Source organism: Bradyrhizobium sp. USDA 3256, from assembly GCF_054058275.1.
Window position 1 is genome coordinate 3,338,432 of the sequence record NZ_JBSSAE010000002.1, and the last position, 221,002, is coordinate 3,559,433.

The 221,002-nt window shown below is 64.2% G+C and carries 217 protein-coding genes, 4 tRNA genes, 7 pseudogenes and 1 riboswitch (2 of these 229 cut by a window edge); of the genes and pseudogenes, 93 read left to right on the forward strand and 135 right to left on the reverse strand.

Annotation, left to right across the window (positions count from 1 at the left end; translation table 11 throughout):
• Both ACVWY5_RS17315 and ACVWY5_RS17320 read right to left on the reverse strand, forming a co-directional pair.
• On the reverse strand, window positions 1-207 hold the beginning of the coding sequence (locus ACVWY5_RS17315; protein ID WP_028331943.1) for a protein-L-isoaspartate O-methyltransferase family protein. Its footprint begins 459 nt before the window's first position; 207 of the gene's 666 nt are visible here — the first part of the coding sequence; its start codon is at window positions 205-207; its stop codon lies off the left edge, out of view.
• 134 nt (window positions 208-341) lie between these two features.
• Window positions 342-521: a hypothetical protein gene (locus ACVWY5_RS17320; protein WP_028331942.1), complete on the reverse strand. Its 180-nt coding sequence runs from the start codon at window positions 519-521 to the stop codon at window positions 342-344.
• A 343-nt stretch (window positions 522-864) separates the two neighbouring features.
• On the opposite strand from ACVWY5_RS17320, the gene ACVWY5_RS17325 reads away from it, so the two are divergent.
• From ACVWY5_RS17325 to ACVWY5_RS17380, 12 genes are all read left to right on the forward strand, one after another.
• Window positions 865-2,211, forward strand: a complete 1,347-nt coding sequence (locus ACVWY5_RS17325) for a site-specific integrase (protein ID WP_080666929.1) — start codon at window positions 865-867, stop codon at window positions 2,209-2,211.
• Window positions 2,212-2,496: 285 nt separating this feature from the next.
• The gene (locus ACVWY5_RS17330; RefSeq protein WP_028331940.1) at window positions 2,497-2,706 is read left to right on the forward strand and encodes an AlpA family phage regulatory protein; all 210 of its coding nucleotides are present in this window, start codon (window positions 2,497-2,499) and stop codon (window positions 2,704-2,706) included.
• A complete protein-coding gene (locus ACVWY5_RS17335) occupies window positions 2,703-2,954 on the forward strand; it encodes a hypothetical protein (RefSeq protein ID WP_028331939.1) in 252 nt (83 codons plus the stop codon). The genes ACVWY5_RS17330 and ACVWY5_RS17335 overlap by 4 nt, the downstream gene beginning before the upstream one ends.
• A gap of 199 nt (window positions 2,955-3,153) precedes the next feature.
• Entirely contained in the window at window positions 3,154-3,489 is a 336-nt protein-coding gene (locus tag ACVWY5_RS17340) for a hypothetical protein (protein ID WP_028331938.1), read from the forward strand.
• Window positions 3,476-3,736, forward strand: a complete 261-nt coding sequence (locus ACVWY5_RS17345; RefSeq protein WP_028331937.1) for a hypothetical protein — start codon at window positions 3,476-3,478, stop codon at window positions 3,734-3,736. The genes ACVWY5_RS17340 and ACVWY5_RS17345 overlap by 14 nt, the downstream gene beginning before the upstream one ends.
• Window positions 3,733-4,851, forward strand: a complete 1,119-nt coding sequence (locus ACVWY5_RS17350) for an AAA family ATPase (protein ID WP_051375993.1) — start codon at window positions 3,733-3,735, stop codon at window positions 4,849-4,851. Before ACVWY5_RS17345 ends, ACVWY5_RS17350 begins: the two co-directional genes overlap by 4 nt.
• A complete protein-coding gene (locus tag ACVWY5_RS17355) occupies window positions 4,848-5,057 on the forward strand; it encodes a hypothetical protein (RefSeq protein WP_321177273.1) in 210 nt (69 codons plus the stop codon). Before ACVWY5_RS17350 ends, ACVWY5_RS17355 begins: the two co-directional genes overlap by 4 nt.
• A 462-nt stretch (window positions 5,058-5,519) precedes the next feature.
• Window positions 5,520-5,810: a hypothetical protein gene (locus ACVWY5_RS17360; RefSeq protein ID WP_456671680.1), complete on the forward strand. Its 291-nt coding sequence runs from the start codon at window positions 5,520-5,522 to the stop codon at window positions 5,808-5,810.
• Window positions 5,807-7,324: a terminase large subunit domain-containing protein gene (locus tag ACVWY5_RS17365; protein ID WP_063616699.1), complete on the forward strand. Its 1,518-nt coding sequence runs from the start codon at window positions 5,807-5,809 to the stop codon at window positions 7,322-7,324. The genes ACVWY5_RS17360 and ACVWY5_RS17365 overlap by 4 nt, the downstream gene beginning before the upstream one ends.
• A gap of 4 nt (window positions 7,325-7,328) precedes the next feature.
• On the forward strand, window positions 7,329-8,066 hold the full coding sequence (locus ACVWY5_RS17370; protein ID WP_321177274.1) for a hypothetical protein: 738 nt from the start codon (window positions 7,329-7,331) through the stop codon (window positions 8,064-8,066).
• A gap of 518 nt (window positions 8,067-8,584) precedes the next feature.
• A complete protein-coding gene (locus ACVWY5_RS17375) occupies window positions 8,585-9,376 on the forward strand; it encodes a hypothetical protein (protein ID WP_028331934.1) in 792 nt (263 codons plus the stop codon).
• Window positions 9,377-9,378: 2 nt separating this feature from the next.
• Complete coding sequence (locus ACVWY5_RS17380) at window positions 9,379-10,524, forward strand: hypothetical protein (RefSeq protein WP_321177275.1); 1,146 nt, start codon at window positions 9,379-9,381, stop codon at window positions 10,522-10,524.
• A gap of 90 nt (window positions 10,525-10,614) precedes the next feature.
• Here the strand turns inward: ACVWY5_RS17380 and ACVWY5_RS17385 are convergent, their stop codons facing one another.
• Window positions 10,615-10,842, reverse strand: coding sequence for a hypothetical protein (locus ACVWY5_RS17385; protein ID WP_321177276.1), 228 nt, complete (start codon window positions 10,840-10,842; stop codon window positions 10,615-10,617).
• Window positions 10,843-10,971: 129 nt separating this feature from the next.
• Between ACVWY5_RS17385 and ACVWY5_RS17390 the strand changes: the two genes are divergently transcribed.
• Window positions 10,972-11,484, forward strand: coding sequence for a hypothetical protein (locus ACVWY5_RS17390; RefSeq protein ID WP_028331931.1), 513 nt, complete (start codon window positions 10,972-10,974; stop codon window positions 11,482-11,484).
• Entirely contained in the window at window positions 11,485-12,351 is an 867-nt protein-coding gene (locus tag ACVWY5_RS17395) for a Kiwa anti-phage protein KwaB-like domain-containing protein (RefSeq protein ID WP_028331930.1), read from the forward strand.
• 154 nt (window positions 12,352-12,505) lie between these two features.
• Here ACVWY5_RS17395 and ligD read toward each other — a convergent pair whose 3' ends face one another.
• The gene (gene ligD, locus ACVWY5_RS17400) at window positions 12,506-13,429 is read right to left on the reverse strand and encodes a non-homologous end-joining DNA ligase (RefSeq protein WP_028331929.1); all 924 of its coding nucleotides are present in this window, start codon (window positions 13,427-13,429) and stop codon (window positions 12,506-12,508) included.
• 93 nt (window positions 13,430-13,522) lie between these two features.
• Window positions 13,523-13,708, reverse strand: coding sequence for a hypothetical protein (locus tag ACVWY5_RS17405; RefSeq protein WP_321177277.1), 186 nt, complete (start codon window positions 13,706-13,708; stop codon window positions 13,523-13,525).
• 169 nt (window positions 13,709-13,877) lie between these two features.
• On the opposite strand from ACVWY5_RS17405, the gene ACVWY5_RS17410 reads away from it, so the two are divergent.
• Entirely contained in the window at window positions 13,878-14,114 is a 237-nt protein-coding gene (locus tag ACVWY5_RS17410; protein WP_051376011.1) for a hypothetical protein, read from the forward strand.
• A gap of 134 nt (window positions 14,115-14,248) precedes the next feature.
• On the opposite strand, the gene ACVWY5_RS17415 is transcribed toward ACVWY5_RS17410, so the two are convergent.
• Complete coding sequence (locus tag ACVWY5_RS17415) at window positions 14,249-14,800, reverse strand: hypothetical protein (RefSeq protein ID WP_321177278.1); 552 nt, start codon at window positions 14,798-14,800, stop codon at window positions 14,249-14,251.
• 118 nt (window positions 14,801-14,918) lie between these two features.
• Entirely contained in the window at window positions 14,919-15,116 is a 198-nt protein-coding gene (locus ACVWY5_RS17420; RefSeq protein WP_321177279.1) for a hypothetical protein, read from the reverse strand.
• An 81-nt stretch (window positions 15,117-15,197) separates the two neighbouring features.
• Between ACVWY5_RS17420 and ACVWY5_RS17425 the strand changes: the two genes are divergently transcribed.
• The 5 genes from ACVWY5_RS17425 to ACVWY5_RS17445 all read left to right on the forward strand — a co-directional run bounded on the left by ACVWY5_RS17425 (window position 15,198) and on the right by ACVWY5_RS17445 (window position 16,743).
• A complete protein-coding gene (locus ACVWY5_RS17425) occupies window positions 15,198-15,380 on the forward strand; it encodes a hypothetical protein (protein WP_028331927.1) in 183 nt (60 codons plus the stop codon).
• A gap of 11 nt (window positions 15,381-15,391) precedes the next feature.
• On the forward strand, window positions 15,392-15,826 hold the full coding sequence (locus ACVWY5_RS17430) for a hypothetical protein (protein ID WP_028331926.1): 435 nt from the start codon (window positions 15,392-15,394) through the stop codon (window positions 15,824-15,826).
• Window positions 15,823-16,080 (forward strand): hypothetical protein, encoded by a 258-nt coding sequence (locus ACVWY5_RS17435; protein ID WP_028331925.1) that lies wholly within the window; start codon window positions 15,823-15,825, stop codon window positions 16,078-16,080. Before ACVWY5_RS17430 ends, ACVWY5_RS17435 begins: the two co-directional genes overlap by 4 nt.
• 14 nt (window positions 16,081-16,094) lie before the next feature.
• The gene (locus ACVWY5_RS17440; RefSeq protein WP_028331924.1) at window positions 16,095-16,322 is read left to right on the forward strand and encodes a hypothetical protein; all 228 of its coding nucleotides are present in this window, start codon (window positions 16,095-16,097) and stop codon (window positions 16,320-16,322) included.
• A 232-nt stretch (window positions 16,323-16,554) separates the two neighbouring features.
• Window positions 16,555-16,743, forward strand: coding sequence for an SANT/Myb-like DNA-binding domain-containing protein (locus ACVWY5_RS17445; RefSeq protein WP_321177280.1), 189 nt, complete (start codon window positions 16,555-16,557; stop codon window positions 16,741-16,743).
• Window positions 16,744-17,126: 383 nt separating this feature from the next.
• Here ACVWY5_RS17445 and ACVWY5_RS17450 read toward each other — a convergent pair.
• Window positions 17,127-17,201 (reverse strand) — tRNA-Asn (locus tag ACVWY5_RS17450).
• A 259-nt stretch (window positions 17,202-17,460) separates the two neighbouring features.
• Window positions 17,461-17,946, reverse strand: a complete 486-nt coding sequence (locus tag ACVWY5_RS17455) for an anthrone oxygenase family protein (RefSeq protein ID WP_028331923.1) — start codon at window positions 17,944-17,946, stop codon at window positions 17,461-17,463.
• Window positions 17,947-18,040: 94 nt separating this feature from the next.
• Between ACVWY5_RS17455 and ACVWY5_RS17460 the strand changes: the two genes are divergently transcribed.
• The gene (locus ACVWY5_RS17460; protein ID WP_028331922.1) at window positions 18,041-18,685 is read left to right on the forward strand and encodes a TetR family transcriptional regulator; all 645 of its coding nucleotides are present in this window, start codon (window positions 18,041-18,043) and stop codon (window positions 18,683-18,685) included.
• Window positions 18,686-19,120: 435 nt separating this feature from the next.
• On the forward strand, window positions 19,121-19,303 hold the full coding sequence (locus ACVWY5_RS17465) for a hypothetical protein (protein ID WP_024584196.1): 183 nt from the start codon (window positions 19,121-19,123) through the stop codon (window positions 19,301-19,303).
• A gap of 43 nt (window positions 19,304-19,346) precedes the next feature.
• On the opposite strand, the gene ACVWY5_RS17470 is transcribed toward ACVWY5_RS17465, so the two are convergent.
• The 6 genes from ACVWY5_RS17470 to ACVWY5_RS17495 all read right to left on the reverse strand — a co-directional run bounded on the left by ACVWY5_RS17470 (window position 19,347) and on the right by ACVWY5_RS17495 (window position 29,484).
• Window positions 19,347-19,420 (reverse strand) — tRNA-Cys (locus ACVWY5_RS17470).
• Between the two features lie 120 nt (window positions 19,421-19,540).
• Window positions 19,541-20,266, reverse strand: coding sequence for a tRNA-uridine aminocarboxypropyltransferase (locus tag ACVWY5_RS17475; RefSeq protein ID WP_028331921.1), 726 nt, complete (start codon window positions 20,264-20,266; stop codon window positions 19,541-19,543).
• A 35-nt stretch (window positions 20,267-20,301) separates the two neighbouring features.
• Window positions 20,302-23,406: an efflux RND transporter permease subunit gene (locus ACVWY5_RS17480; protein WP_028331920.1), complete on the reverse strand. Its 3,105-nt coding sequence runs from the start codon at window positions 23,404-23,406 to the stop codon at window positions 20,302-20,304.
• Window positions 23,403-26,531: an efflux RND transporter permease subunit gene (locus ACVWY5_RS17485; protein ID WP_028331919.1), complete on the reverse strand. Its 3,129-nt coding sequence runs from the start codon at window positions 26,529-26,531 to the stop codon at window positions 23,403-23,405. Before ACVWY5_RS17485 ends, ACVWY5_RS17480 begins: the two co-directional genes overlap by 4 nt.
• Before the next feature lie 48 nt (window positions 26,532-26,579).
• Entirely contained in the window at window positions 26,580-28,025 is a 1,446-nt protein-coding gene (locus tag ACVWY5_RS17490; protein WP_028331918.1) for an efflux RND transporter periplasmic adaptor subunit, read from the reverse strand.
• Window positions 28,015-29,484 (reverse strand): efflux transporter outer membrane subunit, encoded by a 1,470-nt coding sequence (locus tag ACVWY5_RS17495; RefSeq protein ID WP_028331917.1) that lies wholly within the window; start codon window positions 29,482-29,484, stop codon window positions 28,015-28,017. The genes ACVWY5_RS17490 and ACVWY5_RS17495 overlap by 11 nt, the downstream gene beginning before the upstream one ends.
• Window positions 29,485-30,098: 614 nt before the next feature.
• On the opposite strand from ACVWY5_RS17495, the gene ACVWY5_RS17500 reads away from it, so the two are divergent.
• Window positions 30,099-31,133, forward strand: a complete 1,035-nt coding sequence (locus tag ACVWY5_RS17500; RefSeq protein WP_028331916.1) for a cysteine synthase A — start codon at window positions 30,099-30,101, stop codon at window positions 31,131-31,133.
• A 70-nt stretch (window positions 31,134-31,203) separates the two neighbouring features.
• Here ACVWY5_RS17500 and ACVWY5_RS17505 read toward each other — a convergent pair whose 3' ends face one another.
• The 4 genes from ACVWY5_RS17505 to ACVWY5_RS17520 are packed head-to-tail and all read right to left on the reverse strand — an operon-like array spanning window position 31,204 to window position 35,718.
• On the reverse strand, window positions 31,204-31,944 hold the full coding sequence (locus ACVWY5_RS17505) for an amino acid ABC transporter ATP-binding protein (protein ID WP_028331915.1): 741 nt from the start codon (window positions 31,942-31,944) through the stop codon (window positions 31,204-31,206).
• Window positions 31,945-31,955: 11 nt separating this feature from the next.
• Window positions 31,956-33,476, reverse strand: a complete 1,521-nt coding sequence (locus ACVWY5_RS17510) for an amino acid ABC transporter permease (RefSeq protein WP_028331914.1) — start codon at window positions 33,474-33,476, stop codon at window positions 31,956-31,958.
• Entirely contained in the window at window positions 33,473-34,678 is a 1,206-nt protein-coding gene (locus ACVWY5_RS17515) for an ABC transporter permease subunit (RefSeq protein ID WP_028331913.1), read from the reverse strand. Before ACVWY5_RS17515 ends, ACVWY5_RS17510 begins: the two co-directional genes overlap by 4 nt.
• Before the next feature lie 23 nt (window positions 34,679-34,701).
• Window positions 34,702-35,718, reverse strand: coding sequence for an amino acid ABC transporter substrate-binding protein (locus ACVWY5_RS17520; RefSeq protein WP_028331912.1), 1,017 nt, complete (start codon window positions 35,716-35,718; stop codon window positions 34,702-34,704).
• Between the two features lie 323 nt (window positions 35,719-36,041).
• Between ACVWY5_RS17520 and metC the strand changes: the two genes are divergently transcribed.
• From metC to ACVWY5_RS17545, 5 genes are all read left to right on the forward strand, one after another.
• Window positions 36,042-37,238, forward strand: a complete 1,197-nt coding sequence (gene metC / locus ACVWY5_RS17525; RefSeq protein WP_028331911.1) for a cystathionine beta-lyase — start codon at window positions 36,042-36,044, stop codon at window positions 37,236-37,238.
• Between the two features lie 281 nt (window positions 37,239-37,519).
• The gene (gene cpaB / locus ACVWY5_RS17530; RefSeq protein ID WP_028331910.1) at window positions 37,520-38,320 is read left to right on the forward strand and encodes a Flp pilus assembly protein CpaB; all 801 of its coding nucleotides are present in this window, start codon (window positions 37,520-37,522) and stop codon (window positions 38,318-38,320) included.
• Window positions 38,321-38,333: 13 nt separating this feature from the next.
• A complete protein-coding gene (locus tag ACVWY5_RS17535) occupies window positions 38,334-39,803 on the forward strand; it encodes a type II and III secretion system protein family protein (protein ID WP_028331909.1) in 1,470 nt (489 codons plus the stop codon).
• 32 nt (window positions 39,804-39,835) lie between these two features.
• Window positions 39,836-40,576 (forward strand): CpaD family pilus assembly protein, encoded by a 741-nt coding sequence (locus ACVWY5_RS17540; protein ID WP_028331908.1) that lies wholly within the window; start codon window positions 39,836-39,838, stop codon window positions 40,574-40,576.
• A complete protein-coding gene (locus ACVWY5_RS17545) occupies window positions 40,573-41,841 on the forward strand; it encodes an AAA family ATPase (protein WP_028331907.1) in 1,269 nt (422 codons plus the stop codon). The genes ACVWY5_RS17540 and ACVWY5_RS17545 overlap by 4 nt, the downstream gene beginning before the upstream one ends.
• 19 nt (window positions 41,842-41,860) lie before the next feature.
• Here ACVWY5_RS17545 and ACVWY5_RS17550 read toward each other — a convergent pair whose 3' ends face one another.
• Window positions 41,861-42,685, reverse strand: coding sequence for a tetratricopeptide repeat protein (locus ACVWY5_RS17550; RefSeq protein ID WP_028331906.1), 825 nt, complete (start codon window positions 42,683-42,685; stop codon window positions 41,861-41,863).
• Between the two features lie 140 nt (window positions 42,686-42,825).
• Window positions 42,826-43,071 (reverse strand): PilZ domain-containing protein, encoded by a 246-nt coding sequence (locus ACVWY5_RS17555; protein ID WP_026192789.1) that lies wholly within the window; start codon window positions 43,069-43,071, stop codon window positions 42,826-42,828.
• Window positions 43,072-43,409: 338 nt separating this feature from the next.
• On the opposite strand from ACVWY5_RS17555, the gene ACVWY5_RS17560 reads away from it, so the two are divergent.
• Complete coding sequence (locus ACVWY5_RS17560; RefSeq protein WP_028331905.1) at window positions 43,410-45,107, forward strand: Na/Pi cotransporter family protein; 1,698 nt, start codon at window positions 43,410-43,412, stop codon at window positions 45,105-45,107.
• Between the two features lie 49 nt (window positions 45,108-45,156).
• On the opposite strand, the gene ACVWY5_RS17565 is transcribed toward ACVWY5_RS17560, so the two are convergent.
• The 7 genes and pseudogenes from ACVWY5_RS17565 to ACVWY5_RS17595 form a co-directional block, all read right to left on the reverse strand.
• Complete coding sequence (locus tag ACVWY5_RS17565; protein WP_051375991.1) at window positions 45,157-46,956, reverse strand: M23 family metallopeptidase; 1,800 nt, start codon at window positions 46,954-46,956, stop codon at window positions 45,157-45,159.
• A gap of 203 nt (window positions 46,957-47,159) precedes the next feature.
• Window positions 47,160-47,498: a lipid-A-disaccharide synthase N-terminal domain-containing protein gene (locus tag ACVWY5_RS17570; RefSeq protein WP_016845896.1), complete on the reverse strand. Its 339-nt coding sequence runs from the start codon at window positions 47,496-47,498 to the stop codon at window positions 47,160-47,162.
• Window positions 47,498-48,289: a glycosyltransferase family 2 protein gene (locus ACVWY5_RS17575; protein ID WP_028352429.1), complete on the reverse strand. Its 792-nt coding sequence runs from the start codon at window positions 48,287-48,289 to the stop codon at window positions 47,498-47,500. The genes ACVWY5_RS17570 and ACVWY5_RS17575 overlap by 1 nt, the downstream gene beginning before the upstream one ends.
• 66 nt (window positions 48,290-48,355) lie before the next feature.
• Window positions 48,356-49,201: a phosphatase PAP2 family protein gene (locus ACVWY5_RS17580; RefSeq protein WP_028331904.1), complete on the reverse strand. Its 846-nt coding sequence runs from the start codon at window positions 49,199-49,201 to the stop codon at window positions 48,356-48,358.
• Window position 49,202: 1 nt separating this feature from the next.
• On the reverse strand, window positions 49,203-50,948 hold the full coding sequence (locus ACVWY5_RS17585; RefSeq protein WP_028331903.1) for an ArnT family glycosyltransferase: 1,746 nt from the start codon (window positions 50,946-50,948) through the stop codon (window positions 49,203-49,205).
• Between the two features lie 82 nt (window positions 50,949-51,030).
• Window positions 51,031-53,241 (reverse strand): penicillin-binding protein 1C, encoded by a 2,211-nt coding sequence (gene pbpC / locus ACVWY5_RS17590; RefSeq protein ID WP_456671681.1) that lies wholly within the window; start codon window positions 53,239-53,241, stop codon window positions 51,031-51,033.
• A pseudogene (locus tag ACVWY5_RS17595) lies at window positions 53,238-58,446 on the reverse strand (alpha-2-macroglobulin family protein). Before ACVWY5_RS17595 ends, pbpC begins: the two are co-directional and overlap by 4 nt.
• A gap of 287 nt (window positions 58,447-58,733) precedes the next feature.
• Here ACVWY5_RS17595 and ACVWY5_RS17600 point away from each other — a divergent pair.
• Window positions 58,734-58,810 (forward strand) — tRNA-Arg (locus ACVWY5_RS17600).
• Between the two features lie 358 nt (window positions 58,811-59,168).
• On the opposite strand, the gene ACVWY5_RS17605 is transcribed toward ACVWY5_RS17600, so the two are convergent.
• Window positions 59,169-59,372: a cold-shock protein gene (locus ACVWY5_RS17605; RefSeq protein WP_028336518.1), complete on the reverse strand. Its 204-nt coding sequence runs from the start codon at window positions 59,370-59,372 to the stop codon at window positions 59,169-59,171.
• Between the two features lie 244 nt (window positions 59,373-59,616).
• A complete protein-coding gene (locus ACVWY5_RS17610; RefSeq protein ID WP_321177281.1) occupies window positions 59,617-60,690 on the reverse strand; it encodes a hypothetical protein in 1,074 nt (357 codons plus the stop codon).
• Window positions 60,691-60,802: 112 nt separating this feature from the next.
• On the opposite strand from ACVWY5_RS17610, the gene ACVWY5_RS17615 reads away from it, so the two are divergent.
• From ACVWY5_RS17615 to ACVWY5_RS17630, 4 genes are all read left to right on the forward strand, one after another.
• Window positions 60,803-61,333, forward strand: coding sequence for a hypothetical protein (locus ACVWY5_RS17615; RefSeq protein WP_051375990.1), 531 nt, complete (start codon window positions 60,803-60,805; stop codon window positions 61,331-61,333).
• Window positions 61,334-61,673: 340 nt separating this feature from the next.
• Entirely contained in the window at window positions 61,674-62,153 is a 480-nt protein-coding gene (locus ACVWY5_RS17620) for a hypothetical protein (protein ID WP_321177282.1), read from the forward strand.
• A 49-nt stretch (window positions 62,154-62,202) separates the two neighbouring features.
• The gene (locus tag ACVWY5_RS17625; protein ID WP_028331898.1) at window positions 62,203-62,685 is read left to right on the forward strand and encodes a hypothetical protein; all 483 of its coding nucleotides are present in this window, start codon (window positions 62,203-62,205) and stop codon (window positions 62,683-62,685) included.
• A 408-nt stretch (window positions 62,686-63,093) separates the two neighbouring features.
• Window positions 63,094-63,291 carry a hypothetical protein gene (locus ACVWY5_RS17630; RefSeq protein WP_321177283.1) on the forward strand — a complete coding sequence of 66 codons (198 nt, stop codon included), beginning with the start codon at window positions 63,094-63,096 and terminating at the stop codon, window positions 63,289-63,291.
• Between the two features lie 873 nt (window positions 63,292-64,164).
• On the opposite strand, the gene ACVWY5_RS17635 is transcribed toward ACVWY5_RS17630, so the two are convergent.
• From ACVWY5_RS17635 to ACVWY5_RS17680, 10 genes are all read right to left on the reverse strand, one after another.
• Window positions 64,165-64,536 carry a hypothetical protein gene (locus tag ACVWY5_RS17635; protein WP_321177284.1) on the reverse strand — a complete coding sequence of 124 codons (372 nt, stop codon included), beginning with the start codon at window positions 64,534-64,536 and terminating at the stop codon, window positions 64,165-64,167.
• Between the two features lie 108 nt (window positions 64,537-64,644).
• Window positions 64,645-65,706: a hypothetical protein gene (locus tag ACVWY5_RS17640; protein ID WP_321177285.1), complete on the reverse strand. Its 1,062-nt coding sequence runs from the start codon at window positions 65,704-65,706 to the stop codon at window positions 64,645-64,647.
• An 89-nt stretch (window positions 65,707-65,795) separates the two neighbouring features.
• The gene (locus ACVWY5_RS17645; RefSeq protein ID WP_321177510.1) at window positions 65,796-66,587 is read right to left on the reverse strand and encodes a hypothetical protein; all 792 of its coding nucleotides are present in this window, start codon (window positions 66,585-66,587) and stop codon (window positions 65,796-65,798) included.
• 200 nt (window positions 66,588-66,787) lie between these two features.
• Entirely contained in the window at window positions 66,788-66,961 is a 174-nt protein-coding gene (locus ACVWY5_RS17650; protein WP_321177286.1) for a hypothetical protein, read from the reverse strand.
• An 18-nt stretch (window positions 66,962-66,979) separates the two neighbouring features.
• Window positions 66,980-67,831 carry a hypothetical protein gene (locus ACVWY5_RS17655; protein ID WP_028331894.1) on the reverse strand — a complete coding sequence of 284 codons (852 nt, stop codon included), beginning with the start codon at window positions 67,829-67,831 and terminating at the stop codon, window positions 66,980-66,982.
• Between the two features lie 13 nt (window positions 67,832-67,844).
• Window positions 67,845-69,098, reverse strand: coding sequence for a DNA-packaging protein (locus ACVWY5_RS17660; protein ID WP_456671682.1), 1,254 nt, complete (start codon window positions 69,096-69,098; stop codon window positions 67,845-67,847).
• Window positions 69,099-69,186: 88 nt separating this feature from the next.
• On the reverse strand, window positions 69,187-69,816 hold the full coding sequence (locus tag ACVWY5_RS17665; RefSeq protein WP_321177287.1) for a hypothetical protein: 630 nt from the start codon (window positions 69,814-69,816) through the stop codon (window positions 69,187-69,189).
• Between the two features lie 325 nt (window positions 69,817-70,141).
• A complete protein-coding gene (locus ACVWY5_RS17670; RefSeq protein ID WP_051375989.1) occupies window positions 70,142-71,143 on the reverse strand; it encodes an AAA family ATPase in 1,002 nt (333 codons plus the stop codon).
• 217 nt (window positions 71,144-71,360) lie between these two features.
• A complete protein-coding gene (locus ACVWY5_RS17675; RefSeq protein WP_321177288.1) occupies window positions 71,361-71,732 on the reverse strand; it encodes a putative PDDEXK endonuclease in 372 nt (123 codons plus the stop codon).
• Between the two features lie 187 nt (window positions 71,733-71,919).
• On the reverse strand, window positions 71,920-72,201 hold the full coding sequence (locus ACVWY5_RS17680) for a hypothetical protein (RefSeq protein ID WP_028331891.1): 282 nt from the start codon (window positions 72,199-72,201) through the stop codon (window positions 71,920-71,922).
• A gap of 327 nt (window positions 72,202-72,528) precedes the next feature.
• Between ACVWY5_RS17680 and ACVWY5_RS17685 the strand changes: the two genes are divergently transcribed.
• The 3 genes from ACVWY5_RS17685 to ACVWY5_RS17695 all read left to right on the forward strand — a co-directional run bounded on the left by ACVWY5_RS17685 (window position 72,529) and on the right by ACVWY5_RS17695 (window position 75,655).
• Complete coding sequence (locus ACVWY5_RS17685; protein WP_028331890.1) at window positions 72,529-72,993, forward strand: hypothetical protein; 465 nt, start codon at window positions 72,529-72,531, stop codon at window positions 72,991-72,993.
• A 1-nt stretch (window position 72,994) separates the two neighbouring features.
• A complete protein-coding gene (locus ACVWY5_RS17690) occupies window positions 72,995-74,206 on the forward strand; it encodes a site-specific integrase (protein ID WP_028331889.1) in 1,212 nt (403 codons plus the stop codon).
• Window positions 74,207-75,184: 978 nt separating this feature from the next.
• Window positions 75,185-75,655, forward strand: coding sequence for a DUF992 domain-containing protein (locus ACVWY5_RS17695; protein WP_321177289.1), 471 nt, complete (start codon window positions 75,185-75,187; stop codon window positions 75,653-75,655).
• 642 nt (window positions 75,656-76,297) lie between these two features.
• Here the strand turns inward: ACVWY5_RS17695 and ACVWY5_RS17700 are convergent.
• Both ACVWY5_RS17700 and ACVWY5_RS17705 read right to left on the reverse strand, forming a co-directional pair.
• Window positions 76,298-76,552, reverse strand: a complete 255-nt coding sequence (locus ACVWY5_RS17700; protein WP_080666928.1) for a YdeI/OmpD-associated family protein — start codon at window positions 76,550-76,552, stop codon at window positions 76,298-76,300.
• 20 nt (window positions 76,553-76,572) lie between these two features.
• Entirely contained in the window at window positions 76,573-76,986 is a 414-nt protein-coding gene (locus ACVWY5_RS17705; RefSeq protein ID WP_028331887.1) for an SRPBCC family protein, read from the reverse strand.
• A 233-nt stretch (window positions 76,987-77,219) separates the two neighbouring features.
• Here ACVWY5_RS17705 and ACVWY5_RS17710 point away from each other — a divergent pair, with 233 nt between their 5' ends.
• On the forward strand, window positions 77,220-77,525 hold the full coding sequence (locus ACVWY5_RS17710) for a hypothetical protein (protein ID WP_026192799.1): 306 nt from the start codon (window positions 77,220-77,222) through the stop codon (window positions 77,523-77,525).
• A 15-nt stretch (window positions 77,526-77,540) separates the two neighbouring features.
• Here the strand turns inward: ACVWY5_RS17710 and ACVWY5_RS17715 are convergent, their stop codons facing one another.
• The 3 genes from ACVWY5_RS17715 to ACVWY5_RS17725 all read right to left on the reverse strand — a co-directional run bounded on the left by ACVWY5_RS17715 (window position 77,541) and on the right by ACVWY5_RS17725 (window position 79,459).
• Window positions 77,541-78,176, reverse strand: coding sequence for a 2-dehydro-3-deoxy-6-phosphogalactonate aldolase (locus ACVWY5_RS17715; RefSeq protein WP_028331886.1), 636 nt, complete (start codon window positions 78,174-78,176; stop codon window positions 77,541-77,543).
• A gap of 11 nt (window positions 78,177-78,187) precedes the next feature.
• Window positions 78,188-79,102 (reverse strand): 2-dehydro-3-deoxygalactonokinase, encoded by a 915-nt coding sequence (locus ACVWY5_RS17720; protein WP_028331885.1) that lies wholly within the window; start codon window positions 79,100-79,102, stop codon window positions 78,188-78,190.
• Window positions 79,103-79,243: 141 nt separating this feature from the next.
• Window positions 79,244-79,459 (reverse strand): hypothetical protein, encoded by a 216-nt coding sequence (locus ACVWY5_RS17725; RefSeq protein WP_026192800.1) that lies wholly within the window; start codon window positions 79,457-79,459, stop codon window positions 79,244-79,246.
• A 208-nt stretch (window positions 79,460-79,667) separates the two neighbouring features.
• Here ACVWY5_RS17725 and ACVWY5_RS17730 point away from each other — a divergent pair, with 208 nt between their 5' ends.
• On the forward strand, window positions 79,668-79,844 hold the full coding sequence (locus ACVWY5_RS17730) for a hypothetical protein (protein WP_167350394.1): 177 nt from the start codon (window positions 79,668-79,670) through the stop codon (window positions 79,842-79,844).
• 14 nt (window positions 79,845-79,858) lie between these two features.
• On the opposite strand, the gene ACVWY5_RS17735 is transcribed toward ACVWY5_RS17730, so the two are convergent.
• On the reverse strand, window positions 79,859-80,134 hold the full coding sequence (locus ACVWY5_RS17735) for a hypothetical protein (RefSeq protein ID WP_038377143.1): 276 nt from the start codon (window positions 80,132-80,134) through the stop codon (window positions 79,859-79,861).
• A gap of 140 nt (window positions 80,135-80,274) precedes the next feature.
• Window positions 80,275-80,451, reverse strand: coding sequence for a hypothetical protein (locus tag ACVWY5_RS17740; RefSeq protein WP_162832424.1), 177 nt, complete (start codon window positions 80,449-80,451; stop codon window positions 80,275-80,277).
• Window positions 80,452-80,639: 188 nt separating this feature from the next.
• On the opposite strand from ACVWY5_RS17740, the gene ACVWY5_RS17745 reads away from it, so the two are divergent.
• From ACVWY5_RS17745 to ACVWY5_RS17755, 3 genes and pseudogenes are all read left to right on the forward strand, one after another.
• Window positions 80,640-80,864 (forward strand): hypothetical protein, encoded by a 225-nt coding sequence (locus ACVWY5_RS17745; protein WP_028331884.1) that lies wholly within the window; start codon window positions 80,640-80,642, stop codon window positions 80,862-80,864.
• A 212-nt stretch (window positions 80,865-81,076) separates the two neighbouring features.
• Window positions 81,077-81,433: a DUF6481 family protein gene (locus ACVWY5_RS17750; RefSeq protein ID WP_028331883.1), complete on the forward strand. Its 357-nt coding sequence runs from the start codon at window positions 81,077-81,079 to the stop codon at window positions 81,431-81,433.
• 116 nt (window positions 81,434-81,549) lie between these two features.
• Window positions 81,550-82,265 (forward strand): annotated as a pseudogene (locus tag ACVWY5_RS17755) (IS5 family transposase).
• 73 nt (window positions 82,266-82,338) lie between these two features.
• Here ACVWY5_RS17755 and ACVWY5_RS17760 read toward each other — a convergent pair.
• On the reverse strand, window positions 82,339-82,572 hold the full coding sequence (locus tag ACVWY5_RS17760; protein WP_092083897.1) for a pentapeptide MXKDX repeat protein: 234 nt from the start codon (window positions 82,570-82,572) through the stop codon (window positions 82,339-82,341).
• Window positions 82,573-82,928: 356 nt separating this feature from the next.
• Between ACVWY5_RS17760 and dctP the strand changes: the two genes are divergently transcribed.
• From dctP to ACVWY5_RS17775, 3 genes and pseudogenes are all read left to right on the forward strand, one after another.
• Window positions 82,929-83,951 (forward strand): TRAP transporter substrate-binding protein DctP, encoded by a 1,023-nt coding sequence (gene dctP / locus ACVWY5_RS17765; protein ID WP_028334073.1) that lies wholly within the window; start codon window positions 82,929-82,931, stop codon window positions 83,949-83,951.
• A pseudogene (locus ACVWY5_RS17770) lies at window positions 83,948-84,503 on the forward strand (TRAP transporter small permease). Before dctP ends, ACVWY5_RS17770 begins: the two are co-directional and overlap by 4 nt.
• On the forward strand, window positions 84,500-85,858 hold the full coding sequence (locus ACVWY5_RS17775) for a TRAP transporter large permease (RefSeq protein ID WP_028334071.1): 1,359 nt from the start codon (window positions 84,500-84,502) through the stop codon (window positions 85,856-85,858). Before ACVWY5_RS17770 ends, ACVWY5_RS17775 begins: the two are co-directional and overlap by 4 nt.
• Before the next feature lie 39 nt (window positions 85,859-85,897).
• On the opposite strand, the gene ACVWY5_RS17780 is transcribed toward ACVWY5_RS17775, so the two are convergent.
• On the reverse strand, window positions 85,898-86,035 hold the full coding sequence (locus ACVWY5_RS17780; RefSeq protein ID WP_283087496.1) for a hypothetical protein: 138 nt from the start codon (window positions 86,033-86,035) through the stop codon (window positions 85,898-85,900).
• A gap of 124 nt (window positions 86,036-86,159) precedes the next feature.
• Here ACVWY5_RS17780 and ACVWY5_RS17785 point away from each other — a divergent pair, with 124 nt between their 5' ends.
• Window positions 86,160-86,321, forward strand: a complete 162-nt coding sequence (locus ACVWY5_RS17785) for a hypothetical protein (protein WP_321176767.1) — start codon at window positions 86,160-86,162, stop codon at window positions 86,319-86,321.
• Window positions 86,322-86,339: 18 nt separating this feature from the next.
• On the opposite strand, the gene ACVWY5_RS17790 is transcribed toward ACVWY5_RS17785, so the two are convergent.
• Both ACVWY5_RS17790 and ACVWY5_RS17795 read right to left on the reverse strand, forming a co-directional pair.
• Entirely contained in the window at window positions 86,340-86,663 is a 324-nt protein-coding gene (locus ACVWY5_RS17790; RefSeq protein ID WP_456671775.1) for an SMP-30/gluconolactonase/LRE family protein, read from the reverse strand.
• Window positions 86,642-87,187: an SMP-30/gluconolactonase/LRE family protein gene (locus ACVWY5_RS17795; protein WP_321176766.1), complete on the reverse strand. Its 546-nt coding sequence runs from the start codon at window positions 87,185-87,187 to the stop codon at window positions 86,642-86,644. Before ACVWY5_RS17795 ends, ACVWY5_RS17790 begins: the two co-directional genes overlap by 22 nt.
• 299 nt (window positions 87,188-87,486) lie before the next feature.
• On the opposite strand from ACVWY5_RS17795, the gene ACVWY5_RS17800 reads away from it, so the two are divergent.
• Window positions 87,487-89,706, forward strand: coding sequence for a lytic transglycosylase domain-containing protein (locus ACVWY5_RS17800; protein ID WP_028334070.1), 2,220 nt, complete (start codon window positions 87,487-87,489; stop codon window positions 89,704-89,706).
• A 136-nt stretch (window positions 89,707-89,842) separates the two neighbouring features.
• Here the strand turns inward: ACVWY5_RS17800 and ACVWY5_RS17805 are convergent, their stop codons facing one another.
• The 13 genes from ACVWY5_RS17805 to eno all read right to left on the reverse strand — a co-directional run bounded on the left by ACVWY5_RS17805 (window position 89,843) and on the right by eno (window position 102,079).
• The gene (locus tag ACVWY5_RS17805) at window positions 89,843-90,811 is read right to left on the reverse strand and encodes a tripartite tricarboxylate transporter substrate binding protein BugD (RefSeq protein WP_028334069.1); all 969 of its coding nucleotides are present in this window, start codon (window positions 90,809-90,811) and stop codon (window positions 89,843-89,845) included.
• 79 nt (window positions 90,812-90,890) lie between these two features.
• Window positions 90,891-92,132: a threonine synthase gene (locus tag ACVWY5_RS17810; RefSeq protein ID WP_028334068.1), complete on the reverse strand. Its 1,242-nt coding sequence runs from the start codon at window positions 92,130-92,132 to the stop codon at window positions 90,891-90,893.
• A gap of 146 nt (window positions 92,133-92,278) precedes the next feature.
• Window positions 92,279-93,700, reverse strand: a complete 1,422-nt coding sequence (gene lpdA, locus ACVWY5_RS17815; protein WP_028334067.1) for a dihydrolipoyl dehydrogenase — start codon at window positions 93,698-93,700, stop codon at window positions 92,279-92,281.
• A gap of 17 nt (window positions 93,701-93,717) precedes the next feature.
• Window positions 93,718-93,960 carry a hypothetical protein gene (locus ACVWY5_RS17820; protein ID WP_028334066.1) on the reverse strand — a complete coding sequence of 81 codons (243 nt, stop codon included), beginning with the start codon at window positions 93,958-93,960 and terminating at the stop codon, window positions 93,718-93,720.
• Window positions 93,961-94,137 carry a hypothetical protein gene (locus tag ACVWY5_RS17825; RefSeq protein ID WP_198400081.1) on the reverse strand — a complete coding sequence of 59 codons (177 nt, stop codon included), beginning with the start codon at window positions 94,135-94,137 and terminating at the stop codon, window positions 93,961-93,963.
• Window positions 94,138-94,149: 12 nt separating this feature from the next.
• The gene (locus tag ACVWY5_RS17830) at window positions 94,150-95,502 is read right to left on the reverse strand and encodes a pyruvate dehydrogenase complex dihydrolipoamide acetyltransferase (protein WP_028334065.1); all 1,353 of its coding nucleotides are present in this window, start codon (window positions 95,500-95,502) and stop codon (window positions 94,150-94,152) included.
• A gap of 2 nt (window positions 95,503-95,504) precedes the next feature.
• Window positions 95,505-95,810, reverse strand: coding sequence for a DUF5076 domain-containing protein (locus ACVWY5_RS17835; protein ID WP_018271806.1), 306 nt, complete (start codon window positions 95,808-95,810; stop codon window positions 95,505-95,507).
• Between the two features lie 5 nt (window positions 95,811-95,815).
• On the reverse strand, window positions 95,816-97,210 hold the full coding sequence (locus ACVWY5_RS17840) for a pyruvate dehydrogenase complex E1 component subunit beta (RefSeq protein WP_028334064.1): 1,395 nt from the start codon (window positions 97,208-97,210) through the stop codon (window positions 95,816-95,818).
• Between the two features lie 45 nt (window positions 97,211-97,255).
• Entirely contained in the window at window positions 97,256-98,275 is a 1,020-nt protein-coding gene (gene pdhA / locus ACVWY5_RS17845) for a pyruvate dehydrogenase (acetyl-transferring) E1 component subunit alpha (RefSeq protein WP_028334063.1), read from the reverse strand.
• Between the two features lie 166 nt (window positions 98,276-98,441).
• Complete coding sequence (locus ACVWY5_RS17850) at window positions 98,442-98,753, reverse strand: FtsB family cell division protein (RefSeq protein ID WP_028334062.1); 312 nt, start codon at window positions 98,751-98,753, stop codon at window positions 98,442-98,444.
• Between the two features lie 139 nt (window positions 98,754-98,892).
• Window positions 98,893-99,444, reverse strand: coding sequence for an NADPH-dependent FMN reductase (locus ACVWY5_RS17855; protein ID WP_028334061.1), 552 nt, complete (start codon window positions 99,442-99,444; stop codon window positions 98,893-98,895).
• Between the two features lie 169 nt (window positions 99,445-99,613).
• Window positions 99,614-100,750 (reverse strand): zinc-binding dehydrogenase, encoded by a 1,137-nt coding sequence (locus ACVWY5_RS17860; protein WP_028334060.1) that lies wholly within the window; start codon window positions 100,748-100,750, stop codon window positions 99,614-99,616.
• Window positions 100,751-100,795: 45 nt separating this feature from the next.
• A complete protein-coding gene (eno, locus tag ACVWY5_RS17865) occupies window positions 100,796-102,079 on the reverse strand; it encodes a phosphopyruvate hydratase (protein ID WP_028334059.1) in 1,284 nt (427 codons plus the stop codon).
• Window positions 102,080-102,255: 176 nt separating this feature from the next.
• On the opposite strand from eno, the gene ACVWY5_RS17870 reads away from it, so the two are divergent.
• Together ACVWY5_RS17870 and queF are read left to right on the forward strand one after the other, a co-directional pair.
• A complete protein-coding gene (locus tag ACVWY5_RS17870; protein ID WP_028334058.1) occupies window positions 102,256-103,248 on the forward strand; it encodes a Vgb family protein in 993 nt (330 codons plus the stop codon).
• A gap of 69 nt (window positions 103,249-103,317) precedes the next feature.
• The gene (gene queF / locus ACVWY5_RS17875) at window positions 103,318-103,779 is read left to right on the forward strand and encodes a preQ(1) synthase (RefSeq protein WP_157341203.1); all 462 of its coding nucleotides are present in this window, start codon (window positions 103,318-103,320) and stop codon (window positions 103,777-103,779) included.
• A gap of 29 nt (window positions 103,780-103,808) precedes the next feature.
• Here the strand turns inward: queF and ACVWY5_RS17880 are convergent, their stop codons facing one another.
• From ACVWY5_RS17880 to kdsA, 3 genes are all read right to left on the reverse strand, one after another.
• Window positions 103,809-105,113, reverse strand: coding sequence for an adenylate/guanylate cyclase domain-containing protein (locus ACVWY5_RS17880; RefSeq protein WP_051376125.1), 1,305 nt, complete (start codon window positions 105,111-105,113; stop codon window positions 103,809-103,811).
• 222 nt (window positions 105,114-105,335) lie between these two features.
• Window positions 105,336-106,544, reverse strand: coding sequence for an MFS transporter (locus tag ACVWY5_RS17885; protein WP_028334056.1), 1,209 nt, complete (start codon window positions 106,542-106,544; stop codon window positions 105,336-105,338).
• Window positions 106,545-106,559: 15 nt separating this feature from the next.
• Window positions 106,560-107,417, reverse strand: coding sequence for a 3-deoxy-8-phosphooctulonate synthase (kdsA, locus tag ACVWY5_RS17890; RefSeq protein ID WP_028334055.1), 858 nt, complete (start codon window positions 107,415-107,417; stop codon window positions 106,560-106,562).
• Between the two features lie 165 nt (window positions 107,418-107,582).
• Between kdsA and ACVWY5_RS17895 the strand changes: the two genes are divergently transcribed.
• Window positions 107,583-107,909 (forward strand): PAAR domain-containing protein, encoded by a 327-nt coding sequence (locus ACVWY5_RS17895; protein WP_028334054.1) that lies wholly within the window; start codon window positions 107,583-107,585, stop codon window positions 107,907-107,909.
• 58 nt (window positions 107,910-107,967) lie between these two features.
• Here the strand turns inward: ACVWY5_RS17895 and ACVWY5_RS17900 are convergent, their stop codons facing one another.
• Entirely contained in the window at window positions 107,968-108,294 is a 327-nt protein-coding gene (locus ACVWY5_RS17900; RefSeq protein WP_028334053.1) for an NIPSNAP family protein, read from the reverse strand.
• A gap of 168 nt (window positions 108,295-108,462) precedes the next feature.
• On the opposite strand from ACVWY5_RS17900, the gene ACVWY5_RS17905 reads away from it, so the two are divergent.
• The 3 genes from ACVWY5_RS17905 (at window position 108,463) to ACVWY5_RS17915 (ending at window position 111,363) form a co-directional block, all read left to right on the forward strand.
• Window positions 108,463-109,137 (forward strand): response regulator transcription factor, encoded by a 675-nt coding sequence (locus ACVWY5_RS17905; RefSeq protein WP_028334052.1) that lies wholly within the window; start codon window positions 108,463-108,465, stop codon window positions 109,135-109,137.
• On the forward strand, window positions 109,134-110,513 hold the full coding sequence (locus ACVWY5_RS17910; RefSeq protein ID WP_028334051.1) for a sensor histidine kinase: 1,380 nt from the start codon (window positions 109,134-109,136) through the stop codon (window positions 110,511-110,513). The genes ACVWY5_RS17905 and ACVWY5_RS17910 overlap by 4 nt, the downstream gene beginning before the upstream one ends.
• 193 nt (window positions 110,514-110,706) lie before the next feature.
• Window positions 110,707-111,363, forward strand: coding sequence for an rRNA adenine N-6-methyltransferase family protein (locus ACVWY5_RS17915; protein WP_028334050.1), 657 nt, complete (start codon window positions 110,707-110,709; stop codon window positions 111,361-111,363).
• Window positions 111,364-111,386: 23 nt separating this feature from the next.
• Here the strand turns inward: ACVWY5_RS17915 and ACVWY5_RS17920 are convergent, their stop codons facing one another.
• Window positions 111,387-113,018, reverse strand: a complete 1,632-nt coding sequence (locus ACVWY5_RS17920) for a CTP synthase (RefSeq protein ID WP_028334049.1) — start codon at window positions 113,016-113,018, stop codon at window positions 111,387-111,389.
• A 167-nt stretch (window positions 113,019-113,185) separates the two neighbouring features.
• Window positions 113,186-113,575, reverse strand: coding sequence for a preprotein translocase subunit SecG (gene secG, locus ACVWY5_RS17925; RefSeq protein ID WP_028334048.1), 390 nt, complete (start codon window positions 113,573-113,575; stop codon window positions 113,186-113,188).
• Window positions 113,576-113,779: 204 nt separating this feature from the next.
• On the opposite strand from secG, the gene ACVWY5_RS17930 reads away from it, so the two are divergent.
• Both ACVWY5_RS17930 and ACVWY5_RS17935 read left to right on the forward strand, forming a co-directional pair.
• The gene (locus ACVWY5_RS17930; protein WP_028334047.1) at window positions 113,780-114,346 is read left to right on the forward strand and encodes a helix-turn-helix domain-containing protein; all 567 of its coding nucleotides are present in this window, start codon (window positions 113,780-113,782) and stop codon (window positions 114,344-114,346) included.
• A 3-nt stretch (window positions 114,347-114,349) separates the two neighbouring features.
• Window positions 114,350-114,880: a GNAT family N-acetyltransferase gene (locus ACVWY5_RS17935; protein WP_028334046.1), complete on the forward strand. Its 531-nt coding sequence runs from the start codon at window positions 114,350-114,352 to the stop codon at window positions 114,878-114,880.
• A 112-nt stretch (window positions 114,881-114,992) separates the two neighbouring features.
• Here the strand turns inward: ACVWY5_RS17935 and tpiA are convergent, their stop codons facing one another.
• Window positions 114,993-115,745 (reverse strand): triose-phosphate isomerase, encoded by a 753-nt coding sequence (tpiA, locus tag ACVWY5_RS17940; RefSeq protein ID WP_028334045.1) that lies wholly within the window; start codon window positions 115,743-115,745, stop codon window positions 114,993-114,995.
• A gap of 241 nt (window positions 115,746-115,986) precedes the next feature.
• On the opposite strand from tpiA, the gene ACVWY5_RS17945 reads away from it, so the two are divergent.
• The 5 genes from ACVWY5_RS17945 (at window position 115,987) to ACVWY5_RS17965 (ending at window position 123,227) form a co-directional block, all read left to right on the forward strand.
• Window positions 115,987-117,888 carry a peptidylprolyl isomerase gene (locus tag ACVWY5_RS17945; RefSeq protein ID WP_028334044.1) on the forward strand — a complete coding sequence of 634 codons (1,902 nt, stop codon included), beginning with the start codon at window positions 115,987-115,989 and terminating at the stop codon, window positions 117,886-117,888.
• Between the two features lie 70 nt (window positions 117,889-117,958).
• Window positions 117,959-118,972 carry an anthranilate phosphoribosyltransferase gene (gene trpD, locus ACVWY5_RS17950; protein WP_028334043.1) on the forward strand — a complete coding sequence of 338 codons (1,014 nt, stop codon included), beginning with the start codon at window positions 117,959-117,961 and terminating at the stop codon, window positions 118,970-118,972.
• Between the two features lie 11 nt (window positions 118,973-118,983).
• On the forward strand, window positions 118,984-119,805 hold the full coding sequence (trpC, locus tag ACVWY5_RS17955) for an indole-3-glycerol phosphate synthase TrpC (protein WP_028334042.1): 822 nt from the start codon (window positions 118,984-118,986) through the stop codon (window positions 119,803-119,805).
• Window positions 119,806-119,809: 4 nt separating this feature from the next.
• Window positions 119,810-120,337, forward strand: a complete 528-nt coding sequence (gene moaC, locus ACVWY5_RS17960; protein ID WP_028334041.1) for a cyclic pyranopterin monophosphate synthase MoaC — start codon at window positions 119,810-119,812, stop codon at window positions 120,335-120,337.
• 157 nt (window positions 120,338-120,494) lie between these two features.
• Window positions 120,495-123,227 carry an EAL domain-containing protein gene (locus ACVWY5_RS17965; RefSeq protein ID WP_028334040.1) on the forward strand — a complete coding sequence of 911 codons (2,733 nt, stop codon included), beginning with the start codon at window positions 120,495-120,497 and terminating at the stop codon, window positions 123,225-123,227.
• A 295-nt stretch (window positions 123,228-123,522) separates the two neighbouring features.
• On the opposite strand, the pseudogene ACVWY5_RS17970 reads toward ACVWY5_RS17965, so the two are convergent.
• Both ACVWY5_RS17970 and ACVWY5_RS17975 read right to left on the reverse strand, forming a co-directional pair.
• Window positions 123,523-124,882, reverse strand: a pseudogene (locus tag ACVWY5_RS17970) (S41 family peptidase).
• 153 nt (window positions 124,883-125,035) lie between these two features.
• Window positions 125,036-126,229, reverse strand: coding sequence for an NADH:flavin oxidoreductase/NADH oxidase (locus ACVWY5_RS17975; protein WP_051376129.1), 1,194 nt, complete (start codon window positions 126,227-126,229; stop codon window positions 125,036-125,038).
• A 455-nt stretch (window positions 126,230-126,684) separates the two neighbouring features.
• Here ACVWY5_RS17975 and ACVWY5_RS17980 point away from each other — a divergent pair.
• Window positions 126,685-126,870, forward strand: a pseudogene (locus ACVWY5_RS17980) (hypothetical protein); the annotation flags it as partial.
• Between the two features lie 114 nt (window positions 126,871-126,984).
• Here ACVWY5_RS17980 and ACVWY5_RS17985 read toward each other — a convergent pair.
• From ACVWY5_RS17985 to ACVWY5_RS17995, 3 genes are all read right to left on the reverse strand, one after another.
• Window positions 126,985-127,134, reverse strand: coding sequence for a hypothetical protein (locus tag ACVWY5_RS17985; protein WP_018271828.1), 150 nt, complete (start codon window positions 127,132-127,134; stop codon window positions 126,985-126,987).
• A 402-nt stretch (window positions 127,135-127,536) separates the two neighbouring features.
• On the reverse strand, window positions 127,537-128,448 hold the full coding sequence (locus ACVWY5_RS17990) for an amino acid ABC transporter substrate-binding protein (RefSeq protein WP_028334037.1): 912 nt from the start codon (window positions 128,446-128,448) through the stop codon (window positions 127,537-127,539).
• A gap of 137 nt (window positions 128,449-128,585) precedes the next feature.
• Window positions 128,586-129,521: a DUF3280 domain-containing protein gene (locus ACVWY5_RS17995; protein WP_028334036.1), complete on the reverse strand. Its 936-nt coding sequence runs from the start codon at window positions 129,519-129,521 to the stop codon at window positions 128,586-128,588.
• Between the two features lie 237 nt (window positions 129,522-129,758).
• On the opposite strand from ACVWY5_RS17995, the gene ACVWY5_RS18000 reads away from it, so the two are divergent.
• From ACVWY5_RS18000 to ACVWY5_RS18050, 11 genes are all read left to right on the forward strand, one after another.
• Entirely contained in the window at window positions 129,759-131,186 is a 1,428-nt protein-coding gene (locus tag ACVWY5_RS18000) for a histidine kinase (protein ID WP_028334035.1), read from the forward strand.
• Window positions 131,183-131,845, forward strand: coding sequence for a response regulator transcription factor (locus ACVWY5_RS18005; protein WP_028334034.1), 663 nt, complete (start codon window positions 131,183-131,185; stop codon window positions 131,843-131,845). The genes ACVWY5_RS18000 and ACVWY5_RS18005 overlap by 4 nt, the downstream gene beginning before the upstream one ends.
• A 210-nt stretch (window positions 131,846-132,055) precedes the next feature.
• Window positions 132,056-132,748: a winged helix-turn-helix transcriptional regulator gene (locus tag ACVWY5_RS18010; protein WP_028334033.1), complete on the forward strand. Its 693-nt coding sequence runs from the start codon at window positions 132,056-132,058 to the stop codon at window positions 132,746-132,748.
• A gap of 100 nt (window positions 132,749-132,848) precedes the next feature.
• Entirely contained in the window at window positions 132,849-133,295 is a 447-nt protein-coding gene (locus ACVWY5_RS18015) for a YybH family protein (protein WP_028334032.1), read from the forward strand.
• Window positions 133,296-133,583: 288 nt separating this feature from the next.
• Window positions 133,584-133,669, forward strand: a riboswitch (ZMP/ZTP riboswitch).
• 36 nt (window positions 133,670-133,705) lie between these two features.
• Window positions 133,706-134,977, forward strand: coding sequence for a serine hydroxymethyltransferase (locus tag ACVWY5_RS18020; RefSeq protein WP_028334031.1), 1,272 nt, complete (start codon window positions 133,706-133,708; stop codon window positions 134,975-134,977).
• Between the two features lie 75 nt (window positions 134,978-135,052).
• Window positions 135,053-135,211 carry a hypothetical protein gene (locus ACVWY5_RS18025; RefSeq protein ID WP_229162854.1) on the forward strand — a complete coding sequence of 53 codons (159 nt, stop codon included), beginning with the start codon at window positions 135,053-135,055 and terminating at the stop codon, window positions 135,209-135,211.
• 576 nt (window positions 135,212-135,787) lie between these two features.
• The gene (locus tag ACVWY5_RS18030) at window positions 135,788-136,420 is read left to right on the forward strand and encodes an HAD family hydrolase (RefSeq protein ID WP_028334030.1); all 633 of its coding nucleotides are present in this window, start codon (window positions 135,788-135,790) and stop codon (window positions 136,418-136,420) included.
• A 19-nt stretch (window positions 136,421-136,439) separates the two neighbouring features.
• A complete protein-coding gene (locus ACVWY5_RS18035; protein ID WP_028334029.1) occupies window positions 136,440-137,651 on the forward strand; it encodes a molybdopterin molybdotransferase MoeA in 1,212 nt (403 codons plus the stop codon).
• A gap of 243 nt (window positions 137,652-137,894) precedes the next feature.
• Complete coding sequence (gene lexA / locus ACVWY5_RS18040; RefSeq protein WP_028334028.1) at window positions 137,895-138,599, forward strand: transcriptional repressor LexA; 705 nt, start codon at window positions 137,895-137,897, stop codon at window positions 138,597-138,599.
• A gap of 256 nt (window positions 138,600-138,855) precedes the next feature.
• Window positions 138,856-139,284, forward strand: a complete 429-nt coding sequence (locus ACVWY5_RS18045; RefSeq protein ID WP_026192810.1) for a hypothetical protein — start codon at window positions 138,856-138,858, stop codon at window positions 139,282-139,284.
• A gap of 145 nt (window positions 139,285-139,429) precedes the next feature.
• Window positions 139,430-139,654 (forward strand): hypothetical protein, encoded by a 225-nt coding sequence (locus ACVWY5_RS18050; RefSeq protein ID WP_028334027.1) that lies wholly within the window; start codon window positions 139,430-139,432, stop codon window positions 139,652-139,654.
• On the opposite strand, the gene ACVWY5_RS18055 is transcribed toward ACVWY5_RS18050, so the two are convergent.
• Window positions 139,651-141,936 (reverse strand): ComEC/Rec2 family competence protein, encoded by a 2,286-nt coding sequence (locus ACVWY5_RS18055; RefSeq protein WP_028334026.1) that lies wholly within the window; start codon window positions 141,934-141,936, stop codon window positions 139,651-139,653. The genes ACVWY5_RS18050 and ACVWY5_RS18055 overlap by 4 nt on opposite strands.
• A 433-nt stretch (window positions 141,937-142,369) precedes the next feature.
• Between ACVWY5_RS18055 and ACVWY5_RS18060 the strand changes: the two genes are divergently transcribed.
• A complete protein-coding gene (locus ACVWY5_RS18060) occupies window positions 142,370-143,698 on the forward strand; it encodes an MFS transporter (protein ID WP_028334025.1) in 1,329 nt (442 codons plus the stop codon).
• Between the two features lie 304 nt (window positions 143,699-144,002).
• On the opposite strand, the gene ACVWY5_RS18065 is transcribed toward ACVWY5_RS18060, so the two are convergent.
• The 3 genes from ACVWY5_RS18065 to ACVWY5_RS18075 form a co-directional block, all read right to left on the reverse strand.
• Window positions 144,003-144,365, reverse strand: coding sequence for an SPW repeat protein (locus tag ACVWY5_RS18065; RefSeq protein WP_028334024.1), 363 nt, complete (start codon window positions 144,363-144,365; stop codon window positions 144,003-144,005).
• A gap of 287 nt (window positions 144,366-144,652) precedes the next feature.
• Window positions 144,653-145,039 (reverse strand): YybH family protein, encoded by a 387-nt coding sequence (locus ACVWY5_RS18070; protein WP_028334023.1) that lies wholly within the window; start codon window positions 145,037-145,039, stop codon window positions 144,653-144,655.
• 45 nt (window positions 145,040-145,084) lie between these two features.
• Complete coding sequence (locus ACVWY5_RS18075) at window positions 145,085-146,764, reverse strand: glutamine--tRNA ligase/YqeY domain fusion protein (protein WP_038377430.1); 1,680 nt, start codon at window positions 146,762-146,764, stop codon at window positions 145,085-145,087.
• 177 nt (window positions 146,765-146,941) lie between these two features.
• Here ACVWY5_RS18075 and gltX point away from each other — a divergent pair, with 177 nt between their 5' ends.
• Both gltX and gltA read left to right on the forward strand, forming a co-directional pair.
• The gene (gene gltX / locus ACVWY5_RS18080) at window positions 146,942-148,363 is read left to right on the forward strand and encodes a glutamate--tRNA ligase (protein ID WP_028334021.1); all 1,422 of its coding nucleotides are present in this window, start codon (window positions 146,942-146,944) and stop codon (window positions 148,361-148,363) included.
• A gap of 160 nt (window positions 148,364-148,523) precedes the next feature.
• Window positions 148,524-149,825: a citrate synthase gene (gltA, locus tag ACVWY5_RS18085; protein ID WP_028334020.1), complete on the forward strand. Its 1,302-nt coding sequence runs from the start codon at window positions 148,524-148,526 to the stop codon at window positions 149,823-149,825.
• Between the two features lie 34 nt (window positions 149,826-149,859).
• Here gltA and ACVWY5_RS18090 read toward each other — a convergent pair whose 3' ends face one another.
• From ACVWY5_RS18090 to lpxA, 5 genes are all read right to left on the reverse strand, one after another.
• Window positions 149,860-150,195 carry an ArsR/SmtB family transcription factor gene (locus ACVWY5_RS18090; protein ID WP_028334019.1) on the reverse strand — a complete coding sequence of 112 codons (336 nt, stop codon included), beginning with the start codon at window positions 150,193-150,195 and terminating at the stop codon, window positions 149,860-149,862.
• A 6-nt stretch (window positions 150,196-150,201) separates the two neighbouring features.
• Complete coding sequence (locus ACVWY5_RS18095) at window positions 150,202-150,861, reverse strand: SRPBCC family protein (RefSeq protein ID WP_028334018.1); 660 nt, start codon at window positions 150,859-150,861, stop codon at window positions 150,202-150,204.
• 115 nt (window positions 150,862-150,976) lie between these two features.
• Entirely contained in the window at window positions 150,977-152,155 is a 1,179-nt protein-coding gene (gene lpxB / locus ACVWY5_RS18100) for a lipid-A-disaccharide synthase (protein WP_028334017.1), read from the reverse strand.
• Window positions 152,155-153,012, reverse strand: a complete 858-nt coding sequence (locus tag ACVWY5_RS18105) for an LpxI family protein (protein ID WP_038377445.1) — start codon at window positions 153,010-153,012, stop codon at window positions 152,155-152,157. Before ACVWY5_RS18105 ends, lpxB begins: the two co-directional genes overlap by 1 nt.
• 19 nt (window positions 153,013-153,031) lie before the next feature.
• Window positions 153,032-153,826, reverse strand: a complete 795-nt coding sequence (lpxA, locus tag ACVWY5_RS18110; protein ID WP_028334015.1) for an acyl-ACP--UDP-N-acetylglucosamine O-acyltransferase — start codon at window positions 153,824-153,826, stop codon at window positions 153,032-153,034.
• Window positions 153,827-153,973: 147 nt separating this feature from the next.
• Between lpxA and ACVWY5_RS18115 the strand changes: the two genes are divergently transcribed.
• Window positions 153,974-154,297, forward strand: coding sequence for a KTSC domain-containing protein (locus ACVWY5_RS18115; protein ID WP_028334014.1), 324 nt, complete (start codon window positions 153,974-153,976; stop codon window positions 154,295-154,297).
• Window positions 154,298-154,369: 72 nt separating this feature from the next.
• On the opposite strand, the gene fabZ is transcribed toward ACVWY5_RS18115, so the two are convergent.
• From fabZ to ACVWY5_RS18175, 12 genes are all read right to left on the reverse strand, one after another.
• Window positions 154,370-154,828 (reverse strand): 3-hydroxyacyl-ACP dehydratase FabZ, encoded by a 459-nt coding sequence (fabZ, locus tag ACVWY5_RS18120; protein WP_016841580.1) that lies wholly within the window; start codon window positions 154,826-154,828, stop codon window positions 154,370-154,372.
• Window positions 154,828-155,889, reverse strand: coding sequence for a UDP-3-O-(3-hydroxymyristoyl)glucosamine N-acyltransferase (gene lpxD, locus ACVWY5_RS18125; RefSeq protein ID WP_028334013.1), 1,062 nt, complete (start codon window positions 155,887-155,889; stop codon window positions 154,828-154,830). The genes fabZ and lpxD overlap by 1 nt, the downstream gene beginning before the upstream one ends.
• Window positions 155,890-155,921: 32 nt before the next feature.
• Window positions 155,922-158,462 carry an outer membrane protein assembly factor BamA gene (gene bamA / locus ACVWY5_RS18130; protein WP_028334012.1) on the reverse strand — a complete coding sequence of 847 codons (2,541 nt, stop codon included), beginning with the start codon at window positions 158,460-158,462 and terminating at the stop codon, window positions 155,922-155,924.
• 175 nt (window positions 158,463-158,637) lie between these two features.
• Entirely contained in the window at window positions 158,638-159,789 is a 1,152-nt protein-coding gene (rseP, locus tag ACVWY5_RS18135) for an RIP metalloprotease RseP (protein ID WP_028334011.1), read from the reverse strand.
• A gap of 43 nt (window positions 159,790-159,832) precedes the next feature.
• Entirely contained in the window at window positions 159,833-161,059 is a 1,227-nt protein-coding gene (dxr, locus tag ACVWY5_RS18140) for a 1-deoxy-D-xylulose-5-phosphate reductoisomerase (RefSeq protein WP_028334010.1), read from the reverse strand.
• 4 nt (window positions 161,060-161,063) lie between these two features.
• A complete protein-coding gene (locus tag ACVWY5_RS18145; protein ID WP_028334009.1) occupies window positions 161,064-161,912 on the reverse strand; it encodes a phosphatidate cytidylyltransferase in 849 nt (282 codons plus the stop codon).
• Window positions 161,909-162,667 (reverse strand): isoprenyl transferase, encoded by a 759-nt coding sequence (locus tag ACVWY5_RS18150; RefSeq protein ID WP_028334008.1) that lies wholly within the window; start codon window positions 162,665-162,667, stop codon window positions 161,909-161,911. The genes ACVWY5_RS18145 and ACVWY5_RS18150 overlap by 4 nt, the downstream gene beginning before the upstream one ends.
• 21 nt (window positions 162,668-162,688) lie before the next feature.
• Window positions 162,689-163,252 (reverse strand): ribosome recycling factor, encoded by a 564-nt coding sequence (frr, locus tag ACVWY5_RS18155; RefSeq protein ID WP_028334007.1) that lies wholly within the window; start codon window positions 163,250-163,252, stop codon window positions 162,689-162,691.
• Between the two features lie 53 nt (window positions 163,253-163,305).
• The gene (pyrH, locus tag ACVWY5_RS18160) at window positions 163,306-164,022 is read right to left on the reverse strand and encodes a UMP kinase (protein WP_028334006.1); all 717 of its coding nucleotides are present in this window, start codon (window positions 164,020-164,022) and stop codon (window positions 163,306-163,308) included.
• Window positions 164,023-164,093: 71 nt separating this feature from the next.
• Complete coding sequence (tsf, locus tag ACVWY5_RS18165; protein WP_028334005.1) at window positions 164,094-165,017, reverse strand: translation elongation factor Ts; 924 nt, start codon at window positions 165,015-165,017, stop codon at window positions 164,094-164,096.
• 127 nt (window positions 165,018-165,144) lie between these two features.
• The gene (locus tag ACVWY5_RS18170) at window positions 165,145-166,137 is read right to left on the reverse strand and encodes a 30S ribosomal protein S2 (RefSeq protein ID WP_028334004.1); all 993 of its coding nucleotides are present in this window, start codon (window positions 166,135-166,137) and stop codon (window positions 165,145-165,147) included.
• 469 nt (window positions 166,138-166,606) lie between these two features.
• Window positions 166,607-167,290 carry a TetR/AcrR family transcriptional regulator gene (locus ACVWY5_RS18175; RefSeq protein ID WP_028334003.1) on the reverse strand — a complete coding sequence of 228 codons (684 nt, stop codon included), beginning with the start codon at window positions 167,288-167,290 and terminating at the stop codon, window positions 166,607-166,609.
• Between the two features lie 113 nt (window positions 167,291-167,403).
• Here ACVWY5_RS18175 and ACVWY5_RS18180 point away from each other — a divergent pair, with 113 nt between their 5' ends.
• The 3 genes from ACVWY5_RS18180 (at window position 167,404) to ACVWY5_RS18190 (ending at window position 170,115) form a co-directional block, all read left to right on the forward strand.
• A complete protein-coding gene (locus tag ACVWY5_RS18180; protein WP_028334002.1) occupies window positions 167,404-168,297 on the forward strand; it encodes an NAD(P)/FAD-dependent oxidoreductase in 894 nt (297 codons plus the stop codon).
• Between the two features lie 61 nt (window positions 168,298-168,358).
• Window positions 168,359-169,159, forward strand: a complete 801-nt coding sequence (locus tag ACVWY5_RS18185; protein ID WP_028334001.1) for an SDR family NAD(P)-dependent oxidoreductase — start codon at window positions 168,359-168,361, stop codon at window positions 169,157-169,159.
• A 92-nt stretch (window positions 169,160-169,251) separates the two neighbouring features.
• The gene (locus tag ACVWY5_RS18190) at window positions 169,252-170,115 is read left to right on the forward strand and encodes a class I SAM-dependent methyltransferase (RefSeq protein ID WP_028334000.1); all 864 of its coding nucleotides are present in this window, start codon (window positions 169,252-169,254) and stop codon (window positions 170,113-170,115) included.
• Window positions 170,116-170,157: 42 nt separating this feature from the next.
• Here ACVWY5_RS18190 and dnaE read toward each other — a convergent pair whose 3' ends face one another.
• The 3 genes from dnaE to ACVWY5_RS18205 all read right to left on the reverse strand — a co-directional run bounded on the left by dnaE (window position 170,158) and on the right by ACVWY5_RS18205 (window position 175,292).
• On the reverse strand, window positions 170,158-173,685 hold the full coding sequence (dnaE, locus tag ACVWY5_RS18195) for a DNA polymerase III subunit alpha (RefSeq protein ID WP_028333999.1): 3,528 nt from the start codon (window positions 173,683-173,685) through the stop codon (window positions 170,158-170,160).
• Window positions 173,686-174,160: 475 nt separating this feature from the next.
• The gene (locus tag ACVWY5_RS18200; RefSeq protein WP_080667071.1) at window positions 174,161-174,364 is read right to left on the reverse strand and encodes a GDCCVxC domain-containing (seleno)protein; all 204 of its coding nucleotides are present in this window, start codon (window positions 174,362-174,364) and stop codon (window positions 174,161-174,163) included.
• 193 nt (window positions 174,365-174,557) lie between these two features.
• On the reverse strand, window positions 174,558-175,292 hold the full coding sequence (locus tag ACVWY5_RS18205) for an outer membrane protein (protein WP_028333998.1): 735 nt from the start codon (window positions 175,290-175,292) through the stop codon (window positions 174,558-174,560).
• Between the two features lie 239 nt (window positions 175,293-175,531).
• Between ACVWY5_RS18205 and ACVWY5_RS18210 the strand changes: the two genes are divergently transcribed.
• Both ACVWY5_RS18210 and ACVWY5_RS18215 read left to right on the forward strand, forming a co-directional pair.
• Window positions 175,532-175,882 (forward strand): DUF3551 domain-containing protein, encoded by a 351-nt coding sequence (locus tag ACVWY5_RS18210; protein WP_283087519.1) that lies wholly within the window; start codon window positions 175,532-175,534, stop codon window positions 175,880-175,882.
• Between the two features lie 114 nt (window positions 175,883-175,996).
• On the forward strand, window positions 175,997-176,269 hold the full coding sequence (locus ACVWY5_RS18215; protein WP_028333996.1) for a DUF3551 domain-containing protein: 273 nt from the start codon (window positions 175,997-175,999) through the stop codon (window positions 176,267-176,269).
• A 111-nt stretch (window positions 176,270-176,380) separates the two neighbouring features.
• Here ACVWY5_RS18215 and ACVWY5_RS18220 read toward each other — a convergent pair whose 3' ends face one another.
• The 10 genes from ACVWY5_RS18220 to ACVWY5_RS18265 all read right to left on the reverse strand — a co-directional run bounded on the left by ACVWY5_RS18220 (window position 176,381) and on the right by ACVWY5_RS18265 (window position 187,182).
• The gene (locus tag ACVWY5_RS18220) at window positions 176,381-177,079 is read right to left on the reverse strand and encodes an ABC transporter ATP-binding protein (RefSeq protein WP_028333995.1); all 699 of its coding nucleotides are present in this window, start codon (window positions 177,077-177,079) and stop codon (window positions 176,381-176,383) included.
• A 9-nt stretch (window positions 177,080-177,088) separates the two neighbouring features.
• Complete coding sequence (locus ACVWY5_RS18225; RefSeq protein WP_028333994.1) at window positions 177,089-178,369, reverse strand: lipoprotein-releasing ABC transporter permease subunit; 1,281 nt, start codon at window positions 178,367-178,369, stop codon at window positions 177,089-177,091.
• Window positions 178,370-178,441: 72 nt separating this feature from the next.
• Window positions 178,442-179,761, reverse strand: coding sequence for a proline--tRNA ligase (gene proS / locus ACVWY5_RS18230; protein ID WP_028333993.1), 1,320 nt, complete (start codon window positions 179,759-179,761; stop codon window positions 178,442-178,444).
• A gap of 164 nt (window positions 179,762-179,925) precedes the next feature.
• On the reverse strand, window positions 179,926-181,488 hold the full coding sequence (locus tag ACVWY5_RS18235; protein ID WP_028333992.1) for a copper resistance CopC/CopD family protein: 1,563 nt from the start codon (window positions 181,486-181,488) through the stop codon (window positions 179,926-179,928).
• Window positions 181,489-181,491: 3 nt separating this feature from the next.
• Complete coding sequence (locus tag ACVWY5_RS18240) at window positions 181,492-182,019, reverse strand: YcnI family protein (protein WP_028333991.1); 528 nt, start codon at window positions 182,017-182,019, stop codon at window positions 181,492-181,494.
• Between the two features lie 8 nt (window positions 182,020-182,027).
• Entirely contained in the window at window positions 182,028-182,552 is a 525-nt protein-coding gene (locus tag ACVWY5_RS18245; protein WP_028333990.1) for a copper chaperone PCu(A)C, read from the reverse strand.
• Between the two features lie 35 nt (window positions 182,553-182,587).
• The gene (locus ACVWY5_RS18250) at window positions 182,588-183,085 is read right to left on the reverse strand and encodes a TlpA disulfide reductase family protein (RefSeq protein ID WP_028333989.1); all 498 of its coding nucleotides are present in this window, start codon (window positions 183,083-183,085) and stop codon (window positions 182,588-182,590) included.
• Complete coding sequence (locus ACVWY5_RS18255) at window positions 183,082-184,308, reverse strand: sialidase family protein (RefSeq protein ID WP_028333988.1); 1,227 nt, start codon at window positions 184,306-184,308, stop codon at window positions 183,082-183,084. Before ACVWY5_RS18255 ends, ACVWY5_RS18250 begins: the two co-directional genes overlap by 4 nt.
• Before the next feature lie 11 nt (window positions 184,309-184,319).
• A complete protein-coding gene (locus ACVWY5_RS18260) occupies window positions 184,320-186,728 on the reverse strand; it encodes a TonB-dependent receptor (RefSeq protein WP_028333987.1) in 2,409 nt (802 codons plus the stop codon).
• An 82-nt stretch (window positions 186,729-186,810) separates the two neighbouring features.
• On the reverse strand, window positions 186,811-187,182 hold the full coding sequence (locus ACVWY5_RS18265) for a DUF2946 domain-containing protein (protein ID WP_028333986.1): 372 nt from the start codon (window positions 187,180-187,182) through the stop codon (window positions 186,811-186,813).
• A gap of 457 nt (window positions 187,183-187,639) precedes the next feature.
• Here ACVWY5_RS18265 and ACVWY5_RS18270 point away from each other — a divergent pair, with 457 nt between their 5' ends.
• From ACVWY5_RS18270 to ACVWY5_RS18285, 4 genes and pseudogenes are all read left to right on the forward strand, one after another.
• Window positions 187,640-188,065 (forward strand): globin, encoded by a 426-nt coding sequence (locus ACVWY5_RS18270; RefSeq protein WP_028333985.1) that lies wholly within the window; start codon window positions 187,640-187,642, stop codon window positions 188,063-188,065.
• An 88-nt stretch (window positions 188,066-188,153) separates the two neighbouring features.
• Complete coding sequence (locus ACVWY5_RS18275) at window positions 188,154-189,191, forward strand: sugar ABC transporter substrate-binding protein (protein ID WP_028333984.1); 1,038 nt, start codon at window positions 188,154-188,156, stop codon at window positions 189,189-189,191.
• A 9-nt stretch (window positions 189,192-189,200) separates the two neighbouring features.
• Window positions 189,201-190,704, forward strand: a pseudogene (locus tag ACVWY5_RS18280) (sugar ABC transporter ATP-binding protein).
• Between the two features lie 129 nt (window positions 190,705-190,833).
• The gene (locus ACVWY5_RS18285) at window positions 190,834-191,868 is read left to right on the forward strand and encodes an ABC transporter permease (protein ID WP_028333982.1); all 1,035 of its coding nucleotides are present in this window, start codon (window positions 190,834-190,836) and stop codon (window positions 191,866-191,868) included.
• Between the two features lie 401 nt (window positions 191,869-192,269).
• On the opposite strand, the gene mtnK is transcribed toward ACVWY5_RS18285, so the two are convergent.
• From mtnK to ACVWY5_RS18395, 22 genes are all read right to left on the reverse strand, one after another.
• Window positions 192,270-193,574: an S-methyl-5-thioribose kinase gene (gene mtnK, locus ACVWY5_RS18290; RefSeq protein ID WP_038377429.1), complete on the reverse strand. Its 1,305-nt coding sequence runs from the start codon at window positions 193,572-193,574 to the stop codon at window positions 192,270-192,272.
• A gap of 177 nt (window positions 193,575-193,751) precedes the next feature.
• On the reverse strand, window positions 193,752-194,027 hold the full coding sequence (locus ACVWY5_RS18295) for a DUF1467 family protein (RefSeq protein ID WP_028333980.1): 276 nt from the start codon (window positions 194,025-194,027) through the stop codon (window positions 193,752-193,754).
• Window positions 194,028-194,033: 6 nt separating this feature from the next.
• Window positions 194,034-194,438, reverse strand: coding sequence for a methylmalonyl-CoA epimerase (gene mce, locus ACVWY5_RS18300; RefSeq protein WP_016841811.1), 405 nt, complete (start codon window positions 194,436-194,438; stop codon window positions 194,034-194,036).
• Window positions 194,439-194,508: 70 nt separating this feature from the next.
• Window positions 194,509-196,179 carry a ribonuclease J gene (locus ACVWY5_RS18305; protein WP_028333979.1) on the reverse strand — a complete coding sequence of 557 codons (1,671 nt, stop codon included), beginning with the start codon at window positions 196,177-196,179 and terminating at the stop codon, window positions 194,509-194,511.
• Window positions 196,179-196,985 carry a biotin--[acetyl-CoA-carboxylase] ligase gene (locus ACVWY5_RS18310; RefSeq protein WP_028333978.1) on the reverse strand — a complete coding sequence of 269 codons (807 nt, stop codon included), beginning with the start codon at window positions 196,983-196,985 and terminating at the stop codon, window positions 196,179-196,181. Before ACVWY5_RS18310 ends, ACVWY5_RS18305 begins: the two co-directional genes overlap by 1 nt.
• Window positions 196,986-197,046: 61 nt before the next feature.
• Window positions 197,047-198,483, reverse strand: coding sequence for an NADH-quinone oxidoreductase subunit NuoN (gene nuoN, locus ACVWY5_RS18315; protein WP_026192819.1), 1,437 nt, complete (start codon window positions 198,481-198,483; stop codon window positions 197,047-197,049).
• Window positions 198,484-198,493: 10 nt separating this feature from the next.
• Complete coding sequence (locus ACVWY5_RS18320) at window positions 198,494-200,008, reverse strand: NADH-quinone oxidoreductase subunit M (protein ID WP_028333977.1); 1,515 nt, start codon at window positions 200,006-200,008, stop codon at window positions 198,494-198,496.
• A complete protein-coding gene (nuoL, locus tag ACVWY5_RS18325) occupies window positions 200,009-202,081 on the reverse strand; it encodes an NADH-quinone oxidoreductase subunit L (protein ID WP_028333976.1) in 2,073 nt (690 codons plus the stop codon).
• Between the two features lie 8 nt (window positions 202,082-202,089).
• Window positions 202,090-202,398 carry an NADH-quinone oxidoreductase subunit NuoK gene (gene nuoK / locus ACVWY5_RS18330; protein ID WP_016841823.1) on the reverse strand — a complete coding sequence of 103 codons (309 nt, stop codon included), beginning with the start codon at window positions 202,396-202,398 and terminating at the stop codon, window positions 202,090-202,092.
• Window positions 202,395-203,033, reverse strand: a complete 639-nt coding sequence (locus ACVWY5_RS18335; protein WP_028333975.1) for an NADH-quinone oxidoreductase subunit J — start codon at window positions 203,031-203,033, stop codon at window positions 202,395-202,397. Before ACVWY5_RS18335 ends, nuoK begins: the two co-directional genes overlap by 4 nt.
• Window positions 203,034-203,042: 9 nt before the next feature.
• Window positions 203,043-203,537: an NADH-quinone oxidoreductase subunit NuoI gene (nuoI, locus tag ACVWY5_RS18340; protein ID WP_018271854.1), complete on the reverse strand. Its 495-nt coding sequence runs from the start codon at window positions 203,535-203,537 to the stop codon at window positions 203,043-203,045.
• 7 nt (window positions 203,538-203,544) lie between these two features.
• Window positions 203,545-204,615 carry an NADH-quinone oxidoreductase subunit NuoH gene (gene nuoH, locus ACVWY5_RS18345; protein WP_028333974.1) on the reverse strand — a complete coding sequence of 357 codons (1,071 nt, stop codon included), beginning with the start codon at window positions 204,613-204,615 and terminating at the stop codon, window positions 203,545-203,547.
• Between the two features lie 10 nt (window positions 204,616-204,625).
• A complete protein-coding gene (gene nuoG / locus ACVWY5_RS18350) occupies window positions 204,626-206,701 on the reverse strand; it encodes an NADH-quinone oxidoreductase subunit NuoG (protein ID WP_028333973.1) in 2,076 nt (691 codons plus the stop codon).
• A gap of 7 nt (window positions 206,702-206,708) precedes the next feature.
• Entirely contained in the window at window positions 206,709-207,197 is a 489-nt protein-coding gene (locus ACVWY5_RS18355) for a hypothetical protein (protein ID WP_137477838.1), read from the reverse strand.
• Window positions 207,198-207,205: 8 nt separating this feature from the next.
• The gene (nuoF, locus tag ACVWY5_RS18360) at window positions 207,206-208,531 is read right to left on the reverse strand and encodes an NADH-quinone oxidoreductase subunit NuoF (protein WP_028333971.1); all 1,326 of its coding nucleotides are present in this window, start codon (window positions 208,529-208,531) and stop codon (window positions 207,206-207,208) included.
• 19 nt (window positions 208,532-208,550) lie between these two features.
• On the reverse strand, window positions 208,551-208,775 hold the full coding sequence (locus ACVWY5_RS18365) for a hypothetical protein (RefSeq protein WP_050384881.1): 225 nt from the start codon (window positions 208,773-208,775) through the stop codon (window positions 208,551-208,553).
• On the reverse strand, window positions 208,775-209,386 hold the full coding sequence (gene nuoE / locus ACVWY5_RS18370) for an NADH-quinone oxidoreductase subunit NuoE (RefSeq protein ID WP_016847752.1): 612 nt from the start codon (window positions 209,384-209,386) through the stop codon (window positions 208,775-208,777). The genes ACVWY5_RS18365 and nuoE overlap by 1 nt, the downstream gene beginning before the upstream one ends.
• 41 nt (window positions 209,387-209,427) lie before the next feature.
• A complete protein-coding gene (locus ACVWY5_RS18375) occupies window positions 209,428-210,624 on the reverse strand; it encodes an NADH-quinone oxidoreductase subunit D (RefSeq protein WP_016847751.1) in 1,197 nt (398 codons plus the stop codon).
• The gene (locus ACVWY5_RS18380) at window positions 210,621-211,238 is read right to left on the reverse strand and encodes an NADH-quinone oxidoreductase subunit C (protein ID WP_028333970.1); all 618 of its coding nucleotides are present in this window, start codon (window positions 211,236-211,238) and stop codon (window positions 210,621-210,623) included. Before ACVWY5_RS18380 ends, ACVWY5_RS18375 begins: the two co-directional genes overlap by 4 nt.
• 10 nt (window positions 211,239-211,248) lie before the next feature.
• Window positions 211,249-211,794 (reverse strand): NuoB/complex I 20 kDa subunit family protein, encoded by a 546-nt coding sequence (locus ACVWY5_RS18385; protein ID WP_018271859.1) that lies wholly within the window; start codon window positions 211,792-211,794, stop codon window positions 211,249-211,251.
• Window positions 211,795-211,844: 50 nt separating this feature from the next.
• The gene (locus ACVWY5_RS18390) at window positions 211,845-212,210 is read right to left on the reverse strand and encodes an NADH-quinone oxidoreductase subunit A (protein ID WP_018271860.1); all 366 of its coding nucleotides are present in this window, start codon (window positions 212,208-212,210) and stop codon (window positions 211,845-211,847) included.
• Window positions 212,211-212,424: 214 nt separating this feature from the next.
• Window positions 212,425-212,940: a MarR family winged helix-turn-helix transcriptional regulator gene (locus tag ACVWY5_RS18395; RefSeq protein ID WP_050384956.1), complete on the reverse strand. Its 516-nt coding sequence runs from the start codon at window positions 212,938-212,940 to the stop codon at window positions 212,425-212,427.
• 140 nt (window positions 212,941-213,080) lie between these two features.
• Between ACVWY5_RS18395 and ACVWY5_RS18400 the strand changes: the two genes are divergently transcribed.
• Complete coding sequence (locus ACVWY5_RS18400) at window positions 213,081-214,271, forward strand: aromatic ring-hydroxylating dioxygenase subunit alpha (RefSeq protein WP_028333967.1); 1,191 nt, start codon at window positions 213,081-213,083, stop codon at window positions 214,269-214,271.
• A gap of 223 nt (window positions 214,272-214,494) precedes the next feature.
• A pseudogene (locus ACVWY5_RS18405) lies at window positions 214,495-215,061 on the forward strand (spinster family MFS transporter); the annotation flags it as partial.
• Here the strand turns inward: ACVWY5_RS18405 and ACVWY5_RS18410 are convergent.
• A complete protein-coding gene (locus ACVWY5_RS18410) occupies window positions 215,058-215,876 on the reverse strand; it encodes an alpha/beta fold hydrolase (RefSeq protein WP_028333966.1) in 819 nt (272 codons plus the stop codon). The pseudogene ACVWY5_RS18405 and the gene ACVWY5_RS18410 sit on opposite strands and share 4 nt — an antisense overlap.
• 120 nt (window positions 215,877-215,996) lie before the next feature.
• The gene (locus ACVWY5_RS18415) at window positions 215,997-217,010 is read right to left on the reverse strand and encodes a TRAP transporter substrate-binding protein (RefSeq protein ID WP_028333965.1); all 1,014 of its coding nucleotides are present in this window, start codon (window positions 217,008-217,010) and stop codon (window positions 215,997-215,999) included.
• 199 nt (window positions 217,011-217,209) lie between these two features.
• Between ACVWY5_RS18415 and ACVWY5_RS18420 the strand changes: the two genes are divergently transcribed.
• From ACVWY5_RS18420 to ACVWY5_RS18440, 5 genes are all read left to right on the forward strand, one after another.
• Window positions 217,210-217,413, forward strand: a complete 204-nt coding sequence (locus ACVWY5_RS18420; RefSeq protein WP_028333964.1) for a hypothetical protein — start codon at window positions 217,210-217,212, stop codon at window positions 217,411-217,413.
• Between the two features lie 193 nt (window positions 217,414-217,606).
• Window positions 217,607-218,251: a haloacid dehalogenase-like hydrolase gene (locus ACVWY5_RS18425; RefSeq protein ID WP_028333963.1), complete on the forward strand. Its 645-nt coding sequence runs from the start codon at window positions 217,607-217,609 to the stop codon at window positions 218,249-218,251.
• A gap of 98 nt (window positions 218,252-218,349) precedes the next feature.
• Window positions 218,350-218,550, forward strand: coding sequence for a hypothetical protein (locus ACVWY5_RS18430; RefSeq protein WP_028333962.1), 201 nt, complete (start codon window positions 218,350-218,352; stop codon window positions 218,548-218,550).
• A gap of 14 nt (window positions 218,551-218,564) precedes the next feature.
• Window positions 218,565-218,756, forward strand: a complete 192-nt coding sequence (locus ACVWY5_RS18435; protein WP_028333961.1) for a hypothetical protein — start codon at window positions 218,565-218,567, stop codon at window positions 218,754-218,756.
• A 157-nt stretch (window positions 218,757-218,913) separates the two neighbouring features.
• A complete protein-coding gene (locus tag ACVWY5_RS18440) occupies window positions 218,914-220,218 on the forward strand; it encodes a hypothetical protein (RefSeq protein ID WP_028333960.1) in 1,305 nt (434 codons plus the stop codon).
• A 97-nt stretch (window positions 220,219-220,315) separates the two neighbouring features.
• Here the strand turns inward: ACVWY5_RS18440 and ACVWY5_RS18445 are convergent.
• Window positions 220,316-220,392 (reverse strand) — tRNA-Asp (locus ACVWY5_RS18445).
• A gap of 308 nt (window positions 220,393-220,700) precedes the next feature.
• Between ACVWY5_RS18445 and ACVWY5_RS18450 the strand changes: the two genes are divergently transcribed.
• Window positions 220,701-221,002, forward strand: partial view of an HU family DNA-binding protein gene (locus tag ACVWY5_RS18450; protein ID WP_259171327.1) — the 5' portion only. The gene runs 22 nt beyond the window's last position; 302 of the gene's 324 nt are visible here — the first part of the coding sequence; the start codon lies at window positions 220,701-220,703; the stop codon falls past the right edge of the window.

The following is a 221,002-nucleotide window of genomic DNA, read 5'->3' on the forward strand; positions in this document are numbered from 1 at the left end:
CGCCGGCGTGATCAGGCAGCGCCTCGTCGCACCGCCCTCGGCGACATCGAGGTCGAGGTCGAGATACGCCAGCGCCTGCTTGCTGGCCGGCACGAATATCTCGCGCGGCACGGTCAGCATGGCATCGAGAATACGATCATCGGTCACGTCGCTCGGACGCACCTGACCATCGACCATATACTGGCGCGCGGTCGAAAAACCGGTCATTGGCGGAGACCCTGCAAGTCGCGGCATTGCCGCTGGAGAAGCTAGAACAGGGCCATCTTTTGGAACAAGCTCCGCCAAAACGCAACACGCCGTTGGCGGGCGATCGCGCTCCCAGAACAGGCTCGTGGCGCCGTCTATTCGATCGTGACGGCAAGCCGGCCGATCAGGCGGGCCACTTCGTCGAGATGCTCGGAATCATGCTCCTCGACGGCCTTCGCGAGTCGGCGGACGCATTCATCATCACTGATGTCAGGCGCGTCATTCGGAACGAGCGTCGGCTGCGGCATCGACAGGTCGATCAAGTTAATGGTCATCAAAATCACCTCTCAAGACCCGACGGAAGCGAGTGTTGAACGTTATTGAGTCGATTTGACGACGTTTTCGGCCTGTCCGCTGCGGACCACGGGCTTGTGATTGGCGATTTGGGGGATCGATGGGGCCAGACCAAACTGGCTCCCCGGGCTGGATTCGAACCAGCGACCATTCGATTAACAGTCACCCGGAAAACCATTTCGCGGCATTTCTTCCCATTCTCGTCATTTGGCTCATGTGCAAGAAATCGCCGCGAATCTTGCGATTTTTCGAAGCTAGATTTATCCTTTCGCTTCGTCGGGCCACATACCATTTCCCATTCAAGTGGCCCCGGAGTGGCCCCAGATGCCCAAAACTGACCATCGCGTGACGTTGACCCCGACCAAAGTGACGGGCCTAAAGCTGGCCGCGAAGGGCCAACGGTACCAAGTCATGGATGCTGTGGTCGCCGGCTTCGGCGTCCGGGTCACTGAGAATTCCCGGACCTTCATATTACGAGTGCGATACCCCGGCGGTGACAGCGCGAGCCGGCGCGAGATCGGTAAGGTGGGCAGCATCGACCTAGCCGACGCCCGCGAGAAGGCCCGGCGCTGGCGAGCATTGGTCGAGAAGGGTATCGACCCCGCCGACCAAGAGCGCCGCGATCGGGAGGCCGAGATCCTCCAGCGCAAGACCACCTTCGGCGCCGTGGTCCAGGACTTCATCGACGACAAGCTCTCGACCGAGCGCAAGGGGGCCGAATCGGAGCGCGAGATCCGTCGGGACCTTCTGCCGGCCTGGGAGGCGCTCCCGATTACCGAGATCAGCGACCTGCAAATCTCCGCCCTGATCAAAGCGAAGGGCCGGAAGAAGAACGTTGCCAAGTCCAAAGGTTCGGGTGGCAAGGTTGGCGCCCGCAACCTCCTCGCCCTTATCAAGCGGTTCTTCCGCTGGGTGGTGGCGCAGCCGGAATACGGGCTGAAAGTGTCGCCGGCCGCCAACCTCACCGCCAGCTCTATTCTTGGCGACATGCCGCGGTCGGCCACGAGGACGCTGACTGACGACGAATTCTTTGCCTTGTGGCGCGCGGCGTCCCGCATGCCCTACCCCGCCGGCCCGGTCTATCGCATGCTCTGCCTGACCGCTCTGCGGCTCAACGAGGTAGCCGACGCATCCCGGGACGAACTCAAGACCCGCGACGGCATCTGGGTCATTCCGGCTGCCCGCATGAAGGGCAAGGATAACGGCCGGAAGCAGGCGCGGCCCCATGCCGTGCCGCTGACGAAAGACATTCTCGCCGTCATCGACGACTTGCCGAAGTTCAAGGGCGGCAAGTTTTTGTTCTCAACCACGGCGGGCAAGACGGCCGTTTGGATCGGATCGAAGCACAAGCAGCGATTGGACGAGCGGATGCTTCGCACCCTGAAGGCGCTAGCGAAGGTGCGCGGCGAAGATCCCAAGCACGTCACCCTGCCCTCGTTCGTCAACCACGACATCCGGCGCACGGTGCGGAGCCACCTATCTCGGCTCAAAGTCACGGAGGAAGCCCGCGAGGCTGTGCTCGCTCATGTCCGGCCGGGCATCAAGGGCGTCTACGACCTGCATGACTATTTGGAAGAAAAGCGCGAGGCGCTCGAGCTGTGGGCGGCCCGGCTGATGTCGATCGTAGAGCCGAAGCCCCACAATGTGGTTTCGCTTCACGCTAGGTCTTGACGCTTCATTCGGCATAGGTCATATATCTAGTGTTGTTGATTCGCGGGATGCGAATCGGCGGCTGCCCTGATCACAAACGGAGGATTGGGGCCGCCTAGGCGGGATGCCGAAACATCATCGTAGGCAGAGCACTGCCCCGATGGTCGTTCAGTCTTCGGCATCCAAACCAAGCACCATTCGGCAGCGGTTTCGATCGCCGGAGAGCTTCAGGAAAATCCTGGGCCTCGCCGGCTTTTGTCGTTTGAAGAACGAGAAGGCGAGCCCGCAACCCCGGAGACTCGCAAAATGGCTGCCCGCCTTATTTCGTACGAGCAATTGAAGGCCACCAAGGGGATCGGTCTTTCAAAACTCCAATTGTGGCGACTCGAGAAGCGCAACCAATTTCCCCGGCGCGTCCGCACAAGTCCGGGCCGCTTCGCGTGGATCGAGTCCGAGATCGACGCATACATCACGCAAAAGATCGCTGAGCGCGACGCGGCCATGGTGGCAGCATGATGGGATCTCACAATCAACCCCAGATCGTCGCTTCGGTCAGAAAGTCTTCCGGTCGCGGAGAGTATCGCGTCCTGCTCCGGGATTTCAGCGATCAGACGGTCAAGTGCGAAATCAGGATCTATGAGCGCGGCCGCGACCATGATTGGGAAGCGAGCGCGCGGCACCTCGTCATCGGCCGCGAATATCTAGTTGCGATAGCCGAAGGACTACTCCGGGCCGACGCGCTTCTGAATGAGGCTGCGGCATAATGCGGCCTCATATGGAGAACCCCGCAACGCGGCCGGCGTGCGGGGCTCCGAATTCGGATCTAGCGAGCGCTTCGATCAGTTCGGAATATAAGTCACCAACGCTTCATAGTCTACAGGCGCGTCGATTGACTCGGCGCTGCGCGATCAGTCTCGCGATGGCGTCGATCGTTGCACCCCTCGTGTTCGGGGAGGCTCAACGATGAGGGGCGGCAGAAAATCCCGAGACAAGGGCAATCGCGCCGAGCGTGCGATCGTCAGATTCCTCCAAGAGCGCGGCTTTGCTGCTGAGCGCGTCCCGCTCAGCGGTGCTGCCGGCGGCTCATACCTCGGCGATTTGACTGTGCCGGTTCTCGGCGTCGATCGCGTTGCAGAGGTGAAGGTTCGCGCAACCGGTTTCAGCCAGTTGTATGCATGGCTGGAGGCTAGAGACTTATTGATTGTTCGGGCCGATCGCCGCGATCCTCTCGTGGTGTTGCCCCTCAAACTCGCTGCCGAGATCGCAGCGGAGGCGGAGGCCAGCCGTGAACGCATCTAAAGTAGACACATCGACTGCGCGCCCAATCGAAATCAAAACCCAACTCGTCCTTGGAACGATCAAGGGCGCCATCCTGCGCATTGATGAAATCAGGCAGGAGCTGATCAACGCCGGCGTTGCACTAAAAGCGGGCTACATTACGCCACAGGCAGCTCTCGACTGGGCGGAAGAGCATGCGCCGGGTTGCGTCGGGTACATACCGCCGCTCACTGGCTTGGGCATCAACCGGGACGGAGGCGTGAAATGACATTCATGCCAAAGCCGGGCGCTATTGAAGCGAGGTCTCTGCCTTGGCTCGATCTGTCGGCGCTCGATCGTCGACCCATCCCCGAACGGAAATGGGCGATCAAAGATCGGGTGCCGCTGAATCAAGCCGGGCTGTTCTCCGGAGAAGGCGGGACCGGCAAGAGCATCATCGAACTGATGAAGAACGTCGCACATGTCTCCGGGCGAGACTGGCTCGGCGCCCTGCCCGAGCCGGGAGCGGCGTTCTACATCGGCGCAGAGGATGACACGGACGAGATCCACATCCGCCTCGCCGCGATTTCAGCGCACTACGGGCTGACGTTCACGGACCTTTACGAGGGCGGGTTACATGTCCTGCCATTACTTGGCCAGGACGCCACCCTTTGCGCGCTGTCGAAGAGCGGAAAGGTCGAGGTTACAGGGCTGTATAACCAACTGTACCAAGCCGCGGGCGACCTCAAACCGAGGAACATCTCGATTGACACCCTTAGCCGCGCCTTCGCCGGGAACGAGATCGACCGCGTACAGGTCTATGCCTTTGCGATGCACATGCAGGCTCTCGCAAAGGTCGCTGGCGGTTCGGTGACAGTGCTGAGTCACCCGAGCTTGAGCGGCATCAATTCCGGTTCTGGGCTTTCCGGCTCGACCGCATGGCACGGTGCGTTCCGCTTTCGGCAATACCTTAGGGCCGCAAGCCCCGAGGATGGCGAACGGCCAGACAGCAATCTGCGCCAGCTCGAATTCAAAAAGAACCAGTATGGGCCGCTCGGTGAAACCATCGTGCTGCGATACCAGAACGGGCTTTTCCTGCCAGAGGCCGGCGTTTCCAGTCTGGACAAACTCGCGCGCGAAGCAGCCGCCGAGGACCTGTTCATGGAACTTCTGCGACGCTTCGGCGACCAGGGGCGCAACGTCAGCGATAAAGCAACGGCTAATAACTACGCACCCACCGCGTTTGCACACGAAGACCGCGCCCAAAAACTCAACCTCCGGAAGACCGACTTCAAAGCCGCCATGTCGCGCCTGTTCAGCGCGAACAGGATCTGCGTCGAGGATTACGGCAGGCCATCGCGCCCGACTTACAGGCTCACAGCCAGGACTGAGGAGCGCCGATGATCAGCACTCACCTTTTCTGGCGCAAGATAAGCGAAGCAGTCGGCAATGCACCTTGGATGCGTCCCGAAGACGCGGCGTCGATGATGGCAAGGCGGCTCGATGAGTATCAAGGACTCTGGACCTATATTGAAGCCGAGACCCGCGAGAACCCGGCAAAGCTGCGGCTGCTTAAACAGGCCGCGGCCATTCGCGATAGTGTTGCATAGCGTGTTGCATGTGTGCTGCCCCGTGTTGCATCAGCGTGTCGCCCGCCCCCCGCCTACCCATAGGCATGCGGCACGCCTGCACGCGTGCTGTACGCCTGCTCTACGGGATAGGCGTCACAGCCAGGCGGCCCAATACTTTTCCATCAGGCTCCGATTTTTCCTGCGCTCATTCCGGCCGAATACATCGCGCCGCTGATTTGCCGAGTGCGCAAACATCCGCTCTTTAGTCGGTTGTTCTAAGAAGCGCATTGAAGCGTTTTGCAGGGCTTTAACACCGCCGATTTGACAGCCGAATCTTGCGGGGCCACTACTGGGCCACATGAATTTGTCTTCAATGGCGAAAGTCGGATGTCGGCAGCTACCTCGGCAGTAACAACGATCAAGCAAACGCATCGCTCCCGTGTCACCAACGGGACTGCGCTGCTGTCTGGCGTCGATGGCCGAAGTGTGTGGGCGCGTCGGTTGCGCGACCTGATCGAGTCCCACGTCGAAGACCTTGGCGGCAATGACGCTGTAACGGCCGCCGAGCGCTCAATCGTGCGTCGGGCAGCTACATTGACGGTTGAGCTTGAGCGCATGGAGACCGTGTTTGCGGGCGCTGGCGAGGCCAGCCCAGAAGCGCTGGATCTGTACGGCCGAACCGCCGGCAATCTGCGTCGCCTGCTCGAGAGTGTCGGCCTGCAGCGCCGCGCTCGGGACATCACCCCGGATCTCCGTGACTATGTATCGGCACACTCGGCGGAGACTGCATGAACATCCTGCAGGCCTGCGCCGACGAGAAGCTCTTTGCGCCCTGGTTCAAGACGAAGTCCGACTGGGCTGCGTGGATGTCGTTCCTGGCCGCACTGTTCGCGTTGCCGATGTCGCCCGAAATGCTGGCCATCTATCAGCAGTGCACCGGCAGAACCGAGCCACCGACGTCCCCTGCCCTCGAGGCCTGGTTGATCTGCGGCCGTCGCGCCGGCAAGTCGTTCGTTCTTGCGCTGACGGCGGTGTTCCTGGCGTGCTTCGCTGAGTACCGACGCCATCTGGCTCCGGGTGAGCGCGGTGCTGTGCTCGTTATCGCCACCGATCGCAGGCAGGCCCGCACCATCATCCGATACATCCGCGCCCTGCTCCACCAGATTCCGATGCTCAAGCGCATGGTCGAGCGCGAAACGAGCGAGAGTTTCGATCTGTCGAACTCCGTGACGATCGAGGTTGCGACGGCTTCATTCAAATCGGTCCGCGGACACACGATTGTTGCCGGCCTCTGCGACGAGATTGCATTCTGGCCGACTGAGGACGCTGCGGAGCCGGACTACGAGATCCTGGACGCGCTCAGGCCCGGCATGGCGACCATTCCGGGTGCCAAGCTGCTTTGCGCTTCTTCCCCTTATGCGCGCCGCGGTGCGCTCCACGATGCGTTCAAGCGCTATCACGGCAAGGATAGCCCGGTGCTGGTGTGGAAGGCCGACACCAAGACCATGAACCCGACCGTGCCGCAGGCTGTGATTGATCAGGCCTACGAGCGCGACCCGGCTAGCGCCTCAGCCGAATACGGTGCGGAGTTTCGGAACGACATTTCCGCATTCATTTCCCGCGAAGCCGTTGAAGCATGCGTTACTCCGCAGACGCTGGAGCGCTCTCGCGTGGCTGGCGTGAGTTACAGCGCCTTCGTCGATCCGTCAGGCGGATCGTCGGACTCAATGACCTTGGCAATCGGCCATCGTCAGACGACATCAGATGGCAAGAAGTCGGTTGCTGTGCTGGATGCGCTGCGCGAGGTCAAAGCTCCGTTTAATCCGGATCAGGCCGTCACCGAGTTTGCAAGGTTGCTGCAGGACTACGGCATCCGAACGGTTCGCGGTGATCGTTACGCCGCCGAATGGGTGGTTAGCGCCTTCAAGAAGGTGGGCGTTGCATATCGGCCGGCCGATTTGTCGAAGGTTGAGATTTATCGCGATCTTTTGCCGCGGCTGAATTCGGGCGAAGTCGATTTGCTCGACAATCAGCGCCTGATCTCGCAGCTGTTGGGCCTAGAGCGGCGTACCGCGCGCGGTGGTCGCGACAGCATCGACCATCCGCCGGGCGGCAAAGACGACCTGGCGAACGCCGCAGCGGGCGTGCTGGTCTACCTGTCCAGCGCGCGGCATCAGCCGGTCTATGCCGTGCAGATGACCTACAGCTGGGGCAGCGGCGAGCCTCAGCGACGCAGGAGCAACATCCCTGATGGATTAATTACCGAAGGCGAACTCGCCGGTGGCTATGCAACGACGATGAGGTGAGGAAATGGCTTTTACAGTGGAAGACCCCAAGAGCTGGCGTGGTCGCGCTCAGCTTCACGGGACTAAACGCGGCGACCGCGTCGAATACGTCAATGGCCCGCGCGTCGGTATGTGGGTCTGGGACGGATCGAAGAACGCCCTCCTCCAAAATCTGGAGGCCAACGTCTACACCGCCAGCCTCGATGCGTTCGATCGGCTTCGCGCGAAGAAGGAAGAGCTGACTGCATCCGGTCGATTCACGCCTGTCGGCATTCGTGACGAACTCCGGAAATTTGCCGATAGCTCGGTAAAGCCGGTGCTCGAGCGCGCCCGCGGCGAGTTGGACGCTGCGCAGCGCGAGGTGCGGACGCGTCGGGCCGGCATGAAGCCGGTAGCTGCGACTACGCCTGACGATGCAGTCACCACCCTGAAGAAAATGGAAGCCCGCACGGTGCTGCGGAGTATGTCTCGGCGTGAGCTTGTCAATGTGCTGGCCGGGCCCAATCCAGATCCGGTGTTCGTCCAGGCCGCGCTTGAAAGCGCGCCGCACATGGTTGCGAACATCAACCCGGAACTTCGCAAGCATCTCGAGCAGACGGCCATCAAGACCCAGTTCGGTCCTCAGATCGAGGAATTAGACGACATTGAGCGCGCGATGAACGACGCGTCGCGCGCTGCCACCGTGGTTGCGGCGGAAGTGTCGAAAGAACTTCAGATCAGCCACGTCGCGTCCGTTGAGAAGACCGAGTCAAAGATCGCGTGATGAGCGCGTCAAATTTGCTGACCGCGGATGTACCGGCAGCGAACATCAAAACAGAAAGGAACTAAACCGATGACTGCCCTTCCCCCAGGAACCGATCACCGAACTGCTGGCGAAGCCCTCGCCGCCGCTACCGAAGCCAGCGTCAAAGCCGGCATTGTGAGACAAGCCGCGCCATTGCCGCCGGGCACAAAGGTTGGCGTCACCGTCGAACTGCCGGCAAAGAATCTTCGATCGTCTGGCGCGGCCTAATCCCACCGCACCAACGAAAACCGGGCTCTGGTGGGATGCCAGAGTCCGGTGCCGGCACTAGGAGAGATCTAGCAAATGCCAACCCTCGATAATTGCATCAACTCGATCTTTGAGCCGGGAAACATCGGCTCGAGCAGCGGCCAGCCGCCGACAACCATTCGGGTTGGAACGATCTATACGCCCGGTAACTATGATCCGGATGCGGTGACGTACTCCCACGATTTCTCAAAATTCTACAACAGCTTTGTTCATCACCACAGGGTTCGATAATGAGCGGCGCAGCAACGACGAAGCCATATAAAGACGGAAACGCTGGCTCTTTCAGCGGCCGTGAATGGGACGAGAGCGGGACGGGGACCGGGCCGTTCTCTGCTATGCCAGTGCTTAGCGACGGAGCTGGCGGGACGCTTGCAAAGGCGGAGGATGCTCCAGCTATTTCAGGCGACCAAGGCCTAGTTATTCTTGGCGTCAGGCGCGACACCGCAGCGTCAAGCTCAGGAACGGACGGAGATTACTCAACTTTCAATTTCGACTCCGCCGGCAAGCTTTGGGTTCATGCTGATGCAACTGTCACAGGCGGTATTGGCGGCGACATCGCCAATGACGCGGTCGATAGCGGCAACCCCGTCAAGATGGGATCGAAGGCAATTGCCGGCCAGTCGACCGCAACGCTAGTTTCTGCTGGGGACCGGGTCGAGAACTATGCAGGGCTCGACGGCGTCAAGCTGATGCGTCCGCATTGCGGGCTCGAAGATATCGTCACGGGCAATGCGACGGACACCTCTGGTGGTTCGATTTCCTGCATCTCGGCGCAAGGCTCCGGCGTCCGCACTTACCTGACGTCGGTCGTCCTTTGCAATACATCAGCCACAGCCATTACGGTCGATATCAAGGACGGTTCGACGGTGAAGGTCTCATTGCCTCTGCCGGCTGGCAGCGGGTGCATCTTTAACCCGCCAGTACCCATTCCAGGGACTGCCAATACTGCTTGGAATTTTGACGGCTCGGCAGCGGCAACGACCGTGACGTGCTCCATGATTGGCTTCAAGTCCAAGGTCTGAAAATGTCGCTGCAAACAATGCCTGGCGCTAGGAATTTGCTCGGACCGCTTCCGTATGTCGTGCCGTCGTCTGGCTTCCAAGCCAACTTTATGACGGGCAATGGGAACGAAACTTACATCATTGGACGGATGCGGACGTCGGATGGCAGTTCGCATACGATCGACACCACGGGTTCGTCGGCAATCGGTTGGCGTAATAACGGGGTGGTATTCTCCAGTGGTACAACTGTGCTCAACGTTGGTCTTGCCGCTGTTGACACCACGAACGGCCCTCCCGGTCGCCCGGTCAACAGTTCTGGATCGACGACGTTCGACGTTAAATGCGCCCACACGACAGCGACCACCACCCCGCCGAATAATGCCTGGACCACGAGTGTTCCGACGACGGGGTCAAAGACCATTGCAGACGGCGATCTCGTCGCCTTCGCGGTGCAGTATTCTGCGCTCGGCGGATCGGATTTTTGCCAGGTTTCATTTGGTCGAGCCGCGAGCAACAACTGTGCCCTTTTCCCCTTTGTGGGTACGTTCACCGGCTCGTTCTCAGGCGTTCAGGGCAGCGTCCCCGGGATTATCGTCGTGTTCAATGACGGTGCGATCGGCTATTTCGACGCCAGCGATGTTGTTTCGGTCTACAACAACCAGAACTGGAATAACACGTCCGGCACCAAAGAGTTCGGCCAGCTCTATCAGATGCCGTTCCCGATGAAGGTGTGCGGCATGTACGCATACATGTCGGGCAGCGGCGATCTCAATTTCAATTTATACAGCGACCCGCTCGGAACGCCTGTCGCCCAGGTCGCATTTGGATACACGAACAAGATTTCAGTGACGACAGGCAATCCCGCGTGGGCATTTGTTTATTTTCCAACGCCGTACCAGGCGGCTGCGAACCAGGTACTCGGCGCAGCTCTCCAGCCGAGCACGTCTACGAACGTTCAGCTCTATTACAAGACGATCGCCAATGCCGCGCATCGCGCGTCTGATCCATGGGGGACCAGCGGCTATGGGATCAGCAGATCATCTGGCGCATTCGCGAACACGAATTCGAGTCTCGACCACTACTATGTCGGGTTGCTCCTCAGTGCATTTGACGACGCGACCGGCGGAGGTGGTGGCGGTGGTTCAGGCGGCGTTGTAATCGGCTCATAAAGGTGCAACAGCCTATGAGCACGACAGCAAGCCAATCGGCTATGTTGGCCAAGGTGCTACTTGGCCTCGCCAAAGCGTGTTGCAGAACCGCTAACTGGCTGTCCCCTTCAGGGCATCCGACAGTGCTTTCTGTAATTGCATCGCGTCGCTTCGATCCAGGAAAAATAGGAAAGTATGTCGACTGGTCGGATCATCAGGTGCGGGAGCCTGGATCTTGACTACGAACTTACCTAGCGCCTCGGCGTCGGTCAGCGCTGTCGCGGAGCCGGGGGTAGCTTCGACGAAAATCGGGTTAACTATTTCCTTCAGACTGGCCACAATACCCTCCACAAAAAGTGGATATCTTTCGGCAACCTGGGCGAGTATGCAAGTGCCGCTCGCTCTTGCGCACTGGGGCGGCTGGCAGTATATTCACGTTATGTTCTTTAACTGCATCGAGAGCGCTTGATGAGAAACAGTCTCAAAGCAGCTCTTTTCATTGCGGCATTTTCACCTGCACTCATCAGCGTCGGCCTGGCTCGTTTGCTCTCTGGCAGCCCGTTTTGGGACGCGATTTACTACGTGTTTGCGGGCTTCTTGGGTGCGCTAGCGATAGTCTACATTTTATCCGCTCTTAAGTGGCAAGGTGAGACCTTCCCGTTCGCGGCAAAAAAGATCGAATCAAATGACGTGCTTCTGATGGGGGTTGTAGTCACTTACATTTTCCCCTTCTTTATTCGTGCGGCAGACATAACCCTTGCTACTATCGCATTACTTGCCCTGGTCGTTGGAATCATCTTCTGGTTTACGGACGCAACAGCTCCTAGTCCTTTGATGAGGATTTTTGGATATCGCTTCTACAAAGCCGAGGCGGCCAACGGCATGGTCTACACGTTGATAACGAGGAGAGAAATTCTCGATCCGCGAGATATCAAAGCGGTTAAACGCATCTCCGGCTCGATGCTCCTCGAGGAATACTGAATGGTCAATTTGTTTGCGCTGACGAGCGAGCCTGCACGTCGCATCGTGAGGATTCCAGTTTCTGCAGAAGTACAGCAGGAGGTAGCTAGCACCTTTGATGATCAAGAAACGAAATTTTGGGAGACTGGGGGAGAGCAGATTGCTTTCGATGGCAAGTACAAGCCGGACGAAGGAGAATGTCTCTTCATCGAAGACTACGACGATATCGACGGATTGCATTCGGCGGTGGCAAATCCTCTAAGTATCCCGGAAATAGAAGCCCAAGGGACTGAGTTCGAAGCTGTAAAGGCGCTCTTTGTGGGAAGGTCTGATCCGAAGCTCGTCCTGATCCAGAGCTTTGACAAACGCAAAATCATTTCGAACAGGGGGCTCTCACTATTCCTCTCTTCCAACGTCTTCAAGAAGGTCGAGGGTGTGGGCCTCACGCTGGGAACCAGTCTAGCTGCGGTTCTGAAAGAAAAGCGTCTCTCATTCTTCAGCTTCCATTCTGCGCGGCAGATGTTTGATCTGACGCAGTACTTCAAGGAAGCGACCGATGAAGATCTGCGGGTGTTCGCGGAAAGCGAGCTTTTGAAGATCGAAGATTCTTCAACATTCATCGCCTCCTCTGACAACTGGATAAGACGGAAAGTCGCCCTCGTTATGCAGAGTGGTATCCTAGACCGCTTAGAGCCTGATGCGACAAAAGAGGCCGCCAAGCACTTCGGCATCGATGTTCAAACCGAGGTGAATGGCGAGAAAATTAAGCTGATTTTGCCCTCGAATAAGGCTGAGCTGAAAAAGATTCTCCGTTTTTTAGATGAAGATTATTTCCGATCGATCCTGTCGAGCACCCCACACCTGTCAAACTCGAAGCGGCGAGTGTGAACGGCTTATTACAGGTGCGCGCCATATCGACTGACGACATAGCCGACGTCTAGCAAAGAGCCGTACGCCGCACCTGCAGGCGTTGATTGCCGGCTGACGGTCGGTCCGGGTGGTCTCACAGACCCGCCACGGCAAAGGATGCGGCGCAGATCGCTCATAGATCGTCCCGGACACCACGAAAAAACGGATGCCTCACTTTGCCCTCGGAAGATTTGGCTCGGTACTCGATCTCGGCCAGTACCTTTGGCTCGACCCAGATTCCCTTGTGCTTGATCCGCGTGGTGTAGGGCTGCGTTTTGCGGATCAGCGGCGTTAGGCGTTTGCGGAGATCGGCGGCCGAGGCCTTGTCAAAACCATGGTCGACCTTGCCGGCATAGATAAGCTCGTCGCCCTTACGGCGGCCGACGTAAATGCCGTCCCAATCGTTACCATCGAGCGCAAAGCCGGCAATGGTTAGCGTCTCGCGCTGGACGCAGGTTTTCTTCACCCAGTCGCGGCTACGGGTGCCGGTCGGATAGGCGCTGTCCGCCACCTTTGAAACGACGCCCTCATAGCCTAGTTTGCAGGCGTGCTTGAACATCTCCTGCCCGTCGACTTCGAAGCTCTCGCTGAACTGAATGGCCGTGCCAGCGATCAGCTTTTTCAGCACTGCCTTGCGTTCACGAAGCGGCAACTTTCTCAAGTCCCGACCGTTCAAATAGAGCAGATCGAACGCGACCAGAACGATCTTGGTCGACTTGCCCCGCAGCTCGTTCTGCAGCACCGAAAAATCGGTGGTGCCGTTGGCCGATGGTACGACGACTTCGCCGTCGATGATCGCCGAGCCGGCGGAGATGTGCCAGGCGTCGTCGGCAACCTTCTTGAAACGCTTGGTCCAGTCGTTACCGCGGCGTGTGTAGACCTTCACCTCCTCATGGGCGAGATGGACTTGTACGCGATAGCCGTCGAACTTTATTTCATGGTGCCAACGTGAGCCAGTCGGGACCTTGTCGATCGGCGATGCTAATGCAGGCGCTATAAAGCCGGGAAATAGCGCTTTCGTCCCGATCGCATCGGGCTTCCTCCGCTGAAACGCCACAACGCAACTCCACAAAACAATGGGTTGATTCAAACTGGCGCAGTGGCAATCGTTCCGGATGGGTCTAGCGCGAAGAGAGCGTTCTCAGGGATTTCACGTTTTGTACGTGGTGTCGTCGGGAATCTGTGCTTCGTAGTGCTTAGCTTTTTCAAGTAGTGCGTCGCGAACCGGACCTTCCGGTAAAAGCGCAGCTTGATGGCGTGCCTCTCTCGCGCATTCTGCGAGCTTGCTTGCCAAATCGTCAGCTTCGCTGCTCCTCTGCTCTGGACCGTTGACCATTGCTGAACCTCCTGTTCAGTCTCTACGGGACAACGCATGGCGCTAGCTTTCGATCCTATTGGCTGGGACAGGGAAGCGTCGTCTTGACCGACGTATTGCGTCGGAACAGTAGCGAGGTGCTAGCCCTCGTGGATTGCTGGCCGCCCTAGGGGGCGCTGTAATCGCGCCCATGAAGAACTACCCAACCAAGATCACGTTCGGCGAGATGCGCGAAACGGGGGCCACGCGCATCATCGTTTTCTGTAAAGACTACCGCTGTTCCCACAACGTCACGATGGATGCTTCCCGGTGGCCGGACGAGATGCGCCTGTCCGATCTCGAGCCGCGGTTCGTCTGCACGGTTTGCGGTAAGCGCGGATCGAACATTCGGTCGGTGGACGTGCCGCCCAAGATGGGCACTGGCTAGGTCCATCGGCGTCCCGGGCGCGCCTCCGCAGCCCGTTCAGCCAATTGCCGGACGGTGGCGCCGAACATGTACTCACGCGATTTCGAGCCCATGCATGTACGTGCTGCGATCAGCCGCTGTGCTCGTCCAAGAACTCACCTGCTGAGCTGGAACCCGTCCGCTAAACTCCGTACATAGCGCCCGGCCGCTATATTCCGACAGGCTTCCAGAATCTGGCCATCATACCTGTTCATGTGGGACGATCGTATTCCGTCGCTGTAAATGAACCCCTGTCTTCCGCTGTATCCACCGTACCCGTTCTTTGCGTTTACAAAACCGCAGACAACGGTGTCCATGCCATTCTGAAGAGCGACGAGGCCAGAGAACTGAGCCGAGTCCGGATCTTTAAGAATATCGCGCGTCGCGGATTGCGCGCGTGTGAGCACGTCATTGTCTGGCTTCGATTGCACGATAACGGGCGGTTCAGTTGTTGGTTGTGCCTGTACGACGGCAGGCGGCCGTCGAGGTTCTGGTTGTGATTGTGCTGCGGCAGACCTTGGCGCAGCGGCCTGCGCCGCCATGACTTCTGGTCTCGGCGCATCGGCCACAAGGGTGCGCTGCGAAGTCCACGTGCGGATAATGAAACCAAGTAACGACACACAAATGAGGCCCAGCACCACAACAATGATCCGCTCGAACCGGCTCATTTTAGTTAGGCCCCCGCCCTTGGCCACTCTGATCGTATCCTGAGCGCACGGCAATGAAAAGACCGGGCAGCACAGATCGATCCCGGCCAATGCGCGGTGCGATGCGATGCAAAATTGGCTATTTGCCCTTCGCCTTCAGGCCGATCTCGACTAACCGGCGGATGGCCTCTGGCCGGCCTGGAAGGTCAGCTTGGTTGCGGCGCCAGTCGTCCAGATTTTGCAGCGCATCAAGCGTCATGCGCACGTTTACGGCTTCGCTCTCGACGGCGGGCCTGCCACGCTTTGATTTTTTAGCGCTATTTATTGTTGACTTCATGATTTGATGGTGCCATAAATTAGCGAGCCGAGCAAGTGGTGGAACACTAGCCCGGCTCTAACCCAAGCCAAGGAGTGACCCATGGCCCAAGCTGTCAAACAGTCTACCACACAGCGACTCTCCACGCTCTTTTCTGATCCCTTCCTTCGCGAAGCCTTCCGCCGTGCTGAGGACGACGGCCTGACCGGCGAGATGGTCGAGGCTGAGCGCCGCCCTGCCCTCGACGGCGGCGCTGCTGTCCGCCCCGAGCTGGAATTGGCTTGAGGTTGGCAGCCATGCGCAAGCAACCTCCCGACTTCCAAGATAGGCTCGAGCGGATCAAAGCTCAGCAGTCGCACGAGAACGCCTTTCGGCGACTAGAGAAGGATGGCAGCACGTCGACTGCTAATGTCAAACGCCGTCTGGCGTTGATTGCCGATGAGCGCCTGATCCGCGGCTCCGAGGTGTTGAAGGCCTGCCGATCAGATCGGGCCATGCTCGATTTCTGCGTGACCCACGCCATCAGCACGGACTGGGTGTTCTACGGCGACCTTAAGGGCCTTCTGCGTACCGTGCGGGACGCCAGATCTGTAACGCCCGACGCCGAGCAGGCGCAGTCGCAGGAGGTGGCGGCTCTCTTCCGGCAACTGACACCCCATGACCGCGGCCGCCTTCTCAACGGTCTCCGCAACATGACCGGGGCACCATCCAAGCGGGGGCCGGCAGCATGAGCGAGATCGACACTTATGGCGTCCAAGAAGTCTTCGTTGAGGCCTTGGCGCGTGTGGAGCGGATTGGTCCAAACCGCCGGCTCGTCTTCGTGATCACTGCGCCCAACAGCAACGGCGCCCGCGATCAGGTTGCCGTCGTGAAGGTTGCGATGTCAGCCGAGGCCTCCTTTCAGGCGGCTCAGGCGATGCTTAGCGACGGCGGAGAGGCTGTCTTAGGCCTCATCGTGCCGGCCTCCACAGCCTGGGCGAATTAGGGAGGGATGACAGAATGATCGCCAACAACACGATCGACGACTGTGAAGCCATCGTCAGCCACGCCACGCTGCTCTGCGTGCTAACGACCGCCCCTGACGCGGAGACCTGTTTAGACCAAATGAACCGCGTGTTGTGGCTCATCGTTGAGCACGCTCAGGCCATCCAGTCGCGAGAGGCAACAGCGCTGCCGCGGCCGGTCCTGTCGGTGGTACGCCGTCCCGACCCGCGCGATCGGGCCTAACGAAAAAACGCCGCCGGTCTCAGAAATACATGCCCGGCGGCGTTCATTCCAAAACCTGGGCCCTGAAAATTCCCAAGCGCGAGCAAACGTCAATGCCTGAGCCCGCGTTGCTATTTTTTAGCGGGCCTCCCGGTTCAAGGCCCGCGGGTTTGGACGCGAGGCGGTAGGAACCTTTTGTGTTTTTCTGCCTAAAGCGATTTGGGGGCGGCTTTTCGTTTGTGGAGATGGAAAAATGATAAAGCCTGTCCGTCGCTGGACCGCTGAAGAAATCGAAAAGCTAAAAGCTATGGCGGGCAAACTACCCGCCGGCAAAATTGCCGAGCAATTGGGCCGCGGGCCTATGTCCGTTGCAGTGAAGGCGCACCAGCTCAAGGTCTCTTTGCGAACGCGCGGCGACAGTTCTTCGACCAAACCCCCATAGCAGCGGGCGCCGCGGGAACAAGTGGCAATGTCGGGAGTCATCATGCGCTCCCGCGATCTGGTTGCCCCCCGACCGGGAGTTTAGAGCGGCCTTGGCGTTCCCCGCGCCAGGGCCGCCATCTTATTGTGCTGCATTGCCATGGCTCAGGAACAAGTGACAGGGGGCCGATGAGTGCCTTCATTGCTCCCGGAGACCAGACCGAGCTTAGTGGTAGTGGCTTTTCGTTGTTCACGCTGCCGGGCCTCCCAGACCGGCGAGGTTCCCCTTCCCCACCCCTGGCGATTCTGGTCGATCAAATTTTCTTGTGGCCCCCAATGTGGCCCCAACCCGAAATCGTCGTTTTCGTCTGATTTAGATTTGAGGGCCAAGTGCTTGATTGTGCTTGGCTCCCCGGGCTGGATTCGAACCAGCGACCATTCGATTAACAGTCGAATGCTCTACCGCTGAGCTACCGAGGAATAGGCGAACATCTGTTCGCGAGCGGGCAGCGTATAACAAAGCCTTTCGGCCTTGCAAAGAACCAAATCGCCCCTCCAGCGAAACTTTACCGGGGACCGTAAATCTCTGCGTTACAAGGGTTTAACCATTCCTCCGCGCGGTGCGTGCCCGGCCGCCGCCCTTGCGGGCACCTGAAACACCGCCAGCGCGGCGATCGCGCCGCGGCTGCGATTCTGGTCTCGGGCACCACCGCCCGGCTTCGCCGCGCAAGCCGGCAGGCTATCGCCCGCCGATGGCAACGATGAACAGCGCGGTCGCGGCCAGCGAGGCGATGGTCCGCACGTGGTTCCAGAAGGTCCAGTCGGTCAGATAGCGCGCCCAGACAGATGCCGCCGACGTGCCCGCAGGGTCAGAGGCCGCAAGCTGATCGTTCAGCGGCACATTGAAGGCGACCGTGACGACGAACATGCCGACCACGTAGAGGGCGCCGCCGCAAATCATCGCAATCGCGCCCGGCTCCTGCCATCTGAGCCCGCCGAGCACGACCAGCACGGCGCAGGACAGCGTGGTGCCGAGGAACACCGGCATGAACGGCGAGCGGACGATATCGGCATTGATCGCGTTCATTGCCGAGATGCCGGCGGCCTGATCGATGCGGTCGAGCGCGGTCATGACGAAAGCCGAGAACGCGAAATAGAGCCCGGCGAGCAGGCCGCAGCCGAGCGCGGAAAACCACAGCAGGGCCGAGGTCAGGATCTGGCGCATCGTTCCGCCTCCAAATGCGAGATATACTCGTATTTGTGAAATGCGATAAACTCTCGTATTATGGCCGTCAACCCCGATCGCAGGGAAGCGAGAGATGTCGAGACGAAAGGCCGCGGCCGTGGAAGTCCCCCTCCCCGGGCTGGCGCGGCTTGCCCCGACCCAGCAGCGCAGCCGCGAGCGCTTCGAGCGCATCCTTGCCTGCGCGACCGAGATCATGGCGGAAAAGGGCAGCGAGGCCTTCCGCATGAGCGACGTCGTCGCGCGCAGCGGCGTCGCATTCGGCTCGCTCTATCAATATTTCCCGGACAAGGCCGCGATCATCGGCACCCTGGCCGAACGCCATAACGCGGTCGGGCGCGATTGCGTCAGGCGCGATCTGGCCACGGTGACGACCGCGCGCGACCTGCACCCGGCGCTTTGCCGGATCGTCGACAGCTACTACGAGATGTTCATGCGCGAGCCTGTCATGCGCGACATCTGGCAGGCGACGCAAGCCGACCGCGCCCTGCAGAAGGTCGATGCGGACGACATGGCCGTGCTCTCCGGCCTGCTGTCCGACGCGGTCAGGCGGATTGCGCCCGGCATGCCGACTGCCGCCTTCGCCACCTTTTCAGCACTGATCATGACGCTGATCGCAGCCGCCGTGCGTCACGCGATCATGCTGCCACCGAGGAAGGCGCGGCAGGCGCTGACGCAGTTCAAGACCATGCTGCCGCACGACCTCACCGGACTGACGTAACGGCGCGCAGACGTCGGGAATTTCCTCCGGCTCGAGGCGATAGACAGCGGGCGTAGGCGATTTGCGCTGTCCGGGAGCTGCCCGCAGCGCCCAACAGTGCCCACTGGTGAGACCATGTCAGCAAGAGCCGAGGATCGAGGTGGCATGCGATCAACAAGTATCCCGCGATGCACGGCCTCATTGTCACGGCTCCCTAAAACTTCTGCGATATTTGACGGCTATGAGGATTGCCGGGAATTCCGGGCGGAGTTTTTCGCAAGATGTGATCTGTCTCACATGAGGTGCGGCCACGCCGACCTAGGTTCCCGAAGGGTCACCAACGATTTGTTAACCAACACGGGCGCCATCGTTCTTTTCATAAAATTCGAACGAATCGCTCAATCCGGACCGAAGACAGTTTTGCGACCATGGCGCTCTCGAACCTCGGAGAGCGCGATGAGCGAAGTCGAATTTGATCTGCTGCTGGACGCCGTGCGAACGGCGATCGCGCCCATTGCTCAGGAGGATTTCGTGGCTCAGCCCTCGCCCCGCATTCAGCCGCCACCGCGCGCGGCCAATGACAACCAGGCGCCGTGGCCGCTGATTCCGTTTCCTGAAGGTTGGTACGCCGCGAGCTAATGCGGCTTCTCATTGATTGGCTGCAAGCCATTGATGAGATGAGTGGAGGCCACGACCAGAATTGAACTGGTGTACACGGTTTTGCAGACCGTTGCGTAACCACTCCGCCACGTGGCCCCTTGCGGCGGACTTCATATACGGCCTCTCTCCGATAGGCAACCGAGCCGGAAGGTAAGGTGCCCCTTGTTTGAGCAAGATCCTTCCGGAAGACCGCTTCGCGCTTTTCCGGATCAGGCTCTAGCGCCGGCGCCTCCGGAAATCCCGCTTCTTCGGTTTGGGCGCCAATTCCGGCAGTTTGGCCTGCACTTCCCGGAACCTCGCCAGCATCCGCTCGAAACTGCCTGACAACGTTGCGGCAATATCCGGCCGCTTCTCCAGCCCCGCCAGCAGGATCGCGGCCGCCTCGATGGTGGACAGGCCGTCGCGGCGCGGTTCCCGCCGCAGTCTGCCGTAGAGCGAGGGCCGTTTCGGCCCGAGAATCACCCGTTGGCACTTCAGCATCCAGGCATTGCGCCACCACAGCGCCTTGGCCTGGCTCCAGGTGCCGTCGAGCAGCACGATGCCCTCGATGTCGGCCAGGATGGCGCGCTGATGCGGCTCCAGCTCGCCCTTGCGGTTGATCGCGACGATCTCGGCATCGGTCTCGAGGTCCTCGACCTTGGCGGAGCCGAGATAGAGCACCGCCCAGCGCGACGGATCGGGCACCGGCCGGCCCAGTGCCTTGGCAAGGCTCGGCCAGGACAGCCCGATCCGGACCACGGCGTTCTCGAAATGCCGCGCCAGCAGTCGCGCGGTGCCCAGCGCCCTGTCCTGCTCCTGCGGATGGATCAGGATCAGGAGCTGGACGCGGCTCTCGATCGGCGTGACGCTGTCGCAGATGCACAGCGGCAACGGCTTGCCGCAATGCGCGCACTCCTCGATCTCGGCGACGATATCGGTTTTTGCTTCGGTCGGTTCGGACATCGCTCCGCTATACGCTTGCAATCGTGCAATTCAAACTATTCCGCGGGTGCGTGCACGCCTGACGGCTCGCGGCGCTGGCGCAGCCGGTCGATCAAGAGATAGATCACCGGTGTCGTGTAGAGCGTCAGGATCTGCGACACGAACAGGCCGCCGATGATGGTGATGCCGAGCGGCCGGCGCAGCTCGGTGCCCGGGCCGGTCGCAATCACCAGCGGAATGCCGGCGAACAGCGCAGCCATGGTCGTCATCAGGATGGGGCGGAAGCGCGCCCGGCAGGCCTCGAAGATCGCGTCCCGCGACGACAGGCCCTGATGCCGCTCGGCCTCGAGCGCGAAGTCGACCATCATGATGCCGTTCTTCTTGACGATGCCGATCAACAGGATGATGCCGACGAAGGCGATCACCGTCAGCGGCGTGTTGGTCACCTGCAAGGCGAGCAAGGCGCCGAGGCCGGCCGACGGCAGTGTCGAGATGATCGTGATCGGATGCGCCAGGCTCTCATAGAGCACGCCGAGCACGATATACATCGCGACCAGCGCGCCGAGGATCAGCAGCGGCTGCCGCCCGCTGGTCTTGTTGAAATCGCCGGCATTGCCGTCGAAGCTGCCGCGAATGCCCTCGGGCATGTGCAACTCGTTGACCGCCTGCTGGATGTTCGTCGTCGCGACCTCCAGCGGCACGTCCGGCAGCAGGTTGAACGACACCGTGGTCGAGGGGAAGCCGCCGGAGTGATAGACCGCGAGCGCCGACAATCCACGCTGGTAGTGCACCAGCGCCGACAGCGGCACCTGCACGTCGTTGGCGCCGGCAACGTAGATGCGCTCGAGGTTCGACGGATCGCTCTGGAATTTGGGATCGATCTCGAGCACCACCACGTACTGGTTGCGCTGGGTGTAGATGTAAGAGATCTGCCGCTGCGAGAAGGCGTTGTTGAGCGCGTTGTCGATGTCCTGCACGCGGACGCCGAGGCTGGAGGCGGTCTTGCGGTCGATCACGAGGTTGAGCTGCAGGCCGCCGGGATCGCGGTCGGAGGATACGTCCGTGATGCCCTCCACCGTCTCCATGCGCTTGGCCACGATCGGCGCCCATTTCTGCAACAGCTCGAGGTCGGTCGAGGCGAGCGTGTACTGGTAGTCGGAATCGCTCTGCCGGCCGCCGGTGCGGATGTCCTGGGCGGCGAACATGAACAGGCGGATGCCCGGCACCATGAACAGGTTGCGGCGCAGCCGGTCGATCACCTGTGCGGTCGACATCCCGCCCCGCTCCTCCGGCGGCTTCAGGCTGATGAACATGGTGCCGCGGTTGGAGGTGGCGCCGCCCGGGCCGCCGCCGGAGCCCACCGACGAGCCGATGCCGGCGACCGCGGGGTCGGCCATCACGATGTCGGCGAGCCGCTGCTGCAGCTGAAGCATCGCCTGGAACGAGATATCCGCCGACGCCCGGGTCGAGCCGATCACGAAGCCGCTGTCGTCGGTCGGGAAATAACCCTTCGGCGTCTTGATGTAGAGCGTCACCGTCAGCGCGACGGTGGCGAAGAACACCACCAGGGTCAGGAAGGGATAGCCGAGCACGATCCGCAGCGTCGCTGCATAGAACGCCACGACACGTGACAGCGTGCCCTCGATGACGCGATCGTACCAGGTGGCATGATCCGAGGTCGCCTCCCTGATGTAATGCGCGCAGATCATCGGCGTGATGGTCAGCGACACCACGGTCGAGACCGCGATCGCGAACACCAGCGTCAGCGAGAATTCGCGCAGCAGCCGCCCGACGATGCCATCCATGAAGATCAGCGGCGTGAAGGCCGCGATCAGCGACAGCGAGATCGACAGCACCGTGAAGCCGATCTGCTTGGCGCCTTCGACCGCGGCCGGATATGGCGCCATGCCCTGCTCGAGATTGCGGTACATGTTCTCGATCATCACGATGGCGTCGTCGACCACGAAGCCGACGGAGATCGCCAGCGCCATCAGCGACAGATTGTCGATCGAGAAGCCGGCGAGCCACATTCCGGCGCAGGTGCCGGCCAGCGCCAGCGGCACCGAGACGCCGGCGGCGATCGTCGGCACCACCCGGCGCAGAAACACGAACACCACGATCATCACAAGCACGGCGGTCGCCAGCAGCGTGAACTGCATGTCCTCGACGCTGGCGCGGATCGTTCCGGTGCGATCGACCAGGGTGGAGATCTCGACGCCCGCCGGAATCCATTTCTTCAGTTCCGGCAGCATCTTGCGAACGCCGTCGACGGTGTCGATGACGTTGGCGTCGCCCTGCTTGGTGATCTGGATCAGTACCGCCGGCTGCTTGTTGAACCAGGCGATCGAGCGCGAGTTGCGCACGGAATCCTCGACCTCGGCGACGTCGGCGAGGCGGACGTAATTGCCGTTCGAGCTCTTGATGACGATGTCGCGGAATTCGGCGGCGGTGCGCATCTGCTTGTTGATCGAGAGCGTCTCGCTCAGCCGGCCGCCATTGAAGATGCCGACCGGCCCCAGCGGGTTGGCATTGATGATCGCGAGCCGGACGTCGTCGGTCGCGATCCCGGCGTTCGCCAGCGACACCGGGTTGAGCGCGATGCGCACCGCCGGCTGGTCGGCGCCGCTGACGGTCACCTCGCCCACTCCCGGCACCTGCGAGATGCGCTGCGCCAGCACCGTGTCGGCGACGTCGTACATCGCGCTGGTCGAGATCGTCTTCGAGGTCAGCGCCAGCACGAATACCGGCGACGCGGCCGGATTGGCCTTGCGGAACTTGGGCAGCGACGGCAGGTCGCTCGGCAAATCGGCGAGCGAGGCGTTGATCGCGGCCTGCACGTCGCGCGCGGCGCGGTCGATATTGCGGCCGATCGAGAACTGCACCTGGATGCTGGTGGTGCCGAGCGAGCTCGTCGAGGTGATCTGGTCGACGCCCGAAATGGTGCCGAGCTTGCGCTCCAGCGGTGCGGCGACGGTCGCGGCCATCACCGAGGGATCGGCTCCCGGCCTGGACGCCGACACCCGAATGGTCGGGAAATCGACATTCGGAACCGACGACACCGGCAGGAACTGGTAGGCGACGATCCCGACCAGGAACAGCCCGATCGCAAGCAGTGTGGTGCCCACCGGCCTGCGGATGAAGGGCTCCGAGATCGAGATCACTGCATGCCCTCGGTGGCGCCCGCGATCGGCGGGCCGCTGGGACCTGGCTCCGGCACGGCCCGCTCGATCCGGCGGTTGAGGCGGTCGAGCGCCAGATAGATCACCGGCGTGGTGTAGAGCGTCAGCAGCTGGCTCAGCAGCAGGCCGCCGATGATCGAGATACCGAGCGGGAAGCGCAGTTCGGCGCCGGTACCGCTTTCGATCGCGAGCGGCAGCGCGCCGAACAGCGCCGCCAGCGTCGTCATCATGATCGGGCGGAAACGCAACAGGCAGGCCTGCACGATCGCGTCATAGGACGACATGCCCTGGTGACGCTCGGCCTCCAGCGCGAAGTCGATCATCATGATCGCGTTCTTCTTGACGATACCCATCAAGAGGATGATGCCGATCAGGCCGATCACCGAGAGATCCTGCCCGCACAGCATCAAGGCGAGGATGGCGCCAACGCCGGCCGAGGGCAGCGTCGAAAGGATGGTGATCGGATGGATATAGCTTTCATAGAGCACGCCGAGCACGATGTAGATCGTGATGATCGCCGCCAGGATCAGCCAGGGCTGGCCGGCGAGCGAGCGCGAGAATTCGGCGGCGTCGCCGGAATAGATCCCGACGATGCTGCCGGGCATTCCGATCCTGCTCTCGATCGCTTTCACGGCCGCGACCGCGTCGCCCAGCGCCTCGCCCGGCGCCAGGTTGAAGCTGAGCGAGACCGACGGGAATTGCGCCTGGTGCGAGATCGCGAGCGGCGCCGTGGTCCGGACCAGCGTCGCCACCGCCGACAGCGGCACCTGCGCGCCGTTGGCGCCGGGCAGATAGAGCTTGTCGAGAATCGACGGGTCGCGCTGATACATCGGCAGCGCTTCGAGCACGACGCGGTACTGGTTGGCCTGGCCGTAGATCGTCGAAATCTGCCGCTGCGCGAAGGCATCGTTCAGCGTGTCGGTGACGCCCTGCAGACTGACGCCGAGCTGGCCGGCGCGCTGGCGGTTGACGTCGAGCGCCGCGCGCAGGCCGCCCTCCTGCGCCTCCGAGGAGACATCGCGGAAGATCGGGTCGCGCCGCATCTCGGCGACGAGCCTTTGCGCCCATTGCGAGACCTCGGCGGCGTCGGTCGCGGTCAGCGTGTACTGGTATTGCGAGCGGCTGGACTGGGTCGAGATCTGCACGTCCTGCACCGGCTGAAAGTACACCGTCATGCCGGGCACCGTCGCGATCTTCTCCTTCAGCCGCTCGATCACCTTGACGACGCCCTCGCGCCGCTGGTCGAGCGGCTTCAGCGTCATTACCAGACGGCCGACATTGGTGGTCGGATTGACCGAGCCCGAGCCGATCACCGAGACAACGCCAACCACATCAGGATCGGCCTTGATGATGTTTGAGACCGCGCTCTGCCGCCGCTGCATCTCGGCGAACGAGACGTCGGGCCCGGCCTCGGTCACCGCCGTGATCGACGAGGTGTCCTGCAGCGGCAGAAAACCCTTCGGTGCCAGCACATACATGATCAGCGTCAGCGCGATGGTCGCGAACGTCACCAGCAGCGTCGCGCGCTGGCGCCGCAGCACCCAGAGCAGCGTCCGATGGTAGAACTCCACCATGCGGTCGATGAAGCGGCTGACCGCGGCGAGGCCCGGGACCGCCATCTCCTCATGGATGTTCTTGAGCAGCCGCGAGCACATCATCGGCGTCAGCGTCAGCGAGACGATCGCCGAGGTCACGACCGCGATCGTCAGGGTGAGCGCGAATTCGCGGAACATGCGGCCAACCAGGCCGGACATGAACAGCAGCGGGATGAACACCGCGATGAGCGACACCGTCAGCGAGATCACGGTGAAGCCGATCTCGCTGGCCCCCTTCAGCGAGGCCTCCATCACCGTCTCGCCGTCTTCCATGTGGCGGACGATGTTCTCGATCATGACGATGGCGTCGTCGACCACAAACCCGGTTCCGATGGTCAGCGCCATCAGCGACAGATTGTCGAGGCTGAAGCCGGCGAAATACATGACACCGAAGCTCGTGATCAGCGACAGCGGCAGCGCGACGCCGGCAATCAGGGTCGCGCGCAGCGACCGCAGGAACAAGAGCACCACCAGGGTCACCAGCACCACGCTCAGGATCAGCGTGAACTGCACGTCGCGGACCGAGGCGCGGATCGTCACGGTGCGGTCGGAGACGATGGTCAACTTGACGCCGGCCGGGACCGACCGCTGCAGCCGCGGGATTTCGCCGCGGATCTGCTTGACGACGTCGATGACGTTGGCGCCAGGCTGACGCTGGATATCGATGATGACTGCCGGCGTGCCCTGATACCAGCCGCCGGTGCGGTCGTTCTCCAGCCCGTCGACGATCTGGGCGACGTCGCCGATCGTGACCGGCGAGCCGTTGCGATAGGCGATGATGATCGGCCGGTAGGCGTCGGCGGCGGCGATCTGGTCGTTGGCGGCGATGGTGTAGGATTGCTGGGCGCCGTCGAGCGAACCCTTCGGCCCCGACACGTTGGCGCCGGCGATCGCGTTGCGCAGATCCTCCATCGCGATGCCATAGGCCGCGAGCCGGGCCAGATCGGCCTGGACGCGCACCGCCGGCTTCAATCCGCCGAGGATCGAGACCCGGCCGACGCCGGAAATCTGGCTCAGCCGTTGGCCCAGGATGGTGTCGGCGAGATCGCTCATCGCCCGCAGCGAGATCGTGTCCGAGGTCAGCGCCAGCGTCATCACCGGCGCGTCCGCCGGGTTCACCTTGGCGTAGACAGGCGGATACGGCAGCGCCTTCGGCAAAATGCCGGCAGCAGCGTTGATCGCGGCCTGCACATCCTGCGTGGCGCCATCAATGTCGCGGTTGAGGTCGAACTGCAGCGATATCTGGCTGACGCCGAACGAGCTCGTCGAGTTCATTGACGACAGTGACGGGATCTGCCCGAGCTGCCGCTCCAGCGGCGCCGTGATCAGCGAGGCCACCACGTCGGGGCTCGCGCCGGGCAATTGCGTCGTCACCTGCACGGTCGGGAAGTCGACCTGCGGCAGCGCCGAGACCGGCAGCGCCCAGTAGCCGAGCGCGCCGCCGATCATCAGCGCGATGCCGAGCAGCGAGGTGGCGATCGGCCGGCGGATGAACGGTTCGGAGACGCTCATGGCTGCGTGCTCGCTGTTAGATCGGACATTACGAAGTCAGGATGCCGGTCATGGCTGCGCCTTCGGCGCGCCGCCCGACTGTTCGCCCCCTGCTGCCGGCGCGGGCGCCGGTCCGGACTGCCCCTTCTGATCGCCTTCGCTGTGCTCGTGCCGGCCGCGATGCTCGCCGTCCTTGCCCTGCCAGTCTTTCTTACCGTCCTTGCCTTGACCTTCGCCTTGCGCCCCGCGCTTGCCGTCAGGATTGCGGCTGCGCTTGCGCGGCGCGAGATCGGCGGCCGGCGGCCCGTCGTCCTTGCCGACCACGACCTTCGCGCCATCGGCGAGATTGGCAAAGCCGGTTGTCACGACGCGGTCCGACGTGGTCAGGCCGCTGGCGATGACGGCTTCATGCTCGTTCTGCTGGGTGACCGTGACCGGCTTGGCGGTGACGATGTCGCCCTCGCCGATCACGTAGCTGAAGGTGCCGGCCGGACCGCGCTGCACCGCCGAGGTCGGCACCACGATCGCCTGCGGCAGGGTCTCGACCTTGAGCCGCACATTGACGAACTGGCCCGGCCAGAGCTGGTAGCTGGCGTTGGGCAATTCGGCCTTCAGCTTCAGCGTGCCGGTGGTCGGATCGACCTGGTTGTCGATGCCGGTCAGCTTGCCGGTATCGATCACGGTGACGCCGTCATTGCCGAACACGTCCACCGCAAGCTGGCCCTTCGCGGCTGCGGCGTTGACCCGCATGATCTGCTGCTGCGGCAGGCTGAACCACACCGCGATCGGCTGCAGCTGGGTCAGGATCACGAGCCCGGTGGTGTCGGAGGCGTGGATGATGTTGCCCTGGTCGACCTGACGCAGGCCGGCGCGACCTGTGATCGGCGCGACGATCTTGGTGTAGCCGAGCGTGGCGCGTGCATTGTCGATCTGGGCCTGATCAGCCTTGATGATGGCCTCCTGCTGCGCGACCAGCGCACGCTGCGTGTCGGCCTGCTGCTTGGAGCCCGCATTGGTGGCGGCGAGTTGCTCATAGCGGGCGAGATCGATTTTTTGGTTGGCGAGCAGCGCTTCGTCCTTGGCCTTCGTGGCCACCGCCTGGTCGTACTGCGCCTGATAGATCGCAGGATCAATCTCGCCCAGCACGTCGCCCTTCTTGACGTCCTGGCCTTCGACGAAATTCACCTTGAGCAGCTTGCCATCGACCTGCGAGCGCACGATGACCGTGTTGAGCGCCCTCACCGAGCCTACGCCGTCGAGGTAAACCGGCACGTCCTGCACATGCGGCGTCGCCGCGAGCACCGGCACCGGCAGATCGGGCCGCGCGCCTGCACCACGCCCGCCGCCGCCATTTTGCTTGGGCTGGAAGGCGAGCCAGCCGAGATAGCCGAGGCCGCCCAGGATCACGAGCGTGACGAGCAAGGACACCATGCGCCCAAGCAGGCGCGAGAGGAGGCTCCGCTTGCGCGGCGCCTTGCTTTTCTCCTCGTCCGTCGAGTCGGGCTTAAAGAGCATCGACCGGTCTTTCCATCTTCGGTTCCCAGCCGCCCCCTAATGCCTGATATAGGCTCACGATCGCCGATAGCCGGGCCAGTTGGGCCTGCGAATAGGCATCTTCCGCCTGGAACAGGGTCAGCTGCGTGTTTAGCACAGTTACGATATCGGCGGTGCCGGCCTTGAGCTGCTGCTCGGCGAGGTCGAAGGCGCGCCGCGACGACGACAGCACGTCGCGCTGCAGCTGCAGCCGGCGCGTGGTCTCGCGGATCGCGACCAGCGCATTGTCGACGTCGGTGAACGACTGCACCACCGTCTTGCGGTAGGTCTGCAGCAACTCGTCCTGCCTGGCCTTGGTGTATTCGAAATTGCCGAGGATCCGGCCGCCGTCGAAGATCGGCTGGGTCATGCTGCCGACCAGGTTGAAGAAGGCGGCATGCGGCTGGAACAGCGAGACCAGCGCCTGGCTCTGGTAGCCGCCCGTTCCGGTCAGCTGGATGCTCGGGAAGAACTGCGCCCGCGCGCTGCCGACATTGGCGGTGGCGGATGCAAGCTGTGCCTCCTGCCGGCGGATATCGGGACGCTGGGTCAGCAATTCAGACGGCAGGCCCGGCGTGACGCGCGGGATCGCAACGGCGTTGAGCGAGCCGCCGGAGACGCGCACGCTTTCCGGCGGCCGCGACACCAGCACCGCCAGCGCGTTGATACTCTGGTCGAGCGTCTGCCGCAGCGGCGGCACCAGCGCGCGCTGGTTGGCGAGCACGCTCTCCTGCTGCGCGACGTCGAGATCGGAGCCGGTGCCGGCCTTGAAGCGCTCCTTGATCGCATTGAGGATGCGCTCGGCGCTGGCGATGTTGCGCTGCGCGGTGCGCAGGCGGTCCTGCGTCGCCAGCACGGTGAAATAAGCATTGGCGACGCTCGCCAGCGTGGTCAGCGCCACCACCTCACGGTCGAACCGGTTGGCAACGGCGGTCTCCTCCGCCGCCTGCGCGGCGTCGCGGTTCTGGCCCCAGAAGTCGAGCTGATAGCTGGCGCTCAGCGAGGCGTTGTAGTTCACCACCTCGCGCCCGCCGTTGGTGAGGCCGCTGGCGCTGGAGCCGGAGGTGCGCGAGTAGGTTTCCGATCCGTTGAGGTTGAGGGTCGGCAGCAGCGCCGCGCCGGCCTGCCGCGCCAGCGCGTCGGCCTGGCGGAAGCGTGCAACCGCAGCTGCGATGTCGAGGTTGACGGTCTGCGCCTCCTCCATCAGCTGCGTCAGCTCCTTGGAGCGGAAGCCCTGCCACCAATCGAGCGTCGGAAGCGCGTCGCCCGGCCGGCCGAGACGCGCGGCCTTGTAGCCCTGAGGCACGTCGAGCGCGGAATCCGGGATGTCCTGGGTCAGAATGCAGCCGGCAGAGCCGGCGACCAGGCCGAGCGCAACAAGCGAGCGTGCCGCGAGCCGGCGCGCGCGGACGGCGAGGCCGAACCGGCCTCCAGGCACCATCACGGACACGGGCTGGGTCACACCCGTTCTCCGCCGAAGCCAGACTTCGCCCGTGGCGCACGAATGCCGCGTTCAGCGATGGTCTGGGTGACGTTCACGGGGGTATGCTTCAAATGGAACCTGCCTGTCCCATTCTACCCTTGGGACAATGGGGCGGACAGCCCCGTCACGATTGCGCGGCGTCGCATCGCAAGCGATTCGTGGCTACCTTGAATGCCGACTTTTCCCTATTTTTTACGGCATTTCCGCGCATTTCGGCCCCGTGCCGGAAGTCACGATTCTTACAAAGATTTCATGGGGATTTCTCGGCTCCTGTTGCATTGAATCCGCAAGATGTGCCGGCGCGACGCCAGACTCGCGCCACCGCCCACTGCGCCGTCAGGTCTTGATTGGCCGAGAGCGCGCAACTCGTGCGAAACCGCCGACCACAGGATGATTCTACTGGCCGACCCGACCGCCGCAAAACTGCGTTCTCCCCACGCCCGTGACATCCGCGCGTGCGAGGTCAAGCGTGTTGAACCGGTCTTTTGCCGCAGTGCAAAAGCCCTTCCCTTTTTCGATCAGCACACTAGGTTCGCCAAGCAAGACACAGCCCGGCAAAGAAATTCCCCGACATGATATTCAACAAAGACGTCATCGAAGCGATCGGCAACACCCCGCTCATCAAGCTGAAACGCGCGTCCGAACTGACCGGCTGCACCATTCTCGGCAAGGCCGAATTCATGAATCCGGGCCAGTCGGTGAAGGATCGCGCCGGCAAATGGATGATCCTGGAGGCCGAGAGGCGCGGCACGCTGAAGCCCGGCGGGCTCGTGGTCGAGTCGACCGCGGGCAATACCGGGATCGGGCTTGCTGTCGTGGCGAGTGCGCGCGGCTACCGCACCCTGATCGTCATTCCGGAGACGCAGAGCCAGGAAAAGAAGGACATGCTGCGGCTGTGCGGCGCCGAGCTGGTCGAGGCGCCGGCGCTGCCCTTCGCCAATCCGAACAACTACCAGCATCTCGGCAGGCGGCTCGCCGAGCAACTGCGCAAGACCGAACCGAACGGCGTGCTGTTCGCCGACCAGTGGAACAATCTCGACAATCCCAAGGCGCATTACGACTCGACCGGACCGGAAATCTGGCAGCAGACCGACGGCAAGGTCGACGGCTTCATCTGCTCGGTCGGCACCGGCGGCACGCTTGCCGGCGTCAGCCGCTACCTGAAGGAAAAGAACCCGGCCATCGTCACCGCCTGCGCCGATCCGCACGGCTTCGGGATGTATGAACTGTTCAAGAATGGGCAGGTCAAATCAACGCCGGGCGATTCGATCACGGAAGGCATCGGGCTCGGACGCGTCACGCCGGTGGTCGAGACTGCGAAGGTCGACACCGCGTTCCTGATCTCCGATGAGGAAGCCGTGACCATCATCTATGAGCTTTTGGAGCACGAAGGCCTGTGCCTCGGCGGCTCGACCGGCGTTAACATCGCAGGCGCGATCCAGCTCGCCAAGCAGCTCGGCCGCGGCAAGACCATCGTCACCATCCTCTGCGACTCCGGCAACCGCTATCAGTCCAAGCTGTTCAACCCGGCCTTCATGCGCTCGAAGAACCTGCCGGTCCCGGAATGGCTGGAAAAGCGCAGCAAGATCGAGCTGCCGCTGGTCTAGGAAGCCGATAGCCAATGGTGAGTAGCGAATAGCGAGAAGCTCGATTCGCCATTCGCTACTCCCTACTCGCTCATCTCAGGATTTGACTTAGGAACAGCTTCGACCGCGCGTGCTGCGGGTTGGCGAAGAATTCCTGCGGCGTGTTCGATTCGATGATCTGGCCCGCGTCCATGAAGACGACGCGGTTGGCGACCTCGCGGGCAAAGCCCATTTCGTGGGTCACGACCAGCATAGTCATGCCCTCCTTGGCAAGATCGACCATGGTGTCGAGCACCTCCTTGACCATCTCCGGGTCGAGCGCCGAGGTCGGCTCGTCGAACAGCATCACTTTCGGGTTCATGGTCAGCGCGCGGGCGATCGCAACGCGCTGCTGCTGACCGCCCGACATCTGGCCGGGAAACTTGTTGGCCTGATGCGGGATCTTGACCCGCTCGAGGAACTTCATCGCGGTGGCCTCGGCATCCTTCTTCGGGATGTTGCGCACCCAGATCGGCGCCAGCGTGCAATTGTCGAGCACGGTGAGATGCGGGAACAGGTTGAAGCTCTGGAACACCATGCCGACCTCGCGGCGGACTTCGTCGACACGGCGAAGGTTCGGGCCGAGGTCGATGCCGTCGACCACGATCTCGCCCTCCTGGAATTCCTCCAGCGCGTTGATGCAGCGGATCAGGGTCGACTTGCCCGAACCGGACGGGCCGCAGATCACGATACGCTCGCCCTTGCCGACCTCCAGGTTGATGTCGCGCAGCACGTGGAAGTCGCCGTACCATTTGTTGAGAGCGGAAATGTTGACGATCGGGGTTGTGGACATGGTGACCTTGTTCAGTGGCGGCGGTGAGCGTTGAGCCGGTTTTCGACGAACAGCGAATAGCGCGACATTCCAAAGCAGAACACGAAGTAGATCATTCCAGCGAAGGCGAAGCCGGTAAAGGCCGTGGTCGGCGTCGACCAGGTCGGATCGGAGAACGTCGCATGCAACGACCCCAAGAGGTCGAACAGCGCAACGATCGAGACCAGCGAGGTGTCCTTGAACAGCGCGATGAAGCTGTTGACGAGCCCCGGAATGACGTGGCGCAGCGCCTGCGGCATCACGATCAGCGACGTGGTCTTCCACCAGGACAGGCCGAGCGCGCTCGCCGCCTCGCCCTGCCCGCGCGGGATTGCGGCAAGGCCGCCGCGCACCACCTCGGCCTGGTAGGCGCCGGCAAACAGCGCAATGCCGATCAGCGCACGGACCAGCCCGTCGACGTTGAAGTTGCCCGGCAGGAACAGCGGCAGCATGTAGGTAGCGAAGAACAGCACCGTGATCAGCGGCACGCCACGCCAGAACTCGATGAAGGCGATCGAGAATATCCGGATCAGCGGAATGGTCGAGCGGCGGCCCAGCGCCAGCGCGATCCCGATCGGCATCGAGGTGACGATGCCGGTGACAGACACCACCAGCGTCACCAGGAGGCCGCCCCACAGCCTGGTGTCGACGATGGGCAGTCCGCCGCGGTCGAGCCCCATCAGCTTGATCACGATCGCGATGCCGGCAAAGCTCGCCAGGCTCCCGAGCAGCGCGCGTTGTCCGGTTCGCATGCCGCCGCCGAGGAAAAACAGGATCGGCGAGACGGTCGCCGTGGTCAGCAGGAAGTCGAACCACAGCGGCTGGCTCGACATCTGAAGCTGCTCGCGCAGCCAGGTCAGGGGAAAGATCAGCCAGCCGATCAGGCTGCCGACGAGCACGATGATGTTGCCGACCGCCCACAGCAGCGGCCCGATCGCCGAACTCCGGCTGAGATTGACCAGGGCCTGACCGGCATTGACGACGCTGTCGTCGAACAGCTGCAACAGGCTCGCGACCCAGCTGACGCCGAAACCGGCTAGTCCGCCGCCGCGCAGCAGGAAGAAGGCGACCGCCGGGAACGCGAAGAAGAACAGGCTCGCATTCAGGCCCTTCGCCGGCAGGCGCGGAATAAGGAGTGGCAGCAACAGGACGGCCGCGAGGACGAAGGTCAGGTTGACGCGCCAGCGCTCGGCTTCCGGATAGAAGCCATAGATCAGCTGGGTGAGCTTGGCCTGGATATAGGGCCAGCAGGCGCCGACCTGACGGCCGGCAGTCTCGGCGAGGCATGCATTGCGGTCCTTGCCGCTCCAGACCGCATCGACCAGCAGGAACTTGAACGCGGGAACGATCGTGTACCAGAGCAGCCCCAGCGCCACGACCGTCAGCAGGATATTGGTCGGCGAATTCAACAGCCGCGTGCGGATGAAACCGACGAGGCCGGTGGTCTTCACCGGCGCCCGGCGCTCGGGCACCAGGTCCTGCCGGACAAAGGATGACGCGGTGGCGTCGGTCATGCCCCAAGGCTCCGGTTGATGCGCCAGCCATAGACACTCATGATCGCGCTGGTGACCAGCGAGATCAGGAGGTACACGCCCATGGTGATGGCGATGATCTCGATCGCCTGGCCGGTCTGGCTCAGCGTCGTTCCGGCAAATACCGAGACCAGGTCGGGATAGCCGATCGCGACCGCCAGCGACGAATTCTTGGTCAGGTTGAGGTACTGGTTGGTCAGCGGCGGAACGATGACGCGCATCGCCTGCGGCACGACGATCAGCCGCAAGGTGGTGCCGCGCGACAGGCCGAGCGACGAGCCGGCTTCCATCTGTCCCTTGTGGACCGACAGAATACCGGCGCGGACGATCTCGGCGATGAAGGCCGCCGTATAGGTCGACAGCGCAACCACCAGCGCAACCAGCTCCGGAATCACCCGCGCGCCGCCGGCGAAGTTGAAGCCCTTGAGTTGCGGCAGCTCGAAGGTCACCGGCAGCCCGAACACCAGCATCGTCACCAGCGGTAAACCAGTCAGCAGGCCGAGCAAATAGGGCCAGATCCGGATCGCCTGCCCGCGTTGAAACAGCGCCCGCCTTGCGTAGCCGCGCAGCGCCAGCGCGCCTGCGATGGCGATCGCGAGCGCGATCAGAAACGGATCAAGCCCGGCCTCGCCGATCGGCCGCGGGATCACCAGCCCGCGATTGGAGAGGAAGAAGGCGTTGAACAGCGAGATGCTCTGGCGCGGCCCCGGCAGCGCCGCCAGCACCGCGAGGTACCAGAATAACAGCTGGAACAGCAGCGGCAGATTGCGGACGATCTCGACATAGATCTCGCCGAACCGCGCCAGCAGCCAGTTCGGCGATAGCCGGCACAGCGCAATGATGAAGCCAATGATGGTGGCGAAGACGATGCCAATGCCCGCAACCAGCAGCGTGTTGAGCAGGCCGACGAAGAACACCCGCGTGTAGGTGTCCGACCCCGAATACGGGATCAGGTTCAGGCTGACATCAAAGCCCGCATTGTTTTTGAGAAACCCGAACCCGGAGGCAATGCGCTGCGTCTCCAGGTTGGCGCGGGCATTGGCCACGATCTCATAGGCGACCCAGGCCAACACCGCCGCGAACACGATCTGCACGGCAAGGCCAGTCCAGCCGGACTGGCCGCCGAGCGCGCGCTTCAGGCGGAAGATGAACTGCGGCGGTGGTTTTCGGGGCTCGGTCGTCATCGCCGCAGCCGCCTCGTCACCGATCAGCGGATCGGAGGCGCGTACTGGATGCCGCCCTTGTTCCAGAGATTGTTGAGCCCGCGTGCGATCTGCAGCTTCGATCCCGCGCCGACGTTGCGGTCGTACATCTCGCCGTAGTTGCCGACGGCCTTGATGATGCGGGAGAACCAGTCCTTGGTCAGGCCGAGCTGCTCACCGAGATTGCCGTCGGTGCCGAACGCGCGCTTGAGGTCGGGCTTGTCCGACTTGGCCATCTCGTCGACGTTCTTCTGGGTGACGCCGAGTTCCTCGGCATTGATCTGGGCGAACAGCGCCCACTTCACGATGTCGAACCACTGGTCGTCGCCATGGCGAACCATCGGGCCGAGCGGCTCCTTGGAGATGATCTCGGGCAGCACGACGTGGTCGGCCGGGTTGGCGAGCTTCAGCCGCTGCGCATAGAGCTGGGACACGTCGGAGGTGAACACGTCGCAGCGGCCGGTCTCGTAGGCCTTCACGGTCTCGTCGGCGCCGGCGAACGCGATCACCTCGTACTTCATGTTGTTGCCCTTGAAGTAGTCGGCGAGGTTCTGCTCGGTCGTGGTGCCGGTCTGCACGCAGACCGACGCGCTGTTCAGCTCCAGCGCCGAGTTCACCTTGAGCGACTTCTTCACCAGGAAGCCCTGCCCGTCATAATAGGTCACGCCGGTGAAGTTGGCGCCGAGCGAGGTATCGCGCGACAGCGTCCAGGTGGTATTGCGCGACAGCACATCGATCTCGCCCGACTGCAGCGCGGTGAAGCGGTCCTTGGCCGACAGCGGCACGAACTTGACCTTGGACGGATCGTCGAAGATCGCCGCCGCGATGCCACGACAGATGTCGACGTCGATGCCGGTCCAGTTCCCCTTGTCGTCCGGCGACGAGAAGCCCGGCAGGCCGCCGCTGACGCCGCAGGACAGCTGGCCTCGGTCCTTGACCGTCTTGAGGGTTTGCGCCGAGGCGGCCTGGACCGACAGGGCGGCGGCAGCGGCAAGGGTGACAGCCAGGGATACGCGTTTCATGGGCGGGGCCTTTCAGGGTCGTCCGGTGGACGTTTGCATTGTGATCGCCTCGCGTTCACGGGCCATCCCAATGATCCCTTGCAGCAAAAATGCCGATTTGACCGGCAGTTTGACCTGCAGACCGGTCAGGCAACGGATCGTAGGTCGCGGCAGGCCCCTCAACGTGCGGCGACTGGTAGTTGCGCCGCATCACATAGCGACTGACGAGCCGGGTCAAGGGGTTGACGCATGTCTTCTACCTCTTGTTAGTAACACCTCCCGGCCCGGCCCCGTCTTCGCGGTACGGCTGCGGCAAAAAGTCTAAAGTTCAACGGCAGCGCTCCATGACCTCCTCCGACGGCTCCACGCCCTCCCACCCGCAACAGGCCGCCACCCGCCTGGTCACGGCCGGCCGCGACACCAAGGCCCAGAAGGGCTTTGTCAATCCGCCGGTGTTTCACGGCTCGACCGTGCTCTATCCGACCGCGGAGGACCTGCACGCCCATCGCGCCGAATTTACCTATGGCCGCCACGGCAGCCCGACCACACGGGCGCTGCAGGACGTGCTGATGGCGCTGGAAGGCCCGCAATGCGCTGGCGTCGGCCTTGCCCCGTCGGGACTGGCGTCGATCAGCACCACGCTGCTCGCCGTGCTCAAAACCGGCGATCACCTTCTGGTGTGCGACAATGCCTATCGGCCGACCCGCAATTTCTGCGACAACATGCTCAAGCGCTACGGCATCGAGACCAGCTATTTCGACCCGCTGATCGGCGCCGGCATCGAGACGCTATTCAAGCCGAACACCCGCGCCGTGCTGATCGAAGCGCCCGGCTCGCAGACGTTCGAGATGCCGGACGTGCGGGCGATATCGGCCGTGGCGCACGCCCGCGGCGCGCTCATGATCGACGACAACACCTGGGCGACGCCGCTCTATCACCGCTCGCTCGAACAGGGCGTCGACATCAGCATGCAGGCCGGCACCAAATATATCGGCGGCCACTCCGACATCATGTTCGGCACCATCGCAGCCAATGCGAAAGCCTGGCCGTTGATTCAGGAGGCGATCCGCCTGCTCGGCGTCTGCGCCGGCCCCGACGACGTCTATCTCGCGCTGCGCGGGGTTCGCACGCTATCGGTGCGGCTTGCGCAGCACCACCGCTCCGGGCTCGAGATCGCGCGCTGGCTCGGCGCGCGGCCCGAGGTCGATCGCGTGCTGCACCCTGCCCTCGACACCGATCCCGGGCACGCGATCTGGAAACGCGACTTCACCGGCGCCTCCGGGCTGTTCAGCATCGTGCTGAAGCCGGTGCCGCAGACCGCGGTCGATGCAATGCTGAACGCGCTCACCCTGTTCGGCATGGGCTTTTCCTGGGGCGGCTTCGAAAGCCTCGCCATCCCGTTCGACTGCAGCGACTATCGCACCGCGACCAAATGGTCGCCGGGCGGGCCGACGCTGCGGCTGCATATCGGGCTCGAGAATCTCGACGACCTCAAGGCCGATCTCGACCGTGGATTTGCGGCGCTGAGGGCCGCGCTCTGATCCTCGCGCCCTGCCACGTTAGGCGACATCAACCACGCTCCACCGGCGCTGACGCCGCATTGCGACCAACGTCGTACGCCTTAAGCACGCACGATCTCCGGGATTCTGCGGAGATGCAACCGCGCCGATAACCCGCCGTTCACCATCCCCACCAATCCCTTAATTGTCCGGACCTTCCATCAAGTTCCCTTATACTTTTGCGGCCGTAGTGATGCCTCGGGAAGGGCTGTCAGTGCCGCAAGGACGCGATTGCCCTATGTGAAGGGCATTCAGACAATCGCATGAAAACGGCACGCATCGTGGTCCTCGGCATCGCCGGCGTCGCAGGCCTCGCGGCCATGTATCTCGCGAGCGTCGGCGATCGCAAACCGGCGCCGATCGCGCCGCCCGTCGCGCAACTGCCGACCGTCGAAGTGCTGGTCGCAAAGTCCGACATCGGGCTCGGTCAATCGGTCAAGGCCGAAGACATCCAGTGGCAGCGCTGGCCGGCTGAAACTGCAAGCAGCGCGTTCATCCGTCACGACGCCAACGCCAACGCCATAAACGACGTTATCGGTTCGATCGCACGCGCACCCTTCATCGTCGGCGAACCGATCCGCGAGCAAAAGCTGGTCAAGGCCAATGGAAGCGGCTTCATGGCCGCGATCCTGCCCTCCGGCATGCGCGCGATCTCCACCGAAATCTCGCCGGAGACCGGCGCCGGCGGCTTCATTCTGCCGAACGATCGCGTCGACGTGATCCTGTCGCGTCGCGACAAGAATCCCGATCAGCAAGGCGGCCGCGATATCGTCACCACTGAAATCCTGCTGTCCAACGTCCGCGTGCTGGCGATCGACCAGGCGCCGAAGGAGAAGGACGGCAACAACTCCCTCGTCGGCAAGACCGTGACCCTCGAGCTCAAGCCCGAGCAGGCCGAGACGCTGGCGCGCGCCCGGCAGAGCGGCACGCTGGCGCTGGCGCTGCGCAGCATCGCCGACGTCAACGAGCAGACCGACGAGACCAGAGACCATGCCCCGAAGCGGGGCGAGAGCATCAAGGTGGTGCGCTTCGGCATCCCGAGCTCTCTGACGACACAGAAGTGATGGGGGCTTCGATATGACGACGGGTGCGAAACAATTGGCGACGTCGACCACGCTGGTCCGCGCGCTGTCATTGTCGGCGATCACCGCGCTGATGCTGATCCCTGCCCTTGCCAGCGCGACCGATCCCGACAAGAACGCGGATGTGGCGGTGACCAGCAGCATCGCCGCCAAGACGCGCTCCGTCTCGCTCGGCGTTGGCAAGTCGGTCGTGGTCGATCTGCCGCGCGAGGCCAAGGACGTTCTGGTCGCCGATCCCAAGATCGCCAACGCCGTGATCCGTTCGGCGCAGCGCGCCTATATCATCGGCGCGGCGGTCGGTCAGACCAACGTGGTGTTCTTCGACGCCGACGGCAACCAAGTCGCCTCTTACGACATCGCGATCAAGCGCGACCTCAACGGCATGCGCGCCGCGCTGAAGCAGATGCTGCCCGGCGTGCAGATCGAGGGCGTCGGCGACAGCGTCGTCCTGACCGGCACGGTGGCAAGCCCGGTCGAGGCCCAGCAGGCCGGCGACATCGCCGCCAAACTGGTCGGCAGCGCCGACAAGGTCGTCAATTCCATCGTGGTCCGCGGCCGCGACCAGGTGATGCTGAAAGTCACCGTCGCCGAAGTCCGCCGGGACGTCGTCAAGCAGCTCGGCGTCGACCTCAGCGCCAATATGAACTACGGCACCGCCGCGGTGGTCTTCAACAACGCCAACGCCTTCACCGCCAATAACGGTGCGCTCGCCCCCAACAACGGGCTGACGGGCGCAGCCCTGAACAAGCTCGGCGTGCCGACCGTCACCGCGACGCTGCGCGCGATGGAGAGCGCGGGCGTGGTGAAGACGCTGGCCGAGCCCAACCTCACCGCGATCTCCGGCGAGTCGGCGACCTTCATTTCGGGCGGCGAGTTTCCGATTCCGACCGGCGTCACCTGCCAGACGACGACGTCGGGCACGATCGGCAATTGCGTTCAGACCGTCAGCTTCAAGAAATTCGGCATCTCGCTCAACTTCACGCCGGTGGTGCTGACCGAGGGACGGATCAGCCTGAAGGTGATGACCGAGGTCTCCGAAGTCTCGATGGAAAACGCCCTGACCGGCGGCCAGAACGGCACGACCATTCCCTCGATCAAGACCCGCCGCGCCGATACCACGCTGGAGGTGCCCTCCGGCGGTTCGATCGCGATGGCCGGCTTGATCCAGGAGCAGACCAAGCAGGCCATCAACGGCATGCCCGGCGTCGATCAGATCCCGATCCTCGGCCAGCTCTTCAGGAGCCAGGACTTCGTCAACAACGAGACCGAGCTCATGGTCATCGTGACGCCCTACGTGGTGCGCGCCGTGGCGCAGAAGGAGCTGTCCCGTCCCGACGACGGATTTGCCCCGGCGTCCGACGCGCAGTCGGCCCTGCTGGCGCGCGTCAATCGCATCTACGGCGTCGCCGCCCGCAGCGAGCCGATCGGCGCCACGCCAGTCAATTTCGGCTTCATCATCGACTGAGGCGCGGACCTGAAGGGTTGGGGGATCCTATGATGACACGCAACACACAAGCTGGTCGTGCCAGGAGGCTGTCGCTGTTCGGCGCCCTTGTCACGTCAGCGATCGCGCTCGGCGGCTGCAATCTGACAGGCGACAATCTTGCCACCGGCACCGTGGGCGACGACTACCGGCAGCGGCATCCGATCGCAATCACCGAAGGCGAGCAATCGATCGTCGTCTTCGTCGGCCGCGCCCGCGGCAATCTCACCGAAACGCAGCGCGACGACGTCATGGGGCTGGCGCGCACCTGGCGCCGCGAAGGCACCGGCGCGATTGCGATCGACGTGCCGGCCGACAGCTCGAACGCGCGCTCGGTACAGGCGGTATATCAGGAGATCCGAGGCCTGCTGGCGTCGATGGGCGTGCCCGCCCATGCCATCACCAAGCGCCCCTATCATCTCGACGATCCGCGCGCGCTTCCGACCATTCGGCTGAGCTATCCGAAGATGGCCGCGGTCGCCGGTCCCTGCGGAGTGTGGCCGAGCGACCTTGGTCCCTCGATCTACAATCCGAGCTACAACGAGAACAAGCAGTACGACAATTTCGGCTGCGCCACGCAGCGTAACCTTGCCGCGATGGTCGCCAATCCGTCCGACCTCGAACAGCCGCGCACCGAGACCGCAGCCTACACGCCGCGCCGTACGATCGCGTTCGATAAATACCGCAAGGGTGAGTCGACCGCGACCGCCTACCCCGAAGCCGAGAAAGCCAAGCTGAGCGACGCCGCGAAATGACCGAACAACAAGACGAGCCGCAGCACGCGAACGATTACATCGCGCCGGCGCCGCGGATTTCCGTGCAGGCCTTCTGCGCCAGCGTCGCGACCGCCGCGAACGCACGCGCGGCTGCCGACGACCGCCGGCTCGCCAAGGCTCATCTCTCGGTCCATATGGGCGGCATCGCCGCGGCGATCGACGCCTACCACAAGGCGCCGACGCCCAACGTCATCATGCTCGAGACCGAGCCGGATCATGATTTCCTGGCCGGTCTCGACGAACTCGCCACGGTCTGCGACCCCGGCACCCGCGTCGTGGTGCTCGGCACGGCCGGCGAGATAGCGCCGTATCGCGAACTGGTCCGGCGCGGCGTCAACGACTACGTCATCGGGCCGGTCAAGGTGCTCGACATCGTGCGCTCGATCTGCAGCCTGTTCTCGGCCTCCGAAGCGGTCTCGGTCGGCCGCCTGATCGCGGTCGCGGGCGCCAAGGGCGGCGTCGGCGCCTCGACCATTGCCCACAATGTCGCCTGGACCATCGCGCGCGACCTCGGGCTGGATTCGGTCGTCGTCGATCTCGACCTCGCCTTCGGTACCGCCGGGCTGGACTACAATCAGGATCCGGTGCAGGGCATCGCCAACGCCGTGTTCTCGCCCGAGCGTCCGGACTCTGCCTTCATGGAACGCCTGCTCGCAAAGTGCGGCGATCATCTTAGCCTGCTGGCAGCGCCGGCCACCCTCGACCAGGTCTACGATTTCGGCGCCGAGGCGTTCGATGCCATCTTCGATACGATGCGCATGACGACGTCCTGCATCGTGCTCGACGTGCCGCATCAATGGACCGCCTGGACCAAACGCGTGCTGGTCGGTGCCGACGATATCCTGATCGTGGCCGAGCCCGACCTCGCCAACATGCGCAACACCAAGAACATGATGAACCTGTTGAGGACCGCGCGTCCGAACGACCGTCCGCCGCTCTACTGCCTGAACCAGGTCGGCATGTCGAAGCGACCCGAGATCGAGGTCAAGGATTTCGCCAAGACGATCGAGAGCCAGCCGATCGCGGCGATCCCGTTCGACTGCAGGCTGTTCGGTGAAGCCGCCAACAACGGTCAGATGATCGCGGAAGTCTCCGCGCGTCACCGCATCACAAGGACTTTCCTGCAGATCGCGCAGCGCCTCACCGGCCGCCCCGACCTCGCGGAAGCCCGCGAGTCGTTCCTGTCGCCGATCCTCAAGAAGCTGCAGTCGCGCCGAAACGACGGGCGCCGGGCCGCCGGCTAGCGTCCCGCCTGAAAGCGCCCTAGTCGCGTCGACTGGCTGCGACCGGGATCTTCTCGGCGTCGGTGCGGCTCGCATCCCGGCGCGCCAACAGCCGCTTCAGCGCGGCGACGTTGGCTGAGCCCTGCTCCGGCGGCAAATCGGCCTTCATGATGGTTTCCGCTTCGGACTGGCGGCCCTGCAAGCCAACCACGACGGCGAGATTGGTTCGCACCCGCATGTCGCCGGGGGCGCGCTCCCGGGCACGGCGCAGCGTCTCTTCGGCCTTCGGCAGGTCCTTCGACAGCAGATAGGACAGCCCGATATTGGAGAGCACTGACGGATCGTCAGGCACGATCTTCAGCGCACTCGCATAATACTGCCGCGCCTCGTCGTGGCGATCGAGCTGGTCGAGCACGGCGCCCTGCGCCGACAGGATACGCCAGTCCGGATCTTCCGGGGTATGCGCGCGCCCGAGCACGTCGAATGCCTGCTGGAAATTGCCGTTGTCGGCGAGCGCCCGTCCGTAGCCCGCGAGCAGCGCCTTGTTGCTGGGCTGCGCCAGCACCGCCTGCTCCATCACGGCGACCGCCTGGGCCCGCTGGCCAGTGGCGCGCAGCGCACGGGCATATTTCAGCGCGGCATCGGTGTCTTTCGGGTTGGCGCGGACACGCTCGTGGTAGGTCGCGATGTCGCGCCGCGGATCGGCCGGGGCCGGCGTGGCTTCCGCCGTCTCGCCCAATGAGCCGGTGATGTCCGACGGGCCGGAGGTTTGACAGGCGGACAACCCGATCAGCAGGATCACGGCAGATACCGTGCCCGCGAGACGGCGCGCGCGGCCTGAGGGTCGGGGTAAATTCTCAAACATTAAGCGAGACTCGGAACGGCGAAGGTTCCGGGATGCTCACAGCTTAACCCTAAGGTCCGGTTAAGGATGCCATCATGTCGCCGTCATCCGGCCCAGATGCGCTGCCGGACGCCTGGCGAGAAAGCAGCCAAATGGCTGGTTCAGTCGACGAACTGGGCGCCGAACTCGTGCCCGATTTGCCAGGCCAGCCGGCACTGACGCGGACTGCCGGTCGACAGGATGATGGTGAATTCCGGCGGGATCTCCAGATATTCGGCGATCACCTTGACGCCGCCGGCCGAAATATCGGTGATCATGCAGTCGCGTGGCAGCGACCCTGTGCCCAGCTGAATTTTGGCGACGCTCCGGCACGGGCGGCGTTCGCTCTTGCGGCGATTCATAAACATTCTGATCCCCAAGCCTTTCTGGGCAACTTCCTAGCCTACCGTCATAGCCGGGAAAGATTGGAAACTGCCTAGCGGAACCCATCGTAATTGAGCGGTCGCATTCGAGATTCGTTTACCGGGGGCGCCCTCGCCCAGCCCCGCGAGCTTGGATCAATCAAAAATAGAATAGTTGAGCTATTTGTCCTGCAGGGCGCATCACGCACCTTCGATCAGGCCGCCCCACTCGATAGCGTGCGTTGCTACCGTCCTGTTCGCATGAGAACAAAAAGGGGTTGATCGCCAGTCGATAGACGATACCTATATCGTTTCGACTCGAATTCGCCGGGATGCCAGGAAGCATGGGAAGCATTGTTCTGCTCGATCTGATGGGGGGCGTGGCGCTCCTGCTGTGGGGCCTGCACATGGTCCATAGCGGGATTCTGCGCGCCTTCGGGCCGGACTTGCGGCTGCTGCTCGCCCGGGCGCTGCGCAATCGCTTTACCGCCCTTGGCGCCGGTCTCGGCCTGACCGCCCTGCTCCAAAGCTCGACCGCGACTGCCCTGATCACCAGTTCCTTCGCCGCCGAAGAGATCGTCAGCCTGGTGCCGGCGCTCGCGATCATGCTCGGCGCCAATATCGGCACCACGCTGATCGTGCAGGTGCTGTCGTTCAACGTCGCCGCCATCGCGCCGGTACTGTTCATTGTCGGCCTCGTCGCGTTCCGCAGCGGGCCGCGCTCCCGGATCAAGGATCTCGGCCGCGTCTCGATCGGCCTCGGCCTGATGCTGCTGGCGCTGCACATCCTGCTCGATACGATGGCGCCCGCCGAGAATGCTCCGGGCGTGCGCGTGTTCCTGGGCGCGATCACCGGCGATCCCGTGCTCTGCATCCTGATCGGCGCCGTCGTCACCTGGCTGGTCCATTCCAGTGTCGCCAGCGTGCTGCTGGTGATGTCGCTGGCCTTTTCCCAGTTCATCTCGCCCTATGCTGCATTTGCGCTGGTGCTCGGCGCCAACCTCGGCAGTGCCATCAATCCGTTGCTGGAGGGCGCGCGGCGCGACAATCCGGCGAGCTACCGGCTGCCGGTCGGCAACCTCGTCAACCGCGTCGTCGGCATCCTGCTGGTGGCGCCGTTCCTGCGCCCGATCACCGAGATCATCTACGCCTGGCAGCCCGATCTCGCCAAGGCGACTGCGCTGTTCCACATCGCCTTCAACGTTGCAACCGCGCTGCTGTTCATCGGCGTGCTCGACCACATGGCGCGGCTGCTCGAGCGTCTGCTGCCGAAGCGAGCGCAGGAGACCGATCCATCACGGCCGCGCTACCTCGACGAGAGCGCGCTGGAGACGCCTTCACTGGCGCTGGCCGATGCGGCGCGCGAGGTGCTGCATATGGGCGATCACACCGAGGCCATGCTGCGCAAGGTGATGGCGGCGATGCTGACCAACGATCGCGCCCTGGTCGACCAGGTGTCGAAGATGGACAACACCGTCGACCGGCTGAACGAGGCGATCAAGCTTTACGTCACGAAACTCACCCGCGGCAGCCTGGACGAGCGCGAGGGCCAGCGCGCGATGGAGATCGTCGCGTTCGCGATCAATCTCGAACATATCGGCGACATCATCGACAAGAACCTGAGCGAGCTCGCGACCAAGAAGATCAAGCATCGCCTGCAATTCTCCAGCGAAGGCGCGGAGGAATTGTCGGCGTTCCACAAGCGCACGATCGACTCGCTGCGGATCGCGTTCGGCGTGTTCATGTCGGGCGATGCCAACGAGGCGCGCAAGCTGCTCACCGAGAAGGCGGCGCTGCGCGCGGCCGAATTGGCCGCCGTCGAGCGTCATCTGGAGCGCCTCCGCGAAGGCCGGCCCGAAACCATCGAGACCACTTCGCTGCATCTCGACGTGCTGCGCGACCTTCGCCGCATCCATTCGCACATCTGCTCGGTCGCCTATCCCGTGCTCGATGCCGCCGGCGAAACAGCCGCCGACCGCGAGAGCACCATGGAAGCGACCGAGGTTGCGGCGCCCGTGCCTTCGAGCTCTCCGGGTTCCTGATTCCGGCAAGGCCCGCCGCGGCGGCATGGCGTGATGCGATCTGTGCTCGCTACGTCGGCGGCCGATGTTCGGAGCCGGAACGCCGCTGCGGAAGCGCAGAGACCGCAGCGAGTTGGTTGATGCTGTCACGCTGGCGATCGAACGCCCCGAGCAGATCCCCTTGCAGCAGCCGGCCGCCTGACAGCTTCATCCGAAGCGGATCGACGTTGCGGCCGTTGATCCGCACCTCGTAATAGAGGTGCGGTCCGGTCGAGAGCCCGGTCGATCCGACGAAGGCGATCGTCTCACCCTGACGGACGCGGTCTCCGATCTTCAGCCCGGGCGGGAAGCTCGCGACGTGGGCATAGGTCGTCTCATAGCCGCGGTCGTGCCGCACGCGGATATATTTCCCGTACCCCCGTTCGAACCCTTCGGTCTCGACGACGCCGGCGCCCGCGGCCGCGATGGGCGAACCATAGGGCGCCGCATAATCGACGCCCGCATGGAAGCGGCGGTCGCCAAGGATCGGATGAATCCGCCAACCGAAGCCGTCGCCGAGGCGCCCGGTCACGACCGGCTTGCGCAACAGGAATTTGGTGATGGACTGGCCGGTCTCATCATAGAAATCGGAGCTGCCATCGTCCGGCGCCGTGAAGCGATAGTACCGGCGGGTCTGTCCGCCCGCCGTCAAATCGATGAAGACCAACTCCGGCTGACCGATGTCGTTCGATGCATAGATGATCTCGGCCACATCGGCGTCGCCGAGCGGCTCGTCGAGATCGAAATCGCGACCACAGAGCCGCATCAGTTCAGCAACGATCCCCTGATCGACGTGGTTGGAGCGCGCAAGCGCGTTGAGGCCGTCACGGAGCGTTTCGCCCGGAACGGAATGCGTATCGATCGACTCACGCAGCGGGCTGTCGCTCCGCGAGGCGACGTCGGGCTGTTCCGGTACGATCGGCTGGTATTGGCCGCGATCGGTGCGACCGACGGCAGACACATTGGAGCCGGCCCGTTCGATCGACACCGTCGCGACATGGCCGCGCGGCGAACCGGCATCTCCGCCTTGTTCGATGACCGTGATTTTCTCGCCACCGGACAGCGTCTCTTGAGCGCCGGGCGACGGGAAAGCGGCAAGGATCGCCGGCGCATCCTCCGCTGCCGCCGCCAGCGCCCGCAGAATGGCGGACAGCGTGTCGCCGCTTCTCGCGATAATGACATGTCGCCGGTGACGCGATGACGAAGGCGACTTCGGAAGGTTGGTGACGTTGACAGCCTCACCTATCGGAGCCGGCGGATGCGGCACGTCCTCACCATCAGCATAGGCGCTGGTGCCGCCCGGCAGTGGGCGCCGCGATGGACCTGTCCGTATGATGGCTGGCAGTTCCGACAGCAGGTCGCGTTGCGAGCCCGCTCGCGCGTCGTCCTTTTCGTCTCCCCGCGCTTCCTGGTGTGGTTCGAGATCGATCTCCGCGAGCCGCGCCGACACGCGGGTAAATCGACGGACCGCGCCGGCATCGCTCAGCTGCTCAATCTTGAGCGCAGCGGAATTGCCCTGCGAGCCGAGCCTCCGGTCGAGACGATCGCCGCGCCGCACCTCGTCAACCACCTGCCCTGCGAAGCGCGGAAGTGACACGACCGGCGCGCTTGCGAATCGCGCGTGATCGCCAAACGTCCCGCGAAGCGCGCCGGCAAGAAGAGCGACGGCGGCGGATCCGATCAGAATCGTCCCCGCCATCCAGCGGAGGCTGACGGCGCGCCGGTCAGGCAATTTGCGCTCGCCTGTCAGCGGCGGCTCGTCAAGCGACGGAATATCAGGGATGCTCGATAGATAACCACCCGCCTTCGTCGCTTCGTCACGGCTGGTCATCAACGCCCCTCATCCCCTGGGGCACGGTCTCGAGATGCCGCCACGCCCACGGCAAGCCGTAGATGCCATGCGGCTTGGGGCGAATGTTTGACCTTGGTTCAGATTCGGTCGCAATTGATGCCGGGCTGAGCCCTATGCTGGAATCTATCGAGATTGCCGAACAAGGCCCGGCATACCGCTCGCCGCTCCGACGATGACGGCAGTCAGCTATCGAGCGTTTTCGACCCGCGGCCGCGGTTCTTCACGATCAGCATGATGTTGCGGATGTAGATCAGCGTGGCGAGACCCTGCCCGATGATGATGACGGGCTCGCGCTTGGCAAGCCCGTAGATCAGCGTCATCAGGCCGCCGCCCATCGAAAAGAACCAGAACGCCATCGGCACCACGCTCTGGCCGGCGCGTTCGCTGGAGATCCACTGCACGAGGAAGCGCGCGGTGAAGAACAATTGCGCGATCAGGCCGAACGCCAGCCAGAAGTCGAACTTGGCGATGAACACGTCGTAGAGATAGGCGCTCAACGCCTGACCGTACTGAATCAGCATCACTTCACCTCGGTCACGCCCGGCACGCCAGTGACACCGGGCACTTCAGCGACCACTTCAGTGACGACCGGCGTCGGCTTCTTGCGGCGGATCAGCCACCACACGCCGGCGAGATCCATGATCCCGATCCAGAGCCGGTCGAAAAATCCATAATTCGACACGCCGGAATGGCGCGGCCGATCGACGACATCGACATAGGCAATCGCCAGCCCCTCGCGGCGGACCAGTGCCGGAAGAAAACGATGCAGCCCGTCGAAATAAGGCATCGCCAGAAACACCTCGCGCGGAAACGCCTTCAGGCCGCATCCGGTATCGCGGGTGCCGTCGCGCAGGATGATGCCGCGCACCGCGTTGGCGATGCGCGATTGCAGCTTCTTGAAGCCGGTATCCTTGCGCCCGACGCGCTGGCCCGCGGCGAGGCCGACGCGGCCGTTGCCGCTCTCGACAGCCGCGATCAGGTCCGGCAGGAAGGCGGGATTGTTCTGCCCGTCGCCGTCGAGCGTCGCCACGATCGCGCCGCGCGCGGCGCGCACGCCGCTGCGCACGGCCGCCGACTGGCCCGACGAGACCGCGTGGCGGAGCTGCCGGAGATTGGGCCGCCGGGCCATGACCGCGCTCAGCCGCTCGCCGGTGGCATCGGTCGAGCCGTCATTGACGTAGACGATCTCGTAGGCCCAACGTCCGTCGAGCGCGGCCGCGATCTCGGCGATCAACGGCGCTATATTGTCCGCCTCGTTGCGCACAGGCACGACGATGGAAACGGCGACCGGAATCTGGTCGGGAGCAGGCAAATCGGCACTCGTGGTTGGTGTTGTCGGCGATGGAACCAGCCCGATCCGGCCATCGGGCGACCGCTTTTATGGGGCGAAGGCGCTCCTCGCAACCCTTTTGAGACGCCCGTCCGACGGTCCTGACAGCGCCACCACAGTGCCGTCGCGATGAATGGCAAAACCAAGGCGGCGGGCGGCGAACCAGTAGCGCACGACCATTGCGCCGATCACCCCGACCAGCGCGCCGGCCACCACGTCGCTCGGATGATGCGCCAGCAGCACGAGCCGGGTTGCGGCGATGACCAGCGCATAGATCAGCATCGCGAACCGCGCGCCCGGCCACACCGCGGACACGGCAAAGGCCAACGCGAACGCGGTGATCGAATGTCCCGACGGAAAGCTCGAATAGGCCTCGGTGCCGGCGAAATGCTGGAAGTTGAAGGCATTGGCCTTGCCGCCGACAAAGGGCCGCCCGCGGCCGACGATCCACTTGATCAATTCACCGACAGCGACCGAGAGCACAACCGACAGAAACAGGTATTGCAGCCTCGTCCCGAAGCCAAGCAAGGTGGCGCGCGGCACGCCGCGCAGCGCAGGCGCCGCCAGCGCGACCGCGATCAGCAGCAGGCCAAGCGCGCACAGCACATACTCGTCCTTGCCGAAATCGGTGAGCGTCTTCACCCACCACAGACCAGGCGTGCCGCGTGGCGGCATCAGACTTATCTCGGTGACATCGAACGCATACATCAGCGTGATGATCACGGCGCCGACGATGACGACGAGCAAAAGTCCGTGGCGCGCGGAACGGCGCGCCGCCTCGGCGCGGCGCGAATGCGACGGCGCCCGCACGAGTTGGGCAAAGGACAGCCAAACCAGCGTCAGCAATCGTCCGAAATAGTTGGCGGATTCCGGGGTGGCTGGCAGCGCCGGCATGTCATTCCGTCCCTTCGGAACGGAAGATCGCGATCGAGACCGCCTTGCCCTGCGAGATGTTGTAGCCCTCGACGCGCACCGGTGCGTTGTAGCGCAGGCCGATCGCCTCGGCGCGCTGCACGAAGGCACGCTCCGAGCGCTGTTCGACCAGCGCGAAGCGGCAGGAGCCCTGCCCGAGGAAATCCGCGGCGCCCGATCCGTCGGTGAGCAGCGTCGAGGTATCGGTCATGAACACGAGGCTCGGCTCGTGGAAGCCGGCGGCTGCCGCCTTCGGGCCGACGCAGGTCACGTTGCGCAAGGCGCGTGCGACCTCCTGGCTCGGAAATACGGTGGTGAGCCGCGGCAGCACCACGCCATAGGTACCGGCTGCCATCAGCGCCGCGGCAATCACCGCATTGAGCAGCGAGCGCTCGGCGCGGCTGTCCTCGAACAACCACCACGCGATCAGGCCGAACACCATCGCGACGGCGAACAACGGCCAGGCCGGAAACACCGGCTGATGGATCGCCTTGATCGCGCCGACGATCACCAGCACCGCGCCGAATGCGGGAATCGCGAACCACCAGGCGGCGCCCCGCAACAGCCAGGGCGAGCGCGACAGCACGCGCCGCTCCAGCGCGCCGACGGTCAGGATCGCGATCGCCGGGTAGAGCGGCAGCACGTAATGCGGCAGCTTGGTCAGCACCGCCTCGAACACGATCCAGGACGGGATTAGCCAGGCCAGCAGGAACTGCGCACCGGGCTCGCGCCGCGCCCGCCAAACCGCAGGCGCCGCCATGCCGGCCAGCGGCGCACCGGGCCAGAACGTGATCCAGAACAGCAGCAGATAGATTCCAGGCGGCGCGCCATGGGATTCCTGTGCACCGAGCTTGCTCAGCATGTCGCCGCCGACCGAGTCGGCAAAGAAGGTCTCGCCGGCGCGCAGGAAGATCAGCACGAACCACGGCAGCACCAGCACGAGGGTCCACGTCAGGCCCCAGACTGGGCGCATGCGCCAGAACCAGGCCGCCGACCGATCGAGAATCGCAAGCCCGGCCATGGCAAGGCCGACGAACATCAGGATCAGCGGCCCCTTGAGCAGGATGCCGACCGCCAGCGCCGTCCAGAAGACCGCGGGCGGGCCCCATGACGGATGCGCAGGATCCTCGCCGCGCTGCCACGACAGATAGACTCGCGCCATCGCGCCCATCGCCGCGGTGACTGTCAGCAGCAGCATCGCGTCGGTCTTGGCGAGCCGCGCTTCGACCCCGAGCAGCACGCAGCTTGCCATCATCAAGGCGGCCAGCACCGCCCCCTGCCGCGTCACGAAGGCAAGCGCCGTCCAATAGGTCAGCAAAACAGCGCCGATGGCGCCGATCAGGGACGGCAGGCGGTACACCCAGATGCGGACCTGGGCGCGCGGCACCCCGAGCGCGGAGACGGTCTTCAGCGCCGCCGCCTGCAGCCAGTAGATGCCGACCGGTTTCTTGTAACGGACGTCGTCCTGGAAGCGGATGTCGACGAAATCACCGCTCTCGACCATCTGCTTGGTCGCCTGGGCAAAGCGGACCTCGTCACGGTCGATCGGCGGGATGGTGAAAAAGCCCGGCAGGAACAGCACCAGGCAGGTCAGCGTCAGGAACAGGATCGAACGCCATTGGCTGGCCGTTGCGAACTCGAACGCCATGAACAGCCTGCGGCTCGAATGCGCAGGTTTTACAGACTGTTGCCCTGCTCCGAAGCGCCGGGGTTGGAGGCCATCCACCATGGGTTTCGCATACGATGAAACCGCACCGCAAACAACCGTGCTGTTCCGCTTTCCGACCGTGCCGCTCCGCTTTCCCGTGCGATCATTGCACGCGGATCACAACGGTATCCGCGGCCCCCGTGGCGTCGATCACGGTGAGCCGCGCAAAGCCCGGCCCGGGCGGCTCGATCAGGCGCTGCCGCCGGCTGTCGATGTCCCCGGCTGAGACACCATTCACGAGCACCGTCAGCGGCAGCACCCCGCCGGCGACCTTGACCGGCAGCGCGGCGTTGCGGCCGTCCTCGGATTGATCGACGTCGATGCGCGAGCCGTTCAGCGGAAACTGGATGTGCGGGGCCTGGTCGTTGCCGCTACGGACCAGTTCGCCGAGCGGCCGGAACCGGCGCAGCGGCGGCGGCAGCTTCGTGTTGCTGGCGACCAGCACGCCGCGTGGCGGCTTCGGCAATGCCGCCGGGATCTTGCCGGTGCGCGCAAAGGCGTCGAACAGGATCGGCGCCGCGGCGGTGCGGCCGACCAGACCCGGCACCGGCGCGCCGTCGGGACGGCCGACCCAGACGCCGATCGTGATGCGGCCGTCGAACCCGACCGACCAGGCATCGCGATAGCCGTAGCTGGTGCCGGTCTTGAACGCGATCCGGTTGTGCACGCCGTTCTCCGGCGGCGGCGTGCCGAGCAGGACGTTGCCGACCTGCCAGGCCGCGGCCTGATCCATCAGCCGCATCGTGTCGCGGCCGTCATTCTCCTGCATGATCTCGCGCAACGGCTTGGTGGCGCCAAGCCGCGCCAGGCCGGAATAGAGCTGAGCGAGATCCTGCAGCGTGATGCCGACACCGCCGAGACCCATCGCAAGGCCCGGCGCCTCGTCCTTCGGCAGCACGAGACTGGTGCCGGCCTGCTTCAGCCGTGACGACAACCGGCTGGCACCGACCCGGTCGAGCAGCACAATCGCCGGCACGTTCAACGACAATTGCAGCGCCTTGCGGATCGGCACCGTGCCCTGGAATGTCATGTCGAAATTTTCCGGCGCGTAGGTGCCGAAGCGGATCGGCCGGTCCTCGATCAGGCTGTCGGGATGAACAAAGCCATCCTCGAAGGCAAGCCCATAGATGAACGGCTTCAAGGTCGAGCCCGGCGAGCGCACCGCGCGCGTCATGTCGACCTGCCCGGCCCGCCGCTCGTCGAAATAATCCGCCGAGCCGACGCGCGCGAGCACGTCGCCCGTCTCATTGTCGACCACGACGATCGCAACCGAGACATCAGGCCCCTGCGCAATGGCGCGGTCGCGCGCCAGCGCCTCCAGGTTTCGTTGCAGCGTGGCGTCGAGCGTCAGCTTGATGATGGGCGCATCCTTCATCGTCGCAATCGCCTGATCGGACGAATGCGGCGCCAGGATCGGAATCTGCTTGCGCATCTTCGGCACCGCCGTCGCCGTGGCCTGCGCGGCATCGTCCTTCGACACCACGCCATCCTCCACCATGCGTTCGAGCACGCGGTCGCGCGCGGCGTGGGCGGCGTCCGGGTAACGATCGAGCCGCCGCCGCTCCGGCGATTGCGGCAGCGCCACCAGCAGCGCGGCTTCGGCGAGCGACAGCCGCTTCGGCTCCTTGCCGAAATAGGCGATCGAGGCGGCGCGGATGCCTTCGAGATTGCCGCCGAACGGCGCCAGCGCAAGATAGAGATCGAGGATCTGGTCTTTCGAGAGCTGCCGCTCCAGTTCGACCGCGCGCACCATCTGCCGCAGCTTTGCGTAGACCGAGCGCTGGTGGCGCGGCTCGATCAGCCGCGCCAGCTGCATCGTGATCGTCGAACCGCCCGAGACGATATGGCCGCTGGTGAGAAGCTGGAATGCGGCGCGCGACAGCGCCAGCGGATCGATGCCGTGATGCTCATAGAAGCGCTTGTCCTCGTAGGCGAACAGGAGCTTCAGATAGGTGGGATCGACTGACGTCTTCGCGTCAACCGGCAGCCGCCAGCGCCCGTCCGCCATCGCATAGGCGCGGAGCAGCTTGCCGTTGCGATCGATCACCGTGGTCGAGACCTGCTGCGCCTTGTCGAGCGGCAGCGGCCCGAGCGACACGACCCAGGCGGCGAAGGCGCCGGTTGCGACCATTACAATGGCGACGAAGCAGGCTACGACGCGTAGAACGAGCCCTTTGGTGCGCCCGTCATGGCCGGGCTCGACCCGGCCATCCACGTCTTCCTCGCGCGCGGCAAACGTGGATCCCCGGGTCAAACTCGGGGATGACGAGGAGAGATGTGAGCGCCGGTCCTTGCCCATTCCACGATCACTCATTTCGCCGGCTTCACCTCAACCGCGCCGGTTCCGCTGCGGCCGTAGCGCGAGGGATTGTACATGTCCTCGACATAGGCCTGCGGCAGCACATATTTGCCCGGCGACACCGCGCGCACGACATAGGCGACCGTGAACACCGACTTGTCGTTGGCACCCCGGTCGATCGCCGCAGTGAAGCGGTCATCGCGGAACTCGGTGTTCTTCGGCTCGACGCCGTCCTCGATCCACTCGAGCGTGCCGGAATCCCCCGATGACACCAGGTTCGGGTTGTCGATCTCGAGTCCGGCCGGCAGATAGTCGGCCACCATGATGTGACCGAACTCCGGTTTGGCTTCCGTCACCTTCAGGACAACCGCGAAGCGGTCATTCTGTTTCGCCTTGGTGACATCGGCCGGCTTGCCGTCGAGCGTGAAATAGCCGCGCTCGATCTTGAAGCCGTTGGAGGCCGCCGGCTCCGGCGTGACCGGCGAGCCCGACACCGAGATCACCGCCTGCACCGGCGCGTCGCCGGTGTTGGTGATCCTGAGTGGCTGGCCGGTCATCTCCTCGGCCTTGTAGCTGCGATAGACCGCGGTCTTGACCGGCTGGCCGTTGATATCGAGCGCCAGCGTCTCCTTGGCGAGCGCGCGCGCCGCCAGCACCATCCACGCATTTTCCTGCGTCGAGGTGTAGGGCGACAGTCCCCGCGCCGCCTCGACCCGCAGCACGGCCTGCGTCAGCGTGGTGCGTGGCGCATTGCCTTCGCCCGCGAGCGAGACCAGCGCAGCAGCGTCGCGCAATGCCGAGCCGTAGTCGACCCGGCCGAACTCGATCACGGGGTTTCGGGTTCAGCGCATCGAGCGCGGCACCATAGACCCGCTCGGCCCTCGCCTTGTCGCCGACCAGCGCCAGCGCCGCCGCAAGCTGGGCCTTGGAGATCGGGGTCGCCAGGTTGCTCAGCTTGGTGTCGGCGAGATAGCGCAGATCGCCGATCGGTGCCGCGCCGTTGCGCGCGAGCACGTAGAGACCGTAGGCCAGATCGCGGCCGCCGTCCTTCTCCGGCTCGTTGGCATTGACCACCGAGTTCCTGACGCGGTCGAGCGCGTTCTTGAACAGCACGTCCGGCACCGCAAAGCCCTTTTCGCGGGCCCGGGTCAGGAAGTCAGTCACGTAGGCATCCAGCCAGGCGTCGTCGCCGCCCGCGGACCAGAGGCCGAACGAGCCGTTGGACCCCTGTCGAGCGAGGAGCCGCTCGATCGCGTCGCGGATGCGCTGGTCGACCGCGGTGTCCATCGCAAGATGGGCACCGGCGGCGAGGTCGTTGACATAGAGCAGCGGCAGCGCCCGGCTGGTGATCTGCTCGGAGCAGCCATAGGGGTAGCGGTCGAGCGCCTTCAGAATGCTCGCGGCATCGAGCGCGGTCGACAGGCTCGCCGAGACCGAAACGCTGCCGGTGCCCGGCACGAGATCGGAGAACATGTCCGAGGTCAGCGTCAGGCTTTCACCCTTTGCCAGCGTGCGGATCGAGCGGCGCGCCAGCACTTGCGTCGCCGGTTTGACGTCGAGCGCATAATGCCGCGCCAGCGTCAGCCCGTTCGGCCCGGAGATGTCGACGTCGAACTCGGCACGTCCGGCGCCGCCGGCCTCGAGACCCAGCGACAGCGAGGAGCGCTGCTTGGCGGCGAGCTTCACCGTCGTAGTCGAATTGCCGGAGGCCTTGATCGGGCCGCTCGCCTTGACGCTGATTGCATAGTTGCCGGCTGCACCTTCGACGTTGTCGATATCCATGCTGATGGTGCCCTTGTCACCGGTCAGCAGGAAGCGCGGCAAGGTCGCGGTCACCACCACGGGATCGCGCACGATCACGTCGACATTGGCGCGGCCGACCTTGGTTGCGCTCCACGCCACCGCCATCACCCGCGCGGTGCCGGCGAATTCCGGGATGTCGAAGCTCACCTCGGCAGTCCCGTCAGGCCCGACCGTGACGATGCCGGAATAGAGTGCGAGCGGCTTCTGCGTTGGCGGCGAGCCCTGCAGCTCGGCGCCGGCGGAGTCGCCGCCGCTGCGGATCTGGCCGCGGGTGCCCTGCATGCCGTCGATCAGCTGGCCGTAGAGGTCGCGGATCTCGGCGGTCAGGCGGCGCTGGCCGAGATAGTAGTCGTCCGGCGCCGGCGGCTTGTAATTGGTCAAATTGAGAATGCCGACATCGACCGCGGCCAGCACCACCTTGGCATCCTCGCCGGGATTGAGCCCGCCGAGCTTGACCGGGATCTTCAGCGTCGAGCCCGGCCGCACCAACGCGGGCGGCGACAGTTCGACGGCAAGCGTGCGCGCCTTCTTGTCGATGCCGAACCATTTCAGCCCGATCGCGCGGCCAGGCATGCGCCCGGCGGCGACATCGAGCGGACGACGTAGCGTCGTCATGACATAGGCGCCGGTGCCCCAATCCTTGCCGACGGGGAGCTTGACCTGCCGGGTGCCCTCCGTGACGTCGACGCTTTGGGTGGTCAGCAGGCGGTCGCCAAGCACATAGACCGTCAGCTTGCCTGACGTGCGCGCATTGACCGACACGGTCATGGTGTCGCCCGAGGCATATTCGGGCTTGTCGATCGAGGTTTCCAATAGATCGGGCGTGTCGGCGCTGCCGTCGGAGTACCAGCCGACGTCGAACTGCACCGAGGTGACGGGACCGTCGGCATCGGTCGATTTCACGTCGAGCCGGTAGCGACCGGGCTGCGGCTGGAAGGTCAGGCGCATCGGCTTGTCGGCGGCGAGGTTGACGTCGCCATCGGCGACGCGTCGGGTCGACTTGACCGGCTCATACTGCCAGGACGAGTTCTGCCGGTACCATTGGTAACGCGACTCCAGCTTCAACAGCTCGTAGCGCAGCCCGTTGCGCGGCAGCTGCTTGCCGTCCGGTGCGACGAACACGACGTCGAACTCGGCCTTGTCGCCCTCGGCCACACTCTTGTCGCCGAACAGCGGCTTGACGCCGATCAGCGAGGCGCTAGGCGCCACCGGCAGCACGATCTTGCGCTCCACCGAGCGGCCGCCGGTCTCGGCCATGCGGATGTAGATCTGGGCCTCCTGCGGCCGGGTCGACGTCGGCACCTTCTCGAGCTTCACCGCGAAGGTCGCCGCGCCATTGGCATCGGCCTCCGGCAGGTCCTCGATCGGGGTCCGTTCGTTGCTCGCGGTCTGCTCGTCGTCGACGCCGAACTGATAGCCGGCATAACCGGGCCGGCCGTTCGCCGCGGGCGCCACCAGCATGTCGCCCTCGAGCTGCAGGCCCGAGGCAGGCGCGCCGTAGAGGAAGTGGCCGGAGACCTGAAGTTCCACTGGAACTTCAGCCTTGATCACCTTCTCCTTGCTGGTCAGATCGAATTCGACCCGTTCGGGGATGTAATCCTCGACCATGAAGGTGGTCTCGCCGACCGACGAGCCCTTCGGGTCGGTAAAGACGCGGGCGCGCCAGGTGCCGGTCGGCACCGCGGAATTGAGCGCCACGGCCAGCATCCGGCCGCCGGCGCCCTGGTCGGGCAGCACGGCGCGGCGGAATTCGACGCCGTCGGGGCGCTCGATCACCATGGTCAGCGGCGTCCCGGTCAGGGCGTTGCCCTGCCCGTCGCGCAACAGCGCAGTCAGATAGACGGTCTCGTTGGAGCGGTAGACGCCACGCTCGGCGTAGACGAATGCGTCCGCGCCGGCCGGGATCGCCCGGCCTGCGACGCCGCGGTCGGTGAGGTCGAACGCGTTGGTCTTCAGGCTCAGGAAGGCGTAGTCGGCCTTCTCACCCATGACAGTCAGCAGCGCCGGCGACAACCCGCCCTCGCCGCGGGCCAGGCCTTGCTCGAACAGCACGTGGCCGGCCGCATCGGTCTTGCGGGTCGCCAGGATCTCGTTGTTGCGGGCGACCAGCTTCACGTCGGCGTTGGCGACCGGTTGGGTCGAAGCCAGCGAGTTGACGAAGACGTGGATACCGTCATTGCCGGAGAAGGCCGACAAGCCCATGTCCGAGACGATGAACCATTGCGTCGCCAGCGTGCCGTCGTCGTCGGTGCCCGGCCCCTTGGCCGCGGCGGTCATGACATAGACACCGGGTTGCAGGTCGCCGAGCGCCTGGTCGACCGGAAACGCCGTGACGACGTCCTGATTCAGCGTGGTCGCTGTCGCAAGCTCGCCGGACCACACCTTGACGCCGCGCTGGTCGCCGAGATCGGAGAGCTGGTAGCGGCTCAGCGTGCTCTGGAAGTCGCTGTCGATCACCGTGTTGATCAGGTTGCGGTCGCCGATACGGAAGACGTCGACCTTGACCGCCGGCGTGTTGACGCTGACCACCGGGATACCGCGCTGTCCGGTCCGCGGCAGCACATAGGCCCGCCCGGTGAACCGCACGAACGGCTTGCGGTCGCGGACATAGATGTTGAACTCGGCCGATTTCGGCAGGGTCTCCTTGACGGTCGACGGCAGGCCGGCGCGCAGATTGATGTTGTAGCGCTCGCCGTGCCTCAGCCCGTCGACGCAGAGTTGCTGGCCTTCCGCCGACAAGGCCGGCTTGTCGGTGCCGGCGAGCGCCAGATACGGCGCGAAGTCGACGCGCTTGGCGAGCTCCTCCGAGAACTGGAAGCAGGCCCGCGGCGAGGCGGCGTCGGAATCGACGGTATAATCGAGCAACCGGAAACCGTGCTCGTCGCGCATCTTCTCGTACTGGCCGCGGACATCGGCGACCTCGCGCATGTCGAGCGACAGCCGCAAGCTGTCCAGCGCCGGGCGCCACAGCTTGCGCTCGGCAAGCGCTTTGCCGAGCACGGCCAGCGCGTCAGCCTCCTCGCCCGCATTGCCGGCGCGCTGATAGGCGATGTAGGCGGCAGTGGAGGCGCGCTCCATCAGGAACGTCTGTTCGCTGGAGCTCGCCGAGCGGATCTGGAAGATCGTCCTGGCGAGGCGCAGCCAGTTGGCGCCGTCCTCTGGCGTGGTCGCCGCGATCTGGCCGAGGATCTGCAGCCCGCCACGGAAATCATTGCGCTTGAACGCGGCGTCAGCGTCGGTGCGCAGGGTCGCGGCTGATTTGTTGACCGCGCCGGCCTCGCTCTTGATCTGGGCTTCCAGCTTGATCGCGGAATCGGCGAGATCGTCGCGCTTGAAGGCCTTGTCCGCGGCCTGGGCGCCCACCAGGGCGAGCAGCAGCGTGGCGCATATCGTGGCGGCACGAACCAATCCGATCATGATGGAGCTCCTGAACGCCCCGCGGTCGCACGCCGCGTTGGGGCCAAAAGTGCGCGAAAAGGTGACGGAGTGAAGGCGCGGACATGAACGGACAAAAACGTCGCAGATCGCATTGCCGACATTCCTTTGACCAGCCCCGGCGGCAGCATCGTGCGGCTCGGCAGGCTGGACAGGCCAACGCAGGACGGGCGCCCTGCTCGCCTTTGTCGTTCGACCACAAAAATCGGTTCGGACGGACTTGGCGGAAAGGCGGATTTTTCATAATGGCGGTGCTACAAGGCCGCCACGGTCCCGTAGCTCAACTGGATAGAGTAGCGGATTTCTACTCCGCGGGTTGCAGGTTCGAATCCTGCCGGGATCGCCAGCATTTGTGCCGATAAAATAAGGGTTTCTTGCAGTTTCGGCTTCGTTCCAGCGCCCTTTTTCGTGTTGCAAGGCGCTGCGACTCCACACCAGCAGAATCAACGCGTTACCAGCCGCCACAAATCACTCCGCGCAACATGGGCGCAACACGGCGGTTTAGCCTTTGTTCTGAAATGGTGGGCGCTCAAAAGCGACCCCAGCGCGGCCTGCCACTTGTTCCTGAGCCATGGCAATGCAGCACAACAAGGATAGCGGCCCTGGCGCGGGGAACGCCAAGGCCGCTTTAAACTCCCGGTCGGGGGCCAACCTATCGCGGGAGCTTATGATGACTCCCGGCATTGCCCCTTGTTCCTGGCGCGTCAGCCCACCCGCAGATTTTCGGCGGATGTTTTTCCGCGATTGTCCTTCGCTTCGTAGCTGACTTTCGCGCCCTCATTTAAGCTGCTCAGCCCCGCCCTTTCGACCGCAGAAATATGCACAAAAACATCCTTCCCTCCATCATCGGGCTGGATGAATCCGTAACCTTTCGTCGGGTTGAACCACTTCACAGTACCTGTCGCCAAGACAAAACTCCTTTGGTCCTAATGCGGGAAACCTAAGCGCTGAGCGTCAGGTCCCGCAAGGATAAAGACGCGTGGAGAAACAGCCGTCAGCAAATCAGCAACCAAACTGGCCCCTCAAAAATAGCAACTCGGGCGGGGGCACTGACGTTTGCTCGCGCTTGGGAATTTTTCAGGGCCCAGGTTTTGGAATGAACGCCGCCGGGCATTATTTCTGAGACCGGCGGCGCTTTTTCCTTGGGACTTGCTAGGCCCAGGCTGCCGCCCAGTCGGGCAGCTTCTCCGGGAGCGGCTTGTCGAGCAGGCCGGCGACCAGCGCAGCAAGCGCCGTACTTTCGATGGTGCCGTCGAAGTTCTCCACCTTGCCATCCCATTCGAAGTGGAAGACCGCTGAGGCGATGGCTCGCATTCCTTCGACCGTCGTCGGGCGTATCCCGATCATCCGAGCGTAAATCGAACGCAATTGATCCATCGCATCATCGAACGCGGCCTCTGCCGTCTTGTCCCGACCGTCCGCGGCCTCGAGGGTGGCAAGGGCTGTATCCCTACCCCGCGATATTTCGATGAACTGCCCCCCCAATTCGATCAGTTCGCGGTCTGGATGCCCTGATGGCACCATCGTCTTTGCTGGAGCCACCTCGCGGCAGGCCTGGGACGGGCGAACCAAATCCTCGGCGAGGGATATTGCGATCGATTGATGTCCCTCATAGTCCTCAATGAGCGCCTGCTGTTGCAGGGCCGTAGCCTTGGCGAGTACGCCCACCATCGAGGAGGCTTCGGTATTGATCAGGGTCGATAGACAGTCGTCGCGCGCTTCCTCTAACTCCCGATAATCCTCCCGGCTGTCTGCTTCATCGCCATGCGCCTTGTGAAGGCCGGCAAGGGCCAGATCATGCGCCTTGAGGCTCTCGAGCGCCTCGCGTAGCTCGCCATCGCGCTCAGGCCAACTGGCGGGCAGCATCGGCCTGGCGCCGTTGTCGACCTCACCAAGTCCGAGATCATCCTCTTTCGGGCGGCCCCTCCAATTCACTCCAACGTGGTCCAGGACCGCCGCCGCACGGGTGGAGGGTTGCGGGTGGTCGCGCCAATCGATCTCGCCACGGAAGTGCCAGCCCCAGCCCGCGTTATCCGCGAAGTCGAACTTCTCGGCGACGGTGCCCATATGCGGCCAAAGCTCGCCGCACAGAATACGCCGCTCCATGAACAACCATGATGCGTAGGCCTCCAGGGCCCTGCGATCGGGCCGCCCCGTTGCAGCCAAGAAAGCGGGTGCGGCAACAGGTGTTGCGGCGGCGATAGGAAGCGCAACTAGCGAGTTCATCAGTGTCCTCCGGTTCATCCCAGTCCCGCCGGAGGGAATCTGCGAAGCGCCGGAAGGTTCGCCCTCGTTTTTGACTCCCAGCCCTGCGGTCGCGCGGCTATCGGGAATCAATTTGGACGACGACAATTGTTCAGCGCCCGCGGCGCTGTGCCGATGTGCTGTCATTGTTGTGGACCCTCCGTTACGCCGTCTCGAGGATGCGCTCGGCGGCCCCACCGTCACGCTGGCGGGGCTCACCGGCCTCGACCAGTTCGCCGGTCAGGCCGTCGTCTTCGGCGCGACGGAATGCGGCTGCGACATAGGGGTCGCGGAAGAGTCGGGAAAGCGGTTTTGTGCTAGAATTGTTGGTAGCCATGGCGAAGAAGATCCTTTCTCGCGTTGGTTAGAGCCGGAGAGGAAGTTGGCGCTTCCCTCCGGCTTGCTTTTTTGGTACCATGTTTTCATGAAGTCAGCAAGCAAAAAAGTTACCAAAAAATCGAGGGGCCGCCCCGCCACCGGCGTTGGTATCCAGGTGGGCGAGCGCTGGTCTCCCGAAGCCATTGCCGAAATTGACGATTGGCGCCGCAACCAAGCCGACATGCCCGGCCGCCCCGAGGCTATCCGCCGGCTAGTAGAAATTGGGCTGAAGGTGCGAGGCAAATGACCCCGTAGAAAGCCCCGCTTGCACTCGCCCGAGGGTTGCGAGACACTGTCGCCCTTTCAAAGACAGTTATTTTAGGGCGATCGATATGAAAAGGTTTTTGCTGGTCGCCGCGGCGCTGTCCGTGGCGATGGTGGCCTCATCACCATGTTTTGCGAGAGCTGGCGGTGGCGGTCATTCCTATGGTGGTGGCGGCGTAAGGTCCGCCGGAACATTCAGAGCCGCTCCCGTCATGCGTTCGGCTCCCGTTTATCGGGCGGCGCCGGTAACTCGAGTCTATGCACCCAGGGTGCAGTTCGCCCACCCCAGGTATGTCGCCCCCGGAATCTACCGGAAGCCGAGCGTGTATCGGCCAATCTATGTCCCGCGCAATCCGATCTACGCCAATCCCATGCGACGTGCTCCCGACCGGTTCGTGAGATTTCACGGGCGCACGATCGGTGTCCCGCCATTGGCCGGACTAACGGCCCCCGCAGTCGTGGACGTGCCGGATCTCGGCGAGGTGATTGTTCCGGTGGATGTGTATACGACGATCTATCCTCTGCTGATCTCGGATGATGAGAGTGACCGCGAGCGCGCTTTCACCCAACTGAGAGAGCGTGCTGAGCACGATCCGGACAGCCTCGTTCAACAATCGGCGGCAGTTTCCACGCCTCCAATGAAAGACCCCTGCCCCGACTGCCAACAAGACACTGTCGAGGTGCTTCACACCTGCAAGCCGATTGGTGAATGCGATATGTCGGAGCGGCTGGTGAACAGTCCCAAGAATCCGACGTATCTCGTGCCCGAGCGCAGCGCAAATCAACGCGGCTCAGTCCACTGAGATCGGACGGAGATCTGTCCCCCCGCCGTTTTCGTATCAGGGTATTTCAATGAACCGCATAGTCTGGGCAATTGCTGCCCTGTTCTACATTGCCGGCGTGCTCACCGTCGTCGTGGCGGAACAGTCGATCAACCTTGTGAGGATGAAGCCCGCATCTGCTGAAACATCCCGGCAGGCATCGGCGAACGACGAACGTTCGATTATAGCGGAAGCACGAGCAGCACTGAGCGCAAACCTTCGCGATCCCGGCTCTGCGCACTTCTCTGATGAAGTTGTCTTGGGTCCTCCGACAAAGAGAGTTGTCTGCGGCGATGTAAACGCGAAAAACGGATTCGGCGGCTATGTTGGAAGATCCGCCTTCATTTACGATCAACGGACGCGGCAGATGAAAATGGCGAGTGACGTTGCAGACACCATCCCAATCGGTCAGGCCTGCATGCAGGCAAAGGTCGATCAGCTCAAAGCGGAGATCGTTCGCCAATGCAACCTCCCGGCCGAGCGCAGCAATCCGGCATGCGAGAGGTATCGCTAGCTAGCGCCTCGTTCCCATCCTGGGCGGCGCGTCCACCGACCGAATGTTTGAGCCGCGCTTGCCGCAAACTGTGCAGATGAACCGCGGTTCGACGTCAGAAATGCGCATCTCATCAGGCCATCGTGCAGCGTCCATCTGGACGTTGTGGGAGCATCGATAGTCCTTGCAGAAAACAATGATACGCGTCGCGCCAGTTTCGCGCATTTCGCCGAACGTGATCTTGGTGGGATAGTCTCGCATGTGGTCCATTACAGCGCTGCCTAGGACAATCCGCAATCCACGAGGACTAGCGCTTCGGTGCTGTTCCGACGCAATACGTCGGTCAAGATGACGCTTCCTGTCCCGGCCAATAGGATCGAAAGCTAGCGCGACGCGTTGCCCCGCGGAGCCTGAACAGGAGGTTCAGCAATGGCCAACGGTCCAGAGCAGAGGAGCAGCGAAGCTGACGATTTGGCAAGCAAGCTCGCAGAATGCGCGAGAGAGGCGCGCCATCAAGCTGCGCTTTTACCGGAAGGTCCGGTTCGCGACGCGTTGCTTGAAAAAGCTAAGCAGTACGAAGCACAGATTCCCGACGATTTCACGTCCACGACCGTTGCGCCGCGCTGACGAAGTACGCCAAGGATCAGGGCTGGCTCGAGTACCACGAGAGCGGGACCTACGTGCGGATGATGCTGTCCGGAAAGGACTTGTTTGCTTGAGCTGGAGCTAAGAGGCCGCCGCCGATTGAGGGCGGCCTCTTAGCTCCAGATGCGTTCGCCGCACTTGCACTCCATAAGTCGAACTGTCTTGCCGGCGACGGGATCAAGGAAGCTACGAACCAACTGGGGAACATCCGAGCAGGATGGGCAACGACGCAGCCAATCGGCCATCTTGGGTCGCGCATCCTGCTGATCTTGATTGGTCTGCTGGTCCACTTCGTTCCCCGGTCGCTAATGCGACTCATAAGTTCGAAAGTGAACAATCGTTCCAAGCAAAATCTATAACCCCGGCCATTCCAGTCACCTGAAGCGGTCGCTGTCCTAGTTAGGACACTCGCAGAGGGAATTAGGACACTCAGGCCTATGGCGCGGGTGGTGGGTTTGGGTTTATCTGGCGCGGGGGCGTCCAGAATCTTTCCCTTTACCCCACGGGCACCCCTCGGCCTCAGCTTTCCCGCCGGGAAATGCTGGGGCCGTTTTCTAGCAGGCATCCACTCGCGCCGGTCGCCCCTTGCGGAGACGACCGGCGGCGAGCTTCGAGCCGGGGCGTCCCGTGCTGAGTGAGATAGCCCGACCTAGGTTCTGACGTAACACGATGCAAATGCGGCAAGCATCTCCGCGCAAATACGGGATGATCGGGAACAAGTGGCAGTCAGTGACGTTGAAGCACCACTTTGAAGGAGCGGGAGACTACCGGCCTCAGCGCTCTCCCCGGGGCGCCGGGGCCGGTTTGCCCGGAGGTGGGAACTATGCTCAAGCCGGATCATTTGGACGCGTTGGACTACAGCTTCCTCGGCTTAGTTGGAGTGTCATTCATCGCCTTTGCTCTCGCCATTGGATGGCTGCTGATCGGCTGAGCTGTCAGCTTGCACCCCCTCGCTGGGGCCTTTTCTTCGGATTCGCCAAACCGGCCCCAGATACCTATCTTCCGGGTATGCCGATCACCCGCAAGCCGCTCGAAATCCCGCCGGATGTCGCCCGGCAATTTGCCGCGAAGATGCAGGCGTTCCACGGCGGTCGGAACATCCTGAATTGGTATGCCGAACGGCTCGGTTACCTTGCTGCCCACTTGCAATTGAAGAATGATGGCAAGGCCATCAGTTGATGGAGCTCCGGACAAGCTGGTCAGGAATTCAACCTTTTGTTCGGCCATGGTGTTGCCCTCGCATGGATTATACGCTGCGCACTCAACCCTGACGCGTGGGAACGCGCAATCCCCCAAAAGGGGATGGATTTTTAAGGAAATCAGTGGTGGGGTGCATCAGGAGCCGATCACATAGCCGCCGCCTGAACCACCGCCGCCACCTCCGCCGGCCGCGTCGTCAAAGGCGCTAACGAGCAACCCGACATAGTAGTGGTCGAGGCTCGAATTCGTGTTCGCGAATGCGCCAGATGATCTGCTGATGCCGTATCCGCTTGTCCCCCAGACGTCGGCGACTCGGTGAGCAGCACTGGCCAGCGTCTTGTAATAGAGCTGCGTATTGGTGGACGTGCTCGGCGTCACTACGGCGCCGATCGGCTGGTTCGCCGCGACTTGATAGGAAGTCCCGAACTCCGCGTAGACCCACGCCGGGTTTCCTGTGGTCAAGACAGTCTTCTGTGACACCGCCTGGTTCGCCTGCACAGTCGGTGTCCCGAGCGGATCACTGTAAAGATTGAGCGTGAAATCGCCCGAGTTGGAAATGTAGGCGTACATGCCGCACACCTTCATCGGGAACGGCATCTGATAAAGTTGACCGTACTCCTTTGGCGAAGACGTATTGTTGTAATTCTGGTTGTTGAACACCGAGGCGACATCGCCACCGGCAAAATAGCCGATCGCTCCGTCGTTGAACGTAATCACGATGTTGGAGAGGAAAGCGGACTGCGCGTTGAACGAACCCGTGTATTGCGACACGGCCGGGAGCAATATGCTGTTGCCGCTGCCGGTGCGCGGACAGGTAGCGAAGATGAAATCAGAACCGCCCAGCGCGGTGAACTGCACCGCGAAAGCAACCAGATCGCCGTCAGCAATCGTCTTCGTGCCGGTCGTAGGCGCGTTGTTCTGCCAGCCGCCGTTGGTGATGCCGCCACCTCCGCCGGTCAAAACCGCCTTCACATCGAACGTAATTGTACCGGCGGAGTTCACGGGCCGGCCAGGGGGGCCATTCGAGGTGTCTACCGCAGCAAGACCGACCGATACCGAGGTGCCCGCATTGGAGAACGTCGCGTTGCTATTGCGCCAACCAAGCGCAGATGATCCGCTAGTGTCGATCGTATGCGACCCACCATCCGACGTCTTCACGCGGCCAACGACAATGTATGCATTGCCGTTGCCCGTCATGGTAACACTGCTCATCCCGAGCGACGGGTTGAGCATAGGGTTCGGCCCTAGGAATGCATGTGCTCCGGGAAGCGATTGAAGGGCCATCTTTAGACCTTTGACTTAAAGCCAATCATTGAGCACGTCACGGTCGTTGCGGCGGCCGAGCCGTCGAAATTCCAGGCTGTATTGGCAGTTCCTGGAATTGGTACTGGCGGGTTGAAGATGCACCCGCTGCCAGCCGGCAGCGGCAATGAGACTTTGACCGTCGAGCCATCCTTGATATCGACCGTGATGGCCGTGGCTGACGTGTTGCAAAGCACGACCGACGTTAGGTAAGTCCGGATGCCGGAGCCCTGCGCCGAGATACACGACACCGAGCCGCCAGAGGTGTCCGTCGCGTTGCCAGAGACGATGTCCTCGAGCCCGCAGTGCGGACGCATCAGCTTGACGCCGTCAAGACCTGCGTAGTTCTCGACCCGGTCACCGGCAGAAACAAGCGTAGCGGTCGACTGGCCGGCAATGGCCTTCGATCCCATCTTAACGGGGTTGCCGCTATCGACCGCATCATTGGCGATGTCACCGCCAATACCACCTGTGACAGTTGCATCAGCATGAACCCAAAGCTTACCGGCGGAGTCGAAATTGAAAGTTGAGTAATCTCCGTCCGTTCCTGAGCTTGACGCTGCGGTGTCGCGCCTGACGCCAAGAATAACTAGGCCTGGGTCGCCTGAAATAGCTGGAGCATCCTCCGCCTTTGCAAGCGTCCCGCCAGCTCCGTCGCTAAGCACTGGCATAGCAGAGAACGGCCCGGTCCCCGTCCCGCTCTCGTCCCATTCACGGCCGCTGAAAGAGCCAGCGTTTCCGTCTTTATATGGCTTCGTGGTTGCTGCGCCGCTCATTATCGAACCCTGTGGTGATGAACCAGGCTGTTGTAGAATTTTGAGAAGTCGTGGGAGTACGTCACAGCATCCGGATCATAGTTACCGGGCGTGTAGATCGTTCCGACCCGAATGGTTGTCGGCGGCTGGCCGCTGCTCGAGCCGATGTTTCCCGGCTCAAAGATCGAGTTGATGCAATTATCCAGAGTCGGCATCTTCGTTTACCGCTTGGCCTTCACCGGGATTTCAACCGTGGCCTTCATCTTTGTGCCGGCCGGCAATGGCGCGGTCTGACGCGCGATGCCGGCTTTGACGCCGGCTTCGGTGGCGTTGGCGAGCGCTTCAGTGGCGGCACGGTGGTCCACGCCGGGCGGGAGTGCTTTCGGTACAGTCATCTCTTATCCTTTCGGTGATTAGGCGGCTTTGCGCCGGTTGAATTCATCAAGCGTTTCCGCTTCGATGCCGTTGGCGAGTTCGTCAGCGGTCGGCTCTCGAGCCACGCCACGCTCGATATCAATGACACGTCCCTTGCGGAGCCAAGGGACTTGCTCCCTCGCTTCGATTGGCTTGGCGGCGTCCTCGAACTGCTCGATCGTCATACCCGTGTCGATGCGGGCACTGTCGCGCCCAGCTTCCACTGCCGACGTTGCCACGCCGATTGCGTCCTCCAGTTCCTGGATTTCATCAATCAGGGAGCCGTGCGCATCGCGCAGCGCTCGCTCTTTCAGCAAGCTCAGATGACTATCCGCAACGCCGGTCATGACTGCCGGAGCCTCGAGGATCGCGGCATGGATTTGCGGATCGAGCTTTTCAGCCCTCGTGATCTTGTCGCGCTCGTTCTGCGGCAGACTACGGAGCCAAGTTCTAATCTCCATTCGTGCAATCGCGCCCGCAGCGTCGGCCTGATCAGGCTTCGGAAGCTGAAGACGGCCGCGCATCTCATCGAGTTCCTGCTTGGCCTTCAAGATCGCGCGACGGCCCTGGTGAAAAACCGGAACGGCTTGCTGTAGGATGTGGTTGCGGTGCTGTTCCTGTCGCCCCTGCTCGGTGTACCGGGTATCCGCAGCGAGCTGGCGGCCGATGCTCTCGGCAAGATCGACGGACTTGAGGGCGTCGAGATAGACTTTCTCCAGACGCTCCACCGTCGAGTCCGGCTTCGTGTCCAGCGTCCACATTCGGATCGCGTGGTTGGGCCGTCCAGGAACGTCCGTCTGCAAAATCTTGCGCCGACCCTTGACGCCGAACTTCTCGCCAATCGTACTCATGTCGCCTGTTCTCCTATAAAATCGTGCACGGGACCGACCACGTTGCAGCTTCCCGCTGCAGGCGCGTGAGCGGCCGATCGTCACCCCTGTCTCCGTTTCTGTGGTAAGTCATCTGCACCGCGCCAATCGACTGCGGCTTCGTCATCAGCTCGGTCAGAGCCCAGACCAGAGCATCGGCCCGGTCGGGCGAACCCTCGCCGAGATATCCCTCGCCCGTCATGGCAGCGAGTTGATCTTCAAGCTCGGTGAAGCTGCCGGCGTGACGGACCCTGTTCTGCTCGTAGAGACTGGCGATAGGTTCTGCGCGCTGGATCTTGCCGCGCGATGCCGTGACCTCGCGATAAGGGACGCCAGGATCAACCGTGCGGATAACGTGTTGAACCATTGCGCCGCCAAAGTTGCGTTCGGCCACGATGCGATCGGCCTTGAATTCATGATAGGCGGTGACAGCACGTGCGCCCCACACACCGGGCGAGGCCTTGATGGTGCGATCGGCCAAAACATAGCCAAATCCGTCCACACCAAGACCAGCAACCACGATGCCGACCGCGTCGCCACCGTCCTCCTGTCCAGAGGTGCCGGATGGATCGATCGCGACGACAATCCGTTTAAGTGCGGGAACGGTGCCAGCGAAACGCGCCCGCTCGAGCATGTCGCGGGTCCACAATGCGCCCTGCACGTCCTCCAGCAGCTCCGCATTCAGCTCCTGGCGACCCAGCCGCGAGCCTTCGTACCGACCTCGGATTGCCTCGAGAAATGGCTGAGCGAGATTTGCTGCGTTCTCAAATGTCGAGCCACGCGTAACGACAACGTCCCTGCCCTCGCGCGACAGCAATTCCTTGATCAGCTTGATTGGCCGCGGCGTGGTGGTCACTAGCCAGCGCGGGTGCTTGCCGAGCCGAAGCCCGAACATGAGCATGTCCCATGTTGCCTGCGGATCGGTCCAAGCCGCCAACTCATCGGCCCATGCAGCGTCATGCTCCGGACCGCGCAGACGGTCGGCCTCTTCGCTCGAGAAAGTCGTCGCTGTGGCCCCATTCGGCCACGTCAGACGACGCTTGGAGGGCTCGTATTGGGGCCTATTCCATGACGGCGCCATCCGCAAAAGGCCGCTCTGGCCCTCCACCATTGTGTCCCGGGCGTCAGCCGCCGTGGGCGCAACCAGCGCAATCCTGCCGGCGGTGGCAGTCTCGACCAACTCGTTTACCCAGCCGGCGCCAGTGAAGGTCTTGCCCCATCCGCGTCCGGCCATGGCCAGCCAGCCCATCCAGTCGCCCTCTGGCGGAAGCTGAGACGGACGCGCCTTCGCACGCCAACCGCCATCGGCCAGCGTGTCCGCCAGTCGTGCCGCGAGGCTATGCTGCATGTTCAATCACCGACCCCGCGTGAGGGCTGGGCAAGGCCGCTGGTGAGTCGGCACGGTCCAGGTCGCGAAGTGCTGCCACCACCGACGCACGCGCATCAGGGAACGGCGCAAGGGCTTTGAGCATGGTCGCCTGCATCCGCAGGAACGCCGGGCTTTCGGCCAGCACAGCGATGTTGTTCGTGACGTTGATGGACTGGGCCAGGCTGCCCAACTCGCCGGTGATGCGCGCGATCGTCTCGAGGGTGGAGACCAGCCGGCCCGCGACCAGGGCTGCACCGCGGCCGTCGCCTGCCTCGTTCATAGTCGCGAGCTGGCCGGACAGCACCGTGCGGACCATGCGCAGATAGTCGAGGACGCTGTCGCCCTCGCTTGCCGCCTTCTCTGCCAACTCGGCTAGCTGTGCCGGCCCGACGAGGTAGGTTGCCTTGGTCTCTTCGGAGACGTGCTTGTTCCAGTGGCGCCAGATCGCGTCACGCTCGACGCTGAACTTTTCGGCCAGGCTATCGAGAGAGGCTCCGCCAGCGCGCAATAGCTCAATGCGCCATCGCTCTTGATGGCGGCAGACCTGACAGCGTGTGGAGCGTGTGACGCCCATGGGCAGCGTGACTTTCCAGTACATCCGTGGAAAGCCCGCTCCGCTTGCGCGGCCATGGGCACATCGGGCGAAGCCGATGCACACAATGTAGCGCGATAATCCGTAGCGCTTCAACAGCCGCGATTACAAACGTCTACAATCGACGCAACACGGCAGCAACACGCCTTGCAAGACACTGAGATGACTCACCGATTTCGCGACCCACGGATGCAATATCCGATACTCACCGCCAATTTGCGAATAGTTGCCAGAGCAACAACTGCAGACGTGCGTCGCGGGCAGCCGTTGGTTTTGGCCTGATCGCCTCCTAAGAGACAATCCCCGATAACAGTGATAACGGCTGTGATCTTCAGCGGCTCCCGTTATCGGCGTTATCGCTGTTACTGGGTTCTATAGCAGAGAGCCAATAACGGCCCCCTCCGACCTTGTAGACCTCGCCGGATTTGGCCATTTTGAACAGCAATTGGCGGATATTTGCGCTGGGTTTGCCCGTTGCGGCACTGAGTTCGGCGGGCGTCATAGGCCCAGCGTTATCGGTCAGAGCGGTCAAGATAACGGCCCGTTCGCCCGATCGACGGACGTCGGAGGCGTTACCGACGATGGACCACCTACCGATAACGAAGGTAACGGCCGTCTCGCATTCCTCGATGTCGCGGCCTCGCACGTAGAGTGTTTTGCCGTTCTGATCTTGATTGAGCACGATCGTGGTGTCAGCGCATGCCGACAATCCATTCGAGCCTGACAGCGCCTCGAGAGGATCGTCGGCTCCGCCCTTTTTCAGATGGTGCAGCCCCAGCACAGCAATGCCGTGTTTGGTTGCCCACTTCTGCAGCGGCGCCCACGTCGAATAATCACTCTCGTAGGCGTTCTGGTTCTTGTTGCCCGGCGGTTTGATCCGTTGGAGCACGTCGATGACGACCATGCGAGGTTTTCGCACTGAGGCTCGCCACAGCTCCAAGCGATCGATGAAACCCCGATCGAGTTGAGGCGCCTCGGTCACCCACTCGAGCCGTGACATATCGGGGAGCGACTGCCCTTCCGGAAATAGGGCCCTGATGCGACCCTGGATTCTCCGCGGCCCGTTCTCCAAATCAACGTACAGGACGTCGCCCTGGGCGCAATCGATGGCCCCCATAGCTACACCGCCTGTGGAAACGGCAACGGCCCAATCGATCGCAAGCCAGGTTTTGCCAAGCTTTTGCCTGCCGGCAAGAATGGTGAAGCCGCCGTACACGTAACCCGGCACGATGGCCTTCAGCGGCGCGAAGGCCTGCGCCATGAGATCGTTGGTGTTGGTCCGCCGGAATTGGGGATGGCCTTCACGCTCGACGTCAAAAGCATGAAGGGTCATTCTCGGCACCCCATGAGTTCGGGGTACACGAGATCAAGCGCTCCCATCTCCTCGAGTCTCGCATCAACCTGCCTTGAGGTGAGCGCGCCACTCTTCAGGCCGAGGCCTAGATGCCTCGCTTCGCTTTCCAGCCATCGTGCGCGGCTCCACATGAACCTGAGGCCGGCGAGCTGTAGCTGGGTGCGGATGATTGGATCAGAGACCATTAGGCGATGATTCATAGTGCATCATCTCCGGGCTGGATGATGATGCGCTCGATCCGCAGCTTGTTCTTGTCGGCCGCAGAGGCGATCTCAGCGGCCAGCTTGAGCGGCAGCACAACCAACGGCTCGCTGCGATCAGCTCGGACAATCAGCATGTCCCGGTCAATCAGCCAGCGATAAAGCTCCTTAAAGCCATCAGCTCGGGCTTTGACCTCAATGACGCGGTCAACGCCGACAATGGGGACCGTCAAATCACCCAAATAGGAGCCGCCCGCAGATCCTGAGAGCGGTACGCGTTCAGCTGCAAAACCGCGATCTTGAAAAAATTTGACGATCGCACGCTCGGCGCGATTGCCCTTGTCACGAGATTTTCTCCCGCCCTTCATCGCGTCACCTCGCCATGCAGGTGATGCACAAGGATCGACGCCATAGCCGCCGACACCGCGGCTCGCCGCGTGAGGCATGCGACTTGAAGTTTGAGAAGAGGTACCTTAGAATCCGAAGTGTCTCGCCAGACATCATTCGGAATCGGGTCGCCCTCTCGGCGGCCCTTTTCTTTTTCGGCCATCTGGATTACGCGGCCTCCGCTTTCAGCGCCGCGTACGCTTCCAACGCGCCCTCAACTATTCCCAAGAGATAGTCGACCCCGATCACAAGATGGCGCGGCGTCGCTTCCCAGTCGCGGTCGCGACGTCGTTCGAAAATGCGAATCTCGGCCCTAGCCACGCCGTCACTGTAGCTCTTCAGGGTGATCCGAAATTCCTCGCGGCCAGATTTGGCAATGGAGGCGATCAGCCGTGGCGGTTTGTGGGCCGGGCACTCCTCGGTGGCCCGGTTTTGATTGTTTGCGATCATCGATTAAGCCGCCCTACCCCGAGTGATGCTGGCGTAGTGGTCACGCAGCACAGACTTGGAGGCAATCCACTGATTTCCCTCTTTCCCCCCAGGCAGCTTGCCCGTTGAAAGCTTGTGGTAAGTGGCCCGCTCGTCCTCATTGATGAAGGCCGAAATGCGCTTAACCCCGCGCAGAAGGTCGTCCGCAATCTCCATAATCATCCTCTTCGTTGAATAAGGATCATTTTCATCCTTATCGCTGATATAAAGATTATTTTGATCCTTTACAAGGGTGAAAATAATCTTTATAGGGTACCTTTGACTGCGACCCTCAACGAATGGCTATAAATGTTTACAGTCTCAGACATCGCCGAAATCGTGAAAAAGCCCGAGGAGGACCTGCGCGAGGCAATTACGCGCATCCGCAACTGGACGAAGGAGCGCCTTCTCACTCCTGAGGGCGAACTCAATCCCGGAACCGGCCGTGCCCGCCTGTACTCGGCAGCCTCAATGGAAAGCGCAGTGTTGCTGCAGTTCTTGACTGATGCTGCAGGGATGAAGGCGGTCGCGGTGGCTCCTCAGTTGGAAGACGCCCGCGCGGAGCTTGAGGACGCCCGCAAACATCTCAAGAAGAGCGGAGCTGAACCCTTTTTCTTGGTGATGATCAGGTCTCTGGGAGATCGCGAATGGCAGATGACCAGCGCCCCCCTGTCCAAGCTCCCGCTGGTTCTGGGTCGAAGGTCGGCAGATGCATACAGCCTTATTGATCTTGGTCGCTTAATTGAACGGGTAAATTCTAAGGGGAGCAAGTGATATGGCCACGGTCCGCAAACGCAAGCTTCCGTCCGGTCTGATCCGCTGGCAGGCGTCCTACGTAGACGGCGGCGGCAAGCGCCGGGCCAAGCTTTTCGAACGCAAATCCGATGCTGAAGCTTGGTTGGACGAGACCCGCTATGACGTGTCACGCGGCACGCATACGCCCGGAAGCGTCTCCCCCACCGTCAAGGCTGCCGCGACCCTCTGGATCAAGCGCTGCAACGACAAGGGCCTCGAGCCCATGACGGTTAAGCAGTACGAGGAGCACGTTAACCTGCACATTGTGCCGCTTATCGGCGCCAAGAAGCTCTCCGAAATCACCGTCCCGGCCGTGAACGCTTTCGCCGATCAGCTCCGCGACAACGGGCGATCGGGCGAGATGATCAAGCGCGTTGTCCGGTCATTGGGGGGCATATTCAAGGAAGCCAGGCGCCGCGGTCTCGCCAACACGGCGCCCACGGCCGGAATAGATCTGGACCTGCCAGATCGCGACGACCCCCGCCCGGTCATTCCCACTAAAGCAGAGCTGCAGGCGATCATTGCCGGAGCACATGGCCGCTGGCGCCCTTTGATCCTAGTGGCGATCTTTAACGGTCTACGCGCCAGTGAGCTGCGCGGCCTCCGCTGGTTGGACATTGATTTTGATGCCAAGCAGATCAACGTCGCGCAGCGGGCGGACGCCTCGCACAGGATCGGAAAGCTCAAGTCCAAGTCCGGCTATCGGTCGATCCCCTGCCCGCCTCTCGTCCTGAACGCGCTCCGTGAATGGAAGCTGGTGTGCCCGAAGCGCGATACCGGCAAAAAGGACGCAAGCGGCGAGCCCGTAAAGGTGCTCGACCTGGCCTTTCCCAACGGTTTGGGCAAGGTGGAGTCTCATTCAAACCTGATCGAGCGCGGCCTAGATCCGATACTTATCGCGGCCGGCCTCTCGGAGACCCGATCTGTGCTGGATGCGGCCGGCAAGCCGCTTCTGGACGAAGCTGGGGAGCCTCAGACGGTCGTGTCAGGAAAGTACGGGATGCACTCGCTGCGGCATGCCTGCGCCTCCCTGTGGATCGAAAACGGCTACAATCCGAAGCAGATCCAGCGGCTCATGGGGCACAGTTCGATCAAGGTGACCTTCGACGTGTACGGCCATCTGTTCGCGGACGCAGACGCCGATCAGAAGGCCGCCGAGAGCGTCCAGACACGGCTTCTCGGAAACACGTAGGCCGCCTCTAGGGCGGCCTTGGGTGAAGCGGGTTTTGCGGTTTTAGCGGGGGTCGGGGCGTTTCCTCGGACGCTTGGTAGGGTAATGACCCCCAAGCCGAGGATTTGCCCGTCAACTGCTCCGATGTTCACCTGATTCGCCGACCGCAACACCAGCGCAACACGCCGCGACTAAGCCATTGATAAGACTCAGCCTCCAGCGGATTTCTACTCCGCGGGTTGCAGGTTCGAATCCTGCCGGGATCGCCACCCTCCCTCCTCGATGAAACCATTTTCCGCAAGCCGCGAAGCCGGCCGGAAACAAACCCGGCGTAGTGTCCCGGCATTGGACCAAGGGGATTAGGTCATGTGGGATTTCATCAACGAATTGTATCGGGATTTCTGCCTGGCTCGCCTGCAGGAGATGCGGAAGCTCGAGCATCATATCTGAGCGGGCGGAGCATCGGTGGCGATCAGCCGTTCTCGCGCCGCGGCTTGGATCACCCGGACAATCGGACCTTCGCCAGCACACACGCAGCCAACACCAATCCATCGCGGGCCCCCAAGTCCCCGTATGATTACGGGGGCGCTCGAACCTTGGCGCCGGTTTTGCAGACACAAACATGACTGGGATTGCGGGCCCAGATTCGAACAGGCGCCGCCGGGACAATGCATTTCGAGCCCGGCGGCGTAATTTTTCGGGACAGGCTCACCGCCGTGATCCGAACGGCTTGGCGTCAGCGCCAGGACTGGTCCTTTGCCTCGCCCCGTTACTCTCCTGCCTGGAAATCAAGCACGCTCGTTCGACGGCGATAGATACACAATCGAGGTGTCAGCCGGCACGGCGATGAAAAAGGATCGCCGTTGCTTGATCGTCGTCTTCTTGGCCGATCGCTCGCGAACGTCGACCGTCGGCAGCAATCAAACCCATCTCTAAGGCTCTCTTAACCACAAACGAAGGCCGCTCGCGGGGAATGGGCCGATTGCGCGCCGATCCGCGTTGTCCGGCACCATGCGTATGACAAGCCGTTCGATCGCCTCTGCTGTGTGTGGTGCGGCGGTTCTCGCTGCGCCGCTCGCAGCCGCCAATGCGCAGCAGGTGCAGGCCGGAACGCTTGAGTGTCGCGGCGGACCCGATACCGGGTTCGTTGTGGGTCCGGTGACCAACCTCAATTGCGTGCTGCACGTCGATAGCACGCCGGACGGTCGTTATGTCGCGGCCATCCGCAACCTCGGTGTTTTGATCGGAGATCAAGAAGTCGCCATGACCTGGAAGGTGATGGCGCCGGTGCCGTGGCTTGGCAGCGACGATCTCGCCGGCGGCTACGCCCATGCCGACGGCGCCGGCGTCAACGTTCTCGCCGGCGGCACGAATACGCCGATCACGCTGCATCCGTTGAACGAGCAGAACGTCCCCTCAACGCCGCCCCTGAAAATCGAGAGCCTCGAGATTCGGCCGGTGGACCGCTGACCCTGAGCGCAGCCGGGCCATGGCCCGCGCGGTCGCCCAAATGCACAACGCCGTCCGCTTGAAATACATGCGGACGGCGCTGGCCCTAGCCCCAGGAAGGTGATGCAAAATCCTGACAGCTCCATGTGTGCACACTTTGTGCCAGCGGCGCATGTCCCAAATTGGCTATCACGCGGCATGGCCCAAATGGGCCATTTGGAAACACAGAAACAAAGATAGGTTAGGCACCGAGGCGCCGGCGACGGTGCCTCACGACCAAAGTGTCTACTTGGCCTCAGCGTGGCCCACGCGCTGAGGCCTTTCTTTTTCGATGTTCGCCGTGTGCCGTGAAATCACTCGCCGTTTTTATCATTCAGCGCACGAAACGATTCCGTAGTTCTCCGTGCGTGAACAAAGTTCCGGCGGCGATTGAGGGACTGATCGCTTTCCGTTCGTGCGATTGCAGGTTCCACTTGCCCGTGAGCGCCGGCGGCGCGCTTCGCAATTTCTTAATCCAAGAATGCTTCGCTAGAAGATCGTGAGTGCGCGCGTCGGTCGTTTTTCAGGACCGCGATGGACGATTCCGAGATCGACTTTTTCTTCGACGAGGATTCGCACGACCAAAACATCAAGCGAGCGATGAGGACGCACAGCGCGCAGCGATCACGCCGCGAGAGTCTCACTTTGGTTTGCTCGACCGATGCCCATTCCCATATACACTCCACCGGCCTTCAATTCCGCCAGCATCTGGTCGATCCGCTTGCGCCGTGTTGCAGTTCGCACGCTGCGGCCGATCCAGTGCAGGTAGTCGGTGCGCTGATACGGCGGGCGCGCCTTGAACGCCCGCATCAGTCCGGTTGCATCGAGCTCGCGGCGGATGCTCGCCGGCATCGCCGCGCGCGGTCGCTTCAGCGTCACGCAGCCCTCCAGTCGCCGGATCAGGACCGCCGCTTTGCTTCGACGTAACGCTTGAAGTTATCCAGGATCGCCTGCCAGCCGCCGCGCTGCTGCTCGACCGAATGGGTATCCTCGCTATCGAAGCTGACCTGCACCTTGACGCCGCCGGTCTCCGGCGTGAATGTGACCTGCGCGCTGCGATCGCCGAACGAATATTCGAGCAGACGGAGCTCCTCGACCCTGGTGTAGGTGCCGGCGAAATCGAACCCCACGCTGCCGTCCTTGGCTTCCATCCGCGACGAGAAGGCGCCGCCGGCGCGCAGGTCGACGGTCGCGGCGGTCGTGTGCCAATCGTCGGAAGCCGCGTTCCACTGCTTGATGTCGTCGGGCGTCGTATAGGCGCGCCAGACATCCGCGATCGGCGCGGCAACGGTCGTTTCGACGGCAATCCTCATATCTATTCCCTCGTCGTGATGGGGTGAAGCTGACGCGCCTCCCGGGCGGCGTCGGACCGCGGCCATTCTATTAGGGCCATCGACGCCTTCGTCAAATGGCAACGCCCGGGCCGCCGGGAACATGAGGAGATCCGGGATGCCATTCAACCAACCAAATGGTGCGTGGTCGTCACAAGAATTTCGTCAGGAATGACCGTGTATGGAAGACGGGTCCAATGCCCGGAGAGCGCGTCATGCGGAACCTGAACACCGTCCTGAGCAAGCTGAACGACCGCCTGCTGCGGCTGGAGGGCGAATTGTTCGTGCTGCGATCGATCGCGCGCGCCGCCCTCACCGCCGGCGACGAGTCCGCCGTCCGCACCCGCAAGCTGCTCGAAGGCGCAAAGCTCGCGCTCTCGGACGAAGCCGAACGTCCGCTGGACGCCGCGACCGGGAAATACGTCGCGGCCGCGATCGCCATGGTCGAAGAGCTGCTCGAGAATCCGCGCGAGGCGGCCCCGCTGTTCAGGGTGATCGACGGCGGCAGGCGGGACGATTAGCGCGCTTGCTTTGGTCTAGCCGGCGCCCGCCACGGCCCTGTCATACGCCTCGATCGTCACCCTTGCCCTGATCGCAATATCCGCGGCCGTCATGCCCGGCTTGTAGAGGCTGCTGCCGAGACCGAAGGCGCGAATGCCCGCCTTCACATACTCGGCGAAATTCTGGTCCGAGACGCCGCCGACCGCGGCGATCATCACATCCGGCGGCAGCACGGCGCGGATCGCGGTGATGCCGGCGGCACCGAGCACGCTGGCCGGAAAGAATTTCAGGCTCGACGCCCCCGCGCGCACGGCGAGCAGCGCTTCCGTCGGCGAGAACACGCCGGGCATCGTGATCATCGCGTGGTCCCGCGCACGCGCCAGCACCTCGACATCGACATTCGGCGACACCATGAGGCGGCCGCCTACGTCGTGCAGGCGATCGACGTCTGCTGCGGTCAGCACCGTGCCGGCGCCGATCAGGACATCGGCCGGCGCGCGCTTCGCCGCGATCTCGATCGAGCGGAACGGCTCGGGCGAGTTCAGCGGAATCTCGATCGCAGTCATGCCGGCGTCGAGCAGCGCGCTGACAATGCCCGGGACCTCGTCCGGCTTGACGCCGCGCAGGATCGCGACCAGCGGCCGCTTCATCGGCGGAAACGGAATACTCATGCGTTGATCCCTCACTTCTTCCAGATCGTCGCCGCCGCGCCGGCGAGGCCTCGGCGAACCGCCTCCTCCGCGTCCACGGCATCGAGCGGAATCGAAAGGGCTTCGAGCGCCATCTGATAGAGCCGCTGCAACCGGCCCGAGGCAATCAGCGTAACCGGCGCTCCCTGCTCCCGCTCCGCAAGGCCGGCCGCGAGCTCAACGCCGATCAGCGTGCCCGAGATCGTCTCGCGCGCGGCCTGTGCGCTGCCGCCGAACAGCAGCTGCCGCGATCGCACGCGAAACAGCAGATTGGCCGATAGCGCCGGTGCCGCGAATGCCGCTGCGACAGCCGCGCGGAACGCATCGCCATCAACCGCTTCCTCGGCGCCGGCGACGGCATGCGAAAGGATGGTGTCGCGCGCCACCACGCTGAACAACTCTCCGGTCATGAAGGTCGCAAAGCCCTCGACCGTTCCGCCGCGGACCCTCACCCATTTGGAATGCGTTCCCGGCATGCAGACGAGAGCCTCGCCTGGCGCGTTCAAGCCGAGCGCCCCCAGCAGCTGGGTCTCCTCGCCACGCATGACGTCGGGCGCGGCGGTATCGCGCTGCGCGATCCCGGGCAGGATACGGATCTCGCGCGCCTGCCCGCTGACCACGACGGCGCCGTTGAGGATGTCCGTCAGATGCGCCGGCGTATCGATATAGCCGGCCTCGACCCAGCCCTGCCGCGCGCCGGCCATGCCGCAGATCACGACCGGCAAATCGGCCGCCGCGCCCAGCGCATCGAGATGCGATTGTAGCACCGGCGCAAAGCCGGTCGTGGCGGCCGTGGTCATGCCTTCATCGCTGCGGCGCTCACCGAGCACCTTGCCACTGGCGCTCATCAGCCAGAGCCGGAAGCTGCTGGTGCCCCAGTCGACCGCGACATAGGAAAGCCCGCTCATCGCGCCCCGTTCCACGCTCTCAGTGTCCGGCGCGCCGACGGCGCCGCTGCCCAGACGCGATAAAGGCGATCATCGCGCCACGCAAGGCGGCCCGCTGACGTGACGCCACGAGGCCTCGCCGGCATCAGGTGCGCGGATCAATCACCGCGCGCCCTTCAGCGTGCAGGAGGTCGTGCAGGTGGTCACGTTGCCGCGGTCACATTTGATACAGGCGTTGACGCACTGATCCATGACCTTGGGATTGTACTGACTGTAAAGATTGGCCGCACAGCTGTTGGTCGATCCCGTAACCTCCGGGTCGGACCAGCAACCGGACAGTAAAAATGCTGCGGCACTCAAAATGGCGACCTTGCGCATAAGGCCTCCTGCCACGCTGTATCCAAGTAACGTTGCAAGTAACCTTGATGGGTTAGGTTAAATTCCGGTTTCAATTGCGGCCTTATTCGGAAGCAGTATTGCTTATCCACCGGACATTTCCCCAAGGTCCGGGCCCACACCGGCAAGGCCGTCAGGCGACCCCGCCTGGCGGCTTTGTTGCCCAGCAATGCACAAGGAAACCAACAAGATGGCCCGAAAGCCGCGGTGGTCGTTCAAGGAGGACCGACGACTGATGGAACTGGCACGCTCCTCGAAGTCGCTGGAGGAGGTCGTGAAGGCGACCGGCCGCTCGCCGGAGCGGATCAAGAAGATGGCCATGCGCCTCGGCCTGTCGATCAAGCCGCGCGGTACCACCAAGAAATGACTTGAAATACGGCGCTAGAGTTCTGGCGGACAGTCGTCCTTCGCCCCCACCGGGATCGCCTTGACCTCGCCCTCCGGCTTGGCCTCAGCCTCGCGTTCCGCCTCGGTCCCCCGGGTACAGGTGGTCAGCACGAAGGCAACCCGGCTGCATTGCCATTCCGGCCCCAGCGCCGCATTGGACACCGGCTCGGGCGACGCCAGCGTCAGGGATAGATACGCCACCAAAACGGCACCCGCCGCGCCTGCGGCAGCCAGCGCCGCGCCCTTTCCGGACCACAGCTTGGACATCATGGCCTTGGTTCCCGCCGATCTCCAGGAGTCGAGGCAGCCCGCCCGTCCGCGTGTGATCGGAATCACAACCGGGATCAAACAGTTCAGCCCGAGTCTTTGGGCTTGATGTGGGATCGATATTGCACTGCCGCAAGACGGCGTCAGCGCGCCGGCTCGATCACATTACAGTTGGTCCGGCCCGACATCAGGCAGTCCTGCATCTTGCTCGCCGCCGTCAGGTCATGCGCGAGCCAGAGGCCGACCGCGAGCATGACCGCTGCGACCAGCAGTCCGATCAGCGCGCCCCTTCTGCTGCCTCCGTCGTCGGATTCGCTCATGCGAGCTTCAGTTCCCGATTGCCACGGTCCGCATCATGACCCTTTGCACGGTTGCGTGCGATCAATTCTGCAACAGTCGCACAACGAAATGCACGGCCGCGGCGGTCGGCACCGCAATTCCGTTGCGAGCCAGGGGCGACTCGCGAAAAACTACTCGCTGAAGTGGAGCGCGTGTGCGGGGCGTGCCGATGAGCGAACAAGAAGCAACGACGTACGACTATCAGCGTTACAGGCAGTTGCTCTCGGAGGCTGTCGATGAGAGCAGCAGGCAGCGGCTGATCAGCCTACTGATCGCCGAAAAGGCGCGCGACAGGCTGGAAGCCCAGCGCGCCTCGGACCGGAGCGCGATGACCGCCGAGACGGTCGCCAAAGTCCTGGGTAACGGACGACGCGAGCACCTCCAGCGCGGCTGAACTTTTCAACAGCCCTTGGTTCAACAGCCCTTGGTGACCAGCCACTCACCACGCGCCCGCGGAGCGCGAACGATGGCCGCTTGACGCTGGCTCATATCTCCCTTGCTCCACAGCCCTCCGTTCGCCACTGGCAATTTCGCCGCCATTCACTTATTGAAAACGCCGAACCAACCCCATCCATCACCCGAACAGAAAGCAGCAAGGCTTCCTCTATGAGTGGCTTCAAGGAACCGGGTTTTGCCGACCGCCAGAAAGCGGCCCTGCAGGCGCGGCAAAACCTCCTCAACAAGTTTCGCGCCCAGCCGGGAGCTGACGATCCCGCTGTGAAGGCACGTGCCGAGGAGCGCGCGGCGATCGCCGACCGCCGCGCCAAGGCCAAGGAATCCCGTGAGGCCGAAAGGGCCGAGCAGAAGCGCCGCGAGGAAGAGGCCGCCGCCGCCGAGGCCGCGCGCATTGCGCGCGAGAAGGAAGAGGAAGCCGCCCGCGGGGAGGCGCTGCTCGCCGAGCAGAAGGCCAAGCGCGATGCCCGCTACGCGGCACGCAAGGAGCGCGGCAAGAAGAAGCGCTAGGCGGTGTGGACTCTAGGGATTCCCTTTTGAGGCCAAATCAGATTCAAGGCTTCTTTTGGGAGGCGGCCTTGGGTGTGATGGATCGTTTGGTGTTGAGCGACGCGGCTTGGGAGCGCATGGCGCCGCTCATCATTGGCCGGCCCGACCAGAAAGGTTCGACCGGACGCGACAACCGGATGTTCGTGGAAGGGGTGCTCTGGATCGTTCGCACGGGCTCTCCCTGGCGTGATCTTCCGGAGGCGTTTGGGGATTGGAACAGCGTGTTCCGGCGCTTCAGTCGATGGAGCACCAAGGGTGTCTGGTTGCGGATCTTCGAGGCGATGTCCGATGATCCGGACTTCGAATATTTGATCGTCGATTCCACCATCGTCCGGGCGCATCAGCACGCCGCCGGGGCAAAAAAAGGGGGTCTGAAGATCAAGCGATCGGGCGCTCGCGCGGCGGCTTGAGCACCAAGATACATATGGCCGTTCGAGGTTTGGGATGTCCCGTGCGGTTCACCCTCACCGCAGGCCAGAAGGGCGATGCCCCGCAAGCCGCCACGTTGATCGAGGGATTGCCCGCCGAGGTCGTCATGGCCGATGCAGCCTATGACGCCGATCATTTGCGCCAGGCCATCGCAGCCAAAGGCGCGATCGCCGTCATCCCCAACAACCCCTCGCGAGCCCTCAAACATCCGCTCGACAAGCATCTCTATGCCCAGCGCCACCTCGTGGAATGCTGCTTCAGCAAGCTCAAGCAGTTCCGTCGCGTCGCAACCCGCTTCGAAAAGACCGCCCGAAATTACCGAGCCATCGTCACGCTCGCTGCAATCGTCCTATGGATGCGATAAGTGTCAACACCACTTAAGGCGCAACCAGGCCCGCCAGAGCAGCGGGCCTGCGGACAGCGGGCGATGACGGCAGTCAGTTCTTCTTCATGCCGTCGTCTTTCTTCATCATCGCGCCGCCGTCCTTCTTCATGGCATCGTCCTTCTTCATCATGCCACCGTCCTTCTTCATGGCATCCTTGGACATCGAGTCTTCCTTCTTCATCGCGTCATCCTTGCCCATCTTGTCCTGAGCGAAGGCGGCGGGCGCCAGCGCCAGGCTGAACGAGAGCAGCGCGGCGGAAAGGCCGAGGCGGGTCTTGGTGGTCATGGTGATGATCCCTTGTGTGGTCGAATGTGAGCGCGACGACTTGCCGCTCTCTACTCGACGCACTTGCGCCGGCCGTCGTTACCTCCAATAACAAATTCTTGAAGCGGCGCGGCGCGGTCCCCGACGGATGGTCGCGCGACGGTTGAATAGCCACGGGCCGGCGCGCGGCTGTGTGCGCCGCAGCAACGGCAAGGCTTGAACGTCAGGACTTTAACGTCAGGACTTGCAGCGGCGTATCGGCTCGCACTATCAGGGCGCCTCGAACTATCAGACTAGAGAATATTCACGCGAAGACCGGCTAAGCTAAAGCTCCGCGCCGGCCTAACAGCCACTCAAGAAGCTCTCAGGGGAGAACAATGCTCACACGCCGCCACGTCCTCGCTTCCGCCCTCGCCGCACCCGCCGTCCTGCGGATGGGCATCGGGACCGCGCATGCCGCGACCACGCTGAAGATCTCGCACCAGTTCCCCGGCGGCACCATCGACAAGGGCGACTTCCGCGACCGGCTGTGCAGGATGTTCGCGGCCGAGGTCGCCAAGCGCTCGGGCGGCGAGCTGACCGCCGAGGTCTACCCGAACTCGTCGCTGATCAAGACCAACGCGCAGTTCTCGGCGATGCGCAAGGGGGCGCTCGACCTCAGCCTGTATCCGATGCCCTATGCCGGCGGCGAATTGCCGGAGACCAATATCGGCCTGATGCCTGGCCTCGTCACCACCTACGATCAGGGCCTGCGCTGGAAAAAGGAGCCGGTCGGCAAGGCGCTGACCGACTTCCTCGCCGACAAGGGCATTCTGCTGATCTCCTGGGTCTGGCAGGCCGGCGGCGTCGCCAGCCGCTCCAAGGCGATCGTGGCGCCTGAAGATGCCAAGGGCCTCAAGGTGCGCGGCGGCTCGCGCGAGATGGACATGGTGCTGCAGACCGCCGGCGCCGCCGTGCTGTCGGTGCCGTCCAACGAACTTTACGCCGCGATGCAGACCGGCGCCTGCGACGCCGGCATCACCTCCTCCACCAGCCTGATCTCGTTCCGCCTCGAGGAGGTCGCGAAGTCGCTGACCTCGGGCGCCGGCGCCTCCTACTGGTTCATGCTGGAGCCGCTGATGATGTCGAAGGCGATCTTCGACAAGCTGCCGAAGAACCAGCAGGACATCATCCTCGCCGTCGGCACCGAGCTCGAGGCGTTCGGCCGCAAGGGGGCGCAGGACGACGATACCGAAGTCGCCAAGGTCTACGAGAAGGCCGGCGCCAAGGTCAGCGCGCTCGATGCAACCATCGTCGGCAAATGGCGCGACATCGCGCGCGACACCGCGTGGAAGGACTATGGCGCCAAGACCGCCACCGCCGCCAACCTGCTGAAGCTCGCAAGCGACGTCGCCGCATGATGCATGGTCCGGTCACGGATCAGGCCGAAACCGCAAGCAGCGCCGCGGGCAACACGCCCGTGGCCTTGCTTGGGCGCGCGCTGTCGATCTGCAATAACATCATCGTGGGTGTTCGCTTCGCTCGCCCTGGTCGCGGCCTGCGTGATCCTGAGCTACAGCGTGCTCGGCCGCGCCCTGTTCCACAGCCCGAACTACTGGCAGGACGAGGCGGCCGTCTTCCTCCTGGTCGGCGCCACCTTCATGACCTCGGCCTATGTGCAGAGCCAGCGCGGCCATGTCAGCATCGAGGCGTTCGTCGGGCTGCTCTCGGCGCGCGCCAACGCCATCAGGCTGTGGCTGGTCGATGTCGCGAGCTTCGCGTTCTGCGCCTTCTTCGCCTGGAAGTCCTGGACCCTGGCGCATGAAGCCTATGTCGACGGCCAGGTGTCCAACTCGATGTGGTCGCCGCCGCTCGCCATCCCCTACGTGCTGATGGCGTTGGGCATGACGCTGCTCTGCGTGCAGATCCTCCTGCAAATCATCATTCCGCTGACGGGTGGCGCGCGCCGATGACCGTGTTTGGTATTGGTATCTCCTACGGACTTGCCACCCTGTTTGCGATGTTCTCCGGCATGCCGATCGCGTTCGCGCTCGGTGCCGTCGCGGTCGTGTTCATGGCGATCTACATGCCGGCCGCCTCGCTCGATACGGTGACGCAGAACGTCTACGAGGAGATGGCCTCGATCACGCTGCTGTCGATCCCGCTGTTCATCCTGAAGGGCGCCGCGATCGGCAAATCGCGCGCCGGCCAGGATCTCTATTCGGCGCTGCACGCCTGGCTGCACCGCGTGCCCGGCGGCCTCGGCGTCGCCAATGTGTTCGCCTGCGCCCTGTTCGCGGCGATGGCCGGCTCCTCGCCGGCGACCTGCTCGGCGATCGGTTCGGCCGGCATCCCGGAGATGCGCAAGCGCGGCTATTCCGGCGGCTTTGCCGCGGGGATCATCGCCGCCGGCGGCACGCTCGGCATCCTGCTGCCGCCCTCGATCACGATGATCCTGTTCGCCGTCGCAGCCGAGAAATCGCTGGGACGGCTGTTTCTCGCCGGCATCGGCCCCGGCCTGCTGCTGGTGACGTTGTTCGGCCTCTACGCCGTGTTCCGCTTCCGCAAGGAATACGCCATGGCCCGCGCCGTCTATGACGCGACCGGCAAGGATGCGGCGATCCTGCAGCATGACGAATTCACCATGGCCGAGCGCTTCAGCGCGCTGCCGCGCGTGATCCCGTTCGTGCTGCTGCTGACCGGCGTGATGATCGCGCTGTACGGCGGCTACGCCACGCCATCGGAAACCGCCGGCCTCGGCGGCCTCCTGGCGCTCGGCTTGATCGCCGTGATCTACAGCGTGTGGACGCCCAGCGACTTGTCGCCGATCCTGAAATCGACCATCCGCGAGTCCACCATGCTGATGCTGATCATCGGCATGTCACTGCTCTATTCCTATGTGATGAGCTATCTGCACATCTCGCAGTCGGCGGCGGAAGCGATCGTCGCCATGCACCTGCCGCGCTGGGAGCTATTATTTTCGATCCTCGTGATGGTAATCGTGCTCGGCTTCTTCCTGCCGCCGGTCTCGATCATCCTGATGACCGCGCCGATCATCCTGCCGCCGCTGCGCGCGGCCGAGTTCGACATCATCTGGTTCGGCGTCGTCATGACCATCGTGATGGAGATGGGCCTGATCCATCCGCCGGTCGGGCTCAACATCTTCGTCATCCGCAACGTCGCGCCCGACATTCCCTTGAGCGAGGTGATCTGGGGCACGCTGCCGTTCGTGCTGCTGATGATGTTCGCAGTGCTGTTGCTCTGCTTCTTTCCGGAGATCTCGACCTGGCTGCCGAATCTAATCATGGGGCCAGACGGCGGGCGCTAGACCGTTTTCGCGCAGAGGGGACGCGGCAAGACCGGAGTTTCAGGCGGCCTCCTGATCGCGTTCCGCGAGCGCCTTCTCGATCCGGCGGACCAGCACCGCCGTCGGATGCCCCTCGCGCTGCAGCCGGCGTAGCTCGTTCCACAGCCTGATGATTTCGCGGTCTCGCTCGGCGTCCATGGCGGCACTCCCCCGGAGCGCGCCAATATGAACGAAACAAGAACAAAATTCAAGTCACCGAGATGCCGTCAAGCCGCGGTCGCTCGTGCAGGAACCAGCACGACGCGGCACGATTGGTTCCTTCATGAAAATGGCCAAGGCAATTCGCAAGCAGGCGCAGACCGCGGAGCGGGTTGCATTGACGACGGCCGACGCAATTGTCGCCAACCAGATGCGCTCCCTCGCCCGCGCCTTCAGGAGCCAGGCCGATATTCTGAGGAAGAAAGAGAAGAAAAAGAAGAGGTGAGGCGCGCCTGCGGTCGGGTCAGGGACAGCCATCACCCGGCGTGTCGACCTCGACCACATCGATCCGCGACGTGGACCTGCCCTTGCGCAGCTCTTCGTAGGACGTCTCCGCGCTCAGGCAGAACAGCGTCCTGCGGTCCGCGCCACCGAGCGCGCAGGCAAGCGCGCGGCGGCCGGGCATCTTGATGCGCTCACATTCCACACCGGTGCGATCGATCCGGACAAAAGCATCTTCCGTGAAAGACGCGACCCAGGTCGCCCCGTCGGCATCGAGGCAGATGCCGTCGGGATCGTTGATGCTGCCGAACCGCCCGCGCAGGCTCAGGCCGCCGTCCGGCGCGATGTCGTAATCGGCGAGACTGCGCCGTCCATTTCGGCAACGACGAGCCTGAGATGGTCGGAGGAGACGGCAATGCCGTTGGGAAAGCGCAAGCCTTCCGCGACGACGCGCGCACTGCCGTCGGGCGTCACGAGGACAATGCGGCCGACGGCACCGCGGCGCTCCGGCGGCGGCAGGTTGAAGCCGAGATCGCCGACATAGGCGCGTCCCTGCCCGTCGACGATCATGTCGTCGATCGTGCCGGTCGCGACCTCGGAGAGATCGGCATGCAGCGACCGCGCTCCATCGGAAAACCGCAGCAGCCGCTTCCTGAACATCGTCAGCACAACGATGTCGCCATCAGGCAGTACGCCGAGCCCGCACGGCGTGTCGTCGGTCAGCGCAGCATGCTCCTGCAACTCGCCCGACGGGCTGATGCTCAGAAGCGTCCGCGCCATGCAATCGACGAACCAGAGCCGCCCGAGATGCCAGCGCGGGCCTTCGAAATAGCGGCCGCCGTCGAGGATGGTTCTGAGGCGAGCCGTCATGGCGCACCGGCCGGCGAAAAGTGATGTGGCAGTGACATCGGCAGCCCCACGCTTGCTCGCTATGACGATACAACTCACGCGGAACCGGTCAAAGCACAGTGCGGCCTGTCCGTTTTTACCCGTGAAAATCCCGGTTCCCGCGGGTTCCACACGCCATATTCCATATTTCGCCGCGTTTTCCCTGTTGAGTTGCAGCTGCATTAAGACTCGAGAATCGAGGGTAGTGATAATCTGCGGCGGTTATGCCGCCGTAAGACGCGTTCTGTTGTGCCTCATGGTTTCTCAGGGGGGACCAGGGAATGAACCGTTGCCTACGTCCGCTGGCGTGCTTCGCCACCGCCGCCGCGCTCGCGCTGCTTCCGGTCCAGGCGACCGCCAAGCCGCATCATCAGCACCAGGCCAAGAGCGGCCACGGGGACAAGAAGGCGCATGGCGCCAAGGCCGCGCGCGAGAGTGCCTCCGGCAAGCGGCGGCACGCCAGACATGGCGCCGATAAACGAAAATCCGCAAAGGCCAAATCCGCTCCTTCCAAATCCGCTGAGAAGGCGCCCGAGCCGGAGAAATCCGCCGGGCCGCAACTGTCGGGCGATCTCGCCACGATCAGGGACGCCATCCTCGCCGCGCGCAGAGGCAGGACCAGCGACGCGACCGATATCCAGGCCAGGATCACCGACCCGGTCGGGCGAAAACTCGTCGAGTGGTATCTGCTGCGCCACTCGGAATCGAGTGCGCCATTCAGCCGCTACGCGGCATTCGTGACGGCCAATCCGGATTGGCCGAGCGTCACGCTGCTGCGCAAGCGCGCCGAAGCGCGGATCTGGCAGGAGCGCAGCGATCCGGCCACGGTGCACGGCTTCACCCTCGATCAGCCGATCAGCGCAAAGGGCAAGTTCGCGCTCGCCCGCACGCTGCTGGCCGAAGGCGACCGCGACGGCGCCACCCGGCTGGTGCGCGAAGCCTGGCGCTCGGAGGAACTGTCCGATCGCACCGAGAGCGACGCCTATGATGCCTTCAAGGACCTGCTGACGCGGGACGACCATCGCGCGCGCATGGACAAGCGGATCGGCGCCAAGGATCACGCCGGCGCGAAGCGCGCGGCACAGCGGCTCGGCAGCGACGATCTGGCGATCGTGAAAGCCTGCGTCGCGGTCCGCGGACAATCCAGCAAGGCAGAGGGCACACTCAACGATGTGCCGGCCGAGGCCCGCCGCGATCTCGGCTACACGCTGTGCCGAATTCAGTGGCTGCTCGCGAAGAACAAGGTCGACGAAGCCGCGCGCGTGACGATCGCGGCTGAGCCCGAGACGATGGCGCAGCAGGACACCGACCAGTGGTGGCGCGAGCGCCGCATCCTCTCCCGCAAGCTGCTCGACCAGGGCGAGTACCAGGCCGCCTATGACGTGATCCGGCCCGCGGCGGCGCCGGACAATCCTTATTACCGCTCCGACATGCACTTCATGCGCGGCTGGATCGCGCTGCGTTATCTCAACGACGCCAAGACCGCCGCGGCGCACTTCGCGCATATCGACGAGGGCCAGACCAACCCGACCGTGCTGGCGCGCGCCGCCTATTGGCGTGGTCGCGCCGCCGAGGCACTCGGCAATTCCGCGGCGATGCGGGCCGACTACCAAGCCGCCGCGCGCTACCCGACGGCCTATTACGGTCAGCTCGCGCTGGCCAGGCTCGGCCGTGATGGTGGCGTCGAGCTGCGCGCGCCCTCGCCGGCGGCCAGCGCCGGCAGCATGGCGGCCGACGAGCGGGTCCGCGCCGCCGATATGCTCTATGCGATCGGCGAGCCCGACGTCGTGCTCTATTTCGTAGCCGACCTCGCCGAGGAAAGCACCGATGTCGGAATGCTCGAGGCGCTCGGCGAGCTGACCGGCCGCCGCAACGATGCCCGCGCCATGCTGCAGATCGGCAAGATCGCACTCGCGCGCGGCTTTGCCTTCGACCATTACGCCTTCCCGGTGATCGGCATTCCCAAGCACACGCCGATCGCGCCCGATATCGGGCGCAGCATGACCTACTCGATCGCGCGGACCGAAAGCGCATTCGACCAGCGCGACAAGTCGGCGGCCAACGCCGTCGGCCTGATGCAGGTGACGCCGGAAGCCGGTCGTGACACCGCCAAGCGCTTCGGCGTCAGCTATGACTGGAGCCGGATGGTGTCCGATCCCGTCTACAACACCCAGATGGGCGCAGCCGAGCTCAGCGCTTTGCTGTCGGAATATCGCAACTGCCACATCATGACCTTTGCCGGCTACAACGCCGGCCGCGGCCGCGTCCGCGACTGGATCAAGGCCTATGGCGACCCGCGCGATCCCAAGGTCGATCCGGTCGACTGGGTGGAGCGGATCCCGATCTCCGAGACGCGCAACTACGTCCAGCGCGTGATGGAGAATTTCGCGGTCTACCAGGTGCGGTTCGAGGATGCCGACACGGCAGTGGCCAAGAACGGCGAGCGCGTCGTGACGCAGGAGAGCAACGCGGCGCCGACTGAGGCAATGCCGTCGCAGTAAGACGCTGTCGTCCCGGCGAAGGCCGGGACCCATAGCCACCGCGTTTGATTGTGATCGGGAACGTGGCCCCAGCGTCGCGCCGCAACCGACATTTGGGGTAATGGGTCCCGGCCTTCGCCGGGACGACGTTGCGCCTTCAATCCACCTTCACATTCGCCGCCTTGATCATCGGCCACCACTTCGCGATTTCCGCCTTCTGCCAGGTGCCGAGTGCACCCGGCGTGAGCTGATCCTTCGGCGGCATCTGCAAGCCGAGGTTTTCGAGCTGCTTCTGCACAGCCGGATCGGCCATCGCCTCGACCGCAGCGGCGTTGAGCTTGGCCACGATCTCCTTCGGGGTACCCTTTGGCACCCAGAGGCCAGACCACAGCGTCATGTGGAAGCCCGGCAGGCCGGCCTCGTCGACCGTCGGGACATCAGGCGCATTCGCGACCCGCTTGGAATCGGTGACCGCATAGGCGCGGATATTGCCGGCGCGGACCTGGTTGATCGAGTTCGAGGTCTGGTCGACGATGATGTCGATCTGACCGGCGACGAGGTCATTCAGCGCCGGGCCGGTGCCGCGATACGGCACATATTGCAGCTTGATGCCGGAGACGTTCTCGAAATAGAGCCCGGCGATATGGCTGCCGCTGCCGGCGCCGGCTGTGCCCGCGGTTGGCGGCGCCGGCCGCGACTTCAGCCACTCCAGCAATTCCTTCAGCGATTTCGCCGGCACGGCGTTCTTGCTGACGATGATCATCGGGTTGCTCGGCAGCAGCACCACCGGCTCGAGATCGGTGACGAGGTCGTAGCCGAGCTTGTAGATCGCGCCATTCGCGACATGGGTGCCGAGATGGCCGAACGAGATGGTGTAGCCGTCGGGCGCCGAGCGCACCGCACGGCCGACGCCGATCGAGCCGCCCGCACCGGTCACGTTCTCGATCAGCAACACCTCGCCCAGCGACTGCTTCATGCGCTCGCCGAGGATGCGTGCCATCGCATCCGAGGGGCCGCCGGCAGCAAACGGCACCACGATGGTGATCGGGTGCGCGGGATAGGTTTCCGCGGAAGCGGTCCCCGTTAACGCCAACATCGCCAACACGGCCAGAACCAGCTTCCGCATCACGCTCTCCCTCAATTTTCTTGTTTCCAATTATTTTTGAAGGGCCACCTCTCGACAAGATGGCCCTTCGGATGAGGCGTCAGAACTGCGAGAAGTCGATCGGCTTGTGCCGGTCGAGCGTGCGGGTGATCGGCGGCAGCGGGTATTTCAGGCCGCTGGCGCAGTTGAACAGCATCACGCGGTCCGTCTTGCTGACGCGGCCGTCGGCGAGGCTCTCCTTGTAGGCGGCATAGGTCGCGGCGCCCTCGGGGCACAGCAACAGACCCTCCTCGCGCGCGACCTCGTTGAGGGCGGCGCTGATCTTGTCGTCGTCGACGGCGATCGCAAAGCCCTTGCTCTCGCGCACCGCGCGCAGGATGAGGAAGTCGCCGATCGCCTGCGGCACGCGGATGCCCGAAGCGATGGTGTGGGCGTCCTCCCAGCGCGCGGCGTGCTCGGTGCCGGCCTCATAGGCCCGCACCATCGGCGCGCAGCCGGAGGCCTGCACCGCGACCATGCGCGGGCGCTTGCTTCCGATGAAGCCGATCTTCTCGAGCTCGTCGAACGCCTTCCACATGCCGATCAGGCCGGTGCCGCCGCCAGTCGGATAGAAGATCACGTCGGGCACGTCCCAGCCGAGCTGCTCGGCGAGTTCGAGCCCCATCGTCTTCTTGCCCTCGATCCGGTACGGCTCTTTCAGGGTCGAGGTGTCGAACCAGCCGACCTTCGCCTTGCCCTCGCCGACGATCTTGCCGCAGTCGTCGATATAGCCGTTGACACGATAGACGGTGGCGCCCTGCAGCTCGATCTCGCTGACATTCACCTCCGGCGTGTCCGCCGGGCAGAAGATCGTGGTCTTGATGCCGCAGGAGGTCGCGTAGGCCGCCAGCGCCGCGCCGGCATTACCGTTGGTCGGCATCGCCATGTGCTTGATGCCGAGCGCCTTGCCCATCGACACCGCCATCACCAGGCCGCGTGCCTTGAACGAGCCGGTCGGCAGCCGCCCCTCGTCTTTGACGATGATCTCGCCGCCGCCAAGCTTGGCGCCAAGCCGCGGCAGCCGGATCAGCGGCGTCGTGACCTCGCCGAGGCTGACGATATCCTTGCATTTGCGCACCGGCAGCAGCTCGCGGTAGCGCCACAGATCGGCGGGCCGCTCGGCCAGCGCATCCTTGGTGAGCGCCTTCTTCACCCCGGCGAGATCATAGCGCACCAGCAGCGGCTTGCCGGCCTTGGAGAGGTTGTGCACCTGGTCCGCGGGATAGTGATCGCCCTCCATCGCGCATTCGAGATGGGTAACAAAGGTCGGGCGTTCGATGGTGAGGTTGTCGTTGTCTTTCACTGGCTCTGTTCTTTCTCAGGCTTCTTGCGTCAACGGCTCTTTCCGCTCGTCAACGCCGGGTTTGACCCGGCGATCCATCTGCAAAAAAGCTTTCGCTTGATGGATGCGCGGGTCAAGCCCGCGCATGACGAGCTAAATTCGGCCACTCAGATATTCAGCACGCGCCCATAGGCGTCGAGCACCGCTTCCTTCATCATTTCCGACAAGGTCGGATGCGGGAATACGGTGTGCATCAATTCCTCTTCCGTGGTCTCCAGATTCATCGCCACCACATAGCCCTGGATCAACTCGGTGACTTCGGCGCCGATCATGTGGGCGCCGAGCAGCTGGCCGGTCTTCTTGTCGAACACCACCTTGACGAGGCCCTGATCCTCGCCGAGCGCGATCGCCTTGCCGTTGCCGACGAACGGGAAGCGGCCGACGCGGATCTCGCGGCCGCCTTCCTTGGCCTTGTCTTCAGTCAAACCGACCGAGGCGACCTGCGGATTGCAGTAGGTGCAGCCCGGGATCATCAGCTTGTCCATCGGGTGCGGGTGCAGGCCCTTGATCGCCTCGATGCAGATCACGCCCTCATGCTCGGCTTTGTGCGCGAGCATCGGCGGCCCCGCGACGTCGCCGATCGCATAGATGCCCGGAACGTTGGTCTTGCCGAGGCCGTCGATCACGATGCAGCCGCGGTCGGTTTTGACGCCAAGCTTCTCCAGCCCGAGATTCTCGATATTGCCGACCACCCCGACCGCCGAGATCACCCGCTCGAACTCGACCGCCTGCGGCTTCTCCTTGCCGTCGTCGATGGTCGCAACCACGCTGTCGGCCTTCTTCTCGAGTTTTGTTACCTTGGTCGAGGTGAGAATCTTGATACCCATCTTCTCGAAGCGCTTGCGCGCAAGCCCGGCGATCTCGGCGTCCTCGACGGGCAGGATCTGCGGCAGCACCTCGACCACGGTGACGTCGGCACCCATGGTGTGGAAGAACGAGGCGAACTCGATGCCGATCGCGCCGGAGCCTACCACCAGCAGCGACTTCGGCATCCGCTCCGGCACCATCGCCTCGAAATAGGTCCAGATCAGCTTCTTGTCGGGCTCGAGCCCGGGCAGCACGCGCGGCCGCGCGCCGGTCGCCACGATGATGTGCTTGGCCTGATAGGTGCCCTCGCCGCTGGCGCCCTTCGGCGCCTCGGCCGCCGACTTCTTCACCGTGATCTTGCCGGGCGCGTCGATCGTGGCCTCGCCCCAGATCACCGTGACCTTGTTCTTCTTCATCAGGAAGCCGACGCCGTCATTGAGGCGCTTCGAGACGCCGCGCGAGCGCTGCACCACCGCCTTCGGATCGAACGAGACGTTGTCGGCCGACAGCCCGTAATCCTTGGCGTGCTGCATGTAGTGATAGATCTCGGCCGAGCGCAGCAGCGCCTTGGTCGGGATGCAGCCCCAGTTCAGGCAGATGCCGCCGAGATAGGATTTCTCCACGATCGCGGTCTTGAAACCGAGCTGCGCCGCGCGGATCGCGGTCACGTAGCCGCCGGGGCCGGAGCCGATGATGATGACGTCAAAGGATGTGTCGGCCATGGCGGCTCCCGTTCAACTCAACGTGTGACGCCGCGGGCGCGGCTTCTTGCGATCAATGACCTGACCAGCCATTCGAGCCCGATCACCAGGGCCATGATGGCCAGGGCCGTCAGCACGATCGGCTGGGCGATGTTCCGCGCCAGCTGTTCGCCGGCGAAGAACGCGGAGTGCAGAAAATCGAACCCGACCGGATTGCAGACCAGCGCGGCCGACAGCAACAGCGATATCCAGGGCCAGCGGGTGCGAGCCGTGCCGGCCATTCATCCGTACTCCCGCCATACCGCACCGAGGAACACGGACCACGCCAGCGCCAGCACCGCGGCGCCGATCATCATGATCCTGAACTGGATCGTCGATATCAGGTCGCGGTTGACCGCGACGAGCAACGCGACGGCGACGGCGGCGAGCAGGACGTACGGACCGACGATCGCGTACATGGCGGATGCCCGTCACACCATCATCATCACGGGGTTTTCGATCAGCTGCTTGAAGGCGCCGATCAGCTCGGCGCCGAGCGCGCCGTCGATCGCGCGGTGATCGCATGACAGGGTCACGCTCATCATGTGCGCGATCTCGATCTTGCCGCCGCGCACCACCGGACGTTCCTCCGAGGTGCCGACCGCGAGGATCGAGGCATGCGGCGGGTTGATCACGGCGGTGAAGTGGTTGATGCCGTACATGCCGAGGTTGGAGACCGCGGTGGTGCCGCCCTGATATTCCTCCGGCTTCAGCTTGCGGGCGCGGGCACGCGCGGCGAAATCCTTCATCTCGTTGGAGATGGTCGAGAGCGTCTTGGTCTCGGCCTTGCGGATGATCGGCGTGATCAGGCCGCCCGGCATCGCCACTGCGACGCCGACGTCGGAATGCTTGTGCTTGAGCATGCCGCCTTCGGTCCAGCTGACGTTGCAGTTCGGAATCTTCTGCAGCGCGACCGCCATCGCCTTGATGACGAAGTCGTTGACCGAGATCTTGTAGAGCGGCTTCTTCTCCTTGTCCTTCGGCGCTGCGGCGTTGATCTCCTCGCGCGCGGCGAGCAGCTTGCCGATGTCGCAGTCGATGGTGAGGTAGAAGTGCGGGACGTTCTGCACCGAGGCGGTGAGACGCTGCGCGATGGTGCGGCGCATGCCGTCATGCGGAACTACCTCGTAGGAGCCCGGCTCGAACAGCGCGAGGATCTGCTTGTCCGACATCGACGGCGCGATGCTCGGTCCGGCGGGCGCGGCCGCCGGCGCCTTCAGGCCCTTTCCGGACTTGGCCTCGTCGACATCGCGCGCGATGACGCGGCCATGCGGGCCGGTGCCGATGATGCGGGCGAGATCGATGCCGGCTTCCTTTGCCAGCCGGCGCGCCAGAGGCGATGAGAAGACCCGGGCGTGGCCATTGGCCTGCGCGGCCGGTGCAGCGGCCTGCGGCGCCGCTGTGGCCGGCTTCGGCGCGGGCGCCGCCGCCGGTGCGGGAGCCGCCACCGGCGCGGCCTGTGCGGCGGGCTTCGGCGCTTCGGCGGGTTTCGCCGCCGGTGCGGCGCCCCCTCCGGCGCTGGCCGCCGCCTTCACATCCTCGCCGTCGCCGGCCATGACCGCGATGACATCGTTGACCGGCACGTCCTGCGTGCCCTCCGGCACCAGGATCTTGGCGATCGTGCCTTCGTCGACCGCCTCGACTTCCATCGTCGCCTTGTCGGTCTCGATCTCCGCGATCACGTCGCCGGACTTGACCTTGTCGCCCTCTTTCTTGAGCCACTTGGCGAGGTTGCCCTTTTCCATCGTCGGCGACAGCGCGGGCATGAGAATATTGATCGGCATTGTCAGTGACCTTGTTGCGACCGCGGTTTGGTTTGGCCCATGTCGGTCGGCCGGGCGATTTCGGCTTCGAACATCTCGACGATGCGCGCGAGCGCCTCGTCCTCGGTGTATTCGCTCTCGCGCGCGTAGGCGCGCGCGGCATGGCGGGCGATGTCGACCAGCATCAGCCCCCACATGTCCGGCTCCTCGAAAGCGCGCTGGAATGCGATCGACAGGCCGCCGTCGACGACGAAGGCGCGCAGCACCTCGATGGCGTCGTCGCGGCCCATCACGTCAGGCGGCAGCGGCTGCTCCTTGGGACCGGCCATCGGCGTTACCGGTAGGATACGGCCTTGGCGGCGGCGACCACCTCGGCGACGGAGGGCAGAGCGAGCTTTTCGAGGTTGGCGGCATAGGGCATCGGCACGTCCTTGCCGGAGACGCGCGCCACCGGCGCGTCGAGATAGTCGAAGGCGTGCTCCATGATGCGCGCGGCGACCTCGGAGCCGACGCCGCTCTGCTGCCAGCCCTCCTCGACCGTGACCGCGCGGCCGGTCTTCTTCACCGAGTTGATGATGGTCTCGGTATCCATCGGACGGATGGTGCGGAGATCGACCACCTCGGCCTCGATGCCTTCCTTGGCGAGTTCGTCGGCGGCCTTCAGCGCATAGGACATGCCCATCGCCCAGGAGACGATGGTGACGTCCTTGCCGGCGCGGGCAATCCGCGCCTTGCCGATCGGCACCACGAAATCAGCCAGCTTCGGCACCTCGCCGGTGTGGCCGTACAGCACCTCGTTCTCGAGGAAGATCACTGGATTGGGATCACGGATCGCGGCCTTGAGCAGGCCCTTGTAATCGGCGGCCGAATACGGCGCGATCACCTTGAGGCCCGGGATCTGCGAATACCACGCCGCGTAGTCCTGGCTGTGCTGCGCGGCGACGCGCGCGGCGGCGCCGTTCGGGCCGCGGAACACGATCGAGCATCCCATCTGGCCGCCGGACATATAGAGCGTCTTGGCGGCGGAGTTGATGATCTGGTCGATCGCCTGCATGGCGAAGTTGAAGGTCATGAACTCGACGATCGGCTTCAAGCCCGCCATCGCCGCACCGACGCCGACGCCGGCAAAGCCGTGCTCGGTGATCGGCGTGTCGATCACGCGGCGGGCGCCGAATTCCTGCAACAGGCCCTGCGTCACCTTGTAGGCGCCCTGATATTCCGCGACCTCCTCGCCCATGATGAAGACGTCGCCGTCGCGGCGCATCTCTTCGGCCATCGCATCGCGCAGCGCCTCGCGAATGGTCTGCGTGACCATCTCGGTCCCCGCAGGGATTTCCGGATCTGGCAGCGGCTCGGTCGCGGGCGCGGCCGGCGCCTTCGCCGCGGGCTGCGGCGCTTCCGCCTTGGCTTCGGCAGGCGCGGCCTCGGCGGCCTTCGGCTGCGGCGCTGGTGCCGCCGGCGCCTTGGCGAGGTCGGCGGCGCTTTCGCCGTCGACGAGAATGGTGGCGATCGGCGTGTTCACCGCAACGTCGGCGGTGCCTTCCGGAATCAGGATCTTGCCGAGCGTGCCCTCGTCGGTTGCCTCGACCTCCATCGTCGCCTTGTCGGTCTCGATCTCGGCGATGACGTCACCGGACTTGATGGTCTCGCCTTCCTTTTTCAGCCATTTGGCGAGGTTGCCCTTCTCCATGGTGGGCGACAGCGCAGGCATCAGCACTTGAATGGGCATATCGGCTCCCGAAATCGGTCTTGAAATTCGTCTGCGCGGGTGGGGTCAGCGGTAGATGTCGGTGTAGAGCTCGGCCGGATCCGGCTCCGGATCGTGCTGCGCGAAATCGGCGGCCTCGTTGACGATCTCGCGCACCTCGGCGTCGATCGCCTTCAGGTCCTGCTCGCTGGCGCCTGCGGCCAGCAAGCGGTTGCGCACCTGCTCGATCGGGTCCTGGTCGTGACGCACCTTCTCGACCTCCTCGCGCGTGCGGTACTTTGCCGGATCGGACATCGAGTGGCCGCGGTAGCGGTAGGTCTGCATCTCCAGAATCATCGGGCCGTTGCCGCCGCGGCACCAGGCCACGGCCTCATCGGCGGCGGCCTTGACCGCGCGCACGTCCATGCCGTCGACCTGCTTGCCCGGAATGTTGAAGGAGGCGCCGCGCTTGGAGAAATCCTGCTGGGCCGATGCGCGCGACACCGAGGTGCCCATCGCATAGCGGTTGTTCTCGATCACGTAGATCACCGGCAGCTTCCACAGCTCCGCCATGTTGAAGCTTTCATAGACCTGGCCCTGGTTGGCCGCGCCGTCGCCGAAATAGGTCACGCTGACGTTATCGTTGCCGCGATAGCGGTTGGCGAACGCAAGGCCGGTGCCGAGCGACACCTGCGCGCCCACGATTCCGTGACCGCCGTAAAAGTGCTTCTCCTTGCTGAACATGTGCATGGAGCCGCCCTTGCCGCGGGAATAGCCGCCGCGGCGTCCGGTCAATTCGGCCATCACGCCCCTGGCTTCCATGTCGCAGGCCAGCATGTGGCCGTGGTCCCGGTAACCGGTTATGACCTCGTCGCCCGGCTTCAGCGCCATTTGCATGCCGACCACGACCGCTTCCTGGCCGATATAGAGATGGCAGAAACCGCCGATCGCACCCATGCCGTAGAGTTGACCGGCCTTCTCCTCGAAGCGCCGGATCAGGAGCATGTCCCGCAGTGCCTTGAGCTCCTGCTCCTTGGTGAATTCGGGGGGAGAGCCGGCCTTCTCCTGCCCTGATTCTTTTGCGACGCTTTTCTTGGGTGCGGCCATGGCAATTCCGGGTGAGAGAAGTCGGAGAACCCTCTCTAACCCAACTCAAATCGCCTTGGAAGGATTGCGTTCGCCCGATGGAATTTTGCTATGCCGCACTGCAGCGCAGCGCGACATTTTTGTGATAGCGCGCGAATGATTTTGAAATTTGAGAACGCGTCGTCAGTTACTTGTTGATCCGAACGAGATCACGCGGATTGGCGTAGTCGAGCTGGAAGCGCGCACGCTCGTCCAGCATGTCGGGATCGACCCGGTCCGACCGCAACAGCGACACCCGCTGCTCGCCCTCGGCCCGCTCCTTCTTCAGCCGCGCCAGCTCGGAAGTCAGCGCGATGATCTCCTGATCGAGCTCCTGCCGCGCGTTCAAGCCGTATTTGCCGGTGTAGGCGTTGACGCCGAAATAGCCGACCATCAGCGCTGCCAGCGTATAGAGGGCGAGCCCGGTCAGAATCGATTTGAGGCGTGTGCGGGAAACCATGGCCGCGAGCATGCGGCCATGGGGTTAACGAACGCTGAACCAGGGTGTTTTCGAGCGAAGTGGATACCGGCTCGCGTGAAGAAAACGCGTCAAAACAAGTTCAGAGCCCGTTCCGATTCAATCGGAACAGGGCTCTTGCTCAGCGGTTCTGCTTTTCGATAAAGGCCGCGAAGGCGTTGAGATACTGCTGCAGCACGCCCTTGAGCGACTCCTTGGTCAGTTCGCCGTTGTCGTCGAAGGCATCGCCGACGCCGTTGAGATAGGCTTCCGGCTGACCGAGGATCGGGCCGGAAATGCCCGGCAGGATGTTCTGCAGGTGCTTCACCGCGCTGACGCCGCCGAGCGGTCCGGGCGAATTGCCGATGATGCCGATCGGCTTGCCGATGAACGAGCTCTTGCCGTAGGGCCGCGAGGCGACGTCGATGGCGTTCTTCAGCACGCCCGGGATCGAGCGGTTGTATTCGGGGGTCACGAACAGCACGCCGTTCGACTTCTGCAGCTTCTCGCGGAAGGCAAGCCAGTCCGCCGGCGGCGCGGCCTCGAGGTCCTGGTTGAAGAAGGAAATTTCCTGAAGCGCCGTCACATCGAGCTTCAGCGACGCCGGTGCAAGCTTGGCCAGCGCGTTGGCGATCTTGAGCGAGAAGCTCTGTTTGCGGATGCTGCCGACGATGGTGACGATGTTATAGGCCATAGCAAATTCCCCTCGGGTTGCGCGTGAAACTGGTGGGCCTCACCTACCGGCGCACCAAGAAAGATGCAAGTGCATGGACCGTCCAATTCCGGAAACGCAGCGTTTCGCCGAATTGGTCTATGCAAAGCAAAAAGGCCGCCCGATCGGGACGGCCCTTGCGCTTCGATCCTCAGCCCTTGTTCGGGTTGATCAGGAATTTCTCGCCGGTCGCGCGCTTGTTGTAGACAGCGATGTTGTCGAGCTGCAGGGTCTCCTGCAACGACACCACCTTGGTGTAGTGACTGGCGAAAGTCGTCTTCAACTCGGCCACCACGCGCTGACGCAGCTTGTTGCCGGCCTCCGGACCGATCTTCATCAGGAACGGGAACAGCAGCCAGCCGCCGACGCCCCAGGCCATGCCGAAGCCGCGCGGCAATTCGATCGAGCGGGTGTCGAGGCTGCCGTAGACATAGATCTGCTTGTGCACATTCGAGCCGTAGCGGCTGTAGGCCTTGGCGGTCTTGTTGATCGCGGTCTCCATCGCGACCAGGATCTGGCCCGCGAGCTTGCCGCCGCCGATCGCATCGAAGGCGATGGTCGCGCCGGTTTCGACCAGCGCGCCGGTGAGCTTATCCATGAAATCGGGCGCGGAGGAATCGACGATATGCTTGGCGCCGATCTCGTGCAGGATGTCGGTCTGCTCCTTGTTGCGCACGATGTTGACGAGGCCGATGCCGTCCTTGAGGCAGATCTTGTTGAGCATCTGGCCGAGGTTGGACGCTGCCGCCGTGTGCACCAGCGCCTTGTGCCCCTCGCGCCGCATCGTCTCGGTCATGCCGAGCGCAGTCAGCGGATTGACGAAGCAGGACGCGCCTTCCGCCGGCGTGGTGCCATCCGGCAGCGGCAGGCATTCGTTGACGCGCAGCGTGCGGTATTGCGCATACATCGCGCCACCGATCATCGCGACGGTGCGGCCCATCAGCGCTTTGGCCGCATCCGATGAACCGGTCCTGATCACGACGCCGGCACCTTCATTGCCGACCGGCATGGACTCGTCGAGCCGCGCGGCAAGGCCCGGCAACGCCGCTTCCGGCACGCGCGCGGTCACCACGGGCAATTCCTTGCTGCCGGAGACCTTGGCGGCCGACATGTCGGCCGGGCCGATCAAAAGACCGAGGTCGGACGGATTGATCGGGGTCGCCTCGACCCGGACCACGACCTCGTCGGGGCCGGGCTCGGGGGTCGGGACATTGACCAGCGATATCTCGAGCTCGCCATTCTTCTTGAGCAGCGAACGCAGCTGCAGACCGCTCTTGCCGTCGCTCATCCCGACCTCCCGTTTTGCGTGTTGTGTCCCGATCAAGTTGGGGCGTTACGCCAAGGCCTTCAAGGCCGCCCTGCCCGCGTATTTCGCCTGGGTGCCGAGCTGCTGCTCGATGCGCAGCAGCTGGTTGTACTTGGCGGTGCGGTCGGAGCGCGCCAGCGAGCCGGTCTTGATCTGCCCGCAATTGGTGGCGACCGCGAGATCGGCGATCGTGGAATCCTCGGTCTCGCCGGAGCGGTGCGACATCACGGCGGTGTAGCCGGCCTTGTAGGCCATCTCGATCGCCGCAAGCGTCTCGGTCAGCGTGCCGATCTGATTGACCTTGACCAGGATCGAATTGGCGCGGCCGTTCTTGATGCCGTCGGCAAGCCGGGTGACGTTGGTGACGAACAAATCGTCACCGACCAGCTGGCACTTCTTGCCGATCGCATCCGTCAGCTCCTTCCAGCCGTCCATGTCGTCCTCCGACATGCCGTCCTCGATGGTGACGATCGGATAGCGGCCGACGAGATCGGCGAGATACTTCACCTGCTCGGAGCGCGAACGGGTCTTGTTCTCGCCGCCATAGACATAGGAGCCTTCCTTGAAGAATTCGGTGGAGGCACAATCGAGGCCGAGCACGACGTCGTCGCCCGCCTTGTAGCCGGCCTTGCCGATCGCGTTCATGACGAACTCGAGCGCGGCGTCGGCCGACGGCAGGTTCGGCGCGAAGCCGCCCTCGTCGCCGACATTGGTGTTGTGGCCGGCCTTCTTCAGTTCGCCGCGCAGCGTGTGGAAGATTTCCGAACCGCAACGCAGCGCCTCGGCGAACGACGTGGCGCCGACCGGCAGGATCATGAATTCCTGGAAGTCGATCGGGTTGTCGGCATGCACGCCGCCATTGATGATGTTCATCATCGGCACCGGCAGCGTCCGCGCCGAGGTGCCGCCGACATAACGATACAGCGGCATGTCGAAGGATTCGGCGGCGGCCTTGGCGCAGGCCAGCGAGACGCCGAGGATGGCGTTGGCCCCGAGCCGGCTCTTGTTCGGCGTACCGTCGAGCTCGATCATGATCTGGTCGATCGCGACCTGTTCCTCGACGGCCTGGTCGCTGAGCGCCTCGAAGATCTCGCCGTTGATGGCGGCGACCGCCTTCTCGACTCCCTTGCCGAGATAGCGCGACTTGTCGCCATCACGCAGTTCCACCGCCTCATGCGCGCCGGTGGATGCTCCCGACGGCACCGCCGCGCGACCGATTGACCCATCCTCCAGCACCACATCGACCTCGACCGTGGGGTTGCCGCGGCTATCAAGGATTTCGCGGCCGATGATGTCGACGATGTCAGTCATGACGTGCTCTTTCTCGATATGGGGTGGGCTTGATGGGCCGCGTCATACACGGCGCGCAAGCAAATGTGAACGGTCCGCCTGCACGGCCCATCTGACGATGCAATGTGGTGGGTTTATGCTACTCAGGAGTTACCTGCGCGTGCTGGCCCATTGTTTCATGAAGCCGGGATAACGCAATGAATCGCCGCCAGTTTCTTGCCTCGACGACTGCCGCAATTTTGGCCATCACCGCCCGGCCGCTGGTCGCGTCGGCACAGGATGGTCCGTTCCGGACAAGATATTTCAGCCTGGACCAGGGCACCGGCCCTCACGACGTCACGCCCGCCCCGGATGGCAGCGTGTGGTTCACCGGCCAGCGCAACGGAACGCTGGGGCGGCTGAACCCGCGCGACGGCTCGTTCAGGTTGGTCGACCTCGGGAAGCGCGCCTCCCCGCACGGCGTCACGATCGGCCCCGACGGCGCGCCCTGGGTGACCGAGGGCGGGCAGAATGCGATCGCCCGCGTCGACCCCGGCGATCACAAGGTGACGCTATTCCCGCTGCCCGACAAAGCCGCCTACGCCAATCTCAACACCGGAGTGTTCGACAAGCGCGGCACCTACTGGTTCACCGGCCTATCCGGCTTCTACGGCCGGCTCGATCCGAAGTCCGGCGAACTGAAGGTATTCGAGGCGCCCCGCGGCGTCGGGCCCTACGGCATCACCGTCACGCCGGACGGCGACGTCTGGTACGCCTCGCTCGCCGGCAGCCACATCGCGCGTATCGACCTTGCGACCGGCAATGCCAGCGTGGTCCAGCCGCCAACACCGCACCAGGGGGCCCGGCGGGTCTGGTCGGACTCCCGGGGGCGGATCTGGGTCAGCGAATGGAACAGCGGCAACGTGTCCGTGCACGATCCCGCCGACGGCTCCTGGAAAGCCTGGAAACTGCCGGGCAAGAGCCCGCGCAGCTATGCCGTCTATGTCGATGACAAGGACAAGGTCTGGCTCACCGACTTCTCGGCCAATGCCATTGTGCGGTTCGATCCGGTGAGCGAAAACTTCAACGCGTTCCCGAGCGATCGGCCGGGCGCGAATGTCCGGCAGCTTGACGGCCGGCCTGGCGAGATCTGGGGTTGCGAGTCCGGCCAGGATCGCCTGGTCCTGATCCAGACGGCCGCGCCCGCGTAGCACACCTGTCCCCGCGCGCGGACGGTTGACGAACCGGCCGGCTTGCGTCCATTTCGGCCTCCCATAAGGATGAGGCCCATGGCGAAGAAAACCCTGCAACTCGGTCGTGCCGTCGCATGGCCGGACAGTCCGGACAAGGCGGTGCTCGACCGCGTCCCCAATCCGCAAGGAGGGACCGACTATCTGGTGCGCTTCGCCATCCCGGAATTCACCTCCGTTTGCCCGATCACCGGCCAACCGGATTTCGCCCATTTGGTGATCGACTATGTGCCCGGCCGGTGGCTGCTGGAATCCAAATCGCTGAAACTCTACGCCGCAAGCTTCCGCAATCACGGCGCGTTCCACGAGGATTGCACGGTCACGATCGGCAAGCGCATTGCCGGCGAGATCAAGCCGAAGTGGCTGCGCATCGGCGGCTACTGGTATCCGCGCGGCGGCATCCCGATCGACGTGTTCTTCCAGACCGGCAGGCTGCCAAAGGGCATCTGGGTTCCGGACCAGGGCGTCGCGACGTATCGCGGCAGGGGTTAGGTTGGGCGCTACCCCACCCTCGCATCGAATTAGTCGGGCAGGACGCCGTCTTTCCTAGATGCGTCATTTGGAGAAACGAAGAAGCTGCGCATTGAACCAAAGCCCCTAACCTCAACCGCCTGGCGCTCTTCGAACTTAAAGAAATCTCTCACCCGCCAATACGTCGCTTCAGATATGTGCACGCGGTTCGGCTCGCTAAGCGATTCAAGCCGACTCGCCAGGTTTACAGTGCGTCCCCAATAGTCGTAGGTCATCTTGTGGCGCCCAATCACGCCACCAATCGTAGATCCAGTATGGATCCCAACTCGAATTTGCAACGGATAGCCGGTCTTTTCTGCGACGCGCCTCACGATATCAATGGTATGCAAGGCGAATTCGACCATCGCCTTCGCATGGTTCACCGAGCTGGCTGATTTCCCGGCAATGGCCATGTAGGCGTCACCGATTGTCTTGACCTTCTCGACTCCATATTTGTCAGCGGCTTCGTCGAATTCGGTAAAGATCATGTCCAGGATTTCGAGGACGTGCTTGGGGGCAAGATGCTCCGTCAGAGTGGTGAATCCAACCAGGTCCGAAAAGAGGAGTGTAACTTCACCAAACGCTTCCGCACTCCTATCGGCCTGATCAGCTACAAAATTCAGGGGGATGTAGGAGGACAAGAAATTAGAGAGCTTATTGCGCTCCTTCTCCTGCAGAATGTGCCGGGCAAACTCCTCACGCGCGAAGCGCTCGCGCCCATAACTTGTGAAGATGAGGATCAGAAAAATAAGAGTCAGGTTGAAAATGTAAGAAGAAACTTCGGCGAACTCGATTTTCGTGAATGCGGAAACACCGCCTCCGTAGACAAGAATGATTATCGCGCCAACAGCACAAGACCAACCGACACTTATCGGAAACAAGCCAATACAGAAGACAAGGATCAACGCGAAATTGAGCGCGCTCGAACCTGAGGACAGATAATAGGGACTTCCCTCGCCGTACTCGAGAAGCTGTTTGATCGCAAGCAAGCTTGCCGCGGCGACGAAAAAAAGCAGGCAAAGATTTGGCCAGCGCCGAAAGGCAGGCGTAAATGTTAGAGCGAAAAAGCCCAGCAAGATAGGGATGGCTACCATGAACCGGAAGCGCGTCAGTTCGACCGAGTTGGTATTCGTGGCCGAATCCCAGACGCCGAATGCGCCCCAGAGCAGTGCACTAAAAGCTATTGCATTTGCGGTGAATCGGGCGGTCCGCGCCTGACGATCGCGCTGATATTCAAGCTCAAACGCACCATCATCGAACCGCAAATCGAGCCAAACGGCTGCTTGAGCGAAACGACCAGCGATAAAACTCGCCATATTCCCTCGCAATATCAATAAAAGCCTACAAAATTGTTTCTCCGATATTCCGAATGCGCCCTGGCAGGCAATCGTCAACAATGTCCAACGCCTTGGAACTATGACGCAAGCGGCTCAGCACAACAAGCCTGGGATCAAGTTAGCTATCGGGCAAATGCCGTCGATATTGGCGGGCTCGCGATTTCCACTTCGCTCCAGAAACCGCCCGATCCAGAGGATTCGCTAAGACTCGACGTCCGGTCGCGCCGCGGCATCCGCCGGCCGGGTCTGCTTCAGAAATCTCGCGCAGATGAAGCCGAGCACGACCATCACGGCGGCGGCCGAGACCAGCGTCGCGGTCTTGCCGACGTGTTGCAGCCCGAAGCCATAGGCGATCGGGCCGACGGTCTGGCCCATGAAGAAGAAGAACGAGTGCAGCGACAGCGCGGTGGCGCGCGCCTCGACCGACAGCTCACTGGCGAACACCTGCAGGCAGCCGTGGATCATGTAGAAGCCGAGGCCCATCACCAGGAGGCCCGCCATCTGCAGCTTCCAGTGCGGTCCGAAGGCGACGCCGACCAATTGAATCGCGACCAGCGTCGCGCCGACGACCATCATGCCCCGCACCCCGATCCACGGCAGCAGGCGCGACACCGTCAGCGTGTAGAGCAATCCGCCGATCGCAAAGCCCGCGATCACGATGCCGGCGATCGACAGCGAGGTCTCACCGAGCTCGAACAGGAACGAGGCGATGAAGGGAAACAGCCCGAGCACGCAGCAGCCTTCGATGAAGACCGCCGAGTAGCAGATGCGGGCGTTCGGATTGGTGAAGATGGTGCGATAGCCGTGGCGAAGCGCCTTCAGGCTGGTGCGCGGCGGACGGTTCAGCGCGGCGCCGCGGAAGCCGGCCGCGACCGCCAGTGCGACGATGATCACGAGGCCGCCGAGCACCGCGAGCACGCCGCGCCAGCCGAGAAAGTCGCCGATCAGGCCGGAGGCCGTGGCGCCAAGCAGATTGCCGGTCATCGACCCCGCGAGCGTTCGCCCGATCGCGAGCTGCCGCTTGTCCGGACCGACCAGATCGCTGGTCAGCGACAGCGCCACCGGAAACACGCCGCCCGAGCCGATGCCGGCGAGGATGCGGGTCACGAACAGCATCGGGAATGAGGTCGAGAGCGCACCGAGGATGTTGGCGACGCCGAGCAGTCCGAGGCAGATCGTCATCAGCCGCGCCTTGCCGAACAGATCGGCGGCGGCGCCGATCGCCGGCTGCACCGCGGCAAAGGTGAAGGCGAACACCGCGGCGAAGCTCGCGGCGGTCGCGATGCTGACGCCGAAATCATCCGCGACATGCGGCAGCACCGGATCGAGCGCGCGCACCGACAGGCTCGCGGCGAAGGTCGCCAGCGTGATCACATTGAGGGCCGGCGGCATGCCGCTGGTTGCGGTCATGTCGTTGTCCGCCGGTCAGGCTGCCGTCTTCGCCAGCGCGTCGAACTGCATCAGCCGCTTGACGAGGGACTCGAATTCACGGAGCGGCACCATGTTGGGACCGTCCGACGGCGCATGATCCGGATCGGGATGAGTCTCGATGAACACGCCGGCGACGCCGACCGCGACCGCGGCGCGCGCCAGCACCGGCACGAATTCGCGCTCGCCGCCCGACGAGGTGCCCTTGCCGCCCGGCTGCTGCACCGAATGGGTGGCGTCGAAGATGACAGGCGCGCCGGTGGTGCGCGAAAGGATCGGCAGCGCGCGCATGTCGGAGACCAGCGTGTTGTAGCCGAACGACGCGCCGCGCTCGGTGACCAGCACATTGGCATTGCCGGCGCCGGTGATCTTGCTGACCACATTGGCCATGTCCCACGGCGCCAGGAACTGGCCCTTCTTGACATTGACGACCTTGCCGGTCGCGGCCGCGGCCAGCAAGAGATCGGTCTGCCGGCACAGGAAGGCCGGGATCTGCAGCACGTCGACCGCCTGCGCCACATCGGCGCACTGGGTCGCCTCATGCACGTCGGTCAGCACAGGCAGCCCGAGCGAAGACCGGATCTCGGCGAAGATCGGCAGCGCCTGTGCCAATCCGATGCCGCGTGCCGCCGTCGCGCTGGTGCGGTTCGCCTTGTCGAACGAGGTCTTGTACACCAGACCGATCTTGAGCCTGGCCGCGATCTCCTTCAGCGCGGACGCCACTTCAAGCGCATGCGCGCGGCTCTCGAGCTGGCAGGGGCCGGCGATGATCGAAATGGGCAAGGCATTGCCGAATTTGGCCGATCCGACGGCAACGATCGGCGCGGCGGCTGACGCGGAAACCTGATTGGTCAAAATGCTGCATCCTTTTGCCGGCGACCATGCAGTCCCGGGCGGGACGGATCAAGCCATCCCGCACGATGAGGGGGTTGCGCTGACGCCGTGGGGGCGCCGTGCTAACACAATCCCGCCCAAACAGCGCCTATAAACTGGCGCGGAACAGATTCCCATGAGGAAGACATGCGCATCCCGCTGATGATCGCCGCCCTGTCGGCGATGTCGGGCCTAGCTTATGGCCAGTCCAGCAGCCAGCCCGGGGTCGTCACCAGCGGAGCCACCGGCGTCACCGTCAATGGCAAGCCGGCGGCGCGCAGCGGCGACACCACCAGCAATGGCGGCCCGCTCGTCGAGGGCGTGCCCAATGTCCTGATCAACGGCAAGCCGGCGGTGGTCATGGGCGATCGCACGCATTGCGGCGGCAAGACGACCTCCGGCAGCCACGGCGTCTTCATCAACGGCAAGCCGATGGTGACCCAGGGCGATCAGACCTCGGGCTGCCCGCAATAACTGTCCGGTGATCGGGCGCGACGAGGCATCGTCATCGCGCCCCTAAGCGACACCCGCGTCACTTGACCGACGAAAACGCCGTCGGCACCAGAAGTTGGTTTTCGATGGTGAGAACGATCTGGCCGTCCTCCTCGGTCTTGGCGCGCGCGGCGATCCATTCCGGATCGGTCTGGAACGCGGTCCATTTCTTCTCGCGCTCGGCGAGCGACTCCCAGGCCAGCAGATAGGTCAGATCCTGGTTGGATTCCCCGACCAGCGTCGTGAAGAAGCCGGCCTGCCTGATGCCGTGCTTGTCCCAGAGCTTCAGCGTGATGGTCTCGAAGCGCTTGAGCAGCGCCGGCAGCCGCCCCGGTAGGCAGCGATAGACGCGGGTCTCGTAGATCATTGGCAGTCCTCCCAGATTCGTGTGCGGGCGGTTATAGCCAGCGCCTTCCGGACTGTCTTGAGGGGGTGACAACATGGCACCCCTGCTCGCGACAGGCGGCCATTTCCGCAATGTTGTTGCAATGTTACTTGCCCTAAACCTGCCGTTCAGGAGCCGGACCCAAAGGACATGCGGATACTGCTGGTTGAGGACGAGGCCGAAATGGCGGCGGCGCTGTCGCAGGCGCTGAAGGGTTACGACATGGTGGTCGACCACGTGCCGAACCTTGCCGAGGCCGAGGAAGCGATCTGCGCCGACGTGCATGGCGCGGTCCTGCTCGACCGCCAGCTTCCGGACGGCGATGGCCTCACGCTGATCCCGAAGCTGCGCGCCAAGGCCGACGGCGTTCCGATCATCGTGCTGACCGCGCGCGGCGATCTCACCGACCGCATCACTGGCCTCGACAGCGGCGCCGACGACTATCTGGCCAAGCCGTTCGCGGTCGAGGAGCTGATGGCGCGGCTGCGCGCCGTGCTGCGCCGTCCGGCCGGCCTGCAGCTTGAGATCATCAGGGCCGGCGGCGTGGCGTTCGATTGCAGCCATCGCGAGGCCAGTGTCGACGGCCGTCCGCTCGACCTGCCGCGGCGCGAGCTGCTGGTGCTGGAGACGCTGCTACGCCGCATGGGCCGCACCGTGCTACGCGCGACGCTGGAGGAAGCCGTCTACAATTTCGAGGACGAGATCCAGTCCAACGCGCTCGATGCCCACGTCTCGCGTCTCAGGCGCAAGCTTGCCGACGCCAACGCCGGCGTCGAGATCCACAGCATCCGCGGCGTCGGCTATCTCTTGAAGCAAACGTCATGAGCGAACAGGCCGAGCACTATTGCCTGCGCTCGAAACTGAGCTGGCGGCTGGTGACGCTACAGGCGCTGCTGCTTGCCATGCTGATCGTTTGCCTGATCAGCGCATTGTGTGCCACCGGCTTCCTGATCGTTCCGCGCGATGAGGATCATGTCATTTCCATCGTGCAGGGCGCGGTCGCACGCGATGGCAAAGGCGACCTGATCTTGCGCCCGACGGCCGAACTGCAAAAGCTTCGTGACGACACGCCCGACCTCTGGTTCCTGGTGCGCGACCGGCAAGGCCGTTCGCTGACGGAAGGCGCGGTGCCGCCGGAATTTGCCAGGATTGGTGACGCACTCGACCAGATCAGCCAGGCGCGACTCGGCTGGCAGATGTTCGAGGATGATCCGCGCAAGCCGCCGGCGCGGCTGAAGCGCGTCAATTCCGACGCCGGCCCCGTTCAGGTGCTCACAGCGACGCAAGGGCCAATGTCGAGCGTCAAGACCGCGCTCGCCACGACGCTGGCATTCCTCGCCATTGCCCTGCCCGGCCTTTTCCTGATGGCATGCGCCACCTTCATCGCGACGCCGATGGTGGTGAAGCGCGCCTTCGCCGGTCTCGATACCACCGCCGACGAAGCGCGCCGGATCGATTTCCGCCAGCGCGGCAGCCGGCTGTCGGCGGACCATCTGCCGCACGAGGTGGCGCCGCTGGTGACCGCCATCAACGATGCGCTGAAGCGGCTCGACGACGGCTATTCCCGACACCAGCGCTTCGTCGCCGACGCGGCGCATGAATTGCGCACGCCGATCGCGATCCTCAACACGCGGCTGGAGTCGCTGCCGCCAGGCCCGGAGAAAACCCGCCTGCTCGAGGACTCGGCGCGGCTTGCGACATTGGCCGAGCAATTGCTCGACATCCAGCGCTTCGATCAGTGCCGCAATCCGTTCGTCCGCGTCGATCTCGTCGCGGTCGCACGCAACGTCGCGGCCGACCTTGCGCCGCTCGCGATCGCGGCCGGCTATGAGCTATCGCTCGATACCGCAATCGATCGGGTCGAAACCTCGGGCGATCGGGCGGCGCTGGAGCGCGCGCTCACCAACCTCGTGCAGAACGCCATCCAGCATGGCGGCCGCCGCGGCACCATCACCATCCATGTCGGCAGCGCCGCCACGATCGACGTATCGGATGAAGGCGACGGCATTCCCCAGGATCAGCGCACCCGGATCTTCGACCCGTTCTATCGGCTCGCGCCGCTCGATCGCGGCGCCGGCCTCGGCCTCAACATGGTGCGCGAGATCGCAAGGCTGCACGGCGGTCACGTCTCAGTGCTCGATGGCCCCAAGGGCGGCGCGTGCTTCCGCCTCACATTACCTCCGGCGCCGTTCGCGTCGTGATGCCAATGCGTTTTCGAGCGAAGTGGGCACCGGTTCGCGTGCAGAAAACGCGTCAAAGCTAGAGTCGAGAGCCCCGTTCCGATTCGATCGGAATGGGGCTCTCGCGCAATGTTGTCGCAATGCAGCTCCCGCAAACAAGGCGTCACGCTTCGCATCTGAGTCGAAGTGCCGCGACACTTTGCTGGGAATCCCAATGTCACATGATCTGCTGTCTTTCTTCACGGCGTGGATGGCGGCCCCGGGCCGCGTCGGCGCCATCGCGCCGTCGGGCGCCGCGCTCGCCGAACTGATCACGCGCGACATCAGCGCCAACACCGGTCCGGTGCTCGAGCTCGGTCCGGGCACCGGCGCGTTCACCTATCAGCTGTTGAAGCGCGGCGTGCGCCAGCAGGATCTGACGCTGATCGAATATGGTTCGGATTTCATGCGGCTGTTGCAGCTGCGCTTTCCCGGCGCGCGCGTGCTGTGGATGGACGCGGCGCGCCTCGCCTCGGAGCGGCTCTACGATGGCGCGCCGGTCGGCGCCGTCGTCAGCGGACTGCCGCTGCTCAACATGTCGCCGCGCAAGGTCATCTCGATCGTCGGCGGCGCGTTCAGCTATCTGCGTCCCGGCGGCGCGTTCTATCAATTCACCTACGGCATGCGCTGCCCGGTGCGGCGGCCGATCCTCGACCGGCTCGGCCTGCGCGCCACACTGGTCGACCGCGCCATCCTCAACGTGCCGCCGGCCGCGGTCTACCGGCTGACGCGACGCCCGCAATACAAGCTGATGACGCGCGACGGCACGCCGGCGGCTGGTGTTTCACCGATCAAGAAAGAACGCCGGGCCAGCGAGGACTGCGCCGTGTAACGGCGCAGCTGACAGCCGCTTGGTTAGACCAGCCGGCTCTGCTTCGCTGCCGCCTCGATGAACGACGCGAAGAGGGGATGCGGTTCAAAGGGCCGCGACTTCAGCTCGGGATGGAACTGGACGCCGATGAACCAGGGATGGTCCTCGTACTCCACGATCTCCGGCAGCACGCCGTCGGGTGACATGCCGGAGAAGCGCAGGCCGTGCTGCTCGAGGCGGTCCTTGTAGGCGGTGTTGACCTCGTAGCGATGGCGGTGCCGCTCGGAGATCTCGGTCGCGCCGCCATAGACCTGCGAGACGCGGCTGCCGCGGTTGAGCGCCGCGGGATAGGCCCCGAGCCGCATCGTGCCGCCGAGATCGCCGCTCTGCGAGCGCTTCTCGAGCTCGTTGCCGCGCAGCCATTCGGTCATCAGGCCGACCAGCGGCTCCTTGGTCGGGCCGAACTCGGTCGAGTTGGCGTCCTCGATGCCGACCAGATTGCGCGCCGCCTCGATCACCGCCATCTGCATGCCGAAGCAGATGCCGAAATACGGCACGTCACGCTCGCGCGCGAACTGCGCCGCGCGGATCTTGCCCTCGGCGCCGCGCTGGCCGAAACCGCCGGGCACCAGGATGCCGTTGACGTGCTCGAGGAACGGCGCCGGGTCCTCGTTCTCGAACACCTCGCTCTCGATCCAGTCGAGATTGACCTTCACCTTGTTGGCGATGCCGCCGTGCGAGAGCGCCTCGATCAGCGATTTGTAGGCGTCCTTCATGCCGGTGTACTTGCCGACGATGGCGATCGTCACCGCGCCTTCCGGATTGCGGACGCGCTCGTTGATGACGTTCCAGCTCTGCAGCGCCGGCGGAATCTTCGCGGTGATGCCGAACGCGGCCAGCACCTCGTCGTCGAGGCCGGCGGCGTGATAGGCCTCCGGCACGGCGTAGATGTTGTCGACGTCGCGCGCCTCGATCACCGCGCTCTCGCGCACGTTGCAGAACAGGCCGAGCTTGCGCCGCTCCTCCTTGGGAATTTCGCGGTCGGTGCGGCACAGCAGGATGTCCGGCTGGATGCCGATCGAGCGCAGCTCCTTCACCGAGTGCTGCGTCGGCTTTGTCTTGAGTTCGCCGGCACTTGGAATGTACGGCAGAAGCGTCAGGTGAATGTAGACGGCGTGATCGCGCGGCAGCTCGTTCTTGAGCTGGCGGATCGCCTCGAAGAACGGCAGGCCCTCGATGTCGCCGACGGTGCCGCCGATCTCGACCAGCACGAAATCGAACTCGTCGTTACCCGACAGCACGAATTCCTTGATCGCGTTGGTGACGTGCGGGACCACCTGGATGGTGGCGCCGAGATAATCGCCGCGGCGCTCCTTGGTGATGATGTCCTGGTAGATTCGCCCGGTCGTGATGTTGTCGGCCTTGGTGGCCGGACGACCGGTGAAACGCTCGTAATGGCCGAGATCGAGATCGGTCTCGGCGCCGTCGTCGGTCACGAACACTTCGCCGTGCTGATACGGCGACATCGTTCCGGGATCGAGGTTGAGATAGGGATCGAGCTTGCGAAGGCGGACTTTGTAGCCCCTGGCCTGCAGCAAAGCGCCGAGCGCCGCTGAAGCCAGACCCTTGCCGAGCGAGGAGACCACGCCGCCGGTGATGAATATGTACCGCGCCATGGGACTTTACCTTTAATCCGACTCCGGCGATTCGCAAAACGAATCGGCTGTTCCCGGCAAACAATTCGCCGGGCTGTGGGTTGCATCAAACTGGAAGCGATTTCAAAGCATTGATGGGGGTTTCTGATGCAGGATGCCAGCGGGGCATCCTGCATGGCCACCCTGCTTTATTGCGACCGTGGCGCCTGCGGGCCGCTCGGGGCCTGCTGCCCCTGCTGCTCGTCGGCCTTCTTCAGCGAATCGAGGATGCCACCCGAGGTCGGCGCGTTCATCGGCGTGCCGCCGGCCGGCTGCGTCTGCGCCGGTGCGCCGGTGCCGACGATCGAGCTCGGCTTGCGGTCGTAGCCCGCGTACCAGGACAGGAACAGGCTGGTGATGAAGAAGCCCACCGCGAGGATCGCCGTGGTTCGCGTCAGCAAATTGGCGGTGCCGCGGCTCGACATGAAGCCGGCGCCGCCACCCATGCCAAGGCCACCGCCTTCGGATTTCTGCAACAGCACGGCGCCGATCATGACGGCGACAATCATGAGGTGGACAATGATAACGACAGTCTGCATCGCAAGCCTTCCGTCACAAGCCGCCAAGCGGCCAGACAAACGGCGCTATCGGCTTTACGGTTTTCGTGAAGTCGCGCCCTGTTACACGATTGCACCGGGCATTGTCACCCCCGAGATAGTCGCACTGTCGACGATCACAAGCAGCGCCGATCGCGCCCCGGCCGGGCCTTGCCGGGAATTGGGAATTTCTACTATAGTAGACAAATGGATACTTTGGTAGACGACTTGAGCCAACGCCTGGCGCAGCGGATCAGGCTCGAGCGCGATGGCCGGGGCTGGTCGCTGGCCGACCTTGCAGAGCGCGCCGGCGTCTCGAAGGCCACGATCAGCAAGATCGAGCGCGCCGAGGTCAGCCCCACCGCGGTCGTGCTGGTGCGCCTCGCCTCGGCGTTCGATCTCACCCTGGCCGGCCTGATGTTGCGCGCCGAAGGCCAGGGCGAACGGCTGTCGCGCGCCGCCGCGCAACCGGTCTGGCGCGATCCGGAAACCGGCTATCTGCGCCGCCAGGTGTTCAGCCGTCCCGACCATCCGGTCGAGCTGGTGCGGGTCGAGCTGCCGCCGAAGCAGACCGTGACCCTGCCCGCCTCCTCCTACGCGCATATCCGCCAACTGGTCTGGGTGCTCAGCGGCAGCCTCGTCATCACCGAAGGCGGCGCACGCCACGTGCTCGCCGCCGGCGATTGCCTCGGATTCGGACCGCCGGCGGAGACGACCTTCGCCAACGAGACCAACGCCTCCTGCACCTATGTGGTCACCCTGGCCCGGAGCTGATGCATGTCGCACTTTGCCATCAAGCCGCTCGAGGATGCGCCTGGAATTCGCAGCGCGCTTGGCGAGCTGTTGGTCGAGACCGTCGCCGGCGGCGGCTCGGTGAGCTTCATGCATCCGCTGTCGCCGGATGACGCCGATGCATTCTGGCAGGACTCGCTCGGCGCCGCCGCGCGCGGCGAGCGCATTGTGCTCGGCGCATTCACCGGCAGTGATCTGATCGGCACCGTGACGCTGCTGCTCAAACTGCCGCCGAACCAGCCGCATCGGGCGGAAATTGCAAAGATGATGACACGCGTCGCCCACCGCCATCGCGGCGTCGCGACGGAATTGATGCGTGCGGCCGAGCAGCTTGCGATCGCGCACGGCCGCACACTGCTGGTGCTCGACACCGCCGAAGAGGATGGCGCTGCGCCACTCTATGAAAGACTGGGATTTCAGCTCACCGGCATCATCCCGGACTACGCGCTGAAGCCGCATGGCGGCCTCACCGGGACGATGATCTACTGGAAGCGGATCGGCGCGGCGGAGGTCTAGCCCGAACCGTCATTGCGAAGAGCGAAGCGACGAAGCAATCCATAGTTCTGCAGATGCGGAGCCATGGATTGCTTCGCTTCGCGCGCAGTGACGTGGATAGAACGCCGACCGCCTAACACCCCGCGGCGATCGCGAGGAAGTCCGACGCCTTCAGGCTGGCGCCCCCGACCAGTGCGCCGTTGACATTGGCCACGGCCATCAGCTCGGCCGCGTTCGACGGCTTGACCGAGCCGCCGTAGAGGATCCTGATCCTGTTGCCCTCGTCCTTGAAGCGATCGGTCAGCTGACCTCGGATAAACCTGTGAACTTCCTCGACATCCTTGGCCGTCGGGGTCAGGCCAGTGCCGATCGCCCAGACCGGCTCATAGGCCACCACCAGGTTGGCCGCGGTCGAGCCGTCGGGCAGCGAACCCGCAAGCTGGGTGCCGCAGACATCGAGTGTCTTGCCGGCGTCGCGCTGCTCGCGCGTCTCGCCGATGCAGACGATCGCGGTCAGCCCGGCACGCCACACGGCCTCCGCCTTCTGCCGAATCAAGGCGTCGGTCTCGCCGTGGTCGGCGCGCCGCTCGGAATGGCCGACGATGATCGCGACCGCGCCGAGATCCCTGAACATCTCCGCCGAGAGATCGCCGGTGTGGGCACCCGATGCCTTGGGATGGCAATCCTGGGCGCCAACCGCGACCTTCGAGCCGCGCGCCTTGTCGGCAAAGGCCCCGACCAGCGTCGCCGGCGGACAGACCAGGAGATCGGCCTTTCCGGCGACATCGCCGGCGCCCGCCAGCATCGCGTCGAACTCGACAAAAGAGGATTTCAGGCCGTTCATTTTCCAGTTGCCGGCGATCAGCGGCCGGATGGCGTCGGTCATGTCGGATTTCCCATCGTTCAAGCGTGTCCCTGCGCTACCAGAGCCGGGCGGCGACTTCCAGAGCGCGGCTTCGCGCACACCGTGCGACGCTTCCACCCGCGCGGCCAAGGTTGCGGGGGCGCTTCGGCCACTTTATGATGGGTTTTCAATCCGGTGACGCCCTGCTGCGGGACAAAAGCCTCGACTTTCAGCTCCCCATTGGGCACGACCCGGTTCCCCTCCTGTAAAACAAGTTGGACCCATGCTTCGAGGAATGCGGAAAGCCTCATCAAACTGGCTCGGCAAGACGATTATGGCCGTGGTGATGGGCGTTTTGATCGTCAGTTTCGGAATTTGGGGCATTGCCGACATTTTCAAGGGGTTTGGCCAGTCGACCTTCGCCAAGGTGGGCGGGACCGAGATTTCGGCCGAGCAGTTCCGCCAGATCTATACCGACCGCCTGCAGCAGCTAGGCCGCCAGTTTGGCCGTCCGCTGACGCCGGACCAGGCGCGCGCCTTCGGCATCGACCGCCAGGTGCTGCAGCAGACGCTTGCGGAAGCCGCGATGGACGAGGAAGCGCGCCGCATGGGCCTCAATGTGTCCGACGCCGAGGTACTGCGCGCGATCTACAACGATCCGAACTTCAAGGGCCTCAACAACCAGTTCGACCCACAGCGTTTCCAGGCCGTGATCCGCAACTATGGCTATACCGAAGGCCGCTACATCGCCGAGCAGCGCCGCGTTGGCCTCAGGCGGCAGATCGCCGGCACCATCTCGTCCGGGATCGAGCCGCCGAAATCGCTGGTCGAGGCGCTGACCCGGTTCCAGAACGAGCAGCGTTCGATCGACTACATCACGCTCGGCGCCGCGCAGGCCGGCACCATCGATCCGCCCTCGCCCGAGGCGCTCGCCGCCTATTTCGAGGACCACAAGGCCCAGTTCCGCGCGCCCGAATACCGCAAGATCTCCTTCGTCGCCATCACGCCCGAGGAGATCGGCAAGTGGGAAACGGTGTCGGACGAGGACGCCAGGAAGATCTTCGAGGAGCGCAAGGACCGGCTCAGCACGCCGGAGAAGCGCGAGGTCTCGCAGATCGTGTTTCCGGACGCCGGCGAGGCGCAGGCCGCGCGCGGGCGGATCGCGTCGGGCACGTCGTTCGACGACATCGCCAAGGAGCGCAACCTCAATCTGGCCGACGTCAATCTCGGCCTCGTCGCGAAGTCGGCGATCCTCGATCCGGCTGTCGCCGATGCCGCCTTCTCCCTGCCCGCCGGCGAAGTCAGCCAGCCGGTGCAGGGCCGCTTCGGCGTCGCGCTGGTCAAGGTCGGCAAGGTCGAGCCCGGCGCGACCCCGAGCTATGAGAGCCTCGCCCAGCAGGTGAAGAACGAGATCGCCTCCGAGCGCGCCCGCACCAAGGTCGCCGACCTGCGCGACAAGATGGAAGACGAGCGCGGCGGCGGCGCCAGCGTCGTCGAAGCCGCACAGAAGCTGAAGCTGACGCCCGTCACCATCGACGCGGTCGATCGCTCCGGGCGGCTGCCGAACGGCCAGGTCGCGACCAACATCCCGCGCGGTCTCGATGTGGTCTCGCAGGCCTTCAGCAGCGACGTCGGCGTCGACAACGACCCGATCCAGTTCAACGGCGGCTATGTCTGGTACGACGTGCTCGGCATCACGCCGTCGCGTGAGCGCAGCCTCGACGAGGTTCGCGATCAGGTCGAGGCCAAGTGGCGCGAAGACCAGATCTCCACCAAGCTGCGCGCCAAGGCGACCGAGATCGTCCAGAAGCTCGACAGCGGCGCCAAGCTCGCCGACGAAGCCGCCGCTGCCGGCGTCAAGGTCGAAACCGCCGCGAATTTCAACCGCGAGGCCTCGCTGCCTGCCGTGCCGGCCGGCGTGATTGCGGCGGCATTCCGGACCGCCAAGGACGGCGACGGACAGACCTCCGTCGCCGGCGGCAGCCAGTGGGTGGTCTTCCGCGTCACCAACGTGACGGTGCCGCCGGTGGACTTCGCGTCGGACGCGGCCAAGCAGCTCACCGAGGCGCTGCGGCGGTCGCTCAGCGACGAGCAGGTCGCGCAATATGTCACAAAGATCGAGTCCGATATCGGTGTGACCATCAACCAGGCAGCCTTCGCACAGGTGACAGGCGCAAATAATTGAGCATGATCGGGACATCGCGACGACGCGCTGCACGCCGATCAAGCTCCAACAACAGACCCTGAGCCAGCGAATGGACGACCTGAAATCGATCATCGGAAAAGTCGCCACCGGCGCCACGCTGACGCGTGAAGAGGCGGCGTCCGCCTTCGACAGCATGATGTCGGGCGAAGCCACGCCCTCGCAGATGGGCGGCCTGTTGATGGCGCTGCGGGTGCGCGGCGAGACCGTCGAGGAGATCACGGGCGCCGTCACCGCGATGCGCGGCAAGATGCTGCCGGTCACGGCGCCGGCGGAGGCCGTCGACATCGTCGGCACCGGAGGCGACGGCTCCGGCTCGGTCAACGTCTCGACCTGCGCGGCCTTCATCGTGGCCGGCGCCGGCGTGCCCGTGGCGAAGCACGGCAACCGCGCATTGTCGTCGCGCTCGGGCGCCGCCGACGTGCTGGCCTCGCTCGGCGTCAAGCTCGATTTGACGCCCGAACAAGTCGGGCGCTGCGTCAAGGAAGCCGGCATCGGCTTCATGTTCGCGCCCGCGCATCATCCGGCGATGAAGAATGTCGGTCCGACTCGGGTCGAGCTCGCCACCCGCACCATCTTCAACCTGCTCGGCCCGCTGTCGAATCCCGCCGGCGTCAAGCGGCAGATGGTCGGCGTGTTCTCGCGGCAATGGGTGCAGCCGCTGGCGCAGGTGCTGAAGAACCTCGGCTCGGACAAGGTTTGGGTCGTGCACGGCTCCGATGGCCTCGACGAGATCACCCTCACCGGCCCGACCTTCGTTGCGACGCTCGAGAACGGCGAGATCAGGACATCAGAGGTGACGCCCGAGGATGCCGGCCTTGGCCGCGTCGGCGGCGAGGCGCTGAAGGGTGGTGACGCCGATGCCAATGCGATCGCGCTCTCCAGCGTGCTGCAGGGCAAGCCGAGCGCCTATCGCGACGTCGCCCTGCTCAACGCCGCCGCCGCGCTGATCGTGGCCGGCCGCGCCAAGGACCTCAAGGAAGGCGTCGCGATCGGCGCACAGTCGCTCGACAGCGGCGCTGCCGCCGCGCGGCTGAAGCATCTGGTCGCGGTTTCCAACGGCTGAGAGCGCGAAACATGTCCGACATCCTGACCAAGATCGAGGCCTACAAGCGCGAGGAGATATCAGCCGCGAAGCGCGCCCATCCGCTCGCCGAGGTCGAGACGCAGGCGAAATCGGCCTCGGCCCCGCGCGGCTTCGTCCGCGCCCTCAAGGACAAACATGCGCGCGGCGACTACGCGCTGATCGCGGAAGTGAAGAAGGCCTCGCCCTCGAAGGGCTTGATCCGTGCCGATTTCGATCCGCCCGCGCTCGCGAAAGCCTATGAGGCCGGCGGCGCGGCGTGCCTGTCGGTGCTGACCGACGCGCCCTCGTTCCAGGGCCATCTCGACTTCATGGTCGCGGCCCGCGCGGCGACCAGCCTGCCGGTGCTGCGCAAGGATTTCATGTTCGACACCTACCAGGTCGCGGAAGCGCGCGCCCACGGCGCCGACTGCATCCTGATCATCATGGCCGCGCTCGACGACGCGGCGGCCGGGGAGATCGAGGACGCCGCGCTCGGCTACGGCATGGACGTGCTGGTCGAGATCCACGACCGCGCCGAGCTTGACCGTGCCTTGAAACTTCGCTCGCCGATGATCGGCGTCAACAACCGCAATCTGCGCACCTTCGAGACCACGCTCGCGACCAGTGAGGCGCTGGCGCCGCTGATCCCGCGCGACCGCCTGATGGTCGGCGAGAGCGGCATCTTCACGCCGGACGACCTCGCCCGGCTCGAACGGGTCGGGATGTCGACTTTCCTGGTCGGTGAAAGCCTGATGCGCCAGCAGGACGTCACCGCGGCCACCCGCGCCTTGCTGACGCGGCAGGCCGCCCCGCGCGCCACCGCAACGCGCTGACGCAATGGCGCGGAACAGCAAGGGCAAGACCAAGGCCGAGCCGTCCGGCTCCGGCACCGCCCTCACCCATATCGACGCCAAGGGCGAGGCGCGGATGGTCGACGTCTCGGCCAAGCCCGCGACCGAGCGGACCGCGGTCGCCGAAGGCCGCGTCGTGATGAGCAAGGCGACGCTTGCGCTGATCGAGACCGGCCAGGCCAAGAAGGGCGACGTGCTGGCGACGGCGCGCATTGCCGGCATCATGGCGGCGAAGCGGACGTCGGAATTGATCCCGCTCTGCCATCCACTGGCGCTGACCAAGGTCACGATCGACATCACGCCCGACCGCAAGCTGCCCGGCTGCATCGTCCGCGCCAGCGTCAAGGTGACGGGGCCGACCGGCGTCGAAATGGAGGCGCTGACCGCAGTCTCGGTCGCATGCCTGACGATCTACGACATGGTCAAGGCGGTCGACCGCGGCATCCGCATCGAGGGCATCCACCTCGTCAAGAAGATCGGCGGCAAGTCCGGGCACTATCGCGCCAGCGCTTGATCGCCGGTGCGCAAGCGACGGCCTGTCGCGAATCTCCGCAAGGCTTCATTAACCAATCTCGCTAACCCGCGCTCCATTTCGATTGGGTACGACTTCCGCGGGCCGGGGGTGCACGAAACCTACTTCCGGGTGAAGCACCTGGAAGCGATTGCGGCACATGAATCCAAACGGCAGCGCCTCGTTCAACGTCAAATCGGTGATCGGCAGCGGCCCGATCCGCTGGCTGATCCTGGGCGGCGCCGTGCTGATGGCCGCGATCGCGATCGGCGCTACGCTGATGGCGGAGAATATCCGCGATCGCGCCCTGCACAACAGCGAGCGTGAGCTCGAGAACACCGTGCTGCTGCTGGCGCGGCATTTCGACCAGCAGCTCGACGATCTCGAGGTCGTCCAGCGCGACCTGATCGCGTTCATGCGCGACAATGCAATCGCGACGCCGGAAAATTACAAGCGCCGGATGTCGGCCGCCGACATCCACGCGATGCTCAAATCCAAGATGGACGCGCTGTCCAATGTCGGCAGCCTCAACGTGTTCGACGCCGATGGCGTTCTGATCAACAGCTCGGGCGCCTGGCCGCTGCCGCAGGCCAGCATTGCCGACCGCCCCTACTTCCAGATCTTCAAGTCGAGCCCCTATTCGCCCGACATGCAGGTCGCGCCGGTGGTCAGCCGCATCACCGGAAACTGGACCACCGTCATCGTCCGCAAGGTCACCGGTCCGCACGGCGAATTCCTCGGCGTGGTCGGCCGCGGCATCGAGCCGGCGGCCTTCGAGAAGTTCTTCTCCACGGTGGCGCTCGGCGATGGCGCCGCGATCTCGATGCATCATCGCGACGGCACGCTGCTGGCGCGCTATCCCCATGTCGAGGAGCTGATCGGGAGGAATTTCCGCAACGGTCCGGTCAATCAGCAGCAGGTGTTCGAGCTGCCGCAGAGCACGACGCGGCTCGCCAGCCCGGTCGACGGCAAGGACCGTCTGGTGTCGTCGCGGGCACTGACCAAATTCCCGATCGTCGTCGTCGCGACGAGCACCACGGAGGCGGCGCTCGCCAACTGGCGCGAGCAGATCGGCATCCTGATCGCGGTGACCAGCATCTCGGTGGTGGCGATCGCGATCCTGCTGACGCTGGTAGTGCGCAAGCTGGTGCAGCAGCATCGCGCCCAGCAGCAGCGCCTGACGCTGGAGAAGCTGCGGCTCGACACCGCCGTCAACAACATGACGCAGGGCCTGTTGCTGTTCGATGCCGCGCAGTGCCTGGTGATCTGCAACAGGCGCTATATCGAGATGTACGGGTTGTCGGCCGACATCATCAAGCCCGGCTGCAGCTTCCGCGACGTCATCGTGCATCGTCACCGAACCGGCTCGTTCCAGGGCGACGTCGAGCGCTACGTCAATCTCGTGCTGCGCGACGTCGGCATCCGCAACACCATGGTGATCACGACGCCCGACGGGCGCTCGATCCAGGTCGTCAACGAGCCGCTGGCCGACGGCGGCTGGCTTGCGACCCACGAGGACGTCACCGAGCGCCGCCGCGCCGAGGAGCGCATCACGCATCTCGCCCACTACGATCCTCTCACCGACCTGCCGAATCGCGCGCTGTTCCACGAGGAGATCAGGCGCGAGCTGCCGCATGTCACGCCCGACAGCCAGCTTGCGGTGCTCTATATCGACATCGACGAATTCAAGGGCGTCAACGACTCGCTCGGCCACATGGTCGGCGACGAGCTTCTCAAGTCCGTGGCGCGGACGCTGAGCGGCGTGATCGGCGAAGGCGATTTCGTCGCCCGCCTCGGCGGCGACGAGTTCGCGATCGTGCAGACCGGGGTGAAGAGCGAGGCGGAGGTCGCCGACCTCGTCGCGCGCATCTACGAGGTGATCCGCGCGCCCTATCAATGCCTCGGCCACCAGGTCACGACCGACGCCAGCATCGGCATCGCGCTGGCACCGAAGGACGGCACCGATCTCGACCAGATCATGAAGAACGCCGATCTTGCGATGTATGCGGCGAAGTCGGCCGGCCGGCGCGTCTTCCGCTTCTTCGAGCCGGCGATGGATGCCGACGCCCGTGCCCGCCGCGAGCTCGAGATGGAATTGCGGCAGACGATCGCCGCCGGCTCCGGCCTCGAAGTGCATTACCAGCCCTGCGTCGACCTGCGCAGCAACGAGATCACCGGCTGCGAAGCGCTAGTGCGCTGGCGCCATCCGCAGCGCGGCATGATCTCGCCGGCCGAATTCGTGCCGATTGCGGAAGAGACCGGTCTGATCAACCAGCTCGGCGAGTGGGTACTGATGACGGCCTGCAAGGAAGCCGTGAACTGGCCCGACCACGTCAGGCTCGCCGTCAACGTCTCGCCGGTGCAGTTCCGCAGCGGCACGCTGGCGCTCAAGGTGATCGCGGCGCTTGCAGCGTCGGGGCTGTCTGCGAGCCGACTCGAGCTCGAGATCACCGAGGCGGTGCTGATCCGCGACGACGAGACGGCGCTGGCCGCGCTGCACCAGCTGCGCGCCATCGGCATCAGGATCGCGCTCGATGATTTCGGCACCGGCTATTCGTCGCTGAGCTATTTGAAGCGGTTCCCGTTCGACAAGATCAAGATCGACCGCTGCTTCGTCACCGACATCGCCGATCCGCAGGGCTCGGCCGGCATCGTCGAGGCCGTCGTCAACATCGCCGCCGAGCGCAGCATGACGACGACGGCGGAAGGCGTCGAGACCGCGCAGCAGAAGCAATTGCTGCGCGAGCTCGGCTGCTCGGAAATGCAGGGCTATCTGTTCAGCCCGCCGAAGCCCGCCGCCCAGATCCGCGAGCTGCTGGCCGGGCACCGCCGCGGCCCCGCTGCGGGAGCGAGCACCACGCGCCGGCGCAAACCCGTCGCCGGCGCGGCTTAAGGCCGCTCGGAAGTCGCGAGCCCGAGGGGCGTCTGCACAATTTCGGAATATTGGAAGAATACCCTGAAATTGCCCGACGTGTCAAATTGACTGGTCGACCGCCTGCCACCGGCTACTTTGCATGGGGTTGTTTTCGATATTTTGGCAGCACGCGCCTGCGACGGCGCCTGGATGGAGCCGACAGGTCGCACGAACGTGCGCCCGATGACAGGCCCCGCGCAATCCGGGGACCTTGCAAACGCGCAGACAGCTCCCGGATTTCGCTTCGCTCCATCCGGGCTACATGTGTCGGGTTCTAGTTCGGCACCGGCCGCTTCTGCGCGGCCTTGGTGTCGGCGTTCTTGGCGTCGGCGTTGACGGTGACGCCGCGCAGCTGGTTGAACGCCGCGGCGAGCGCCTTGTCGTTCTTCTCGTCCGGCGGGACATAGGACTGCGAGCCGGTCTGCTCGGCGCCCTCGGCCGCGAGATGGCCGCGCATCGAGGCCTCGCCCTTGATCTCCGACCGGGTCTTGAACTCGTCCGGCACGTCCTGCAGCACCTCGATGTCGGGCTTGATGCCGAGTGCCTGGATCGAATGGCCCGACGGCGTGAAATAGCGCGCCGTGGTCAGCGCCAGCGCGCCATTGCCGGTGCCGAGCGGAATGATGGTTTGCACCGAACCCTTGCCGAACGAGCGGGTGCCGATCAGGGTTGCGCGCTTGTGGTCGTGCAGCGCGCCGGCGACGATCTCGGAGGCCGAGGCCGAGCCGCCATTGATCAGCACAACGAGCGGTTTGCCCTTGGTCATGTCGCCGCCATGCGCGGTGAAGCGCTGGGTTTCCTCGGGATTGCGGGCCGCGGGTCGAGACCACCTCGCCGCGCTGCATCAAGGTCGAGGTCACCGAGACCGCCTGGTCGAGCAGGCCGCCGGGATTGTTGCGGAGGTCGACGACGTAGCCGGCGAGCTTGTCCTGCGGGACCTGCTTCTGGATATCGCCGATCGCCTTGCGCAGCCCTTCGGTGGTCTGCTCGTTGAACGAGCTGATCCTGATATAGCCGATGTCGCTGCCCTCGACGTGATACTTCACCGGACGGACGCGGATGATCTCGCGCGTAATCGAGACCTCGATCGGCTTGTCGGCGTCCTTGCGGATGATCTTCAGCCGGATCGAGCTGTTGGGCGCGCCCTTCATCTTGTTGACGGCCTGGTCGAGCGTCATGCCCTGGATCTGGTCATCGTCGATCGAGGTGATCACGTCGCCCGACATGATGCCGGCGCGCGAGGCCGGCGTGTCGTCGATCGGCGCCACCACCTTGACGAAGCCGTCCTCCATGGTGACCTCGATGCCGAGCCCGCCGAACTCGCCATGCGTGGTCTCCTGCATCTCCGCCCAGCCCTTCTCGTTCATGTAGCGGGAGTGCGGGTCGAGCGAGGAGATCATGCCGTTGATCGCGCCCTCGACGAGCTTGGAGTCCTCGGGCTTCTCGACGTAGTCGGTCTTGACCTTCTCGAACACCTCGCCGAACAGGTTGAGCTGCGAATAGGTGTTGCTGTTGTCGGAATGCGCGGCGGCGTTGGCGACGGCGAACAGATGCGCGCCCTGCGGCGAGGCCACGAGCAGGGTGAGACACGCGCCCGCGACCGTCCCGAGCAAAAAGCCAACATGTTTGCGCATTATCCGTGATCCCTTCGCTAACGGCCGGCAACGTTTCGCAACATTCGGCCCCACCCCGACGCGGGGCACCACACAACGGCTTTTTGGTCGGATCAAGGCCGCCCTGTCACCGGACCATTACGGTCCTGTCACGGTGCCCGGATCGGCCTCTTGTCAGGCCCCTGTCAGCCTTTCGTCGGCCTCTGGCCCACTCTCCCGCAACCCGTTCTGCCAGGTCGACGGCTGGGTGCCGAATCCGCGCTTGGCCCGCGTGCCCAGCCAATAGCCGAACTGCGGAGGAACGTTGCGGAACGGCCCCTCGACGCCGAGCTTGAGCGCGGCGTCCATCGGCCAGTTCGGGTTATTGAGGATTTCCCGGCCGATCGCGATCAAATCTGCTTGTTTATCACGCAGGATTTGTTCGGCCTGGTCACCGTGGATGATCAGGCCGACCGCCATGGTCATGATATCGGCATGGGCGCGGACATATTCCGCGAGCGGCACCTGATAGTTGTATTTGATCTCCTTGCCCAGGATCGGCGCCATCTCGCTGATTCCGCCCGATGAGCAGTCGATCACGTCGACGCCCTTCGCTTTCAGGATCCTGGCGAGCCGCGCGCTCTGCTCCGGGCCCCAGCCAGCGTTGTCCTCGACCGACAGCCGCACGAACAGCGGCTTGTGATCCGGCCAGTGAACCCGCACCGCCTCGGTGACCTCGATCAGGAAGCGCATCCGGTTGGCTTCCGAGCCGCCATATTCGTCGCTGCGCTGGTTGGAGCGCCCGGAGAGGAATTCGTGCACGAGATAGCCATGGGCGCCGTGCAGTTCCAGCACCTCAAACCCTGCCGCATGGGCGCGTCGTGCCGCCTGCCCCCAGGCTGCGACGAGGTCCTTCACCTCATGCGTATCCAGCGCGCGCGGCACCGGCCAGCGCTCGCTATGGGCGATCGCGCTCGGCGCCACCGGCGTCCAGGCATCCCAGTCCTCGATCTCGGCGATGCGTTCGAGCGGGCGATCGCCCTCCCAGGGCCGGCTCGCACGCGCCTTGCGGCCGGAATGGCCGAGTTGAATGCCGGCGACCGCGTTCTGCTGCTTGATGAAGCCAACCAGGCGACTCAGCGGCGCGATGAACTTGTCGTCCCAGATGCCGAGATCGCCGATCGTGCCGCAGCCGCGCCGCTCGACCTTGGTCGATTCGACGATCACGAGACCGGCGCCGCCGGCGGCGAACTTGCCCGCATTCATCAGATGCCAGTCGGTCGGAAAGCCCTTCTCGGCGGAATATTGATGCATCGGCGGCACCACGATGCGGTTCTTCAGCGTGACGCCGCGGATGGTCATTGGCGAAAACAGCAGCTTGTCGGACATCGCTTCCTCATTATGCGTCGTTACCCGGCGCGCGGGACCGATCTTGTGTTTGGCGCGGACGATATACGCACCGCGCGATGGCCGATAGAGGCACGCGGGCGGCCACTCAAACGGGATCGCTGTAGCGGGCCGCGGCACCTTCGCGATGCCTGTTCCCTCGCGGCGATTTTTCGCGCGCACAGGAAATGATGATCGCGAAGCGTGTTGTCCCCCGGTAACCCAGAGGAGGGACACTCATGAGGACCCGCACAATCGCACTGCTCATCGCCGGTGCCATGGCAACCGGCCCGATACTGGCGCAACACGCGGTTGCCCAGAACCTGCAAAACGAGGCCGACAAGGGCGCCAAGACCCGCAACTCCGGTGAATCCGGCTATGTCGGCGATCAGGACAGGCCCGGCGCGGCCGCAACGCCTCCGGGGCGCCCCGACACGGCCGCCGGTTCCCCAAACGCCACGACGTCTCCGAGCGCTCAAAGTTCCGGAACCGGGATCGCCGGCGCGCCCGGCAACAAGAGCGGGCCGCCCGCCAAGCAGGGCACGGTCGGTTCGAACTCGCAGAACCTGCATGTCCAGGAACAGGATCCGTCGAACATCAAGGGACAGCCCGGCAACAAGAGCGGCCCGCCGGCAAAGCGCTAGTTTAGGCTGCGCGCCATGCTGACCAGGCGGCCGTGAACCGGAAGGCGCCGGCAAAGCTCGCTTGGTTTGCTCGGCGCCGGTTCGACACGCGCCGTTGATCGAAAGTGCTCCGATCTATTGTGCGGCCTTCCGGCTCGCGGAGAGGTCGGTCGGGCAATTTGCCCCGCATTCAATCGATTTCTTCTGGTCGGCAACGCGCCACACCAGCAACGCGACCAGGACAATGATGGTGACGGTGAGCTTGGCCAATGCGTCGTGGTTCAATGTCGGCTCCGCAGAACAATCGGCATAACGAAAAATCAGCTGCAAGCAGAAATGTGACCCCGGCGTCCTCGAAGGCCGAATGCTGGGACGTCCACCAGGCCCGCATTCGATTCGGGCCGGCCGACGTCATGATGGTACGGTCTTGGCGCGGTCTGCAAGCTTCTCAGTCTGCAAGGCAGCATGGCACGGCCGGCCGCAGCCGGTTGGAACATTGTCATCGGTGTGCGGTTCAGTGGCTGTCCTCTGATTCATTGCCCCAGAGGCACACACCACCTCCTACGGCCCCAGCCGTCACGCTGGGGCCGTAAATCATTGGAGTTGCACGCGGGGACTGCTGCGCGGGGTGAGCGCAGCGGCTTCCGAGAACCACAATCGATTTGCACGGGCGCGCCCGCAATGCGGCTACTTGCCGACCTCGTACACGTCGGGATCGAAGCTCGAGTTCGGATGGGCGAACGCGTGGCGCAGCGCCGGCGACATCGGGACGTTGTAATTGATACCTTTCGGCGGGGTCGGCGCTTCCAGCCATTTCGTGTACATGACCTCGATCTCAGGGCTCTTGTAGAGTTCCGCCGTGGCGCGGTCGGCAAGCGCCTTGAACGGGGTGTCCTCCCTGCGCAGCATGATGCCGAACGGCTCTGCCTTCGAGAACGCCTCCTCGCTGATCATGTAGAGCGAAGGCTGCTTCGACCGCGCGATCGCAACCGCAAGCTGGACATCGTCGAGCGCGTAGGCCTGGGCGCGATCGGTCTCCAGCATCAGGAACGCCTCGGCCTGGTCCTTGGCCGGGAGAACGTTGATGCCGAGCTTGCGTTCGGTGTTGACCTTGATGAGCTGCGTGAGGTTCACCGAACCCGCAACGGCGGTGACGGACTTGCCCTTGAGGTCGTCGATCGTGTTGATGCCTGCGGATTTCTGGGCGGCAAATCGCGTCGCGCTGAGGAAGTGCGTGTTGGTGAAGGTCACCTGCTTCTGGCGGTCCGCGCTGTTGGTGGTCGCCGAGCAATGCAAATCGATCGTGCCGTTGACCATCAGCGGAATGCGGTTCGACGAGGTCACCGGGAGGTAATCGACGGCGATGTCGGATACGCCGAGCTCCTTCTTCACGGCATCGACGATCTTCAGGCAGATGTCGAGCGCAAAGCCGATCGGCCGCTGATTGTCGTCGAGATAGCTGAAGGGAACGGAAGCTTCCTGAAAGCCGAGCGTGACCTTCTTCGTCTCCTTGATCTTCTGCAGCGTGCCCGACAGCTCCTCGGCCGCCGCGGGGCTTGCGGCGAGCGTGAGGGCGAAGAAGATGGCGGGCAAACGCATCGGCGGCTCCTGTGGGGTGATCAGGCGGCGGTGATAGCGCACGCATGAGCCCGGAGCCAGACGACGGTGTATCTAGCAGCTATCGCACTTTGCTATGGTCCGTCTGCCAAAGCCGCAGCCGCAGCCGCGAAGAATCCCTAGCGCTGCGCCCCACCCTCGAGCAGGCGATCGCCGACCAGGCGGACCGCGCCACGGGTCCAGGAATAATCGGCGCCCATCCGCAGGCCGCTGTCGCCGCGTGAGAGGACCGCGCCGCTGCGGGCGTCGCGCAGCTGGAAGCCGATCGTGTATTCGGTCCGGCTGACCCGCCTGATCACGCCGATCAGCGATTGATCGGCGCCGAGCTTTTGCGCGATCGCCGCCTCGCAGCCGTCACAGTCGCGCAGCGCACGCGCCTTGACGGGCTCTGCGGTCGCGCCGCCGGTATCGACCAGGTGGTAGCGGCCCGACTGCGCAAGCCGGTCGCGCACGCCCTTGGTCACATCCGCGAGGTAAGCCGCATCGGCGTCGGCAAGGCCGGACGCGGTTGCCGCGGAGGTGTCCTCAAGCTCGAATTCGAACACCGCAAGCCCGATCGGCGCCGCAGTGGCGGACTGCGCCGGCGGAAGCACGCCCGCGAGAACGCCGCGCACCTCGCGCGACACGAACATCCGCGCATGGTCCCATGCCTCGTCATTGTCGCCGCGAAACGTGTAGAGCTTTTCGTACAGCACGCGGCTCCCTTCAACATCGATGACCGCCACCTTGGCCCACTGCACCAGCGTGCTCATCTTCTGCACGCCGCCGACCACCTTGATCCGGGCCTCGCCTGCGGGCGCAGCTGCTGGCACCAGGCGATAGCGCGGCTCCGCGGCGACGTCGGCGCGCAACGCGCGCATGAACGCGTCGAGCCGCTTCTGGTGCGCGACAGTCTGATCGATGACCTCGCCCGAGGTGTCGACATAGCTGAAATCGTCGATGCTGACGCCAAGCGGGGATGCCACCGCCGTGCCGGCTTCGGCGCGCAGCGGACAGGGTCCGGCCAGGAGGCCGATCAACGCGAGGGCGTGCAAGACAAGACGGGATTGACGCATAGTCTGGGCCTTTCGGATGCGGGCGTGGGCGGGTCGGTCGCATCCTGGGCCAATAGGCCTCCGCGCCGCAGCGGAGTGCCTCCCGCCCGGTGCCGGGAAAATTTCACGACGATGGTCCGCGCCGAAAGAACGCCTATGGCAGCGCTTCTCGGCGCCTCCGTTCTGCCGTTTAATGTGCGTGGCGGCCCTGCCCGCGATCGCGCGCCGAAGCCCGCCTTCGATCTTGAGGATACGCCAATGTGGAATTGGTCCGGAAGCGATCTGAAACTGCGGCTGACGTTGCGCGTGGCGATTGTCTCGACGCTCTGCTTTGCCGTGATCTCCGGCTATTTCCTAATCGAGGCCGACCGCTCGGTGCGCGGGCGGATCGCGGCGGTTGCCGATGTCGCCGCCAAGACGCTGGAGCTGCAGCAGAGCAAGATCCAGTGGCTGAACAATGCACGCTCCGAATTTCCCGATCTCGACAGCGTTGCCGCCTCGGTCATGACGCCGGGACTGTGCCTCGCCTTTCGCAGCAATAGCGGCGAGATCAGCCAACGCTTCTGCGGCGGCGCGCAGACTGACACGGCCGCGCCGCCGCTGGCCTTCGCTGCGCTCTATCGCCGCCTGTTCGATCCCGGACGCGAGGCGGTGCAGCAGGTCGTTTCGCGCGGCAACGCCATCGGCGAGGCCGTGGCCTGGATTGATCCGGCGGTGCCGACCGCCGAGGCCTGGCACGATGCCGGCCGGCTGATGGCGGTGTTCATGATCGCGCTGCCGCTGCTCTGCGCCCTGGTCTATGCTGCGCTGGCGCGGGCGCTGCGTCCGACGCGGCAGATCCGCGACGGGCTCGAGCGGATCGCCGCAGGCGATCTCGCCGCGCGCCTGCCGCCGTTCGATCTCGCCGAACTGTCGGCGATCGGCGACGTCTTCAACCAGCTCGCCGAGCGCCTCGCCGCCGCGCTGTCCGACCGCAACGCGCTGACGCAGAAACTGATCCTGGTGCAGGACGAGGAGCGCCGCCACCTTGCGCGCGAGCTGCATGACGAGTTCGGGCAGTCGCTGGCCGCCATCCGCGCGCTCGCCGCCTCGGCGCGCCAGACCGCGGCGGCGGATTGCCCGCCGCTGCTCGCCGAATGCGACGGCATCGCGCGGACCGCGACCGACATGATGGAGACATTGCGCGGCGCCCTCTTCCGACTCCGCCCGCCCGATGTCGACGAACTCGGACTTGCGGCCAGCCTCGAGGGCCTGGTCGCCGGCTGGAACGGCCGCAGCCGCGGACAGCCGCGGTTCGAGATCACCATATCGGGATCGTTCGAGCGCCTCGCCGCCTCCGTCAGCGCCAATCTCTACCGCATCGTACAGGAGGCGCTCACCAACGCCGCCAAGCATGCCGGCGCCACGCGCGTGATGCTGCGGCTTGAGATGCGCGAGCCGCCGCCCGGCGGCGGCGACAGCACGATCGTGCTCGCGATCGACGATGACGGCCAGCCCGGCGATCCCGATCCCAAAGGCGATCCCCAGCTCAGATCCGGCCTCGGCCTGCTCGGCATGCGCGAACGGGTCGCCGCGCTGGGCGGGCGGCTCAGCTTCGAGACCGGACAGCCCAGCGGCTCCTCGCTCCGCGTCATCGTTCCCGTCGCCGCCAGCCGAGAAGCCGCACAGGTGGAGCGCGCGGCATGAGCCACGCTGCGCGAACCATCATGCTCGTCGACGACCACGCCGTCGTGCGGGAGGGCTACCGGGCGATGCTGCAGAAGCAGCCGGGCCTCTGCGTCGTCGCCGAAGCCTCCGACGGCGTCGAGGCCTATCGCCTCTACAAGGAGACCGGGCCCGACCTCGTCATCATGGACCTGTCGATGCCCGGCATCGGCGGCATCGAGGCCATCCGCCGCCTCCGGCAGTGGGACAGGCGCGCAAAAATCCTGGTGTTCACCATGCACCAGAACGCGGCCTTTGCCGTGCAGGCGATCCGCGCCGGCGCGAGCGGCTATGTCACCAAGACCAGCCCGCCGGAGACGCTGGTGCACGCCGTGATGGATGCGCTGTCGGGCAAGATCGCGATCAGCCCGGATATCGACCACGAGCTCGCGCTCAGCCACCTTGCCGGCGAGACCAAGGCGGCCGACCTCCTGACCGCGCGGGAATTCGAGGTGCTGCGGATGCTGCTCGCGGAAAACACCACCGAGGAGATCGCCGAGGCGCTGCACCTCAGCCCCAAGACGGTCGCGAACCTGCATTCCCTGATCAAGGACAAGCTCGGCGTCGGCACCGATATCGAGCTGGTCCGCCTCGCGCTGCGGCAAGGCATCCTGACGCAGATCGATCTCGGCGAACGCTGAGCCCGCGGTGGCACCAGCCAGGCCGCGTACTGGCAAATCGAGCCGCATCTGCCTTCGGGCAAACCGAACATCGAGCCGGCATCGTCGAATGGCCGAGTCTCGAGAAAATCGCGTAACAGACGTCCAGGACAGCCTCGATGCTGGCTCGTCTGGGACATAGTCCAGAACCTGGACTACCTTGGTGGCCCTCGTGATGCTAAAGTTCTCGTCATGAAAGGCTATGGATCATTTTGCCCCGTAGCCAAAGCTGCGGAAATTCTCACGGAGCGGTGGACCCCGCTCCTGCTCCGCGAACTGTTGCTGGGGTCCCACCACTTCAACCAGCTTCGCCGCGGCATCCCGCAGATGTCGCCGACCCTCCTCTCCAAGCGCCTGCAAACGCTAGAAGAAGCCGGGCTAATCTCACGCAGATCAGGCGATAACGGGCATTGGGAGTACCATCCAACCCAGGCAGCCAGGGAAGCCAGGCCAATTATCGATGCAATGGGCTATTGGGGCCACAAATGGGCTCGCAGCCAGCTCACACCCAACGAACTTCACGCGGGCCGGCTCATGTGGAATATGCGCCGTTCGTTCGATCTAAGGCACATTCCATGCGACTTCGTTCTGTACATCGAGATTGCGGACGCTCGGCCGAAGCGCTGGTGGTTTGTTGTGAAGAAGGAGGAAGCCGATCTTTGCTGGGATGACCCCGGCTTCAAGGTCGATATCAGCCTCTATGCGAGTCTGCTGACGCTCGTGCAGATTTTCGTAGACGAGATGCCGCTGCTACGGGCGCGTGAGCTCGGCAAAATCGAGATCGACGGTCCCAGGCATCTTGTGAACAGCATGCGGGCTTGGTTCCCACGCAGCAAATATGCCGATGAGGCGCCGGCGGCCGCAGATCGAGTCTCAGCCAGTTGAGGATATCCAGTCTACTTTCTGGACTAGTGGTTCTGCTGCCTCGGCTATAGCGTTTGCGAATGCGCTCCCGCGCTAAGCATCTCAGCTAAAGGAGGCAAAGATGAGCCGCCCTTCTCTTCTTTCATGCACCCTGTTGTTGATCTTTACTTGTACTTGCGTCAGTCCCGCAGGGGCAGCCCCACCTGCCGACGAACTTTCCTCGGCGGCTGCCAAATGGGATGCCGCCATCAACAACGCAGACTTCGATGCCCTGTTACCGTTGTATGCCGCTGACGCCAGATTGATGCCGCCTGGTGCGCAGCCAGTCACCGGCCCTTTGGCAATCCGTAATTTCTTTGCCGGGCGGGGAAGAAGCGTCAGAGATCACAAGGTTGAGCTGCTCGATGTGTTGCCCATGGGAAACTACGCCTACACCACCTCGCATTTCACGGCCACGCTAGTAGTAAATGAGAAGGCGGCGCCAATTTCTGGCAGCACCGTGAGACTGCTTGAACGCCAACCCGACGGGCAGTGGAAGATAAAGTCTCATATCTTCGTCAAGGAATAGATTCGCGGGTGCCACAGCCACACGGTCAGCCACCCCGCAAGCCTGACGGGCCGCAAGTGACGGATGGTCATGCGCCTTATTGGCCTCAGCCGAAGACGGCATTGATCATCGGGACATCGGTTCATTGGGTAAGCCGGACGTCCCTCGGTTTGGTCGCCATTGCCGTGGCTGTCGCCAGATGTTCGATCTCGCCCAACGCTGGGCCCGCGGCGACGCCCGCGATCAACCCTTGCGAGCCCGCCGGGGATTGGATAGCCTTCTGCTCGCGATGAGCTTCGCAGGCTCATTCGCCTCTCGCGCGACTGGCGAGCTTACGTGGAATTGACCACGGTGAAGCGCGAAGGGTTCCAACGCCGTTCGCCTGGGCAACCCGTTCAGCTGATAATCCAGCGTCTTAGGGAGCCCGGACCATGCCGTCATTCCGCAATGAACTCCACCTCAACGATTTGGAAGTTGCCCTTGCGCTCGAGGGCGAAGAGCGCCGCCAGCAAGACGGCGTCGAGCTGATTCCGTCGGAGAACTACACCTATCCCGAGGTTCTCGAGCTGCTCGGATCGGTGTTCACCAACAAGTATTCCGAGGGCTATCCGGGACGCCGCTATTACGGCGGCCAGGAATTTACCGACCAGATAGAGAACCTCGCCCGACAGCGCGCTTGCGCGCTGTTCCGCGCCGAACATGCCAACGTTCAGCCTCTGTCCGGGTCGCCAATGAACCAGGCCGTGTATCTCGGCCTGCTGCAGCCCGGCGATACGATCTTGGCGATGGACCTGTCACACGGCGGCCATCTCACCCATGGCGCACCGGTGTCGCATATGGGGCGGCTCTTCAACTTCGCCCGCTACAAGACGCAGCCGTCAAACGGCGGCGCCATCGATTTCGATGAGCTCCGCGCCATGGCCCGGAACGTCCGCCCGAAGCTGGTGCTGTGCGGCTACAGCTCTTATCCGCGCGATCTGGATTATGCGTCCTTCAAGAGCATCGCCGATGAGGTGGGTGCACTGACCATGGCCGACGTCAGCCATTACGGCGGCCTGATCGCCGGCAACGCCTTGCGCAATCCGCTCGATGCGGGTTTCGACGTGATGACGACGACATCGCACAAGACGCTTCGCGGGCCGCGCGGCGGCATCGTTCTCTGTCGCCGGGAGTTCGCCGGCAAGATCGACGCGTCGGTGTTCCCGGGATTGCAGGGAGGTCCGCACATGAACGTCGTGGCCGGAACCGCGGTCACGCTGAAGAAGGCATCGACGGCCGATTTTCACGCCTATGCAAAGCTGGTCATGCGCAACGCGAAGGTCCTGGCCGAAGCGTTGATGGAACGCGGCATGACGTTGATCACCGGCGGAACCGACAATCACATGATGGTCGTGGATACGGTGGCCAGCGTCGGCCTGGACGGCGGCGCGGCCGAGAACATCCTCGACGCCGTCGGGATCACCGCAAACAAGCAGATCATTCCCGACGATCCGCGTCCGCCGCTCAAGCCGAGCGGCATTCGCCTCGGGACGCCGGCGGCGACCACGCGCGGCATGGGCGAGCCCGAAATGCGCCTCATCGCCGAACTCATTGCGGAGTCCCTCCGGTCGAAGGGAGATGCAGCGGTCGTCAAGCGATTGAGGTCGAACAGCGTCGAGATGTGCCGCGCTTTCCCCGTTCCGGGGATCGCGCCGCCCTCATAGGCGGCCGACCCGCGTTCCGTTCGTCGCGTCACTCGGCAGGTCGTGAAGGTTCCCGGGGGAAGACCGGAACGGAAATTGATGCTGTTCGTTGGACCGCATGATCTCGAAGACGGAGCGTCCAACGCCGTGACCCGGAAAACCTTGCAAGCACGCTCGGAACAGGCGCTCGTCGTCATCATTCTCAGCACCGGTGCGCTGATCGGTTACCTCGGCCTGGCACTGTCCAGGATGTGAGAGCTACGCCCGGCGGGCACCAAGCCGCCGGCAAGCATCAAGCCGCTTGGTGCCTTGAAAACTTGCGCGCGTGCCCCGACGTGGCAAGCCTCCACAGCAAAAATATAGGATGCAACGAAGAGCAAAGCTCGGACAAATCATGTCGCGAGAATGCGGACGTTTGACGCACAAGCGACAACACACTCGGCGTCGTCCCGGCGAAGGCCGGCACCCATTACCACGAATCTCAATTGTTGCGCGACGCTGGGGCCACGATCCCGTTCCTGATCAAATGCGGTGGTTATGGGTCCCGGCCCCCGTGCGCAATTGCGCACTAGGCCGGGACGACGGCGGTGGATATGGCGCGAGCTGGAGTTCTTTCTTCCTTCTGGAAGGGTAGCAAATCACGCCTTCCACTTCGCCGCGGCCTCTCGGCTCAAGCACAAGCGTCTCTGGAATACTGGATCACCCGCTTGCGCGCGGGTGATGACACCCGCGCGTGCATGGACGACGGCGCGCTTAACGCCCGTCGCACACCTGCCGCACAAATCGAGGACATTGCCGCCCGCCCGCAATTCTCGTACACGGTTTCACGCAATGACCTCGCAATTCACTCCCAACTCCGTCGACGTGCTGCTGTTCGATATCGGCCGCGTCGTGCTCGACATCAACTTTGACAAGGTGATGGCGCACTGGGCGCAGCATGCCGGCTGTGCGCCCGCCGAGCTCGCCACGCGCTTTGTCGTCGACGACAGTTTCAAGCATCACGAGATCGGCCGGATCGACGACGCGGCGTTCTTCGAAAGCCTGCGCCGGACGCTCGGCATCAACATCACGGACGCCCAGTTCCTCGAAGGCTGGAATGCGATCTTCACCGGCGAGATGCCGGGCATCGCCCCGCTGGTCGCGGCGGCCGCCAGGCAAATGCCGCTTTACGCCTTCTCCAACACCAATCCGGCCCATGTCGCGCATTTCTCGGTCACCCATGCCGAGCTGCTCAGCCATTTCCGCAACGTCTTCCTGTCGTCGAGCATCGGCTTCCGCAAACCCGACGCCGAGGCCTATGATCATGTGGTAAAAGCCATCGGCGTGCCGGCGTCGCGGATCCTGTTCTTCGACGACCTGGCCGCCAATATCGAAGGTGCGCGGGCGCGCGGCCTTCATGCTATCCACGTGACATCGACGGATGACGTGGCAAGGGCTTTGACCGCACTTGGTATTGAACATTAGGAATTGAGGAGCTCTGAGCGTGGCCCTGATGCCGGTTGCCGATGCCCTGTCCGCCGTCCTCGCCGGCGCCGAACCGCTGCCGGAGGAGATGGTCGCGCTCGATGCCGCCTACCACCGCACGCTTGCGCACGACCTCGCGGCGCTGCGCACCCAGCCGCCGCAGCCGATGTCGGCGATGGACGGCTATGCGGTGCGCGCCGCCGATGCGGCCGATCTAAAGGCCCGGCTCAAGGTGATCGGCGAAGTCGCCGCCGGCCGGCCGTTCGAGCGGACGGTCGGCGCCGGCGAGGCGGTGCGGATCTTCACCGGCGGCGTGATCCCGAGCGGCGCCGACGCCGTGATCATCCAGGAAGACACCGCCGTCGACGGCGACCACATCACGATCTCGGAGGCCGCCAGCGTCGGGCGGCACATCCGCCAGGCCGGGGTCGACTTCCGTGAGGGCGAGGTGCTGCTCGCCGGCGGCAGCCGCCTGTCCGACCGCGCGCTGTCGCTGGCGGCCGCCATGAACTATCCGGAACTGACGGTGCGCCGCCGCCCGAAGGTCGCGGTGCTGGCGACCGGCGACGAGCTGGTGATGCCGGGCTCGCAGCCCGGTCCCGGCCAGATCGTCTATTCCAACGGCTACGCGCTGCGGGCGCTGGCGCGCGCCGAAGGCGCCGAGACCGTCGACCTCGGCGTTGCCGCCGACACGGTGGAGGCGACCACGGCCGGCATCCGCCGGGCACGCGAGGCCGGCGCCGATATCCTCATCACGACAGGCGGCGCCTCGGTCGGCGACCACGATCTCGTCAAGCGGTCGCTGGAAGCCGAGGGCGTCGAGATGGCGTTCTGGCGGATTGCGATGCGGCCCGGCAAGCCGATGATGCACGGCCGGCTCGGCGCGATGCGGGTGATCGGCCTGCCCGGCAATCCGGTGTCGTCCTATGTCTGCGCCTTCCTGTTCCTGGTGCCGTTGATTCGGGCGCTGAGCGGCCGGAAAGTGATTCATCATCGCCGCGCAAGCGCCCTGCTCGGCCGCGACCTCGCCGCCAACGACCAGCGCGAGGACTATCTGCGTGCGCGTCTCGAAGCGCGCGAGGACGGCACGCTGGTCGCAACCCCGGTGACGCAGCAGGACTCGTCGCTGCTCGGGAATCTCGCTGCGGCACGGGCGCTTCTCGTGCGTCCGCCGTTTGCGGCGGCTGCCGTCAAAGGCAGCGAATGCGAAATTCTGACACTGCCCGAATAGGGTTTTCGCGCCCCGCCGATTGTGCGTTGCCCGACACGTTCACCGGAAATTAAGTGGTTGCGGAACACATATCGAACATATAGTGTCCGTTCATGATTTGTTTCGAGTACTGGTGTCTACAATCGGGAAGCCGCGTGGAAGCAGGTGCATTGAGCACATGCTCCTGAGGTCAGGCCCGGCCTGCAGGCCCCACCAGAAGAGTCTCGGAATCGAACGACGCTATCAACCGGGGGAATACTCGAGATGCTCACGCGCAAACAGTACGAACTACTGCGTTTCATCAATGAACGTTTGAAAGAGGCCGGCGTACCGCCCTCCTTCGACGAGATGAAGGATGCGCTCGACCTGCGCTCGAAGTCCGGTATCCACCGCCTGATCACTGCGCTGGAGGAGCGCGGCTTCATCCGCCGCCTGCCGAACCGCGCCCGCGCCATCGAGGTCATCAAGCTGCCCGAACTCTCGGCCGGCGCCGGCAACGGTCGCCGCGGCTTCACGCCCAGTGTCATCGAAGGCACCCTCGGCCGGCGCGCCAGCACGCCGCCGATTGCCGAGGACGACGGCAACCGTCCAGTCGCGGTCCCCGTGATGGGCCGGATCGCCGCCGGTACGCCGATCGAGGCGCTGCAGACCCGCAGCCACACCATCAGCGTGCCGCCCGACATGCTCGGCGCCGGCGAGCACTATGCGCTCGAGGTGCGCGGCGACTCGATGGTCGATGCCGGCATCCTCGACGGCGACATGGCGCTGATCCAGCGCAACGACGTCGCCAATACCGGCGACATCGTGGTGGCGCTGATCGACGAGGAGGAAGCCACCCTGAAGCGCTTCCGCCGCCGCGGCGCATCGATCGCGCTCGAGCCGGCCAACACCGCCTATGAAGTGCGCATCCTGCCGCCGAACCGGGTCCGCATCCAGGGCAAGCTGATCGGCCTTTATCGCAAATACTGAATTGCAAATACTTGCGGCGGCCGGGAACGAGCAACACGTCGGATCGTTCCTTGCATGATAGTGTAGCGTACGGCCTGCCCGATGCGCTCCGATACCTCTCGCGCAGCGTCGCGTGTTTGTGATCGGAGCGATCTCGGACCAGTCGTACAATCGCCCAGAAACGAGCAGACGCTCGTTCGCTATCGTCCACTCTGGTAGAGGCCCTAATGCCTCAAGGAGAGGCACGGGTCGCTACCTCGAAATGAGGAGCCATCCGATGTGTGACTATAGTCTGCACGCCGTGGCATCGCGCCCCGCCATTGTCGGAGAGACGCTGATCACGACGACGTTCCGCGGCACGTCGACCCGCGGCTTTGCCTCGGAGAACGATCCCACTGTCGCGGTCTGCATGCTGCCGGGCACCGAGCTCGCTTTCGCCGAGAACGTTCGCTACGACAGCCGCTGGATCTGGACCAAGACGCTGAACTATCGCGTCGGCGTGTTCAACGAAGTCGAGCCCGACGTGCCCGATCGGCATCATGACGCGGTCGAATTCCCCGACGGCAGCCATGTGCTGGTGACCCAGCTGGTCGAGGGACAGCGCGTCAGCGTGCTGCAATTGCCGGCGCTGCATCCGCCGGTCGAGCAGAAGCCGAAGGTTGTGGAGCGGCGGCCCTCCGCATTCGCAACGCTGTTTTTGGGTTGAGCGCATCGTCGCCGCGGAATGAGCTGTTCGGCGGCGAATGACCTAAGCAATTTCGGGCGACCCCGGACTCCCGCTTCCGGGGCGCAGAAGGAGATTTGCGTCGGCCGGCGCCTTGGCGCATCATCGGGCACGGAGGACGTGCGCGGTGGTCGATAAGGTCACATGGCAAAAGGCTGGACGCGTCACGGAACCGGGCCGCTACCTGTTCCGGTTCGGTTGGCTGACGGTAACGGCCGACGACCTGAAAGTCTGGGAGCAATTTCCCGAGGCTTCCTTTACTCTCGTCAAGAAGCCCGACGCCCCCGACTCCGACGAATATCATCTCGGCCTGTTCGAGCTGCCAAGCGGCCCCTCGCCAGACCACAGCTAATCATCGCCCTGCAGATCGGTCTCAGCCGGCGTCGCATCCACCGCAGGCCGCGGCGCGGCGGCGGGCGCGCGTAGCGTCGTCTCGCTCTCGCCGTCGCCGGGAACCGCCGGCGACCACGGCCGGTCGATCCCGCCGGGCTTGACTGCATCGACGGCGTAGCCGTCCCTGATCCGTCGCAGCACCAGCGCGCCGTGGCGGCGCAGCCGCTCGGCATCGATCACCGATGCCGCGCAGCCCTGCGGCGCCGGCCGCGCCGTCACGATCAGGGCTGCGCGCTCGCAGTCGTCCGCCAGCGCCTCCGGCCGGGTCGCCAGCGCGACGAAGGCGCCGCCGGGTCCCTGGGTCACGCAGCCGCCGGCATCGCAGGAGACGCCCTCGCCGAGCGACGCATCGGTGGCGGTGCGCGCGTCGGCGTCCGCCGCCAGCCACTCCTTGACCAAAAATGCATCCTTGGCGCTGTGCATCAGATGCAGCCGTCCGTCACCGCCACGCACCGCGACGTTGCGGCCGTCGCCCGACACCAGCACGTCCGGTTGCGGCACCCTGAGCGCCCAGACCGAGGCCACCAGCAGCAGCACCGCGCCCGACCAGCGCAGCGGCGTGCGCAGCAGCCCGAGCAGGATGATGCCGGCACTCGCTGCGATCAGCGGCCCGATGCCGAACGCCGCCATGCGGCCGACCGCACCCGGGAGTGCGGCGACCCATTGCGTCACCAGGATCATCCAGTCGATGCCGAGACCCATGATCGCCCAGAACAGTCCATCGAAGCCGAACGGCATGGCGACGAGCCCGAGCAGGCCGGCCGGCATCACGACCGCCGAGACGACAGGCATCGCCGCGAGGTTGGCGAGCAGCCCGTAGGGCGTCACGCGATGGAAATGGAACGCGGCATAGGGCGTCGTCGCCAGCCCCGCCACCAGCGAGGCCAGCATCAGCATCGTGAGCTCGCGCCCGCCCCACAGCGCGACCCGCGCGGTTGCCGAATGGTCGGGCGACGCCAGCAGGTTCGGTAGCCCGATCTGCACCAGCGCCACCAGCCCGAGCGTCGCGGCAAACGACATCTGGAAACTGGGATGCACCAGCGCCTCCGGCGCGATCGCGAGCACGATCAGCGCCGCCACTGCCAGCGTCCGGAAGGTGATCGCGCGTCGGTCGACGATCACGGCGAGCAGCACCACGGCGGTCATGAAGAACGACCGTTGCGTCGCGACCTCCGCGCCCGACAGCAACAGATAGAACGCCGCGGCGACCAGCGCGGCCGCCGCGGCCCATTTCTTGATCGGATGCGCCGCCGTCAGCGCCGGAAACAGCGCAAGCAGCGCGCGCACCGCGAAGAACACGACGCCGGCGACCACGGCCATGTGGTAGCCGGAGATCGACAGCACATGGCCGAGCCCCGAGATGAACATCGCATCGTTGACCGGCGTCGAGATCGCATCGCGCCGGCCGGTGAGCAATGCGGTTGCGATCGCGCGCTGGTCGCCGTCGAGCGTGGTGCGAATCCGCGCGTCGATGGCGTCGCGCAGGCCCTGCATGAAGGCGGCGTAGCGCAGCGCAAAGCCGCCGGCCGCAGGCGGCTCCCTGGTCTTGACGGCGCCCATCACGAAGCCGGAGGCGCCGATGCCCTGGAAATAGAGGTCACGGCCGAAATCATAGGAGCCCGGGCGCTGCGGCCCGAGCGGCGGCAACAGCCGCGCCTTCAACTCAACGAAGCTGCCGACATCGGGCGCGGTGCCCTTCCTCACCGAGAGCCGGACCCGATCGAGCTTCGTCATGTCGCGCGGGCTCTCCATCGAAACCACGCGCAGCACGAAACGATCGGTCTTCTCGCGGATGTCGCGCGTCTCGACGAAGCCGGTCAGCGCCACCGAGAACATCGGCCGCGCCAGTACCGTGTGAGCGACGCGCGCCGTCTTCCAGGTCGCCGTCGCAAAACCCGCGGCCACCGCGGCAAGCAGCGCGATGACGGGAAACACGCTGCGCCGCCGCAGCAGCAGCGCCAGCAGGCAGAGCAGGATTGCGACGGTGGCCGCGACCGACAGCACCGGCTCGTGCTCGGCCGCGAAATAGAACGCGATGCCGGTGCCGAACGCCACCGGCACCCAGGGCAACAGGCGGCCCGCGCCAGCCTCGGCGCGCGCCCATTGCCGCAATGTCTCGACGAGAGGCTTCCAGATGCCGACGCGGGCCGGAAGAAAGCCGCCGGCCGGCGCGGCCGCGCGCGGCGGCCACGTCCCCGCGTAGCCGCGTTTGCCGCCCGGCGTCGTGCCCTGCTCCGCCATTCCGCTTGCGATCCCTGCCGGGCGGCAGGCTAGCGGATGGCCCCGTCACCCGACTAGCGGAACGGATGCAGAATACGGGCCGGCAACGCCCGGGTATCTGGATCGTCCTGCACCTTGCCTAGCTCGCGCCGGGCCGCAGCTGCCGCCTGCGTCAAATCGATCGAGCCGAAAGTCTCACTAAGATACAGATCACATTAGGAATAGACTGTCCCGATGCCTCCGCTCCCAAAGAGACCGGGATGAGGCAGTGACGGCTCGCGGCACTTGAAGGCCGCTGGAGCTCCTCTCAGGTGGCCACAACTCCCCTGAGATCAGGCGTTGCGGACGAACGCACAAAATCTCGCCTGTAACGCCGTGCACCACGCGCACTCCGCGAGCGGATAGATCGCTGAAAAACGCGAGGAGTAGCGTTTGCATTTGAGAGGAGCAGCACATGGCAATTCAAGTACCAAGCGATTTTCGCCGCGTGATTGTCGCTGCGTCAGTGGGAAACATCATTGAATGGTACGACTTTTATATTTTTGGCAGCCTGGCCGCGGTTCTGTCGGTCAAGTTCTTTGAGCAATCCCACCCCGTCGCAGCCCTGCTGAGCACGATCGCGCTGTTCACTGCGGGATTCCTGATCCGCCCGCTGGGGGCCTTCCTGTTCGGATGGATGGGCGATCGGGTCGGCCGCAAATATACATTCCTCATTACGCTGAGCGGAATGGGCCTGGGAACGGGAGCGATCGGACTGATCCCAACGTATCAGTCGATCGGCCTGACGGCCGCATTCATTCTGTTCGGCTTGCGGATGATCCAGGGTCTGTGCCTGGGCGGCGAATATGGCGGCGCCATCACCTACGTCGCCGAACATGTTCCGGACGACAGGCGCGGCTACTACACGGGCTGGCTACAAACCTCGCCGACGCTGGGGATCGTGGTGTCGCTTGCGGTGATCGTTCTGACCCGAACCTGGGCCGGCAATCAGGCCTTTGACGAATGGGCCTGGCGCGTACCATTCCTGCTCTCGTTCCTGCTGGTGGCGATCGCCATCTACATCCGCCTGCAGCTCCAGGAGACGCCGATCTTCCAGGAGATCAAGGCACAGGGACAGATGACCAGGAATCCCTGGCGGGAAGCTTTCCTCAGCGCCAACATCAAGTACATCCTGATCGCTATCGTCGTCCTGATTGGACAGGGCGTGGTCTGGTACAGTGGTCAATTCTGGGCACTGTACTTCCTGCAGCAGGTCTCCAAGGTCGATGCGGTTACCTCGGCCTACATCGTGGGAGCGGCATTGTTGATCGCAACGCCGAGCCTGATCTTCTTTGGTTGGCTGTCGGACCAGATCGGCCGCAAGTCCGTGATCCTCGGAGGAATGCTGCTTGCCGCGATCACCTACTATCCGCTGTATCTGTGGCTCGGCATGGTCACGCAGCCGGGACACATCAACTATCCGGTGGCCGTCTTCATCATCTTCATCCTCGTCTGCTACGTCGGGATGGTGTACGGGCCGGTCGGCGCGTTCCTGGCGGAGTTTTTCCCGGCCAGGATCAGGTACACCTCGGTCTCGGTGCCGTATCATATCGGCAATGGTTGGGGCGGCGGATTGGTGCCGTTCATCACATCGGCCGCCTTCGCAGCGACCGGCAGCATCGGCTACGCGCTGATCTACCCGATTGTCGTTCCCGCGGTGTGCTTCGTGATCGCCGTTTTCATCATGCCCGAGACACGCAAGACCAGAATTTGGGAGCAGATCGAGGCGAAAGCCGCATCGTGACGGAGTCACCTTGCTGACGGGCGACTAGAGCCTCGTTCCGATGGGATCGGAACGGGGTCCTAGGATCTTGTTTTGACGCGTTTTCCTTACGCGAACCGGTTTCCACGTCGCTCGAAAACGCTCTCACCCTGCAGCGGGCGCCATGGCCGCCGTCCAGCGAGTGCGGGACGACGCTTCTGAAACCGTCTCTGGCGTGATGTGTCTGCAGAACCTGCATCGGCATGGAGGGGATTCCGCGCCACGCAAGTCCCCGCTCCGGCCGCCTTTGGTTGGCGGTCAGGCCAACGTCTCAGTCAGCTTCCTCTCAGCCAGCTCGGTGATGCCAGCGATCGTGCCACCAGGTGGCGAAATCACGATCCATCGCCAGCTCCCAGCACGCGAGCACGATCACCACGATGCCAGCGAGCACGCTGCTCGTCGTGACCGATCCCTGCTGGTAGCTGAACGTCCAGGGTGCCACCACCAGAGCCAACCCCATCAGCATCTCGCCCCATTCCTCCAGATAGGACGGAATGATGAATGCCTCCAGGGCGAACAGCACGACGCCCAATCCGAGCGCGATGGAGATCCAGAGAGCTGCCCCGGAAAAGCCCAGTGCAAACGGCGATGCGACCAGCCAGGCGCCTACCAACAGGCTGGCAGCATCCTGCCAGTGTTGAATGCGCATGATCCTCACCTCCTTCTTCCGAAGACATGGTGCGGCGCGGACAAAAAAGCATCTGTCCGACCTGCGATGTGTTGCCGCTGCTGATCCGCGGGCCGACGACCATGCTGCCGTCCGGGCGCCCGGAAGCCGCGCTCCGCAGCCTACGACCTTGGTCCCTCGTCGCAATGCAGCGCGATCCGGATAGCCTGCGAGTTGGGTGCAGCCGCGAGGCGCCCGGCCCCGCGCACCCTCCCTGACTACGAGGGCCCGCCGGCCCTCGACTTTTTGTGTCAGCTCCAGCGCTGAGCCTAGATCAGCGGTGTCTGCGACGAGACGTGGTGGCAGACGATCTTCCAGTCGCCGTCCTCGCGCGCGATCACCCAGGTGATCTTGACGGCGAGCGAGAGCGCATCGCCGTCAAGGAAGAATGACGCGATGCCCGCCATGTTGACGAGATCGGCGTTGACCCGTTCTGCGCTGACATCGCTGAACTGAACGCGCGGCGCGAGCCAGCGCGGCAGACCGTCAAAGTAGGCTTTGACGCCGTCGCGGCCGCGATACAGCGTCGGGTTCGAGCCGAAGAAGAACGCGCTCTTCGAATAGAGCGCGCTCAACGCATTCGCATCGAGCCTGCTGAAACCCGCCGACCATCTGGCGATGATGGCGGAGACGATCTCGTCGGATTCATCAGGCATCGATCCCCCCGTCTGCTTGTCCGCGCGGGACGCGCTTCCTCTCGGCTAGCCCTTGCCGCCGACTTCCTTGGCGAAGGTGTCGCGCAGGCCAATGGCGCGGTTGAACACCAGCCGGTCCGGCGTCGAATCCGCGTCGCGCACGAAATAACCCTGCCGCTCGAATTGCACCGGATCGGGCGAATTGCTCTCGGCGATCGCCGGCTCGACGCGCGCATCCTTCAGCACTTCGAGCGACTGCGGATTGAGGTCGGCGGCGAAATCGGCCGCGTTCGGGCTCGGATTGGCGAACAGCTGGTTGTAGATACGGATCTCCGCCGGCTTCGACTGCGCCGCCGGCAACCAGTGCATCGTCGCCTTGACCTTGCGGCCGTCGGGCGCATTGCCGCCCTTGGTCAAGGGATCGTAGGTCGCGCGGAGCTCGACGATCTCGCCGGCGTCGTTCTTCACCACGCCGGTGCACTTGATGAAGTAGGCATAGCGCAGCCGCACCTCATTGCCGGGCGAGAGGCGGTAGAACTTCTTCGGCGGATTCTCCATGAAGTCGTCGCGCTCGATATAGAGCTCGCGGCCGAACGCGATCTTACGGGTGCCGGCTTCCGGATTGTCGGGATGGTTGATCGCCTCGATCTCCTCGACCTGCCCTTCCGGATAATTCTCGATCACCACCTTGAGCGGCCGCAGCACCGCCATCCGGCGCAGCGCCGTGCGGTTCAGCTCCTCGCGGATGCAGAATTCGAGCATCCCGACATCGACCACGCTATTGGCCTTGGCGACGCCGATGCGCTTGATGAATTCGCGCACCGCCGCCGGCGGCACGCCGCGCCGCTTCAAGCCGGCAATGGTCGGCATGCGCGGATCGTCCCAGCCCGAGACGTGGCCGTCACGGACGAGCTGGGTCAGCACGCGCTTGGACAGCAGCGTATAGGTCAGGTTGAGCCGTGCCATTTCGTACTGGCGCGGCTTCGAAGGCACCGGCAGCTTGTCGAGCAGCCACTCATAGAGCGGGCGGTGATCCTCGAACTCCAGCGTGCAGATCGAATGGGTGATGCCCTCGATCGCGTCCGACTGGCCGTGCGCGTAGTCGTAGCTCGGATAGATCGACCACTTGTCGCCGGTGCGCGGATGATGGGCGTGCAGAATGCGGTAGAGCACCGGATCGCGCAGGTTGATGTTGCCGGCGGCCATGTCGATCTTGGCGCGCAGCACGCGGGCGCCGTTCGAGAACTCTCCGGCCTTCATGCGGCGGAACAGGTCGAGGTTCTCCTCGACCGAGCGGTCGCGGAACGGCGAGTTCTTGCCGGGTTCGGTCAGCGTGCCGCGGGAAGTGCGGATCTCCTCCTGCGACTGATCGTCGACATAGGCATAGCCGGCCTTGATCAGGCCCTCGGCCCAATCGTACAGGCGCTCGAAATAGTCCGACGCATAGAACAGGTTGGCTCCCCAGTCGTAGCCGAGCCAATGGACGTCGGCCTGGATGGAGTCGATGTACTCCTGCTCCTCCTTGGTCGGATTGGTGTCATCGAAGCGCAAATTGCACTGGCCGCCGAACTCCTGCGCGATGCCGAAATTCAGGGCGATCGACTTGGCGTGGCCGATATGCAGGTAGCCGTTCGGCTCCGGCGGGAAACGGGTCACGATCCGGTCGTGCTTGTGGGAGGAGAGATCGGCCTGGACGATGTCGCGGATGAAGTCGCGCCCTGCCTCTGCCGTCGTGTCAGTCGTCATCAAAGGGTTCCCTGGAGGAGTCAGCTCAACCTTCTGCCAAATTCGTGCCGTCCGGCCAAGCCTGGTTTCAAGTCTGGTTTGAGGCCTGGTTTGGTGGGCAAAAGGTCAGCCGGGGGTTTAGTTATGTTCGGTTCCTGATATACACCACCGCCGTCTCAGCATACGTCCCGCTCGATCATGACCAAACCCGTCGTTACCCGCTTCGCCCCCTCTCCGACCGGCTTCCTCCATATTGGAGGTGCCCGCACCGCGCTGTTCAACTGGCTCTATGCCAGGAAGCTCGGCGGCAAGATGCTGCTCCGGATCGAGGACACCGACCGTGAACGCTCGACCAAGGAGGCGATCGACGCCATCCTGGACGGCCTGAAGTGGCTCGAGCTCGATTGGGACGGCGAGGTCATCTACCAGTTCAGCCGCGCCGCCCGCCATCGCGAGGTCGCCGAGAGCCTGCTCGCCGCCGGGCGCGCCTATTACTGCTATGCCTCGCCGGAAGAGCTCACCGCGATGCGCGAGAAGGCGCGCGCCGAGGGCCGCACCCGCCTCTATGACGGCATGTGGCGCGACCGCGATCCGGCCACCGCGCCCGATGGCATCAAGCCGACCATCCGCCTCAAGGCGCCGCAGACCGGCGAAACCGTGATCGAGGACCAGGTGCAGGGCCGCGTGGTCTGGCAGAACGAGAACCTCGACGACCTCGTCCTGCTGCGCGGCGACGGCACCCCGACCTACATGCTCGCGGTCGTGGTCGACGACCACGATATGGGCGTCACTCACATCATCCGCGGCGACGACCACCTGATCAACGCCGCGCGTCAGAAGCAGATCTACGACGCGCTGGAGTGGGAACTGCCGAGCATGTCCCACATTCCGCTGATCCACGGTCCCGACGGCTCGAAACTGTCGAAGCGCCATGGTGCGCTCGGCGTCGACGCCTACCGCGCGCTCGGCTACCTGCCGGCCGCCTTGCGCAACTACCTGGTCCGGCTCGGCTGGAGCCATGGCGATCAGGAAATCTTCTCGACCCAGGAAATGATCGACGCGTTCGACCTCTCGGGTATCGGCCGCTCTGCGGCGCGGTTCGATTTCGCCAAGCTGGAAAACCTCAACGGTCACTATATCCGGCAGAGCGACGATCAATCCCTCGTGACCCAGTTCGAGAGCGTGCTGGATTATGTTCCCGAGGGTGCCGCGCTGAAGGCCAAGCTCAACGACACCACCCGCGCGCAATTGCTGCGGGCGATGCCGAGCCTGAAGGAGCGCGCCAAGACGCTGATCGAGCTGATCGCGGGCGCCTATTTCATCTTCGCCGATCGTCCGCTCGCGCTCGATCCGAAAGCTGTGGCGCTGCTGACGCCGGAAACGCGCGCGTTGATCGGCCGCCTGCGCACCGCGCTGGAAGCCGTCAACGACTGGACGGCGGAAACCACCGAGACCGCGATGCGGAATTTCGCCGAGCAGAACAACCTGAAACTCGGCGCCGTCGCCCAGCCGCTGCGGGTGGCTCTGACGGGACGTACGACGTCGCCGGGCATATTCGACGTGCTGGCGGTGCTGGGACGCCAGGAGTGCCTTGCCCGCCTCGCCGATCAGGCGGCGTGATCCTGCATGGACCCCCTCCAGGGTCCATCTTGCAGCGCACATGGCAATGAGCTACCCAATCCCGGACGCTTTCTCCACAAGCCGTTCCGCCCCGCCATGGGCCGCAATTTAGCGACTGGGCAAGGTCGGTTTTCGCAACGAATTCATCGGGGATATCACGATGGACGCAAAATCCAGCAAGACAGCCACACTCACCATCGGCAACAAGAACTACGATTTCCCGATCCTGAGCGGCACGGTTGGGCCTGATGTCATCGACATCGCCAAGCTCTACGGCCAGGCCGGGGTGTTCACCTACGACCCCGGCTTCACCTCGACCGGCAGCTGCCAGTCGAAGATCACCTACATCGACGGCGACGCCGGCGTGCTCGAATACCGCGGCTATCCGATCGAGCAGCTCGCCGAGCACGGCGACTTCCTCGAGACCTGCTACCTGCTGCTGTACGGGGATCTTCCGACCCCGGCGCAGAAGAAGGACTTCGACCATCGCGTGATCCATCACACGATGGTGCATGAGCAGATGGCGCGGTTCTTCCAGGGCTTCCGCCGCGACGCTCATCCGATGGCGATCATGGTCGCCGCTGTCGGCGCGCTGGCCGCGTTCTATCACGACTCCACCGACATCAACGATCCGCGGCAGCGGATGATCGCCTCGATGCGCATGATCGCGAAGGTGCCGACGCTGGCGGCGATGGCCTACAAGTACACCGTCGGTCAGCCCTTCATCTATCCGAAGAACTCGCTCTCGTTTGCCGAGAACTTCCTCAACATGTGCTTCGCGGTGCCCTGCGAGGACTACAAGATCAACCCGGTGCTCGCCGACGCACTCGACAAGATCTTCATCCTGCACGCGGACCACGAGCAGAACGCCTCGACCTCGACGGTGCGCATTGCCGGCTCCTCGGGCGCCAACCCGTTCGCCTGCATCGCGGCCGGCATCGCCTGCCTGTGGGGCCCGGCGCATGGCGGCGCCAACGAAGCCGCGCTCAACATGCTCTACGGCATCGGCAAGGTCGAAAACATTCCGGACTTCATCGCCAAGGTGAAGGACAAGAACAGCGAAGTTCGCCTGATGGGCTTCGGCCACCGCGTCTACAAGAACTACGATCCGCGCGCCAAGATCATGCAGAAGATGTGTCACGCGGTGCTGAAGGAGACCGGCCACGGCGACGATCCGATGCTCAAGGTCGCGATGGAGCTCGAGAAGATCGCGCTCAGCGACCCCTACTTCATCGATCGCAAGCTCTACCCGAACGTCGACTTTTATTCGGGCATCACGCTGAAGGCGATGGGCTTCCCGGTCTCGATGTTCACCGTGCTGTTCGCGGTCGCCCGCACCGTCGGCTGGATCAGCCAGTGGAGCGAGATGATCGAGGATCCGCAGCAGAAGATCGGCCGTCCGCGCCAGCTCTACACCGGCGTCGCACGCCGCGACTATGTGCAGATCGACAAGCGCAAGTAAGCTGCATCGCTGAAGAGAATCCGGGACGGCGCCATCATTCCTGTTGGCGCCGTTTTCGTTTGCCCCGCGCAACTTCGGTCGCGATCGCGTCAAGGCGCGGCAGCCAGAACGCCCTGAACCGGTCGAGCCAGTCGTCGACCTCGCGCAGCCGCGCCGGCTCCACGGCATAGATGCGGCGCGTGCCCTCGGCGCGCACCGACGCGAAACCGGCGTCCCGCAAGATCCGCAGCTGCTGCGAGACCGCCGACTGGGTGATGCCGAATTCGCGCTGCACGACGGCGACGACATCACCCGAACTGTGCTCGCCGGTCGCAAGCAGTTCCAGGATGCGGCGGCGGACGGGATCGCCGAGGATGTCGAAGGCGTGCACCTTTCGCTAGCCTCCGCTCCCCGGCTCCGGCTCGCCGCAATAGGCCGCCGTGGTGTTTGCGGCCGATCTGCGCGCCGCAGTCTCCTCGGTGCCCGCCGCGATCGAGGCGCTGCACCAGTCCTCGCTGGCGCGGCGGATGAATTCCTTGCCGTCGTCGGTGGCTGGCCACGCCGACGCGGCGGCGCGGTCGAATTCCTCGCCGGGCGGCATGGCCAGATAGAGCGCGAGCCCGAGCAGCGCGAGATCCCAGCCGACGCCGACCGCACCGGCCCCGTAGCGATCCCAGAAGTCGCCCTCGATCACCGAGAGGTGTTCCAATTCCAGGCGCGTGGCGTCCGGGCCATTCTCGGCCAGCGTCACGGTAACCCAGCTGACCGTGTCCATGGACTCCCAGGTGACGGCAAGCCGGCGCGGCGGCTCACACGTCGTGATCTCGCCGCCCGCATGGCCATGGAACTGATAGCGGCCGCCAAGCTTCAGGTCGCCCGAGATCGGCAGGAACCAGCGCGGAATGCGTTCGGGGTTGGTCAGCACATCCCAGAGATCGGCGGTGTCGGTGTCGTAGCTGCGGGTCGCGATCACCGCCCGCGCCGGCTTGCCGTCGCGTTCCCGGAACGCGACTTCGCGAATGACGGCTCCGACATAGGCGACCGGGTCGATCTTCATGGCAGGCTCCGTATCTATATTAGCTATTGCTAATATTAATACGGTCTAAATATTCAGCGCAAGCGGGATCGTTGCGGCGGGATGTCGCCACTGAACGAGGAACACCATCGATTGGCTAGGTCGAACGGCGTCCCATCTCCGCCAACACGATGGCGGCGGCGCGGACGCTCGGCGGCTGGTCGCCGGTCGACATCTTCCCGTCCATCGTCGCGAACCCCACGAGCTGCCGCAGACGATCGGGCGAATCCGCAAGCACGTCGCCCAGCGCGGCCGCGAGCTTGTCCGGCGTGCAGTCCTCCTGCAGGAACTCGGGAATGATATCGCTGCCGATCACGAGATTGGCGAGGATCACCGAGGACACCCGGATCGCGCGGCGCAGGATGAACGCCTCGGCGGCGCCGACGCGATAGGCCGTCACCATGGGAATCCCCGACAGCGCGAGCTCCAGCGTCACCGTGCCCGACTTCGCGAGCGCAGCGCGGGCGACACGGAACGCGGCGCGCTTCTCGGTCTCGCCGATCGCGAGCCGCGGCGCGACGGGCCACGACGCGACACCCTCGCGCACCATCGCCTCGAGATGCGGCATGGTGGGAAGCACAAGCTCGAACGGCGTTTGCTTGTTGAGCTGGCCGAGCGCCGTGCCGAACAGTGCGAGATGATGCCTGATCTCGCTGCGCCGGCTTCCGGGCAATACCAGCAGCACCGGAGGCTGCGCATCGCGCCGCTTCTGCTCGTCCTCGTTCGGCCGCAGCGAGGCGAGCTGCTCGGTCAGGGGATGGCCGACATAGCTGCACGGCGGACCCTGCAGCTTGCGATATTCCTCCGGCTCGAACGGCAGCAGCGCAAGCACATGATCGACATAGCCCCGCATCGCGCGCGCCCTGCCCGGCCGCCAGGCCCAGACCGACGGCGACACGTAATCGACGATCGGAATGTTCGGGTTGCGGGCGCGGACGCGACGGGCGACGCGGTGGGTGAAATCGGGGCTGTCGATAATGACGAGCATGTCAGGCGCGTCGGCGAGCACGGCATCGGCCGTGCGCCGGATCAATCGCAGGATTTTCGGCAACTGCTTCACGACGGCGGCAAAGCCCATGATCGAGAGCTCTTCGATCGGAAACAGCGGGGCGATTCCCTGAGCAGTCATCGCCCGGCCGCCGACGCCGGAAAACTGCACGGCATCGCCGAGCCGTTGGCGCAGCACCTGCATCAACGCCGCGCCGAGGCGGTCGCCGGATTCCTCGGTCGCGATGAGGAAGATCTTGCGAGCGGTGCTGGGGCTGCGCACCTGCATCAGCCCGCCAGCCCGATGACAAACAGCCCCCTGGCGTCGGCGGCCTCGACCAGGGCCTGCGGCTCGGCGGCCAGCGTGTTGCCGGCGATCACGGCGATGCCGGCGATACCGGCTGCTGCCGCGCCCTCGACCGTCCGCGGGCCGATGGTCGGCAGATCGAAGCGCAGATCCTGCCGGCTCTTCGGCGCCTTCACCAGCACGCCGCGGCCGGCCTTGGCGCGAATGCGGCCCTCGGCGCGCAGCCGCGCCACGCGCGCGAGCAGCCCGTCGGTGCCCTCGATATCCTCGACCGCCACCACATGACCGTCGATCACCACGGCCGCCTGACCGATGTCGAACGGGCCGAGCGCGTCGAGCACGCCGCGTCCGCGCGCGATATCGGCGAGCGCCGTGCTGTCGGGCGCCGCGCGCGTCACGGCGCCCTCCGGCATCAGCAGATCGGGCGCGACATCCTTGATCCCGACCATGCGGAAGCCCTGCTGCTCGAGGATGCGGCCGACGCTCGACAGCAAATGATCGTCGCCGCCGCGAAATGCGCGCACGACGTGGCCGAGCAGGCGCAGCGTGCCCCAGTCGAGCCGGATCTCCGACAGCGCGGGCCGCACCAGGGTGCCGATGAAGATCAGATCGCGGCAGCCTTCGTCGCGGAACAGCCGGGTCGCCCGCCCGAGCTGGCCGACCGAGATCCAGCGGTGACGAAACCGCTGCGCCCGCGCCGGATCGCAGGCGCCGCGCAGCGCGAACAGCACCGGCGTGATGCCGCGCGCAACCAGGGAGTCGGCGACCGCGAACGGCATGGCGCCGCCACCGGCGATGACGCCGACCGGCGAGGAAAGCGAGGGAGCCGCTGACGTCATGCTGGCGGCCATCCCCTGCTCAATTGGTATCGGCGGGAAGGCAGAGCGGGCGCAGCTTGCCGCCCTCGATGAAGGCCAGGATTTCCGCAATCGCGGGATCCTCGCCCGCCAGCGGCTGCACCGAAGCCAGCCGTTCGGCGAAGATGCCGGGACCGTGGAACAGCTTTTGATAGAACGCGCGCACCGTCGCCAGCCGCGCCTTGGTGAACTGGCGGCGCCGCATGCCGATGATGTTGAGTCCTTCGAGAACCGCGTACTGACCGTTGGCGAGGCCGAAGGGGATGATGTCGCCGCGGACGCCGCAAACGCCACCGATCATCACCTGCGAGCCGACGCGGGTGAACTGGTGCACAGCCGACAGGCCCCCGATGTAGACGAAGTCGCCGATCTCGCAGTGGCCGCCGAGCGTCGCCGACGTCGCGAAGATCACGCCATTGCCGACCATGCAGTCATGGCCGACATGGCTGTTGTTCATGAAGAAGCCGCGATCGCCGACGCGCGTGAGCCCGCCGCCCTTGACCGTGCCGACATTCATCGTCACGCCCTCGCGGATCGTGCAGGCTTCGCCGACTTCGAGGCGGGTCGGCTCGCCGCGATAGCTGAGATCCTGCGGCGGCCCGCCGAGCGCCGCGAACGGGGAGATGATGCAGCCGGCGCCGATCCTGGTATGCCCGCTGATCGTGACATGCGCGATCAGCTTGCAGTTCTCACCGAGCACGACATTGGGGCCGACGATGCAGTACGGACCGATCTCGGTGCCGGCCCCGATCACAGCGCCATCGGCAATCCGCGCAGTCGGGTCGATCATGCTCATGAAGTTTCGGTCCGGAATTCGTTAATGGCGCCAAGGTGCTATCGAGGCGCCAGGCTGTCGATTGGGGCGGTCGTTAGCGCGACTTTGCCCGCCCTGTCCAGTGACGTATGATGACGGCCTGTTGCAAGAGAAGGTCGCAACCGATCCATGGTCCGGGCCGCCGCGCTGATCCTCAGCCTGCTCTCTGCGCCAATCGGCCCGGAGACGGTCGATCTCGGCCACAGCACGGCGGTCGATCTCTCGAGCTTCGAATGCCGCGATATCAACCGCAGCACGATCGTCCAGCGGGTCTGCTACAGCACGAATCAGCGCACGCTGCTGGTCGCGGTCAGAGGCAGCTACCAGCACTATTGCAGCGTCCCTGCCGAAACCTACGATGCGCTGATGAACGCGCCGTCGATGGGCGTGTTCCTCAATCGCGTCCTGCGGATCGCGGGCGCAGACGGCCGCTACACCTGCACAACGTCATGAGCTCGGCGCGGCCAGGGTTTTCTTGACGCGTTTTCTTCACGCGAACCGGAATCCACTTCGCTCGAAAACGCTCTAATCCGTCAGCATCGCACCGACATCGGCCTCGGCGACGACCTGGCCGTTGACCTTGGCATCGCCGTGAAACCACCACATCGTCTTGCGCCGGCCGAGCGAGCGCATGTGATACTCGATGGTGTCGCCGGGCATCACCGGCTTCCTGAACTTGCACTTGTCGATGGTGAGGAAATACACCGCGCGCGGCTTCTCGGTGCCCTCGACCGACTTGATGCCGATGACGCCGGCGGTCTGGGCCATCGCCTCGATCATCATCACGCCGGGGTAGACCGGGCGGTCCGGGAAGTGGCCCTGGAACGGCGGCTCGTTGAAGGTGACGTTCTTGATGCCGATGCCGCTGTAGTCGGTGCGGATCTTGATCACACGGTCGATCAGCAACATCGGAAAGCGATGCGGAAGCGTCTTCAGGATATCGTTGATATCCACGAGCTCGAATTTGACCGGTGCCTCCTCCATCACTCCTGTTCCTTGCCTTTGGCTTCGTTGTCGCGCACCAGGCGCTCCACCGCGAGAATCTCCCTGAACCACTGCCTGGTCGGCTTGGCGAAATGCCCGCCCCACCGACCGTTAGCCGGGATGTCGTCCTTGACCGCGCTCATTGCCGTCACCTGGGCGCCGTCGCCGATCTTCAGGTGGTTGTTGATGCCCACCTTCGCGCCGAGCGCGACATTGTCGCCGATGGTCAGGCTGCCGGCGAGCCCGATCTGGGCTGCCAGCAGGCAGTGCCGGCCGATCGTCACATTGTGGCCGATCTGGACCTGGTTGTCGATTTTGGTGCCCTCGCCGATCACGGTGTCGCGCAGGGAACCGCGGTCGATGGTCGAGGCTGCGCCGACCTCGACATTGTTCTGGATCACCACGCGGCCGGTCTGCGGCACCTTCACGTGGCCGGCCGGCCCGAAGAAGATGAAGCCGTAGCCGTCCTGGCCGATATTGCAGCCGGGATGGATCAGGACGTTGTTGCCGATCAGCGCGAACTGGATGGTGGTCTTGGCGCCGACATTGCAGTCGCGGCCGATCTTGACGTCGGCCCCGATCACCGCGCCGGCGCCGATGATGGTGCCAGAGCCGATCTCGACCCGCGGACCGATCACGACCAGCGGATCGACGATGACGCCGTCCTCCAGGCGCGCGGTGGGATCGATGATCGCCGACGGCGCGATGCCCTCGGTGTCGAACCAGGATTGCGGCCGCAGGGCATCGGCGTGCCATTCACGGGCGAGCTCGACGAACACCTGGAACGGCTTCGCCGCCCGCAGCACGGCGGTGCCCTTCGGCACTTGTGCCTCGAAGCGCGGGCTGACCAGACACGCCCCGGCCTTGGTCGCGGCAAGCTGGTCGGCGTATTTCAGATTGTCGAAAAAGGCGAGATGCATCGGACCGGCCTCGTCGAGCGAGGCCAGCCCCCTGATCTGAAGCGCACCCCTTTCGGGGTCGACCAGTTGCGCCTTCGTCAGCGCGGCTATTTCAGCCAGCGATGACGAAGGAGGACTCTTGAAGAAGATCGGCTGCGCCATTCCATCCGTCGCAGTCCGGTCGGCAATCGGTCTTAGAACGTCGTACCGCCGCCAAACCGGAATTCTTGCGTGCGGTCGAACGCACCCTTGGTCAGCGGCACCGCGTAGTCGAAGCGCAGCGGGCCGAACGGTGACTGCCAGATCAGGCCGACACCGACCGAGGTACGGACAACCTTGCTGTCGTCGTAGCTCAGGCCAAGGCACGTACCCGGAGACGGCGGATTGTTCGTCGGCCTGACACAGCCAGGCACGTTGACTTCGCCGGTCGCCGCCCACGAGGTCGGGCCCTGGTAGTCGTACAGGCCGCCGGCGTCGGCATAGACCGCGCCCTTGAGCCCGACTTCCTTCGGCAGGAACCAGAACGGCATCTGCAGTTCCGCCGACACGCCCCAGTACTTGGTGCCGCCGATGGCGTCCATGGTGCCGTACGGGTTGATGTCGCGCGGACCGATACCGTTCGGCGCGAAGCCGCGGACCAGGTTCGGGCCCATCTGGAAGTGATCGAGCATGCGCAGATCCGAGGTCCCGAGCTTGTTCAGGATGCCGCCCTGGGCGTGGATCACGCCGACGATGTCGGAGACCAGCGGGGTGTAGTACTTCGCGTCGATCGCGGTCTTGATGTAGCTGACGTCACCGCCAACACCGGCGAAGTCCTGCTTGAAGTCGACGATCAGACCGTCGGTCGGGTTCTTGTTGTTGTCGAGCGTGTTGTAGTTGAGCGTGTAGCCCAGCGCCGACGTGAGGGTCTTGCCGCCCGCCAGCTCCTTGCGGACCGGCAGCGAGGCTTCACCGTCAAAGAAGCAGCCGAGACCATTGGTCGACACCAGGCTGATCCCGTTCAGGTTCGCATAGGCCGGGCTCGGATTGAACGCGGGATTGGGCGTTCCATCCGGCAGGAACGGCACGTTGTTACAGTTGTTCAGCGTCGACGGCAGGGTGATTTCCTGCTGATAAATCGAGTAGCGCAGCTGCAGCGAGAGATCTTCCCGCAGGCTGAAGCCGAGCCGCGGGCTGAAGCCCAGCGTCTTGGTGCCGTACGCGATGTAGCTGTTGGACAGCTGCTGGCGCTGATAGAGGTCGAGGCCGAGCGCGACGCGGTAGTCGAGCAGATAGGGCTCGACGAACGACAGCGAGTAGCCGCGGGCATACTGGCCGTAGGTCACCGACGCCTTCGCGAACAGGCCACGGCCGAGCAGGTTGCGCTCGGAGACGCTGACTTCGGCCAGCGCGCCGTCGGTCGTCGAGTAGCCGCCCGACACCGAGAAGTCGCCGGTCGACTTTTCCTCGAGATCGACGATCAGGATGACGCGATCGCTGGAGGAGCCCGGCTCGGTGGTGATCTTCACCGTCTTGAAGAAGTCGAGGTTCTTCAGCCGGCGCTCGGCACGGTCGACCAGCGCCCGGTTGTAGGCGTCGCCTTCCGAGATATCGAACTCACGGCGGATCACGTAGTCGCGGGTACGGCTGTTGCCGCGGATGTTGATACGCTCGATATAGGTGCGCGGACCTTCGTCGATCGCGAAGGTGATCGACACCGTGTGATTGTCGAAGTTGCGATCGCCGCGCGGCCGGACCACGGCGAAGGCGTAGCCGCGGCGCGATGCCTCGATCTGCATCTCCTCGACCGACTTCTCCAGCGCCTCGGCGTTGTAGAGCGAGCCGACGTTGACGCGCGAGTAGGTGCGCAGCGCGTTCGGGTCGAGCGTTGCGATCGACGACGTATAGTTGACGGACGCGACGCGGTACTGCTGGCCTTCCTCGATCTTGAAGGTAACCAGGAAGCCCTTCTTGTCGGGATCGTATTCGGTCAGCGCGGCCACGACCTGGACGTCGGCATAGCCGTTCTTGAGGTAGAAGCGACGCAGCAGGTCACGGTCGGCCTCGACCCGGTCGGGATCGTAGACGTCGTTGCCGCCGAGGAAGCTCAGAATGTTCGATTCGCGGGTCTTGATAACGTCGCGCAGACGGGACGCCGAATAGGCGCTGTTGCCGATGAACTCGATCGACCGGACGCCGGTCTTCACGCCTTCATTGACCTCGAAGATCAGGTCGACGCGGTTGTTCGGCTGCTCGATGATCTGCGGATTGACCCGCACGTCATAGCGGCCGGACCGACGGTAGATTTCGGCGATGCGCAGGGCGTCCGACTGGACCATCGGGCGCGAGAACGTGCCGCGCGGCTTGGACTGCACTTCAGCGGTGAGCTGCTCGTCCTTGATCTTCTTGTTGCCCTCGAAGGCAACGCGGCCGATCACCGGGTTCTCGACCACGACTACGACGAGGCGCCCGCCCCGCTGATCGATATGGACGTCCTGAAACAGGCCGGTCTCGATCAGCGCCTTCAGACCGTCGTCGATCTGGGCCTGGCCCAGCCGACCGCCCGGTCCAGGATGGAAGTAGGAGCGGATGGTTTCAAGCTCGACACGGCGGTTCCCCTCCACCGTGATCGAATCCACGGTCTGCGCCGACGCGGGCACAGACACAGCTACGGTCGCCAAGGTGGCAACCACCGGCGCGGCGAACATGACCAAGGCGGCGAACAGCCCCCCCCTCACTCGCATTCCAAACATCATGCGCAACGCGCCCTTATCTTAACGATGCCAGATCGTTCCCCAACGACCCGACAGATTCCCAACCTGCCGCTCAGCTTGTAACCAAATTTGCCAGGGGGGCAAACTTACTAGAGCTGAACATTTCCATTTTCGTTCCAAGACGTTGCCCATTGGCAACGCCACAAAAAAGCCCGTTTCAGGACCCGGCGATCCTGAGGATGTCGTTATACGTCGCAAACACCATCAGCATCAGGACCAGACCCAGCCCGATTCGGAAACCCACCTCCTGCGTCCGCTCCGACAGCGGGCGTCCCCGCAGTGCCTCCGCGCTGTAGAAAAGCAGGTGTCCGCCATCCAAAAGCGGGATCGGAAACAGGTTCAGCAGGCCGATCGAGACCGACAGGATGGCGCAAAGGTTGATCACGAACTGGAACCCGGCGCTCGCGGCCTGCCCCGACAGCTTCGCGATTCCAATGACGCCGCTCACCTCAGCCGGATTGCCGGTCCCAACGAACAGCGACCCCAGGAACTTGAACGTGCTGGAAATGATGTACCAAACCTGCTCGACGCCGATCTTCAGGGCCTCCAGCACGCCGACCGAGGCGCTGGTCGCTTCGCCGACCTGAGCCTTGTGCTCGATTCCGAGCACGCCGATTCGGTGGGCATTGCCGAAGGGGTCCTTGACCTCCCTGAGCGCCGGCGTCGCCTTGAGCGCGACGATCGCGCCATCGCGCTTCACCTTGAACCCAAGCTCTGAACCAGCATTCGAAGCTACAATCCGCTGCATGTCGGCGAAGCTCTGGATCGCGCTGCCGTCGATATCCACGACGACATCGCCGACCTTGAAGCCGGCGTTCGCGGCGACGCTTTCGGCCACTAGGCCGTCGACCCGGGCAATCGTGCTCGGCTTGCCGTAGTAGAGCGCCATGCCCGCGAAAATCAGGGCGCCGAGGATGAAGTTCGCCACCGGGCCGGCTGCGACGATGGCGGTGCGCTTTCCGACCGATTTGTGATGGAAGCTGCCTTCACGCTCTTCCGCCGTCATGGCGGCGAGCGTCTCGGTGGACGGCGTCGAAGCCTCGCTCTCGTCGCCGAAGAATTTGACGTAGCCGCCGAGCGGTATCGCCGAGATCTTCCAGCGCGTGCCATGCCGGTCGTTGAAGCCGGCCAGCTCCGGCCCGAAACCCAGCGAGAACGTCAGCACCTTCACGCCGGCCCAGCGCGCGACCAGGAAGTGGCCGAGCTCATGGAAGAAGACGACAATGGTCAGGACGAAGAGGAAGGGAACGATGGTACCGAGAAGCCCATGACTCAACGCATTGATACTATGAATGAAATACTCGGGCATTCGATTTCCCTCGACAAGAGCCAAAGGCTCCGCCCCCAACCCTCTAGGTTGCCTTTAAGGCAATTTGAGGCAATAGGGCGGCAGCTTTATTTCGCGCGATATGGTCAACGGAAATCGCATCATCCGCCGAGTGCAGTGGTGGCTGATTCCCTGACTTGATCCAATCGTTCATCGTCGCCTCGACCAGCCGGGCGATCGCGCCGAACTTGATCTTGCCGGCGATAAACGCGGCGACCGCGATCTCGTTCGCGGCGTTGTAGACCGTCGTCGCGCCGTGCCCCATCCGTAGCGCCTCGTATGCCAGCCGCAGCCCCGGGAAGCGTTCAAAGTCCGGCGCCTCGAAGGTGAGCTGTCCGATCTTGGCGAGGTCGAGCTTGGCGGACGGGCCGACGACGCGGTCGGGCCACCCGAGGCAATGCGCGATCGGGATCCGCATATCGGGCGTGCCGAGCTGGGCGACCACCGAGCGATCGGAGAACTCGACCATGCCGTGGATGATCGACTGCGGGTGCACCAGCACGTCGATTTCATCGGGCGTCAGAGCGAACAGATAGGACGCCTCGATCACCTCGAGACCCTTATTCATCATCGACGCGGAATCGATCGTGATCTTCTGCCCCATGCTCCAATTGGGATGTTTCAGCGCCTGTTCCAGCGTCGCCTGCTCGATGTCGGCGGGCGCCCAGGTGCGGAACGGCCCGCCGGACGCGGTGATGATCACCCGCGTCAGTTCCTCGCGATTGCCGGAAGCCAGCGCCTGGAACAGCGCATTGTGCTCGGAGTCCGCCGGGAGAATGCAGGCGCCGGCCTTCCTGGCCCGCTCCATGAAGATATCGCCGGCGCAGACCAAACATTCCTTGTTGGCCAGCGCGACGGTGGCGCCACGATCGACCGCGGCAAGCGCGGGCTTCAGCCCGGCCGCCCCGCTGACCGCAGCCATCACCCAATCGGCAGGCCGCGCGGCCGCCTCGATGATCGCGCTCTCCCCGGCCCCGCATTCGATCCGGGTTCCGGTCAGCGCGTCCTTCAACTCCGAAAGCTTCGCCGGATCGGCAATTGCGGCGAACCGCGCGCTGAATTCCTTCGCCAGCTTGGCGAGGCCCTCGACATTGCTGTTCGCGGTCAGCGCCTCGACCCGGTAGCGGTCGCGCGCGCCACGCAGCAGATCCATGGTGCTGTCGCCGATCGAGCCGGTGGCACCGAGGACGGTTACGGTCCGCGCGGCGGATGCCGCCGCGGCCTTGTTGTTACGCAACGGAACTGCGCTCATCTCATCACCAAACCATAAGACCGCGCCCGACGCCATCGGCGCCACCACGGAGAAAGCCGAAAATCGCCGCCACAATGACGGCCGCGACAAATCCGTCCAGGCGGTCCAGGAGGCCGCCATGACCGGGAATGATGTGACTCGAATCCTTCACGCCGAACCGCCGCTTCACCGCGGATTCGAAGAGATCGCCAAGTTGCGAGACCACCGACAACACGGCGCCGAGCATCAAGAGCGGACCGGTCGAGCCGATCTCAGAGGCGGCAAAGCCGGCAGCGACCAGCAAACTCGCCACGAAGCCGCCAACCGCACCCGCCCACGTCTTCTTCGGGCTGACCCGCATCCAGAGCTTCGGCCCCCCGATGCTGCGGCCCGCGAAGTAGCCGCCGATATCGGTGACCCACACGATCAGCAACACGAACATCAGCGCGGCAAAACCCTTCGCCGTGTCGAGGCGCAGCAGGACCGATGCGATCTCGGCCGCTGCCGCATAGAGCAATCCCGCAATGGCCCAGTTGCGCCGCGCGCCGGACGTCAGTGCCACAACAACCGCACCGACGGCGAGCACGATCAGGGCCGCATCGATACGGCCGGCCATCAGGCACAATCCGGCGAGCAGCAACGCGACCACGCCGGGCACCACGATACGGAGCTCGCGTCCGAGTCCGGTGACAACAAGCCATTCCGCGAACAATCCGGCCGCCGCCAATGTCACGAGAAGCGACCAGGCGACGCCGCCCATATAGGCCAGCGCGATCGCAACCGGCGCCAGCACCAGCGCAGCCGCCACGCGCATCACGAGATTGCGCGAACCCTGCTCGCTTGCGGCCGCCGGCGCGGCTTCGTCGTCGGTCACGATCCGGTTTTCGCAGCGAGCCCGCCGAACCGGCGCTCGCGCTTGCCGTATTCCGCAATCGCGCCCTCGAGCGCCGCCTTGTCGAAATCCGGCCAGTGAATCGGCACGAACACGAGTTCGCTATAGGCGGCCTGCCACATCAGGAAGTTGGACAGACGCTGCTCGCCGCTGGTGCGGATAATCAGATCCGGATCCGGAATGTCGGGCGCATCGAGATATTGCCCGATCGTGTCGGCATCGATGGAGTTGGCGTCGCGCTTGCCTTCGGCGACCTCGCGCGCAAGGCGCCGCGCCGCGGCGGCGATCTCCGCCCGCGAGCCATAGTTGAAGGCGACCACAAGGCTGAGCTTGACGTTGTTCTTCGTCAGCTCCTCTGCCTCGTTGAGCAGCGCGCAGATGTCGGCGTCAAGCCCGTCACGCTCGCCGATCACGCGCACCCGCACCCCGTCACGATGCAGCGTCGCCAGATCGTTGCGGATGAAGCGGCGCAACAGGCCGAACAGATCGCCGATCTCGCTCGCGGGCCGCGACCAGTTTTCCGAACTGAAAGAAAAAATGGTGAGATAGACGATGCCGAGTTCATTGGCCGCACGCACCACGCGGCGTAGCGCTTCGACGCCGCGGCGATGGCCCTCGACGCGCGGCAGGCCGCGCGAAGCTGCCCAGCGCCCGTTGCCGTCCATGATGATGGCCACATGCAACGGACTGCCGGAGCGATCCGGTCCGTCGGTTGCTGGGGCGGCGGCGTTCGACATCGGCTCGTTCCCGTAGCGCCTTCAGACCGTCAGGATTTCCTTTTCCTTCGCGGCAAGCAGCTGATCGACTTCGGCGATCACGCCGTCGGTCGCCTTCTGGACCTCGTTCGACAGGCGCTCCTGATCGTCCTCGGAGATCTCGTGATTCTTCTCGAGCTTCTTGATCACGTCGAGGCCGTCGCGGCGCACGTGGCGTACCGCGACCTTGGCCGCTTCCGCGTATTTATGCGCGACCTTGACGAGCTCCTTGCGGCGCTCCTCGTTGAGTTCGGGAATCCGCAAGCGCAGCACCTGTCCTTCGGTCGCCGGCGAAAGGCCGAGGTTGGAGTCGACGATTGCCTTCTCCACGGCCTTGACCATCGTCTTGTCCCAGACCTGCACCGAGAGCAGGCGCGGCTCGGGCACGCTGATGGTGGCAACCTGGTTGAGCGGCATATGCGAGCCGTAAGCCTCGACCTGGACCGGCTCCAGCATGGACGCCGCGGCGCGGCCGGTGCGCAGGCCGCCGAGCTCGTGCTTGAGCGATTGCGTGGCGCCCTGCATGCGGCGCTTCACGTCGTTGATGTCAAAACCAGCTGCGGCCATGACGTTTCTCCCTTTCACTAGAAACCGGCTCTCGACGCCCGGAGGCGCGGCAATCAGCCGGCGACGACGGTGCCGTGTCCGGTACCGCGCAGAATCGCACCGATCGAACCGGGCTCCGCGATAGAGAACACGATGATAGGCAGCGACGTCTCGCGGGCAAGTGCGAAAGCGGTCGCGTCCATGACCTTGTAGCCGCCCTCGATCGCCTGCGAATGGGTCAGGCGGTCGAAGCGCTTGGCTTTGGGGTCCTTCTTCGGATCGGCGCTGTAGACGCCGTCGACATTGGTGGCCTTCAGCACCGCCTGCGCACCGATTTCGGCCGCGCGGAGCACGGCGGTGGTGTCGGTCGTGAAGAACGGGTTGCCGGTTCCACCGCCGAGCAGGACGATGCGTCCCTCGGCGAGATATTTGTGCGTTGCACTACGGGTGAACAGCTCGGAAATCTCCGGCATCACGAATGCCGACAAGGTCCGCGCCGGGGTTCCCTTGCGCTCGATCGCCGCCTCCAGCGCGAGGCAGTTCATCATGGTGGCAAGCATGCCCATGGTATCGCCGGTCGGCCGGGAGACGCCGCGCGAGGACACCTCGACGCCGCGGACGATGTTGCCGCCGCCGATCACGACGGCGACCTCGATGCCGAGCTTGCGGGCCGCGATCAGGTCGTCGGCGATGCGATCGACCGTCGGTTGATCGATACCGAACCCGTGGGAGCCGGCCAGATATTCGCCGGACAGCTTGATCACCACGCGACGATAGATCGGCTCAGCCATGATGCGATCGCTTTCTTATTCCGCGCAGGCAGGCTTCCGGCGCAGAGCGCCGGACGCCTTGGTGTCAGCGGTTACTTCTTGCCGCTGGCGGCCGCGACTTCGGCGGCGAAGTCGCTTTCCTGCTTCTCGATTCCCTCACCGAGAGCATAGTTCACAAAGCCAGCGATTTTGATCGGCCCGCCGACCTTACCCTCAGCTTCCTTCACCGCCTGGGCAACCGACTTGCCGCTATCGTGGATGAAGGCCTGATCGAGCAGGCAGACCTCCTTGTAGTAAGTCTTCAGGCCGGAATCGACGATCTTCTCGATGACGTTCTCCGGCTTGCCCTGCTGGCGGTACTTGTCGGCCAGCACGTCCTTCTCGCGCTTGACGGTCTCCGGATCGAGCCCGGCCGGGTCGAGCGCCAGCGGCTTGGCCGCCGCCACGTGCATCGCGAGCTGGCGGCCGAGCACCGCGAGCTCGTCGGCCTTGCCGGTGGACTCCAGCGCCACGATCACGCCGATCTTGCCGGCGCCCTCGACGACTGCGTTGTGGACATAGCTTGACACCACGCCCTTGCTCACCTCGAGCGAAGCGGCGCGGCGCAGCGTCATGTTCTCGCCGATGGTCGCGATCGCGTCGGAGATCGCGGTCTCGACGGTGACGTCGCCGACCTTGGCCGCCTTGATCTTCTCGACGTCAGCGCCGTTGTGCAGCGCGACCTGGGCGATCATCTTGACCAGCCCCTGGAACTGCTCATTGCGCGCAACGAAGTCGGTCTCCGAGTTGACCTCAACCAGCACGCCCTTGGTGCCGGAGGTCAGCGCGCCGATCAGGCCCTCGGCGGCGACGCGGCCGGCCTTCTTGGCGGCCTTGGAGAGGCCCTTCTTGCGCAGCCAATCCTGCGCTTCCTGCATGTCGCCGTTGTTCTCGGTCAGCGCCGCCTTGCAATCCATCATGCCCGCGCCAGTCGACTCGCGGAGCTCCTTGACCATCGCTGCTGTGATCGTTGCCATCGTTCAATGCCCTTCTTGCCTGTACAGAAACCGCGGCGCCCGATGGCGCCGCCGTCTGCGACAGGGAAATCGTTGTTCGTGGAATAGAAGCGGCGGCCGGGCGAGACCCGGCCACGCCGCGTAACTTTTATTCCGCTTCGGCGAGCGTCTTGGCCTGGGCGACCCAGGCGTCGGCACGGCTCGGCAGACCGACTTCTTCGCCGATCTTGTGCGCGGTGTCGTGGTCGAGCTCGGCGAGCTGCCAGTAGTGGAAGATGCCGAGGTCGTTGAGCTTCTTCTCGATCGCACCGGACACGCCGGTGAGCTTCTTGAGGTTGTCGGCGGTGCCGCGCGGGCCGGCAAGGCCCTGGAAGCCGGACGGCGCAGCCGCCGGAAGGTCTTCCTGCACGGGCGTCGCCGACGCACCGATGTCGATTCCGGACTCGCCCTGAGCGCGCGAGATGCCATCGATGGCGGCGCGCGCCACGAGATCGCAATACAGCGAGATCGCGCGGCCCGCGTCGTCATTGCCCGGCACCACATAGGTGATGCCCTTCGGGTCCGAATTGGTGTCGACGATCGCCGCGACCGGGATGTTGAGCCGCTGGGCTTCCTGGATCGCGATGTCTTCCTTGTTGGTGTCGATCACGAAGATCATGTCGGGAAGGCCGCCCATGTCCTTGATGCCGCCGAGCGAACGGTCGAGCTTGTCGCGCTCGCGCTGCAGCGTCAGCCGCTCCTTCTTGGTGTAGGAGTTGGCTTCGCCCGACGACAGCACGTCGTCGAGATGACGCAGACGCTTGATCGAGGCCGAGATCGTCTTCCAGTTGGTCAGCGTGCCGCCGAGCCAGCGCGAGTTGACGAAGTACTGCGCCGAACGCTTGGCAGCGTCGGCAACGCCGTCCTGGGCCGAGCGTTTGGTGCCGACGAACAGGATGCGGCCGCCCTTGGCGACGGTATCGCTGACCGCCTGCAGGGCACGGTGCAGCATCGGCACGGTCTGCGCGAGGTCGATGATGTGGATGTTGTTGCGGGCGCCGAAGATGTAATCCTGCATCTTCGGATTCCAGCGGTGGGCCTGGTGGCCAAAGTGAACGCCAGCTTCAAGCAACTGACGCATAGAAAAATCGGGTAGCGACATAGTGATAATTCTCCGGTTGGTTCCTCCGGAAACGTGTGAGCAAACGCGCCTGAATGGCCCGGTTGCCACCGGACGGCCTTGAGAGCCATGTTTCCGTGTGAGATGGCGCGCTATATAGCGCGATTTGCGCGAGAAGCAAGGAAATACGGCCGGTTACACCGGCCGGCCGGGCCCAAATCGTGCCGAAACGGCCCTGTTTGCCGGCCCAAGGCCTATCACAGGTGGGCGCGGCCAAAATATCGAAAAACAACCCCATGCAAAGGAGCTGGCGGCGACCGGCGTTGGGCAAGCCGCTTGACCCGTCGGGCAAATCACGGCTACATTTCCAATATTCCGAAATCGCGCGACCGCTCGCGGGCAAGGCTTTTTGCACCCGAAGCGGACGTTAGTCGGACCGTGCGGCCGACTCGTCAATTTTCATGATCGGCTGGCCTGCCTTGACCTGGAGGCCGACGCGGTCACGCACGATTCAAATTTTGTCTTTCGACCTTCGGGCAGGCAAATATCCGCCCACGTTGTCGTTGCCACCGTGCGCGGCGATGAACATCGCGACGGCCGACCGGCAATAGGACTCGATTTCGTTGTCGTCCTCTGCTCTCGCCTCATCGAAGCGTGCGATCATCAGGAGATCGGATCCTTTGAAAAGCGCAGCAAACAAGCGGGCGGACCGGAGAGGATCGGGCACGTTCAGAACCGCCTTCGCGTGCAACTGACGCAACAGGGCCTCGATTTGGGCGATGACATGGGCGGGGCGCGCTTCGTAATGGAGCTTGCTTAACGACTTTTGATTCGTCTTGTCCGCCATGATCATGTCTTCAACACTGCGGACGTCCGGCCTCAACAGCGTGCGAAGCAGGGATGATCCCACCGCCATGAGCTGATCTTCGACCGAACCGTCGACGCCTTCAAGAAGGGCCTGTGGTGCAAACAACTGATGGCAGCCGGCCGCCATGGCCGCGCTGAACAGCGCCTCCTTGTTCTCGAAGTGCCGATAGATGCTGAGCTTGGATATCTTCGCCCGCTGGGCGACCTTGTCCAATGTCGTCGCTTGAAAACCCAACTCCACAAAGAGTTCGCGCGCGGCGTCGACGATCGTTTGGCCAAGCGCCTCGTTGGTAGGCCGACCGCGCCGGCCCTGGCTGTTTTCGGTCACGGAAATTCCAGTACTTGACAGTATCTTAATTCTTGAATTACGATACCATGGAGTTTCTGAAATATGCAAGCCAATGGGTAGGTTCCAACCTGTCCTCCAAACGGAGCCCGAACATGGATGACGTCATCATCATCGGCGGCAGCTTTGCCGGTCTCGCCGGCGCCCTGCAGCTCGGCCGTGCCCGCCGCAAGGTCACCGTTCTCGATACCAGCCTGCCGCGCAACCGCTTCGCCGGCCACTCGCACGGCCTGCTCGGGCACGATCACAAGCCGCCGCTGGACATCCTGGCCGAGGCGCGACGGCAGCTGGCGCGTTATCCCACGATCAAGCTGGTCAGTGCCCGTGCCGAAAGCGTCTCGGGTGCCATCGACGATTTCAACGTCCTCACTTCCGATGGCGAAAGCTTTGGGGCGCGTCGTCTGATCCTGAGCTATGGCGTCGCCGACCAGATGCCTGATGTTCCGGGCTACGCCGAAACCTGGGGCACGTCCATCGTGCCCTGCCCGTATTGCGACGGCTTTGAAGTCGCCGGCCAGCATTGGGGCCTCGTCTGGTCCGGCCCGCAGTCGCACAATCAGGTCAGGCTGTTCCACGATTGGACCGACAGGTTGACGCTCTTCGCTGATGGTCACGACATTCCGCCCGATGTCCAGGCCGATCTGGCGCGCCGCAGCGTACCTGCCGTCGTTGGCCGGATCATCGAGATCGCCCATCACGAGGGCCATATCACCACCGTCAATGTCGATACCGGCCGCAATGTCGCGGTCGACATCCTGTTCGCCAGTCCTCGCAACAAGCCGTCCGCAAGCCTGCATGAATCGCTGGGCCTTGCCACCGTGGCTACGCCCGCCGGCATCGTCCTCAAGGTCGACGAGCGCCGCCAAACCAGCACGCCTGGCATCTACGCCGCCGGCGACCTCACCACGCCCTTCTTGCCCTCGGTCACCCAGGCATCATCGCAGGGTGCGATGGCGGGTATCTTCGCCCAGCAGTCGATGGTGGTTTGAGAGCGCAGATTCCCTTCTCCGGTTGCCGCTCGCCATCAAATTGGAGTTGAGGAAGAGAAAGATGTCGAAAGAACCAATGAACAGCTTCGCCGGAAAATGGGCTCTGATCACCGGGGCGTCGAGTGGCCTCGGCCTTGAATTTGCAGATCTGCTGGCTGCGCAGAAAGTCAATCTCGTATTGGCGGCCCGACGGCAGGAGTCGATGGAAAAGCTTGCCGCCGATCTGCGCCGCAAATACGGGGTGGATGTGCTGGTCGAGGCGATCGATCTTGCCGCGCCAGGCGCGGCCAGCCGCTTGAAAAGCAGTCTCGATGCGAGGTCGGTGACGATCGACATCTTGCTGAACAATGCCGGATACGGCTTGCACGGCGCTTTGTTGGACACGCCGATCGAGCGCACGACAGACATGATCCAGCTCAACATCACGACGCTCACAGAGCTTACCAATCTCTTCGGCCGCGATATGGCCAAGCGGCGGTCTGGACATATCCTTCTCGTCGCCAGCCTCTTGGCCTTTCAAGCCGTTCCCAGCTACGCGGCCTATGCGGCGACCAAGGCGTATGTACTCGCCCTTGGCGAGGCCCTGTATGAAGAGCTCCGCCCGCACGGTGTCGTCGTCACCACTCTCTGCCCGGGACACACCGCGACGGGTTTCGATGCGGCAGCCGGCGCAACCACGTCGGCCTTGCTGCGGCTCCTCACCATGCAGCCGCGTCCGGTCGCCGAGACCGGTATTCGGGCGCTCTTGCAACGAAAGGCTATGGCGATCCCGGGCCTGGCCAACAAGATGGCTGCCTTCTCAAATCGCCTGACGCCGCGTTCAATGCAACGGGCCACGATGAAAAGAATTATGAACGCTTAACTTCTGGAGCGCTGGCGTGTGGGCTCATCGAACAAGCGGGGCCTCTGGCATCAGACAGCCTAGTTAAGAACCAATTAGAGCAAGGATATGTCATGGCACAGCACAATGCCGATCGGGTCGCCGGCTGGAATGGCCAAAGCGGGGAGCGCTGGATCGCCCACCAGGCCCGGCTCGACGCCAGGCTGGAGGTGTTCGGCCAGGCCGCGATCGAAGCCGCCGCGCCGGCGGCGGCCGAGCGCGTGCTGGACGTCGGCTGCGGCGCGGGCACGTCGAGTCTGGCTCTGGCCGCCCGCGTCGGCGCGGGGGGCAAAGTGCTGGGCGTGGACATATCCGAACCGCTGATCAGCCGAGCGCGCGCGCGTGCGCCACAGGATACGCAGGTCCTGTTCCGGGTGGCCGACGCCAGCGGCGCCGTGCTGCCCGAGGGCGCGTTCGACATCCTGTTCTCGCGTTTCGGAGTGATGTTCTTCGCCGATCCGACAAAGGCGTTCGCCCATATGCGCCGTGCGCTCAAGCCGGGCGGGCGGGTCGCTTTCGTCTGCTGGCGCGGCGTGGCCGAGAACGATTGGATGCGCCTGCCGATGGACGCGATCAAGGGCATCGTCCCGCCGACGGCGCCGCCCGATCCCGAAGCGCCCGGTCCATTCTCGTTCGGCGACCGGGGGCGGGTGGCTCGGATCCTGACGGTGGCCGGCTTCACTGATATCGCGATCGCGCCCTTCGATGCTTCCGTCCCGCTTGGCGAGGGCGCGACGCGGGACGCGGCGATCGACGACGCGGTGAAGATGACGTTGGAGGTCGGCCCGCTGTCGCGCGCGCTCGTTGATCAGCCCGACGACATCCGCGCCCGCGCCTCGGCCGCGGTTCGTGCCGCCTTCGCGGGCCGCCCCGGCGAGCAGTCGGTGATGATCGATAGCGCGACGTGGATCGTCACGGCGCGCAATCCCGCAAGCTGAGGCATTAACAGGGGAGACGCCCCCGCTCGGATCGCCCTGCCCCTACAGCGTCTGCACGTCGACCACGCCCGCGACCGCCTTGATCGCGCCGGCGATCTGCGGCGAGACCTTGTAGCGGCCGGGCAGCTTCATCTCCACCTCGGTCTCGAGGTCGAGCATCATCACCAGCGAGACGTCGCCGTCGGATGCACCTGCCGGCGGCGCGGCTGCCGGCGCGGGCTTGGCCGCCAGCGGCTTTGCAGCGCCCCCCGGCGCGGGCGCGGCGTCCGGCATGTTGAGGCGGCGGGCGATCGAATCCAGCGGCTTGGTGTCGCGCACGAAGATGCGCAGGCCCTTTTGCGTCTTGGCCGCGGCGTGATCGAGCGGCTCGGCGTGCAGCACCCGCGCCCGCACATCCTCGCCCTGCAGCTCGGCGCCGAGCTGCAGCAGCACGGCCGCGCCCGGCTCGAGCACGTCGCGATATTGCGCGAGGCCCTCGGAGAACAGCACCGCCTCGAAATGGCCGGTCGGGTCCGACAGGCCCATGATGCCCATCTTGTTGCCGGTCTTGGTGCGCCGCTCCATGCGCGACACAACCGTTGCGGCGACCTTGCCCGCGGTGGCGCCGGTCTTCACCGCACGCGAGAATTCCGCCCAGGACTGCACGCGCAGCCGCTTCAGCGCGGTCGCGTAGTCGTCGAGCGGGTGGCCCGACAGGAAGAAGCCGATCGCGTCGTATTCGCGCCGCAGCCGGTCCGCGGGCAGCCACGGCTCGACCTGCGGCAGGATGATGCTGGGCGCGTCCGGCGCGCTGCCGAACATGTCGTTCTGGCCCGAGGTCGCCGCCTCGTGGCTGCGCTGGCAGGCAGCGAGGATCGCATCGGCGCCGGCGAACACGCGCGCGCGGTTCGGGTCGAGCGTGTCAAACGCGCCCGCCGCCGCAAGGCTCTCGATGATCCGCTTGTTGACCGCGCGCGGGCTGACCCGCGCGGCGAAATCGGCCAGCGAGGTGAAGACGCCGCCCTTGTTGCGCTCGGCGATGATCTGCTCCACCGCCTGGATGCCGACGCCCTTCAGCGCGGCGAGCGCGTAGTAGATCGTGTTGCCGCTGACCTCGAAGGTCGCGCCGGAGCGATTGATGTTGGGTGCCTCGACCTTGATGCCGAGCCGCTGCGCCTCGGAGCGGAATTCGGACAGCTTGTCGGTGTTGTTGAGTTCGAGCGTCATCGACGCCGCGAGGAACTCGACCGGATAATGCGCCTTCATATAGGCGGTGTGGTACGACACCAGCGCATAGGCCGCGGCGTGGCTCTTGTTGAAGCCGTAGTCGGCGAACTTGGCGAGCAGCTCGAAGATGGTTTCCGCCTGCCCCTTCGCCACGCCGTTCTTCATCGCGCCGGCGACGAAGATGTCGCGCTGCTTGTCCATCTCGGCGCGGATCTTCTTGCCCATCGCACGGCGCAGCAGGTCGGCCTGGCCGAGCGAGTAACCCGCCATCTGCTGCGCGATCTGCATCACCTGTTCCTGATAGATGATGACGCCGAAGGTCTCCTTCAGGATCGGCTCCAGGATCGGATGCAGATATTCCGACTCCTCGTCGCCATGCTTGCGCGCGCAATAGGTCGGGATGTTCGCCATCGGGCCCGGGCGATACAGCGCCACCAGCGCGATGATGTCCTCGAAACGGTCCGGCCGCATGTCGATCAGCGCGCGCCGCATGCCCTGGCTTTCCACCTGGAACACGCCGACCACATCGCCCCGCGCCAGCATCTGGTAACTCGCCGCATCGTCGATCGGCAGCGTGGCGAGATCGACATGGACGTCGCGCTGCTTGAGCAACTTCACCGCGACGTCGAGCACGGTCAGCGTCTTCAGGCCGAGGAAGTCGAACTTCACGAGGCCGGCCGGCTCGACCCATTTCATGTTGAATTGGGTGACCGGCATGTCGGATTTCGGATCGCGGTACATCGGCACCAGCTCGCTCAGCGGCCGGTCACCGATCACGATACCTGCGGCGTGGGTCGAGGCGTGGCGCGTCAGGCCCTCGAGGCGCTGCGCGATGTCGAACGCACGCGCCACCACCGGATCCTCGTCGCGGAACGCCTGCAGCTTGGGCTCGCCTTCGATCGCCTGCGCCAGCGTCACGGGCGCCGCGGGATTCTGCGGCACCAGCTTGGTCAGCTTGTCGACCTGCCCGTACGGCATCTGCAGCACGCGCCCGACGTCGCGCAGCACACCGCGCGCCTGCAGCGTACCGAAGGTGATGATCTGCGCCACCTGGTCGCGGCCGTAGCGCTCCTGCACATACTGGATCACCTCGCCGCGGCGGTCCTGGCAGAAGTCGATGTCGAAGTCCGGCATCGAGACGCGTTCGGGATTGAGGAAGCGCTCGAACAGCAGCGCAAAGCGCATCGGGTCGAGGTCGGTGATGGTGAGCACCCATGCGACCAGCGAGCCGGCGCCGGAGCCGCGGCCCGGTCCGACCGGAATGCCCTGCGCCTTCGCCCATTTGATGAAGTCGGAGACGATCAGGAAGTAGCCCGCATATTTCATGCGGGTGATGACGTCGAGCTCGAAGGCGAGACGCTTGGCGTAGTCCTCTTCCGTCATGCCGGGCGAGAGACCATGCACCCGCAGCCGGTTGGCGAGCCCCTCCTCCGCCTGGCGCTTCAGCTCGGCGGCCTCGTCGGCGGCGGCATCGACGCTCGACGCGGCACCGACGGTGAAGAACGGCAGGATCGGCTTGCGGGTCTTCGGCCGGAACGAGCAGCGCTCGGCGATCTCGACCGTCGAGGCCAGCGCCTCCGGAATATCGGCGAACAGCACCGCCATTTCGGCGCGGGTCTTGAAGCGGTGATCGGGGGTCAGCTGCTCCCGATTGGTCTCGGCGATCAGATGGCCGCCGGCGATGCACAGCAGCGCGTCATGCGATTCGTAATCGTCATTGCTGGCGAAATACGGCTCGTTGGTCGCAACCAGCGGCAGGCCCTTGCTGTAGGCGAGATCGATCAGGCCGGCCTCGGTGCGGCGCTCCTTGTCGACGCCGTGGCGCTGCAATTCGATGTAGAGGCGATCGCCGAACAGGCCGGCCAAACGTTCACAGCGGGTCGCGGCCAATGCCGCCTGTTCGGCACGCAGCGCCAGCGCGATCGGCCCGTCGGGGCCGCCGGTCAGCGCGATCAGGTCCTCGGCGTCGTCGGTGAGCCAATCGAACTTGATGTGCGGGGTCTGGTTGACCGGCGTCTCCAGGAACGCCCGCGAGTTCAGCCGCATCAGGCTGCGGTAGCCGCGCTCGCGCGCCGCCAGCAGCACGATTCGCGCCGGGCCCGTCGTCGCAAGGATGCTGCGCGTATTCGGATCGACGTCGCCGAAATCCACCGCCAGCTCGCAGCCGACGATCGGCTGGATGCCGTAGCCGGCCATCTTGTCGGAGAATTCCAGCGCGCCGAACATGTTGTCGGTATCGGTCAGCGCCAGCGCGGGCTGGCGGTCGGCCTTCGCGAGCTCGCCCAGCTTGGCGATCTTGATCGAGCCCTTCAGCAGCGAATAGGCGGAATGAACGTGAAGATGAACGAATCCGGCATTCGGCATGGCTGCTTAGGGAATCTCTTGAGTCAGGGATGGAGCGAGCGCCAGGGCCGGAACTCGAAAGCGTCAGACCCGACTCGCAATCCCATGGTGGGGCCTGAACCCTGCCAAGTCCACGCCGAACGCGGCGTGGCGGCAAGTCCTCCTGCTTTTCCCCAAGGGCAAGCCACGCCGCTGGTGATGCCCCTGTCCCGCGGGCGAATTTTCAGAATTGGGTGATCAGCTGGGCCCACACCGCGATCATCCCGACGAACAGCGTGATCGATGCCAGCGCTGCAGCTTCTTGCACGAAAATCTTCAACATGGCCGCTCTCCCTGAACCGGAACGTATGCAGAACATTGTTCCTTTTTTGTTCTAGGAGTCAAGCAACGCCAGCAACCCCGTTCGAGAAGAGACCCCTGTGGTTAATTCCCGGCCGGCCGACGTCTCGGCGCCATCAATGATCCGATGGCGAGCGTGTCTTGAGGCTCCGGAAAGCTAGTTACCGCAGCAATTCCCCGCCTGCCTGGGCGGGCACGGGACCGTTCCGTATGAGCAAAACACGCAGCAATCTCCTGCTTTCGGTTTCAGGCGAGTGCCGCAGCCCTTGCAATCATGGAAGAACCGGCAGGCGTCGGTCGGCATCGTCTCGACGGAGACATGGCCGCAGGATGGGCACGTCAGTTGGGAGATCAGCTGCAGGTCCGTCATGCCGCGAATATGCGGCGTTGACCGTTCGGTTGGAAAGCCCCGCCCAATCAAATCCGACCCGAATCCCGGAGCGGACGGGCAAAGCCGGTCTCCTGCTCCTGGCCAACGGGCGGCGGCGCCAGGTCAACAAAAAACCCCGGGCCGAGGCCCGGGGTTTTCGATGTCGCTTGGATCAAGCGAGCGATCAGTACTTCGCGATGACCGGGCCACCGAACTTGTAGTTCAGACGGCCGAGGACCATGTCGGTGTCGCCACCGGTGTGGAAGCCGGTCACGGCAACACCCGCCGGGGTCACGAAGGTCGCGCCATGGGTGTCTTCGAAGATGTGATTGTACTCGACGCCGAGCGACCAGCCCTGCGAGAAGGCGAATTCGAGGCCAACGCCCACCGTCGGGCTCCAACGGGTGTCGAAGCCGGTCTCGGACGCCAGATTGCCGGCCGCGTTGAGGAACTGGAAGTTGCGATCGGTGACCGCAGCACCGCCCTTGGCGTACAGCAGGACGTTGTTCCAGGCGTAGCCGATCTGACCGGTGAACAGGCCGAACGCATCGGTCTTCGAGCGAACGATGCCGCCCGGGACGACCAGGTTGCCGGTGCTGCCGGAGAAGTCAGCCCAGTTGCCCTGAGCTTCCAGACCGAACACCCAGCCGCCGGCCTGCCAGCGGTAGCCGATCTGGCCACCGACGGTGCCGCCGTTGGCGTCGAAGCTTCCGACGCCACCGAAGCCGTCGACCGAACGGTTGTCGTGGCTCTGGCCCCAACCACCGTTGATACCAATGTAGAAGCCAGTCCAATCATAAACTGCGGCAACCATGGGCGGCGGAGCCTTGGTGTAAGGGCGAGCCGCGAGGTCAGCCGCGGAGGCAGCAGTCGCGCTGAGCGCGAGCATGCTGGCGGTGACAAGCAAAATCTTTTTCATTTTCCCGTTCCAACTTTTTCTACAGGCCCCCAAGGCCGCGAGACACCGTCATAGCAGCCCCCGGCGGAATTGCTGTAACTTCGCGGCAACAGGCAGGGCCAAACGACTTCGCTCAAATTTGAAGTTAATACTGTATTACGGGCACTTCCCGGAGCTTTTGCCACATAGTTGCCGCACAATCTTCACAATTCGGATCTGCATGCGCAGCTGCGCGCAAGATCGTGTTGACCGGAACCGGCTTGTCCGATCTGGATCGTCGCCAAGGTCGAATCTTCGCAGCAAAAGGAATGCACATGCGGACGATGATTCTTGCTGCTGCGGCGTCTGTGGTTGCATTCGCAGCGCTGGGGACTGCGCCCGCACATGCCGTCGGCGTGCGTTACCCGTTCTGCATTCAGGGCGACCGCTATCCCGGCCTGAGCAACTGCTCCTATCCATCGTATGAGGCGTGCCTGGCCACCGCTTCGGGCATCGGGCAGAACTGCATCGCCAACCCCTATTATGCCGGCGACAACGACCCGCGCTCGTATCTTAACGTCCCCCCGCGAAACCGCCGTGAGGGCAATTTCTTCGACCTGTTCATCCACTGACGCCCGATCCAGCAAACACCGGCGCGGGAATGTGAATTGATCCGGCGCTGCGCGCAGGTGCCTATTCGCGTGCGCTCGGCATCAGCATTGCCGGCGCCGACGAGGAGATTTCTGATGCGCAGTCTGATTCTGGCACTCTTGCCGACACTCCTGGCCTTGGCAGCCGCGCCGGCCAGCGCCCAGAAATACGATTCGACCTCGCCGGTCTGCAAAACCAACTACCGATGGGGCGGTGAGGATACCGACTGCGGCTACACGTCGATCGCGCAGTGCCAGGCCTCGGCGTCCGGCCTCGCGGCGATCTGCATCAACAACCCCTATTATGCCGGGCCGCCGATCGACGGTCGGCCGAGAGCATCCGGCAGACGGCCTCGCCCCGCTTACTGAGAGCCAGAAGCATTTCGTTCCGATCGAAGCGACACGGAAAAAGGCTCTGGATTCTCTTACCTTAGCGCGACTTCTTCACGCGCACCGCTAGCCAGTTCGCGCGACGGCGCACTATTCGAGCTCGACAACCTGTCCGTTCGACAGCGACACCCGGCGATCCATTCGCGCGGCAAGATCGAGATTGTGAGTCGCGATCAGCATCGCGACCCGGGTCGCCTTCACGAGTTGCATCAGCGCGTTGAAGACGTGGTCGGCCGTGCCGGGATCGAGATTGCCAGTCGGCTCGTCCGCGAACAGCACCCGGGGCGCGTTGGCAACCGCGCGCGCGATCGCGACACGCTGCTGCTCGCCGCCCGAGAGCTCGGCTGGGCGATGGGTGATGCGATCGCCGAGCCCGAGATAGGAGAGAATCTCGGTCGACCGTTTCACGGTTTCGGAGCGTTTGAGGCCACGAATCATCTGCGGCAGCATGACGTTCTCGAGCGCCGAGAACTCCGGCAGCAGCCGGTGCGATTGATAGACGAAGCCGATATCGGAACGGCGAATCTGGGTGCGGTCGACGTCGGACATCTGCGAGGTCGGCGTGCCCGCGACATAGACTTCGCCTTCATCAGGGGTCTCCAGCAGGCCCGCGATGTGCAGCAATGTCGACTTGCCGGACCCCGACGGCGCCACCAGCGCCACCGATTGACCGGGCCACAGCGCGAGCTTGGCGCCGTTCAGGACCGTCAGCGTCGCTTCGCCCTGCCGGTATTCCCGCTTGATGTCATGAAGATAGACGACCGGTGTGTCTTCCGCCCCCTCCGCCATGTGCGCTCCTTATTCGTACCGGAGCGCGTCGACCGGATCGAGGCGCGCGGCACGCCACGACGGGTAGAGCGTCGCAAGGAAGGACAGCGTCAGCGCCATGATCACGACGGCGAGCGTCTCGCCAAAATCGATTTCAGCAGGCAGCTTCGACAGGAAATATAGCGTGGGATCGAACAATTCCGTGTTGGTCAGCCACGACAGGAATTGCCTGATGGTTTCGATGTTGAAGCAGATCAGCAAGCCGACCAAGAGACCGACCAGCGTACCGACGACGCCGATCGATGCGCCGGTGATCAGGAATATCCGCATGATCGAGCCCTGCGAGGCGCCCATGGTCCGCAGGATCGCGATGTCCTGGCCCTTGTCCTTCACCAGCATGATCAGTCCCGAGACGATGTTGAGCGCCGCGACCAGCACGATCATGGTCAGGATCAGGAACATCACGTTGCGTTCGACCTGAAGCGCGTTGAAGAAGGTCGAATTGCGCTGCCGCCAGTCGACCAGGAACACCGGACGGCCGGCCGCCTCGGTCACCAGCTTGCGATAGGTTTCGATCTTGTCCGGATTGGTGGTGAACACCTCGATCGAGGACACGTCGTTGTTGCGGTTGAAATAGGCCTGCGCCTCGGTCAGCGGCATGAACACGAAGGTCGAATCATATTCCGACATGCCGATCTCGAACACCGCGGTGATCTTGTAGGGCTTGATGCGCGGCGTGGTGCCCATCGGCGTCACCGCACCCTTCGGCGAGACCAGCGTGATCATGTCGCCGGCATGCAGCGATAGCTGGTCGGCGAGGCGGCGACCGATCGCGACGCCCTGTCCCTCATCAAAGCCCTCGAGCGAGCCTTGTTTGATGTTCTTTGCGATCGACGTGAGGTTGTTGAGATCGTCGGCGCGGATGCCGCGGATGAAAACGCCGGCGGCGTTGAACGGCGATGAACCGAGCCCCTGCCCGTCGACCACCGGCGCGGCGAGACGGATGCCCTGCACCTGGCTGATGCGGTCGGCGACATCCTTCCAGTCGGTCAGCGGCGATTCCAGCGGCTGCACCAGAATATGTCCGTTGAGGCCGAGGATCTTGTCCAGCAATTCCTTGCGGAAGCCGTTCATGACCGCCATCACCACGATCAGCGTGGCGACGCCGAGCATGATGCCGAGGAACGAAAAGCCGGCGATGACCGAAATGAAGCCTTCCTTGCGGCGCGCGCGCAGATAGCGTCCGGACAGCAGCCATTCGAATGGCGCAAAAGGCGGGGTACGGACTGGCTCGTTCATGGTCTCATCCATTTGTCGATAATCCCATGATTCGGGCCAAATGTGGCCGGATTACCCCGTCGATCAGCGCGGCGTGAATAAACTTTAACCCGCGAGCTTCGCGACCACGTCGGCGGGGCTCATGTTGTCGCGTGAGCCGTCGCTGCGACGCTTCACTTCGACCTTGCCGTCCGCAAGCCCCTTGGGTCCGACCAGAATCTGCCACGGGATGCCGATCAGATCGGCCGCGGCGAACTTGGCGCCGGCACGCTGGTCGGTGTCGTCGTAGAGCACGTCGACGCCCTTCGCCAAGAGCTCGCGATAGAGCTGCTCGCAGGCGCCATCGACCGCGGCATCGCCCTGCTTGAGATTGAGGATCGCGGCGCGGAACGGCGCGACGGCCTCGGGCCATTTGATGCCGGCGTCATCGTGACACGCTTCGATGATCGCGCCGACCAGGCGCGACACGCCGACGCCGTAGGAGCCGCCATGGATCGGCACGTCGACGCCGTCGGGACCGGCCACCATCGCCTTCATGGTCTCGGAATATTTGGTGCCGAAATAGAAGATCTGGCCGACCTCGATGCCGCGGGTGTTCAGCCGCTTTGCCTCAGGCACTTCCTGTTCGAAGCGCGCAGCCTCGTGGACGTCCTCGGTCGCGGCGTAGACCGAAGTCCACTGCTTGATGATCGGCGTCAGATCACTGTCATAATCGACGTCCGCGCCCGGCACCGGCAGGTCCAGCACATCGCGGTTGATGTAGACGCCGGACTCGCCGGTCTCCGCGAGCACGATGAATTCGTGGCTGAGGTCGCCGCCGATCGGGCCGGTCTCGGCCCGCATCGGGATCGCCTTGAGGCCCATCCGCGCAAAGGTCCGCAAATAGGCCACGAACATCTTGTTGTAGGAGCGCCGCGCGCCGGCCTCGTCGAGGTCGAACGAATAGGCGTCCTTCATCAGGAACTCGCGGCCGCGCATCACGCCGAAGCGCGGACGCTGCTCGTCGCGGAATTTCCACTGGATGTGGTAGAGGTTGAGCGGCAGGTTCTTGTAGGACTTGATGTAGGAGCGGAAAATCTCCGTGATCATTTCCTCGTTGGTCGGCCCGTACAACAGCTCGCGCTTGTGACGATCGAGGATGCGCAGCATCTCGGGGCCATAGGCGTCGTAGCGGCCGCTTTCGCGCCAGAGATCGGCGAGCTGCAGCGTCGGCATCAAGAGCTCGAGCGCGCCGGCGCGGTCCTGTTCCTCGCGAACGATCTGCTCGATCTTCTTCAGCACCCTGAAGCCGAGCGGCAGCCAGGCATAAATGCCGGCAGCCTCCTGCCGCATCATGCCCGCGCGCAACATCAGCCGATGCGAGACGATCTCCGCCTCTTTCGGGTTTTCTTTCAGGATGGGCAGGAAAAACCGCGACAATCGCATGGCGTTACTCGGGAATCAGGAAAGCGTGGGAAGAGCTGCAGTGAAACCGGATCGGCTGTGAAAACACAAGGCCGCCAAATAAGAAAAACCCTTCAAATCAGGCGATTTTCGGCCATTTGAACGAATTGCGCGCCGTCGAAGTGCCGAGCGCGCCGACCGCGGCTTTACCTGACCTCGAAATCGTCTTCCAGCGTCACTTTCTTGAAATCGGTCACCAGGGCGTCGATCTGCATGTGCCAGCGGCCCGGGACCGGCAGCGGCACCTTGCGCACGTGCCAGTAGCCATCGGCACCGCGCGCGGCGGCGCGTTCCATCGGTTCGATGCCGCGCTCGGGCAGGCTCAGCGTCAGCGTCGCCTCCTTGGCCGCGAACGGGCTGGCATCGCCGTTCATCAGCTGCAGCACGAAGTCATTCGGCCCGACCTTGCCCGGCGCGATCAGCACCTGGAACATCGCGGCATCGGTGTGGATATGGACCGCGAGCGGAACATCGGCCGACATCGCCAGCACGCGCGGCGGCGGCGTGAAACGCCAGAGTGCAACGAGGCCGAGAATGGCGATCATCAGCACGAATTCCAGCGCGATCGAGCGCTGCAGCGGCCGTGTCCGATGAAATTCGCGCGCGATGGCCGGCGTGAACACCAACCGGTTCAGCGCAGCGAGCCCGAGCAGCAGCACCACCAGCACCAGTTTCGCAACAAGGATGTTGCCGTACCCGGTGTCGATCAGCGCGTGAAAGCTTTCGAGCTGGACGACGGCGAGCGCCAGGCCCGACAAGGCGATCAAGGCGACGACCGGCACTGCGAGCGTCGAAAAATGCCGCAGCACCCGCAGCAGCGAATCCTTGCGCTGCCAGGCAAGCACCGCCAGCGGCGCCAGCGCGCCCATCCAGAACGCCACGCCAATGCCGTGGATGAACAGCGCGGTCCGCGTCAGCCATTGCGGCGAGGCCGTGGCGGCATGGCCGCTGACCGCAAACGACAGCCCGACACAGATCATTGCTATCGCAGTGCGGGTGAAGGCTGCACCGAACGACGGGCTGCGCCAGGCAATCGCCGCGATCAGCATCGCGGCAATCGCGAGCAGCAGCGTGGGGAACAGGCTGGTGCCGGCGGCACCGGCCCATGCCGCCCGCGTCACGATGCCCGAGAGCGGCAGGTTCAAGAGGTCGACGCCCTGCAGTCCAAGCGACGCGATCGCGCCGACAAGGCCGATCTTCAGCGACCACATGATCAGTCGTTCGCCGGCCGGGCCCTGCCCGATCCAGGCGGCAAAGAACACGCCGCCGACGCCGACAAACAAGCCCACATAGAGCCCGAGCCGCGCCAGCCAGATCAGTGCATGGAGCGCGCCGTCGGCCGATGGCGCCGCCGAGCCGGTGACGACGCCGATCGAAAACAGCAGCGAGCCGGCGACCGGATGGCCATCCTGCGACACCACGCGATAGCTGACCACCTGCGTGCCCTGTGGCAGGCCCGCCGGCAGCGTCACCACCACCGACTGGTCGACGGCGCGGATCGCGACGTCGCGCGGCTTGCCCGCAGCGTCGAGCAGGCTGACGGCCGTCGGCGCCACCACTTCGTTGAAGCGGAGCACCACCGTCCTGGGTGCTTCAGCCACCACACTGCCGTCGGCCGGCTCGGCCCCGATCAGGACGGCATGCGCATGGGCCGAGGTCGCAAGACACAGCGCCACGAGCAGCGCTGCGAGGTTTGCGACCAGCCGCATCGCTTACGACTTCGGCAGCAGCTTGACGCCGGGCGCCGGTGTCTTGCTGCCATGGTCGTGCCCGCCGCCCTGCCCGTCGGCCGGGATATCGATCCAGCGGCTGACGCCCTGCTCGCACTCCTGCACGACCGGAAAATACAACGTGGTGTTGGGCTTCAAGGTATCGGTGAGAAACGTCTGCATCACGAACTCGTCGTAGTTCTGGTCCGCGAGCTTGCCACCGCTCCAGGCGACTTCCTTGACGCCCTCGGAAAGCTTGGCGCCGTGATAGTCGTATTGGGCGGCGTATTTGCCGGTGACCGTATCGAGAGTCCAACCCGCCTTCGGCATCGGCTTCACTCCGATCACGCCCTCCGGAATCTGCACCCGGATCTTGATCGTCGCCGAGCCCGCGCAGCCATGCGGCACGGCGAACACCGCCTTGTAATACGATCCGACCGCCGCCTGCTTTCCTTCGAGCGTGATATGCGCGATCGCCGGCTGCGCTGCGAGCAGCGCCACCATGGCAATAAGGAGCGTCTGTGATCGCATGGTTCCCCTCACATCTTCTTCATGTCCATGTGACCGGAATGGTCGCCACGGCCGGAATGACCGCCGCCCGGTGCCTGCGCGCCGACGGCCTGCACGTCCAGCGAGACCGAGACCTTGCCGGCCTTTTCGAATTCGAGCGTGACCGGCACCTTGTCGCCCTGCTTCAGCGGATTCTTCAGGTCGAACAACATCAGATGATAGCCGCCCGGCGCGAGCTTCACCGTCTTGCCGGGCTCGATGGTGAGGCCCTTGTCGAGCGCGCGCATCTTCATCACGCCATTGTCCATCGACATCTCGTGGACTTCGATCTTGCCGGCAACATCGCCGGAGCCCGACACCAGCCGGTCGGGCGTCGTCCCCTTGTTCTCGATCGTCAGGTAGCCGCCGCCGATCTTGGCGCCGTTCGGCGTTGCGCGCGTCCAGGCCTGCGTGATCACGAGGTCGCCGGCCTTGACGTCCTCGGTGCGCGCGGACGTCGAGACGAGTGCAGCGGTCAGCGCTGCGAGGGCAAGGATGCGGGAGAGCGTCTTCATGGCGGCGGATTTCCTTTCAAGTTGAAATTCAGGTGTTATCGGGTTGCTGCCGACTGGGCGCCGGACCATTTGTCCAGATCGGCAATTTCGGCCGACCCTTCGATCGTCGTGATCGTTCCATCCCGGGCAATCAGCACGGTTCGCGGGATATCGCCTTGCCAGGCCGGATCAATCTCAAATCTCAACCGCTCGGCAAAGCCGTCGTCGAAAATCCAGTTTTCGGCCGCGCCGAGGCCGGCGCGATCCAGCATCGATCGCGTCGCCTCCGGAAGGTTGGGAACCAGATCCGCGCTGATCGTGACGACATCGATTCCGGGATGATCCTTCATGAACTGGCCAAGCTCCGGCAACTCAACCTTGCATGGTCCGCAGGTCACTCCCCAGAAGTGCACCAGGGTCGGATGACCGGCATGCGCATGCAGCAGCTTTTGCCAGCTGCCCCGTTCGAACGGTTTTGGCGCGCCCTCGCCCGCCGCCAGTGCAGACGGCAGCGTCGCGAGCAGAATCAGCACAGCCAGCAGATGACGCTTCATGGTTCGCCCTCGATCGCTTGAAAATGGTAGCCGTCGGCCTTCGTCATCCACGACAGATAGGTCTGCCGGCTGTCCGAGACGAGCAGCGGATGGTCGGAACTGTCGGCGGTGTCCGCGATCACCGTCGGCTTCGACCATGTCGCTCCATCGTCGTGCGACGTCATGAGGTCGATTGTCGTCTTCTGCCCGTCGAATTCCTTCCAGGCCATCACGAGCCCCTGCGGCCCCGCGACGATGTGCGGCCGTGACGGGCTGCGGTTCGGCTGACCGACCGGAAGCGGATCGGAGAAGGTTTTGCCGCCGTCGCGCGAGCGCGCATAGAACAATCCCTTGCGCGCCTTGCCGTTGGTGTACCACGTCACATGGTAGGTTCCTTCGGGCGATATGGTCAGGCTCGGACCGTGATGCGGACACGCCGCGATCTGCCAGTCGTCGCGGCTCACCCGATGGATCTCGCCGGGCGTAGCCAGGTCTGAGAACGTCACGATCGCATGGTCGCGCACACCGCCCTCAAAGATGTTCCGGAACACGACCACCGGATGGCCCGCACCATCGAACGCCAGCGCGAGGCGGCAGCACTCGCAGGTGTTGTCGGCAACGAGCCGCGCGTCGGAATAGGTTGCTCCGCCATCTCCCGATGACGCGAAAAACAATCCGGCACCGTCATATTTCTGGCCGCGCTGCTGCGCCGGCACGCGGTTGCGCTTGTCGAGCCACGCGGCAAACACCGCCCCCGCAGGATCGAAGCCGATCGCCTCGAACCGTTGGCTCTCATTGTTCGTGGTGATCGGCATCGGCGCATCGAAGCTGCGCCCGCCATCGGTCGATCGCGTGGTCAGCACCTGACCGTTGAAATTCTGATCGCGGAAGATCGAGAAGGCCACAGCGATGTTGCCCTTGGCATCGATCGCGAGCTTCGGCCGCGCATCCGGTCCCCAATCGAGATTGAGCCGCTCTCGGGTGACCTGCGCCGGCGTGGAAAAGCTCTTGCCCTGGTCTTTTGAGCTCGCGACGGAGATCCGACCTCCGGCCATCCACGCCAGCCACAATGTCCCATCCCGCCCAAAGGCGGGCGTGACCTTGGTCGCGCAGCGCAGGTCCGTCTCTTCGCAGGCCGCTTCGGAGGCGTGCTGATGGCTCATCTGTGCGACGGCAAGGTTCGGCAACGCCGCGAGCATGAGCGTTGCAAGCAGCGTCAGGGCGACCGGTTTGCGATAGGTCATCGATGCGCTCCTCATTTGAACGCAATCTTCATGCCCGCCACGAAGGCGCGCGGCGATCCGGCATAGATCGAGTTGGTCGTGTTCGCCAGTACGCTCGCGGGATTTTGAATGCCTGCCGCGGTCACCGAATTTGAGATGTTGTTCGCCGACGCCACGTAGGTCCGGTCGAAGACGTTCCTCACCTCGATGTAGAGGTTCAGCGCCTTGAAATAATCGGAGACGAGATCGGTCTTGTAGTGCAGGTTGAGGTTGACCAGCTCATAGCCCGGCGCCTTCAAGAGGTTGGCGTTGTCCATGTAAAAGCTGTCCTTCCACTGCACTTCGACGAACCCGCCAAGTCCCTGAAACGGACCCGACAGCTGGTCATAGCCCAACCGCGCCGTGAGCTCGTTCGGTGAAATGCCGGGGATCTTGTTGCCGGCGCGATTGAAGCTGAACACCGCGCCGTTCGTGATGTTCTCGACGTATTCCGTGTAGACCTCGTCGAGATAGGTGTAGGCCGCCGAGAACCGCCAGCCCGGCAGGAATTTCCAGTCGGCAGCCAGCTCGACGCCGCGATGCTCCGATCGCGGCGCGTTGAACGTGTAGGAGATGCCCGCAAGCGGCGTGGCCTGGGAAACGAGCTCGTCCTTGAAGAACTCGTAGAAGCCGGTGACGCTGACCTTGAGCGCGTTGTTCGGTGTCCAGTCGGCACCGACATCGTAACCGAGATTCTTTTGCGTCCGCAGCTGGGTGTTGTTGCCCGAGGCGCCACTCGGCAGGACGAACAAATTGCCGACCTGCGGCGTGCCGTATCCGGTTGCCACCCGCCCACGGACTTGCCACTCGCTGCTCAGCCGGTAAAGCAATGCGAGCTCGGGCGCGGTATTCTGGAATTGCCGGTCCGCCGTCGTGATCGCCGTGGTCGTGGCTCCGGCCGCGCCGACGTAGCTATAGGCGGTGTTCCGCCCGGTGAGATTGGTGGTCTCCCAGCCAATGCCAGCAACGGCCGTCAGCGCAGACGTGAGCTTCAATTCCTCGCGTGCCCGAACACCGTAATTTGTCGTCGTGCTGAACAAATTGCTCGACAGGCTTCCGAGCGTCGCATTTCCGCCCGGCATCACATTGCGCGTATCGCTCGAGGCGGTGAGCGTATTGTAGAAGCCGCCGAAATAGGTGGTCGAATCCAGTCCGAACACATCGCCGCGTCTGACGACGTCGCTCATGTAGTTGTAGGACGGGAAGTCGCCGATCGCGCTGGTCGATCCCGTCGGCTGGTTGATGTTGCGGTCGTCGAACACGAACTGGTTGCGCCAGGTGGTCTGATTGTCGAAGTCGTGCTCCCAGCGGCCGCCGACGATGGTACGGCGGTCGTCGCGCCCGAGGCCGGCCTGAACCGCGGTCTCCTTGTCGGTCCCGGCCGCCGCGTTGAACCCGTTGTTGAACAACGTCACGGTGGCGCATCCCGGCGCCGCCGTTGCGCCGGTCGTGCAACCCTGCTGGAACGGGTTCTGGTAGAACTGGTTCAGCGAGGAGCGGATCGGCAGGCGCGTCGTCAGGTCGTTGTTGATCAGCTTCACCGTGAAGCGATCGTCCGGCGTGACCTGCAGCGTGCCGAGGAAATTGACGGTCTGGGTGTTGAACCAGCTGTTGCCGATGTAGCCGTCGCCGCGCGCGTCGCTCGCGAACAGCGAGCCCTCGAAATTGCCGACCTTCTTGCCCGCGGCGAGATAGTTGTTGAGGTAACCGAAGCTGCCGCCGTCGACGCCATACTCGACGCCGTCGATCGTGCCGCCCTGCCGGGTCCGGAAATTCAGCGCGCCGCCGGTCGCATAATTGCCGTAGAGCGCCGATGACGGTCCGCGGACCACGTCGATCGCGCCATAGGCACGCGGATCGATCAGGTCGCTGCGCGACAGGCCGTCCGGCTGAGTCACCGGGAAACCGTCGTCGAAGATGACGAGGTTGCGAATACCGAAGCCGTTCCGCGCATTCGACCCGCGGATCGAGATGCCGAAATCACGGGGGCCGTTGCCCTGCTTGATCGAGATGCCCGGACTGTCCCGCAGCACATCGGCGACGGAGAACGCCGGTCGGTTGTCGAACTGGCTGCGGTCGATGGTCGTCTGCGTCTGGCCTGTGGGCGCCCGGTTCAAACCGTCGCGGGTCGCGGCAAGCGTCTCCCTCGGCCTCGCGCCGCCCCCGGGGGCAGCCGTCACGGCCGGCGCTGTCGCCGGCTTCGGTGGCCGCCGCACGGACGCCGCACGAGGCCGCGGCTTCGGCGCCGCCGGCTTAGCGCGCACCGCCGTCCGGGGCGCCTCGACGGTGACGGAGGGTAGCTCTGTGCTGGGCGCCTGGGCTTCGGCAGCGGACGGCAATGCGCAAAGCGTCGCGCCCAGCGTGAGCAGGCTTGCCGCCTCCAGCGGGTGATAGCGAAACATGGATGAATCCTGACACCGGCGCTCCGGCCGGCTTGCTCACGGGCACTTGCCGGCGCGGGACGCACCGGCAGCGACAAGGTCGTCAGGAAAACAGCGGCGGCGCGCGGGCTTGCGCCGAGAGGCCAGCGCGCGAACGATCGAGCTCAGAGGCGAAATCAAGCCAGGCGATCCGGCTCGGCAGGCGTTCGACGGCCTGGGCAGTAACTTGCGGGCTGTCAACGGGAGCACCGGTCTGCAGCATGCTGCACGCCGAGCAGCAGCCATCATGGGCGTCGTGACCGGTCTGGTCTCCCTGCCCGGCTCCGGAGCCGGCATCGCCGTGGCAGATGGTGGCGGCCGAGAGCGGATCGGACGCGGCAAGGCTCGCCGCCCAGCAGGCCCCGATCGGTGCAAGAATCTGCACCAGCAGGGCAACCAGGACGATGGGCAGAAAATTCTTCAGCCGCCGGCGCATCGCAAAACCATCCGGGACGGAACTAACCACCATGGACGCCGGAAGTCGAGATCGCCGACGCGTCCCGTTTCTTCCAGCCGACGGAAATAGCCGAGCGTGGCACTTGCGTCACGGCGGCTCCGAAATCAGTCGTATCCCCTTACCCTGCCACGTGTTTTGCATCTCCCGTCACAACCGCCAGTGGCGCCATCCCAATCATTTCGCAAATTGCTCGAAAATTGAACAATCGTTGCCGAAAATGATGACAAGCCTGGAAAGATAGTCTACCAATTCAGGCTCAGGCCAGCCGCGAGGTGTGTCCTGGTGGTCCAAGTCTCGGGAGGAGCCCGACGCGCACAAGCAGCGTCACCCCATCAATCAAGATCAAATCGAATTTTTGGGGCAAATAGGGTCGACACAATTTTTGGAGCAGGGCTTCGAGCCCTGCTCTTTTTTTATGTGATGATCGCAATCCGCTATGACTCCATCATCGAATCCGATCGAACGCAGCTTTGAACTCGCAGCCGCGGCTTGCGATGATCTGACACCGTCAGTCTATCGCCGCCTGTTTCGCGATCATCCCGAAGCGCAGGCGATGTTTCGCACCGAAGGCAGCGAGCCGGTGAAAGGCTCGATGCTGCAGCTGACGATCGAAGCCATCCTCGATTTCGCCGGCGAACGCCGCGGACATTTTCGCCTGATCGAATCGGAAGTGTTCTCGCACGACGCCTACGGAACGCCGCGCGAACTGTTCGTCGCGTTCTTCGCCGTGATTGCCGACAGCTTGCGCGAAATTCTCGGCGAGCAGTGGACTGCGGAGATCGATGCTGCGTGGCACAAGCTGCTCGGCGACATCGAAGCCATCGTGCTGCAGCAGAAACATCTCGTGGACGAGAGGCCGTAGCGTCACCGTTCCGATTGTGACACACTCGCTTTATCCGCGGCGCGTGCAATTGACGCCGACGGTCAGAAAAACGAAGAGGGAGCAAGCAATGCCAGGGACCGACAAGGGGATGGACAAGGCGTCGACGACGCGGCGCGACCTTCTGCAAATGGCGGCGGCAGGTGGAGCCGCGGCCGGCCTCTTCGGCGGAGTGGGCATGACGACGTCGGCGCTCGCCGCTGAAATGGGACGCTCGGAAAAGCCGTTGAAGGCGGCATTCTCCAATGCCGGACTGCAGGCGACATGGTGCGCGCAGGGCAAGCAGGCCGCCGAATTCTGGGGCAAGCTGTTCAACGTCGAGGTGACCTGGTTCGACGGCCAGCTCGATGCCGTCAAGCAGCGCGCCGCGATCGACAACATGGCATCGCAGAAATGGGATTTCGTCGCGATCCAGGCGTTCGGTATCGGCACGCTGACCCAGCCGGTGCAGAAGATGATCGACGCCGGCACCCCCGTGATCGACATGGACACGCTTATTGCTCCTCTCGATCAAATTAACGTCCACTCGTTCCTCGCACCCGACAACGAGTTCATGGGCGCCTCCGTAACGCAGGCGCTGTGCAACGCGATCGGCGGCAAGGGCAAGGTCATCATGACCCAGGGCGCGCTCGGCCATACCGGCGCGCAGGGCCGCGCCAAGGGCTTCAACTCGGTCATCAAGCAGTTCCCGAACATCGAGGTGCTGGATACCCAGCCCGCCGACTGGGACGTCTCGAAGACCGCCCGGCTCTGGGAAACCTATCTGACCAAATACTCGCAGATCGACGCCGCCTTCTTCCACAACGACGACATGGCGCTCGCCGCCTACAACATCATGAAGGCGCGCAACCGCACCAACATCCTGATCGGCGGTGTCGACGCCATGCCGCCTGCGATCCAGGCGGTCAGCGAAGGCCGCATGTTCGCGACCGTCCGCAATCCGTCCTGCCGCATCCATGGCGGCGCGATCGTCGCGGGCGTCGCCGCCGTGGTCGGCGGCGAGAAGAGCGGCCAGGGCATTCCGAAGAACGTCGTGACCGATGGTCCGGTCGTGACCAAGGCCAACGCCGCCGGCATGCAATGGATGGAGGATCACTTCCTGATCTGAGCGGGCCTCATGACGCAGGGACGCTCGGCGATCCTCGAGTTGCACCAGATCACGAAGGCCTTCGGCGGCGTCGAAGCCCTTCGTGGGGTCGACTTCGCGCTGCACGCCGGCGAGATCCATGGTCTCGTCGGCGAGAACGGCGCAGGCAAAAGCACGCTGATGAAGATCATCGCCGGCGTGCATCCGGAGTTCTCCGGCCGCTTCATGCTCGACGGCAAGGAAACCCGCTTCCGCTCCACCCGCGACGCGCACGCCGCCGGCATCGGCATGGTGCATCAAGAGCTCAGCGTCGCGCCTGATCTCACGGTCGCCGAGAACGTGTTCCTCGGCAACCAGCCCATCAACCGCCTCGGCTTCGTGCAATGGCGGCGGATGGCGCGCGAGGCCGGCGAGCAGCTGGCCCGGTTTGGCATCGACGTCGATCCGATGACGCGGCTCGGCGATTTGCCGATCGGCCTGCAGCAGTTGATCGAGATCGCCCGCGTGCTGTTCTCCGGCGCGCGCATCATCATCCTGGACGAGCCGACCTCCGCCCTCTCCCCGCCCGAGGTCGAACGCCTCTTTGCGACGCTGCACAAGCTGCGCGACGAAGGCACCAGCATCGTCTTCATCTCGCATTTCATCGAGGACATTTTGCGGGTCTCCGACGTGGTCACCGTGTTCCGCAACGGGCGCAAAATCGCCGAGACCGCATCCGCCGACACCAGCAAGGGGGCGCTGATCGAGGCCATGATCGGCCGCGGCGGCGAGGCGCTGGAACACAGCTACACCGATGACCTCATGCTCCCGCAATCGAGCGGAGGCGCGGCGGTGCTGAAGGTCGATCAGCTCTCGCTGCGCCGCAGCCTGCAGGACGTCTCGTTCGAGGCCCGCTCCGGCGAAGTGCTCGGCATCTACGGCTTCATGGGCTGCGGGCAGCTGGAGCTGTCGCGGATCCTGTTCGGCAAGCTGCGACCAGACGGCGGAACGCTTGCGGTCGATGGTGCCGCGAAGACGTTTCGCAGCACCGCGGCGGCGCGGCGGGCCGGAGTCGCGCTGGTGCCGGAAAGCCGGCGCGCCATGCTGTTCCACCAGGAGCCGGTCTACAAGAACATCTCGATCAGCATCCTCGAGCGGATCTCGGCGCTGCTGCTCAAGCCGGTTCGCGAGCTCGCGATCGCCCAGCGCCAGGTCGAGCAATTGCAGATCCGGCCGCCGGTGGTCGGCCTCGATCTCGGCATGCTGTCCGGCGGCAATCAGCAGAAGGTGGCGCTGGCGAAATGGCTCGCCTACCCGCCGCGCGTGCTGGTGCTATGCGAGCCGACCCGCGGCATGGATGTCGGCGCCAAGAACGACGTGATCAACATCGTGCGCGATCTCCGCGCCAAGGGGGCTGGCGATCATCGTGCTGTCGACGGAGCCGGAGACGGTGCTGTCGCTGGCCGACCGGATCCTGGTGCTCAAGCGCGGCGCGGTGGTGCGCGAATTCGCGGGCGAAGCGGTCAGCAAGGATCGGCTGCTGGAGGCGGCCTAGAGCATGATCCGGAAAAGTGCGAAGCGGTTTTCCCTCGCGACAAACGCAAAAGCGTTTGCGCGGGAGATCATGCTCGAACAAACAGAGAAAGCGCAATGACCACCTCATCGCGCTTGATGGAGAGACATGATGGCAAGCAGTGATGGCGCGACGGCGCGAGCGGATCACCAGCGGTCGCGCGGGCTGGCGCCCTTCCTGCGCTCGCAGATGCGCAACATCGCGCCGTTCCTGACGCTGATCTTCCTCAGTGGGTTCTTTGCGATCGCAAGCCCGTCGTTTGCCACCATTGACAATGTCGGCAACATCCTGACCCAGGTGTCGGTCACCGGCATCATCGCCGTTGGCCTCACCTTCGTGATCCTGTGCGCCGAGATTGACCTGTCGATCGCCAGCATCGCCAACGTCACCGGCATTGCCGTGGCGTACTTCACGCTGCAGGAATCCTACGTCAACATCGCCAATGTCCCGATGCCGGGTATCGTCGCGATCCTGCTGGCGCTGGCGCTGTGCGCACTGCTCGGCCTCGTCAACGCGCTGGGGCTGACCATGATCGGCATCCCCTCCTTCATCATGACGCTCGCCATGATGCAGATCGCGGCCGGCGTCTCGGCTCTGCTGGTGCGCGGCCAGATTGCCTATAAGGTGCCGGACCTGATCACGACGCTCGGCTCGAGCTCGATCGGCGGCATCCCCTGGATCGTGATCGTCGCCGCGGTGATGCTGCTCGGCGGCCATCTGGTGCTGACCTACACGCGGTTCGGCCGCTACGTCTACATGGTCGGCGGCAACCGCGAGGCCGCGGAATTTGCCGGCCTCAACGTCAAGCTCATCCTCGGCAGCGTGATGGTGATCTCGGCGGTGTGCTCCGGCATCGGCGGCATGCTCGGCGTCGCCCATTTCGGCAGCGCCCAGCAGAACGAGTTCGACACCTATCTGCTGGATTCGATCGCGGCCGTGGTGGTCGGCGGCACCAGCCTGTTCGGCGGCCGCGGCGGCATCGGCAACACCATCGTCGGCCTGTTCGTGCTCGGCGTGCTCAACAACGGCCTCGACCACGTCAATATCGACAGCTTCCTGAAAATCCTGATCCGCGGGTTGATTCTGCTCGCGGCGCTGATCATCAACGTGTATGCGCAGCGGCTGCGGGAGCAAGCGGCGGATTGAGTGGGCTGGGTCGATCTAAATGCCTCGCCAGTATGAGCTGGACAAGGTTGCACACGCGCCTCTCTCCACGCGTCGTCCCGGCGAAGGCCGGGACCCATACGCCGCGGCGGGTATTATTGAAGGGGCTCGTCATTCCAGCATCGCTCAACAATAATCATTGGTGGTTATGGGTCCCGGCCTTCGCCGGGACGACGCCGAGTGTGTATCGCTTGTGAGTCAAACATCCGCCTTCTCGCGACATGATTTGTCCGAGCTTTGCTGTTCGTTCCGCCCTCACGTTTAAGAGGGCACAGGGAAAGCCGAGCTGCGTAGGATGGGTAGAGCGGAGCGAAACCCATCAACCCTTGTCGCGCGGTCAGAACGATGGGTATCGCTCCGCTCCACCCATCCTACATTCCCGGCTACCTCGCAAAATCCGGCTGCCAGTGGCGCAGTTCGCGGGCGGCGTAGGTAATCGCGCCGATTGTCGTGAACGAGGCCGCCTCCAGCATCATGTTGCGCGCGAGCTTGAGAGCCCGCGCCTCGCAGATCGCGCGCTGCTTCTCGTCGGCGATCCACTCGAAGTCGATGTTGTGCGCAAGGCCGAGGATGCGCCGGATGGTCTTGGCCGCGGCGAAGCCGACCGTGTCCTGGAACAGCCGCGCCATATAGGCCTGCCGTTCCGCCTCCAGCCGCGCGGCGCCCGCTTCGCCCGCGAACAGCGACGGCGGATAACCGTCGCCATTCGCCTCGCTGCGCCACAGCGCGAGGAACTTTCGGGCAAACTCGCCCCAGACACCCTCGATGGTTTCCAGCAGCCACACCTCGAATGACGCGCGCTCGCCTTCCGTGCGCTCGTGGCCGGCGGAAGCCAGATAGGCCATCAGCAGGTTGCCGATGACGGCGCCGATATCAAAACCCATCGGGCCGTAGAAGGCGAACTCGGGATCGATCACCCTGGTCTCGCTGTCCGTGACCATGATCGAGCCGGTGTGCAGGTCGCCGTGCAGCAGCGCCTGCGGGCCCGCCATGAATTTCAGCTTCAGCCTGCTGATCGCGACATGGAGGTCGAGGTCCTCACGGAAGGCCGCGGCCGTGGCGTCGAGATAGGGCGCGGTCCATCGGTTCTGCTCGGCGATGCGGTAGGGATCGGTGAAGATCAGATCTTCGGTAATCTTGCACAGCGCGTGGTTGCCGGCGAAATCGGCGATGCCCTGCTTCTTCTCCGCGGCCGACAGCGCAAGGTCGGACGTGAAGAACAGCGTTTGCGCCAGGAAGGTCGAGATATCCTCGACAAAGCGCGGGTACCGCGTGGCCTCGATCAGGCCCTTGCGCATGATGATGTGCGGCTCGAGCAGCTCCATCGCGGTGAGCGCGAGCGGCGCATCATGATGCAGCACCGCCGGCACGAGCATCGGTGCCAGCCGCGCCTGATGCACCAGCGCCATGTGCTCGTAATGCGCCCGCGACAGCGGCAGCGGCCAGCTCTCGCCGACGAGCCGCACATAGGGCAGCGCCTGCTTGACCGCGAGGCCGCCGCTTCCGCCCTTGACGATGAAGACGAGGTTGAGGTTGCCGTCGCCGACCTCGCTGATCGACCAGTCGGCCGGCGCGCCGCCGAGCTGCGCGACGATGGCAGGAAGGCTCGCGAGATAGTCCCGCAGATCGGCTTCCCGCAGGATTCGATATGCGCTCTGCCCGGAGTCCGGCTGGGACTGCAGGTTCATCGTGGTCGCCTCCTCCGCATTGCCAGGGCGAGGTTGATCCTCACTCCATTGGCGTCTGTTTCTAAAACAGCATCCCCACCAGTACGTAGCCCAGGTGAGCGAAGCGATACCCGGGAACGTGATCCCGCATGTCGCTTCGCTCATGCAGGCTACTTCTGATCCAACGAAAACTGCGTATCAGAACGGCATCCCCATCAGTTTCGACAGCCGCTCGATCGAGAGATAGCCGGAATGATAGGCCCACATCGCGATCGCGAAGATCATGGCGGAAATCAGCGTGGTCCACAGCAGCTTGCGGCCCATCCGCGCCAGGATCGGCGCGCCGGGGTCGGTGCCGGGCGCGCCAACATTGTCCTCGTGCTGGCTGCGCACGCCGAACGGCAGCGTCAGGAACAGCACGAGCCACCAAAGGACGAAGTAGATCGCAAGCCCGGTGGAGATTTGGTAAGCCATGCGGCCTCAGGCCTGTTCGATCTCGACCAGGGCGCCGGAAAAGTCCTTCGGGTGGAAGAACAGCACCGGCTTGCCATGCGCGCCGATCTTCGGCTGGCCGTCGCCCAGCACCCGCGCCCCCTCGGCGATCATGCGGTCACGGGCCGCGATGATGTCGGGCACGTCGTAGCAGACATGGTGGATGCCGCCGTCGGCATTGCGCTCGACGAATTTCGCGATCGGCGAGGCCTCGCCGAGCGGCTCGATGAACTCGATCTTGGTGTTCGGCAGCGTCACGAACACGGTGATCACGCCGTGTTCCGGCAGCGGCACCGCATCGGAAATCTCGGCATTGAAGGCAGTGCCGTAGATCTTCGCAGCCTGCTTGGCGTCCTTGACCGCGATCGCGACGTGATTGAGCCGGCCCAGCATCTCTTTCTCCCTTTAGTTGAGCTGATCTTTTCGGAAAACCGCTTCGTACTTTTCCGGATCATGCTTAGGCTCAAACCGTCAGAACGTGCACGACGCAGATCGGCTTCTTGCCCCATTGCTCGTTCAGCGCGGCCCGCACCGCGCGGCGCACCGATTCCCCCAGCGCGTCCGGATCGCGCCGCCGCGGCTTCGGCAGGCCCTCGATCGTCGATACCACCACATCGAACACGATGTCGTCGAGCAATTCGCCCGCCGCATTGTTCTCCGGCATGCCGACCAGATCAACCTCGGGATCGTCGGCGAGCTCGCCCTGCTCGGTCATGACGATGGCGACGAAGGCGCAGCCGGCAAAGCCCATCCGCCGCCGCTCCACGACGGCGCGCGACTTGGCGTCCTCGAGGATGGTTCCGTCCTTGTAGAGCCGGCCCGCCGGCACCTCGCCGATGATGCCGGGCTCGCCGGGCCCCAGCTTGACGAGGTTGCCGTTACGGCAGGTCAGAACCTTGGGCACGCCGGCGGCGCGCGCCAGCTTGGCGTGTTCGGCCAGATGCAGCGCCTCGCCATGGACGGGGATCAAGAGCTGTGGCCGCACCCAGGAGATCATGTCCCGCAGCTCGTCGCGGCGCGGGTGGCCGGAGACGTGCACCAGGTGCTCACGGTCGGTGATGATCTCGACGCCCTGCATGACCAGGTTGTTGATGATCGAGCCGACCGCCTTCTCGTTGCCGGGAATGGTGCGGGAGGAGAAGATCACGGTGTCGCCCTTGTTCAGGGTGACCTGCGGATGGTCGTCATTGGCGATCCGCGCCAGCGCCGCGCGCGGCTCGCCCTGGCTGCCGGTGCACAGCGCCAGCACCTTGTCGGCCGGGAAATGGCCGTAATAGTCGGCGCTGCGGAATTTATGCGAGCCGTCGAGATAGCCGCATTCGCGCGCCACCTGCACCACGCGCTCCATGGCGCGGCCGACCACGACCACCTCGCGGTCGGCGGCGTTAGCCGCATCGGCTACCGCGCGCACCCGGGCGACGTTGGACGCGAACGTCGTGACCGCGACCCGGCCCTTGGCCGCCTTGACCAGTTTCTTGATGGTGGCGGCGACCTCGGTCTCCGAAGGCGAACGGCCGTCGCGCACCGCGTTGGTGGAATCACCGACCAGCGCCAGCACGCCTTCGTCGCCGAGCTCGCGCAGCCGCCGCTCGTCGGTCGGCTGGCCGATGATCGGGGTCGGATCGATCTTCCAGTCGCCGGTGTGCAGCACGGTGCCGACATCGGTCTTGATCGCCAGCGCGTGCGATTCCGGAATCGAATGCGCGACCGGGATGAACTCGACATTGAACGGGCCGATATCGACCCGCCCGCCCGACGGGATCACCGTGACCGGGATTTTTGGCGGGTTGCGCTCGGCGGCGCATTTGGCCTCGAACAGCGCCGCGCTGAATTGCGTCGCATAGATCTTGCAGCCGAGCTTCGGCCAGAGATCGATGATCGCGCCGAAATGATCCTCATGGGCGTGCGTCAGCACGAGGCCCATCAGATTGTTGCGCTCCTTCTCGAGGAAGCGGACGTCGGGCATGATCAAGTCGATGCCCGGCAGATGCTCCTCGTCGCCGAAGGAGACGCCGAGATCGACCGCGAGGAAGGACCGCTGGTGGCGGTTGCCGAAGCCGTAGATCGACAGGTTCATGCCGATCTCGCCGACGCCGCCGAGCGGCGCAAAGGTGAGCTCGTCCGGACGCGCCATCAGTTCGACCTCACCGAGGCTGCGGTGCCGAAATAGACCTCGCCCGCCGTCACGGGCAGGCGCTCACCATCAGCGGTGCGGACGATCAGGCAGCCGGTATCATCGATGGTGTCGAACGTGCCCTCAAGGGTCGCCGAGCCGGTCTGGACCGCGACCTTCTCGCCGAGCTCGGCCGCGCGCTCCAGCCACAGCCGGCGGATCTCGGGGAAGCCGCGGCCGTCGTCCCAGATGCCGCGAAACTCGACCCAGGCGTCCGACAGCGCGGCAAACAGCTCCTCCGCCCCGATCTGGATGCCGAGCGCCGCGAGCGATACGGCCGGCGTCGGCGTCCCCTCGGGTGCTGCGACGACATTGGTGCCAATGCCGACGACGACCGCCAGCCGGCTCCCGATGGCCTCGGCCTCCAGCAGGATGCCCGAGAGCTTCCTGCCGTTGGCCAGCATGTCGTTCGGCCATTTCAGGGTGAACTTCGGGCTGTCCGGTCCGAGCCGCAGCGCCGCCTCGATGCTGACCTTCCGCAGCGCGGCTTCGAGCGACAGCCCGGCGGCAAAGCCCAGGGTGGCGGCGACTGCCGGCTGGACGTCCGTCACCTCGAGGATCGTGCTGGCGAGATTGCCGCGCGGCGCGACCCAGACCCGCTGCCGCCGCCCGCGGCCCGCGGTCTGTTCCGGCGTCACGAACCACATCGGCCCCTGCTCGCCGTCGCGGGCGCGCAGCATCGCCTCGGCATTGGTCGAGCCGATCTGATCGAAGGCGGCGAGCCGGTAGCCCGCCGCTATGGCCCGGGGCCCGAGCGTGAAGGTCATGTCAGAGTTATGCGCATGATTGGTTCCGAAAGCCAGCATCCCGATTTCGGAGCCGCACGCGTCAAAATAGTGATTTGGCCGCCGCCGTGGCCACGCTCACCAGCGGGCCCGGATAGGCGAAGTAGAAGATGTTGAAGATGCCGGCGACCGCCAGCACAGTGCGCAGCTCGACGCGGACCGGGTCGAGCTTGCCGAGCGGCTGGTCGAAATACATCACCTTGACGATCGACAGATAATAGAACGCGCCCACCACGCTGGTCAGCACGCCGATCACGGCGAGCGTGAACAAATTGGCCTTGATCGCGGCGACGAACACGTACCATTTGCCGAAGAACCCGGCGAGCGGCGGCACGCCGGCCAGCGAGAACAGCAGCATCGCGAAGATGAAGGCGAGCAGCGGATTGGTGCGGGAGAGGCCGGCGAAATCGCTGATCTGTTCCAGCGCCTGGCCGTTCCGCTTCATCGCCAGGATGATGCTGAAGGAGCCGAGCGTCATCGCGACATAGATCGCGATGTAGATCAGGACGCCCTGGGCGCCCTCGACCGTGCCGGAGGCGAGGCCGACCAGCGCAAAGCCCATATGGCCGATCGAGGAATAGGCCATCAGCCGCTTGATGTTGGTCTGGCCGATCGCCGCGAACGAGCCCAGCGCCATCGAGGCGATCGCCACGAATACCAGGATCTGCTGCCACTGGGTGACGATGCCCGGGAACGCGGTCAGCGTCGCGCGGGTGAACACCGCGAGCGCCGCGACCTTCGGGGCGGAAGCGAAGAACGCCGTCACCGGCGTCGGCGCACCCTCATAGACGTCCGGCGTCCACATGTGGAACGGCACGGCCGACACTTTGAAGCAGAGGCCGGCGAGCAGGAACACCAGGCCGAACACGATACCGATGCTGCCGGTCGTGGCGGCGGCCGCGATACCGGCGAAGCTGACGGTGCCGGTGAAGCCGTAGATCAGCGAGGCGCCGTAGAGCAGCATGCCCGACGACAGCGCGCCCAGCACGAAATACTTCAGACCCGCCTCGCTCGACTTGGCATTGTCGCGCTGGCTGGCGGCGACGACGTAGAGCGCAAGGCTCATCAGCTCGAGGCCGAGATAGAGCGAGATCAAATCGCCGGCCGAGATCAGCACCATCATGCCGAGCGTCGACAGCAGCACCAGGATCGAGAACTCGAAGTTGCGGCTCGACGGCTGAGACAGATATTCGGTCGACAGGATCAGGGTTGCCGCCGAGGCGATCAGTGCGAGGACCTTCAGGAAGCGGGCGAAATCATCGACGATGAAGCTGCCGCCGAAGGTCACCAGCTTGCCGGCCGGCAGCCAGAGCTCCAGCACGCCGGTCAGCACCAGGAGACAGATCGCGAGCGCCGTGACGAGCCGCGTCGTCCCCTGCCCGCGATAGGCTCCGATCATCAACAGCACCATCGCGCCGACCGCGAGCACCAGCTCCGGCAGCACCGGCTGCAACTGATAACCTGCACTGGAAAAGCTCATGACGAGGGCCTTACTGGACGGTCAGCGCGGCTGCCTTCACGGCAGTCACGGCGGTTTGGTAATTGTTGACGAGCTGCTGGACCGAGGCGGCCGACATGTCGAGCACCGGCTTCGGATAGACGCCGAACAGGATGGTCAGCGCGATCAGCGGGAACAGCGTCACGCATTCACGGAAGGTGAGATCCTTGATCGACATCAGGGACGGCTTGACCAGCGCGCCGAACACCACCTTGCGGTAGAGCCAAAGCGCGTAACAGGCCGACAGGATCACGCCGGTGGTGGCGAAGAACGCGGTCGGCAGCGAGATCTTGAAGGTTCCGAGCAGCGTCATGAACTCGCCGACGAATCCGCTCGTGCCCGGCAGACCGACATTGGCCATGGTGAAGACCATGAAGGTCAGCGCGTAGAGCGGCATCCGGTTGACGAGACCGCCATAGGCCGCGATCTCGCGGGTGTGCATGCGGTCGTAGACGACGCCGACGCAGAGGAACAGCGCGCCGGAGACGATGCCGTGCGAGACCATCTGGAACATGCCGCCGGCGACGCCCTGCGTGGTCACCGCGAAGATGCCCATGGTAACGAAGCCCATATGCGCGACGGACGAATATGCGATCAGCTTCTTCATGTCCTCCTGCATCATCGCCACCAGCGAGGTGTAGATGATGGCGATGACGGACAGCGTGAACACGAACGGCGCGAAGTCGTGCGAGGCCAGCGGGAACATCGGCAGCGAGAAACGCAGGAAGCCGTAGCCGCCCATCTTCAGCAGGATCGCGGCCAGGATCACCGAGCCCGCCGTCGGCGCCTCGACGTGCGCGTCGGGCAGCCAGGTGTGCACCGGCCACATCGGCATCTTCACCGCGAACGAGGCGAAGAAGGCCAGCCACGCCCAGGTCTGCATCGACCGCGGCACCGCGGTATGCATCAGGGTCGGGATGTCGGTCGTGCCGGCGTTCCAGTACAGCGCCATGATGGCGAGCAGCATCAGAACCGAGCCGAGGAAGGTGTAGAGGAAGAACTTGAACGACGCGTAGACCCGGCGCGGGCCGCCCCAGACGCCGATGATCAGGAACATCGGGATCAGGCCGCCTTCGAAGAACAAATAGAACAGCACGAGATCGAGCGCCGAGAAGGTGCCGACCATCAGCGTTTCCAGGATCAGGAACGCCATCATGTATTCGCCGACGCGCTGCGTCACCGACTTCCAGCTCGCGATGATGCAGAGCGGCATGATCGCGGTGGTCAGGATGATCAGCGGCAGCGAGATGCCGTCGACGCCCATGTGATAGCTGATGCCGGTGGCGAGCCAGGACGCCTTCTCGACGAACTGGAAGTCGGTCGAGGCCGGATCGAAGCGCGCCACCAGGATCAGCGAGATCGCGAAGGTGATCAGCGTGGTCCACAGCGCGATCCAGCGCGCCGTGCGGCTCGCGGTCTCGTCACCGCCCCGCGCCAGCAGATAGACCAGGATCGCGCCGACCGCCGGCAGGAAGGTCGTGACCGAAAGGATGGGCCAGGTTGTCATTTACTGGCCTCCCAAGCCGAACATGAACCAGGTGATCAATCCGGCGGCCCCGATCAGCATCGCGAATGCGTAGTGATAGAGGTAGCCGGTCTGCAATTTCACGACGTTGCGGGTGACGTCGAGCACGCGGGCGGAGACGCCATCGGGACCAAAGCCGTCGATGATGAAGCCGTCGCCCTTCTTCCACAACGTGTAGCCGAGCCACTTCGCCGGGCGCACGAAGATCCAGTCGTACAGCTCGTCGAAGTACCATTTGTTGAGCAGGAACTGGTACAGCATCGGCTGCTGCTGCGCGAGCTCGACCGGCAGATACGGCCTGCGGATGTAGAACAGATACGAGATGAACAGGCCGAGCGCCATCATCACGGTGGGCAGCGGCGCAAGCCAGCCCGGCATGTGCTCCATGTCCTCGAGGATGTGCGGGTTCATCTTCACGGATTCGCGGAAGAACTCTTCCACGCCGTGCGGGTTGACGAACAGCTCCTTGAACGGCAGGCCGGCGAGGATCGAGCCCGCGGCGAGGACGCCGATCGGCACCAGCATCCAGACCGGGCTCTCATGCGCCGCCTCGTAGTGCTTCTGGTCGTGCGGCTCGCCGAAGAACGTCTTGAAGATCAGACGCCAGGAGTAGAACGAGGTCAGGCCGGCGGCCGCGATGGTCAAGAGATAGGCGTAGGTCGCGAACGGATTATGCGCCGCATAGGCCGCCTCGATGATCGCGTCCTTGGAGAAGTAGCCGGCGAACAGCGGGAAGCCGGTCAGCGCCAGGGTGCCGATGCACATCACCGCGAAAGTGTACGGGATCTTGCGCCACAGCCCGCCCATGTTGCGGATGTCCTGCTCGTGATGCATCGCGTAGATCACCGAGCCGGAGCCCAGGAACAGCAGCGCCTTGAAGAAGGCGTGCGTGAACAGGTGGAACATGCCGACCGAATAGGCCCCCGCTCCCATCGCCACGAACATGTAGCCGAGCTGCGAACAGGTCGAATACGCGACGATGCGCTTGATGTCGTTCTGCACGAGCCCGATCGTGGCGGCGAAGAACGCCGTGGTCGCGCCGAAGAACATCACCACCGCCTGCGCGGTCGGTGACAACTCGAACAGCGGCGACAACCGCGCCACCATGAACACGCCGGCGGTAACCATGGTCGCGGCATGGATCAGCGCCGACACCGGGGTCGGGCCTTCCATCGCGTCCGGCAACCAGGTGTGCAGCAGGAACTGGGCCGACTTGCCCATCGCGCCCATGAACAGCAATAGGCAGGTCAAGGTCAGCGCGTCGGCCTGCCAGCCGAAGAAGTTGATGGTCTTGCCGGTCAGCCCCGGCGCGGCGTGGAAGATGGTCTCGAAATCGGTCGAGCCGACCAGCGCGTAGATCGCGAAGATGCCGAGCGCGAAGCCGAAGTCGCCGACGCGGTTGACCACGAAGGCCTTGATCGCCGCGGCATTGGCCGACGGCTTCTGGTACCAGAAGCCGATCAGCAAGTAGCTCGCGAGGCCGACGCCCTCCCAGCCGAAGAACAGCTGCACCAGGTTGTCGGACGTCACCAGCATCAGCATCGCGAAGGTGAACAGGCTGAGATAGCCGAAGAAGCGCGGCCGGTTCGGGTCCTCGTCCATGTAGCCGATGGAGTAGAGGTGGACGAGCGCGGACACCGTGTTGACCACGACCAGCATAACCGCGGTCAGGGTGTCGACGCGGAGCGTCCAGGCCACCTGCAGGTCGCCCGAGGTGATCCAGGGCAGCAGCACGACGCGCGCGTCGTGGTGCATGAAGCCGACATCGACCAGCGTGAACCAGGACAGCGCGGCCGAGACGAACAAGAGGCCCGTGGTGATCAGCTCGGCAAGGCGGGAGCCCGCCGCCGGCGGCTCGGAGACGTGGTGGTCGTCATGGCCATGGTCATCATGGCCGTGATCGTCATGGGCCGCGGAGGCATGGGCATCCCCATGCGCATCGTCGTGATGGCCGACGGTATCGCCGCTCGGGCAGCGCGCATGGGCACCGACCAGCGAGATAATGCCTGCGAGGATGGCGCCCAGCAGAGGCAGGAATACGATTGCCTGAACCATAACTGCGCCTAGCCCTTCATCAGATTGACGTCTTCAACCGCGATCGAACCGCGGTTGCGGAAATACACCACCAGCACGGCGAGACCGATCGCAGCCTCGGCGGCGGCCACCGTCAGCACCAAGAGCGCGAACACCTGGCCGACGATGTCGCCGAGGAAGGTCGAGAACGCCACCAGGTTGATGTTGACCGACAGCAGGATCAGCTCGATCGACATCAGGATGACGATGATGTTCTTGCGGTTGAGGAAGATGCCGAGGATCCCGAGCGTGAACAGGATCGCGGCGACCGCGAGATAGTGTCCGAGCCCGATCGTCATTTCACCCACTCCGCCGCGTCGGCATCCTGCAGGCCCTGCCCTGACGCCACCTTGCGCATCGCCATCGCCATCTCGGGCGTGCGCGCGTTCTGCACGTTGATGTTCTGCCGCTTGACCTTGGCCTTGTGGCGCAGCGTCAGCACGATGGCGCCGATCATCGCGACCAGCAGCACCATGCCGGCGAGCTGGAAGTAATGGATGTACTTCGTATAGAGCACCAGGCCGAGCGCCTCGGTGTTGCTGACATTGGTCGGGATCGCCGCGGTGATCGTCTTGGTCACGGCCGGGTTGATCACCCAGGCGCCGACGACGAGCAGCAACTCGAACATGAAGATGCCGCCGATCACGATGCCGATCGGCAGATACTGGATGAAGCCCTCGCGCAGCTCGACGAAGTCGACGTCGAGCATCATGATCACGAATAGGAACAGCACCGCGACGGCGCCGACATAGACCACGATCAGCATCATCCCGAGGAACTCGGCGCCCATCAGGATGAACAGCCCGGCCGCGTTGACGAAGGCCAGGATCAGGAACAGCACGGAGTGCACAGGATTGCGCGAGACAATCACCATCACCGCCGAGGCCACGCAGGCCGCAGCAAACAGGTAGAAGAACAGCGCCGGAAGGATCATGCCCTCACCTCACCGGTACGGCGCGTCGAGCGCGATCGACTTCGCGATCTCACGCTCCCAGCGGTCGCCATTGGCGAGCAGCTTGGCCTTGTCATAGTACAGTTCCTCGCGGGTCTCGGTCGCGAATTCGAAATTCGGGCCCTCGACGATGGCGTCGACCGGGCATGCCTCCTGGCACAGGCCGCAATAGATGCACTTCACCATGTCGATGTCGTAACGCACCGTGCGGCGGGTGCCGTCGTTGCGGCGCGGGCCGGCCTCGATCGTGATCGCCTGCGCCGGGCAAATCGCCTCGCACAGTTTGCAGGCGATGCAGCGTTCCTCGCCGTTCGGATAGCGGCGCAGCGCGTGCTCGCCGCGGAAGCGCGGCGAGATCGGGCCCTTCTCGAAGGGGTAGTTCAGCGTCGGCTTCGGCTGGAAGAAATAGCGCATCGCGAGGAAGAACGCCGAGACGAATTCCGACAGCAGAAGCGAGCGGGCTGTTGCGTTGACATTGACACTCATGACGGCCTCACTTCGGCGCGATGCCGGCGAACTGCAGCACGCCGGCCACGATCACCACCATCGCCAGCGACAGCGGCAGGAACACCTTCCAGCCGAGCCGCATCAGTTGATCGTAGCGGTAGCGTGGCACGATCGCCTTCGCCATCGCGAACATGAAGAACATGAAGAACACCTTCAGCGCGAACCAGACGATGCCCGGAATCCAGGTGAACGGCGGCAGGTTGACCGGCGGCAGCCAGCCGCCCAGGAACAGGATCGACGCCAGCGCGCACATCGTGGTGATCGCGACATACTCGCCGAGCATGAACAGGAGGTACGGGGTCGAGCCGTATTCGGTCATGAAGCCGGCGACCAGTTCGGATTCGGCTTCGACCAGGTCGAATGGCGGACGGTTGGTTTCCGCCAGCGCCGAGACGTAGAATACGACGAACATCGGGAACAGCGGCCACACATACCAGTTCAGGATGGTGAGCTGCGGCAACCCGATCAGGTGCGCAAGCCCGCGGGTGTTCTGCGCCTCGACCACCGCCGACAGGTTCAGCGAGCCGACGCAGAGCAGCACGGTGATGATGACGAAGCCGATCGAAACCTCGTAAGACACCATCTGCGCCGCCGAGCGCAGCGCGGCCAGGAACGGATACTTCGAGTTCGACGACCAGCCGGCCATGATGATGCCGTAGATCGACAGCGACGAGATCGCGAAGATGTAGAGAACGCCGACATTGATGTCGGAGATCACCCAGCCGAGATCGAACGGGATCACGGCCCAGGCGGCCAGCGCCAGGATGCACGACACCAGCGGCGCCAGCAGGAACACGCCCTTGTTGGAGCCGGACGGAATCACCGGCTCCTTCAGCACGAATTTCAGGAGGTCGGCGAAGGATTGCAGCAATCCGAACGGGCCGACCACGTTGGGGCCGCGGCGAATCTGCACCGCCGCCCAGATCTTGCGGTCGGCGAGCAGGATGTAGGCGATCGCGATCAGGAGCACGACCAGCAGCAACAAGCTCTCCGCGACCATGATGATCAGCGGCCAGAGGAAGTCGGTCCAGAACGAGCTTGCGAAGAATTCAGCCATCAGGTCACGCTCACTCCGCTGCCGTCAGCATTCGGCCCGACGCCAGCCGCGAGCATTCCGCCATCACGGCAGAGGCCCGCGCGATCGGGTTGGTCAGATAGAAATCCTCGATGGTCGGCTTGAATGCCGCCTTGTCGACGCTGCCGCCCTTGCCTGCCAGCGCCTTGACGTCGTCAGGCTTGCCGGCCTCGATCTGGTCGAGCCGCATCAGATGCGGGTAGGCCTTGAACATCGCCTGCCGCAGCGCCTGCAGCGAGTCGAACGGCAGCTTCTTGCCGAGCACGTCGGACAGCGCGCGGATGATCGCCCAGTCCTCGCGGGCCTCGCCCGGCGGGAACGCGGCGCGGTTGGCGATCTGCGCCCGGCCTTCGGTGTTGACGTAGATGCCGGACTTCTCGGTATAGGCCGCGCCCGGCAGGATGACGTCGGCACGATGCGCGCCCTGGTCGCCATGGGTGCCGATATAGACCACGAAGGTGCCGTCCGGCGCCTTGATCTCGTCGGCGCCGAGCAAGAACAGCACGTCGAGCGTGCCGAAGGTCGTCATCTGCGCCGCGGTCAGGCCACCCGCCGCCGGCGAGAAGCCGATATCGAGCGCGCCGGCGCGCGAGGCAGTATCCTGCAACACGGCAAAGCCGTTCCAGCCGTCCTTCAGCGCGCCGACGTTGACAGCGAGCTTGGCGGCCTGCGCCAGCACCGCAGCGCCGTCATGCCTGGTGTAGGCGCCCGCGCCGACCAGGATGATCGGGTGCTGCGCGTTCTTCAGCACGTCGGCAAAGGAGTGCTTGCCCGCCACGAGATCGGCCAGCGTGTCGGTACCCGCACCGAGATACTCATGGTCATAGGTGAAATCGGCCTTGGCGCCGATCATGCCGACCTTGAGCCCGCCGGTGCGCCAGCGCTTGCGGATCCGCGCGTTCAGCACCGCGGCTTCCTTGCGCGGATGCGAGCCGATGATCAGGATCGCGTCGGCCTGGTCGATACCGGCGATGGTCGGATTGAAGATGTAGGAGCCGCGGCCGGCCTTAGCGTCGAACGCATCGCCGCCCTGCACGGCGAGATTGACCGAGCCGAACTTCGCGAGCAGCTCCTTCAGCGCATACATTTCGTCGACCGCGGCGAGATCGCCGGCGATCGCGCCGACCCGCTTGCCGTCGCTGCGGCCGGCCTTGGCGGCAATGGCGGCGAAGGCTTCCTGCCAGGTCGCCGGCCGGAGCTGGCCGTTCTCGCGCACATAGGGCCGATCGAGGCGCTGCGTGCGCAGGCCGTCGACGATGTGGCGGGTCTTGTCGGAGATCCACTCCTCGTTCACCGCCTCGTTGATGCGCGGCAGGATGCGCATCACCTCGCGGCCGCGGGTGTCGACGCGGATCGCCGAGCCGACGCCGTCCATGACGTCGACCGACTGCGTCTTGCCAAGCTCCCAGGGCCGCGCCGCGAACGCGTAAGGCTTCGAGGTCAGCGCGCCGACCGGGCAGATGTCGACGAGGTTGCCCTGCAACTCCGAGCTCAGCGCCTGCTCGAGATAGGTGGTGATCTCCATGTCCTCGCCGCGGCCTGTCGCGCCCATTTCCGGCGCGCCGCAGACTTCGGCGGAGAAGCGGACGCAGCGCGTGCACTGGATGCAGCGGTTCATCGAGGTCTTGACCAGCGCGCCGAGATACTTGTCCTCGACCGCGCGCTTGTTCTCGGCGAAACGGCTGGTGTCGACGCCATAGCCCATCGCCTGGTCCTGCAGGTCGCACTCGCCGCCCTGGTCGCAGATCGGGCAGTCCAGCGGATGGTTGATCAGAAGGAACTCCATCACGCCTTCGCGCGCCTTCTTCACCATCGGCGAACGGGTCGAGATCTCCGGCGGCTCGCCCTTCGGTCCCGGACGGCAATCGCGTACGGCCCAGGCGCAGCTGGCGACCGGCTTCGGGCCGCCCTTCACCTCGACCAGGCACATCCGGCAATTGCCGGCGATCGACAGCCGCTCGTGATAGCAGAAGCGCGGAATCTCCGCGCCGGCCGCCTCGCATGCCTGCAGCAGCGTGTACTCCGGCGGCACATCGATCTCTTTGCCATCGACGATGATCTTGCTCATGTCTGTCTCAAGTCTTTCCGAGCTTGCAGTCGGGCGGTGCGACGCTCGCGGTTTTCAACGAAGTCTTCACCCATTGCTGGGTGTCGGCGCCGTAGGTCGCGAGATAGGCAGGCTGCGCCTGGTTCTTCTCGCAGAGGAACGGCAGATGCGGTTTCAGGTCGTAGTCACACGATGCTTGCCATTCGCGCTTGTCCGCGAATGCGGCAAAGGTCTCCTCGCAGGCGTAGAGGAAGTACGAGACAAAACTCTCATATTGGGACCGCTCTTCGCGGCCGGCGGCCTTGATGGCCTCGTAATCGGGCTGAGCGAATTTCGGATTCTGGAATGCGAGATCGGTGTAGCCGAGAAACGCCGAACGCGCGCTGGAGGCGCGGTTCGAGGTGCGGATTTCGTTGATCTGCAGCAGGATTGCAACAAAGCCGAGCAGCGCCACGGTCGCCTGCGCCATCTGCGCAAGCGTCCCGTACTTCTGCCACCATGCGGCCTGTTGCGTCATCGCCAACATTACTCCGCGGCTACCATGTGCATGGGATCGCGAACGCCCTGATCGTCGAGATCGGCCTTGTGCGAATACTGGTCGATGCGCTCTTCGATCTCGTGACGGAAATGCGCGATCAGGCCCTGGATCGGCCAGGCGGCGGCGTCGCCGAGCGCGCAGATGGTGTGGCCCTCGACCTGCTTGGTGACCTCGAGCAGCATGTCGATCTCGCGCTTGTGGGCGCGGCCGTCGGCCATGCGGGTCAAGACGCGCCACATCCACCCCGTGCCCTCGCGGCACGGCGTGCACTGGCCGCAGCTCTCATGCTTGTAGAAATAGGAGATGCGCGCGATCGCCCGGATCAGGTCGGTCGACTTGTCCATCACGATCACCGCCGCGGTGCCGAGGCCCGAGCGCAGCTTGCTCAACGAGTCGAAATCCATCGGCGTGTCGATGATCTGCTCGGCCGGCACCATGCGCACCGACGAACCGCCGGGGATCACGGCCTTCAGATTGCCCCAGCCGCCGCGGATGCCGCCGCAATGCTTCTCGATCAGCTCGCGGAACGGAATCCCCATCGCCTCTTCGACGTTGCAGGGCCGCTCGACGTGGCCGGAGATGCAGAACAGCTTGGTGCCGACATTGTTCGGCCGGCCGATGCCGGCGAACCAGGCGGCGCCGCGGCGCAGGATGTCCGGCGCGACCGCGATCGACTCGACGTTGTTGACGGTGGTCGGGCAGCCATAGAGGCCGACATTGGCCGGGAACGGCGGCTTCAGCCGCGGCTGGCCCTTCTTGCCCTCGAGGCTCTCGAGCAGCGCGGTCTCCTCGCCGCAGATATAGGCGCCGGCGCCGTGCGCGACATAGATGTCGAACGGCCAGCCGTTGATATTGTCCTTGCCGACCAGCTTGGCCTCATAGGCTTGGTCGATCGCCGCCTGCAGCCGCTCGCGCTCGCGGATGAACTCGCCGCGGATATAGACGTAGCAGGCATGCGCACCCATCGCGAAGCTCGCGAGCAGGCAGCCTTCGACCAAGAGATGCGGATCGTGCCGCATGATCTCGCGGTCCTTGCAGGTGCCGGGCTCCGACTCGTCGGCGTTGACGACGAGGTAGCTCGGACGGCCGTCCTTGGATTCCTTCGGCATGAAGGACCACTTCATGCCGGTCGGGAAGCCGGCGCCGCCGCGGCCGCGCAGGCCCGACGCCTTCATCTCGTTGATGATCCAGTCGCGACCCTTGTCGATGATCCCCTTGGTGCCATCCCAGGCGCCTCTGCGGCGCGCGCCCTCGAGGCCCCAATCATGCAGGCCGTAGAGGTTCTTGAAGATGCGGTCCTTGTCGTCGAGCATGCTCAAAACTTTCCGAACATCACCGATTGGCTTGCGAATAAGCGAGCCCGGCAGCGCAGCCGCCGAACACGATGGCCCACAACAGGCTGGATTCCAGCGTGGCGCTCAGGCCGTAGCGCTGCAGCAGGAACATGAAGCCGGCCGCGACGGCGGTGTGCAGCGCGATCGTGCGCCAGGCCTTCATCGCAGCGCCCCTTCCTGCCTTGTTTTCCTGCCCGTTTGCCAGCACCTGAAAGCTTCGCATCAGGTGGTTTCCTTCAGCGTCGTCGGCCCGCCCGCGGGCGCCGAGAACTGACGGTCGATCTGCGGACCCGGCTTCGGCGGATTGCCGGCGGCAAAGCCGTCGAGCACCTTGCCGAAGCTTTCCTTGGTCAGGTCCTCATAGGTGTCCTTCCAGATCAGCACCATCGGCGCGTTCACGCAGGCCCCCAGGCACTCGACCTCTTCCCAGGAGAAGTTGCCGTCCTTCGACAGCTGGAAGGGATCGTGATGGATGCGATGTTGACACACCTCGATCAGGTCGGCGGCGCCGCGCAACCGGCACGGCGTGGTGCCGCACACCTGCACATGCGCCTTCTTGCCGACCGGCGAGAGCTGGAACATGGTGTAGAAGGTCGCGATCTCCAGCATGCGGATATGCGGCATCTCGAGCAGGTCGGCGACGGCGCGGATCGCCGCTTCCGAGACCCAGCCGTCGTGCTGCTCCTGCACGCGCCACAGGATCGCGATCGCGGCCGAGGCCTGCCGTCCCGGCGGATACTTCTCGATCTGCTTCTTGGCCCAGGCGAGATTCTCGTCCGTGAACGTGAAGCTCGCGGGCTGCAATTCCTTCGGGGCAAGGCGGCGGACGGACATCGATCAAACTCTCATTGCGCGCGGTTCGGATGCGGACATCGTCACCGGTCGACTTCGCCGAACACGATGTCCAGCGAGCCCAGGATGGCGGAAACGTCGGCCAGCAAATGGCCCCTGCAGATGTGATCCATCGCCTGCAGATGGGCGAAGCCCGGCGCGCGGATCTTGCACTTGTAGGGCTTGTTGGTGCCGTCGGCGACGAGGTAGACGCCGAACTCGCCCTTCGGCGCCTCGACCGCGGCATAGACTTCGCCGGCCGGCACGTGCACGCCTTCGGTGTAGAGCTTGAAGTGATGGATCAGCGCTTCCATCGAGCGCTTCATCTCACCTCGGCGCGGCGGCGCGATCTTGTTGTCCTCGACCACGACCGGGCCCTGCCCGTCGGGTGCTTTGAGCTTCTGGATGCACTGCTTCATGATGCGCACCGACTGGCGCATCTCTTCCATGCGGATCAGGTAGCGGTCGTAGCAGTCGCCGTTCTTGCCGATCGGAATGTCGAAATCCATCTCGGCGTAGCACTCGTAGGGCTGCGACTTGCGCAGGTCCCAGGCCGCACCGGAGCCGCGCACCATCACGCCGGAGAAGCCCCATTCCCAGGCTTCCTTCAGCGGCACCACGCCGATGTCGACGTTGCGCTGCTTGAAGATGCGGTTGCCGGTAAGCAGCCGATCGAGGTCGTCGACGACCTTGAGGAATGGATCGCACCACGCCTCGATGTCGTCGATCAGCTTCGGCGGCAAGTCCTGGTGCACGCCGCCGACGCGGAAGAACGCCGCGTGCATGCGCGAGCCCGAGGCGCGCTCGTAGAACACCATCAGCTTCTCGCGCTCTTCGAAGCCCCACAGCGGCGGGGTCAGCGCGCCGACGTCCATCGCCTGGGTGGTGACGTTGAGCAGATGCGACAGGATGCGGCCGATCTCGCAGTACAGCACGCGGATCAACTGGCCGCGCCGCGGCACCGTGATGCCGAGCAGCTTTTCCGCCGCGAGGCAGAACGCATGCTCCTGGTTCATCGGCGCGACATAGTCGAGCCGGTCGAAATAGGGAATCGCCTGCAGATAGGTCTTGTGCTCGATCAGCTTCTCGGTGCCGCGGTGAAGCAGGCCGATATGCGGATCGACGCGTTCGACGACTTCGCCGTCGAGCTCCAGCACAAGACGAAGCACGCCGTGCGCCGCCGGATGCTGCGGCCCAAAGTTGATCGTAAAGTTACGAAGGTTTTGCGGCTGTTCATTCATGGCTTCGGCTCCGCCTTGGCCTTCTCATCGCCGGGCAGCGGATAGTCCGCGCCTTCCCAGGGCGAAAGGAAATCGAACTTGCGGAATTCCTGGTTGAGCCGGACCGGCTCGTACAGCACCCGCTTCTCCTGGTCGTCGTAGCGGACCTCGACGAAGCCGGTGAGCGGGAAATCCTTGCGCAGCGGATGGCCGTCGAAGCCGTAGTCCGTCAGCAGGCGGCGCATGTCGGGATGGCCGGTGAAGATCACGCCATAGAGGTCGTAGGTCTCGCGCTCGAACCAGTCGGCGCCCGGGAAGACGCCGATGATCGACGGCACCTGCGTGGTCTCGTCGGCCTGCCCGCGCAAACGGATGCGCGCGTTCAGCGTCGGCGACAGCAAATGGTAGACGACGTCGAAACGCTTCTCGCGGCTCGGATAGTCGACTGCGGTCACGTCGGTGACGTTGACGAAACGGGAGCCAGGATCGTCACGCAGAAAACGGGCGACCTCCACGATTCTGCCAATCTCGACGTCGATAGTGAGCTGATTGAACGCGACCGAGTGCGCCGTGGCCGCGCCCGGAAGCGCGCTCACGATCGTCTGCCCAAGGGCGTCGAGCTTGCCGTCGTCCATACCTGAAACCTTAGCGTTCGATAGTGCCGATACGGCGGATCTTCTTCTGCAGCAGCAGCACGCCGTAGAGCAGCGCTTCCGCCGTGGGCGGGCAGCCCGGCACGTAGATGTCGATCGGCACGATGCGATCACAGCCACGCACCACCGAATAGGAGTAATGGTAGTAGCCGCCGCCATTGGCGCAGGAGCCCATCGAGATGACGTAGCGCGGCTCCGGCATCTGGTCGTAGACCTTGCGCAGCGCGGGCGCCATCTTGTTGGTCAGGGTGCCCGCGACAATCATCACGTCGGACTGCCGCGGCGAGGCGCGCGGTGCGAAGCCGAAGCGTTCGACGTCATAGCGCGGCATCGAGACCTGCATCATCTCGACCGCACAGCAGGCGAGACCGAAGGTCATCCACATCAGGGAGCCGGTGCGCGCCCAGGTGATGAGGTCATCGGCCGCGGCGACGAAGAAGCCCTTGTCGGACAGCTCGTGATTGACCTCGAGGAAAAACGGATCGTTGGCGCCGACCGGCTTGCCGGTCGACGGATCAAGAATACCCTTCGGAGCCATAGCGATCTCAGATTTGGCGATCGCCGGCTGCGAGGATGCGGCGGTGGGGCTCAATCCCATTCGAGCGCGCCTTTCTTCCATTCATACGCAAACCCGACCGTCAGCACGGCCAGGAACACCATCATCGACCAGAACCCGGTGGCGCCGAGCTTTCCGAACGCCACGGCCCAGGGGAACAGGAACGCCACTTCGAGGTCGAAGATGATGAAGAGGATCGCCACCAGATAGAACCGGACGTCGAACTTCATGCGGGCGTCGTCAAAAGCGTTGAATCCGCATTCATAGGCGGACAGCTTTTCCGGGTCCGGCGATTGGAACGCGACCAGGAACGGCGCGATCAGGAGCGCCAGACCGATCAGGCTCGCAACTCCGATAAAGACCACAAGTGGGAGATAATTCTGCAGGATGCCGGTCATCGGCGAGGCCTTCTTGCTGCGGTTTCGGACGTGCCGCAGATTCGTTGATTGGAATTGTTCTTGAGGCTTTAGCGCAGCGCAACAGAGGGCGCAAGACAAGCTATTTTGACGCTTTTACCGTCCTTCCCGTGGGCTCTTGGCCTCATCAGGCGGATGCGCTTGCCTCCATTGGTAACGCCGCGGCAGCCATCCTGTGCCCTGCGCTCTCCCCATATCAGCCCAGCCCCCGTTCGGCAGCGAGCATCTCGGCGGCCGTCAGGGTGAGCCGATCGATGTGTCCGAGCAGCAGCTCGAGATCCCCCGGCGCAAGCTGTTCCAGCAGGCGCCGGTTTCGCTCCTGGGCGCCGGCCACGATGGCGTCATGGGCAGCCAGGCCGGCCTTGGTGAGAGAGACCAGGGTCTCCCGATTGTCGCGCGGATTGGCCGCCTTCGCCACCAGCTTGCGCGCCACGAGCTCGGCGAGCGCCCGGCTGATCTGCCCCTTGTCCATGCCGACGGCCTCGGCGAGCCGCACCACGCTCATCGGCGGCCGCCGGCCGAGCGAGGCGACCAGACCGAACTCGACCGAGGACAGGCCGGTCAGGCGCTTGTAGCGCAGCATCGCGCCGCGCCTGAGCAGGTTCGCCAGCACCATCAGCCGCGACGACATCATCGCGGTGATCGGTGCCAGTTCGGAATCGACAACGGCCTCCGGCGGCAAGGCCCTCTCAGTCCTGAGCTTCTCGGTCATCACCAACCTCTGCCAACCTCTGCCAACAAAGCCGCGCGCTGCCAAGCTTAACGATATCGGTGACATTGTCATCCATCTATCGTTGACTTGGTCAACGATAGATCAGCCGCCGGCGCCCGACTAGCGGCGGGGAGGACAACATGACGATCACCCAGCGGGACCGCGATCTCGGCACGGCCTATGCGATGAAGCCGTCCAGCACCCGGACCGAGCTCACCTCGGTCGGCCGGGGCACACCGATGGGCGAGCTGTTGCGCCGGTATTGGCACCCGGTCGGCCTCGCCGGTGACGCCACCGATATCCCCAGAAAAGTCCGCGCACTTGGCGAAGACCTGATCCTGTTCCGCGACCGGCATGGCCGGGCCGGCCTGCTGCATGCGCGCTGCTGCCACCGCGGCACCACGCTCTATTACGGCAAGGTCGAGGAAGACGGCATCCGCTGCTGCTATCACGGCTGGAAGTTCGACACCGAGGGCCGCTGCCTCGAACAACCCTGCGAGCCCGACGGCGGCCTGTTCAAGGACAAGGTACGCCAGCCCTGGTATCCAGTGCAGGAACGCTACGGCCTGATCTTCGCCTATATGGGGCCGGCCGAGAAAAGGCCGGTGCTGCCGCGCTACGAGTGCCTGGAGAAAATGGACGACGGCGAGTTCGTCGAGGCCGACGATTCCTCGATCGGCGGCGGCGGCCCTGCCGTGGTCCCTTGCAACTGGCTGCAGCATTTCGAGAACGTTGCCGACCCCTACCATGTGCCGGTGCTGCACGGCTCGTTCTCAGGGCCGCAGTTCAACAACATGATGGCCTCGATGCCCGAGGTGAAGTTCGAGATGTCGCCGCGCGGCGTCGCGGTGCGTTCGATCCGCAGGCAAGACGACGGCAAGATGTTCTATCGCGTCACCGAGGCCGCCCTCCCCACATTGCGCGTCGTGCCCAATCCGCGCGTCGCGCAGTTCGCGCGCGTCGAATCGATCGGCTGGACCTTGCCGATCGACGACACCTCGTTTCGCATCTACGTCGCCGGCCGGGTCAAGAACGCGGGCGATATCGGGCGGATGCGCTCGAAGTTCAACGGCAAGTTCTGGTGGGACATGACCGAGGCCGAGCACCAGCAATTCCCCGGCGACTACGAGGCCCAGGTCGGCCAGGGCGCGGTGACGATCCATTCCGAAGAGCATTTTGGCCAGAGCGACCGCGGCATCCTGATGATCCGCCGGATGCTCGCTGACCAGCTCAAGGCCATGGCCACCGGCCGCGACCCGATCGGGGTGTCGTTCGACGCCGACACGAGGCCGGTCGAATTCGAGGCGGGGAACTACATCCGCGAGGCGTAAGGCCCGCGCAAAAAGAGGATCGGGGGAGGAAGTCATGGTCGATGTCGCACCGCACGCGGCCGCGCCAACGCAAGCTGCGGCCGCGCCCTCGGCGCGCCGCTACTACGTCCTCGCCTTGCTCACGATCATCTACGCTCTCAACTTCCTCGACCATCTTCAACGTGCTGATCGAACCGATCAAGAAGGAGTTCACGCTCAGCGACACCACGATGGGGCTGCTCGCACCAACTACGCTACCGCGGCGTGGATCCCGCCGTTCCTGGCGCGCATCCATCACCTCACCAGCGCCGAGATCGGCACCTATGCCGGCACCTTCAAGGGTCTCGCCGGCATGGCGGGCACGTTGATCGGCGGCCTCGTGGTGGCGCAGATCGGCCGCCGCGACGACCGCTGGAAGCTGTGGGCGCCCGCGATCATGTCCGGCCTCGCCGGCCCGGTGTTCGCGCTGTGCATGCTGACGCAAAGCTTCACGCTGATGGTCGCGACCCTGGCACTGACCTCGTTCATGCTCGGCTTCCATCTCGGCCCGATCTTCGCGATCGCGCAGACGGTGGCAAAGCCCAGCATGCGCGCGCTGGCCTCGGCGATCGTGCTGCTGACCGCGACCTGCTTCGGCCAGGGCGTCGGCCCCCTCGCCGTCGGCATGATCAACGACGCGCTGAAAGGCACCTACGGCGTCGATGCGGTTCGCTACTCGCTGTTGTCGGCCGCGCTCATGACGACGCTCGGCGCCCTGCTGTTCGTCTGGGCGGCACGCGCGATCCGCGCCGACATCGCGCGCGCCAGTTAGCTGTCGATGAAGGCCAGCAGGTCGGCCATCAAATGCGCGCTGTGCGTCAGCGGCAACGCGTGCGGCGCGCCTTCATAGACGGCGAGCCTGCTTCCTCTGATCAGCTTTGCCGTCTTCGCGCCGGTCAGCTCGAGGGGCGCGCTGGCATCCTTGTCGCCATGCACGATCAGCGTCGCGCGATCGATCGCGCTCGCGGCGGCGCGCAGATCGGCAAAGGAAATGGTCTTGCGGCAAGCCAGCGCCACCGGCAGCGGCACGCTCAGCATCATTTCCCTGATCCAGGCCCGGGTCACCTCGGGCGTGTCGGGCATGAAGAACGGCGTCTCGTTCTCGCCCATCCATTTCGAAAAGTCCTGCGCGATCGCCGCATTTTGCGCGTCGACCATCGCTCTCGGCACGGCGTCCGGATTGTCCTCGGTCTGCACGATGAACGGCGTGGTCGGCGCCACCAGCACCAGCCGTGCGATGCGCTTTGCGCCGTGCCGCGCCAGATAGTTCACTGCCTCGATCGATCCCATCGAATGCGCGACGATCGTGACGTCGTGGAGATCATGCTGCTCGATCACGGCGGCGACGTCATCGGTCAGCGTGTCGAGATCGTATCCCGCCATCGGCATGTCGGAGCGGCCATGTCCGCGCCGGTCAGGTGCGATGCAGCGATAGCCCTTGGCGTTCAGCGCCACGATCTGGCTGCCCCAGATGCTGGAATTGAACGTCCAGGCAGCGAGCAGCAGCACCGGCCGGCCCGAACCCCAATCCTGCACGAACAGCTTTGTGCCGTCCCTGGCGGTTGCATAAAGCGGTTGGCTGGCCATCGTGTATCTCCCTTTGCGGATCGATCGGCACTCATCGCCGCCGATGCACCGACCATCGCAAAGGGAGATCGCACGCGCGATTACGCGTCAGGTAATCGCGCGTGTGATGTCAGGCGGCGCTCACGTCAGCTTGCCGGTGTATTTCTCCAGCGCTGCCCAGGCGTCCGCGCCATAGGTCTTCTGCCACTGCGTGTAGAAGCCGGCCTTCACCAACGCGGCCCTGAACTGCACGGGATCGGGCTTGTTGAAGGTCATGCCCTTCTCGGTCAGCTCGGCCTGCAGCGAGCTATCCATCTCGACCAGATCGGTGCGCTCCTTCACCGCCGCGGCGTCGAACGCGGCATTGATGAGCTCGAGCAGATCGGGCGGCAGGCCGGCCATCGCGCGGCGGTTCCCGAGGATCCAGTAACCGCTCCAGCAATGGTTCGAGAGCGCGCAGAATTTCTGCACCTCGTAGAGCTTGCCGGTCGAAACCTGCGCCAGCGGGTTCTCCTGCCCTTCGACGATGTGGGTCTGCAGCGCCGAATAGAGCTCGCTGTAGGAGATGCTCGACGGCAGCGCGCCGAGCCCTGAGAACAGCGACGTCAGCAATGCCGTCACCGGCACGCGAATTTTAAAGCCCTTGAGATCGTCGACGCTGTTGAGCTGCCGGCTCGACGACGAGGTGATCTGACGAAAGCCGTTGTCCCAGACCTTCTTCAGCGGCACGACGCCGGTCTTCGTGATCGCCTCGCGCACGAGGTCGCCGACGCCGCCGTCCATCGCCGCCCAGACCTGGTCGTAGGACTGGAAGGCAAAGCCGATGCTGGGCAACCCCGACAGCGGCACCAGCGTCGACAGTGTCATGCTGGGCGCCGCCAGCAGCTCGATCCCGCCGGCCCGGACCTGCGACAGCATCTCCGGATCGCCGCCGAGCTGGCTGTTGGCGAACACCGTGATGTTGACCCGGCCGGACGACTGGGCGCCGACCGCCTTGGCGGCCTCAGTCAGGCGGATTGTTAGCGGATGGGTTTCCGGAGTGTTGACGCCGAGCTTGAAGTCGAACTCGGCCGCCGCAACGGCGCGCTTACCAAACATCGTAGCGGCGAGTGCCGCGGAGCCGGTTCCAAGCACCCGGCGTCGGGTTAGTCTCATTGTTTTCATTATTGTTTTTCTCCCAAGGGCGTTTCCGCGCCTGGGGCAGTTTTAGCCGGCCGCCAGTGTGACGCAAGGCACGGTGAAACCAATCCGCCCGTGGCACGAAACCATTTCCCGGAACTCACGAAACGATCCGGAAACAGATGGGGCTTACCAGTAACTGCCATAGACGGCGCAGAGACGCCCGGAGGCGACCATGAACCACTCGATCCATTCAGCTGACCGCGCGACCCATCTCAAGATTGTGGTGGTTGCCCTTGTTGCGGGGATCGGGATCGCGGCGCTCGGCATTTCGGCCCGGAACAACGCGGATTTCACCCAGACTGCTCAGACCACCCAGGTCATCAAGGCCGGCAAACCGGTGGCGATCACCTCGTCGGGCACCTCCACGGTCCGCTAAGGATTTCTGCCGGCTTCCGCAGGCAACACGGCCGCCCTCGGGCGGCCTTTTTCGTTGGTCCTGATCGTCTTGAGCTCGGACGAGCATGGTGTGGCCTTTGCGAGCGAGTTCGGCTACGGCGATTGCCGGACCACGGAGACCGGAGTGCGCGCGATCGACGCGTGCAAGGTCGCAACCCGGCTGAGTGCCGCGAATGACTGAGCCTCGCCTCGCCGGCGACTACATTGCGAAGCCGCAGGATGCTTCCCGCACCGACGGGGCGCCCCCTTTGCTCGGCCTCCCGGCATCGCTGCCGCTGGTGCTCGACCTCGACGGCACGCTGATCACGGGCGACCTGCTCCATCTCAGCTTCTTCTCGATCCTGCGCCGCAATCCGCTGATCGTCGTTTCATGCGCCGCCTGGCTGACGCGCGGCCGCGCGGCGCTGAAGCGCCGGCTCGCACAGCACCAGCGCATCGACTGGAGCCGGATCGAACTGCACCAGGACGTCGTCGCATTGGCCGAGCGCGAGAACGCGGCCGGCCGCCGCATCGTGCTGGCAACGGCGGCCGAAGCGCTGCTCGCAGAGAAGCTGGCGTCGCGTCTGCCCTGGATCGACCAGGTGCTTGCCTCCGATGGTGAACACAATCTCAAGGGCGCCAACAAGGCCGACCTGTTGCAAAGGACATTTCCCGGGGGCTTCATCTACGCCGGCGACAGCGCCTCCGACCTCGCGGTCTGGGCCCACGCCGCCGGCATCATCACCGTCAATGCCCGCAATGCCGTGCGCGCCGCCGCGGCCGGGCTCGGCAGGCCGACGCTGCATCTGCAGGGCCGCGCGGCCGCAGCGAAATCTTAATCGCACCCTAACGCGGTCGTTCGATTGCAATCCGCTCCGCGACCCCAGTCTTAAAAGTTGCCCGGCTAAGGTCGACGACAACAAAGGCGCAGGCCACAATGAATTTGCAGCAGCAAGTAATTTCAACCGGCTTCAAGATCATCTGCACGGATTGCGGTAGCCTGGCGATCAAGGTCGCCGATCCGGCGCATGCATCCGGCGACACGATCATCGAATGCCGCCGCTGCAACGCGGTGCGCGGCACTGTGGCGGACTTGCACAATTTGGCGCGGCGCGGCCGCGACCTGTTCGAATTCTAACCGCGACCCCGCCAATGCTGTCAGACCCGAAGGCGACCACGCAGAGCGACGTTCCCTTGGACACGGTCTGGTCGATCCTCGAGGCCGCCAACGAATTGGGCGACACCCACACGGTTGACGCCTGCCGCCGCATCATCGACGCCAATTTGCGCGGCGAGGCGCCGGGACAATCCGACCTCAACGCGGTCGCCGCATTCTTTGCCTGATCAAGGCAAGGTATTGCCGTTCTGTGAATTCAATAGGGCATCGCGGTGACGAATGGCCCGGCAGAAACATAACAACACAGACCGAGATATTGCTTAACTTGCGTCGTCCAGGGCCGACCGGCTAGCTGCCTGGCAGCTTTCGGATTCGGACGGACCGATGACATTGACGCGCGGTGACCTGGTTGTCGGGGTCACGATCCCCGGGTTCTTCGTCCTCAGCGTCGCCTCGATGATCGCCTGTGGGCACGCATTCCCGGCGATGCATGTCTGGCGATCCGGCATCACCGCGCAAGCCGTCCTCGGCACCGCCATCATGGTCGCATTCGTCCCGGCGTTCGTCGCGGCACGATTCAGCTTCGGTTATCTGGTCGGCTTCTCGCTGCTGTCAGCCGTGTTCGGCTTCGTCTGGCTCAGTTTCTTCAGCGCGTTCGACTATCCGCACGCCATCGCCCGCTGGGCCATGATCGCCGCGCTGGCCGCCGTGATGATCCCTCTGATGCTGCAGAATATCTCGGCTTGGCGGCCCGATCTGTCCGAAGCGGCCGTCAAGCGCATCGCGGTTCTGCTGCTGGTGTCGTGCCTCGCCGTGCTGGTGGCCGATGTCTCCTACGGGGCCAATCTTGGCAATCCCTATGGCGCAGCCCGCACCGCCGTCGTGCGGCCGGCGCTAATGAACTATCTCACCGGGGTCATGATCGGCGCGGTCCTGCCCTACCTGTTCGCGCATTTCGCATCGCGCAGCCGATGGATGCCGGCGGCCGGGGTGCTGCTGCTTGCGCTTTGCTTCTATCCCGTCGTCAACAACAAGACCGTCCTGCTGCTGCCGATCTGGCTACCGTTTCTGTTCTGGCTGTACGGCCGGTTCGACCCGCGGCTGGCCACGGTGCTCGCATTTCTGATCCCGATGATCGTCGGCCTTTTGGCTTTCGCCATTCTCGTCGCCGACAAGACCTACATCGTGTTCAGCACCGTCAATCTGCGCTTCGTCGCGATCCCGTCGCTCGCGCTCGATCAATACGCCGACTTCTTTGCGCACCGCGAACTCACCCGGTTCTGCCAGATCACCGTCCTGCGGTACATGACCGCGTGCCCGTACGGCGAGCTCGGCCCGACCCTCGGAGCGATTTATCAGGACGGCAATTTCAACGCGTCTTTCCTCGCCACCGAGGGCATCGCGTCGGTCGGTCTTGCGCTCGCCCCGGTGTCGGCTTTCGTCTGCGGCCTGATCCTGTCGGTGGGATCGATGGTCTCAAAGCACCTGTCGCCGCGCTTCATCGCGGTTTCGTCGGGCATCGCAGTTCAGGCGATCATGAATGTGCCGCTCACGACAGGCCTGCTGTCGAACGGGATAGCGCTGCTGTTCCTGCTGTGGTGGCTGACGCCCGAACAGCGCGTGGCATTATCGGTCAGGCCCGAGCAGGCCGCTCAACCCGTCAGCGTTGCCGGCCTCGCGGCGTCCTGATCTGTCGCGGCAGTCTGAGGAAGGCAACTCGTTACGGCACCGGTCCAGAGGGACCAATGGTTTCGGGCCAAACACGCTGCTAAGTCATTGAAATGAATGGCGCGAGAGACGGGACTCGAACCCGCGGCCTCCGCCGTGACAGGGCGGCGCTCTAACCAACTGAGCTACTCCCGCGGATGCCGATCATCGGATTGATCCGCGCAGGACCGAGGGCATAAAGGCCCGCATCCGGTTAGTCAAGGACGTTGCGGATCCCTGCACAGCGTCGGCATTTTCGCGGCACGTACGCGGGTTGTCGCCTGTTTTCAGGGGAAACGGCGTAGTCAGCGAAGCCCCGAATCAAATAAGGCCTGATACGTCTGGGTTTCCTGTGGCCAGCCCGGCGCTGCCCGTTCCTGGAACCGGCGGTTTTCAGGACTTGTCCGGACGCATTTTCCCGACGCGAACGGCGCGCCATTCGCGTGAAAAGCAGCAATCCAGCCATTCAGCAACGAGGAGGGCCAGACATGGCGAAGAAAGCAGCGACACCGGCGACGATCACGCTGAAGCATTTGGCGGCGGCCATCGCCGAGGAGCAGGAGCTGTCGAAGAAGCAGGCCGAGGCGATCCTGACCGACATGGTCACAAGGATCACCAAGCACCTCAAGAAGGGCGAGCGCATCAGGATCGTCGGCCTCGGCATCCTGCAGGTCCGCAAGCGCGCCGCCCGCATGGGCCGCAACCCGGCGACCGGCGAACAGATCCACATCAAGGCCAGCAAGAAGGTCGCCTTCCGCGCCGCCAA

What these genes read in the sequence shown, in the direction of transcription:
- ACVWY5_RS17825 (WP_198400081.1), bottom strand. Translation starts at nt 94,137, where the DNA reads ATGTACGCGATCGTCGGTCCGTACGTCCTGCTCGCCGCCGTCGCCGTC.
- ACVWY5_RS17715 (WP_028331886.1), bottom strand. Translation starts at nt 78,176, where the DNA reads ATGAGTATTCCGTTTCCGCCGATGAAGCGGCCGCTGGTCGCGATCCTG.
- ACVWY5_RS18075 (WP_038377430.1), bottom strand. Translation starts at nt 146,764, where the DNA reads ATGACGACTGACACGACGGCAGAGGCAGGGCGCGACTTCATCCGCGAC.
- pbpC (WP_456671681.1), bottom strand. Translation starts at nt 53,241, where the DNA reads ATGAGTGATCGTGGAATGGGCAAGGACCGGCGCTCACATCTCTCCTCG.
- ACVWY5_RS17365 (WP_063616699.1), top strand. Translation starts at nt 5,807, where the DNA reads ATGAACATCCTGCAGGCCTGCGCCGACGAGAAGCTCTTTGCGCCCTGG.
- lpxA (WP_028334015.1), bottom strand. Translation starts at nt 153,826, where the DNA reads ATGAGCATGATCGACCCGACTGCGCGGATTGCCGATGGCGCTGTGATC.
- ACVWY5_RS17570 (WP_016845896.1), bottom strand. Translation starts at nt 47,498, where the DNA reads ATGCTGATTCAGTACGGTCAGGCGTTGAGCGCCTATCTCTACGACGTG.
- ACVWY5_RS17425 (WP_028331927.1), top strand. Translation starts at nt 15,198, where the DNA reads ATGGCCCAAGCTGTCAAACAGTCTACCACACAGCGACTCTCCACGCTC.
- ACVWY5_RS18190 (WP_028334000.1), top strand. Translation starts at nt 169,252, where the DNA reads ATGGCACAGCACAATGCCGATCGGGTCGCCGGCTGGAATGGCCAAAGC.
- pdhA (WP_028334063.1), bottom strand. Translation starts at nt 98,275, where the DNA reads ATGGCCGCACCCAAGAAAAGCGTCGCAAAAGAATCAGGGCAGGAGAAG.
- nuoN (WP_026192819.1), bottom strand. Translation starts at nt 198,483, where the DNA reads ATGAGCTTTTCCAGTGCAGGTTATCAGTTGCAGCCGGTGCTGCCGGAG.
- ACVWY5_RS17335 (WP_028331939.1), top strand. Translation starts at nt 2,703, where the DNA reads ATGATGGGATCTCACAATCAACCCCAGATCGTCGCTTCGGTCAGAAAG.
- ACVWY5_RS17355 (WP_321177273.1), top strand. Translation starts at nt 4,848, where the DNA reads ATGATCAGCACTCACCTTTTCTGGCGCAAGATAAGCGAAGCAGTCGGC.
- ACVWY5_RS18435 (WP_028333961.1), top strand. Translation starts at nt 218,565, where the DNA reads ATGCTGTCAGACCCGAAGGCGACCACGCAGAGCGACGTTCCCTTGGAC.
- ACVWY5_RS17710 (WP_026192799.1), top strand. Translation starts at nt 77,220, where the DNA reads ATGCGGAACCTGAACACCGTCCTGAGCAAGCTGAACGACCGCCTGCTG.
- nuoL (WP_028333976.1), bottom strand. Translation starts at nt 202,081, where the DNA reads ATGGTTCAGGCAATCGTATTCCTGCCTCTGCTGGGCGCCATCCTCGCA.
- ACVWY5_RS18055 (WP_028334026.1), bottom strand. Translation starts at nt 141,936, where the DNA reads ATGGCGGAGCAGGGCACGACGCCGGGCGGCAAACGCGGCTACGCGGGG.
- ACVWY5_RS17760 (WP_092083897.1), bottom strand. Translation starts at nt 82,572, where the DNA reads ATGACCACCAAGACCCGCCTCGGCCTTTCCGCCGCGCTGCTCTCGTTC.
- ACVWY5_RS17870 (WP_028334058.1), top strand. Translation starts at nt 102,256, where the DNA reads ATGAATCGCCGCCAGTTTCTTGCCTCGACGACTGCCGCAATTTTGGCC.
- frr (WP_028334007.1), bottom strand. Translation starts at nt 163,252, where the DNA reads ATGGCCGCAGCTGGTTTTGACATCAACGACGTGAAGCGCCGCATGCAG.
- ACVWY5_RS17945 (WP_028334044.1), top strand. Translation starts at nt 115,987, where the DNA reads ATGCTTCGAGGAATGCGGAAAGCCTCATCAAACTGGCTCGGCAAGACG.
- ACVWY5_RS18395 (WP_050384956.1), bottom strand. Translation starts at nt 212,940, where the DNA reads ATGACCGAGAAGCTCAGGACTGAGAGGGCCTTGCCGCCGGAGGCCGTT.
- ACVWY5_RS17725 (WP_026192800.1), bottom strand. Translation starts at nt 79,459, where the DNA reads ATGCGCAAGGTCGCCATTTTGAGTGCCGCAGCATTTTTACTGTCCGGT.
- ACVWY5_RS17490 (WP_028331918.1), bottom strand. Translation starts at nt 28,025, where the DNA reads ATGCTCTTTAAGCCCGACTCGACGGACGAGGAGAAAAGCAAGGCGCCG.
- ACVWY5_RS18305 (WP_028333979.1), bottom strand. Translation starts at nt 196,179, where the DNA reads ATGGCGCGTCCGGACGAGCTCACCTTTGCGCCGCTCGGCGGCGTCGGC.
- ACVWY5_RS17330 (WP_028331940.1), top strand. Translation starts at nt 2,497, where the DNA reads ATGGCTGCCCGCCTTATTTCGTACGAGCAATTGAAGGCCACCAAGGGG.
- ACVWY5_RS18235 (WP_028333992.1), bottom strand. Translation starts at nt 181,488, where the DNA reads ATGCGGCTGGTCGCAAACCTCGCAGCGCTGCTCGTGGCGCTGTGTCTT.
- ACVWY5_RS17735 (WP_038377143.1), bottom strand. Translation starts at nt 80,134, where the DNA reads ATGATGTCCAAGCTGTGGTCCGGAAAGGGCGCGGCGCTGGCTGCCGCA.
- ACVWY5_RS18225 (WP_028333994.1), bottom strand. Translation starts at nt 178,369, where the DNA reads ATGGATGAGACCATGAACGAGCCAGTCCGTACCCCGCCTTTTGCGCCA.
- metC (WP_028331911.1), top strand. Translation starts at nt 36,042, where the DNA reads ATGACCTCCTCCGACGGCTCCACGCCCTCCCACCCGCAACAGGCCGCC.
- ACVWY5_RS17375 (WP_028331934.1), top strand. Translation starts at nt 8,585, where the DNA reads ATGAGCGGCGCAGCAACGACGAAGCCATATAAAGACGGAAACGCTGGC.
- ACVWY5_RS17650 (WP_321177286.1), bottom strand. Translation starts at nt 66,961, where the DNA reads ATGACTGTACCGAAAGCACTCCCGCCCGGCGTGGACCACCGTGCCGCC.
- nuoE (WP_016847752.1), bottom strand. Translation starts at nt 209,386, where the DNA reads ATGTCCGTCCGCCGCCTTGCCCCGAAGGAATTGCAGCCCGCGAGCTTC.
- ACVWY5_RS18240 (WP_028333991.1), bottom strand. Translation starts at nt 182,019, where the DNA reads ATGCGATCACAGACGCTCCTTATTGCCATGGTGGCGCTGCTCGCAGCG.
- ACVWY5_RS17975 (WP_051376129.1), bottom strand. Translation starts at nt 126,229, where the DNA reads ATGTCCGACAAGCTGCTGTTTTCGCCAATGACCATCCGCGGCGTCACG.
- ACVWY5_RS18170 (WP_028334004.1), bottom strand. Translation starts at nt 166,137, where the DNA reads ATGTCGCTACCCGATTTTTCTATGCGTCAGTTGCTTGAAGCTGGCGTT.
- ACVWY5_RS17420 (WP_321177279.1), bottom strand. Translation starts at nt 15,116, where the DNA reads ATGAAGTCAACAATAAATAGCGCTAAAAAATCAAAGCGTGGCAGGCCC.
- ACVWY5_RS17910 (WP_028334051.1), top strand. Translation starts at nt 109,134, where the DNA reads ATGAGCGAACAGGCCGAGCACTATTGCCTGCGCTCGAAACTGAGCTGG.
- ACVWY5_RS17995 (WP_028334036.1), bottom strand. Translation starts at nt 129,521, where the DNA reads ATGCGTCAATCCCGTCTTGTCTTGCACGCCCTCGCGTTGATCGGCCTC.
- ACVWY5_RS17780 (WP_283087496.1), bottom strand. Translation starts at nt 86,035, where the DNA reads ATGGACGCCGAGCGAGACCGCGAAATCATCAGGCTGTGGAACGAGCTA.
- ACVWY5_RS18260 (WP_028333987.1), bottom strand. Translation starts at nt 186,728, where the DNA reads ATGTTTCGCTATCACCCGCTGGAGGCGGCAAGCCTGCTCACGCTGGGC.
- gltX (WP_028334021.1), top strand. Translation starts at nt 146,942, where the DNA reads ATGACCAAACCCGTCGTTACCCGCTTCGCCCCCTCTCCGACCGGCTTC.
- ACVWY5_RS18005 (WP_028334034.1), top strand. Translation starts at nt 131,183, where the DNA reads ATGAGCCACGCTGCGCGAACCATCATGCTCGTCGACGACCACGCCGTC.
- ACVWY5_RS17485 (WP_028331919.1), bottom strand. Translation starts at nt 26,531, where the DNA reads ATGAGCGTCTCCGAACCGTTCATCCGCCGGCCGATCGCCACCTCGCTG.
- ACVWY5_RS17805 (WP_028334069.1), bottom strand. Translation starts at nt 90,811, where the DNA reads ATGCGGAAGCTGGTTCTGGCCGTGTTGGCGATGTTGGCGTTAACGGGG.
- ACVWY5_RS18365 (WP_050384881.1), bottom strand. Translation starts at nt 208,775, where the DNA reads ATGCGAAGCTTTCAGGTGCTGGCAAACGGGCAGGAAAACAAGGCAGGA.
- ACVWY5_RS18380 (WP_028333970.1), bottom strand. Translation starts at nt 211,238, where the DNA reads ATGGACGACGGCAAGCTCGACGCCCTTGGGCAGACGATCGTGAGCGCG.
- ACVWY5_RS17930 (WP_028334047.1), top strand. Translation starts at nt 113,780, where the DNA reads ATGGATACTTTGGTAGACGACTTGAGCCAACGCCTGGCGCAGCGGATC.
- ACVWY5_RS17660 (WP_456671682.1), bottom strand. Translation starts at nt 69,098, where the DNA reads ATGGGCTGGCTGGCCATGGCCGGACGCGGATGGGGCAAGACCTTCACT.
- ACVWY5_RS18375 (WP_016847751.1), bottom strand. Translation starts at nt 210,624, where the DNA reads ATGAATGAACAGCCGCAAAACCTTCGTAACTTTACGATCAACTTTGGG.
- gltA (WP_028334020.1), top strand. Translation starts at nt 148,524, where the DNA reads ATGGACGCAAAATCCAGCAAGACAGCCACACTCACCATCGGCAACAAG.
- ACVWY5_RS17740 (WP_162832424.1), bottom strand. Translation starts at nt 80,451, where the DNA reads ATGAGCGAATCCGACGACGGAGGCAGCAGAAGGGGCGCGCTGATCGGA.
- nuoK (WP_016841823.1), bottom strand. Translation starts at nt 202,398, where the DNA reads ATGACGATCGGGCTCGGACACTATCTCGCGGTCGCCGCGATCCTGTTC.
- ACVWY5_RS17720 (WP_028331885.1), bottom strand. Translation starts at nt 79,102, where the DNA reads ATGAGCGGGCTTTCCTATGTCGCGGTCGACTGGGGCACCAGCAGCTTC.
- ACVWY5_RS17840 (WP_028334064.1), bottom strand. Translation starts at nt 97,210, where the DNA reads ATGCCCATTCAAGTGCTGATGCCTGCGCTGTCGCCCACCATGGAGAAG.
- ACVWY5_RS18030 (WP_028334030.1), top strand. Translation starts at nt 135,788, where the DNA reads ATGACCTCGCAATTCACTCCCAACTCCGTCGACGTGCTGCTGTTCGAT.
- ACVWY5_RS18275 (WP_028333984.1), top strand. Translation starts at nt 188,154, where the DNA reads ATGCCAGGGACCGACAAGGGGATGGACAAGGCGTCGACGACGCGGCGC.
- ACVWY5_RS18355 (WP_137477838.1), bottom strand. Translation starts at nt 207,197, where the DNA reads ATGACGCAACAGGCCGCATGGTGGCAGAAGTACGGGACGCTTGCGCAG.
- ACVWY5_RS17535 (WP_028331909.1), top strand. Translation starts at nt 38,334, where the DNA reads ATGACGACGGGTGCGAAACAATTGGCGACGTCGACCACGCTGGTCCGC.
- ACVWY5_RS17630 (WP_321177283.1), top strand. Translation starts at nt 63,094, where the DNA reads ATGGCCAACGGTCCAGAGCAGAGGAGCAGCGAAGCTGACGATTTGGCA.
- ACVWY5_RS17860 (WP_028334060.1), bottom strand. Translation starts at nt 100,750, where the DNA reads ATGAGCGACGGCAAGAGCGGTCTGCAGCTGCGTTCGCTGCTCAAGAAG.
- ACVWY5_RS18205 (WP_028333998.1), bottom strand. Translation starts at nt 175,292, where the DNA reads ATGAAAAAGATTTTGCTTGTCACCGCCAGCATGCTCGCGCTCAGCGCG.
- ACVWY5_RS17445 (WP_321177280.1), top strand. Translation starts at nt 16,555, where the DNA reads ATGATAAAGCCTGTCCGTCGCTGGACCGCTGAAGAAATCGAAAAGCTA.
- ACVWY5_RS18020 (WP_028334031.1), top strand. Translation starts at nt 133,706, where the DNA reads ATGCCGTCATTCCGCAATGAACTCCACCTCAACGATTTGGAAGTTGCC.
- ACVWY5_RS17935 (WP_028334046.1), top strand. Translation starts at nt 114,350, where the DNA reads ATGTCGCACTTTGCCATCAAGCCGCTCGAGGATGCGCCTGGAATTCGC.
- ACVWY5_RS17540 (WP_028331908.1), top strand. Translation starts at nt 39,836, where the DNA reads ATGACACGCAACACACAAGCTGGTCGTGCCAGGAGGCTGTCGCTGTTC.
- ACVWY5_RS18220 (WP_028333995.1), bottom strand. Translation starts at nt 177,079, where the DNA reads ATGGCGGAGGGGGCGGAAGACACACCGGTCGTCTATCTTCATGACATC.
- ACVWY5_RS17500 (WP_028331916.1), top strand. Translation starts at nt 30,099, where the DNA reads ATGATATTCAACAAAGACGTCATCGAAGCGATCGGCAACACCCCGCTC.
- ACVWY5_RS18070 (WP_028334023.1), bottom strand. Translation starts at nt 145,039, where the DNA reads ATGCCTGATGAATCCGACGAGATCGTCTCCGCCATCATCGCCAGATGG.
- ACVWY5_RS17550 (WP_028331906.1), bottom strand. Translation starts at nt 42,685, where the DNA reads ATGTTTGAGAATTTACCCCGACCCTCAGGCCGCGCGCGCCGTCTCGCG.
- fabZ (WP_016841580.1), bottom strand. Translation starts at nt 154,828, where the DNA reads ATGGAGGAGGCACCGGTCAAATTCGAGCTCGTGGATATCAACGATATC.
- dctP (WP_028334073.1), top strand. Translation starts at nt 82,929, where the DNA reads ATGCTCACACGCCGCCACGTCCTCGCTTCCGCCCTCGCCGCACCCGCC.
- ACVWY5_RS18270 (WP_028333985.1), top strand. Translation starts at nt 187,640, where the DNA reads ATGACTCCATCATCGAATCCGATCGAACGCAGCTTTGAACTCGCAGCC.
- dxr (WP_028334010.1), bottom strand. Translation starts at nt 161,059, where the DNA reads ATGAGCGCAGTTCCGTTGCGTAACAACAAGGCCGCGGCGGCATCCGCC.
- ACVWY5_RS17405 (WP_321177277.1), bottom strand. Translation starts at nt 13,708, where the DNA reads ATGGTCAACGGTCCAGAGCAGAGGAGCAGCGAAGCTGACGATTTGGCA.
- moaC (WP_028334041.1), top strand. Translation starts at nt 119,810, where the DNA reads ATGGCGCGGAACAGCAAGGGCAAGACCAAGGCCGAGCCGTCCGGCTCC.
- ACVWY5_RS17410 (WP_051376011.1), top strand. Translation starts at nt 13,878, where the DNA reads ATGAAGAACTACCCAACCAAGATCACGTTCGGCGAGATGCGCGAAACG.
- ACVWY5_RS17625 (WP_028331898.1), top strand. Translation starts at nt 62,203, where the DNA reads ATGAACCGCATAGTCTGGGCAATTGCTGCCCTGTTCTACATTGCCGGC.
- ACVWY5_RS17745 (WP_028331884.1), top strand. Translation starts at nt 80,640, where the DNA reads ATGAGCGAACAAGAAGCAACGACGTACGACTATCAGCGTTACAGGCAG.
- ACVWY5_RS17370 (WP_321177274.1), top strand. Translation starts at nt 7,329, where the DNA reads ATGGCTTTTACAGTGGAAGACCCCAAGAGCTGGCGTGGTCGCGCTCAG.
- ACVWY5_RS17635 (WP_321177284.1), bottom strand. Translation starts at nt 64,536, where the DNA reads ATGGCCGAACAAAAGGTTGAATTCCTGACCAGCTTGTCCGGAGCTCCA.
- eno (WP_028334059.1), bottom strand. Translation starts at nt 102,079, where the DNA reads ATGACTGACATCGTCGACATCATCGGCCGCGAAATCCTTGATAGCCGC.
- nuoG (WP_028333973.1), bottom strand. Translation starts at nt 206,701, where the DNA reads ATGAGCAAGATCATCGTCGATGGCAAAGAGATCGATGTGCCGCCGGAG.
- ACVWY5_RS18115 (WP_028334014.1), top strand. Translation starts at nt 153,974, where the DNA reads ATGGTCCGGGCCGCCGCGCTGATCCTCAGCCTGCTCTCTGCGCCAATC.
- mtnK (WP_038377429.1), bottom strand. Translation starts at nt 193,574, where the DNA reads ATGAACCTGCAGTCCCAGCCGGACTCCGGGCAGAGCGCATATCGAATC.
- tsf (WP_028334005.1), bottom strand. Translation starts at nt 165,017, where the DNA reads ATGGCAACGATCACAGCAGCGATGGTCAAGGAGCTCCGCGAGTCGACT.
- ACVWY5_RS17585 (WP_028331903.1), bottom strand. Translation starts at nt 50,948, where the DNA reads ATGGTGGATGGCCTCCAACCCCGGCGCTTCGGAGCAGGGCAACAGTCT.
- ACVWY5_RS18265 (WP_028333986.1), bottom strand. Translation starts at nt 187,182, where the DNA reads ATGCGCCGGCGGCTGAAGAATTTTCTGCCCATCGTCCTGGTTGCCCTG.
- ACVWY5_RS17380 (WP_321177275.1), top strand. Translation starts at nt 9,379, where the DNA reads ATGTCGCTGCAAACAATGCCTGGCGCTAGGAATTTGCTCGGACCGCTT.
- ACVWY5_RS17880 (WP_051376125.1), bottom strand. Translation starts at nt 105,113, where the DNA reads ATGGCGAGTTTTATCGCTGGTCGTTTCGCTCAAGCAGCCGTTTGGCTC.
- proS (WP_028333993.1), bottom strand. Translation starts at nt 179,761, where the DNA reads ATGCGATTGTCGCGGTTTTTCCTGCCCATCCTGAAAGAAAACCCGAAA.
- ACVWY5_RS18295 (WP_028333980.1), bottom strand. Translation starts at nt 194,027, where the DNA reads ATGGCTTACCAAATCTCCACCGGGCTTGCGATCTACTTCGTCCTTTGG.
- ACVWY5_RS17390 (WP_028331931.1), top strand. Translation starts at nt 10,972, where the DNA reads ATGAGAAACAGTCTCAAAGCAGCTCTTTTCATTGCGGCATTTTCACCT.
- queF (WP_157341203.1), top strand. Translation starts at nt 103,318, where the DNA reads ATGAGGCCCATGGCGAAGAAAACCCTGCAACTCGGTCGTGCCGTCGCA.
- ACVWY5_RS18320 (WP_028333977.1), bottom strand. Translation starts at nt 200,008, where the DNA reads ATGACAACCTGGCCCATCCTTTCGGTCACGACCTTCCTGCCGGCGGTC.
- ACVWY5_RS18390 (WP_018271860.1), bottom strand. Translation starts at nt 212,210, where the DNA reads ATGACCGGCATCCTGCAGAATTATCTCCCACTTGTGGTCTTTATCGGA.
- ACVWY5_RS17435 (WP_028331925.1), top strand. Translation starts at nt 15,823, where the DNA reads ATGAGCGAGATCGACACTTATGGCGTCCAAGAAGTCTTCGTTGAGGCC.
- ACVWY5_RS18105 (WP_038377445.1), bottom strand. Translation starts at nt 153,012, where the DNA reads ATGACGTCAGCGGCTCCCTCGCTTTCCTCGCCGGTCGGCGTCATCGCC.
- pyrH (WP_028334006.1), bottom strand. Translation starts at nt 164,022, where the DNA reads ATGGCTGAGCCGATCTATCGTCGCGTGGTGATCAAGCTGTCCGGCGAA.
- ACVWY5_RS17580 (WP_028331904.1), bottom strand. Translation starts at nt 49,201, where the DNA reads ATGCCGGCGCTGCCAGCCACCCCGGAATCCGCCAACTATTTCGGACGA.
- ACVWY5_RS17565 (WP_051375991.1), bottom strand. Translation starts at nt 46,956, where the DNA reads ATGACCAGCCGTGACGAAGCGACGAAGGCGGGTGGTTATCTATCGAGC.
- ACVWY5_RS17670 (WP_051375989.1), bottom strand. Translation starts at nt 71,143, where the DNA reads ATGACCCTTCATGCTTTTGACGTCGAGCGTGAAGGCCATCCCCAATTC.
- nuoH (WP_028333974.1), bottom strand. Translation starts at nt 204,615, where the DNA reads ATGGCTGAATTCTTCGCAAGCTCGTTCTGGACCGACTTCCTCTGGCCG.
- ACVWY5_RS17555 (WP_026192789.1), bottom strand. Translation starts at nt 43,071, where the DNA reads ATGTTTATGAATCGCCGCAAGAGCGAACGCCGCCCGTGCCGGAGCGTC.
- ACVWY5_RS18255 (WP_028333988.1), bottom strand. Translation starts at nt 184,308, where the DNA reads ATGACCTATCGCAAACCGGTCGCCCTGACGCTGCTTGCAACGCTCATG.
- ACVWY5_RS18000 (WP_028334035.1), top strand. Translation starts at nt 129,759, where the DNA reads ATGTGGAATTGGTCCGGAAGCGATCTGAAACTGCGGCTGACGTTGCGC.
- nuoI (WP_018271854.1), bottom strand. Translation starts at nt 203,537, where the DNA reads ATGAGTGTCAATGTCAACGCAACAGCCCGCTCGCTTCTGCTGTCGGAA.
- ACVWY5_RS18425 (WP_028333963.1), top strand. Translation starts at nt 217,607, where the DNA reads ATGACTGAGCCTCGCCTCGCCGGCGACTACATTGCGAAGCCGCAGGAT.
- ACVWY5_RS18245 (WP_028333990.1), bottom strand. Translation starts at nt 182,552, where the DNA reads ATGAAGACGCTCTCCCGCATCCTTGCCCTCGCAGCGCTGACCGCTGCA.
- ACVWY5_RS18385 (WP_018271859.1), bottom strand. Translation starts at nt 211,794, where the DNA reads ATGGCTCCGAAGGGTATTCTTGATCCGTCGACCGGCAAGCCGGTCGGC.
- ACVWY5_RS18215 (WP_028333996.1), top strand. Translation starts at nt 175,997, where the DNA reads ATGCGCAGTCTGATTCTGGCACTCTTGCCGACACTCCTGGCCTTGGCA.
- ACVWY5_RS17340 (WP_028331938.1), top strand. Translation starts at nt 3,154, where the DNA reads ATGAGGGGCGGCAGAAAATCCCGAGACAAGGGCAATCGCGCCGAGCGT.
- ACVWY5_RS17640 (WP_321177285.1), bottom strand. Translation starts at nt 65,706, where the DNA reads ATGACGGGCAACGGCAATGCATACATTGTCGTTGGCCGCGTGAAGACG.
- tpiA (WP_028334045.1), bottom strand. Translation starts at nt 115,745, where the DNA reads ATGACCGACGCCATCCGGCCGCTGATCGCCGGCAACTGGAAAATGAAC.
- ACVWY5_RS17350 (WP_051375993.1), top strand. Translation starts at nt 3,733, where the DNA reads ATGACATTCATGCCAAAGCCGGGCGCTATTGAAGCGAGGTCTCTGCCT.
- ACVWY5_RS17455 (WP_028331923.1), bottom strand. Translation starts at nt 17,946, where the DNA reads ATGCGCCAGATCCTGACCTCGGCCCTGCTGTGGTTTTCCGCGCTCGGC.
- ACVWY5_RS18310 (WP_028333978.1), bottom strand. Translation starts at nt 196,985, where the DNA reads ATGACCTTCACGCTCGGGCCCCGGGCCATAGCGGCGGGCTACCGGCTC.
- ACVWY5_RS17820 (WP_028334066.1), bottom strand. Translation starts at nt 93,960, where the DNA reads ATGGCCGGCACGGCTCGCACCCGCTGGCCCTGGATATCGCTGTTGCTG.
- ACVWY5_RS18185 (WP_028334001.1), top strand. Translation starts at nt 168,359, where the DNA reads ATGTCGAAAGAACCAATGAACAGCTTCGCCGGAAAATGGGCTCTGATC.
- cpaB (WP_028331910.1), top strand. Translation starts at nt 37,520, where the DNA reads ATGAAAACGGCACGCATCGTGGTCCTCGGCATCGCCGGCGTCGCAGGC.
- trpD (WP_028334043.1), top strand. Translation starts at nt 117,959, where the DNA reads ATGGACGACCTGAAATCGATCATCGGAAAAGTCGCCACCGGCGCCACG.
- ACVWY5_RS17610 (WP_321177281.1), bottom strand. Translation starts at nt 60,690, where the DNA reads ATGAACTCGCTAGTTGCGCTTCCTATCGCCGCCGCAACACCTGTTGCC.
- ACVWY5_RS17520 (WP_028331912.1), bottom strand. Translation starts at nt 35,718, where the DNA reads ATGAAACGCGTATCCCTGGCTGTCACCCTTGCCGCTGCCGCCGCCCTG.
- ACVWY5_RS17510 (WP_028331914.1), bottom strand. Translation starts at nt 33,476, where the DNA reads ATGACCGACGCCACCGCGTCATCCTTTGTCCGGCAGGACCTGGTGCCC.
- ACVWY5_RS17460 (WP_028331922.1), top strand. Translation starts at nt 18,041, where the DNA reads ATGTCGAGACGAAAGGCCGCGGCCGTGGAAGTCCCCCTCCCCGGGCTG.
- ACVWY5_RS17320 (WP_028331942.1), bottom strand. Translation starts at nt 521, where the DNA reads ATGACCATTAACTTGATCGACCTGTCGATGCCGCAGCCGACGCTCGTT.
- lexA (WP_028334028.1), top strand. Translation starts at nt 137,895, where the DNA reads ATGCTCACGCGCAAACAGTACGAACTACTGCGTTTCATCAATGAACGT.
- ACVWY5_RS17415 (WP_321177278.1), bottom strand. Translation starts at nt 14,800, where the DNA reads ATGAGCCGGTTCGAGCGGATCATTGTTGTGGTGCTGGGCCTCATTTGT.
- ACVWY5_RS17915 (WP_028334050.1), top strand. Translation starts at nt 110,707, where the DNA reads ATGTCACATGATCTGCTGTCTTTCTTCACGGCGTGGATGGCGGCCCCG.
- ACVWY5_RS17515 (WP_028331913.1), bottom strand. Translation starts at nt 34,678, where the DNA reads ATGACGACCGAGCCCCGAAAACCACCGCCGCAGTTCATCTTCCGCCTG.
- ACVWY5_RS17685 (WP_028331890.1), top strand. Translation starts at nt 72,529, where the DNA reads ATGTTTACAGTCTCAGACATCGCCGAAATCGTGAAAAAGCCCGAGGAG.
- ACVWY5_RS17545 (WP_028331907.1), top strand. Translation starts at nt 40,573, where the DNA reads ATGACCGAACAACAAGACGAGCCGCAGCACGCGAACGATTACATCGCG.
- ACVWY5_RS17965 (WP_028334040.1), top strand. Translation starts at nt 120,495, where the DNA reads ATGAATCCAAACGGCAGCGCCTCGTTCAACGTCAAATCGGTGATCGGC.
- secG (WP_028334048.1), bottom strand. Translation starts at nt 113,575, where the DNA reads ATGCAGACTGTCGTTATCATTGTCCACCTCATGATTGTCGCCGTCATG.
- mce (WP_016841811.1), bottom strand. Translation starts at nt 194,438, where the DNA reads ATGCTGGGCCGGCTCAATCACGTCGCGATCGCGGTCAAGGACGCCAAG.
- ACVWY5_RS18150 (WP_028334008.1), bottom strand. Translation starts at nt 162,667, where the DNA reads ATGTCGAACGCCGCCGCCCCAGCAACCGACGGACCGGATCGCTCCGGC.
- ACVWY5_RS17680 (WP_028331891.1), bottom strand. Translation starts at nt 72,201, where the DNA reads ATGATCGCAAACAATCAAAACCGGGCCACCGAGGAGTGCCCGGCCCAC.
- ACVWY5_RS18400 (WP_028333967.1), top strand. Translation starts at nt 213,081, where the DNA reads ATGACGATCACCCAGCGGGACCGCGATCTCGGCACGGCCTATGCGATG.
- ACVWY5_RS18015 (WP_028334032.1), top strand. Translation starts at nt 132,849, where the DNA reads ATGAGCCGCCCTTCTCTTCTTTCATGCACCCTGTTGTTGATCTTTACT.
- nuoF (WP_028333971.1), bottom strand. Translation starts at nt 208,531, where the DNA reads ATGCTCGACGACAAGGACCGCATCTTCAAGAACCTCTACGGCCTGCAT.
- ACVWY5_RS18060 (WP_028334025.1), top strand. Translation starts at nt 142,370, where the DNA reads ATGGCAATTCAAGTACCAAGCGATTTTCGCCGCGTGATTGTCGCTGCG.
- ACVWY5_RS17775 (WP_028334071.1), top strand. Translation starts at nt 84,500, where the DNA reads ATGACCGTGTTTGGTATTGGTATCTCCTACGGACTTGCCACCCTGTTT.
- ACVWY5_RS17560 (WP_028331905.1), top strand. Translation starts at nt 43,410, where the DNA reads ATGGGAAGCATTGTTCTGCTCGATCTGATGGGGGGCGTGGCGCTCCTG.
- lpxB (WP_028334017.1), bottom strand. Translation starts at nt 152,155, where the DNA reads ATGCAGGTGCGCAGCCCCAGCACCGCTCGCAAGATCTTCCTCATCGCG.
- ACVWY5_RS17830 (WP_028334065.1), bottom strand. Translation starts at nt 95,502, where the DNA reads ATGCCGATCAATATTCTCATGCCCGCGCTGTCGCCGACGATGGAAAAG.
- lpdA (WP_028334067.1), bottom strand. Translation starts at nt 93,700, where the DNA reads ATGGCCGACACATCCTTTGACGTCATCATCATCGGCTCCGGCCCCGGC.
- ACVWY5_RS17655 (WP_028331894.1), bottom strand. Translation starts at nt 67,831, where the DNA reads ATGAGTACGATTGGCGAGAAGTTCGGCGTCAAGGGTCGGCGCAAGATT.
- ACVWY5_RS17885 (WP_028334056.1), bottom strand. Translation starts at nt 106,544, where the DNA reads ATGACCGCAACCAGCGGCATGCCGCCGGCCCTCAATGTGATCACGCTG.
- ACVWY5_RS18065 (WP_028334024.1), bottom strand. Translation starts at nt 144,365, where the DNA reads ATGCGCATTCAACACTGGCAGGATGCTGCCAGCCTGTTGGTAGGCGCC.
- rseP (WP_028334011.1), bottom strand. Translation starts at nt 159,789, where the DNA reads ATGCCCGAGTATTTCATTCATAGTATCAATGCGTTGAGTCATGGGCTT.
- ACVWY5_RS17895 (WP_028334054.1), top strand. Translation starts at nt 107,583, where the DNA reads ATGCGCATCCCGCTGATGATCGCCGCCCTGTCGGCGATGTCGGGCCTA.
- ACVWY5_RS18430 (WP_028333962.1), top strand. Translation starts at nt 218,350, where the DNA reads ATGAATTTGCAGCAGCAAGTAATTTCAACCGGCTTCAAGATCATCTGC.
- ACVWY5_RS18335 (WP_028333975.1), bottom strand. Translation starts at nt 203,033, where the DNA reads ATGATCCTTCCGGCGCTGTTCTTCTACCTGTTTGCTGCGGCCTGCGTG.
- ACVWY5_RS17325 (WP_080666929.1), top strand. Translation starts at nt 865, where the DNA reads ATGCCCAAAACTGACCATCGCGTGACGTTGACCCCGACCAAAGTGACG.
- ACVWY5_RS18420 (WP_028333964.1), top strand. Translation starts at nt 217,210, where the DNA reads ATGAACCACTCGATCCATTCAGCTGACCGCGCGACCCATCTCAAGATT.
- ACVWY5_RS17675 (WP_321177288.1), bottom strand. Translation starts at nt 71,732, where the DNA reads ATGAAGGGCGGGAGAAAATCTCGTGACAAGGGCAATCGCGCCGAGCGT.
- ACVWY5_RS17665 (WP_321177287.1), bottom strand. Translation starts at nt 69,816, where the DNA reads ATGTACTGGAAAGTCACGCTGCCCATGGGCGTCACACGCTCCACACGC.
- trpC (WP_028334042.1), top strand. Translation starts at nt 118,984, where the DNA reads ATGTCCGACATCCTGACCAAGATCGAGGCCTACAAGCGCGAGGAGATA.
- ACVWY5_RS18180 (WP_028334002.1), top strand. Translation starts at nt 167,404, where the DNA reads ATGGATGACGTCATCATCATCGGCGGCAGCTTTGCCGGTCTCGCCGGC.
- ACVWY5_RS18410 (WP_028333966.1), bottom strand. Translation starts at nt 215,876, where the DNA reads ATGGCCAGCCAACCGCTTTATGCAACCGCCAGGGACGGCACAAAGCTG.
- ACVWY5_RS17795 (WP_321176766.1), bottom strand. Translation starts at nt 87,187, where the DNA reads ATGACGGCTCGCCTCAGAACCATCCTCGACGGCGGCCGCTATTTCGAA.
- dnaE (WP_028333999.1), bottom strand. Translation starts at nt 173,685, where the DNA reads ATGCCGAATGCCGGATTCGTTCATCTTCACGTTCATTCCGCCTATTCG.
- ACVWY5_RS17785 (WP_321176767.1), top strand. Translation starts at nt 86,160, where the DNA reads ATGAAAATGGCCAAGGCAATTCGCAAGCAGGCGCAGACCGCGGAGCGG.
- ACVWY5_RS18285 (WP_028333982.1), top strand. Translation starts at nt 190,834, where the DNA reads ATGGCAAGCAGTGATGGCGCGACGGCGCGAGCGGATCACCAGCGGTCG.
- ACVWY5_RS17900 (WP_028334053.1), bottom strand. Translation starts at nt 108,294, where the DNA reads ATGATCTACGAGACCCGCGTCTATCGCTGCCTACCGGGGCGGCTGCCG.
- bamA (WP_028334012.1), bottom strand. Translation starts at nt 158,462, where the DNA reads ATGATGTTTGGAATGCGAGTGAGGGGGGGGCTGTTCGCCGCCTTGGTC.
- ACVWY5_RS17495 (WP_028331917.1), bottom strand. Translation starts at nt 29,484, where the DNA reads ATGGTGCCTGGAGGCCGGTTCGGCCTCGCCGTCCGCGCGCGCCGGCTC.
- ACVWY5_RS17430 (WP_028331926.1), top strand. Translation starts at nt 15,392, where the DNA reads ATGCGCAAGCAACCTCCCGACTTCCAAGATAGGCTCGAGCGGATCAAA.
- ACVWY5_RS18415 (WP_028333965.1), bottom strand. Translation starts at nt 217,010, where the DNA reads ATGAGACTAACCCGACGCCGGGTGCTTGGAACCGGCTCCGCGGCACTC.
- ACVWY5_RS17475 (WP_028331921.1), bottom strand. Translation starts at nt 20,266, where the DNA reads ATGTCCGAACCGACCGAAGCAAAAACCGATATCGTCGCCGAGATCGAG.
- ACVWY5_RS17705 (WP_028331887.1), bottom strand. Translation starts at nt 76,986, where the DNA reads ATGAGGATTGCCGTCGAAACGACCGTTGCCGCGCCGATCGCGGATGTC.
- ACVWY5_RS18440 (WP_028333960.1), top strand. Translation starts at nt 218,914, where the DNA reads ATGACATTGACGCGCGGTGACCTGGTTGTCGGGGTCACGATCCCCGGG.
- ACVWY5_RS17920 (WP_028334049.1), bottom strand. Translation starts at nt 113,018, where the DNA reads ATGGCGCGGTACATATTCATCACCGGCGGCGTGGTCTCCTCGCTCGGC.
- ACVWY5_RS17800 (WP_028334070.1), top strand. Translation starts at nt 87,487, where the DNA reads ATGAACCGTTGCCTACGTCCGCTGGCGTGCTTCGCCACCGCCGCCGCG.
- ACVWY5_RS17990 (WP_028334037.1), bottom strand. Translation starts at nt 128,448, where the DNA reads ATGCGTTTGCCCGCCATCTTCTTCGCCCTCACGCTCGCCGCAAGCCCC.
- ACVWY5_RS17465 (WP_024584196.1), top strand. Translation starts at nt 19,121, where the DNA reads ATGAGCGAAGTCGAATTTGATCTGCTGCTGGACGCCGTGCGAACGGCG.
- ACVWY5_RS18045 (WP_026192810.1), top strand. Translation starts at nt 138,856, where the DNA reads ATGTGTGACTATAGTCTGCACGCCGTGGCATCGCGCCCCGCCATTGTC.
- ACVWY5_RS18095 (WP_028334018.1), bottom strand. Translation starts at nt 150,861, where the DNA reads ATGAAGATCGACCCGGTCGCCTATGTCGGAGCCGTCATTCGCGAAGTC.
- ACVWY5_RS17850 (WP_028334062.1), bottom strand. Translation starts at nt 98,753, where the DNA reads ATGGTTTCCCGCACACGCCTCAAATCGATTCTGACCGGGCTCGCCCTC.
- ACVWY5_RS17505 (WP_028331915.1), bottom strand. Translation starts at nt 31,944, where the DNA reads ATGTCCACAACCCCGATCGTCAACATTTCCGCTCTCAACAAATGGTAC.
- ACVWY5_RS17730 (WP_167350394.1), top strand. Translation starts at nt 79,668, where the DNA reads ATGGCCCGAAAGCCGCGGTGGTCGTTCAAGGAGGACCGACGACTGATG.
- ACVWY5_RS17905 (WP_028334052.1), top strand. Translation starts at nt 108,463, where the DNA reads ATGCGGATACTGCTGGTTGAGGACGAGGCCGAAATGGCGGCGGCGCTG.
- ACVWY5_RS18010 (WP_028334033.1), top strand. Translation starts at nt 132,056, where the DNA reads ATGAAAGGCTATGGATCATTTTGCCCCGTAGCCAAAGCTGCGGAAATT.
- ACVWY5_RS17440 (WP_028331924.1), top strand. Translation starts at nt 16,095, where the DNA reads ATGATCGCCAACAACACGATCGACGACTGTGAAGCCATCGTCAGCCAC.
- ACVWY5_RS17645 (WP_321177510.1), bottom strand. Translation starts at nt 66,587, where the DNA reads ATGAGCGGCGCAGCAACCACGAAGCCATATAAAGACGGAAACGCTGGC.
- ACVWY5_RS17855 (WP_028334061.1), bottom strand. Translation starts at nt 99,444, where the DNA reads ATGGCCTATAACATCGTCACCATCGTCGGCAGCATCCGCAAACAGAGC.
- ACVWY5_RS17835 (WP_018271806.1), bottom strand. Translation starts at nt 95,810, where the DNA reads ATGGCCGGTCCCAAGGAGCAGCCGCTGCCGCCTGACGTGATGGGCCGC.
- ACVWY5_RS17690 (WP_028331889.1), top strand. Translation starts at nt 72,995, where the DNA reads ATGGCCACGGTCCGCAAACGCAAGCTTCCGTCCGGTCTGATCCGCTGG.
- ACVWY5_RS18250 (WP_028333989.1), bottom strand. Translation starts at nt 183,085, where the DNA reads ATGAAGCGTCATCTGCTGGCTGTGCTGATTCTGCTCGCGACGCTGCCG.
- ACVWY5_RS17395 (WP_028331930.1), top strand. Translation starts at nt 11,485, where the DNA reads ATGGTCAATTTGTTTGCGCTGACGAGCGAGCCTGCACGTCGCATCGTG.
- ACVWY5_RS17750 (WP_028331883.1), top strand. Translation starts at nt 81,077, where the DNA reads ATGAGTGGCTTCAAGGAACCGGGTTTTGCCGACCGCCAGAAAGCGGCC.
- lpxD (WP_028334013.1), bottom strand. Translation starts at nt 155,889, where the DNA reads ATGGCGCAGCCGATCTTCTTCAAGAGTCCTCCTTCGTCATCGCTGGCT.